We start from the raw sequence: 230,686 nt of genomic DNA on the forward strand, positions 1-230,686 counted from the left end.
CCTCGAGTATAGGATATATTAGTATTTCCCAAAATCTATTCATTTTATAGTGTATCTCCTGTCTATCATAGTATAGTAACCTAAACTTTATTATTCATTTAGGTTGTTCTTCTACTTATGTTTTTTAATCATTTCTATTAAAACGTTAGCTCTATTTTCAAAAGTGAAGTTTTTGTTCACTTCATCTTTTAAGTCATCAATATCTTTTTTTACTTTAGGATAAGAAAGTAAAACTTTCTCTAAACACTTTTGAAACTCTTCTTCATTGTTGTAATAAAGTATTTTATCACCAAATAGCTGATACAGTGATTCATGATAATCAGTTATCACTGGTAAACCACATGCTATTGCATCAAAAATCCGATTATTAATGAATCCAAATTCCTTCATATCTTCCCAATGGTCATTTAAGACTATTTTGGATTGTGAATATAATTTTCCTAACTTTTGATTATCTATATAGTTACCAACTATAAACTGTTTATCAAGGAATTCTGTCCAACCTCTTCCCCAAACTTTTAATGGAACACCCGAATCAGCTGCCCAGATTACGCATGGTCTTTTTACGTTCCTCGTGTTACCAACAAAAATAAAATCTTCTCTGTCATGATAATCCAAATCACCTTCATAAAACTCCTCAATATCCGTACATTGCAGAAGGGGATAGACTGGCACAGAGATTCGTTCTTTTAAATAAGTTGCATGTGTTTCAGAAGCTACAAACACGACATCATAGGATGCATATTCTTCTAGAGACACTGCCTCAGGATGGGATATGTTCCAAATAATATTAAAGTCATTTTCTTTTACTGTATAAGGGTGCTTTCCTCTTAATACTAGCACAACATCCGCTTTTTTATTATTATCCCATTCTCCATGGTAATCTGTTTCAACTTTCTGTCCCATTCTTTCTAAATATTTCATCAAAGATCGACCAAAATGAAAATCTCCCCATTTATCTTGACGCCAATCAGTTGGTGCAGGGTTTTTTATAATCCACTTCATGAAAAAGTCTCCCATCAATTCAGTTCAACCATATTATAATTTAAACATACGTTAACTAAATATAATATTTTTCACTGACTAATTTTTTATTTATTTCCTATCATCTTCTGATAAAGTAAATAAATTAAAGTTTTCTGCGTTATATTTTAATAAACTATCTATGCGTTTATCATTTGTTGGTATCCACTTTCCTTTTTTTCCAAAGTACTCTTCTATCCTTTGATTATACAACGTCAAGTTATCCTCTAAAGTGTCTTTTTGTTCAACAACAATATGAATATTTGTTGCATCTATAGAAGGAATGTACTTTTGATAATCTAACAAAATAGTTGGGAACCTTAAAATTAGATGGTTGCACGATACCTCTTCACCATACACGATTATTTGTACCAAGTCACCATCAACAGTATCTCTTATACCTGTATTTATCTCTTCTTTGGCTGGATAGTTATACTGATTCAGTTGGACAAGACCGATCTTTATTCCTAATTGTTTATATCTATTTATTTCATTTAGATTATGTTTAGTTGGACTTTCATCTAATCGGAAATCCGATATTAATATTACTTCAAAATGGTTTTTAACGGTGAATTTCTCTTTCATGGGTAACATAGGTCTTGGAACAGGAAACGGTCTCTTCTGTTCATAATCGAACGGGTACTTAAGATCCTCCGTGTTAGCATGATAATGAAGTTGTGCTTCTAAGTACTCTTTTCTAGCCCCCATGAAAAAACCTGGAAATCCGAAGAATGAATTTCCTGTTAAAGACCCATTTAACTGTCTTTGAAAAGAAAGAGGGCCAGTTGCTATCTCAACAACTGTTTTTTCCCCAAAACTCTTTTTTATTCTTTTAATGAATTCTGAATCAGCAGCAAAGCGAACAGCATCCCAATAGCCTACTTTATTTAATACCTTTTCTCGTCGGAACATTAATGATGACATATTACCAAAAATATAGTTTCCTGGTTTCCCTCTACGATAGAATTTTAAATCATTTGTAGCCCTGGCTTGTTCCGACATATTGGCAATAATACTCTTATTTTTAAGAAGATGCTCTGCCTGTAACTGGATTTTCTGTGGATGGGACCAATCATCTGCATCATTAATTGTAACAAATTCTCCTTTAGCTTCTTTTAAAGCCAAATTACGTGCTAAGTATGCTCCACCATTACGCTTTGTTTTTAATAGCTTAATTCTTTTATCCTCAGACTGATATTTCTTTACTATATCAAGCGTATTGTCTGTACTACAATCATCTACTACAAGTACTTCTATGTTTCTCCATGTTTGATTAATAATTGATGTAAGGGCCGTATCTACAACCGCTTCAGCGTTATAGACAGGAATAATTACAGAGATCTTTATATTGCTATTTTTATAATTATTTTTTATACCCTTCACAATTAGAGAGTCATAAGTTGATGATGCCTTTAAAGATTGCAGTTCTATTCGTGCAATGCCATACTTTCTATATGCTTTATTTATCCATTTTATTTTTTCTGATGGGGACTGATTTAAATTTGCATACGCAAGAAATAAATCTGGATGAGCCTTATTTTTAATTGCATTTTTAATTTTCTTTTCAGCTAATTCAATCTGCCCTAAAATCGCATAACTTTCTACTTCTAATATTACTGCTCTTCTTAAGAGATCTTTGTCTTTAACCCCTTTTATTGCTATGGGTAAGAACCGTAATGCCTTTTCTGCGTCTTCTACACTGTACTGATTTGCATGCCATAAGGCAATTTCCCATGACGCTAATCGGTTTATTAACGGATCATTTGGTGAAAACGCTAGTGATTTTAGTTCTTCATATGCTTTAGAAGTGAATCCTAAGTTGTATAGTTTATACTTTACATTATCTATTTTCTCTATTGCAGAACGTCTATTACCTTTTCTCATTAAACTTCTAATATAGCTTTTTTGCTTTTCAGAAAAACTTTTTTTAAAATAATTTCTCTGCTTAACAGTGAGAACATTATCAAGAATATACTGTGTTATGTCAGAACTTAAACGCAGTAAAGATTTTTTCATTACTACAACACCTATACTTTATTTAGTATTTTATTTCTTCTTATCATTAATCTTATCTCTATAAGCTTTAACAACTTCTTTTGATTCTCCGTCTGCAATTATTTTACCTTTTTCGATTAATATAGCCCTAGTACAAACTTTTTCAACAAAACCTAAACTGTGTGAAACAATTATAACTGCTTTTGCTTGCTCCATCATTCCTTGGATTTTTTCACTTGCTTTTTGTCTAAAAGCCATGTCACCCGTCGAAAGTGCTTCATCAATAATGAAGATATCAGGTTGTAAGATTGCAGCTATACTAAAACCAAGTCTTGCTCTCATACCACTAGAGTAGTGCTTTATTGGTTTATTGATGAACTTTCCTAATTCCGAAAATTCGACTATATTCTCATAATTTCTTTTCACTACATCAATTGGAATACCTAATAACATACCATTTAAATATATATTATCAGTCCCATTTAATTGTGCATTAAAGCCTGTACCATAACTTAAAAGAGCAGTAGTTTCTCCATTAACAGTTAAAACACCATGATCTGGACTAATTATTTGGGTTAAAGTTTTACATAGCGTACTTTTACCAGCTCCGTTATGACCAATTATCCCAACAACTTCTCCTTCATTTATTGTAAAGTTAAGGTTATCAAGTGCCTTGAATTTCCGTTTTTTTATTTTATACTCTACACTGACATTCTCTGCATTAATAACTACAGAATCTTTAATATCTGCATTAGTCTTTTTTAAGTCTAGTTTCCTTTGTGGTTTAGCGGTTTTCTTAGGGATCGTTGCTTCATATTCTTTGACAATGTTTTCTGGATCACCAATACTCATTATAGAACCCTGTTCTAACCATACAAGCCTATCACAATTCTCCAGTGCGTACTTATGACTATGAGTTACGATAATTACAATTTTTGCTCTTTGCACAAGTTCTTTGATTTTAATTGCAGCTTTTTTACTAAAAGCTGCATCTCCAGTATTTAAAGCTTCATCTAAAATTAATATTTCAGGATCTAAATGCGCTGCGACACTAAATCCAAGACGAGCTTTCATCCCACTAGAATACTTTTTCATTGGTTGTTCCATAAATTCACCAATACCAGAAAATTCATGGATTTCATCAAAAAACAAGTCGATTTTGACCTTGTCAATACCTAACATCATACCGTTTAAATATACATTTTCTCTTCCTGTTAAATCTTTATTAAAACCCATCCCCATTGAAAATAAGGTGGAAACTTTTCCTTTTACATTAATTGACCCTTCGTCAGGTTGTAGTATGCCTGTAATCACTTTACAAAGTGTTGTTTTACCTGAACCATTTGATCCAATAATCCCTAAAACTTCTCCTTTATATGCGACAAGATTAATGTCCCTTAATGGCCATGTTAATTTATTTTCTTTTTTCTTGTTTTTATTTCGCAAAAAACTTATGGTTTTTGATTTATAATCATCTTTTTTATAACCAGAATTAAATGACACACCTAATCCTTCAGTTTTTATGACCTCTTCGCGATTAACAATTTTATTTTCTATTTCCGACATTTTAATTATACCCTCTTTTTATAGTGCTTTAATGATCTTATGTTCATTTTTGCTATAGTAAAATAACATTAACAAAATGGTAACCACTGAAAGAGTCCCGATTACTATGAGACCAGTAAAGTCTGGAACTGTATGATACATTAGTATATCCCTGTAAGCGTTTAGTAGAATCGCAACTGGGTTCAGACTAATTATTAAATTAAATCCATCAGGCAAATGAGCGAGTCTGTCACTTTCCCATATTATTGGTGAAGCATAGAAGAACATTCTAATTATATGACTTAATATATTATCAATATCTCTAATGAAAACACATATATAGGAAACAAATAAGCTAATGGCAATTAACAATAATAATTGTATCAATATTATTACTGGTAATAATACAATATGCCAACTAGGAATTATTCCGAAAAAGCCAAGAAATATCGCTATTACAACTAAGCCAAATGAGAAGTTAAATAGTTGCGTTGATGACAAAGCTAATGGAAAAATAGATTTCGGTAAATATACCTGATTAATAATCGTTGTATATTTAGTAATTGCTTTTGCAGATGCATTAATTGTTGTACTCATCCATCTCCAAACAACCAAACCTATTACGAGGTATACCGGATAATCTGGACCACCTCTTCCTAATATAACAACTACTAAGAAGTAGTATACGACTACATTAAGTAGTGGATCTAATAACCACCAAAAATAGCCCAAATAGCTATCCCTATTTTCTGCTTTTATACCAGACTTCACAAGATATATTAGCAAATCTTTTCTTTTTAACATTTCTAATAAATAATTACGCATTTTCAGCACCGCCTAATAACTTTCTTATTCTCTAATTTGTTTTTTATATCGTTACACGCTACATAAATTGATAGCTAATCCCTCTCAATTATATTCAGGTAACATATCTGAAATATTCTTTCATTTTCAATATCATATAATGACTAAAATACCATATACTTTTCCATATATTTAACTTTTCAACCTTACGATAAACCATCCAATTCTGCCTGGCCATTTTCAATTTATTACTTGATATTGAATTTCCTCTGACCCTATATTCAGCTAATACTTCTTGGATCCCATAAGCTTTAAATCCTTTTCTAGTTAATTCTAACCACAGAGCATAATCTTGTCTTGCTCGTATATCATTCATTGTGATTTCACCTGTTAATGAAGTATCTATCATGACAGTTAGACAACCCACTACGTTCTTTTTTAACAATTGCTTATAATTAGCGTTTGTAGGTATATGAACTCTTTTAATTATTTTTTCTCCACTATCACTATTTTGCATTCTATCATATTCCGTAAACGAAAAGGCAATATTGTTTTCTTGCATGAAGTTCAACTGTTTCTTTAGTTTTCCTGGTAACCATTTGTCATCACTGTCTAAAAAGGCGATATATTTTCCTTTTGCTTTTTTCAAGGCTGTATTTCTAGCTATTCCAGCACCTTGATTATGTGGCAAAATCGTTAAGTTTATTCTATTATCATCTTTTTGATAACTTTTGATCAAATCAATCGTCTTATCCTTAGATCCATCATCAACAATAATCATTTCCCAATTAGTGTAAGATTGTTTTATTACAGACATAATTGTTTCATCGATATACTTTTCAGCATTGTAGGTGGGAGTAATGATAGATATTAATGGCATCTGTTCTTCGTCACGCATACCAGTTTCCACCTCTACTATACTTGCATTTTAAATTCATGCTTTACCATTAATTCTTTATACCATTCAACTAATTTCATCTCTTCTAAATCCCAATTTAATTCCTTCATTACAGCCTCTTTACCATTGTTACCCATTCGACTAGCTTCTAACGGATTCTTTTTTATATAATCGATAGCATTTCTGATAGCTTCAGGATTTGACGGATCAACTGTTATGCCACATTGATATTTTTCAATAAACCTACGCCACACTGGAAAATCAGAGCAAATAATCGGAATACCAACACTCATATATTCAAAAAACTTGGTTAATTCTTTTTTCATATAATGATCTGTTGGAGGAAATATAGCTAGTCCAGCTAACCAGTTCTTACTAATATATTTAGCATCAATTTCTTCCCTTTCAACGAAACGATTAATACCTTCGATAATAAGACGATCTGAATTACCTTTGGAATTAGTATACATGACTTCGGCAATTTGTCCTGGACATTTACCGATGAAATGAATTTCCACTTCCTCATCTATCAGAGGAATTTTAGAATGAATACTAGCACCTCTATCAAGGGAAACATTACCGGTATAAATCAATGCATTTCCCTTTGATTTATTTTCATTATAATGTTCAATTAATTTTTTATTTAGTTTCGGATAATTTAAAATGCATTTTCCTCTTGGATACTTTTCTTGATAATATTTTTCAGCTAAACATAGGTCCATTTTTTTCGAAAAAAACCGCTCCATTACATTATACACTTGTCCCATAAATCTTCTTAGTGGTTTAGCAATATACTCTTTTTGCATGATACTGGTGTAGTAATCTTCATGAATGTCGTAAATAACATGGTTGTTATTGTTCTTTAGCAACCAGCCTACGATAAGTAACTCGGGATCATGAAAATGATAGTAATCTGCATCTATTTGTTTTGCTTTTCGATATACTTGAAATGTAGACATAATCATTCTCTTCAATCTACTATTATATTTCTTAACAGGGATAATCGCAACATTTTGTTCGTCAGTAATTATACCATCATCACTAACTGGAACAATTAATGAGACGTCAAATCCAGCTTCTTGAAGTGATCTACATTCTTTATGATAAATTCTAGTGTCATAGGGATTGTGTACAGTTGTTAAATGTACAACCTTTTGTTTATTTGTCAATGCACAACTCACCCTTCAGTCTTATGATCTTGTAAATTTAAAGTAGCCAAAAAGGCCTTCTCATATTTACTTACGATATCTTTAGCATCAAAAAAACGAGCTCTTTGATAACCTTTATCAATAACACGGTTCAATTCTTCTTTTTCTAACGATAGTAATTGTATTATTTGGTTACTCATGTCATTATCGCTTCCAACTTCACACAAGCGACCATACTTACCATTATCTAAGACTTCTCGTGGGCCGGATTTACAGTCTGTAGAAACAACTAGCGTACCCGTTGCTAGTGCTTCCGCTATTACATGACTAAATCCCTCGTGGATGGAGGATAATACAAACAAATCTGCTTTTTTGAAATAAGAATATGGATTACGCTGAAAGCCGATAAAATGAACTCTATCTGCAACCGCTAATGTAGAAGCGAGATCCATTAATTCCTCTTCAAGTGGGCCTTCACCAAGAATGACAAGACGACTTTTTATTTGTTTATTTACTGTTGCAAAAGCGCGTAATAATGTATGTTGATCCTTTTGAGGTACTAAACGACCTGCTGTGATAATAACTTTTTCATTCGTATTAAATATTTCTGTGAATAAAGGATCTATTTCTTCATTCATTTTTTCATTAACATTTTTTAAATCTATTGGATTATAAATCACTTTAATATCATCAGGTTTGATCTTATACCTATTTACTAGATTCTGCTTTACACCCTCCGATAAAGAGATTATCTGTTTAGCGAATTTGTAGATAAAACCAAATCCTATAAGTTGTATATTTTCTTTAAACGTACCACCTAAATTATCCGCTTCTCTAATGACATTTTTTGCACCTGAGAAAGAAAGGGTATTTGCAAGAATTGCTATCGTGTTTACCCGTGGTATTGTACTAAAAACAATATTAACTCGCTCATTTCTTATAATTTTAGCAAGTTTAAAAATAGACCTACTTAACCTTTTTGTATCTAACTTTATAAATTTAACATCTTCTTTTAATTCTGATTCGTACGATCCTTCATAGTTTAACGTAACGATTATTGGATTAAACTTGTCGCGGTCCAAGTTATTAATAATATTTAATAACGTCCTTGCAGCACCACCAGCTCCCATTTGATAAATATAAAATAAAATCGTAACTTTGTTCATTTTAACAACCTTCCATTCAATGCCATTTATGAAACATATCCCAAACATTATAGCATAGAATATTAATTATCTTCATCATTGTTAAAGGGATTTGTTTTAACAACAAATCCCAAAAATTATTTTATATAAATTAAGTTAGAGATAAGAATTATAAATTAACCATTATTTTCACTTTATTATATGTTTTTTTCATCATTCCTATTAACGGCATTTTCCCTTTACCAATAACACCTGCAAGTTCTGCAAATATTTGTAGTAATATTAATACAATAAATGAGACAACTAAAGACAGGCTTAATGATGCATTCGAAAATAAAATGCCGAGCAAACCGAATAAAATTGCAAATGCATAGAGAATTAATACAGTTGACCGATGACTAAAGCCAGAAGCTAATAATTGATAATGAATATGTTTTTTATCGGCAAGCATTATATTATCACCATTTAACGCTCGTCTAATTATTGCAAATAGCGTATCAAATATCGGAATTGCTAATACTATTACCGGAATTATGAAACTAAATAACGTTACATTTTTAAAAAGCCCCAATGTCGAAATAACTGCAATAGAATAACCAAGAAACATGGATCCCGTATCACCCATGTAAATTTTAGCAGGATGAAAGTTGTGGAATAAGAATCCTAAATTACTTGCAATTAATACGATACATAAATATATCACGAAGATATGATGGTCTGTAATTGCCATGATCAAAATACTAACTAATCCAATAGTCGTTATACCTGACGCTAATCCATCTAAACCGTCAATTAGGTTGATTGCATTCGTTATACCTACTATCCACAAAAGTGTGATTATTATACTAAAGTTATTAAGATCTACTACTCCCAAGATAGGTAGCGTTATGCGATCAATAATTACACCAGCGTATACAACAGTTCCAGCTGCAAACAATTGGCCTCCTAATTTTAAGAAGGGTTTGATTTGGTATTTATCGTCTAATAAACCTATTATTATGATAATAATTGCACCTATTATGATCCCAAAATATTCAGGATGCTGCGGTTGTAAATAAAGCAAACCCAATCCCACACCTAAAAACATTGCTAATCCGCCAAGTCTTGGTGTAGCAGTTGTATGGATTTTTCTGTAATTTGGTAAATCAATGAATCCAAATCGAATTGCTATTTTTTTTATTGGATAAACTAAAAAAAGTGTTGAAAAAAACGATATAACAAAAGCGATCACTATATCTATAATTAACATTTATATATCCCCTACTTTATTTATTGAATTCTTTTATAATGTATAATAACTTCAAATATATATACTACTAAGAAAATACCATACATACCAGAAAATTTTTATTAAATTTATATTACACATCAAATACAAGTCACTTACATAATTAGACGTATCTAGACAGTAATTGGTTTCACATTTATTATAATTAACCTCAACGCTTAATTTTACCTTAAAATATAAAATAAACAATACTTTTTGTTGATATTATGTAACCAAAAAAAGACAGCCTTCTTTAATTAGAAAGCTGCTCATCTTTTATTTCTTTATAACTCTTCACTTTGTACTTTCTTCTTTTTTGACTTCCCTTTCATCTTTTCCGTTAGATCATCAAAGAATGTGTAAATAACAGGAATTAATAATAAGGTAAAGATACTTGATACGGTTAGACCGAAGATAACGGTAATTGCCATTGGTGCTTGCATTTCTGCACCTTCGCCTAACCCCATGGCTAATGGAATCATCGCTAAGATTGTCGTTAGAGTTGTCATAAGGATTGGACGCATCCTGCTGACACCCGCTTCAATAATCGCTTCAAATCTTCCCATACCTCGTGCGCGTAGGATGTTGATATAATCAACAAGTACAATCGCATTGTTAACGACAATACCGGCGAGCATAATCACCCCAATGAAGGCTGTAATACTTAGCGGCGTATTGGTTATAAACAATCCACCTATTACACCTACTACTGTTGCTGGCATAGAGAACATAATGACAAATGGGAATAAGAAATTCTCAAATTGAATTGCCATTACTGCATAGACTAAGAAAATAGATAATACAAGCGCTAAAGCCAGGTCAGAGAATGCTTCTACCATATCCTCTGCTTGCCCACCGATTGTATACGAATAGTCTTCAGGCAAATCCATATTACTTAGTTTTGTTTCAATTGCCGCAGAGACGGTACCTAAGTCACTGCCTGAGACACCAGTTGTTATATTAACTTGTGCCTGTTGGTTCTGTCTTGTTAATGTTGCCGCTGCTTGTGTTTGTTCAAATTCTGCAATTGTTTCTAAAGGAATTTGTGATCCTTCTTGATTTAAAATTAACAATGTTTCAAGATCACTAATCGAGTCTTGCGATTCTTCTGGATACGTAATTCGCACATCCATTTCATCGCCATCTTCTCGATATTGCATAACCGTTTGACCAGTGAAGCTTAACTGTACTTGCGTCATCACTTCTTGTTCGGTCAATCCATATTGCGCTGCAACTTCGTTATCTACAGTGATATTCAACTGTGGTTGTGTTTCAGATACGGAAGTAGTCGGATTATGCACACCATCGATAGTAGAAATCTCTATTAATACTTGGTCAGCCAATTCTTGTAAAACCTCATGTTCTGGACCGTTCAATTGAACCTGAATCGGATCACCTGTACTGATTGCTGCGCCTACTTCACTTACCGTAATATCGGCACCAACAATACCCTCTAGATTATTACTAATGGCTTCTGAGACTTCTCCTGTTGATTGATCACGGTCATCTGCACCTACTAGTTGAATCGTATATGACGCTTGATTAGCGCTTCCACCCATCATTCCATTACCAGATCCACCAATCGATACATAACTAACATCGATGACATCTTGGAAATCCGCTAATCTTTCATTAACCTGATCAGTAACTTCTTTTGTTTTTTCCTCTGTTGTTCCTACTGGTGTTTCAACAGTAACACTTAATTGTCCTTGATCACCTTCTGGAATAAACTCTGTTCCAATAAAAGGTGTTAAAGCTAAACTTGCGATAATTAAGAACAAGCTTGTGAAGACTGTGGTTTTTCTGAATTTCATTACTTTACGTAATGCACGTTCATAACCATTGTTAAATCGATTCAATAATTGATCAAACCAATAACGGCGACCATTATCCTCCATTGCTTTGGTTAATAGCTTAGATGAAAGCATTGGAATTAAAGTAATCGAAACAACTAATGATGCGATTAAAGAAAAGGCAACCGTCATTGCAAGTGGCGCAAATAATTCAGAAGCAATTCCTTCAACGAATACAATTGGTAAGAATACTACTAACGTTGTTGTCGTTGAAGCGATAACAGCTGGCGCAAGTTCTGAGGCACCCTTTTTCGCTGATTCGACCATACTATATCCTTTTTGCCTATAGGAGATAATATTTTCGAGTATAACAATCGAACTATCGACCATCATACCAAGTCCGAGTGCTAAACCACCCATTGTAAGTACATTTAACGTTCCACCTGTAAAATATAATAAGGTAAATGTTGCGACAATTGCGATCGGAATCGAAACACCAACAACAAGCGTTGCCCTAAAACTTTTCAAGAAAAGCAATAAGATAAGTAAAGCGAAAACGCCACCTATAACCATATTTTGAATAACGGATGAAATAGATTGTTTAATAAATGTAGATGTATCTAAAACAACATCGAGTTCTACATCACCTGAAAGTGTTTCATTTAGTTCATCTATACTAGCTAAAATATTATTGGACACGTCGACGGTATTACCGTCTGATTGTTTCATAACGGATAAGACAACAGATTCTTCTCCATTTACTAACGTCGTACCTGAATCAGCAAATGTATCGATAACCGTTGCAACATCTTCTACATGGATCGTTGCACCTTGCGACGTTTGTAATATCGTATTGCTTATATCATCAACTGAAGTGTATTCACCATCAATACGAATTTGTAAATCCTTATCACCTTTTGCTACAGTACCTGCAGAGCCAGATTGATTCACTTGACTCAATGTTTGCATAATCTGTTGTGGTGACAGGCCATACTCTGTTAATTTAGATTGATCAAGTTCAAGTCTTATTTCCCGATCTTGACCTCCCTCAACTGATACAGAAGCTACGCCACCTTGGCGTTCAAACTGTGGTACAACTTGATCTTCTGCAATAGCTTGTAATTGCGCAAGACTATCACCAGATATACCTACTTGGATAATTGGTAATTGGTTTGGATTAAAGCGCAGTACACTCGGCTCTCCTGCACTTTCAGGAAGAAGACCTTTCACTTGATCAACGCTTTCTCTTACTTCTAAGAGTGCATTATCCAAATCTGTTCCCGTATCAAACATCATAACCACAAGCGATGAACCTGTTTGTGATTGTGTTTGAATAGATTGAATCCCCTGAATGGAACCTAATGCAGATTCTATTGGTTGACTAACTTGTTTTTCCACTTCTTCTGGTGCAGCATCTGGATAATTCACTGCTACTACCGCTATAGGTAAGTCAATTTCCGGAAGCAAATCGATTGCTAGATTACGTACCGAAATAATGCCTAGTGCGATAATCGCAAGAACAATCATCACTACACCGACTGGTCTTTTGACGGATTGATCTACTAACTTCACGATTCACTTCCCCCGTTTGCTACTTGTATTTTACTACCATCTGAAAGGGTTAATTGACCGCTAGTTACGATTTCATTTCCTTCTTCCAGTTCCGCTTCAATTGCAGTCACATCAGTTTGTGATTTTATAACTGTAACTAATGTTTTACTTACTGTATCGCCATCTACAAGATAGACAAATGACTCGTCACCCTCTTCAATTAGTGATGCAGTTGGAATTAAAAGCGTGTCCTCAATTCTTTCTTCCGTTAACGAAACAACTGCTACCATACCTGCTTTCCATTGATTTTCTTCGTTATCAACTACTAATTCAACAGGGAATAAACCTGATTCGTTAAGTAACGATGGGATATAGTCAATTGTGGCAGTAGATGATTCTTCTTCATCAGCAAATCTTATTTCAACTTCTTCATCCATTTCAAATAATTCTAAATTTGTTCCAGTAACATCAACTTGAATGGTCAGTTGATCTAAATCTGCAATTACTGCGACTGGATCTGTATTTGAAACCATTGAACCTTCTGTTGCTGTAAGACTTGTCACTTCTCCATCATTTTGAGCGACAATTTCGAATGACTGTCCCGTTTCAGCTGCAATGATTGTCATCAAAACATCATCTTCTTCGACTTGATCACCATTTGAAACTTCTAGACTGTCTACTTCACCAGCCATTGGTGCCATTATTGGCGTTGTTTCTACCGGTGTAGAGCGGCCATAAAAATTCTTATCAATTGTTAAATTGCCCTTTGAGACTTCACCAACCTCAACTGTTGTTACACTTTCTTCTGTTTCTTCTGTCTCTGCGTCTTCCTCTGTACAAGCAACTAATACGAATAGTAATGCAAGTAGCGGCATCCAAATCTTTTTCATTTACTGGTCCCCCTCATTCTTTTTTATATCTATTGTTGGTACGGATATATTTAATGCAACAGCGATTTTTTCACTTATTTGTTGTAACGATGGTATTGCACAAAGTTGTGTCAGCATACCTTTTAAGATGAGTTCATTTTTGTTATCCTTTTCTAATTCATCATTTATCATAACCACAGCTTCTCGTAACTGTGTTTTCTGAACAACTTCTAGACTAGAATCGTTAATTAGTCGACTTAATTGGTCCATAAGTAATGGCACACTTTCGTTAGTTGATTGATTTCCTTTAATAAAATCATAGGAAAGTTGATCTAGTGTAATTTGTGGTTTCGCATTTGAATTAATTAGGCCATTAATTATATCATCTAAGCGGTCAACAACGAATTGCGCAAGGTTACCCGTATCAAGTTGTAAGTTATGCAGGACAATCGACTTAAAATAGCCTTGTAACATTCCATCTAATTGAATCGATATATCTACAATATACTTATCTGTTTCTTTACCATAAATCTCCTTCACACTTTTTTGAATCCACTCAAAACCTTGCTTATTCAGTTTAATAACTAATTGGTCAATTTTATTACCTACTTGTAAATTGTCCCGAAATTGCATAATGACATATTCTTTATGATTTGAAATTAGGTCAAAAAACATTTTTAATTGCTCAACAAGTTTTGTTTTACCATCTTTGTCTTGCTGTTGGATTTTTGCTACTTTATCCATTACCATGGAAGTGTAGTATTCAAATATGGCAATTGTCAGTTCTTCTTTTGAATGAAAGTATAAATAAAAAGCCCCTTTTGACACCTCACTTTTCTTAGCTATTTCTTGAATTGAAGTTGCATGAAAACCGCTTTCAGCAAATAACTTCATACTTTCTTCGATAATTCGTTTTTTCTTTTCATTCACTATTTTCACCTGGTTCTATTTTTATTTACGAATAAGGTTAGGAAAAGTTTCTTTTATGAATGACCAGTCAGTCAATCAGAATTATACTATATCATGAAAGTAAAACACGATGCAATTAATAGAACTTCTTTCTATTATTGCAAAAAGGAACCCGGAATTACATCCAAGTTCCTTTTGCTCATGTTGCTTCTATTCTTCTTCGTTTTCCATTGTATCTTCATTGCCAGTATCGTCTGCTTCATCAGTGTCTTGATCGATTTCAGCTTCGCCTTCTTCTGTTTCGGTACCTGTGTCTGTTTCAGTGTCAGTTCCAGTTTCATCTTGATTCTCTTCTGTACCTTGATCTTCTTCCATTTCAGTGCCCGTATCGTCCATTTCTTCTTCTACTTCTTCACCTGTATCTTCCATTTCCTCTTCCATTTCGTCAACTGGTGCTTCCACGTCATCTTCTTCATCTTGCGCACACCCTACCAACATTGTAAAAGCAAACATTGGGATTAAGAATTTCATTGCGTGTTTTTTCATCATATATCATTCCCTCCTTAACAAAATTATTTTCTCGTGTAGTTTTCCCATATTCACAGAAAAATTCCTACTATCTAAAAATATTTTTTTCAGGAGGTGAGAAATTACTGAATGGCAAACATTATTTCAGCTTCACATGCAACTACACCGTCGACAGTTGCGATTGCTTTACCTTTACCAATCGACCCTTTTAATCGTGTGATTTCTACTTCTAGTCTTAATTGATCTCCTGGTTTAACTTGGCGTTTGAAACGACACTTATCAATTCCTGCAAGAAAGCCAATTTTACCTTTGTTTTCTTCCTTTTTAAGTAAAGCAACTGCACCGGTTTGCGCTAATGCTTCTATAATTAAAACGCCTGGCATTACAGGATAATCCGGAAAATGTCCTTGAAAGAATGGTTCATTGATTGTTACATTTTTTTTAGCAACCACGCGCTTGCCATCTTCCATTTCAATCACTTCATCTATTAGTAAAAATGGATAGCGATGTGGAATCGTTTCTTTAATCTGTTGTATATCTAACATATATTTTCATCTCCTATATTTTTAATAGTTTATTTTTTTCGAAAAATTTTAATGACGTAATAGCTTGGAATTACGTTGATTGTAATGAAACTTCCTTACCCGCTCCGCAAGTAAACTGGGCTCGCTTTCCGTGGGCACGGCTTCAGCTAACTCGGATAAGCATAATTCGCTTTCCGAGTGGATCTTCAGCCCGTGCTGTTCCCACTGGAGTCTCACCCAGTTCCTTGCTTCGCTGGTCTAGTCTGTAAGTATCTTATGAACTACAAATAAACATAACAGTTACTAGTATCTTGAAAATCCTTCTTATTGTTTCTGTTTTACACAAGCAATAGATCCACTAACTAGCGGAGGAAGCAAATGCTTGACACTCCTACGGGAACAGCACGAGCCGAAGATCCACTTAGTAAAGCGTTCTTTGCTTTACTAAGTTAGCTGAGGCCGTGCCCGTGGAAAGGGAAAGTATTTGCTGACATAGCGAGTAACGTCAGAATTCTAATTCAAAGTTAATGAATCCCTCAAACAACACTTCTTGAGATAGTGTTTTATAATCACACTATAAAAATAAAAAGCTAATCGGTCTTGGGAGACGCGATCAACTTTCACCAGTAACAATATCTAAAATATGCTGCCATGTTTCGAATTCTAAAACTTCCAGTGCATTACCGTCCCCAAGTACACTAAAACCAACAATTAAACCAATAATAAGCGCCAAAAAAGAAAGTAGAAAGACAACGATAATACGAAGCCAAATAGGAAAGATGCGACGAATTGGTTTTTTATTTTGCTTTTTTTCAGCTCGTCGCTGCTTACGCTTTTCATTTCTACTGTTATCTTTTTTTTCTTCTTGAGTTACTTCTTTTGATTCAGGCTGCATGCTTGGTGACTCCTTCAATCTTTAGTCTGTTTTAACGTATTTGATTAATTAGTCCACTCATTTGATCACTCATTGAAATTGTTCTAGAGTTGAATTGATAAGCGCGTTGGGTTTGCATCATTTCAGTCATTTGTGTTGCTAAATCCACGTTTGAACTTTCTAACGCCCCACTTTGCAATTCAATATCATTAAACGCAACACCCTGAATGATGTCATCTGCAACATATGCTTCATCAGTTATGTCAGGCAAACGAAATAGGTTATTACCTACTGACTCTAAAAATTGTGGTCTAATTGCCTCCACAATCGCCAGTTGTGCTTCATTTTGTACGACACCATTTCGAGTTACTTGAATAGCTCCGTTTTCAGAAATGGAAACATCTTCTGCGCCATCAGCGATTACTATTGGGCCATTCTCACCTATAACGGAATTACCATCTGATGTTGTGAGCGCTAATTGACCGTCTTCTGTTGGATTAAGATATAACGTACCATCCCGTGTATAACGTGTTTCCGTAGCACCATTTTCTGTTACAGCAACCTGTAATAGTTGATTATCTTGTAACAAGGCAATATCCAGTCCACGATCCGTTTGTTTTATCGAACCTAATGCTAAATTCACATTCGTAGATCCAAGTTTTGCACCTGAACCTAATCGAATACCATCTGGCGTTAAACGTCCTTCTGCATTCGCTTCTTCATCATTCAAGTTATCGACTTGCTGAAATAATAAAGATGAAAATTCAGCTGAGCGATTTTTATATCCAGTTGTATCTACATTCGCAATATTATGCCCAACAAGATCTAACTTACTTTGAAGCTGTCCCATTGTTACGGCCGCTTGCACAGACATACGATTCACCTTGGTTCCCCCTTTGCCACGAACATGCTAACATTAGCTTTGTTTTATGTTAATCGAGCAATTTGATTTACTGCTTTATCCATACTTTGATCATATGCTTGTAATACTTTTTGATTCGTTTCAAATGAACGATAAGCTTGCATCATATCTGTCATTGCTTGCACAGCATCAACGTTCGAGTTTTCTAAGTATTTCTGTTGAATAGAAAATGTTACATTAGCGTTATCTCGAGCATTCTCGATTGCAACACCATCTTCTCCTAATGCAAAAAGATCTTCATCATCTTTTACCATATCATTCACATTAGGACTATAACCAATAGCTAGAGGAACCGCCTGCTCACCAATTTGTAGCACACCATCTTCTGATACAGTGAAGGTTTCACCATCGGTTTCAATCGGGTTTCCAGCATTATCGAGTACATAATAGCCTTGATTTGTAGTTAAAAATCCTTCACCATCGACAGTGAAATTACCATTTCGTGTATAGCGCTCTTCTCCATCCCCATTCTGGACAGTGAAAAAGAGACCACCTTCTTCATCAGGTAAAACACCATTAATCAGTGCCATATCAGTTGCTGTTCCTGTTTCTTTTAAACTTCCCTCTGTGAAATCAGGAATTGTTTCCTGTACATAAGCACCCGTATTAATTGATCCAATTGTATTTTGCATTGGGAAATTTAATTGGCCACTAGAAGTTTTAGTTGAACCTGACTCCATGCGTTGAATTAATAGTTCAGGGAAAGCTCTAATCGTTGCTTGATCCTGCTTGTAACCTGGTGTTTGTGCATTTGCAATGTTATTAGCTAATGTATCTTGTCTGCGTTGCTGTGCCATCATGCCACTTGCCGCAGTATAATAACCTCTTAACAAAGTACGATTCCCCCTTTCTTCGTTTGAATCATTTTCTATCCACTACAGAAATAAACGATCCATTATGTTAAACCTATTTTAGCATAAAATCGACAATTTGTGCGCTATTTTAGTGAAAGTAATCTGTCTAACTAGACAGTAAATACTACCAATATGTACTGGTATCTAGTTTTTTACAATTTTCGCAATGAAAATAACTTAAACTATTTTTCGCTTCTCAATTTTATCAATGTTCTCAAGCATAATGCCCGTTCCTTTTGCAACACAATTCATCGGCTCTTCTGCTAAGATAACTGGCACTTTTAATTCTTCTGCTAGCAATTGATCAATACCGTGTAATAGTGCACCCCCACCGGTTAGAATGATCCCTCGATCAATAATATCTGCAGACAATTCAGGTGGTGTTTGTTCTAATACCGTTTTACATGATTGCACAATTAATGATACAGATTCGTGTAATGCTTCTTCTACCTCGACAGAATTTATACTGATTGTACGTGGTAAGCCACTAACCATGTCACGACCACGAATATCCATTGACTCATCACGAGCCCCTTTAAAAACAGTTGCTACATTCATTTTAATATCTTCAGATGTACGCTCACCTATTAATAATTTATATTTACGTTTTACATAATTTAAAATTTCCCGATCAAACTTATCACCAGCCATTTTAATTGACTGCGAGGTTACAATATCCCCCATTGAAAGAACAGCAACATCTGTTGTTCCCCCACCAATGTCTACTACCATATTACCGCTCGGTTGAAAAATATCCATCCCTGCGCCAATAGCAGCAACTTTAGGCTCTTCTTCTAGGTACACGCGTTTGCCACCAGATTTTTCAGCCGCTTCTTTAATTGCCTTTTGTTCTACTTTCGTAATATTAGTAGGACAACAAATTAACATCCGTGGTTTAGATAAAAAACCGCGCACGTTAATTTTATTTATAAAATACTTTAACATTGCTTCTGTTACATCAAAATCAGCAATGACTCCATCCTTAAGGGGTCTGATTGCTTCTATATTTCCAGGAGTACGACCTACCATTCGGCGTGCAGCATCTCCAACTTCTAAGACACGTCCTGTTGTACGATCCATCGCAACAACTGATGGTTCATCAAGGACAATCCCTTTTCCTTTTACATGTATTAAAACGTTTGCCGTTCCAAGGTCAATCCCGATATCCCTAGAAAACATTCTTAGATCCTCCCTGCTAATAGTGTTACATTTTTGTCCGTATGATTATATACTACTTCTAATTATATATAATAGCATAGATAGACTGGTTTAGTTAATCATTTTTTAGATGATGTTGGATTTTTTTGTATATTTGGTTATAATTCAATATTTTTTTAGTAGTTTGTACGAATTTAGTATGATCATACGGTATGTCGACTTTATAAAATAGATTATTTAAACTAAGGATTGGGAGGATCGTGTGGTTATTGTACTGATTTCATTGTAGGCTCCGATGGTGTAGGTGGTGTAACTTGATACTTCATCTTGGTCGCTTCACCACCACGAAGGTGTCTGATTGCTTTATGGTGATCAAGAATATTCTTAACTTCATTTGCTAATTCAGGATTTATCTCTGGTAATCGTTCTGTTAAATCTTTATGGACTGTACTTTTTGAAACACCAAATTCTTTTGCAATAACACGCACCGTCTTTCTAGTCTCTACAATGTGGTTTCCAATACGAACCGTTCTTTCTTTGATGTAATCATGCACATCACTAGCCTCCTCGTGTTGTCTGTCCAAGGTGTGAATGAGACAAGGTGATAGTTGATGTCTTGTTTACTATTTCTTTTACATTTCTCAAAAGTAGGTGTTTTGGTTAGCGCTACATGATCACCTTAGACTTGCTTGGTTTGTATCAGTTTATTAGCTAAACTTTTTGATTATGATTAAAATTTGACAAGACAACAAGTGGACAACCATTGTTATTAAAAGGATCGCATAAAAAAAGAGGCTGGGACAAAACCCAGATAAACAATAAAAAGTTGCATCTTCCAACGGTAGTTGGAAGATGCAACTTTTTTATAAAATCGAAAATTTTAGTAAGTAAAAAAGGATACCTTCTGATAAAATTAAAGTACCACACAATAACAATCGGAGGTATCCTTATGTTTAAAGATTATAACATGAATCAAGTAATTCTGCCGTTAGATTTTGAAATGAAATTACAAAAAAATGATATTGCCTATACAATCCATGACTTAGTAGAACAAATACCTGATAAAGCATTTTCTGTTTTCTTACATGAAACAGGTTGTCCTGCTTATCATCCACGCATGATGATGAAGGTTATTTTATGTGCTTACACGCAATCTGTTTTCTCTGGAAGAAAAATTGAATCATTACTGAAAGATAGTGTACGTATGATGTGGTTAGCGCAAGGTTATGAGCCAAGCTATCGAACGATTAATCGTTTTCGAGTCAATGAAGAAGTACAAGAACTGTTACGCCAATGTTTTGTACAATTTCGATGCCAACTGGTGAAAGAAGAGCTGATTGACCAGGAAGCGATCTTTATTGATGGCACCAAAATAGAAGCAAATGCCAATAAATTTACGTTTGTTTGGCGAAAAGCGATTGAAAAATACAGTGCGAATTTGGTGGAGAAATCAAATCAACTGTACGATGAATTATTGGCAAACGAAATTATTCCAGAAATAGAACGCGAAAGTACGGAAGAACTATCCACTAAAGAACTCGAAAAAGTAGTTGAGAAACTAGAGAAGACCGTTGAAGGATACGACAAACAGATCGAAGAAAGTAAAGATGTCAGCAAACGGAAGCAGCTTCGCTCTGCAAGGAAAACACCAAAAAAATACCGCAAACAGTTTAAAGATTACGTAGCACGCAAACAAAAATACGAAAAGGATAGGCTTATATTTGAAGCGCGCAATAGTTATTCAAAGACAGACCATGATGCCACCTTTATGCGCATGAAAGACGATTATATGAAGAATGGCCAATTAAAAGCAGGTTACAATGTACAAATTGCGACCGAAGGACAATATACACTCGCATATGACGTATTTCCCAATCCAACTGATGTACGCACATTCACTCCTTTTCTAGATAAAATCGAGGAAAGCTTCTTTGAACTTCCCACATATATCGTAGCTGATGCAGGGTATGGAAGTGAACAGAATTATGAAGATGTCCGCATTAATCGGGAGCGCATCCCGCTGATTACCTACAATATGTATCGAAAAGAGAAGACAAAGAAATATAAGCAAGACCCTTTTAACACAATGAACTGGGCGTATGATGAAGCGAGTGATTCTTTCCGTTGTCCAAATGATAAAAAAGTGGCTTTCCAGTATCTATCTAATCGAACAGGTAAAGATAACTTCACCCGATCCTTTAAAGTCTATGAATGTGAAGACTGTTCGGATTGTCCGTTGCGTTCCCACTGTACAAAAGCAAAGGAAGGAAATAATCGAAAAATTTATTATAATGAAAAATGGGAACAACAAAAAGCATACACAAAACAGCAGCTTTCAGAAAAAGAAACCGGTAAAATTTATGGCAAACGAAAAATAGATGTAGAACCAGTCTTCGGATTTTTGAAGGCTAATTTGCGTTTCACTCGTATGTCAGTAAGAGGCAAGAAGAAAGTGGAAAATGAATTAGGATTTGCATTCATGGCGGTGAACTTGAGAAAGTACACGGCTAAGCATGCGCATGGTGCAACAAATCCTGAAAATAATCCAACAAAAAAAGATTCCGACCATCTTCCTAAGATGATCGGAATCTTTTTCGTTATTTTGGCTAATTATGTCCCAGCCTCTAAAAACATTAACCAACATCGCCATGTCCAGGATCAGCCATTATGTTGACAGAAATATTCACTTCTTCTTCGCCGGTAGATATTATATCCGTCTCTACCAGAGTAACTTGGCTACCTACTAATAAAATAACAGCCAATAACATTGATGAGAAAATTTTCTTCATGTATTATTCACCTCCTCTAAATAGAGTTATAAAACTGAGATTACATTTTATCCATAGCATGAAGTGGTAACCGAGCGAAAAAAAGATCACTTCTTTTTTCAATAAAATCATTATAGGAACTAATAAGCAGCTTTCTATCCTGATATGCTCGTCCAAGGTAATACTTTGTAAATGGGGTAATCTCAGTAATTCCAATTAGTAATTCTTGAGCCCTTAAAAAGTTCTCTTTTGCTATTTCCAAATGTGCTTGTTCACTCCAATCATTCGTAACAACACCATCTGTTTGGGCGAAATGAGCACATATAAAGGGGTTGTTTTGATTGTTTATCAAGTTTAATAAACGCTGATCTTGTAAGTTTTCAGCAATTATCTTCGCTTGATTTAAGTGATACATACAAGAGTTGAAATCATCAAAAATATAGGTTAGACTCAGATTTACATGTAGGTGTGCTTTTTGTTTTTTATTATACATTTTATTTAATAAGCGAAAGCCATACTTTCTCGCTAAGATAGCTTCATTGCTTTTCCAATAATATGCAAAGAATAACTGATCCAAATTGATATTAGCTAGAGAAATCAACACATGATTGTCTAATTTAAGTAACAAGTCTTGTATTTCGTCTAACAAGAAGTTAAAACTTCCATAATCAAACATATCAAAATTTATACTAAGCATTGTATACTTCATGACAAACTGTAATTCTTTGTCTTCTGTTTCGATTCTTTGTAACTTTGTTAGAATTTTGTGATGCGGTATCGTCCGAAAACGTCTGGCGAGAACCAGTTCATAAACAGTAGCCCATTTGTGGTTGATCTGATTTTTACTTTTTTTATTTTTATCTATTAATACTTGTGTTTCTTCATAGAATCCATTCGTATACAAAAAATGCATTCCTATTCGCCAATCGACTTCATTTGTTGTGATTAGACAATATTCACTTGTTAATTTGATAACCGTATCATCATCTTTTTCCATACTAGCTACCGTAATAAATTCGTTTAGATTACTTATTCGATCCATTTCTATCTCGGTACTTTTGTTGTTTTCCTTGCGGAGAGCGTTATCTTGTCTCATAAACACCCCTCCTTCCAAAATCAACCATCACTTATTATTATTTCATATATTCATAATAATTCAACCCTAAAGTCTATATTTTTTCGACAATTTCCTGCAAATATTCAAACTAGTGATGAAAAAGTTAATTAAGTCTATGATTTAATCAACTATTTTTCATTATACTTTTCTTCTATTCTACTTTAACAATCCATAGACAAAAAAAACATGAAGGAAAATTCCCTCATGCCTTTTATATTCATTTATGTGTTCGTTGTTGCTCTAGAAGATTCTTGCTCTCCTGTCGACTCATCTGGGTTTGGAACAGTTTCTGTTTCATCATTTTCTGCTTCATCTGTATCTTCTGCTTCATCTGTAACTTCTGTTTCTTCAGCAGATTCCTCAGCACTTGGAGCTTTAATATCTGCTAATGGTTTGTTCAAGTACATTTCTGGATCTACTGCTACGTTGTCTTTTCGGATTTCAAAATGAACATGTGTGCCGCTTGCTTGGCCATATACATTTTGACCTGAAGTTGCAACACTCTCACCTTGCTCAACCTTTTGGCCCGCTTTGACTGTTACATCTTGTAAACTTGCATAATAAGTAGAAACACCATTCTCATGTTCCATTTCTAGTACATAGCCTAGCAATGGATCTTCCTTCACTTCTGTAACCTCACCGCTTAATGCTGCAGTTACTGAAAATGTTTCATCTGAAGCTGATGCAATGTCTATACCTTTACTTTGGTAGTATTTATTGTTGTATAGAACGAGTGCTTGTTCTTGCTCTTCAGATGTCTTATCGAAATCATAAAATTTTGTTACAATGTCAGTTTGACTATCTTCCGCTACTGGCATCTTTACGACTTCTGATTGACTTACAACAGTATCTGAATCTTGTTCATAGTCTAATGGATTCCCATTAGAATTTCCTAGATTCGTCTCTGTATTATCCGTTGCCTCTGGAATCTGGTTATCTAAATTTTGATACCATAGAACACCAGTTAACAATAGTGCAGCAACTGTTAAATATACAGCAGGAAAAAACCATTTCTTCTTGAAGATACGTTTCCAACTTTGTTTTGAAACGTTATTATTATCTTCTCTCATTTTACATCACCTCAGGAACCATTCTGATCAGAAACAGGAAATAATATACATCGTTTATCAATTTTTTAATTAATACGATGATATATTTGTTAAACCCTCTTCTAATTCAGTAAAGTTCTTCGCTGGTAAAACGTTCATCCTAATTATAAGTTTAGTTTTTCACTACTAAAGTAGGTGTTGCATCTTCTATTCTTTCTATCTCTGTTCCTTGGTAATAATAGGTTACAATATCTTGATAACTCTTCCCATCCTCAGCCATACCATTGGCACCATATTGACTCATACCAATTCCATGCCCATAACCTTTTGTTGTAAAGATGAGATGATCATTTTTTTGTTCTATACTAAAATCACTCGATCTTAACTCTAATGCTTCTCGTATATCTCTTCCTGTGAAGGTTTGTTCTGCTATTTTAACCGTTTCCACACGATTACTCGCTGTTCTTGTCATGCTAAAATCATTGTTAGATTGAGATAGTGTTACACCTAAAGCTTCTTCTACTTGATCAATCGGAACAATCTTTTGATCTAGAAACTTTGGTGAGTCTTGATCCCACGGGCTAGCTACACTTTTTAAATAAGGTAAAGCGTTCTCCCAATAATCTTCAGCATTTTCCGTGTAACCATTACTAGTTGAAAAAAAGGCTGGTGTAATAGGTTGATCTTCATAGGTTAAAATTTCTCCTACTGTACCTGCAACTGCTTCTTTAATTTTACTTATTTTCCAACTGTAGTCACTTCCCCAAACTTCCCTGAGCTCTTCATCACTCTTATAAACTTGGTGCTGAACTGTATCTGTAACATTTGCTGCATCATCTGTTACATGTGCCAGATAATTAACAATGTAGGTTCTCGCTGCAAGTGCTTGTGCTTTTAATGCTTCCAGTTCAAATTCGGCAGGCATCTCAGAAGCAACAACTCGTGTTACATAATCTTCCAATAGAACCTTTTCGATTTGATCTGTTTCTGAACGCATTACTTCAACCGTAAATGCTGAGTCATCAGAGGACAATGTAACAGCCTCTGCAGGCTTTTCTACCTCCGCTTCGGTAGATGTCTCTAATTCTGTCATTTTTGTTGTATGTGGCGCTACAATTAAAGCTGGAACTAACAATATAATAGTTAACAACAGTCCTACCAGTAACATACTGCTAGATTTCCAATATAAGCCTCGTTTTTTGTTTTTATTATACGGATGCATATACGTCCTCCCTTTACCAAACATCATCTTCGTATCTACTAATTACTCTATACATAAAAACAAGATAGTAGAACGAGAAATTTAGTTTGGTACGAGCAAACATTGTAAAAAAAGCACCAGCTATTTTTTTAAAAAATATAAACAAATTACGCAGAGAGAAATTTTAAAATTAGTTTTGTAAACTTAAAAAGTAAAGCAATCTAAAGTTGAAGTTGACATCGAGCTCCTCATTTCGTTTCATCATTTGAAATTGATCGAAATTGCGACGTAGCATTCTTTACATAAATTGTAACACAACAGAATTCATGCCCCGCTCCTCAAGCGAAATGGGCTCCCTTTCCGCAGGCACGGCTATTCCTGCAGGAGTCTCGCCGATTTCGCTTGATCCGCTGGTTTTAGTTAGCTAATTAAAATTGCGTAAATGACTCTATTTTCCTTAATTAATGACTAACTAAAGCAAGAGTTAGAAACAATAAAAAGTGATTTTATCACCTGTATAAAAAAGATACGCTATCCAGCGAAGGTAGTAAATGGTTGACACTCCTGTGGGAACAGCAAATGTTTTCGATGGGATGAGTAATCGCAATCCCACAAGCCGAAGATCCACTTGGAAGTGTTCTTTGCTTCCAAGTAGTTAGCTAAGGTTGTGCCCACGGAAAGGGAGACCATTTTCTACCGTAGCGTGGTAGTAATTAGTATATTATTTAGCTAGCCGATAATAATGTTGTGTCGTAGTTGATAGAAAATCAGGTGGTAAGGGTAATTGCTACATCAGCACCACAATTGGAATACACTTCAATAAGACAGATATGTATAGAAAAAAAGCTGTGCAATTGAGACTGAAATCGTCTAATCGCACAGCTTTTTATTTTTTATAAAGCAGAAAAATGTTTTGTTTCTGCTTCTTCTATTATAATTTCTTCTTCATCATTCACACGTTCAATATCCGCACCCAATCCTGCAAGTTTCTCTGTAATATCTACATAACCTCGGTCAAGATGTTTTAATTCCGTAACACGTGTATAACCTTCTGCTTTTAAGCCAGCTAATATTAATGCTGCACCTGCACGAAGATCAGTAGCTGCAACCTCTGCGCCCTGTAAGACACCTGGTCCTTCGACAATTACGCTACGACCTTCAATTTTAACTTTTGCATTCATACGACGAAATTCTTCTACATGCATAAACCGATTTTCAAAGACGGTTTCCGTAATGACACTCGTGCCTTCCGCTTGTAACATAAGCGCAAGCATTTGTGATTGCATATCGGTAGGAAAACCTGGATGTGGCATTGTTTTCAAATCAGTGGCTTTTAACTTGTGTGGCCCGATTACCCGCACACCATTAGATTCTTCTACAATCTTCACACCCATTTCTTCCATTTTAGAAATTAATGCACGTAAATGTTCTGCATCTACATCTTTTACAAGCACATCTCCACCAGTAATTGCAGCTGCAATCATATATGTTCCAGCTTCAATTCTGTCTGGGATAATAGAATGTTTTGCACCATGTAACGTTTTGACGCCTTCAATTTTAATTGTTTCTGTACCAGCTCCGACAACTCTAGCGCCCATTTCATTCAAATAGTTAGCAAGATCAATAATTTCTGGTTCTTTTGCTGCATTCTCAATTGTAGATTTACCATCTGCTAATGCTGCTGCCATCATGAGGTTTTCTGTTGCACCAACACTTGGTACATCTAAATAGATTTTCGCACCTTTAAGACGTCCATTTGAAAACACTTCGACAAATCCATTTCCAACATGTACATCTGCACCCATAGCTTCAAAGCCTTTTAAATGCAAATCAATAGGTCTTGAGCCAATAGCGCAACCACCTGGCATTGCTACTTTGGCATGACCGAAACGTGCTAACGTTGGTCCTAAAACAAGAACCGACGCGCGCATTTTTCTTACATATTCAAAAGGGGCTTCCGTAATTAAAGGTTTCACTGCGTCAACTACTACTGTATTATGTTGAAAATCAATCTTTGCGTTCATATTGCTTAATACATCTTTCATAGTCACAACATCAGCTAAAGCTGGAACGTTATGAAGCTCACTTTTTCCTTCACTTGCCATTATACTTGCTGCGATGACAGGCAATACAGCATTTTTCGCACCTTCTATTTGTACAGTGCCGTTTAGCTGCCTACCACCACGGACGATGATTTTATCCAAGGCTCATTCTCCTCTAAAGTCCAATTTCTATATTATTAATATTCAGTCGTTAGGATAGGTGTTCCTATTGTTAAGGTTATTTTTCCGTTTAAACCTTTTCTTGCTGCTAATTGAATATTCATTGACTTGTTCAATGAAGGTATAGCAGCTTCCCATTTGTCTGTATATCCAGACATTACATTAAAATCTTTTTCATTCATTTCATCGATCACTTCTACATCTAACTTTTCTATCATTCTATCAAAAAAATAATCACTACCTATAATAGCATCTACTTCTGTCGAAATACAAGTAAATTTTGTCACATCCTTACTAAAAACATTTTCCAATAAGAGATGAAGACGTTCTTCTATAGGGTTTTGATTAAAACTACCTGCTTCTAATGATTCCATTTTATAAATCACATCTACAGTATCTTGATTTTCTGAGGTTACCATTATAATAGATTCGATCCGATCCTCTTCTTTACGGCTGTCCCACTTATATTTTGTTGCTTGTTCAGTTTTCTCAGTCGTATAACCATTAGAAAAGCCGATTTGATTTATTGCGTGCATTATTTCTGGCATCTCTTTTTTGCTGATTTGTTCTCTCATCATAATTTGCCATGTCTTTACCTGTAACGCTTCTGCTTCTACAGCTTCCATCATTTCTACCAACTCATCTGTTGCCGATTCTTTTGCAACGACGTCTTTTAAATGAAAAGTGAAAATTAGTAATACAAGTAGTATAATTGCTAAACCTTTATTTTTAATCATGATTTTATCTCCCTACCTTTTTTATTACTCAGTATGGTCGCTTTGCTTCCTCTCCATACTAAAAGGTATTCGTCAAATCATGACAATAGTTTAAAACAAGTAAACAAATTGTTGCGACCATTTAAGAAAATCTAAGAAGAAATTGCTAACAGTCGAACCAATAACAATCGCAATAAAAACAATCAAAATCTTAGCTTCAAATGTCCGCGCTTTTTTAAAAATTGGATCCAATCTTAATGCTTGCATAATTTGCCACGTTATAACAATAAAAATAATGTGGGAAAGCATGCTAATTAAAGCTAATCTCCCTAGTTCTTCCATAGATGAAACCTCACTTTTCAATTTAATCATGCATACAAATATTTGTCATTTCCCGGGAAATAGCGACAATAAATACGCATATATTTTTTTCACAATTATCATTTAACCTAATTAAAGATAATACCATGGATCGTTGGTTTTTTAAATGACTTTTTATCTATTCCCCAGCAAGTTTAAACTAAACATACCATTCCTATACTAAATATAGTCGCATAGAATCAAAAAAAGACTTTAAATCCAAAGTTAAAATGGAAATAAAGTCTTTTTATAATGTAGCACTCTCTATTTGTTTTCTATCACATCTAGACGATTTAGTGCACGTTTAAGTGCATATTCTGCCCTTTTAAAATCAACATCATCTTGTTTAGTTTGCAAACGCCTTTCAGCACGTTCTTTCGCTTTACGAGCACGCTGAACATCGATGACACCAGGCGTTTCAGCTGATTGCGCAAGAATGGTTACTTTGTTGTTATTCACTTCAACAAACCCGCCATTTATTGCAATTTTTATCGTTTCGTCATCTCTTTTTAATCGTGTCACACTAATTACAAGTGGCGCAATTAATGGAATGTGATTTGGGAGAATTCCTAATTCACCGTTTTCAGCTTTACAACTAACCATTTCAAATGTGTCTTCTAAAATAGGGCCATCAGGAGTGACAACACTCACCGTTAGTGTTTTCAATGAAACCCCTCCTCAGGCTGGAATAGAGCTATAACCGCTTTATTCTTACGCCATTTGTTTTGCTTTTTCAACAACATCTTCAATTGTTCCAACTAAACGAAATGCGTCTTCGGGAAGATCATCATATTTACCAGCTAAAATTTCTTTAAAGCCTCGTATCGTTTCTTTTACTGGCACATATGAACCTGGAAGACCAGTAAACTGTTCAGCTACGTGGAAATTCTGCGATAAAAAGAATTGTATGCGACGAGCGCGAGAAACGGTTAATTTATCTTCATCAGATAATTCGTCCATCCCTAGAATTGCAATAATATCTTGTAATTCTTTATACTTTTGTAGTGTACGCTGTACTTCACGAGATACGTTATAATGCTCTTCTCCAACAACTTCAGGGTCTAGTGCACGTGAAGTTGATGCTAACGGATCAACAGCAGGATAAATACCTTGCTCTGATAATTTACGATCCAAGTTAGTTGTTGCATCTAAGTGCGCAAATGTTGTTGCAGGCGCTGGATCGGTATAGTCATCCGCAGGTACATAAATCGCTTGAATTGATGTAACAGAACCTTTATTGGTTGATGTAATACGTTCTTGTAACTGACCCATCTCCGTCGCTAATGTTGGCTGATACCCAACAGCTGAAGGCATACGGCCTAGCAATGCAGATACTTCAGAACCCGCTTGTGTGAAACGGAAAATATTATCAATAAACAATAATACGTCTTGTCCTTGATCATCACGGAAGTATTCTGCCATTGTTAGTCCAGTTAAAGCTACGCGCATACGTGCACCAGGTGGCTCGTTCATTTGACCGAACACCATTGCTGTTTTAGTAATAACGCCTGAGTCTTTCATTTCAAAGTAAAGGTCATTACCTTCACGTGTACGTTCTCCAACCCCAGCAAATACAGAAATACCACCATGTTCTTGTGCGATATTATTAATAAGCTCTTGGATTAAAACCGTTTTACCTACACCGGCTCCACCAAACAAACCGATTTTACCACCTTTAATGTATGGTGCTAATAAATCAACAACCTTAATTCCTGTTTCTAAAATTTCTGTATCAGTCGCCAAATGTTCGAACTCTGGTGATTGACGATGAATTGGATCGCGACGAACATCATCAGGTAATTTTTCACCTAAATCAATCTCTTCTCCCAACACATTAAATATACGACCTAATGTAAGATCACCTACAGGTACAGAAATAGCAGCACCAGTACTAATTACTTCTGCTCCTCGTTGAATACCTTCTGTTGCCTGCATGGCAATTGTACGAACTGAATTGTCACCTAAATGTAATGCTACTTCAAGTGTTAATGCAACACCATTTTCCTCTTTAGGAGAAATGATTAATGCATCATATACTTCAGGGAGCTGTCCATTATCAAATTTTACATCAATAACTGGTCCCATTACTTGCGTTACGTGTCCTTTACTCATCGATTTCCCTCCTTACTTACATTTTACTATTTTTGGGCTGCTGCTCCACCGACAATTTCCGTGATTTCTTGTGTAATAGCAGCTTGACGAGCTCGATTATATTGTAAAGATAAATCATCAATTAAATCGTTCGCATTATCTGTAGCACTGCGCATTGCTGACATGCGTGCTGCGTGTTCACTTGCTTTACTATCTAATAAAGCACCATAGATTAAGCTTTCTGCATATTGGGGTAACAATGACTCCAATATTTCTGCTTTACTCGGTTCAAATTCAAATGCACTGTTGTTCTTACTAACTGGTGTTTGTTCCGTATTTTCAAAGTCTGTAAGAGGTAGTAATTTTTTGGTAACTACTTCTTGTGAGATTGCACTAATATAATGATTATAGACAATGTTTAATTCATCTACTTCTTCATCAATATATAGTTGTACGGACTCCAATGTTAGATCTTTAATATCCGAAAAAACAGGTTGATCTGATAAACCAATAATTTCATTTGTAATTGGCATATCTCGTTGTTTAAAGAAGTCTCTCCCCATTCGTCCGACTACAATCAATGTATACTCTGATACAGATTGATGTTTTTCCTGAATGGTACGGTACACCTTACGTAATACACTACTGTTAAAAGGTCCAGCTAATCCACGATCAGATGTAATGACGAAATACGCTGTCTTTTTCACTTTTCTTGGTTTTAACATAGGGTGTTCAAATGTCTCATTACTCAATGCGATATGATGAACCATTTCTTGCATCTTTTCACTGTATGGGATATAAGACTTTGAACTTAATTCCGCCTTACTGAGCTTTGATGCTGAAACCATTTGCATCGCATTTGTAATTTGTTTTGTTTTTTTAGTTGAGCCTATTCGTGTTTGAATATCTCTTAGTGATGCCACTTACGTTCAGCCCCCTTTCTTGAAAAGGTTTCTGTTGCAAAAGAAGGATAAAAATCAGAATTTGATTCTTATTTTCCTTCCTTCCACTTCCAATTTATTTACTTTTCCCTACAAATTGTGCTTTGAACGCTTCAATAGCTGCATTCATTGCTTCTGCTTCAGCAAGATTTCCGGTTTCACGGATTGTTGTTAAGATGTCAGCATGATTTGCATCAAAATAATCAAAGTACTCTGATTGGAAACGCGTAATATCATCAATTTCGATATCATCTAAATAGCCACGAACCAACGCATAGATAATAACAACTTGTTTTTCAACTACAAGTGGTTTATGTAGGCCTTGTTTTAAAACTTCTACCGTACGAGCACCACGATTAAGTTTTGCTTGTGTTGCTTTGTCTAAGTCAGATCCGAACTGTGCAAATGACTCTAATTCTCGATAAGAAGCTAGATCCAAACGCAATGTTCCTGCAACTTTCTTCATCGCTTTAATTTGTGCTGATCCACCAACACGTGATACCGATAGACCTGGATTAATCGCTGGACGAACACCAGAGAAAAATAGATCAGACTGCAAGAATATTTGTCCATCTGTAATGGATATAACATTGGTAGGAATATACGCTGAAATATCACCAGCTTGTGTTTCAACAAATGGTAAGGCTGTTAATGAGCCTGATCCTTTTGCGTCACTAAGCTTTGCTGCACGTTCTAATAGACGTGAGTGTAAGTAGAATACATCACCTGGGAATGCTTCACGGCCCGGTGGACGTTTCAGTAATAGTGATAATTCACGGTATGCATTCGCTTGTTTAGATAGATCATCATATACAACTAGCACATGCTTTCCGTCATACATAAACTCTTCACCCATAGAAACACCAGCATATGGCGCTAAGTACTGAAGTGGTGCAGGTTCTGACGCACCGGCACTAACTACTATTGTGTAATCTAATGCGCCGTGTCTACGAAATACTTCTGTTGTAGAACGAACAGTAGAATCTTTTTGACCAATAGCAACATAAATACAAATCATGTCTTGGTCTTTTTGATTAATGATCGTATCAATTGCAACAGTCGTCTTACCTGTTTGACGATCACCAATAATTAATTCGCGTTGTCCGCGACCAATTGGCACAAGTGCATCAATTGCTTTAATACCTGTTTGTAGTGGTTCATGAACAGATTTACGATCCATTACACCTGGTGCTGGCGCTTCAATTGGACGTGTTTTACTCGTCTCAATTGGCCCTTTCCCATCAATTGGTTGTCCTAATGGATTTACTACACGACCTAGTAATTCACGACCAACCGGCACTTCCATAATACGACCAGTACGACGAACTTCATCGCCTTCGCGAATCTCTGTATAAGGACCTAAGATAACAATCCCCACATTACTTTCTTCTAAGTTCTGGGCTAATCCCATTACTCCATTTGAAAATTCAACAAGCTCACCTGACATAACGTTATCAAGACCATGTACACGTGCAATACCATCACCGATTTCGATAACCGTACCGACATCAGTAACTTCAATATCAGCTTGATAATTCTCAATTTGCTGTTTAATCAGCGCACTGATTTCTTCAGCTTTTATGCTCATGCCAATTCACCCCTATCATCTTTAATTTACTGAAACGATATTACGTTCAATTCGTTCTAATTTTCCTTTTACAGAGCCATCATAAATGGTATTACCAACTTTAAGCTTGATGCCACCCATAATAGAAGGATCAATTACATTGTTAATTGTTAATGATTTAACAGCTAGTTTCTTTGTGAATACAACTTGTAACTGCTGCTTTTCTTCTTCAGAGAGGAGACGAACAGAGTAAACTGTCGCTACTGCTACTCCTTTAGATTCATTAGCGAATGCACAGAATTGATCTACGATTTCTGGAACAGCACTTTCATTATGACGATCTATTAATAGCTTCAATGTGTTGCGAACTTCTTTTGCAAAATCATGAAAAGCTTGATCAATTATTTGTTTCTTTTTCAACCCATCAAAGCCAGGATGTTCTAAAAAATCATTAAAATCTTGATTTTGTTGAAAAACTTCCTTGACTATTAAAAGTTGAGATTCAATTGAATCAACATTTTCTTTTTGTTGAGCAAGTTGAAAAAGAGCTTCTGCGTAGCGTTTAGCAATCACTGCTTTACTCATTATTCTTCTCCTATCTCTTTCATATAGTCAGAAATTAGTTTTTCTTGATCTTGTGCATTTAGTTCTTTTTCAATTACTTTACTAGCAATTTGAACAGAAAGTGAAGCCACCTGTGCTTGAAGTGCTTGAATGGCACTTTCTTTTTCTTGCTGAATTTCTGCCTGTGCAGATTGTTTCATTCTATCTGCAGCAGTTTCAGCTGCTTTTATAATGATTTGTTCTTGTTCGATTCCAGCCTTTTTAGCATCTTCGATAATAACTTGTGCTTCTTGACGTGTTTGTTTTAAGCGCTCATTTGCTTCTTCTGTCGCTTTCTCTGCTGAGATACGGTTTTTTTCGGCAACATCTAATTCATTTGCAATGTAGTTTTCTCGTTCTTCCATTTTATTAAGTAATGGACCCCAAGCAAATTTCTTTAATAGATAAAGTAATATCGCAAAGCTTAGTAACGAAAAAATAATATCTCCACTATTTAGACCGCCAACTGCAGCTCCGAGAATAAGATTTCCAGCTAAATCTTGCACTGTATTCACTCCTTTCAACAACTACTAACATGAAACTGTCCGTGATTAAATAAAAATAGACTTTAAACAGATTAAAAACTTGGCTCATCGCCAAGTTTTATGGTGAAAGCCCTGATTTAGAATGGATTCATCCTATTTTGAAATTAAAGGAATGGCGAAACTTCCTCTAAAGATAAATTTCGCCACTGTATTTTTACTATTGAGTTCTACAGTACCATGAAGGCTACAACGATAGCTAAGATCGGAACGGCCTCTACTAGTGGAATACCAATTAACATAACTGTAGTTAATGGTCCTCTTAATTCTGGTTGACGTGCGATCCCCTCAACTGTTGTCTTAACTACCATACTACTTCCTAAACCTGCTCCTAATGCTGCCAATCCTGCTGCTAATGCTGCTGCTAATGCTTCCATTTAAAAATTCCTCCTTTTAAAATATGTAAAAATTTTATTAGTTTCTACATTATAATTAATGATCATCTGCCACTTTATGCGACATGTAAACCATCGTTAACATAGTGAATACAAAGGCTTGAATCGCCCCAACAAATAAACTAAATCCTTGCCATACAATCATCGGTACCAGTGAAAAAATATAGCTACCTGGTCCAGCCATAAATGCCATTTGGGCTATAAGGGATAATAAAATCTCCCCTGCAAAAATATTACCAAACAAACGAAAACCAAGTGTCATTGTATTCGTGATTTCCTCGATTAACTTAAATGGTAAGATGAATGCAACTGGGCTTGTCATATCTTTAAAATAACCTTTCATACCTTTAATTTTAATCCCATAAAAGTTTGAAAGAATCATAATAAATGCTGCAAGTGACAATGTTATACCTACGTCAGATGTCGGTGATTTCCACCATAACTCATGATCGTATACCCCCATCATAATAACACCTAAAATATTGCTAATAAAGATGTATAAAATTAATGTGAGTCCTAAAGGCAAAAACATTTTCCCACTGCGCCAATCCATTGTATCGCCAATAATGCCCTTTACGAAGTCGATAAGAAGCTCCATCGCATTCTGCATACCAGTTGGTTTCGTTTGCAACTTACGACTACCTACAAAACCAAGAATAAATACAATGGCTGATGCTACAAAGATCATCAGTACAGTTGACGCGTTAAAGTTGAGTCCTGAAATACCAAGAAAATCATATACCATTGGTGATTCGTGGTCCACTTGTTTCACCTCTTTTCCTGAAAATTAATCTCTTGTTAGGAATAATAAGCCATCTACCATAATAACAACATACATTGTCATTAATCCGATAATCACTGCAATAAAATGAAAATACTGCTCAAATTCTAATGCAATTAAGACAGATACTGCAATTGAACCAAATCGGACTAATGTTCCGAGACTAAAAATCTTTTTGTTATTTACAATAGCTTCACCTAGCTTTTTCATTTTCCTTTGGAGCAACCAGAGATTATAAAAACTAACTGCACTACCAAGTAACAAACCATTAAATATACTATGGTAAGATGTTAGCGCCGTACCTAAAGCTAGAATCGCAAGATAATAAAACATCCATTTTTTCTGACGAGATATCATTTGTTCATATTCATGCATGATCCGTCGTCCTCCAAAAACGTATGAGTCACCTATTCATTGTTCGATTCCATCAACAAATTATGACAAATAGCCTATATATTCGCAAGGCTTTAAATCAGAAAAGTATTGTCAGTGATAAAAGTCACATGAAAACCCTATCATAAATCAAAATTTAATTTCTTTAGGCACGCTGTATTTAAGGGAGTTTCGGTAAAAAAAAGCAGGTTCTATTTAGAAAACATCTAAATAGCTAGCTACTCCCAAAGAATACATAGCTTGGTTTAAAATGTCTATTTACTATTATAATGGATTATTCACTATAAAGGTAGAGACAATTTTGTGAATTCTACTATTAAATTTTGAAGATTTAAAATTTGCTATCACTATCTTACCAATATCCGTTATATTACTCAATCAATATATTCATTTGATAGTGAAAAACTTCTTCTTTTTCAGTCTCAACAGAAATATCAGCAATATATTCCCCTTTTTTAGGCATTAATTTCAATGGGATTTCCCCTTCTATTACACCTGGTTCAGGATCATCTAGACTAAATAGTGTCTGTTGAAATGTCAGGGTATTCGGATCATATAAATCAACCGTAATTTTTTCTGCAACCTCTGGTGAGTAAAAGCGATACGTATAATTTTTTTCCTGAAAAGGGGTTAACTCTAATTCAAAACCCATTGCTTTAGGGAAATTACTCATTTGATTCACATACATGTAAGGTAAAGAAAAGGTTTGTTCTTGATTTGAAAGTTCTAACCACCCCTGATAAAGTCCTGGTTCCAGTAAACTGCTCGTAATCGCTAATTCGATTGGAACTTGCTCTGTTTGACCCGGCTCAATCGTGAAAGTCTTTGGTGTATACCAACGTAATCCCTTTGTTTGTTCAGGTAAGTCAAAAGAATAGGTTTGTGGTTTACCTGATACATTTTTCACTTCAAGATTTACAACGTTGCTTTCTTTTCCGGTATTAATTTTACCAAATGATAGTAATGGATTCGTAATAATCGTTGCGGTATTAATCGATTCTGATAATCTGATTCTACCCATCCCTTGCTCAATCGGCTCATATAATTGTTCCCCATCCGTCAGTGGTAACGCTTGGGTCAGGAGTGCCCCTTTTAATTGAGTTGGCGTCCAATCAGGATGTGCTTCTTTTAAAACAGCAAGTGAACCTGCAATATGCGGGGCAGCCATACTTGTTCCTTGAAGTGTTTGATAACCACCTGGGACTGTGCTTGTGATTTGTGCTCCAGGTGCAACAATTTCAGGTTTGATTTGCCAGTTAGCCGTTACAGGGCCACGTGAGCTAAAATCTGAAATTTGATCTTGTGTGATCTGATAATCTGTCTCAATCCAATAGCTGTGCGTGTCCAATTGGTCTAACAACCACTCGCCATCTGCTTGTGATATACCTGTAACTGGAATAGAAATCTCTTGCTCCATTCCGCCTTGAAAGGTGCCTTTTTCATTATTATATATAAGCACAGCAGCTGCTCCTGAAGTTTCTGCTTGTTTGGCCTTTTCCGTGAATGAAATATCTCCTCGTTCTATTAAAACGATCTTCCCTCTTGCATCAGGTATTGCCTTCTTTCCATCCCCACCATTTACTATCGGATATTTTTTCTGTAAATCCCATGCTGGTGCGCCTGCTAATGTGATAAGCTCTATTTTTTTATTTTCAAAACTATCGTATAAAGAAGCTGTCTTGATTGGAGGTGTGGAGGAACCAACTCCTATCGACTTTGTTGCTGTTGCAGGAGAACCTACTGTCCAATCATCTGGACCAGAATTTCCATTCGCGATCACAACGGACACACCCTCATCTACTGCACGGTTAACAGCTATACTAGTCGGCCAATCTGGACCATTAATAGTATTGCCAAGTGACATATTAATGATATCCATCCCGTCTTTCACTGCCTTCTCTAAGGCTGCGATGACTTGCACGGACGTTCCAGCACCACCTGGTCCTAGTGCGCGATAACCATAAAGATCTGCATCAGGTGCTACACCTTTCATCTTTCCGTTCGCAGCGATAATGCCGGCAACATGTGTCCCATGGATAGTCGGTAATCCTTGTTCTACTTGTGTTTCCATTGGATCCGCGTCCATATCAACAAGATCGAATCCACCTTTATAGTTCTTTTCTAAATCAGGATGTTGATAATCAATACCTGTATCTATCACACCAATCTTTACACCTTTACCTGTATAAGATAAGGATTCTTGTGTTACTTCATCTTGTAGTAGAAAAGGAACACTCTCGTTAATCGGAGCTTCTTCTGTTATTTGATACGTTTGGACTGGATAAGCTTTTTTCAGAAAATCTAATCCATTCAGACGGTCTAACTGATGCGCTTTACCACGTAATGCTAGCCCTTGAAAGAGGGTATCATAAACTTCGAGCACTTCGACTGTTGGATAGTATGCTTCAATATATTCTTTTTGTTCGTGTGGATTCCCTTCCACTTCTATAATAATTGATTGTGTCTCTGTTTGCGCTTGACTTGTAATCGGGGGGATGATAAAGACTAGCGCAATAAGAATAGATAGAATGGCTCTGGTTCGCATACAATGTTTTTCTCCTTGTTTTTACGATAGTATGTGAAAAAAATCCGTACCCTATACTTTTTTAGTTACTTGCTTTAATTTAATGTACGTGTGCGGATAGAATGCAATCTTACATAAAAAAAGAACTTCCTATTTAGAAGTTCTTTTTCAAAAACTATTTTGTTATAAAAGTAGCTGGTTTATCGCTAGCTTCCTTAAAAAAATATCGAATAGCTTCCGCAATACGTGCACTTGCTTCTCCATCTCCATATGGATTCGATGCTTGTGCCATTTCTTGATGTTTTGTATCGTCAGACAGTAATTGATCTGCTAATTGAAATATCATTTCTTCATCTGTGCCAGCTAGTTTTAGTGTCCCTGCCGCTACACCCTCTGGACGTTCTGTCGTATCACGAAGTACCAATACAGGCACGCCTAATGATGGCGCTTCTTCTTGTACGCCACCAGAATCCGTTAAAATGAGGTATGCTCGTGACGCGAAGTTATGGAAATCAACAACGCCAAGCGGGTCAATTAAAGTAATACGCTTGTCATTTCCTAGAATTTGATCAGCAGTTTCTTGGACAACTGGATTAAGGTGAACAGGATATAACACATGGATATCTTGATGTTTTTCTACAAGACGTTTGATTGCACGAAACATTTGTTGCATATTCTCGCCCAGGTTCTCTCGTCGATGTGCTGTCATTAACACAAGTCTTTTTCCCTCTATTTCATCTAAAACTTTACTCGTATAACTTGCATTAACAGTCGTTTTAAGTGCATCTATCGTGGTGTTACCTGTTACAAAAATATTCTCTTCTGCTTTGTTTTCTGCTAATAGATTTCTCTTGCGCTAGTAGTAGGAGCAAAGTGAAGGTCCGCCATTACACCTGTTAATTGACGATTCATCTCTTCCGGATAAGGCGAGTATTTATTCCACGTCCGAAGTCCAGCTTCAACGTGACCCACTACAATTTGATTGTAATAAGCTGCTAAGGATGCCGCAAATGTCGTGGTCGTATCGCCGTGAACTAGGACAATATCAGGCTTTGTCTCTTTCATTACCTTGTCTAAACCTTCAAGTGCACGTGTTGTAATTTCAGCTAGCGTTTGGCGAGCTTTCATTATATTTAGATCATAATCTGGCTTTATATTAAAAATCGTTAAGACTTGATCAAGCATCTCACGGTGTTGGGCTGTGACCGTAACAATCGGTTCAAATTGTTCTGAACGTTTTTTTAATTCTAGTACGAGTGGTGCCATTTTAATCGCTTCTGGTCGTGTTCCAAATACCGTCATTACTTTGATTCGTTTTGTCATGTGTCACACTTCCTCCTTTTCAGAAGAAAAGCGCTACATATATGGCATAGGTAGCGCTTTTTTCACAATATTATTTGGTACCGAATAAACGGTCACCCGCGTCACCTAGACCCGGAACGATATAGCCATGATCATTTAATTTTTCATCTAATGCTGCAAGATAGATATCTACATCAGGATGATTTTTTTTAATCAATTCTACGCCTTCTGGTGCTGCTACTAAACACATCAATTTAATATTTGTTGCGCCGCGCTTCTTCAATGATTCAATCGCATCATTAGCAGAACCACCGGTAGCAAGCATTGGATCAATGACAATTAATTCACGCTCTTCAATATCAGAAGGTAATTTAATATAATATTCTACTGGTAATAATGTTTCTGGATCGCGATAAAGGCCAACATGTCCTACTTTTGCTGCTGGAATTAAGCGTAATACGCCGTCTACCATACCTAATCCGGCACGTAAAATAGGTATTAAACCAATTTTCTTTCCACTTAATGTTTTTGTAACTGCAGTAGTTACTGGTGTTTCTATTGTTTTTTCCTCTACAGGTAGATCTCTGGTAATTTCAAAAGCCATTAAACCGGCCACTTCATCAACTAATTCACGAAATTCTTTTGTACCCGTTTCTTTATTTCGAATATACGTCAGTTTGTGTTGTATTAATGGATGATCCAGTACAAATACATTTCCCACTTCCGATCACTCCTTATCTTTTTTTGCATCTTTAAAAGTGTACTGAAAAAAATGCATTGTTTCAAGTTAAGACACTAATTAATTTTGTTTTTTTGATAAATGTTACGATTTAATAAGCTATTTACGAAAACCTGTGACTTTATTACCCGCTCCTCAAATGAAATCGGCTCCCTTTCCGCAGGCACGGCTTCAGCTAATCAAAAAGTCACTCTTATATTCAGGAAATTATTAATGAAACCTTTGCCTGCAATATTTATACCTGAAGTCTACGCTACCGTAATCCGTAGATACTTCGCTTTCCGTGGGCACGACTTCAGCTAACTTCGGAAAGTAAAAATCGCTTTCCGAAGTGGATCTTCAGTCCGTGGGATTGCGATTACTCATCCCATCGAAAACATTTGCTGTTCCCACAGGACTTCGTATCTACGGATTACTTTATGGATCGTATGCTAATCTTCCATGCATAGCTACTGTTTAATAATTACTATAAAATAATTAATAATTAATAATCAACATATTTTTACGAATATTGCGCGTTTTTTCTTAGTATAGTTAAGTAATCAGAAAAAAGGGGTGACAGGATAACGATGGCGTTGAACGCTTTAAAATCGTTCTTAAATACTTTTTAGATATGTCACCAGAGAACGCTATCATCAATCCCAGTTCTTCAACAACTATAAACAAATCCAACAGTTAGTAACATAATAATTTACTGATTGATTCTGTTTTGCACATAGAAGTAGATCCACTCGGAAGGCGCATTTTGCTTATCAGAGTTAGATAAGGCTGTGCTCAAAGAAAGGGAAACCATTTCATTTGATCTGCGGGTCCACTATTATGTATTATTACCAAAACATCATTTTTTTAGAGAACAGTCATTTAAAATAATCCCTAACCGTTAATCTGGTTAGGGATTATTCTTATTAGGGATTTAACGCTTGTATAGAGGGAATTTGGCTGTCAATTCCTTCACACGTGTTTTGGCTTCTTGTAATTTTGTTTCATCTTCGTGATTTTTTAATGTGAATGCAATGATAGATGCTACTTCTTCCATTTCTGCTAAACCAAATCCACGAGTAGTTACAGCTGCAGTTCCGACACGAACGCCACTTGTTACAAATGGACTTTCTGGATCAAATGGGATGGTATTTTTGTTTGTTGTAATCCCAATATCGTCTAGTGCCTTTTCAGCAACTTTTCCGGTTAATCCAAGATCACGTACATCTAATAATAATAAATGGTTATCCGTTCCACCTGATACAATGCGAATACCTTCTGATTGTAATGTCTCACCAAAACGTTTTGCATTATCAATAATATTTTGGCCATATACTTTAAAATCATCCGATAGAGCTTCTTTAAATGCAGTTGCTTTCGCTGCAATGACGTGCATTAATGGACCACCTTGAATACCAGGGAAAATAGATTTATCAATTTGTTTTGCAAACTCTTCTTTACACAAAATCATTCCACCGCGCGGACCTCTAAGTGTTTTATGCGTTGTTGTCGTTACAAAATGGGCATGTGGAACTGGATCAGGATGCAAACCTGCTGCTACAAGTCCAGCAATGTGAGCCATATCAACCATCAAATAGGCACCTACTTGATCAGCGATTTCTCTGAATTTTTTGAAGTCAATTGTACGTGAATAAGCACTAGCACCAGCAACAATTAGCTTCGGCTTTACTTCGATTGCTTTTTCCAATAGAACAGCGTAATCAATTTGCTCTGAATCAGGATCTACCCCATAATCTTCAAAATTATAAAGCGTTCCACTAAAGTTAACTGGACTCCCGTGTGTTAAATGTCCACCATGATTAAGGTTCATACCTAAAACAGTATCCCCAGGCTCTAAAATCGTGAAATAAACCGCCATATTTGCTTGCGCTCCCGAATGGGGTTGAACGTTAACGTGTTCTGCACCAAATAGCTGTTTTGCACGATCCCGTGCCAAATTTTCAGCGATATCAACATATTCACAACCACCATAATAGCGTTTGCCAGGGTAGCCTTCCGCGTACTTGTTTGTAAGTACAGATCCTTGGGCTTCCATTACTGCTTCAGAGACAAAGTTTTCAGATGCAATTAACTCAATTTTGTCATTTTGACGCTCGCGTTCCTGTTCCATTGCTTGGAAAAGCTCTAAATCATTTTGTTTCACATGCTCCATCTTGTAATTCCCCCTAAGTAATATGGTTGCTTCGTTTATTATATTAGAAAAGTTAGTGTCCTAACTAAACTGTCTACTTAACGTTCATAAACCGCACGTGGTCCACCAATTAATTTGGGCCTAGTATAAGCGGCGTTAATTCTAGCGCTCCCAACAGCGCGTTGTTTAAGGCGAAGTGGAACTGCTACATGTTTCAAATGCATGCCAATCATGGTTTCACCAATATCAATTCCAGCATCTGCATTTATTTGTTCAACAACAACAGGATCTTTCATTTGTTTATATGCGAAAGCAGCCATTGAACCACCCGCCTTGCGAACAGGTACAGCAAACACTTCCTCATAACCATATCTTTCACTTGTATGGCGTTCAACTACGAGCGCTCGATTTAAATGTTCACAACACTGAAAGGCTAAGACAACACCTGTTTCCTTTTGTAATTGTTGAAAGGCTTGATAAATCTGTTCAGCTACCTCTTCACTACCAGACGTACCAATATGTTCACCAATTACTTCACTTGTTGAACAACCAATCACAAACAGGCTATTTTCTTTTAAATAGCCACTATTTTTCCACTCGATAATAATTTCTTGTAATTGCTTTTCGAGTTGCATCATAATTTTCGCATCCTTTATGCTTCTTGCTTCGTTTCGTAATCACTTAATTTACTTATTCGATCTGCGTGACGTCCACCTTGAAATGTCGTGCCAATCCAAGTACGCACTATTTCTTTTGCTAAATCTTCTCCTATTACACGTGCACCCATCGCCAACATATTCGAATCATTATGTACTCTTGTAACACGTGCACTATACACATCATGTACTAATGCACACCGAATGTCTTTTACCTTATTTGCAGCAATAGACATACCTATACCAGTTCCACAAATCAAGATCCCACGATCAAATTCACCTTTAGCTACACGTTCTGCTGCCGGAATCCCATAATCGGGATAGTCGACTGAATCAGCACAATCCGAGCCAATATTCGTATAATCAATACTTAAGTCTTCTAGTAATACACCTATTTGCTTTGCTAATTGATAGCCACCGTGATCCGAAGCCACTACTACTTTCATGAGTAAACCGCTCCTTTGTTCAACATAGATTCTATTATCTACTATCTTACTTGTTTTACAGAAAAATGAACAGATAAAGTAAGTCTTTTTCTAAAAATTTTTAGAAGTTTTTTAGATATAGTTGAGCCAATTGGAATGTTAGCATCGATAATGCACTAGGATAAATTCACTCTAATTATTCTTTGCTTTTTAACGTTTCGACTAAAATATCAATATATTTTTCCATTTCTTCTAAGGTTTGATTATAAACTTCAGAACTTCCACCATAAGGATCTGTGATGTCAAAATTAGGCATTTCTGCTTCTAACCGCTCAATTTCATCTTGTTCTTCTCGTAAAAAAGCACGGAGCTGTTGTTCTGATTGACTTTGATCTTTTTCTGCTACTACTAATGCTCTTTTTTCTTCTAATCTGATATATGCTTTTTTTAATTGTTCCCATGTTGATTGTCCATCTAATAGTGTATATTCTTTTAATGTATAAACTTTGTCATGAACCTGTGGATATTGCATGGTTACTGTTTGCTTATGTTGCATCGTCATTGTTAGGATAAGATCCGCCCAATCTAACAGTTGTTCCGAAACAGGTTGTGATTGATGTTCCAATTCAATATTAACAGTTTGTAACGCATCGATTGTTCCTTGTGATGCTTTAGAACCGATTGATGCAAAAATTCCTGCTGACTTCACTTCAAAGTCAGATTTATGTTTAAGTAGCGCTTCTGCCATTGGACTTCGACAAGTATTTCCCGTGCAAATAAATAAAACGTTTTTCATCTCTTGCTTCCTCCTCAACTGACAACTTTACCTATTAAAACTATATCATATTTATATACTAGCACCAAAACAAGAAAAAAGAGCTCCGTTTGGTTCGCGCAGCTCGGTTTCGTTCCGGATATTTTTTTAGCCAAAAATAAAGTGAAGACCAAATGCACATAGAATGCTTCCACCACATAACTCACTATATACACCAAGTAAACCGCGGGCCTTCTTTCCTAAAAGTAAACCTGCCCACGTCAACATCATACTAGATAAGCCAAAAATAATTATTGCGAAAAAAGTTTTAACTCCAGACATTCCTAAACTCAAGCCTACTGAAAAGCTATCTAGGCTAACACTTAAAGCAAATAACAATAGACCTAAACCAATTGGTTTCAATGGGATCTTCTCTTCCTTTTCAAATGTTTGTAATATCATATGTATGCCTAAACCAAACAAAAGGAACCCTCCACCGATTACAGCAAGTCCTTCCATTTGCCCAGAAATGAATTTGCCTAGGACGATACCGATAAACGGCATAAACATATGAAAGAAGCCAACCGTAATTCCAATAAAAAGGATGCGCTTTAAGCGTAAGGCTTGTAAACCCATGCCAAGCCCTACCGAAAAAGCATCCATGCCTAACGCAATTGCCATCATTATTAGTGATAGATATTGATCAAGTTGATCGATCGGCACTGTTTATCCCCTACTTTCGGACATGCTATTGTACTATATGCACGAAAGTAAGACGTTATGAGTAGATCGATTTTAAATTTCCACTTCATTGACACTCCTATTCACTACCAAAGAAACTCTTCTTCATTCGATAATTCTATCAGAAACGGATAAATCACCAGGATTAAAATACAATAAACAAGAAAAATTCCAATTGAAAGGAAAAGTGAAATACCAAACATATTTAAAAGAAACATAAAGGGAGTGATAAAGACTATGGCTGTAGATCTTTTCCTTGCTCGTTTTGTATAATATTGCTTCTTGCCACAGTGTGGACATTTCATAGCAATATCTAATGTAAACATCTTTTTAAATGTTTGTTTCCAACTCCACTCTTTGTTGCAATTTTTACAAGTAGGCACTTATTCATACCTCCTTTATTTTTAAGCTCAATTACTTTTCATATAGTTACAAGTTTTCATAAAGTATTATATATACACTATCACGTTCTCACCAAAAAAATCAGTCCTAATCTTTGGCTGTTATGAGTTTGGCGTATAACTGATATATTGCTTGGCAGTCTCAAAAAAGCTACTTTATAAAAGATTGTCGTTTATTACAAAACATTTATAAACTACGACGTAACAGGAAATTCTGACCCGCTCCTCAAGTAAAATCGGCTCCCTTTCCGCAGGCACGGCTTCAGCTAACTCGGATAAGCAAAGATCGCTTTCCGAGTGGATCTTCAGCCCGTGCTGTTCCTGCTGGAGTGTCACCAATTTCACTTGATACGCTAATACCCATCTTCACATCATTAACAGAGAGTATAAATCTACATAAAAAGAACAGATTTTAATTATATTTTGTTATCTAGAAATTAGCATGTAAATTATTATTTTCATCCAGTTCAATTCATCTTTTCTATCCATACTGTGTCCATGGAAAGGGAATCCATTTGGGGCTGCGATTACTCGCCCCAGCAAGATCGTTTGCTGACGTAGCGGGTAAGAAAGTTCCACTACGTCACATTTTCTATCAATTTCGAAAGATGAAACGCAATGAGGAGAACGTGGTCAACTTCAACTTTTGATTGTGAGACTTCTTAAGTTTATCAAGCCTTAAATTCCTGTTTCACGTTCAGGCTTTGTTCTAAAATACACAAAAACTAGCATACCAATATACAAATTGGTATGCTAGTTCACTTACTCATTTAAGTTTGCTTCAGCCAAAGTGAGCTTCTAATCAGCCACCTAACGTGTTATTGCTTGATCAATTGGCTTGCCGCTTTTTCTAAACGATTCATAATGGCTTCACCTACTCCAGCTTTTGGATAAACTTCAGCTAGAATAACATCCACATCTGTTTTGTTAAAAGCACGCAATGTATCATAAAGATGCACAGCGACAGTTGTTAAGTCTGTCTGTGTACCGATAATTTTCATATGAGATGTCGTTAAGTTTGCTACTAGCTCTTCGCTTACCATGACACCAACTTTTTTCCCTTCTAATTCAAGTTGATCAATCTGTGATTGAAAAAAAGTTACATCACCATCAACTAGATATAAAGGTACTTCCGGTTCGTAATGATTATATTTCATTCCAGGCGCTTTAGGCTGATCTTCTTTTTTAATCGAATGATCTAAGACAAGCGCTCCAGTCACTTCTTCTAATTGTTCCTGGGTTATGCCACCAGGACGCAACACGACAGGCACTTCCATCGTACAATCTACCACCGTTGACTCCAGACCAACACCAGTTGGACCGCCATCAATAATCCCAGCAATTTTTCCGTTCAAGTCATTGTACACATGAACAGCGCTTGTAGGACTTGGCTTTCCTGATGTATTTGCACTTGGTGCTGCAACCGGTAAATTTGTTTCCTCTAATAACGCTCTAGCTACCCTATGATCAGGAATTCGGATCCCGATGGTATCTAATCCAGCTGTAACATTTTCTGCAATCTTTCCATTACTCGTCAGAATAATAGTAAGTGGTCCTGGCATAAACGCCTCTATCAGTTTTTTTGCAATAGGTGTAATCGTTGTAACATATTGTCCAATTTGTTCTGGACTAGCAAGATGGACGATCAACGGATTATCTGATGGTCGCCCTTTTGCTGCAAATATATTGCTGACTGCTTGATTACTCGTTGCATCAGCACCTAATCCATATACGGTTTCTGTTGGAAAAGCAACAACTTCTTGTTGCTTCAATAAGTTCGCAGCTTCACTGATTGCTTGTTGTCCTTCTCTATCTATTTCTGTTGCTTTCCAGTATTTTGTCTTCATCATAATCCCTTTCACTATTAACAGTTTACCCACAAGTTGTATACAATTTATATACAAGTTATCCACATATCAACTTTCTGTCCACAATTCAAAACTCTCTATTTACTGTATGTTTACTTAGTTTATATAAAATTGACATTATTAACAAGCACTTCATATTATACACACATTATCAACAGGGTTTATCCACACTTGTTGATAATATTTTTATTTACCCACAGGAAGCATCCACCATTCTCCTGTTGATTCTCGCTGAAATGCTGGTTCATCAATCAATTCAAAACCAAGTTGTTCAACTAAATCTCTTATTGTCTTTTGCTGACTATGCACATAGAGCTTACTTGCTTCTTTCTTTCGTGCTACTTCAATACAAACCTCTATTAATCCCAATACATATGATGGTGCTAACACCTGTTTAATATAGAAGTTTTTTAACCAAAACGCATTCTCTTCTACTGGTTGTAACATGAAGAAAGCATATGCAACTTGTTCATCTTCATTTTTTACTAGATAGCCAGATTCCCATATTTCTTGTTCATTTAGCCCGTCAGGCCACTTATCTTGAAAAAAATCATCCACTACTGCATGATCTGCTACGCGTGTTGAAAGACATTCCATTCCTATCATCTCCTAATTGAATCTAGTTTTCTATCAGTTTATGAGAGAAAAAAGGAATTATACCTATTTAACTAAACCATTCGAATAAAAAGAACTTTACTTCTACGTCCTCTTCCTCTTTTTCTTCTGGTTCATCCTTTTCTTCTGCAGCTGCAACACTAGTCCCATTAGAAAAATCTAGAAAACACAAGGGTGGAAACAGTACACACCACCAATTCGCGCCTTTCCCTTCACCTAACGTTATCATAATAGCTTCATATTCTCCCGCAGGATAAACATAAGATCCGTATACTTTATCAGGAAAATTGACGTTCTTGCCGTATGATACCTCGGATGACATCTCTATCCCTTCCGCTTGCAACGTGTTCCTTACTATCTCTTCAATCTTATCTAGTCGAGACTCAATCAACTCACGTGCTACATCAATATCATCCAGGTCTTCTACCCATGTCGTAATTTCTTCATTTACTTCATCGCGTACCAACCTTTTTATCTGTTGATCTTTATCTTGATCACTATTGGCAAGGATTCTTAATCGTATCGCCTCGTCCGGAATGACCTGATAAGCTTCTTCTGATACAGTTTCTTCCCCGCTGACAAAAGTTTGCATAGAAAATAGTGTAATACACACTGCTAAAAGTCCAATAATAGGTATGATTTTTTTCATTTGTAATAGCCCCCTAATTGCTTCTTAGCATTAGTATGGGCATGTTATTCTTTCTTTAAACTAGTAATCTCTTAAATTTATATTTTAGGACTACCGTTTAATTTGCTCCTTGTTAAGGTTACGAAAATCATGCGATCACGTCCGTTTATATCTTGGCAGATTTCTACCTCACTATCAGGAAATGCATGCAAAATAAGTTTCTTAATCTGTGCAGCTTGTTGATAACCTATTTCAAATGCAAGTAATCCACATGTGGATAACACAATTTTAGCTTGATTTATAATTTGTTGATAAGCAAAAAGCCCGTTAGCTTTTGCAAACAAAGCTAGCTCTGGATCGAAATTTCTAACCGTATCTGCTAACGTCTCTTTTTCTTCCCAGGCAATATAAGGGGGATTAGAGACAATGACATCTACCGTTTCCCCATTGTCTATCCACTTTTGCAAAAAATCACTTTGGTGAAACGTTACCTCCGCATCTAAGCGCATTGCATTATTGGCTGCTATTTCCTGCGCCGCTACTGAAATATCACATGCTTCTACTTGTAACGTTGGATCTTCCAACTTTAATGTAATTGCAATAATCCCGCTGCCTGTTCCAATATCCGCTACTTTGATTGGTCGTTTCATTTGTTTCGTTCGTTCAAGAACACCTAACACCAATTCTTCTGTTTCTGGTCTTGGAATTAGGACATCTTTTGTTACATGAAAGTTCCGTCCATAAAAATACTCTGAACCAATTATATGTTGAACCGGAATCCCTGTGTCTGTGTGTTTGTGTATATCCTGTTGATAAGCGTGATATTGCTTAGTAGAAATTGGTTCGCGTAAGTTCATTAAGAGTTGTGATTTCGTATAATTTAAATGATGTAGTAAAAGAATTTCTGCGACGCGTGGTTCACGATTATGTTCTTCTAAAAAAAGAGAAGCCCAACGAAGGACTTCTTGTAAGTTAGGCTGTTTCATTTGTTATTCACCTATTTGTTCCATTTTATTTGTTTGCTCTTCCATAATCAATGCATCGACTACTTCCATTAGTTTACCTTCTAAAACTTGATCAAGTTTTTGAATAGTTAAACCTATGCGGTGATCTGTCACACGGTTTTGCGGAAAATTATATGTGCGAATTCGTTCTGAACGATCTCCTGAACCAACAGCAGACTTACGTGTTTGGTCATATTCTGCTTGTGCTTCTTGACGGACTTTATCATAAATACGAGCGCGCAAAATTTTCATCGCTTTTTCTTTGTTCTTTATTTGCGACTTTTCATCTTGAATCGAAACAACTGTACCTGTAGGCATATGCGTTAGTCTTACTGCTGACATTGTTGTATTAACACTCTGTCCGCCTGGTCCACTAGACGTAAATGTATCGACACGAATATCCTTTTCATGTACATCTACTTCTACTTCTTCCGCTTCTGGCATGGCTACAACAGTTGCAGTTGATGTATGAATTCGTCCACCTGACTCTGTATCTGGTACACGTTGTACACGATGGGCACCATTTTCATATTTTAACTTGGAATAGGCACCTTTACCATTAATCATAAAGATAATCTCTTTATAGCCACCAACTCCTGATGAGCTTGATTCCATCACATCCATCTTCCAACCTTGTGACTCAGCAAATCGAGCATACATCCGGTATAAATCAGCTGCAAATAATGCTGCTTCATCCCCACCAGCTGCACCACGAATTTCCATAATAACACTCTTATCATCATTTGGATCTTTAGGAAGTAATAACAGTTTTAACTTTTCCTCTAATTCTGGTAATTGATCTTCTAATTCTGAAATTTCCATTTTGACCATGTCCTGCATATCTGCATCTAATTTTTCCTCAAGCATTACCTTTGCATCCTGCAGTTCTGTCGACACGTCTTTATATTGGCGATAAACTTCAATAATATCTGTTAAGTCAGATTGTTCTTTTGAGTAATCTCTTAGTTTCTTCGTATCATTAATTATCTCAGGATCACTTAATAGTTCATTTAATTTCTCATAACGATCTTCTAATGATTGTAATTTATCAAGCATGCAATTCACCTCTTTTTTCTTTTCCAAAGCACGTTCTTATTTATTATACAATACTTTTCATTATAGTATAGGTGATATCCCGAGTCAAAGTTTCAAAATAGCTCTAGACAGGTTTTAATTTTATATAGCGCACTTTTGAATGGTTCGTCGGATTACTGCGGTGGTCCGACGGATTAACGCTTCGCTTCGTCGGATTATCGCGTGCTCCGCCGAATTAACGCTTCGCTCCGTCGGATTATTGCGTGCTCCGCCGAATTAATGCTTCGCTCCGCCGAATTATCGCGTGCTCCGCCGAATTAATGCTTCCTTCCGTCGGATTATCGCGTGCTCCGCCGAATTAACGCTTCGCTCCGTCGGATTATTGCGTGCTCCGCCGAATTAATGCTTCCTTCCGTCGAATTATCGCGTGCTCCGCCGGATTACCGCTGCCTTCCATCGAATTATCGCCACGCTTCGCCTTAATCTTCAATTAGTGATAGAGTTACATCATAAAAATATCGACTAAAAAGCACCGTACATGGACGGTGCTTTAGCATTATTCAGATGTTTTTTCTGAAGTTTTTATATTTAGTAATTGTTTTGGCTTATTTGGAACTTCGTGGTGATGGCGGCAGCGTGGTTCATACGATTCTGAAGCACCAACTAAAATAATTGGATCATCATAAGAGGCAGGTAAATCATCGATTAAACGTTGCGTTCTACTTGCAGGTGAGCCACAAATAGGGCAAATAGCATTTAATTTAGAGACGGATTCACTTAATGCCATTATCGCCGGAACAGGACCAAACGGCTCCCCACGAAAATCAGTGTCTAAACCAGCAACAATTACACGGTGACCATGATTGGCTAATTCATCTATTATTTCAACAATCTTATCATCAAAAAATTGAACCTCATCGATACCTACAACATCAATTGAGTCATCCATTTCAGCGATAATATCGTCAGCACATGAAACTGGGCGAGCTAAAATAGTATTTCCATTGTGAGAGACTACGGATTCTTTTGCATACCGATCATCAATTGCTGGTTTAAAAACTCGAACAGATAAATTACCATATGTCGCTCTTCTGACACGTCGAATAAGTTCCTCTGATTTCCCCGAAAACATACTACCACAGATGAGTTCTACCCATCCACTTTGCTTCATAACATACACGTATTGCCTCTCCTTTCATATGTAAAACAAGCTGTATTAGAGAACATCTAGTAGCATTATATACATATTCCATCTATTTTGTTCATTGCTCTTGGAACAAAGGTTTATTTTTCATTTTTACACACTATTTAAAAAGAAAAAAACAGGCAAAAGAAGATAATTCGCCTGTTTTCTCGTCAACATTAGTTAAGATAAGCCACCCTTCAAAATGAAGAATGGCTTCTTACTCTAACTAGCACAATGAAGTGACTTAGTTAAGCTTATATTTTTTCTTAAAGCGATCTACACGGCCGCCAGCTTTATCTGCTTTTTGTTTACCAGTATAGAAAGGATGAGAATCTGAACTTACCTCTACACGGATTAACGGGTATGTGTTACCGTCTTCCCATTCGATTGTCTCGTCGGAAGATTTCGTTGATCCACTAAGAAATTTGTAATCAGAACTTGTATCAAGAAATACAACTTTTTTGTATTCTGGATGAATGCCCTCTTTCATATTGTTCCACTCCTTCTGCCCTGAATCCCTTAGAAACAGAGTTATTATTTAGCTATATTACACAATTTTAAAAACTGTTTAATATACATATTCTTTTAGAACTCACACTGAAAGATTATAACAGTCTGATTTGACGTTTGCAATAGCTAGTTTTATTTTTTACTAGGATTACTTCTTCATCGTTCCTTTTCGTTTCATTTCTGTCTCTAGCTGCTCGTAAAACTCTAAGTTTGTTTTGGTTGAACGAATCTTACGTAAGAAGCGATCTAAGAAATCAGATGAATCCTGCATCGATTTACGCACAGCCCATAGTATATCCAGTTGTGCTTGTGGTAATAACAGTTCTTCTTTTCTTGTACCTGAAGGCAAAATATCAATCGCCGGGAAAATACGGCGTTGTGCCAAGGCTCTATCTAAATGTAATTCCATGTTACCAGTACCTTTGAATTCTTCATAAATAACATCATCCATCCGCGAACCTGTTTCGACTAAAGCAGTTGCTAAGATAGTGAAACTACCACCTTCTTCGATATTACGTGCAGCACCGAAGAATCGTTTCGGTCTATGAAATGCAGCTGGATCAATACCACCTGATAAGGTACGACCGCTTGGAGGAATAACTAGGTTATATGCCCTAGCTAAGCGCGTGATACTATCCATTAAGATAATAACATCCTTTTTATGCTCGACAAGACGCATTGCCCGCTCTAAAACAAGTTCAGATACTTTAATATGATTTTCAGGAACTTCATCAAAGGTCGAACTTACAACATCCACATTAGGATGAACGGAACGCTCAATATCTGTAACTTCTTCTGGACGTTCGTCAACTAATAAAATTATCAGTTTAGCATCCGGATGATTTTTCGTTATACTATTCGCAATTTGAGTTAATAACATCGTTTTACCAGCTTTTGGTGGTGCAACAATAAGTCCACGCTGCCCAAACCCTACAGGCGTTATTAAATCCATAATTCGCGTTGATATTGCTTTTTCATCGGTCTCTAAATTCATTAAACGATTCGGATATAAAGCAGTAAGCGCCGGAAAATGGACCCGTTCTTTTGCCATTTCAGGATTTTCTCCGTTTACAGCATCAACATGTAACAATCCATAATAACGTTCATTTTCTTTTGGTGGTCGTACCTTACCAGAAACTTTATCACCGTTTCGTAAGTCAAATCGACGTATTTGAGATGCTGAGATATAAATATCTTCTGCACTTGGAGAATAATTAATTGGTCGTAAAAAACCAAATCCTTCTGATGGAATTATTTCTAACACACCATCCATGAATAAATATCCACCTTTTTCAGCTTGTGCCTTCAAAATTGCGAATATTAATTCTTTTTTTGTTAATTTGGCATAGTAAGATACTTTAAACTCTTTTGCCTGAGTATAAAGGTCTTTCAATGTCATGGTCTCTAATTGAGAAATAGTTACTTCGTTCACACAATCACCACACCTATTTAATTATTTAAACACACAACATGGCCATCTTAATTATAAATAAACAAGCATGTCCATCCTGTAATCTATTCAACTGTAAAAAATTATTCCTTTATTATATAGAAGCTACTTAATTCTTTGGATACTTCTTGTATTTGAAGTCTGCTAAGTTGTGTAAATATCCTGCTGTGAAATATGTATGCAGCGTAGAAAGCATCTGGTTTTTTACACATTTATTCAAGAAGTTAGGCGAAGGAATTCATTGTTATATCTAGCTAGTAGACCGTCTTTATGGGAGTAAAAAATAGATTCAACTCTTAAAGATAGAATAGAAGTTTGTTCATTGCTACAAAGGATACCCTTTTCTTAAATACTTAAACCTCTTATATCGTACCTTTTTATTATAGATTATTCAATCTATAATTTTATTTTAGCACAAGTTGACTAGATTATTGCAAAAAAATAAAATTAAGAAGCGTTATTGAGGTAGTAATATTAAGAGGATTTGGAAAAAAATACAGGAAGCATATTTTAGTTACTAGCTTCCTGTTTACTCTTTTCATTGTATTTATGAGTTTTGAAATTGTTCAATTTCACTATCTGTCATCTCTTCGCGCCAAATAATCGCGCCTAATTTAGTCAGTTTCTCTGTTAACTCTTCATAACCACGATCAATATGTTCTAATCCTGTTATTTCTGTTATACCATTCGCCATCAAACCTGCAACAATTAAGGCTGCACCAGCACGAAGGTCGCTAGCCTTCACTTTTGCTCCTTCTAATTGAACAGGACCTGAAACAATTGCTGAACTTCCTTCAACTTTTATCTGTGCATTCATTCTACGGAGCTCATCTATGTGTTTAAAACGCGCTTGATAAATTGTATCCGTTACAACACCTGTTCCAGTTGAACTCGTTAACAACGATGTAAAAGGTTGCTGTAAATCGGTAGGAAAGCCTGGATGTACCAGAGTTTTGATATCAACACTCTTTAGGTCTTTTGATCGAGTGATCAGTAACTGTTCTTCCCCTTCTTCAATTTGAACACCCATTTCACGAAGTTTAGCGAGTAATGGCTCTAAGTGTTGTGGAATAACATTATCAATCAACACTTTCTCCCCCTGTGCTGCCGCCATAATGGTATAGGTTCCTGCTTCTATTCGATCAGGAATAATAGTATGCATACAACCCGTTAGAGAATCCACACCTTCAATTCGAATAACATCTGTTCCTGCACCTTTAATTCTTGCACCCATACTAGTAAGCAATGTAGCCACATCGATAATTTCTGGTTCGCGTGCTGCATTCTCAATAATTGTTTTCCCTTTTGCTTTTACAGCTGCTAACATTATATTGATTGTCGCACCTACACTAACAACATCAAGGTAAATGCGTGCACCTTTTAGTTCATCAGCACGTAAATAGATTGCGCCCTGTTCATTTGTAACTTTTGCTCCAAGTGCTTCAAACCCTTTAATATGCTGATCAATTGGGCGTGGTCCAATATGACAGCCACCTGGTAAGCCAATTACTGCTTTCTTAAAACGTCCTAACATAGCGCCCATAAAATAATAGGAAGCTCTTAGTTTTTTTACTTTTCCGTTCGGTAATGGCATGGATGTCATATTCGAAGGATCAATATGTACAGTCTGTCCATGCCACGATACTTCTCCACCAATTTCTTCTAATAACTCGCCTAATATACCGACGTCAGAGATTTTCGGCAAACCCTCAATAATAACTTTAGAATCAGCTAAAATAGCTGCTGGCAACAATGCCACCGCACTATTTTTCGCACCACTGATCCGCACTTTTCCATTGAGAGGAGTACCGCCCTGCACATATAGTTTTTGCATTTTTGCATTCCTCGCTTTATCTATTGTTTATATAAATAATGATTGTATTCTTCTTATCGTACACATTTTCCCCGAAAACATGCATAATTTTTACTAACACAATTCCTATTATACTAACAATTGGGCTATCTATCCACCCTATCCAGATATTTTATTAAAAAGGTATGCGAGAGTGAAGGATATATTTCTTTAATAAAACCAAAAAAACCACCCGCTTAGGATGGCTTTTTCTTCACTATTATGCTTGGTTAGATGAACCAAATTCACGCATTTTACCGATTACTGTTGCTTTAATCGCATCGCGTCCTGGTCCTAAGTATTTACGTGGGTCAATCATGTCAGGATTTGCAGCCAAAACATCACGTACTTTTTGTGTTTGTTGAATTTGATTTTCTGTGTTCACGTTAATTTTAGATGTACCATAAGAAATTGCTTTTTTGATGTCTGCTGTAGGGATACCAGTTCCACCGTGAAGTACTAGTGGTACTCCAGCAACTACGTTAATTTCTTCCATTTCTTTGAATCCTAGGTTTGGTTCACCTTCATATGCACCGTGGACAGAACCTAGAGCTGGAGCAAGACAATCAATTCCAGTACGTTCTACTAGCTCTTTACACTCCGCAGTATCAGCATACATGATGCCACCTGTAACACCGTCTTCTGTTCCACCAACAGTTCCAACTTCTGCTTCAACAGAAACACCATGGAAATGTGCAAGTTCAACCACTTTAGAAGTTAACGCAACATTTTCTTCAAATGGATGGTGAGAAGCATCAATCATAACTGATGTGAAACCAGCATGGATTGCTTTAGCACATGACTCAAATGTTTGACCGTGGTCTAAGTGGATCGCAACTGGTACTGTTGTTCCTTGAGCTTTCATTGTCGCATCAACCATTGCAACAACAACACTGTAACCACCCATGTATTTTCCAGCGCCTTCAGAAACCCCTAGAATAACTGGAGATTTTTCATCTTCAGCAGCTTGTAAGATAGCTTGAATATACTCCAAGTTGTTAATATTAAATTGGCCAACTGCATAACGTTTTTCATTTGCTGTGTCTAACATTTCTTTCATTGATACTAATGGCATAATTATTCCTCCTAATAAAGTTTAGTAAATATAATATTCCCTATAGCCAGTCAAATATGTTTTGATGATTGGGTACTTTATAAGAATACCAATTTCATGAAGAAGGTGCAACAAATCTTACATATGTAAACGTTTTCTATTGAATTAATTTGTCATTTATATGAAGGTTATCATTTTATAACCCATTTTTTAAATTATATTGAAAAAATATCCATTAAATATACCTATGTTTTAGTTAATAATCGATTAATATGAAATCTTGCATCTTCTATATTAAATGGTTTTGAGAAAACTTCTTTTACAGATGAAAAATCTTTTGTTTTATTCTTTGCTTGCTCCGCTAAACCACTCATCATTATTGTCGGAATATATTTTCCACTTTCCTCTAGTTTTTCGATAACAGTGGCACCATCAATTATCGGTAAACGAAAATCAATTACTATTAAATCTGGTGGTGCTTGTTCCACAAAATCTAATGCTTGTTGACCATTTGCACAACTAATAGCCTTATAACCCTCACCTTTTACTATTTCTTCTAATAATAATCGTATTCCTAGTTGATCATCTACGATCAAAACTGTTCGCGTCATCGTAACCCACCTCTCTATCTAGTATCACAATTTACATCATAGTATAATAAAAATGGAAAAAACAGGATAACTAAAATAACCATTATATACTATATATTTCTATGCCACTGATATTATTCCTGCTTTTTAAACTTAATTTGTATAATCATTGTATAAAGATACCATTTTTTCTTTTTATTCTCTACTATATTATATATGTATAATACTAAAAAAGAGGCTGGGACAAAACCCAGATAAACAATAAAAAGTTGCACCTTTCCAAATTTATGGTTGGAGGGTGCAACTTTTTTATAAAATTGAAACAATTTAAGTAAGTAAAAAAGGATACCTTCTGATAAAATTAAAGTGACGAAACAATAACTATCGGAGGTATCCTTATGTTTAAAGATTATAACATGAATCAAGTAATTTTGCCGTTAGATTTAGAAATAAAATTACAAAAAAATGATATTGCCTATACAATCCATGACTTAGTTGAACAAATACCAGATAAAGCTTTTTCTGTTTTCTTACATGAAACAGGTTGTCCTGCTTATCATCCACGAATGATGATGAAGGTTATTTTATGTGCTTATACGCAATCTGTTTTCTCTGGAAGAAAAATTGAAGCATTACTGAAAGATAGTATACGTATGATGTGGTTAGCGCAAGGTTATGAGCCAAGCTATCGTACAATTAACCGTTTTCGAGTCAATCAAGAAGTACAAGACCTGTTACGCCAATGTTTTGTGCAATTTCGATGCCAGCTGGTGAAAGAAGAACTGATTGATGAAGAAGCGATCTTTATTGATGGTACCAAGATTGAAGCAAATGCCAACAAATTTACGTTTGTTTGGCGAAAAGCGATTGAAAAATACAGTGCCAATTTGGTGGGAAAATCAAATCAAATGTATGATGAATTGCTAGCAAACGAAATTATCCCAGAAATCGAACGTGAAAGTATGGAAGAACTAACCACCCAGGAACTCGAAAAAGTTTTGGAGAAACTAGAGGAGACGGTTGAAGCATACGACAAAAAGATCGAAGAAAGTGAAGATGTAAGCGAACGTAAGCAACTTCGTTCTGAACGCAAAACACCAAAACAATATCGCAAACGGTTTAAGGATTATGCAACACGCAAAAAAAAATACGAAAATGATATGGCCATATTTGAAGAGCGTAACAGTTATTCAAAGACAGATCGTGATGCCACCTTTATGCGAATGAAAGACGATTATATGAAGAATGGCCAATTGAAAGCTGGTTATAATGTCCAAATTGCGACAGAAGGACAATATGCACTCGCTTATGATGTATTTCCTAATCCAACCGATGTACGCACATTCATTCCTTTTCTAGATAAAATCGAGGAAAGCGTCTTTGAGCTTCCTAAATATATCGTCGCTGATGCAGGTTATGGAAGTGAACAAAATTACGATGATGTCCTAATTAATCGGGAGTGCATTCCACTAATTACATACAATATGTATCGAAAAGAGAAGACAAAGAAATATAAGCAAGATCCTTTTAACACAAAGAACTGGGAGTATGATGAAGCGACTGATTCCTTCCTCTGTCCAAATGACAAAAAAGTAATGTTCCAGTATCTTTCCAACCGGATAGGTAAAGACAACTTCACTCGAGCGTTTAGAGTCTATGAATGTGAAGATTGTTCGGATTGTCTATTACGCTCACAATGTACAAAAGCAAAGGAAGGAAATAATCGAAAGATATATTACAACGAAAAATGGGAACAACAAAAAGCATACACAAAACAACAACTTTCAGAAAAAGAAACCGGTAAAATCTATGGTAAACGAAAAATAGATGTGGAACCAGTCTTCGGATTTTTGAAGGCTAATTTGCGTTTTACTCGCATGTCGGTAAGAGGCAAAAAGAAAGTAGAAAATGAATTAGGATTCGCGTTCATGGCGGTGAACTTGAGGAAGTACACCGCTAAACATGCGCATGGTACAACAACGCCTGAATATAATCTAACAAAAAAAGGTTCCGACCATCTTTCTATGATGATTGGAACCTTTTTTCGTTATTTTTGGCTAGTTTTGTCCCAGCCTCTTTTTTAGTATTGATTTTGTCGCGCTACTGAAGCTCCAATGAATCCATAAAACAAACGTTGTGGACGAGTCGGACGAGATTTAAATTCCGGATGGAACTGCGATGCTATAAACCATGGATGATCTGCAAGTTCGATCGTTTCAATAAGTTTACCATCAGGGCTTGTACCGGAAAAGATAAACCCTTTTTCCTCCATTTTTTCTCTGTACTCATTATTAAATTCAAAACGGTGGCGATGACGCTCATAAATAACATCTTCATTTTCGTATGCCTCTCTCGTTTTTGTACCCTCTTTTAAGCGACATGGATAGACACCTAATCGAAGTGTTCCACCCATATCAGAAACATCTTTTTGTTCTGGTAATAAATCGATAATAGGGTAAGGCGTATTTGGATCAATTTCGGCAGAATGCGCACCATCGAATCCAAGTACATTACGTGCAAATTCAACTGTCGCTAACTGCATACCTAAGCAAATTCCTAAAAACGGTATCTTAGATTCCCTAGCATAACGAATTGCCTCAATTTTACCTTCAATCCCACGATCACCAAATCCTCCTGGGACTAGAATACCATCGACATCAGAAAGTAATTCCGCTGCATTTTCAGCATGTAAACCTTCAGAATCAATCCATCGAACGCAAACATCGGAATCATAGCTATAGCCTGCATGTTTTAATGCCTCAACTACAGAGATATACGCATCTGGTAATTCAACATACTTTCCTACTAATCCAATTGTAACTGTTTTTGATAAGTTTCTAACCTTTTCGGCTAAGTCATTCCATTCGGTCATGTCTGCTGGTGGACAATCTAAACCAAAATGGTCACATGTAATTTGGTCAAGATGCTGTGCTTGTAAAGCTAATGGCACATGATAAAGTGTCTCAGCGTCAGTTGATTCAATTACAGATCCAGCATCAATATCACAGAATAGAGCGATCTTATCTTTCATATCTTGCGTGATCTTCATTTCTGTACGAAGAATAATGACATCTGGTTGAATTCCCAAAGAGCGCAATTCTTTTACACTATGCTGCGTTGGTTTTGTTTTTAATTCACCAGCTGCTTTGATGTATGGCACTAATGTTGTATGGATGTACATGACATTTTCTTTTCCAATATCACTTTTTATTTGACGGATAGCTTCCAAAAACGGTAAGGATTCGATATCTCCAACAGTACCTCCAATTTCGGTAATAACAACATCAGCATTTGTTTGTTTACCAGATTGAAAAACCTTTTCCTTAATTTCATTCGTAATATGTGGAATTACTTGTACCGTACCACCTAGATAATCCCCGCGACGTTCTTTTTTTATAACAGTAGAATAAATCTTACCAGTGGTTACGTTGCTATATTTATTTAAATTAATGTCAATAAAACGTTCATAGTGACCTAAATCCAGATCTGTCTCTGCACCGTCTTCTGTAACAAAAACTTCTCCGTGCTGATAAGGACTCATTGTTCCTGGATCAACATTAATATACGGATCAAATTTCTGAATCGTTACACTTAATCCTCTATTTTTTAATAAACGTCCTAATGAAGCTGCCGCAATACCTTTTCCTATTGACGACACAACACCACCTGTAACAAAAATATATTTAGTCACCTTACATCCCTCTTCCTTTTTGGTTAATGTGTGATTTTATTGGCGTTCCAATACAAAAAAATCTATTGAACAAAATAATTTATGGACATAAGTGCATAAAAAAACAAAAGCGTCCCCCTATTAATAGGGGGACGCTATTTCTATTATTTAAATAAATAATGGAGCCCGAATAAAATTGTACGCATTCCACTATCAAAAGTCAAGTGCAATTTTAGTGACTATTTCTTTTTTTTATCTTTCTCATCTTCTTCGTCACTGTCGTCGTCATCTTCTTCGTCATCATCGTCAAAGTCTACATCTATATCTTCATCGTCATCATATGATTCATCATCATCTTCATTATCACTTTCATCAAAATCTGTTTGTTCAAAATCAAGATCTATTTCTGTAAGATCCTCTTCTTCAACTACAGCTTTTTTCTTCTTGGCAGCAGCTTTCTTTTTCTTCTTTTTCTTAGGTACTGCTGTAATTTCTTCTTCAATTTTTTCCATAGGATACCAATCTCTTAGCCCCCATAGACCAGATCCAATTGTTAAAAATCGGCCATCAACATTTAAGTCTGTATAAAATTGTGCATAATATTCCTTTTTCATTACATCATTAAAACCTTTTAATTCAATAACCTGATCATAAATCTCCTGATAAGGCATCGCTTTATTCTCTTTTTTTAATACCATTGTTGCTAAATTAACCATTGATAGCTCTTGTAATTCTTCGCGGCTATATTTATCGAAGCTCACCGTCAAAGCACTCCCTTTTATCATATTATTTTCTGTTTATATGTTAGCAAACGCATCAGCATCTATTAAACATTTTTTCGAATGGCATGATGATACTCTTTTATAAGCAGACTCTTCTTCTTCAAGTAAAACATGAATCTGAATTGTCTCCAATACATTATATTGGTATGAAAATCAAAATGCAATATTTACCGCCATTCCTTTTTTAAAAGAGAGGGAATTTCGATCAACTCACTTCCAACTAGCTTATAAAATCGACTACTTTCTTAACTTTAGCTTCTGTTAAGGTTCCAGAATTATCAAATATGTGAATGTTTTCAGTAGGAATTGCCCAGTTAATTGTTGGGACAAAGTCTACTCGTGTTTCATAACTATCCCAATTATCAAGCTTCCATGTATCACGAATGGTACCTCGTTCTTCAATACGAGCGCGCTGCGTCTCTATATCCCCTAGTGTGACTACGACGACCTTAACATCTACTTCTGCAAAGGTTTTGCCACTTTTAGTTAAAACATCTTCTATCCATTGCTTATTTTTTAACTCTGCTGTAAACGGTGAAATCATAAAGACATTCTGACCAGCAGCTAGATTATCTATACATATATCCATTGTTGTATCATATTCTAGATCTCTTAAATTCTCTTTATAAAATGCAGAATCACGATCATTTTTATCCATTCCTTGCATGTCCAAAAAACGTTCGACAAAACGTCCACCAACCGTATCACGATCAAGAAATGCATTTGGTACAAATGATGCAACTTCTTTCGCAACCGTTGTTTTTCCGGTGCCTGCTACTCCCACAAAAAATATAAGCTTTTGCATAAATTTATCATCCCTTCACATTTTAAATTAACTACTTTTTATGGTAACGCATACTTCCTAAAAAAGCATGTACTTTTTCTAGATCAGCAAATGATTTTTGCTTTTTTGGGAAAGATAACTCCTACGAATCAATAAGGGGGACATAAAATGTCTAGTATCATCATTGGGGCATTCATTTTTCTCATTCTACTATGGGTTGACTTTCAAATAGGAAAAAGACACTTTCAAAAAAAGGCTCCCAAAGTTACTTTCCCATTAGAACCTACTAAATACGAGCTAATCACAAGAGGAGATATATTTTTTAAACAATTATTTAAAGATGTGAAACAAGCGAAAACACGCATTTCTATCTCCTTTTTCACTGTCCGAAATGATCAAATTAGTAAAGATATGTTTAAATTGCTAAAGGAAAAAGCTGAGACTGGTGTGACAGTTAAGTTAAATGTGGACTGGTTTGGATCTATTACCTTAAAGAGAAAGTTAATAAAAGACTTGCGAGCTAGCGGTGTACATGTGCGTAAAAGTAATCCACCTTCTTTTCCATTCTTCTTTTATCGCCTTAACAGAAGAAATCATCGAAAAATAACGATAATCGATGATAACATTAGTTATCTTGGTGGCTTTAACGTTGGTAAAGAATATCTAGGTGCTGACCCAAAGTTAGGTGATTGGCGTGATTATCATATAAAACTAGTTGATAAACAAATGGCTTTGCTATTACAAAATATTTTCGACTATGACTGGGAGATAGAAAATAAACCAGCCCTAGAGAGGAATCCGACTAAACCTTTAAAAGGAAATAAAAGCTTTACTATTCACATAACAGAAGCTGGACAACTAGAAGACTTGCTAGTGAAATGGTTACAGCAAGCAAAACACTCCATTAGCATTGGTTCTCCCTACTTTATTCCAAGTGAACGCGTCTTCGATTGCTTATTACAAGCATGTGCGAAAGGTATAAATGTAACCGTACTTGTTCCCGCAAAAGCGGACCATCCGCTAGTTAAACCAACTGCTTTCCCTTACTATCGTAAATTACTAGCGGCAGGAGGGTCCGTCCATTTTTACAACAATGGATTTTATCATGCAAAAATTAGTTTAATTGACGATAACTGGGCTGATCTTGGAACTGCAAATTTTGATAAGCGTAGCCTTTTTTTAAACCAAGAGATTAACCTTAAAATGTCTGGTAACAAAGAAATGATTGCGCCAATCAAAGACGCTTTCTTAAAAGATCTTAAATCTAGTTTTCCTGCTACAGAAGATTACTTAAATAACCAATCCGTCAAAGCAAAAATTTCTTGTTGGATTGGCAAATTAGTTGAAGGCCTTTTGTAAAAACAATCAGACTTGAAGCGCGACTAGCGATACATCATCCAATATCCTATATCCTGAAATCCAAGACGCTTATAGATTTTTCCGGCATCTGGATTATTATAAAATAAACATAGTTGTTTCCCTTCAGCCAATAAATCCTGACAGAGCCTTGTTAAACAAGCTGTCGCAAGTCCTTGTTGTTTATAGCTTGGATCCGTTGCAACAGCTACTATCATTGCTGAACTACTATTTTCCGCAGCTGTAGAAGCAGAAGAAACCATTTTATTGCTTCGCTCAATATAATAGCCGCGCGTTACACCTTTGTCGAGATTTCGACGCTTGGCTTCAGGATCATATACTAGTTCATCAAACTCCGGCACCCGAATCAAAAATCCACCTAATTCGTCGATTTCGTTATATGTTATCTCCTTAACCTCTGATGTATCCATTTTTGATAAAGATGCATCATTGGTGCATTTCGCATAATATAGCTCCCGTTTAATTTTATATGTAATTTGTAAATGTGGCTCGATTTGGGCCGTTATTTCTTTCAATCCAGAAAGCAGCGGAGCATTTTGATCTGCATTAATAATATCCGCAAATCCTTTTGCATCAAAGGCTCCTTGTGCATATGGAATGTAATTTTTTTCATATTTTAATAAAACAGCTCGCAACTGATTATATTCGTCAAAGTCTCCCCATACTTTCTGAAAATCTTGCGCATAACCGAAGGCTTCAATATCTCCAATAATAAATAAATTTTCTGCTGGTTTTTGTTGAATTAATGCTTGTGTAACAGCATCATCTTGTTCAGTCAATTGTCGAATCATCGCGTTCCCACCTCGTTTTGTTAATCAGTACTAATATATTACCACAACTTTCTTGAAAATTTTCCTTTATGTTGATAGAAATGAGCTACTATTCTGTTTCAGCTGAAATTAGCGCGTGCTCCGTCGGATTATGACTGCCTTCCGCCGAATTAATGCGTGCTCCGACGGATTATGACTGCCTTCCGCTGAATTAGCGCGCGCTCCGTCGGATTATTACGGGCTTCCGCTGAATTATTGCGCGCTCCGTCGGATTATGCCTGCCTTCCGCTGAATTAATGCGTGCTCCGTCGGATTATGCCTGCCTTCCGCTGAATTAGCGCGCGCTCCGACGGATTATAGGTTAAAAAATGCCTTATATAAAAAAAGAAGATCCAGTCCATCTTCAAATGGACTGGATCTTCTTTTATGAAAATTACATGCTTTCTGGGGCTTTTACGCCAATTAACTGTAAACCATTTGCAATCGTGTATTTTACAGATTTCATTAAAGCCAATCTTGCTTTTGTACGCTCTGGATTCTCAGCATCTAAAACTTTTTCAGCATTATAGAAGCTATGCAAGGCTGACGCAACATCAAAGATATATTGTGTTAGACGATGTGGTGTTCTATTTTCAGCTGCATCGATAATTACTTGTGGAAATTCACCAATGCGCTTCAATAAATCTTCTTCTTTTTCAGAAACTAACAAGCTAGCATCAATGTTTTCATCTGTAAGGAAACCCTTTTCTTCTGCTTGACGAAGCATTGCACAGATTCTTGCATGCGCGTATTGGACATAAAAAACCGGGTTATCATTTGATTCAGATTTAGCTAAATCCATATCAAAGTCTAAATGTGAATCGCTTGAGCGCATAACGAAGAAATAACGCATTGCATCGACGCCTACTTCTTCCATCAATTCACGCAATGTTACAGCCTTTCCTGTTCGCTTACTCATTTTGACTTTCTCACCATTTTCAAATAGGTTAACCATTTGGATAATCTCTACTTCAAGCGTTTCTGATTCATAACCTAATGCCTGGATAGCAGCGCGCATTCTTGGAATATAACCATGATGATCAGCACCCCAAATATTAATTAATGTTTTAAAACCACGCTCTAATTTATTATTATGGTAAGCGATATCTGGTGTTAAATACGTGTACGTTCCATCATTTTTAATAAGTACACGGTCTTTATCGTCACCAAAATCAGTAGTACGGAACCAAGTTGCACCGTCCTCTTCAAAAGTGTGTCCCTTATCCTTTAGTAAAGCTAAAGTAGGAGCTATTTTACCATCATCATAAAGAGATGTTTCTGAGAACCATTGGTCAAAGTTCACTCGGAATTCTGATAAATCTTTTTCCAGTTTTTTAATCTCATATTTCAAGCCATATTCTTTGAAAAATTCTAATCGTTCTTCTTCCGGTTTATTAGCCCACTCATCTTTATAAGCATCAACTAATTCCTCGCCAAGCGCAATAATATCTTTACCATGGTAACCATCTTCAGGCATCGCCGTGTCTTTTCCTAGCGCTTGCATATATCTTGCTTGAACAGATTTAGCAAGGTTATTTATTTGGTTACCAGCATCATTAATATAATATTCACGTTCGACATCATAACCAGCCGCATCAAGAATATTACAAAGTGAATCACCTACTGAAGCGCCACGCGCATGCCCAAGGTGTAAGTCCCCTGTTGGGTTTGCTGACACAAATTCAACTTGGACTTTATGGCCTAACGCCGCTTCTGATCGTCCGTAATTGTCGCCCTCTTTTAATATAACTGGGATTAGACGCGTTAAATACGTATTATCCATGAAAATATTAATGAATCCTGGTCCAGCAATTTCTACTTTCATAATCGAAGCTTCCATTGTATCTAATGCAGCTACAATTTCATCTGCAATCTGTTTCGGTGCTTTCTTAGCAATTCGTGCTAGCTGCATGGCGATGTTTGTTGCGTAGTCTCCATGTCCTTTGTCTTTTGGTTGTTCCAGTACAATAGCAGGCAATTCTGCTTCTGTTGCTAATTCTGCTTTAAGTACAGCTTGTTTAATCTCTGTTTTTAATCTTTCTTGCATTTCTTGCATAATATTCATTACGAAACCTCCTTGAAAGTCAATGTTAATCGGTGTCTTCGCTCACCTTCACCATTTATTTTTGTGGTATAACTAATAAACAGTTTTCCTGAACGCGCTCCATTTGGTTGCTGAAAAGTAATTTGATCTGTGTGGGTTTCCATATGTATCGTACCAAATTCATGGTGATAGATATTTTCCGTACGTTGTTTCATCTTAAATTGTTGGTGCATCGTCACAGCGCCTGTTCGCTTGATACTAACTTTATCATCTGTAATGGTAATAAATGCATCGACGTCAGCTTGTTCTTCTTGATGCTCCGTGAAGCGAATTGCCGCAATCGCACCCTTTTGAATAAATGAGCCTGTCTCTTCGACGACCGTTCTTGTCTTATCACTAAGCTCACGAATTTCTGTAACTAACTTAATTGTAACAGGGATTTGTTCACTTTCCATTGTATCACCCTCACTAACTAGATAACCTTAAGTATAAGAAGGTTTTCAATTAAACTCAACCCTCTTTTTATTTAGACCTTTTTGTAAACTTTAATTTTTTAAAAGATTGTTGAGATAAATCGATAAACTCTGTAATGATCCCGCTTTGGATATACACTACGCTTTCCGCAGGCACGTCTTCAGCTAACTTCGTATAGCAAAAAGCGTTTTACGAAGTGGATCTTCAGATCGCGCTGTTCCTGCAGGAGTCTTCGTGTATTTCCGTCGATAGTCGAACAGATTTATCAGAGGTATTAGACCAACAATAACAGACTTTTATACTTTCTTAAGAAAAACCATACAAAACGAAGGAAAAACGCGAGACTCCTATGGTAAAGGAACAGTCTGAAGACCCCGCAGTGAGCGTTTTTTGGACCTGCGATTACTCGGCCCATCGAAAACATTTGCTCGCGAGGAGGCTGAAGCGTTCTCCATGGAAAGCGAGTGTTTTTCCGCAGTGGCAGAATAAAACTGCACTTATAAAGAATAGAACAAATTCTCAATAATGTTAAGTCGGCATATATATCTTTCACTAATCTCTAAAAGAAACAAGATTTACGAAAAGGGTCTTACAAATGGAATAGAAGCACTTCTACTGATATAGAAGCGCTACAAATTTTATTCCTTTATTTTTCTGTTAAATCTTTAACGAATTTCGGTAAAGCAAAACTAGCTTTATGGATTTCTTCTGTATAATATTTAGTCTCTATCTCATGGAAACGTTCAGGCTTTACTTCTAATGGATTGTACTGTTTACTTCCAATTGTAAACGTCCATAAACCACTTGGATACGTAGGAATGTTAGCCGTATATAATTTAGTAATCGGAAAAATCTCTTCGACGTCATGGTAAACTTGCTTAATTAAATCTGCCTTAAACCAAGGATTATCTGATTGCGCGACGAAAATACCGTCTGACTTTAATGCTTTAGATATTCCAGCATAAAATCCTTTTGAAAACAGATTAACAGCTGGGCCTACTGGTTCAGTTGAATCTACCATAATGACATCATACATTGCTTCACTTTCAGCGATATGCATAAAACCATCAATTACCTTTACTTCCACACGCGGATCATCTAACTTACCAGCTATTCCCGGTAAAAATTTCTTTGAGTACTCAATTACTTTACCATCAATTTCAACTAAAATCGCTTTTTCAACGGACGGGTGTTTTAAAATTTCACGAATGACACCACCATCGCCTCCACCTACTACTAAAACATGTTTCGGATTTGGATGCGTGAACAACGGAACATGCGTAATCATCTCATGATAAACAAATTCATCTTTCTCTGTTGTCATAACCATTCCATCTAATACAAGCATATTTCCCCATTCGTTTGTTTCTATCATATCTAACTGTTGAAAATCTGTTTTCTCCGTATGTAATGTCTGTTTAACCTTTGCTGAAATACTGAAATCCTTTGTTTGTTTCTCTGTATACCATAAATCCATATGTCTATCTCCTTTGGCTTTTAAATCTATATTACAACTACTTATTTAATGTTTCAAACAAACTAATTTTAGAGAGTTTAATAAAAAAAGCAAGTGTTTTCTTTTTTTTCATAAAATTTGTCGAATATATACGTTTATTTATGGATAGTTTTCACCATAATGATACTACTATCCAGAGCGATATTGGCTGTATAAAGGAGTTTTAACAAAAATGAAGAAGTTATTCAAACATAAATTCAAAAAGTTAGGTGACAGACCCCCTCGCTGGATTGTAAGAAGTTTTTATATTGGATCGCTTTCGATCATTATTTTCGCATTGTCCATTTACATATATGCGCTCGTTCTGGGAGCGCCTCCTTTAACGACCATTCAAAACACCATTTATTACAGTCAAGACGGAACCAAAATAGGTGAAGAATTAGGTGTAGTTAATCGTTATTGGGTTGATTTAGAAGAAATTAATCCGACACTAATTGACGCAACTTTACAAGCAGAGGATCAAAATTTTCATAGTCACCACGGCTTTGATTTGAAGCGAATTCTAGCTGCAGTGTTAGTTAATATAAAAACTGGTTCAATGAAAGAAGGGGCGAGCACCATTACCCAGCAATATGCACGGAACCTCTACTTATCACATGAAAAAACATGGTCGAGAAAGATAAAAGAAGCCTTTTATACCATCCGCTTAGAAATCTTCTATAGTAAAGATGAATTGTTGGAAGGCTACCTTAATACGATTTATTATGGTCATGGTGCCTACGGAATTGAAACTGCTAGCCAATATTTCTTTGAAAAAGAAAGTAGTGACCTAACGCTTGCAGAAGCGACACTATTAGCTGGCATACCGAATAGTCCAAGCTACTATTCACCAATCAATCATTATGATCAAGCAAAAGAACGTCAGCAGCACATTCTATCTTTATTAGCTGAGGAAGAAATGATAACCGAACAAACAGCTTTTTTGACTGAAAGAGAAGATCTACAAATCAATAGTGAATTGCCAACTACTTCGGATTCAATCGCACCTTATTTCCAAGATATCGTATTAGCTGAGATGGAAGCAATATTAGAAAAAGAGTCCGACGTTATTCGTACTAGTGGGTACCATGTTTATACAACACTAGACGAAACCCATCAAGAGAAATTAGACCAAACAGCAGCTAGCCAAATTAGTGAGAGTAGTGCGTTGCAAATTGGCGGCATTGCAATGGACCCGTCAACAGGTGCTATTACAGGCTTAATAGGTGGTAAGAACTATTCAGAAAGTCCTTATAATAGAGCCGTTCAAGCAAAACGGATGGTTGGTTCTACTTTTAAACCTTTCTTATATTATAGTGCATTGACAAATGGTTATACGGCGGCCACAACATTAATGAGTAAGCCAACTACCTTTGTGTTAGCTGATGGGAGTAGTTATCAACCTAGTAACTACAATGGCTATTATGCCGATAAACCTGTCACTTTAGCGCAAGCATTGGCGGTAAGTGATAATATCTATGCGGTAAAAACGAATATTTTCTTAACACCAAAACGTCTGATTGATACAACACGTACATTTGGTATTACAAGTGAGCTTGAAGCTGTACCTTCTCTTGCTTTAGGAACTGCATCCATAAGTGTGAAAGAAATGGTAACTGCCTATAGCATGTTGGCAAATGGCGGTAACTCTTTATCACCTCACACCATTGAAAAAATAACCGATTCTAAAGGGAAGGTTGTTTATCAACGTCCAAAACAAGTGAAAGAACAAGTGCTTGATCCACAGCAAACTTTTATCTTAAATCAATTAATGACAGGTATGTTCAACCCTTCTTTAAATGGTTATATGCATGTCACAGGAGAATCAATCGTAGATCAATTACATCATACGTATGCAGGAAAGTCAGGTACCACCGAGACTGACAGTTGGATGATTGGTTATAGCCCACAACTAGTTATGGGGGTTTGGACAGGCTATGACGATAACAGGACGATTGATAAAACAATCGAACAACAGGCTGCCAAGCAAATATGGGCCGATTTTATGGAAGGTGTTCATACGAACCTACCTGTTGAAAATTTTGAGGTACCTGCTGGTATTGTCGCGGCATATATTGATCCTACTATTGGCGAATTAGCTACTCCATACTGTGAAAACAAACAGCTTATGTATTTCGTTGAGGGAACAGTTCCAGAACATTATTGCTCTGTTCATCGGCCAGAAGGATAAATTAATATATACGAATTCAACTTTCTCATTTAAAAATAAGCGCTAATCATTGGCCGTGTTGCGTTTGGATTATATTTGTTCTATTATGTGACATTCCTTAAACAGATCTGATTTCTGTCAATGACAGAATTTATATAGACTCTTTCGTAACTGCCATGTTGATTTCCGCTTCAGGCCGTCGCTTTCCGCGGGCAAATGTTTTCGGTGGGGCGAGTAATCGCAGTCCCAAGTCTTCAGCTAACTCCGTAAAGCACAAATCGCTTTACGGAGTGGATCTTCAGATCTTGCTTTTAAAGTCTGTACAGCGACGGAAGCGAATAGGTTACACTTTATTTGGAAAAGTACATGCTCTTCCAATAAGAGTATCGAAAATTTCACTTAATACGCTTGTTTATTATATTGCAATATAAGAAGGAGGGCGTAAAATAATTACAAGTCGAAAAGATTAGCTATCAAGCGAAGGAAGAAATGGCTTGAGACTCCTGTGGGAACAGCACAAACCGAAGATCCTCTATGGAAGCGATTTTTGCTTCTATAGATAGCTGAGGTTGTGCCCACGGAAAGGGAAAGCCTTTTCTGACGCAGCGAGGACTAAGCATAAACTCTAACTACGACAGAGTTTATGTCAAGTTCGTCAGTTGCGTACGAAGAAAAAGGATTCTGCTCTCTGCAGAATCCTTTTTTGTGCGTGCTATTGTGCTGGGAGTGCATCTTTTAATTCATCCGGTGCATTTTCCCACATTTTCGGATCAAATTCACGTAAAAAATCAGCTAATAATTTCTTCGATGCATCATCCATATGTTCTACTATATAGTAGCCTTTCATGGACTTATCCATATGTGTAACATGCTCAGGCATTGATTTGTAAGCCCGCTTGATTGATCGATCTACACGAACTTCACTACCTGCAACACCATGGTAATATGGACCATTCTCGCCTCGTTCAACGGTTACCCAGACAATCCAATATAAAAGGCCGTTTGGCACTTCATCTTTGTTTGGTAGAAATTTCACGCGTCGCTCGATTTCACTTCTGGCATGCATCGCACCCATATCAACAAAAGCATGGCTTTCATTTGGATCAATAATTACTGGTGATATATTTTCCAAACTAACTGAACCAACACCATAACCACCATGACCTGCTGTCGAATCGTCTTTCATTATTGTAAAAGCATTACTTTTCTTTTGCTTTGATCCATCTTCATTAGACATAATTAAAATCCTCCTACATGACTTCTCTTATATGGTGTTATTGTAGCATATTGCGTAACCATTTTTCATCTTGCAAACCTCAGAAATGAATTCACATCCTAATTTAAGTATAATGGTGATAGAAAAGGAGTGAATTATTATGCCATACGTTACAGTAAAAATGTTAGAGGGCCGAACAGACGACCAAAAGAAAGCACTCATAGAAAAGGTTACAGAGGCAGTTAGTGAAACAACTGGAGCTTCCAAAGAGAAAGTCGTTGTATTTATTGAAGATATTGATAAAAGTCAATATGGTGTCGGTGGTAAACGTCTGATAGATTAATGAATAGAAAACCCTAGTAACGTAACCATACGTAACTAGGGTTTTCTTTATAAGAAATGAAAGTCTTCTGGTTTCACTGTTACTTCTTTAACAGAGCTTTCCTTTGGTTTACTCTTCCGATGAAATAAACTTCTTATCGATCTTGAACCTTTTATTCCCACACCAATTCTTCTCTGCTGTACCTCTTGGATGCCTTCTACAATAAGCTGCATAGAAATAATCACGATTATAAATGCAAGAAAGACAGGTACAACAATCCAATAATAACCAGTCATAAACGCTTCCCTTGTATTACTAATGAGCCCAGACCATTCATATGTGACAGAATGTGGTGGTGATTTGTGAAATTCATCATACATGACACTTGTTCCACCTAAGAATAAACCAAATAAACCTAAATGAATGAGTAGGACTAATACTTGAATAAACTGTTGGCCAAAGATCAGCCCTAATCTGGCACTTAAATGTGGCATCACATGTTTCTTAATAATTTGTCGATTAGATGCACCTAAAACCCTCGCCCCAGTGATAAACTCCTTTTCTAGAATTAAACGCATTTCATTTCCTATTAAAACGGTAAGAAGCGGCACAACTAGAATGGTCAAGATAAGTCCTTGTACAAGAATACGTTCCGTGAAACTATATTCAAATCCCGTTGTTGACCCCATTATAAAAGGTGATAATAATACAAGTGCAAGAACAGTTAACGGCAAGTAGTGAAAGCTGTCTACTACTTTTTCAAACATCTTTCTCCACTTATTGCTCAGTAAAAACACATATGGAATTGCAAATAGAAATCCAACTAACATACGCAATAAAGCAATCCCACTAGCAAAAAGGATCGTATATTTCGCTCCTGTAATTAATTGATCCATAATACTATATCCAAGCAGATCACTGCCCATCGGCACATATTTGGAAGGTGGATGCGGTTTAGAACTTACTAGACCACCATCTTCATCATAAACCAATACATACTGTCGAACGGGTTCTTCTTGGATAATCGAGTGGACCACGCTGACGACTAGCATTCCAAAGATGATCAGGAAGCCAATGAGGAACTTGGGGTTTTTAAAATGCGCTCCTAGTCCTTTTAGCAATTGATAGCCAAATTTCATTTTCGAACCCCCAATTGTTTAAACGTTTGCCAATGGTTTGTTCGTCTTATTGGAGCTACCGGATGTGAATCATATGATTCGTTAAAAATGAATATCTCGACGCCTTGGTAAAGGATAAATAATGGTGTGAAAACCAACCATAGAACGACAGCAAGGATAATCGAACGAAAGTCTGTCATCACAAAACTAGAGATTCCATTAATATTAAACATGTATTCAATAACAAATAAACTGGATAACGTTGTCCAAACAATAATTTTTGACTGGTAGAAAACACTCTTCATAATATTACGCAGCACATGTTTCACTAAAATATAACTTTGCCTAATCCCTTTACTTCGAGCCAATTCAATATATTCTTTTGTCAGCTCTTCTTCCATCAATAAGATAAGGATTCGATAGAGGGAGACCATTGGCAAAAAAGATAAAACCACAACAGGTGCTAAAAAGATACGTTCATCGCCTAATGTAACAAAACGCATCAGTAAAATATCAGTGTGTTGAAAAATCGTAACAACACCTAACTGTAACAAAAAAGCCACCATCAAATCTGGAATAGATTCCATAAATCCTAGTAAGCGTTTAATAGATTGCATCAGTATTTTCGGTAAAAACATCGTTACGATACCTAATATAAATGCAACAAAAAAACCTAGAATAATAGCTCCAACAAATAATTTTATCGAATATAGATAAGGATTCCATATCATTGAAAAAACGGATAACTCCCGATCTAAGTAAAAATATGTCCAGCTATCTGGTTGACCTAATGCTTTTACAAGCGAGATAACTTGATCTATATATGGAGATAGGTTCAATAGGTCTGAAGGTTGAAATAATATAGGTGCACTACTAACGAGAATGATGCCAATTAATCCTGCTATGTAATATAGAAAAAAACGTACGATCCTGTGCAATTTTACAACTCCTTTCCAATTACTATTTTTATTATAATGAAAATTCTAAAAATTAACAACAAATCTATGAACAGTAAAAAGCACAGCATTGGTTGCTGTGCTTTTCTGTTTAACGTACTAAAAGTTTTTTTGCTAAAGCGTTTATTGCAATTCGTTAATAAACGTCCAAGCTTCATCGATATCGGCTGGTGTGTAATTTGAACTTTTCTTCACGACTTGCACTTTTTCTTCCACTTCTGTTTTGGTTAACTCGCTAAAATAAAGCATCGTAGACACAAGTTCCAAAAAACGCGAACTTTTTTCTTTCATCTTTACTATTTTATCTTCAAATGATGGAAGGTTTACTTCGGATTGTTCAAGAAAGTCTTCTCCATCTGCTGTCATTGTATAACGATATTGATAATAATTGCTCTTTTTTTCCTTCTGTTCTGCAATAAAACCTAAGTTACATAACTCTTCCATTCTCAAAGATAATTCTTCTGAATAAGGTCCGTAAAAATGAAATTCAAATTTTTCTTCAAAAGGGACCTCACACTGTTTTAAGATATAAATCATCTTCTGTAATTTTTTTCGGCCAACAATTTCGCCGGAAGTCATGAAAAACTTCATCAGTTTAGCATGATTTGCTAACATACAAACATCTCCTATTCCAAACTTAGTAAAAATTATTCCAGACCTGTATCCCTTATTCTTTACGCAAGCCTAGTAAAACTTCTATTCTTGCCTTTTTCGGGTTATCATCAGGTAATGTTTGAACAAAATCCAACGGAAAATACAACTTATGATCTGTTCTCTTTTTCCCTGAAATTGATTCAACAATGTCAGATTGCCTTGATAATTCTTCTAACGATTTATTCGGCATTAATAAGTTAATTGGTAATCGCTCGCCCTCTTCGCCAGGACGATAAAAATCATATGGTAAATCAGAGGATGAATCGACAACAAGATAATATGCTGGATCTATTCCTACTTCTGTAAATAAACGTGTTAATTCTATCGATTCTTTCATTTGTAAATTAGGATTAAATTCAATATATTTAAACAAATTACGATTCATAAAACGACGACATAAATCTTTTAAAATAGGATCGGTTTCCTCCTGCCACATTTGAAAGTAATAAAGAACAATTGATTCATCCAATCGCAAATAATCTTTCACTGTTACCTTTCCTGCAAAAATAGATAGGAAATGTGTTGGTTCTAAGGAAAAGGCGTAATCCGCTTGATATAAATCTTTTGCACGATGTAGAATTTTTGATAAAATGACTTCTGCACTTCTACTAACCGGATGGAAATAAACTTGCCAATACATTTGATAGCGACTCATAATATAGTCCTCTACTGCATGCATACCAGAAGCTTTAATCACGACCTGATCTTCAAGAGGACGCATGACACGTAAAATACGTTCCATATCAAAATGACCATAACTAACACCAGTAAAATAGGCATCTCGTTGTAAATAATCCATTCGATCAGCATCAATCTGACTTGAAATCATACTAACCACTAATTGATCTTCATACGTCTTATTAATGACATCTGCCACTTTTTGTGGGAAATCTACATCAACTTTACGTAATATCTGATTAATTTCTGTATTTCCTAAAATTATTTTTTTTGTAAAGTCTTCGTGATCTAATTTAAAAACCTTTTCAAAAGAATGAGAAAATGGGCCATGACCTAGATCGTGCAATAATGCAGCACATAGACTGAGAAGACGCTCGTCTTTATTCCAATTAGGTCTTCCTTCAAAATTAAACAATATTCGCCGAACAATTTCATATACACCTAAGGAATGATTGAAACGACTATGTTCTGCTCCGTGAAAGGTGACATAAGCTGTACCTAACTGTTTAATTCGACGTAAACGCTGAAATTCAGCAGTTCCAATAAGATCCCATATCACACGATCTTTCACGTGAACATAGCGATGAACAGGGTCTTTAAAAACTTTTTCTTCATATAATTGTTCGTCCTTATAAGCCATATTCTATTCCTTTCCTCTACCTTTTTGTCTGCACAATTTATTATTTCATTATATAATAGTTTTGGTTATTCTAAAAGAGGTACTAGCTTTAAACAAATCAAAACTATTGAAAATAATAGCTACATACGAAGGAGCACAACACATGATAGATTGGAAAACTTTTTTTACTGGAAAAACATATCGACTAATTGACCACAGTGATCCTAGCGTAACGGAAAAGGCAATGGATTCATTTGCTTATGATGATGCAATCGCTCTGTCTGTTAGTAAACATACAGCACCACACACGATTCGATTATGGGTACACGACAAAACGGTCGTCTTGGGAATTTCAGATGCTCGCTTACCTTATATGGAGGAAGCTGTGCGCTGGTTGCAAAGTCAAGGTTACCAAACGGTTGTCCGAAACTCTGGGGGATTAGCCGTCGTACTTGATTCAGGTGTACTTAATATATCACTCTTACTTTCTGGCGGAAATACAGTAGGCATTCATCAAGGATACGATATCATGGTCGCATTCATTCAAGATTTATTAACAGATTACACAGATGAAATTAAAGCATTTGAGGTTGTTGGATCCTATTGTCCGGGGGAATATGATTTAAGTATCAATGGCAAAAAATTTGCTGGCATTTCTCAACGACGAGTTCGTGACGGAATAGCTGTTCAAATTTATCTTTCAGTAGAAGGTGACGGACAAGAACGAGCAGAATTAATTCGACATTTTTACAATCTTGGCTTAAGAGGGGAAACATCGAAATTCACTTATCCAACCGTAAAACCTGATACCATGCGTTCCTTATCCGAACTAATTGGCGAGCAGATTACAGTCGATCAAGTAAAAGATAAACTTACACATCTATTGGATAATTTGACTTCAGAAAGTGATCAAACTGATTTAACGGACGAAGAAAGTATCGAATATAAAAAAAGAAAACAACATATGATTGATAGAAATCAAAAAGCACTCGGTGATTTAGCTTAACGAGTGCTTTTTGACTATGTTTGATGAAGTCTTCCGACGGATTATGGCGTCTTTCCGCCGAATTATTGCGTGACTCCGACGGATTAGTGCGGACTTCCGCTGAATTAAGGCGTGCTCCGACGGATTATGGCGGACTTCCGCTGAATTATTGCGCACTCCGCCGAATTAGTGCGGACTCCGACGGATTATGGCGCCCTTCCGCTGAATTAATGCATGCTTCCGCCGAATTACTGCGTGACTCCGACGGATTAGTGCGGACTCCCGCTGAATTAGTGCGGCTTCCGCCGAATTAATGCATGCTCCGACGGATTAGTGCGGACTTCCGCTTGATTAGTCCGTGCTATTTTTATTGATAACTATTTTTTCTACTGTAAAGTGCTTTAGCGCGTCTCTGTCAACTTCGTATCCAATTCCTGATTTATTTGGTATCTGAACTTGGCCATTTTTCACATGCACAGCTGGTGCAATAATATCGCGATGCCAATAGTTCTCTGATGCTGCTGTGTCTCCTGGCAATGTGAATTGTCCTAAACTCGCCACCGCAAGACTATGCGCTCTTCCAACACCTGCTTCAAGCATGCCACCACACCAAAGACTCACATTATGTTCTGTTGCATACTTTTCTATTTCTTTAACAGCCTGAATTCCACCTACACGACTCATTTTCACATTAATAATTTGACAGCTACCAAGTGCTACTGCAGTTTTCACATCACTATATGTATGAATACTTTCATCCAAGCAAATTGGTGTCTGTAATTGTTTTTGTAAAGATGCATGTTCAACAAAATCATCATTCGCTAATGGTTGCTCAATCATTTGTAAATTAAATTGATCTAACTGTTTTAAAATTTTTAAATCGGATAATTTATAGGCAGAATTCGCATCTACCATTAAATCAATCGCAGGAAACACTCGTCTCACTTCTCGAACAAGTTCCACATCATTACCAGGCTTAACTTTTAACTTAACTCGCTTGTATCCAAAAGCAAGCTTGTCATCAATCACTTTTAAAAGTTGATTCGTAGATGTCTGAAGGCCAATACTAACACCAACATCGATTACTTGTTTAGTTCCACCAATTAGCTGATATAAAGGTCGATTCATCTTTTTCGCAAACAAATCCCAAACAGCGCTCTCTACAGCCGCTTTTGCCATGTTATTACGACGAACCTTTTGAAAACGTTCCGCAACCTCCTCTGGATGAGAAATTGGCGATGCTACTACCAAAGGAACTAAAAATCTTTCTATCACATGTCGATTTGTTTCCGTTGTTTCTTCTGTATACCAGGGAGTTGTAAATGCTTCTGTTTCACCAAAACCACTAATTCCATCTTCATCAATAACTTCTATGATATAAAAGTCCTTATGCTCCACACGCCCAAAACTTGTCACAAACGGGTATTTATATTCCATTATCAGGTGATGAAGTACGACACGATTTATTGTAAGCAATTAAATCCCTCCCAAAAGATACAGAAAAGGCTCCGTCTTTTTCAGCGGAACCTTTCTTCATAAATATTATACAGATTGTGCTGCAGTGATGATCGCTAATTTATAAACATCATCTGTGTTACAACCACGAGATAAATCATTTACTGGTTTATTTAACCCTTGTAAAATTGGTCCGACAGCATCAAAGTTTCCTAAACGTTGAGCGATTTTATAACCAATATTTCCTGCTTCTAATCCAGGGAATACAAATACGTTTGCATCACCTTTAATGTCTGCATCTGGTGCTTTTTTCTCTGCTACACTAGGAACAAATGCCGCATCGAATTGAAATTCGCCATCTAATGTTAATTCCGGACGTTGTTCCTTAGCAATTCTTACAGCCTCTGCTACTTTATCTGTTTCTTCAGATTTTGCAGATCCTTTCGTTGAAAAACTTAACATCGCAACGCGTGGATCAATATTAAATAAGCTAGCTGTATCAGCACTTGCTAAAGCAATTTCAGCTAAGTCTTGGCTATCTGGCGCAATATTTATCGCACAATCCGCAAATACATACTTCTCTTCATCGCGAACCATTATGAATACACCAGATGTCTTTTTAATTCCCTCTTTTGTCTTAATAATTTGTAAAGCAGGACGAACCGTGTCAGCAGTAGAATGCACCGCACCACTTACTAACCCGTCTGCTTTGTTCATATAAACAAGCATAGTACCAAAGTAATTTTCATCTAAAAGCATTTTACGTGCAGCTTCTTCTGTTGCTTTTCCTTTTCGTCGTTCAACAAAGCTCGCAACCATTTCATCAAATGCTTCATATTTATTAGGATCAATAATTTCCACATTTGCTAAAGAAACATTCAATTCTTTCGCTTGCTGTTCTAATTTATCTCTTAATCCGACTAGTACAGGTTGAACTAAACCTTCCTCGCCTAATTTACTTGCAGCTTGTAGAATTCTTTCATCTGATCCTTCTGGGAATACAATTCTTCTGCTATTTCCTTTTAATCTACCTTTTAACATTTCATATAAATCGCTCATGTTTTTACCCTCCAAAATCTATTCTGTTATATATAATACGCCTTTTTGTGTGTGAATGAAAGTGTTACTGATTATTTTTTTTCAATCATTGGCTTGATCTCGTCCTCTCCTTTCCCTTTTATTCACTTCCTACCTCTTTACGTTAGAAAAGACGCTACTTTCTGTCTGAATCATTTTAGAATTAAATCTTGTCTAAATTATGACAATACGTTATGAAGCAACGATTAAAATCACTAAAATTAAAACTTCCAGTATGATTACTATTCCCGAATTATGTTATATTAAAAACAATGAGTACTTTTAGATTATAACAATTATAAAATAAGGAGAGATTAATATGGCACAAGCAGTAGAAACAATGGATGGTTGGTATTGTTTACATGACCTCCGCAAAATAAACTGGGGCGCTTGGAAAGCTGCTTCAACTGAAACAAGAGATGCAGCTTTGGCAGAATTCCAATCACTTTTATCAAATTGGGAAGAAATTGATGAAGCAAAAACCGGAAGTAATGCTGTCTATTCCATTATCGGACATAAGGCAGATATGATTTTTATGATCTTACGTCCAACGATGAAAGAATTAAATGAAGCTGAATTAAAGTTCAATAAATCATCCCTCGCTGCTTTTACAACGCAAAGTTATTCTTATGTATCAGTTGTCGAGTTGTCTAAATATATGGTTAAAGAAGGAGAAAATTCAGAAGATAATCCTGGAACACAAGCACGTTTACGACCTCGTTTACCTAAATGGGAATATATTTGTTTCTATCCAATGGACAAGCGGCGACAAGGTGATGAAAACTGGTATTCCCTACCAATGGAAGACCGTCGTAACTTAATGTATGAACACAGTTTGACTGGACGTAAATATGCAGGACGAATTAGACAAATCATTACTGGTTCCATGGGTTTTGATGATTGGGAATGGAGTGTTACGTTGTTTGCCAAAGATGCAATAGATATTAAAAAATTGGTATATGAAATGCGCTTTGATGAAGTAAGTGCTAAATATGGCGAATTTGGTGCATTTTACGTTGGTAATATTTTAACAAAAGATACTGTCCCTACATTTTTACACATCTAAATTAGGAAAGCCTCACATATGTGGGGCTTTTTTTATTGGGTGATTTTCTAAATAAAAGATTGCTATTTATTAGTGAAAATACAAGTAACTTAATAAAAGTCCTTTAGAAGATGAATTATCTTTCCATTTTCAATCATTTTTCTTTCGCCCATGCATAAGTATAGGTAGTGGAGAATTTCTTAACAAAATGAGGTGAATGCATGGCTGTTGTGAACGATATGAAAGAAGAAGTAGATTTATTAGCACGATTCATGTGGGCTAACGAAGTCACATATATAAGTAAAATAATGAGAGGAGCGAATAATAAATGACTGATGAAAAGAAGCAACGCCAAACACCTGCTGGAGGATATATGGCTCAAGCGCAACCAATGCCGGGGCAACCAACTCCCAAAGTTACACAGCAACAAGGATTACAAGGACAGACGATGTATCAGCCACAACAAATGCCTAGCTATGGTTACACACCTGGGATGTATCAACAAGGCTACCAACAACCAGCTTATTATCCTGCACAAGCCTTTACAAGCCCTACTCAAAATCAACCTTCTTATAGCCAAGTACCAGGGATGTTACCTTTAGAAGAATCCTACATTGAGAATATTTTGCGCCTAAACAAAGGAAAAGTAGCCACTGTTTATATGACTTTTGAAAATAACGATCGCTGGAATGCAAAAGTGTTTAAAGGCGTAATCGAAGCAGCTGGTAGAGATCATATTATCCTTAGTGATCCAGAGACTACGAAACGCTATCTCTTATTAATGGTCTATTTAGATTATATTACATTTGATGGGGAGATAAATTACGATATTCCTGGTGCCCGCTAATTGATAAAGTAAAACTTCAGCAGTAAGGTATCTTTTTCTCTTTCCACACTGTTTTTTAGTTAAATTACCGTCCGTTGCAACTCTCGCTTAAACAGCTTCATTTCACCTCATGTTTTAAAGGGAGAGCACTTCGGTCGGTTGCACCGAGAAATAAGAAGTCCTTGCTTTTTAATCAAGAGGCAAGGACTACTTTATTTGGAGGAAAAGCATGATGAGACATCCACATGAAAGGTTATTACAATTACAATTTTTAACGTTACTTTTAGCAATAGTATTCGGTATTATAACAGTGTTCTCTGGGTACATATTTCTTGCATATGTAACTTGTCTTATGCTAGCTGTTAACCTATTATGTGAAGGGCTTATTGAATGGAAGAATCATGATACCATTCAATTTGCCTATCATGTTTTACGTGTTATTCTAATCCTAGTCTTTGTTAGTTATTTGTATTTTACATAATATAGGTTATAAATTAAACAACTTTCATTACAGCATATCCAAGTAATATCCAACCTACTAAGAAAGCTACGCCTCCAAGCGGTGTGATTAATGCAAATGTTTTGATCGCGGTTGTTGAATAGATGTACAAGCTACCCGAAAAAAGAATAATTCCCGCTAGAAAAAACCAGCCTGCCAAAGAGACACTTGTGATTTGATACTTCGCTAATAAAAAACCTGTAGCTAGTAATGCGACAGTATGAAACATTTGATATTGAACGGCCTTCTCCCATGTAGCTATTGCCTTTTCAGAAATCTTACCTTCTAGTCCATGTGCACCAAATGCTCCTAATGCAACTGCGATAAATCCATTAATAATTCCAAGTAATAAAAAAAACTTCATTGTTCCATCCTCCTAATATTTTTTTATTAAATAACACATTTCCCTATTTAAAAATCAAATAACGAATCCCCATTAGCGTCCTCTTCAACAAGAGGCTTTGATTGAGGTGAGCCATTTGTAACAGTAGGTTTTGATGATGCAGGTGACTCGCCCATCATTTTTCGAAGTTCTAGCTCTTCTTGCGCATCGTGTGTTTGTACATGTGTAGAATTAGCTACATTTTCAGTTTCTTCCGTATCTAAAACTAAATCACATAATAACTGAATTGCTCGAGCATGTTCTTTCACTTCACTTAGTTGGTCGTGTTTTGTAAGTGCAGTTTGTACTTCTTGCTGCATTTTTTGCAGTACTTTTTTATTTGTTATCACTTTTTATGCCTCCCTAAAACTTCTTTTCCTATTATACAATTCAAATCCTTTAGTTGAAATGGATAGCATTTGAAATTATGCCAAATAAGCATTTATAATTAAGTAAAGGAAGTGAACAGATTGAATCGAATCATACACGAAGCAATAGAAAAAATCAATCCAAATGCGACTATTGAGACTATTAGATCTTTCTCAGGTGGAGATATTAACCAAGCATATCGTGTGGAAACAAACAATAAAAATTACTTTGTAAAAACAAATCAACATGTACCGGCCAACTTTTTTACGTTTGAAGCAAATGGAATTCAGTTAATTAAGAATACAAATACAATCGCTGTTCCAACAGTCCATTACTACAATGAACCAAAGCAACATGAACATGCCATACTCGTAATGGATTGGATTGAAGGGAAATCAACAGAAAAGTCGACAATTGAATTAGGGGAGCAAGTTGCTGCACTTCATCAACATCATCACGAAAAATACGGGTTAGACCAAGATGGTTTTATCGGATCCTTAGCACAAGTAAACGATTTTACCGATACGTGGATAAGTTATATGCGTGATTATCGTTTACTTCCGCAACTTCATCTCGCAAATGAACGAGGCAGATTATCAAACGAACGCTATGCTAAATTAGAAAAATTAATTAATCATATTGATAAATGGCTTCCTGCTAACCCTAAAGCTTCTTTATTACATGGGGATCTTTGGGGCGGAAATTGGTTAACTGGCGCTAATGGTAAACCATTTCTAATTGACCCTGCTGTTTTTTATGGTGATCATTTATTTGAATTAGCTTTCACAGAATTATTTGGCGGGTTTCCACAGGACTTTTACAACGCCTACAAGGAAGTCATGCCGATTGAAGATTACTATAATGATGTGAAACCGTTATACCAACTTTATTATCTTCTGGTCCATTTAACCTTATTCGGTGAAGGTTACGGGACCGCTGTAGATCGAACTTTAAACAGATACGTTTAAATGAAACTTTTGATAAAATTTATTCGTAATATAAATATGTACTATATTGCTACGTAACTTTCTAGAGAGGAGTGTTGATGTGTCATTTTTCCTTATTATTGGCGTTATTGCCTTGATTATTTCGATGCTTCTTATTGGTGGTCTTCCGACAACTGTCCGTACACATCGAGAACGATCTAGTTATCAATCGGAAACAAGCAAACACCGTAATTCCAGGACAAAGTTTGCATTATATACAGGTTTAATAGCCGCCATTTCATTAGCAATTGCAGGATTCTCTTACCTTTTACGTTAATAACAAAACACGCATCCATAACGGATACGTGTTTTGTTATTAATATCTAAATCATTTATAGTTTATGACTAAATTATCATCAACTGCTACGTAACATTTTGGTCTTACCCGCTACGTCAGCAAATGCTTTCCCTTTCCACGGGCACGGCCTCAGCTAACTTGGTAAAGAAAAACACTTTACCAAGTGGATCTTCGGCTCGTGGGATTGCGATTACTCATCCCATCAAAAACATTCGCTGTTCCCGTAGGAGTGTCAAGCATTTGCTTCCTTCGCTGATATAGTTCTTATTCATTTGTTTGCACGCAATTACAAGTAAGAATTAGCGGCTTGATAAATGGGGTGGTAGCTAAATTAGCAACTCAGGTGGTTGATATTCCCAGAAAATAAAAAGCTATTTTATTAAATAATTGTAATCTCTTCTTATATGTTAATTGCCAGTAAAATAGATTAGTCATTTCTTCATTTTTTTACTACAAACCAGCGGAGGAAGCCAATGGTCGATTCTCCAGCAGGAATAGCATGGGCTGAAGATCCACTCGGAAGTGTTCTTTGCTTCCGAGTTAGCTGAAGCCGTGCCTCATAGCCGTCAAGCTAAGCACTACGGTTTAAAGAACTAGAAAAATACGATACCCTAACGGATAAGAAATAGTTATTTGGAGGGGATGTCGATGTATTTCAAGAAAGAAATGGAGCCATTTATTCAAGGCATTCATCAAGTGTTATCAGTCTCTGAGGTGCGTCAATGGGCGCGTGAAATAGGGTTTGTTCAACGCCAAAATAAATTAAAGCCAGAAGATTTCTTAAGTATTTGTGCCTTTTTAAAAGAAACAGTAGGCTCTAGTGGTTTGGGGAATCTATGTTCAAGTATCACGCGCATATCCGGTGCGGATATATCTAAACAGGCCCTACATCAACGTTTCGATGCGAAAGGTGTTGCCTTTCTCCAGGGGATTTTTAATCAACTAGCTGAACAACAAGCTATTTTTATGCGTCCATTATATATAGATCATTTATTTTCTCGTATCCGTATTTTAGACGCCACTTCTTTTGGTGTACCTAAAAATGATCCAGATCACCCGGATGGTGCCAAAATCCAATTAGAATATGAACTATTTGAAGGGAAATTTCTGCATACATTCCTTTATGACCAAACAAAAAGCGACCAACATGCAGCACGGGAATTGGCAGACACAATTGAACCAGGAGATCTTATCTTGCGCGATTTGGGTTACTTTTCTGGGGAACACTTGAAGAAAATAGATCGTGCAGGTGGCTTTTATATCTCACGTGTCCCTGCCAATATGACGTTTTGGACATGGGATAAAAAAGGGAAGATGATGCAAATCAAACCAGAAGAAGATGCAAAAAAATTGGAACATGGAGAAGCGATAGATTATGGGCACATTCAAATCGGAAAGAAAGGGAAAAACACACTCCAAACACGTCTGGTCGTGCAACAATTAACCGAGGAACAAAAAAAGAAAAGAGAGGGGTATTTACAAAAGAGAAGACGGAAAGGGGGTCACACCCAATCCGCCACCAAAAAAAATCAAATCCAAATCCTTGCCACCAATATAACATCGGATCAGGTAGAGATGCAAGAGCTATATCCGATTTATTCGTTGCGTTGGCAAGTGGAAATTCTATTTAAAACATGGAAATCATTATTTCATATCGACAAGGTGCGCGCAATGAATCCTGAACGGTTTGCGTGCCATTTATATGGTACGTTAATTCATATTCTTCTATCCTCTATGATTGCTTTTCAATGTCGGTATTATCTTTATCAGAAGCATCAGATCGAAAGCAGTGAGTTCAAATCTATCGATCATGTGAAAAGTGCCATTGAAGAGGATCAAGGCCAAGCGTTGTATCATAGCGATTCCTTTATTACATTGATAAAGAATATCTATCAAAATGTCTACAGGCATGGAAGGAAAGACCATCGTTATCAACATAAGAGTCCTTTTGACATTCTATATCTTGCGTATGAAAGAACCGTTAAAGCAACATAGAACAACTGTATAAAATTTCCACAATAAAGCAGGAAACGTTTCTTATTTACCTTGTTGTAAAATAATTCAATATTTAGTAAAAAGTTGTTTAGATACTGTTTTGTTTTTCTATATTTTATCCTTAGCTTGACGGCTATGAGACGTGCCTGCGGAAAGGGAGACCATTGGCTTGCGTAGCGTATCGTGTCTAAATTAATAGATTTTTGTTTGTGATAAGAATGGTACGTCGTAGTTTCTCTAAAATCCAAATAGCATAACAATACTCGCGAAAAAGGTCTTTGTTATTGATAGTTTACTTGTTTGTTTTTTCTGGTTTTTCTTTCTGTTAATCTTTGATTGATCTCAGTTAATCTGCCCTCGATAATTGGTTGAAAAGACATGAACACTGTTTTGCTTGATAATAGCAAAACGATTAAAAGCGATAAGACAGCTAATCCGAAGACATCAAGTATGTGATCTACTCTGAACCAACCTGCTTCTCGAAAGAATTGGATGAATAATCCATGCAATAAATAAACATAAAGTGTTTGTTTGCCAAAATTGGTCCATCTATATTGTTTGCGAGGAATCCAGGCAAATAAGCTACAGGTTAATATTGTTGCAATAAGATAAATACCTAGACGTATGAAACCTCCCCATATTGGTTGATCTAAATCTGCAAAAGCAAACGATCCGAGTAACCAATGCGATGAAAAGCTAGGTAGATAGACAAGTAGTATTACTACGAGACTCATTGTTGCAAAACTTACTTGTTTCACAATTGGATGCGTTAAATTTTTTATTTGATCTTTTGTTATCCAGTAACCAATTAAGAAGAATGGGAAGAAGACAAAAGTTCTAGAAAGACTATATTCCGCTCCGATACCATTTATATAACCAGCACTAATTCCAATTCCCACTGCGATAATAATCCCTGCCATTGGTGATATTTTCTTAAATAGTATTAATAACAGATGCCAAGAGAATAAACTTAGTAAAAACCATAATGACCAATGTGGTTGAAATAGTGGGGTTTGCCAACTAGCGTTTCCAATTAAAAAGTAATACGCCGAATATACACCCTGAAATACCACATACGGAAAGACTAACTTTTTAGTTAAATTCCAAATATACCCTGCATTTCCTATTCCTTTAGCAAAGAATCCACTTAGCAGAATAAATGCAGGCATATGAAATAGATAGATAAAATCATAGCTGACACGCATAATTGCTGAATCATGCGTAAACGGTTGAATCATATGACCAAATACTACTAAAAAAATTAATATAAATTTAGCATTATCAAAAAAAGCATCTCGCTTCATTTCACTCACCCTTATCTAGTTGAAAGATCTCTTATATATATACCCATTATATGATAAGATAAGCAAATTTAAATGCCGTTAATCAACTTGTAATGGATTTTTAATTTAATGTAATCCTTGTAATTATTCAGAGTAATTTACTAACTAATTATTTTATCTTTAAGATCTAACTCCTATACAATTAACTGTACACGTATAAAGCTTTATATTATAATACCTTTTGTATACCTTTTCAATTAAGGTTTCAAAAATTTTTTTAAACTATTAGGAGTGTGACATTTTTGGACGATTTACCACTGAATGCGATTTTTTTACTTATATCTTTAATCCTGTTATCAGCCTTTTTCTCGTCTGCCGAAACAGCTTATTCTAGTCTCAACAAAATTAGAATTAAAAAATTTGCTGAAGCAGGCAAAAGTGGAAGTAAAAAAGCATTATATATTTCAGAAAATTTCGATAAGTCATTGTCGACAATTTTAATCGGTAATAACATCGTTAACATTGCAGCTGCAAGTATTTCTACAAAAATAGCTACCGATTTAGTCGGCGGAAATAGCGCTATAGTAATCAGTACCATTGTAATGACAATTTTAATATTAATTTTTGGAGAGATATTACCTAAATCTTTAGCAAAAGAACATGCTGAAACATATGCTTTGAAAATTTCAGGTATACTATTTCTTTTAATAAAAATACTTGCCCCTATTAACTTTCTATTCATTAAATTAAAAGTATTCGTCTCGAATTTCTTCGCTAAAAGTGACGGAATGCCTTCTGTTACTGAAGATGAGTTGAAAGTAATGCTTGATATTAGTGAAGAAGAAGGAGTTATTGATAAAGAAGAACGTGAATTAATTCACCGATCAATGGATTTTGATGATACGATTGCTAAGGAAATTTTGACACCTCGCATTGATATGGTAGCCATCGATGTTAATCAATCAATAGATGAAATGAAAGAAGTTTTCTTTTCTGAGCAGTTTTCAAGAATACCAGTTTATGAAGGTAATACAGATAATATAATTGGAATATTGTCAGAAAGAGATTTCCTTACTCATATGATTAGATATAAAGAATTAAATATTAGGGAGCTGCTTAGAGAACCCTTATTCATTGTAGAATCAACAAAAATATCAACTTTATTACCAACTTTACAAAAAGAAAAAGTTCATATGGCAATTGTTTTAGATGAATTCTCTGGTACAGCAGGTCTAATAACGTTAGAAGATATATTAGAAGAGATTGTAGGAGAAATATGGGATGAGCAAGATGAAAAGTTAACTTCTCTTTCCCAAATCGACGACCTTAACTATAGGCTTGATGCACAGTATCCTTTAGATGACTTCGCTAATATTATGAATGTGCCTATTCCCAAGAGTTCATATCATACCCTTGGTGGTTGGATTATCGAGAAGTTTGAAGCTATTCCAGAGATAGGTGCTACCTTTTCATACGACAAACTAAATATTATTGTAGATGATGTTACGGATAGAAGAGTTAAAAAAATTGTTGTCCAAATAAAAGAATAATATATAAAGAATATGCGTGCCAATCTTCATTGAGCACGCATTTCTTCTAACTATATTTGAATTGCCCAGTTACCATTTCGAAAAACAGCTTCTGTTTCTCCAGTTTCTGTTACACCATCAATGTCCATATCACTTGAACCTATCATAAAGTCTTCATGAATTAAACTATCGTTCACCCCATATTGATCAAGCTCTTCTTTAGACATTGTCGAACCATTTTCAATGGAGGTCGGATATGCTTTTCCTAAGGCTAGATGACAAGATGCATTTTCATCGAATAAGGTATTAAAGAAAATTAATCCTGACATTGAAATTGGAGATTCATGTGGTACAAGTGCCACTTCTCCTAATCGCCTGGCACCATCCTCATCCGTATCAAGCATATTTTTTAATGATTCTTCTCCTTCTTCTGCTGAGAAATCAACCACTTTTCCATCCTTGAATGTAAGACTAAAATTATTGATAATGTTTCCACCATAGCTAAGTGGCTTGGTACTCGTAACTGTACCATTTACACCATATTTATCAGGCAAGGTGTACACTTCTTCAGTTGGAATATTCGCATTAAATTCTATACCTTTTTCTGATGGCCCTGATCCACCTTGCCAAATATGACCATCTGGCAAAGTAATTGATAAATCTGTTCCTGCTGCACGATAAATCAATTTTTTATATTGTTTCTCATTTAAATACTCTCGGGCTGACCTTAATGTTTCATTGTGTTTTTCCCAAGCGGCTACTGGATCATCTTGATCTACACGTGTAATAAAAAAGATTTGTTCCCATAATTTCTCTTGCGCTTCCTCTAGAGGTAAATCTGGAAATACTTTTTTTGCCCAGGCTTTCGATGCAAAACCTACTATTGACCATGTTACACGATCATTCATCACGTAATCACGATATTCACTTAAGGCTTTTGCACTTGCTTTCGTTACCGCACTGATACGTTCGCCATCAATTCCATTTAGCAAGTCTGGATCTGGTCCATACACAGTTAAAAGGGAGTATCCTTCCTTTACCATTTCAATCAGACCATCTGCTTGCCAAGTTGGAAAGTTTTCTAACACGGCAAGTGGTGCATGTTGCATTTTTAGATAAGTCAGCTGATCGTCACTCCATTGGATATGAACATTTTTTGCCCCTGCTTTATAAGCTTCTTTTGTAAGACTTCGAACAAAATCAACTGCTTCAATGGGAGCATTGATAATTAATCCCTGCCCTTGTTGGACATTAACACCTGTTTTAATCGCAAGTTCTCCATACTTTGTTAATGTATCTTTTTGAGACATTCTAATCCCCACACTTTCTATGTAATATCTATCTCTATTATTCCATATTTCCAGAAAAATAAATAGTGTATCTGATCAGCATTTTAATGATCGATCTGCTATAATCACACTATAGATAAATCAAGGAGGAACGATATGAAACTGCTTTTACATTACCGAAAAATCGTTTGGGTTTTTGTCATTTTATTACTATTCACTGGCATATTTACATATATCCAACTACCTAAACGCGACATTCCAGAAATAAGCCAAAACATTGCATCGATTTCAACCGTATACCCTGGTGCAAATCCTGAGGAAGTCGAACAAACAGTTACCAATCCACTTGAAAATGCATTAGAAGATATTGATGGTATTTCAGAAGTATCATCCGCATCTACTACTGGTTTTTCTACTATAACCATTTCACTCGACAGTGATGTTGAAGCATCCACTGTATATAGCACGATACGCCAAGCTGCAGCAGAGGAAAGTGCTTCTTTTCCTGAAACAGCTCAATCGGCTTCTGTATCTACTGACATTGTTACCTCAAACGTAGCGACCTATCACTTATTAGCTGATAACCAAGCTAGCCTATTTGCGCTTCGCGCGTCGGTAAATGAATGGGAACAAACATTAACAGGGATTACTGGGGTAGAAGCAATTTTAACAAAAGGATTACCAGATCAATCTATCGCAATTACCATGGATCCAGATGATTTAGGTAGCAATCAAATACAACCTAATCAAGTCATTTCGGCACTGAATACGGCAATTGCCCCCACTGCGATTGGCACCGAACAGCAAGATGATACTATTTATCAGTTATCTCTAGAGTCTTATCAAGAAATCGATGACCTTGAGCGTGTTTTGATCGGGCAAAATGCAAATAATCAGCCTGTTTATTTAGCAGATATTGCATCACTAGAAGTTGCAGATGATGAACTTGATGATATTATTCGTTATCAGGATCAATATGCGCTATCTCTAACTATCCAAGCACAAGAAGGCGTAAATATTGCTAATTTACAAGCACAAATTAATGATAAAATTGAAGAATTAGAACAGGGTCTTCCTAACGATGTATCTGTTGACCAATTTTACACACAAAGCACAGTTATAGATGAGGTTTTCACGAGTCTTATTACTTCATTCGCCATATCATTAATTGCTGTACTAGTAATTATGTTATTGGGGCTACCACTATCATCAGCCATTCTAGTAGCATTAGCCATACCCATATCGATTATAATCGGGCTAATTCCATTACCTTATGCGGGTGTTGATTTAAATCAAATATCAATTATTGGAATGATTGTTGCGATTGGAATTCTAGTTGATGATGCGATCGTAGTAAATGATAATATTCAACGGCGATTCCAAATGGGAGAATCTGCACTTAAAGGTACAATTAATGGTGTACGCGAGATATCTGTTTCGATTATTACCTCGACCTTGATGATTGTATTCAGTTTTCTACCACTAACATTTTTATCAGGAAGTAATGGAGACTTTATCCGTTCCTTGCCTTTAGCACTAATTTGTACAATAGTAGCTTCAACTATATTGGCACTAACGATGATACCAACAATCCAATATACAAAACAAAAATATTCAAAGACGAAGAAAACCAAATCGGCAAACGGACTTTTAGGACCTCTTTTCAGTAAAATGGAAAAAGGTTATGCTGATAAAATTATTCCTGCAACTTTAAAAAGACCATGGTTGACAGTCATTAGTGGCGTAGTCCTTTGCTTTTTGTTAGTCCTTTTAGCTTTTAAAGTGCCTTTTGAATTTTTCCCTGCCGCTGATCGTTCGGAGGTTACTATCTCAGCTACGTTACCACAAGGAACAACACTTGAATCAACAAATCAAGAACTTGAGGATATCGAAAGTTTTCTCATTTCACAATCAGATGATATAAGTGAAACAGCCATTTACAGTGGTAGTGGATTACCTGGTATATTTGCTTCCTCTTTAACACGGTCTGGAGAAAACACAGGACAATTAGTTGTTCGTGTAGATCGTGATCAAACAAGTGCAACTGCATTTATTGATCAATGGGAACCAGATTTACGCGCGGAATTTCCAACTACGGAACTATTCTTAGAAACTATTGTTTCAGGTCCACCCCCTTCTCCAAGTGTTGAAGTAAAGGTTCAAGGGCCAGAAATTAATCAACTTGTTACCATTTCAGACAACCTTAAGCAAGAACTAGCTAGCTTAGAAACAGCTAAAATTGTCACGAGTAACACTAGTCAAGAACAGCCATTTATTAACTATGAGATTGATCAGGACTTTTTAGCTTCAGAAAATATCAGTGTAGATCAAATAACTGGTACATTACAACTGGCTAACATCGGCGTGCCTCTTGGCTATTTCGATAATGGTATTGATCGTTTACCTATCCAGTTAGGATTAGACGACGGAAATCCAGAAGGTATTGATTTAAGCACGTTAGAGATTACGTTAACAGATCAAGCTGAAAATGGCATTCCTACTATGGTAGGTTTTGACACATTTATTACAACCGAAACAACAGATCAAATCGGCGCAATTCCACACTTAGATGGAGAACGTACGATTACAATTGAAGGATATGAAATGGACGATGAGAGTGAGTCCTTTACTACAGATTCAGATGAAATAATCGCTCGTGCTATAGAGGATTTACCAGAGGGTTATCAAATCTTAGAAACGGGTGAATCGTCTGCTGAATCAGACTTCTTTATTGAAGTTGCAAAACTATTTTTGATCGTTCTGTTTTTAATTTACTTAACAATTGCTATTCAGTTTAACTCCTTGTTAACGCCATTGCTCGTAACAAGTACAGTCTTTTTAGCGATTACAGGTGCTATTGTCGGACTATTTATCTCAGGACAGCCATTAAGTTTCTTAGCCGTTCTCGGTATTGTTTCCTTATCTGGTGTTGTCGTCCGAAATTCCATTTTACTGATTGAATTTATCGAACAAAACAAAACAAAATATGAATCAACAATAAAAGCTATAACCGAAGCTGGTCGTGCTCGTATTCGTCCGATCATATTAACAACACTTACGTCCATCGCGGCACTTGTACCAATCATTTTCACTGGAGATGTACTCTTTAAGCCCTTAGCAGTTTCCATTGTTTTCGGCTTATTATTCTCCACTATATTAACGCTCGTTCTATTACCAGCATTTTACGTGACAATGGATCGAATTCGAAAATAAACAAGAATCTAAAAGCGCATCTCCTCATTTGAGGAGATGCGCTTTAATTCGTTATATTTTAAAAGATTATCGTTTGAAGAATCGATATAATTAGACTTAACAGAATACCATGACCCGCTCCTCAAGTGAAATTGGCTCCCTTTCCGCAGGCACGGCTTCAGCTAACTCGGATAAGCACAGTACGCTTTCCGAGTGGATCTTCAGCCCGTGGGATTGCGATTACTCATCCCATCGAAAACATGTGCTGTTCCTGCAGGAGTGTCGCCAATTTCACTTGATACGCTAGTTTGATTTAAGACTAATGTATGTTTATTATGGCACCCCGCTTTAGAAAAGGAAAATATCAATACAAACTAGCGGAGGAAAAATGCGAGACTCCTATGGGAAAGGAACAGTCTGAAGACCCCGCAGTGAGCGATTTTTGGACCTGCGATTACTCGGCCCATCGAAAACATTTGCTTACGAGGAGGCTGAAGCGTTCCCCATGGAAAGCGAGTATTTTTACGTAGCGACAGATTAACAAGGAATTATATAACTTAACCTTTATAATCTTACGTCGTAGTTTCTATCTACTATGACATTTAAACAGTAGTATTGTTGATGAGAACTGTCTTTCATTATTAGATAGTTGTATCTTTTTCGATCGCTGTTGGGTTGTTATAGGTTTTTATATTTAACTTACGCATAATTTTTGATGTTAATGTTCCAGATAACATCGCACCATTAACATTCAATGCAGTACGTCCCATATCGATTAATGGTTCTACTGAAATAAGTAGACCAGCTAACGCAACTGGTAAGTTCATTGATGATAAAACGATTAATGCTGCAAACGTTGCACCGCCACCAACACCTGCAACACCAAATGAACTAATTCCAATAATTAAAATTAATTGAACAATGAAACCAAATGACAGTGGATCAATGCCTTGTGATGGTGCAATCATTACAGCTAACATAGCTGGGTAAATTCCTGCACAACCATTTTGACCGATTGTTGCACCAAATGATGCAGACATGTTTGCAATTCCCTCATGCACACCTAAACTATTCTTTTGTGCTTGGATATTCAGTGGTATTGTACCCGCACTTGAACGTGATGTGAAGGCAAAACCTAATACCGGTAATACTTTTCTTAAAAAAGTTAGTGGATTTAAGCCAAACAATGCTAAAACAATTAAATGAATTATAAACATTGCAATTAATGCTACATAAGAAGCTCCAACGAATTTACCGAGTTCTAGTATTCCAGCGACATCTGTTCCGGCAACTGTATTAGCCATTAGACCTAAAATACCAAATGGTGTTAATCGTAATATTAACGTTACAATTCGCATTACGACAGCATATACCGCATTGATTATCTCAGTGAATTTTGCTGCTTCTTCTGGTTTTTTGCGTCTCACACCTAATACTGCTACACCAATAAACACAGAAAAGATTACAACAGCTATCGTTGAGGTTGAACGTTGTCCTGTCATATCCAAAAATGGATTAGCTGGAATAAAACTTAATATTTTGTCTGGTGTAGATAAGTTTTCTACTTCTCCAAGTGTTTCTTCTAAAGCGAATCCTCTATCTTGTTCGGCTTGACCTATTTCAATTTGGTTAGCATCTAAATTGAATACAGAAGCTGCCACAATACCGACTAACGCTGCAACCATTGCCGTTCCAACAAGGATACCAATAATCCAAGCTGACATCTTACCTAGATCAGCCGACTTTTCTAAGTTTATAATAGATTGAATGATTGATACCATAACTAGCGGAATAACAATCATCATTAGTAATTGTACATAGCCACGGCCAAGTATGTTATACCATTCTGTTGTAGTACTTACTATCTCTGAATCAGCAGGATATGCTACTTGTAATAACACCCCTAAGAGTATTCCTAACCCTAAACCTGTAAAGACTCTTTTACTGAAAGAGACATGTCTTTTTTGCATGAAAATTAATAAACCTATTAGTGCTAACATTAATGCAATGTTGATAAGAATAAATACTGTATCCAAGCTAATTCCCCCATATGTATGTAGTATTATGCTAAATAAAAACAAAAGTAAAAACTTATCGAATTACACTTAATCCGATAAGTTTTATAAGGAATAGATTACAATTTCATAACTCTTTTGTCAAGATATTTAACAAAAGTTATGATAGCAATCTATAATCGTGCAATCGAAATTTCCGGTTCGAGTTCAATTGTTACATTTCCTTGCACTGCTTTTGAAATCATACAGGTAGACTCTGCTTTTTTCACAAGTACTTTAAGTATGTCTAAATCTCTTTCACTTGCTTCCACTTTTAACTGTACTAATGGTCGATGTGTAATCTTTTGATAGGTGAAAATACCATTTGTTACATCGACTTCACCAACTGAAGTTAATTTTATCGTTTCTAATGGTAGATTTGCTCGTTCTATCATTGCAGCTAATGTAATCAAATAGCAAGTAGCTGCCGCCCCAAGTAACATTTCATCTGGATTCGTACCAATTCCTGGACCGTCCATTTCTGTTGGGATCGAAATTTCGGTTTGAAGATTACCTGCTTCAATTTTACCAACGCTATTACGACCTCCAGTCCAATCTGCTTCTAGATGAAATTGATGTAATGCCATTATTATCTTCCTTTCAATTAATATAGTATTCCTTAAGTAAAGGATAGGCTGCTTTGAACTTATTTATAATGCACGCTCTTCAACTTTTTGAACACTTGATAAAAACCAACCAGCAAGTGCAATCCCTATGAGAACAATGTAAAATGTTAATTTCCAAGCTAAGGAATGTGCAAAACCATGTGATAAAATTTGAACTGCATCATGGGAGAGAACACTAACTACTAGTTTAATACCGACCCAACCAACAATAGCGAAGGCTGCAACTTCTAAACCCGGACGCTCATGTAATATTCGAACAAATACATTGGCAGCAAAACGCATGATAATTAGACCAATCATACCTCCAGCAAATACAACGAGAAATTGACCACCATCTAAACTACCAATATTGGGCAGACTAGTAGGTGGAAGTGCGACCGCTAACGCCACAGCTGCTAAAATAGAATCAACTGCGAAGGCAACATCAGCAAATTCCACCTTTACAACTGTAGGCCAAAAACCACTGTTTTTAACTTTTTTCTCTTTTTCTTCTTTTTCCGAGCCTTTTCGAAACTTTTGATACATATGATTACCAGATATAAACAATAGGTAAAGTGCTCCAATTGCTTGTACTTGCCAAACATCTACTAAAAATGAAATAACAAACAATGATGCAAAGCGTAATACAAAAGCACCAGCTAAACCATAAAACAAAGCCTTTTTACGTTGATCATCTGGTAAATGCTTTACCATAATAGCTAAAACAAGTGCATTATCAGCTGCCAAGATCCCTTCCAAACCAACAAGTACAATTAATACCCAACCATATTCAATTAACAATTGTGCATCCATTAGTATTCCCCCTATTTCTATTAATAAATAATTGGTCTTTATTTTTCAACATAGAAATAGACCTTTACCATTTTTACTGGTAAAGGTCTTGCTAACAACTTTCGTTGCCAATTATACCGGAGATATTCTCTCGTATTGACGATATAATTGTAACAGCTACTCCCCTTTATTCATGTATTTTATATTAAGTCTACTGTGAGATATTGTCAACAAAACTATCTTTTTTTACTATATTTAAAATATTAGAAGATTGTAGTTTTATATGCTATTCTTATAGTAAATACTGTTAAAATACATACTAAAAAATTTCAATAAAGGAAGTGGTTTTTTTTGATGCATCAAAAATGGTTTCGAATTCTAATAACAACCATATTAATTTTCGTACTTATTTATTTAATTTCGATAACTAATTTTGTTTTTGCACCATTGGTCGCCTATCTGACAGCAATTGCCGTACCAATCATTGGAGCGGGAGTTATTTTTTACGTTACTAATCCGCTTGTGAATCTATTAGAAAAATACAAAGTTCCACGTCTCATCAGTATTTTCATTGTATTCCTTCTAATAATTACACTTGGATTTTTTGGAGTGAATTATATTGTACCAATTGTTCAAGATCAATTTAATAAACTTGTCTCGAATACACCAAGTATGATTTCGACCGCAGAGGAGTTAATAAACTTATGGCAAAATAATCAAGATTATATTCCAGAACAACTCGAGACTACCATTCAGAATGTTACAGATAACCTAAACACCTATGTAGAAAACATTACATCTTTTCTACTTGATGCAGTTGGACAAATATTCGGCTTTGTATTTTCTTTCTTCCTTATCCCTTTCTTCCTATTCTTTATGTTGAAAGATGGGTATAAGTTTGTTCCATTTATTACACAGTTTTTAAGCAAAGCGAAAGCAAAAAGCTATAAAACATTAATGGGGGATATTAATCACACATTAGCTTCCTTTATTCAAGGACAATTTATTGTTAGTGTTTGCGTTGGTATTATGCTCTATATTGGATACGTCATTATTGATCTGCCCTATTCATTAACACTTGCATTATTCGCAGTCTTAATGAACTTCATTCCATTTGTCGGTCCATTTTTATCTGCAGTACCTGCTGTTATTGTCGGTCTCTTCCAAGATCCAATACTCGGGGTATGGGCTGCCGTTGTTATGATTATAGCGCAACAAATTGAGAGTAATTTCATTTCACCTAATGTAATGGGCAAGGTACTACAAATTCATCCGTTAACTGTCATTACATTAATTCTTGCTGCTGGTGGTATTGCTGGTTTTCTTGGACTACTGTTTATAATACCAGCATATGCAGTAATTAAAACAATCATTTCACACTTTTATCATGAATGGAAAAAACAACAACCTGAAGATGAACAAGATATTTTATAATCAAAAAACCAGGCTCATTAGTTGAGAGCCTGGTTTTTTTGATTATGCTTATTGTGCTGCTTCAATTTCTTCTTCTAACTTATCAAGAATTGCACCATCTACCTCTGATACTTCATCGCGATAGAAATCACGAACAGGAACAGCTAGTTCTCTAAATGCATCACGTTGTTCTTCTGTTAACTCAACAACTTCTGTTGGGTTATCCGTGTCATTCTTAATTGTTTCTAAGAACTCTTCGTTTTGACTTGCTTGTTCATCGAATACCCATTCTTGCATCTCTTCTACTGTCTCATCAACAATATCTTTTACATTGTCATCTAGACCATTGTACCAATCTGTATTAACTGTAGTCATTGCTACATAGTTATTATGATTAGAGATCGTCATGTAATCCTGAACTTCATTAAATGAAGCATCTCCAATAAAGAAGATTGGATTTTCTTGTCCTTGCACAGTGCCGTTATCTAATGCAGTATATAACTCACTCCAGCTCATTGCTGTTGGCTCTGCACCATATGCACGATAAGATTCAAGGATTAAAGGTGATTCTTGTGTACGCATTTTGAAATCCTGAAAATCTTCAGGTGTTTCAAGTGGTGTTGAACTCGTCCACTGCATTGCACCTTCTGTCCAGAATGATAATGGCGAGATATTATATTCTTCATAACGCTCACGTAAATCAGTGTTTAATGCTTCACTTGTTTCTAAAATTTCTTGCGTTGTTTCTACACTATCTGGAAATAGGAATTGAAGAGCAAAAATTTGTCCCTCTTTAACCATTCCACCTGTAAAACCTGGTGACATAACTGCCATTTCAACTCCACCATTTTGCAATAGTTCTACTTGGTCAGTTTCACTACCTAAACCACCATATTCATATGGTTCAACAGTGATTGCTCCATCTGTCTTTTCATCTATACGTGCAGCAAATTCAGCTGCATATTCATATTGTACTTGACCAGAAACTTCTTCTGTTACAAAACGCCATGTAGCAGCTTCAATATCAGATGATGCTGTATCATCACCTTCTGTGTCGCTTCCTGTGTCCGTTTCTGTTTCTTCTTCCCCTCCACAAGCTACTAATAAAAAGCTAAGTGCGAGAACTGTTAATAAACCGAAAAGATATTTTTTCTTAAAAATATGCCTTACCCCCTAATAAATTTGTTATATATGATATCACTACTCTACGATGGGATGAACCAACGATAAGCTAGTGAAATATCCGGTATAAAGATTAAGAGTGCACCAATTACTAATAACATAACAATAAATGGTGGCGTTCCCTTAATAACCTCTAAATAAGGTTTTTGATAAACCGCACTGGCGGTGAATATATCGACACCAAATGGCGGTGTTGCAGAACCCAAAGCTGCTTGGAACGTTACGATAATTCCAAGATGAACAGGGTCGATACCTGCTGCTGTTGCCGCTGGTAAAAAGATTGGTGTTAAAACTAAAATAACAACTATTGGATCAACAAACATACAACCTATGAAAAAGAATAAAGATACCATTAATAGTACATATATTGCGCTAGGATCTGTACCTAGGACTGTTTCCGTAATCTGCTGTGGTATTCTTGCGAATGAGATCAACCATGTGAATGCTTGACCACCAGCCACTAAAACAAATACCGCGGAAGTTACTAAACCAGTTGACAACGCAACATTTGGTAGGTCCTTCAGTTTTATTGAGCGATATATTACTACTTCTAATATAAAAGCGTAAAATACTGACACACCGGCAGCTTCTGTTGGTCCAAAAATACCAGAGTATAAACCACCTATTACAATTATCGGAAATCCTAATGGTAATAATGCTTTTTTAGTAAATTTCCAACGCTCACCCCAATTTGCCTTTTCTGCTAATGGGATTTTTTTGAAACGCGCGTATAAATAACTATAAATTGCAAATGTAAGAAACACGAGCAAGCCTGGAATAATGCCTGCTAGGAATAAATCTCCAACAGAAGTTCCAGAAACAAGTGCATACATAATCATTCCAATACTAGGCGGGACAAGTAACGCGATATCTGAGGAATTAATTATTAATGCAATTGCACTTGAATCTTTATAACCTGCTTTAAGTAAACGTTGCCTCATTGGTGTTCCAATTGCTACAACAGTTGCTTGTGTTGAACCAGAAATAGCACCAAACAATGTACATGCAGCTGCGGTTGTAATCGCATAACCACCACGAATATGCGCAACAAATGAGCCAATAAAATCTAATAAACGATTAGATGTTTTCCCTGTCGTCATTATGTCTGCAGCAAAGATAAACAATGGCACAGCCAATAATACATATGATTCAATTCCAGTTTTTAATTGCTGAATCATTAACATCGGATCCATCATTGGAAAATAGATCATCATTACCACTAATGGGGCAGCAATTAAAGGAATCATCATCGGGAAATTTAATAATAACAAGACGATCATAATCGTCACTAATGTCGTGAGCATAGTGTAATCCTTTCCCCTACCATATTTACTATTTTAACTCTATACATGAATTTGATCCTTTATATCTTCATCATTTTCTTTATCATTATAATCTTTCACATCTGTGCCTAGATAAATTTCTTTGTGCCTGATATTCATCCATACATTTCTTAAGTACTGTAATCCACCTAGGAATAACCCAATAGGGATAAAGACTAACATATATACTGCTGGTAATTCTAACGCAGCTGTAACTGTTCCACTCTCATAAACAGATTGCACGTGTCTGAAAGAGTAATAAGAAACAACAAAAAGAACAATTGCAGTAACTAATGGAATAAATATTGCCAATACTTTTCTAACTTTAAATGGAGCTAAATCATAAAATGCTGACATACTAATATGTCGTCCTTTTCGTGCAGCATAACTGATTCCCATAAAAGTTGCGATAATTACAGCAAACAAACTAATCTCAGCTGCAAAGAACCAACTTTTCCCTGTAATCGCACGACTAAGTACGTTTCCAACAACCATAACTGCAATTAATAAAACGGAATAACTTAAGATAATCTCTTCTAATTTCAATAAAAAATTATCGAGTATTTGGAATAGTTTCAATTACTTGTTCCCTCCTCTATTGGGATGATGGTACACGATAACCATATTATTCAGACTATTACTATTATAGTGTAACGTAGATTTCTTAACAAATACGCTAAGCTTTAGTTACACTGCTTCTTACGACAAATATAAGCCTGTAATAAAAAGGAGCGGTGTATATGTAGTTATAAGCTTAAATACTCTTTTTTCTTGGCAAATACTTTAAATATGCTAAAAAAAGGGTTTTAGTTCACTTATATATTCCTAATTAATTTAACTCCCTCCTTTTTTATATCTATTACATCTGTAGACTACTGGATATCGCATCTCCTTATAATGTACAAACTGTATGAAATGCATAAGAGATACCTATACACATTATGTAATACCCTTTCTTTTAAAAAATATGCATTCATCCTAACAAATAGCACGAAAAAAGGGCCATGCTATTTTTTGCATGCCCCTTTTTATTATGATTGTTTATCATTTCGTTGTTCTTCAATCTTTTCTCTCATCTTATTAAATTCCTTGCTTGGTGGTGTTAAACTGATGACCGTATCACCTACTTCTGGTGAAATTGTTAGTTCCTCCGTAAAGAAAAGTAGTTTTCCGTTTGCTTTTAGCACAAATAATAAAACGGTATGTGGTTCACAGTTATCACGATAATTTTTAAATGTATATTGCTCTGTTAATGTTGTCTTTCGGAATACATAACCGATTTCTACTTTATGTGCTAAATCATCCAAAGCGACATCTCGAGTGAATAATATTCTTCCACCAATTGTATGGTCCATATCTTCTATATTATCACCACTATTGTGTTGAATAGAAAGTCGATAAACGTCTTTTCTACCGAACTCTGGGACAAACGTAGAAGCTACTAAAGCATTATAAGAATCATATTCAGTGGCAGCAATCAAGTAATCATACGGCGTCATATCGACCGTATACTCCGTCTGCTCTGATAAAATTTCTCCATGATGGATATCTATTCCTGCCTGTCTCGCTTTATAAAGACGTTCCCACGATGAATCACTAATTAAAATAGGTACTTTTAATTCATTCATTACCTTCGCTAAGGCGACGGAGAATTGATTACTACCTACAATTAATGCACCTGGTTTACCATCTGAGGATAAATCTAATTTTTTCGCTAACCAACCAATTGAAAACCCGTGTGCACAAACAGTAAAGAATACGAGAGCAAATGTTATAGATGTGATGATCTCTGCACCTTCAAAATCTCCATCTGTAAAAACAGAAGCAAAATAGCTCGCCACTGTTAGTGCAACAATTCCGCGAGGTGCGATCCAACCTACTAGGATTTTTTCATTAAACTTCAAATCAGTTCCTATCGTCGATATAAAGATGGATAGTGGACGAACTAAAAATAACATTAAAAGTACGTAGCCTATAATTTCAGGATTAAAGACTTGAATTAATGTTTCTCTTGTTAATGAAGCGGTCAGCATAATAAAGATTGCTGATACGAGTAAGATAGATATATCTTCTTTAAAGTGACGCATCTGTCGAATAGATGCAATACCCATATTCGCTAAAGTCATACCCATAGCTGTTACAGCTAGTAGACCTGTTTCATGCGTTACTTCATCTGCAATTGCAAAACAAGCGATTACTGCACTTAATACTGCCGAGGATTTTAAATACTCTGGCATATGTCCAGCTTCAAATAACCAACCAATCAATTTTCCGAATCCTATACCAAGTACTACAGCAAAAATAGACGCTAGAATAAAGATTAGTAATGCTGTTATATCAGCAGTTTCAGCTGTTAAAAAGACAATAATTTCAAATGCAAACACAGCTAGTAGTGCACCAAAGGGGTCGACAATAATGCCTTCCCATTTCAGAATTTTAGCTGGCCTTGGTTTTAATTTTGACTGTCGTAATAACGGTAATATAACTGTTGGGCCTGTTACAATAAAAATGGCACCAATGACAAAGGATATAGTCCATGATAATCCTGCTACATAATGAGCAGCTAGTGAGCCTAGAACCCAACTAATTAGAGCTCCCCACGTTACAATTCGAAGTACAGGTTTACCTAATCCTCGTACTTCTTTAAAATTTAAATTCAAACTACCTTCAAACAAGATAATCGCAACTGCTACGGAAATAAAGGGACGATACATGTCACCAAAGTCCTGTTCCGGATGAATAATACTAAAAATAGGACCTGCAAGTAAACCAACAATTGACATAACGACAATTGCAGGAAAACGAAATCGCCAAGCTACCCATTGGGAACCGACTCCAAGTATACCAATTATCATAAATTGCACTAAAAATGAACCGATCATTTTGTAGCCTCCTCTCTATCCGTCTAACTTTCTAATTATAACGATAGTTTACTTGTCGCGCCTAATAATGTAAAACAGTTTGAACTATATTCGTCTTCTTTTTTACTCTTCACGAAACTTTGAAGCTAGTTAAACCTTGAATTTCAGCTATTTTAAAGCATCATACAAATTTTAAAACAACTTTTTAAAAAGTCCCTTCTATTAATTTGTCATCTAATGTTAGAATAAGATATAAAGTTCGACTAACAATCCGCACTTCCACGGCTTGTTAGTCGAACTAAACAGGTTGTTAGCGTCCTTTCGTTCCCACTAAATTAACCGCATTATACTTCAATTAAAGTGGAGCCTTATCGACGGTGATACTAAACTAAATTTGAAAAAGGATGGCTATCTAGATGTTAGAAGAAGCAAAAAAGTTATTAAAAGAATATTATGGATTTGATTCTTTTAGGCGTGGCCAAGAAGAGATCATTCAGCATGTTTTACATAAAAGAAATACGTTAGGTCTTATGCCTACTGGTGGTGGCAAATCGATTTGCTATCAAATTCCCGGTTTACTACTAGATGGTACTGCTATCATCGTCTCTCCATTAATTTCATTAATGAAGGATCAGGTAGATGCGCTACACGCTTTAGGTATTTCTGCTACATATATTAATAGTTCACTTTCTGGTGAAGAACAACAAGCCCGCTTAAAAGAGTTAAAGGAGGGGAATTATCACTTCGTCTATGTTGCTCCTGAACGTTTTGAAACCAATTCCTTTTTATATACGATTAAACAAATGAAGATTTCTTTTCTAGCCTTTGATGAAGCACATTGTATATCGCAATGGGGCCATGATTTTCGTCCTAGCTATCGATCAATCGTGAATACCTTCCACACCCTCACCCACATTCCCATGGTAATGGCTCTCACCGCGACAGCAACTACAGAGGTTGTGAAGGATATCCAGCGCTTGTTATCGATTGATTCAGACGCCGTAGTTAACACTGGTTTTGCCCGTGAAAATTTAGCTTTTCATCTTATTAAAGGTCGAGATAAACATGAATTTGTTTCTGAATATCTGAAGGAACATCCTCAAGAGTCCGGTATCATTTATGCACCAACAAGAAAGCAAGTAGATTCCATTGCTAATCTATTAGAAGGTAAAAACTTGTCCGTAGCTAAATATCATGCAGGACTTAGTGAACAAAAGCGACAAACAGAACAAAATCGCTTTATCCAAGATGAAGCGACGATAATGGTAGCAACAAATGCATTTGGCATGGGGATCGATAAATCTAATGTTCGGTTTGTCATTCACTTCGCATTGCCAATGAATGTCGAAGCTTATTATCAAGAAGCAGGGCGCGCTGGACGTGACGGAGAACCTAGTGATTGTATTTTATTATTTTCTGGACAAGACATTCATTTACAGAAGTTCTTAATTGAACAGTCGATGATGGATGAAAAAATGAAAACAAATGAATACAAGAAACTACAATCAATGGTTAATTACTGCCACACGGATAGCTGTTTGCAAACTTACATGTTGCATTATTTTCATGATTACTCAACTGATAAGGATTGTGGTCGCTGTACGAATTGCGAGAATATTGGGGAAAAACAAGATAGGACCAAAGAGGCACAAATGGTGCTTTCCTGTGTAAAACGAATGAATGAAAGTTTTGGCGCAGGATTAACAGCAAAAGTCTTAAAAGGTTCTAAAGATAAGAAGATCAAACAGTTTGGCTTTGATAAGTTATCTACTTATAGTTTAATGGCCAATCAAACAGAAAAAGAAATAACGAATTTTATTCATTATTTAGTAGCGGAAGATTTCTTAACCACTGGGGATCAGCGTTTTCCTATTTTACAATTAACAAAAAATGCAGAAGCTATTTTAAAAGGAACCCAAAAGATCTGGATGCAAAAAGGAAAAGTTCTACAAGCAGCTAAGACAGACTACAAAGAAAGTTTATTCGAGAAACTGCGTGTGTTACGTAAAGAAATGGCTGCTCACGATAAAGTTCCTCCGTATGTTCTTTTCTCAGATGCAACATTAAAAGAGTTAAGTCGCTATTTACCACAAACAAAAGAGGACATGCTTCATATTAAAGGAGTGGGAACGAAAAAGTTCGAACAGTATGGAGTGCCCTTCATGGATGCTATTACAGAATGGATAAAAGAACAAGCACCAAAGGAAACGGATGATCAGCCAAGCTATTTGGTTAGTTATCAACTTTATCAAGCAGGTGAATCGTTAGCTGAAATTGCTAACAAACGAGAAATTAAAGAACAAACTGTTTCTAGTCATTTATTTCAAGCTTATCAACATGGGATGGAGTTAGATTGGTCACTCTTTTTTTCCGAAGATGAGGAAATGGCGGTATTGGACGCTCACGAACAACTAGAAGAACCAAAACTGAAAGCCCTCAAAGACAGTCTAGATGAAAGCTACAGTTATGAAATCATCCGAGCGGTATTAATAAAAAATAGGATCTTAACGAGTTAACCTATTGTGATTGAGATCATTATTACTTATATCATTAAGCCACTTTCTAAAAAATAGTAACTATGACTAACTCTCTATAAACTTCGACATAACGTGCTTGATCTCACTACGTCAGCAAAGGGTTTCGCTTTCCGTGGGCACAACCCATAGCCGTCAAGCTAAGGATAAACTATAGAAAAAACAAACATTACGCAACTAACTTCTAACATAAAGTTGAATTATTTTCCAATTAGATGTATGTGTAATAATAAGCCACTTTACTATTTTAAAAAAATGTATACCGTAAGCCTATACTGCTTGGAAGGTTTGTTCATACGTAAGATATAGAATGTCAAAAGGACTCTTATGTTGATAACGATGATCTTTCCTTCCATGCCTGTAGACATTTTGATAGATGTTCTTTATCAATGTAATAAAGGAAGTGCTATGATACAACGCTTGGCCTTGATCCTCTTCAATGGCGCTTTTCACATGGTCGATACATTTGAACTCACTGCCTTCGATCTGATGCTTCTGATAGAGGTAATAACGACATTGAAAAGCAATCATAGATGATAGAAGAATATGAATTAGCGTACCATATAAATGGCACGCAAACCGTTCAGGATTCATTGCGCGCACCTTGTCGATATGAAATAATGATTTCCATGTTTTAAATAGAATTTCCACTTGCCAACGTAAGGAATAGATTGGGTATAACCCTTGCATATCTACTTGATCCGATGTTATATTGGTGGCAAGGATTTGGATTTGATTTTTTTTGGTGGCGGATTGGGTGTGACCCCCTTTCCGTCTTCTCTTTTGTAAATACCCCTCTCTTTTCATTTTCTGTTCCTCGGTTAATTGTTGCACGACAAGACGCGTTTGAAGTGTGTTTTTTCCTTTTTTTCCGATTTGAATGTGTCCATAATCTATCGCCTCTCCAGGTTCCAATTTTTTTGCATCTTCTTCTGGTTTGATTTCCATCATCTTCCCTTTTTCATCCCATGTCCAAAACGTCATATTGGCAGGAACACGTGAGATATAAAAGCCACCTGCACGCTCTATTTTCTTCAAATGTTCGCCAGAAAAGTAACCCAAATCGCGCAAGATAAGATCTCCTGATTCAATTGTATCTGCCAATTCACGTGCTGCGTATTGGTCGCTTTTTGTTTGGTCATAAAGGAATGTATGCAGAAATTTCCCTTCAAATAGTTCATATTCTAATTGGATTTTGGCACCATCCGGGTGATCTGGATCATTTTTAGGTACACCAAAAGAAGTGGCATCTAAAATACGGATACGAGAAAATAAATGATCTATATATAATGGACGCGTAAAAAGAGCTTGTTGTTCAGCTAGTTGATAAAAAATCCCCTTGAGAAAGGCTACACTTTTCTCATTGAAACGTTGATGTAAGGCTTGTTTAGATATATCTGCGCCAGATAAGCGCGTGATCGTTGCACATAACTTACTCAATCGTTCAGAGCCAACCGTTTGTTGCATAAAAGCACAAATACTTAGAAAATCCTCTGGCTTTAATTTGTTTTGGCGTTGAACAAAGCCAATTTCACGCGCCCATTGACGCACCTCAGAGACTGATAACACCTGATGAATGCCTTGAATAAATGGCTCCATTTCTTTCTTGAAACGCATCGAAACTCCCTCCAAATAAATTTTCCTTATCCGTTAGGGTATCGTATTTTTCTAGTTCTTTAAACCGTAGTGCTTAGCTTGACGGCTATGGGGCACAACCTCAGCTATCTATAGAAGCAAAGTTCGCTTCTATAGAGGATCTTCGGTTTGTGGGATTGCGATTACTCATCCCATCGAAAACATTTGCTGTTCCCACAGGAGTCTCAACCATTTGCTTCCTTCGTTCTAGCGGTCTAAATTGAAATATAAAATTGGAACATTTGACAAGCCTACCTTGTCGCTATAGTGTAAGTAACTTCCATACACAATAATCATGTAGTATTTCTAATTCAAACTAGCTGTAATTCGGAAACTCGTGCTGTTCCTATAGGATAAGGAATGCTTCGACAGTGATAGAGAGCTTGTTTTCTATCTTATTTGTAATTTACGACTCAAGAAAGGATACAACTATACTAGTGATTGAAATATACGTAGACTCCTGTGGGAACAGCACGGAAAGCGAAGTATATTTCAAGAGCGGTATGCTACGTCTCAATTTCTTTCAGGTTCGAATATTTAAACGTAACATCGTTTACGAAAAGAATTCATTAAAAAACCTCGCAAAGCTAATTTGCGAGGTTTTCGTTTATTAAAATGCCCATGCGCCTTTTCGGAAGACTGCTTCTGTTGTGCCGTCAGCACTTACGCCATCGATGTCTAAATCACCTGATCCGATCATGAAATCAACGTGTGTCAGACTATCATTTACACCATGTTCATCTAACTCTTTATCATTCATAGCTGATCCGCCCTCCAAATTTGTTGGATAAGCTTTTCCTAGTGCAATATGACACGATGCATTCTCATCATATAAAGTATTAAAAAAAATCAAATCAGACTGTGAAATCGGCGATGCATGCGGTACTAATGCTAGCTCCCCTAGTCTACTAGAACCTTCATCAGTATCAAGTAAATGTTTGAGTGTTTCAAGACCTTGTTCTGCTTTGAAATCGACAACCTTACCTTCTTTAAAAGTCAGACTGAAGTTATCTATCATGTTTCCACCATAGATTAATGGTTTCGTACTTGCTACTGTACCATTCACGCCATACTTATGTGGTAATGTGAACACTTCTTCAGTAGGCATATTCGGATTAAAAGTCGTTCCTTCTGATGTTTTAGCAGAACCGCCTTTCCAAACATGTCCTTTTGGTAAGTCAAAACTAATATCTGTACCTGGCGCTTTAAAAACCAATTTAGTGTATTGCTTTTTATTTAACACTTCTCTTGCGTCTTTCAATTTTTGATTATGTTCATCCCATGCTGCAACAGGATCTTCTTTATCCACACGGACAATCTTAAATATTTGTTCCCAAAGGCTTTCCTTTGCATCTTCTGTTGACTTTTCCGGGAATATCTTTTGTGCCCAATCACCTGTTGGAATGGAAATAATTGACCATGCAATCAAATCATTCATAATATACTTACGAAATTCCTTCATTGCTTCCGCGCTTGCCTTTTGCGCTTTTGCGACTTTTCCTGCATCAACATCTTTTAACAAATCCGGATTGGTCGAACGAATTGACAACAACGCCGCTCCATCTTTTGCGAAGGCCAACTGTTTATCAATTTTCCATTGTGGGATCGTTGTTAACACTTCTTCTGGCGCATTTTGATATTTTAACAGTGTTAACGCATCATCTTCCCAATTTACAAGCACATCTTTCGCACCTAATTCATACGCTTTTTCAACAACAATTCGCGTGAAATCTGCTCCTTCAATTGATGAATTAACCATCAACGCTTGCCCTTTTTGTAAATTAACTCCGGTACGTAAAGCTAGTTCTGCATACTTTTCTTGCATTTGTAAATCTGACATGACATTCCCTCCATTTATGTATCTCTATATTGCTATTAAATAAGTATATGAGATAAACCATGTACTTATTTAATTATGGCTTTTACTTATACATGCATTATTATGATTCACTTGCTTCAACGAGTAAAGATAGCTCTTCCCAGCGTTCCATCTTCTGTTCTAAATTCGTCTCCAGTTCAACTTGCTTATCAAAATAAGTTTGAACCTTTTCTGCATCACTGCCAGAATCGATAATAGCTTGTTTAACACCTTCTATTTCTTCTTCTATACTCTCGATTTCATTTTCAATTTGATCCCATTCTTTTTGATCATTATATGATAATTTTTTTCGTTTAGATCGAGGTTTTTTAACATCTGTTTTCTCAGCCTTTGTTTTCACTTGGCTCTCTTGCGTTTTCTGATCCATAAATGTACTATAATTACCATAAAAATGCCCAATCTCTCCAGGCGCTTCAAATGTAATTAATTGATCAACCACACGATCTAAAAAGTAACGATCGTGTGAAACGGTTATAACAACACCCGAGAAATAATCCAAATAATCTTCTAGAACACTTAATGTTTGTGTATCCAAATCATTTGTTGGCTCATCTAATAACAAGACATTTGGTTCTTCCATTAGTACTTTTAATAGATAGAGCCTTCTTCTTTCTCCACCAGAAAGTCTTCTAATATACGTCCACTGATGTGCACGGGAAAATAGAAAGCGTTCTAGCATTTGTTCAGCCGTAATTGTTTCTCCATCTTTTGTATGGATAACCTGTGCTGTTTCATGAATATATTCAATCACACGGGAATCCTCACCCATCTGACTGTGATCCTGTGTGTAATAACCAATTTTAACTGTAGGGCCTACATCTATATCTCCTGTATCTGGCTCTATTCTCCCAGCGATCATATTTAACAACGTCGTCTTTCCACTTCCATTAGCGCCAATAATACCAATTCTGTCGCCTGGATTAACTAAGAAGTCAAAGTTCCTAACTAAATGTTGGTCCTCATACGCTTTACTTATACCATTTATTTCAAGAACTTTTTTACCCAATCGTTTTGTTCCTGCTTGAAAATTCATCGATTGTTTATCGGTATTAAAACGCTCTTCTTTCATTTCCTCCACGCGATCAATTCGAGCTTTTTGTTTTGTTGAACGCGCCTTTGCCCCTCGTCTTAACCATGCTAATTCACGTTTTAGTGTGTTGGCATGTTTTTGTTCACTCTGCATTTCTAATGCTTCCCGTTCCGCTTTTTTTTCTAGGAATGTTTCATAATTACCTTGGTAACGGTACAATGTCGCATTGTCTAGTTCATATATTCTATTAGTTATTCGATTTAAAAAGTACCTATCGTGTGTTACGAGCATGATCGCACCTTTGTATTGCGGTAAATACGTTTCCAACCATTCAATCGTTTGATTGTCTAAATGGTTAGTAGGCTCATCAAGTATTAATAAGTCAGCTGGTTGTATTAAAGCTTTCGCCATAGCTACACGTTTCTTTTGACCACCTGATAAGTTTTTAATCTGCTGATTAAACATGGTAATACCTAACTTGGTTAAAATTGTTTTCGCAGTTGTACTCGCATCCCAAGCATCTAGTTGATCCATTGTTTGTTGCGTGTTTAACAATGCATTTTGCAAATCGACGTTTGTCGCATCAGCTTCAAGTTGTAATAGTAGTTGCTCGTAACGACGTAATACAACCATTACATCAGCATCACCTGCAAATATTTCTTCTAAAATAGTATTTTCCTCTTCTAGTACAGGTTCTTGCGTTAAATACGCCACTTGAAAATCTTTAGCGTGATGAATCACTCCTGCATCTTTTTGTTCCGTTCCTGCTAAAATCCGTAGTAAAGTCGATTTACCAGTGCCATTAACACCAATCAATCCAATTCGTTCTTGCCTACTAATAGAAAAGGCAATTGACTCAAACAACACTTTATCTCCATATGATTTCGTTACATTCTCAACTGCTATTATTTCCATTATATTCACCTTTCAATTAAAAACATCTCTACTACTAAGTATAGTACAGAGATGTTAGGAGCACAAACAGATACAATGCGTTTATCATTAATTTTAAGAAATTACGATTTGATAGTGAATATGAAATGGATCGACCATTTCGTTTGCATGACTTACTAATCCTTGTTGCACTAATCGTTGATAATCCGTTTTATTCATTTTCAGCGACGCTTTTTTCAGACCGATTGTTCCCTTTTCTTGCGATGGTATACCTACTCCATTCCACGTGTTTAGCCCAATGTGATGATGATAGCCTTCTCCCGCTACGAATAATACTTGATCCCCCATTGCAATAGTCGGATTCAACCCGAGTATATCCACGTAAAAGGCTCGGGCTTTTGCGATATCTGATACATGAAAATGCAAGTGTCCGATTACTGTTCTATTTGGAAATCCTGCCCATGTTGCTGTATAGTCACGAAATAAATTTTGAACATCCAGCGATTTTGTTGGCGCATGAATTTGACCATCCGTTTGATATTTCCAATTCTCTTTATGTCGATCAGCATAAACTTCTATTCCAATATCATCTGGATCTTGTAGGTAAATGGCTTCACTAAAGTCATGATCAGATGCTCCGATAAGCGGATATTCCTTTTGTAATATATGCTTTAAAAATGCAGCTAAATCTTTTCGCTCTGGTACCAAAATTGCAAAATGATACAATCCAGCAGATCGCTCATTGGCCTGCAATGCGTTGGTATTTTCTTCTAGTTGGACAAGTATGACACCATCTTCTGTTCCAAGCTTAGCAATTTTAGTTGTTTGTTCAATAAGACTTAACCCTAATACTTGTGTATAAAAATCAATAGAACGCTTTAAATTCTTGATCGTTAAAAACACTGTCTCAATTTTGAACTTCTCGATTGAGAAGGTAGCCATGTTTACGTCAACCCTTTCCTATGCTATACTTTAATAGTTACTTTTAGTAAGTAAGTTTATAGTAGTGATAAACATCAGTCAATATTTTCCCCTTTTTGTAAAATTGATTATACTATGTAATCAGGAGTGTGAATATAAATGAAAGAATTATGTCCAAGGTTTGAAAAAGCGATGCAGCTTTTCGGAAAAAGGTGGGTTGGCCTTGTTTTGTTTGAATTATTAGAAGGTCCAAAACGCTTTTCTCAAATGGAAACAGAGCTACCAATTAGTGGCCGTTTACTCTCTGAACGACTTAAAATGTTAGAACAAGAGAATATTATCGAGAGAAGGGTATACTCTGAATTCCCTGTCCGGATTGAGTACATTCTCACTGAAAAAGGTAAGGCATTAAAGCCTGTAATTAATGACATTCAAAATTGGGCAGAAGCATGGGTAACAGAAGCTGAAGTAGCCACTGTTAAAGAGGATTTATCAACCAACTAATACTAGTAAAAAGAAGCAAAGAAATAGAACCCCTAATTTGAGGGATTCTCTCCGAAGCGACTTTTTTCATTCCAAGGGAAGGCTGTGCCAAATGTTCTAGCCAATTCCTTGGATTTTTTTCTTCTCTCTTTTCGTTGGTTAGCTCGTTCTGCCGCTTCAGCATGTAGCCATTTCTCTTCACTTGATTCTGGATAGACACCTGGCACTGCAGTAGGCTGATTATTTTCATCAATTGCAACCATTGTTACATATGCCGTTGCACATACTTTTCGTTCTCCACTCATTAAATTCTCTGTAACAGCCTTGACAAAAACCTCCATCGACGTTTTGTGCGCCCATGTTACAATTGCCTCAAGACAGATTGTGTCACCCTCTTTTACTGGGTATAAAAAATCAACTGAATCAATTGAGGCTGTAACAACTAACTTTCTAGCATGCCTTGTCGCGCTAATAGCAGCAACGTCATCGATATGTGCCATTAATTGTCCACCGAACAACGTCCCATGTCCGTTCGTATCAGATGGAAGTACATGCGTTGTTTTTACAGTTAAAGATGCCACACAAGGTTTGTTGTTCATGGTATTCCCTCTTTTCTTATAAAATAGGAGCTATTAAACGTGCAATCGACTCTTTGAATCGAATCCATAACGATCGGTTGTTGTAAACATCCGTTGTCAATTGGGATGAATGCATCATATCTTTTTGAAATTCACTTACTAACTGTTGTGCAATATCTTCGCTATATAAAAAAGCATTCACTTCAAAATTCAAACGGAAACTACGTACATCTATATTCGCGGTTCCAACTGAAGCTATTTTACCATCAACAACAATCGTTTTGGCGTGCAAAAAACCTTTTTGATAAACATAGACTGTTGCTCCAGCCCTAAGTAAATCGCCTATATTAGAATACGTTGCCCAATAAACAAAGGGATGGTCAGGTTTATTGGGAATCATAATACGGACATCTACACCTGAAAGTACAGCAATTCGAAGCGCATCTGCTAAGCTTTCGTCTGGAATAAAGTACGGTGTTTGTATATAAATATAAGATTTTGCTTTCATAATCATCTTCATGTAGCCATTTTTTATTTGTTCCCATTCTGAATCTGGACCACTCGAAACAATTTGCATCCCAACATTACCTTTTGGAGTCGCCTCATAATAGCGATCTTCATAAAGAATATCATGTCTTGATGCTTGATTCCAATCTAAGATAAACCGTGTTTGCATATTTCGAACAGATTCACCGATAACTCTTAAATGGGTATCTCGCCAATAGCCAAACCGCTTATCTTCACCAAGATACTCATCTCCAATATTAAAACCACCTATATAACCGATTTTACCATCAATTATTGCTAATTTACGATGATTTCTGTGATTTATTTTAAAATTTATTTTAGGAATGAGTGACGGAAAGAAAGATTCAACTTCGACACCTGCGTCACGCAACTTCTGTTTATAATTACGCGCTAACTTTCGAGAACCCATGTCATCATAAAGAAACCGAACTTGTACGCCTGCTCTCGCCTTTTTCATTAATACATCAGCAATCCTTTGTCCGAGATGATCACTTCGCACAATATAATAAACTAAATGTATATGGTCTGTTGCTGTCTCTAAATCTTTTATAAGTGCATCAAACTTTTCTCTACCATCTGTAAAAATTCCAACATCATTATCTTGGGTTAAAATCGCATCATCATTACGTAAATGTAAATAAAATAAGTCCTTGTATTCTTTGATACTTTCTGGAATAGGGAAACTACCCTCTTCTATTAATTGCATTTGATTTTCAGCCGCATGTTTTACACCTAATCGACTTTTATTATCCCAGATAAACAGCTTCTTGTTACTTAGTTTGCGACCAAAAATAAGATATAAAATAAAACCAGCAACTGGTATAAATAAAAGAACCATTAGCCATGCCCATGTTGATGTTGCACTTTTACGCTCTAAAAAGACAATTGCAAGTGCTAAAAATATATTAAAAACTAGAATAAACCCTAATACAATTGGTGTGATGCTCATTATAATTCATCCCCCCTACACAAAACTTTCTCTTCATAATATAGCATAAATTCAATTCACATACTTACTTTGCTGTTTAGCTTTGCAATATGAAGCCTGTCCTTTTCATTGCTTTTTTGTCCTTTCCGTCGTAGACTTATGCTTATTCTTTAGAAAAGCCGAGGGGACATTATGACAAATAAGGAATTAAAAATCGGAATCTTTTTTGCAACATTCGCTTATATTCTATGGGGTTTTTTACCGATTTATTGGAAAGCTGTTGGCGATATATCTGCTGGTGTAATCCTCTCCCATCGAATTATCTGGTCTTTTATATTTATGATTCTTTTACTTCTTATAACTAGAAAATGGCATAGCTTCATTCGAGAATGCTACACCATTATACATAACAAAAAGAAACTTTCAGGACTAATCTTAGCTTCTTTCGTTATCAGTGGTAATTGGTTAATATTCATTTGGGCAGTCAACAGTGATCACGTAATTCAAGCTAGTCTGGGCTATTACATTAATCCATTATTAAGCATTTTATTAGGCATTGTCGTCTTAAAAGAAACACTCAATAAATGGGAGGTTTTCTCTGTTGCATTAGCTGGAATTGGAGTATTATACTTAACAGTTCATTATGGTGTATTCCCTTGGATCTCTTTACTTTTAGCCTTGTCGTTTGCTATCTATGGTTTAGTGAAAAAGGTCGTTGATATTCCATCTTTATACGGTTTAACTTTGGAAACCTTTATTGTATTCCCATTAGCTTTACTTTATTTAGCCATGCATCCAGCAGATTCTGGCTCGCTAATAAATATGTGGTATTCACCTCTCACAGCAGGATTGTTGATGGGGGCTGGAGTTGTAACAGCTGTTCCTTTATTACTATTTGCTAGCGGGGCAAAACGGATCCCTTTATCAATGATTGGGTTTTTACAATACATTGCGCCGACACTGATGTTAATCATTGGCGTATTTGTCTACAAAGAGGCATTCACGTCCGCACATCTAATCGCGTTTGTATGTATTTGGACAGCACTCGCTATTTATACACTGTCTAAAATAAGATCCTTTCGTAATAATCGTAGAAAAGCCACTCTTTAAATTCTGTACAAAAGCGAAGGGCCTGCCCCTCGCTTTTAATCAATATCAATATAATGATCTGTTTTCGCTTTTTTCGGTCCACGAACTTCTAAGACTCCATTTTTATAACTTGCACTTGTTGTCCGTTTATCTACCACATATGGTAATTGTACGGTTCGTTCTGCCTGTCTGAAACGACGTTCCCTACTGTAATAGGCTTTCTTTTCATCTTTTGTATGCGTCGTTGCTTCCTGATTCACTTTAATTTTCAAACGGTCTCCTATTACATCAATATGAATATCTTCTTTACGTAACCCTGGTAAATCAACTTGCACTATCCATTCTTTTTCATTTTCATAAACATCTACAGATAAACGTGTTGATGGTAGTGAACCACTTTTTTGAAAAAAAGCATCAATTGAATCCAACATACCGTTTTTGGGTCGATCAGCAAATATACCGTCCATCTTCCGAATAAATTCTTGCCCTGCTTCAAAAAACTCTGATTTCTTATTATCTGGCTTATTTTCCATAAATCATAAACCTCCCTAACCATATCTTCTCCTTTTAGTATATGCAAAGCCCATTCACATGTTATAGGCAATACTATTCATTTTTACATTTCACTATATTCATTTAACAGTTTGATTACTAACTGGCTTTATTTACTTTGAGTATCTTGATGTGATATTTACTTGGAATTACTATTGCTAATTATTGTTTGTGTAACATATAATGAAGGATAGACTAATAAAATTTCATTTATTTATAAGTGATTTATTTTGTCTTCTTTTTTTGTTTGATGTTATGCTTGAAAGAAGAATGTTAGTTGCAAAACTATAATATAGCAGGTGTGGGATAATGAATAGAAAAAAGATTTGGCTATTGCTTGGTGTAGTATTTCTCTTATTACTTATAATTGGATTTGTTTTCATGTCACAAAACTCCAACTCCACTTCCAATCAAACCGCTGAAATCGAACCGGAAGAGGAAAATATAGAAGAAGTCATTGATCAAGTACAGGAAAAAGATGAAGAAGTTGAAAATGAAGAAAATAGTAGCATTTCTAATAATTTAAAGGATGCTGTTGAAAATACAATCGGCTTATTCCTACGTAACGATTACAAAGTCGTGGCAATAGGTGATTCCTTAACACAAGGCGTAGGAGACGCAGCTGATAATGATGGTTATGTTGGCAGAATAGAAGATGCATTTTCTAATGAAGAACAACGTGTTTCTTTCGATAATTATGGTAAGCGTGGGAATCGATCCGATCAATTACTAAAACGTTTGGAAGATAAGGAAATAAGAGCATCATTAGAAGAAGCTGATATGGTACTACTAACAATCGGAGCAAATGATATCATGAAAGTTGTTAAAAGTAACTTTATGAATCTTAATGAAGAACCCTTTATTGCTGAACGATTAGCTTATGAACAACGTTTACAAGAAACTTTTGATATTATGCTAGACTTAAGCCCAGATGCTGAGATCTATTTAATTGGTTTTTTTAATCCTTTTGAAGGCTATTTTGATGACATTGAAGAACTCGACGGAATTCTAAGTGATTTTAATAATACTGGACAGGAACTAACGACAGAGAATCAACAAACGCACTTTATTCCTACAAATGATTTATTTCAAATAGATGATGTTGATCTCTTAGCTGATGATAATTTTCATCCAAACGCTACAGGATACACACTTATTGCTGAACGAGTTCTAACCTATATTCGCCCTACCATTGAAGCAGCACACGAAGAAAGCGAAAATGAGGAAGAGGCAAGTGACGCACCATAAGAGGGCAGAAAGGTGAAACGATACTATGCAACAAAGAAATTGGCGATTTTTATTTATAAGTTTACTCAGTTTAAATGTATTCATTATTATAACTTTATTCATTTTAATTTTTTCCCCTACACCCGGCAGTAATGCACTACCGGAAAAGGAATATATTGAAGATGAAGCAGGAGCAGAGTTCACTGTTCGATCTAGCAAACAAAATTTAACTGAGCTGGTCAATCAATATATCGATAAAGCTTTAAATGATGAAGATGGAAAGTATTCTATTCAACTGAACGAAAATGTACAAATTTTCGGTTCTGTTGAGGCTTTTGAAAAAGACATTCCTATCTCTATTGAGATGGAGCCAGTCGTGCAAGAAAACGGTGATATCATTTTAAAACAAACTGAAATGTCATTGGGTTTGTTGAATTTGCCCAAAAATAAAATTTTAGAATATGTGGCTAAAGCAATAGATGCACCAGAATGGGTTATTATTGACCCTGATAATGAAGAAATCTATATTGCGATTACACAAATGGATATAAAAAGTAACTTTAAAGTGAGAGCACAACAAATAGATCTAGAAAATGACCAAATATCATTCCGAATTAAAGTTCCAACCGCAACATTAGGATTATAAATAAAAAATAAGCGAACTATGGTAGAAAGTTACTCTGACCATAGTTCGCTTATTTTTATTAGTCAGGGTGCTTTTATTGATATATCGCCAAGGTCACTTGAGACTTCTAGTGTTGGTTCACCTGTGCCTTTTTCCAACTCTATATCTTCTCCTCCTGCACGGTTGGTTACATCAAATCCTTCTACATTAACTTCACCAACACTACTCTTAATATCTAGTGTGTAATTAGTTGGTTTGTCAGATAGTTGTACTTGTACATCACCCATATCAGACTCTATCTCAATGTCATCTTTCCAATCTTTCATCGAGAGTTCAACTTCACCAAGATCACTTTTAATATCCCATTCTCCTACTGCTTGTGAAATTTTAATATCTCCTACATTTGACTTTACCGAAGCAACTTTACTACTAATGCTATCCAGTTTAATATCTCCAACATCTGCTTCCACTTCAACTGTATCAAACTTGCCATAATTAACCGTAATCTCCCCAACATTAGAAGTTATATCGAGTTGATTAAATTGTTCACCTGGCACCAGTATAATCAGTTCTACATATTCTAAATCTTTAAACACTGTGAAAAATTTTGATATAGGATTATCTCTTTTTACATCAATTTGCAACTCATCATGATCTTCTTCTACATGTAAGTCTAATTCTTTATTGTTATCACTACCCATTCCATTTAATGAAATATGAATATTTGAATCAGGGCTTTCCTCTATCTCTATATCAACAACGTCAACTTCAATATCTATTTGTTTAATATTGGCGGCATTCACTACGCTTTCTTCTATCGATTCCGCAGAACCTGTTCTCGTTTCATTTAAAACGAATGAAAAAATCTGATCACGGTAGGTGAACATTCCTATTAAACCAATGACCAGTGTTAAACAAGCAACTAGAGCTACTTTTTTCAACATATTTTTACCCCCTTATCATTCGAACATTCCATAATATATATTTCATAGTAAGCCTATAAAACAGCTTTGTAATTGGAATCATAGCAATGCCAATTAGTACTCCTATACTTGTCAATGTTAAGACAATGAAGAACGTTGCCAAGTCACCTCGATCTGACTGAATGAAAAGGGAAACTATCCATGCCACAGGTGCTAGTGTAAAGGAGATAGCCACAGCCCATCCACTAAGCCAAATTGAAAACAAAGCTACCGCCGGCCCCGCCACAACTATTAAGTTTATCAAAAATAATATGATGCCAATAATAAACGACCGAGTCAAATGCGTTGGTGATTTACGCTCATAAGTTGTAGTCGTCTCTTCATCACCCATTTGCATGTGTTGACTAGTTGCTAATCTGCTTTGCGCTATAGCAAATGGACTTCCTAGTTCGAGAACTACATCCTGTTCTGTTTTCCCATCGATTTCACCAATCTTAAAATGATCAGTATAGTCTTCTAAAATATCTTTCCTTTCAGAAATAGATAAATCTCTTAAATGATAATCCAATTCCCTCATGAATCCACGTTTATCCATTTGTCTCTCTCCTTTACGCTAAACAAGTTTTTGTTGATGGGCGTAAATTGCAGCTTGTGTTCGATCTTGTACTTCTAATTTACTTAGAATATTACTAACATGTACTTTCGTTGTTTTAAGCGCAATAAATAGTTGATCTGCAATTTCTTGATTTGTTTTCCCTTGTGCAATTAACAATAGTATTTCATTTTCTCTTGTCGTTAATGTTTCATGAAGTGCTATTTCATGTTTCTTTCTCATTCTTGTCAGTACTTTATTAGCTACTTCTGCTTCAAAAACCGATTCACCTTGATACGTATTCCGTATGGCTCTAGCGATTTCACTTGCTTTTGATGTTTTCAATACATAACTTGTTGCTCCCGCTTCTAATGCCGGGTAAACTTTGTCATCATCAATGAAACTAGTAACCATTAAGATTTTTGCTTCTGGCCAGGCCAAAATGATTTGTCGTGTTGCTTCAATTCCATCCATTTCATCCATCACAACATCCATTAAAATAACATCTGGTCGTAATTCTAAAGCAAGTTCTATCGCCTTTTTACCGTTATCAGCTTCCGCAACAACTTCAATATCAGATTGAGTAGCCAAATAAGCACTAACACCAATTCGCACCATCTCATGATCATCAACAAATAAAACTTTAATCATTTTCATCACCCTTTACATCCATAATAGGTACACGTACTTCAATTCTTGTTCCTTTATTAGGTACGCTAACAAGACGTAACTTCGCTCCAATTTCTGCGGCTCTTTCTTCCATATTTGCTAATCCATATGAACTAGATTTCTTTTCTAAATCAAATCCAACGCCATCATCCATTACACGTAAAATGACAAAGCCATCTCGTTCTATTAAAAGAATATCTAGTATTTCTGCTTTTGCGTGCCGTAATGTATTCGAGACTGATTCTTGTAAAATACGAAAGAGATGGTCTTCTATCCCTCTACTTAGATCTACATCTGTTACATCCCATATAATTTCCAAAGGAACCTTTTGATCTAACTCTTGTAGTAACTGATCCATTCCTTGCTTCAATGAATTATCTTTTAATGCAATCGGACGTAAGTGAAGAAGTAATGCGCGCATTTCCAGTTGTGCTTGTTGTATCATTGTTTCAACTTGTTGAATTGGCTTCTGCATTTGTTCGTCTTGTGCCACAGGTAATTCATTCATTGCAGAAACAAGCATAGAAGCAGCGAAAAGTTCTTGACTAACTGAATCATGGAGTTCTCTTGCTAAGCGATTTCGTTCTTGTGTAATTACTTCCTCTATTTTCTCTGCTTGATTTTCAACGCGTTCACTAATAAGTTTCTGACTTCTTTTCGTTTGGTCCTGTAAAGTAACTTGAAGCTGCTTTATTCTATCCATGACCATAGCAATCTCTGTTAATGGCCCTTCATAGACGATGGTAGTCTCTGGTGTTGCTTGTTCTAACTTACTTAATGCCCTTTCAACTATTTCTAACTGGTTTTTCCAAAAAAATCCGTTCATTAAGCCACTTACTATCCCAAATAATAAACTAATCAAGAAAATTAAAATGATAAACGGCATACCAAGCACAGGACGATACCATATCTCGAGCCAATTTTGTAAAGGGAAATTAACTAAGAATACAGAAAGTAAGATCACACTTAATAGTAGCGTTTGAATTATGCCAACGAGAATGGACCTACTTATTATTTTTCTCATCCACGTATCACCTCAATTTTGCCTGCAATCATCGAGGTGACAATTTTCACTTTTTGATTTGCAGCGTGGTAATTCTCCGTTTGTAGATGCACGACGCGATTCGTCATATTATCATCACGGTGGTCCAATATGTCAACAGCTCCCATCAGTACGGAATGGTGAACACTCACTTCCACATCAAATGGGATGACAATTTGAATGGTACCTATCAGTTGTCTAACAATGATCAATGGCTCACCTTTTGGTAAAACCGTATAGGTCAAATCAATTACTGTCTCACCAAAAGTTGATTGAATATTGATATCCTCCCACTGATAAGAATGTCCTGCTGTTTGTTGTTTTCCAAACCATTTATTACTAAAAAGAACCTTTTTATTCGTCCCTTCTTTCGTAGATGGAAATTGTGGTTGGTGATACGTGGAAGTTTGTTTTGATTGATACCAATTAAGCAAAAGAAAAACTAGCAAAACAAACAAGATAAATTGGAATGTTGTTGTGTTGATTAAAGTTATAATAAAACCGATTAATCCGATCCAAAAAAAGGTCCTACCTGCAGGTCGATAGTAGTATTGGCGTGCAAGATAAATCATACCTAACCATATTCCGATCCAGATAAATGATTCCGTATGAATAAAAATGACTTCATATATAAAGAAAATTATAATAGCTAATAGTACATAATGAATTTTTCTCATTTTATTGTGATTTAGCATGAGATCCCCCCTCTTCAATTTGATGAAGACGCAGCGTAACACATACCGCGTCTTCCATTCTATAACTAGGATATCACTAACTTATTTAGCAGTAGAAACCTGCTTTTCTAATTCTTGAAACCTCGCATCTAGCGTGTGTAATCGTCCATCTGTTGTAACTTGTTGTTCTAATCGTTCAATATACGCTTCTACTTCCTGAAATTTTGATTCACTACGCTCTATTAATTCCGTATGAAGTACCTTATTCATCCCTTTATGGACACGCGCGACATTTTCTCTACCTTTTAATTCTAAACGTTTTACGTATAAATCTTTGAGTTTGTGCTTCATTTCAATGTATTTTGCTTCTATTAACTCTAATTGTTCAAAATTTTGATTATTCATTTCTGTTAATTGTTCCACACGTGCCTCATATCTTTGTAGTTCTGCTGACGCTTCATCTAGAAGTGCTACTTCATTCATTTCTTCAGCTAACGTTACTTGACGTTTCCTTTTCGTCATCATTGTTTTAGCCAATTGTAATTCACGGTTATATTCTTGTTTTATCGCATATTGCTTTTCAATTAATTTCTTTAAACTTCTAACCTCTTCTTCACAGTTGCGAATGTATTGATTCAAGTGCGTCATTGGGTTTTTTTGTTCTTTTTGATCCAATAATTCATGAAAGTCTGCTACTATTGTATCTTTTATTCGAGTAAAAACATTTGTCATTTTTATCGTCTCCTCTTCTATTTTAATCTAAAATCCAATCTTCATCGTATTTATCCTGCTTCGTTTTTTTCCAACTTTTATAGGTATAATAAAGAACTACAAAAGCAACAAGTCCAACAAAAGCACCAGTATTTGATAGTGAAAGAGATAGGCCAATCAGCACAATAAGTGCCCAACCTATTTTTCCGATAAATGAATCAGACAAAATAAATCTTCGAACACCGTAATAGGCAATGGCTAAACTAATCGCTAGAAAGATCATTGGTCCTATAGTACTGAGCAAAATGATAGAGGCTATCACTCCGACTATTACTAAAAATATTTTCATGTTCCATTCCCTCCTTCATGTATCTATCTTAACCCTTGCTTGTATTCTTCATAATGGACTGCCGTTATATTTTTACATAAGACTTGAGGCGTAATTTACTTCATTAAACAAAAAACTTGGCATATGATTAGCCAAGCTTAACTTTTGATCTATTCCATTTTTCTGTAAGTGTCGCTGCATAACGAGTTGAGAAATATGGGTACTGTTCTAATTCACCTTGATAGATCAATTCCAGTTCAGGTAATTCTCTTAAATCCTGCGGTCTGATCAAACTAGTAGGTTTTACCGTGTGGTAAGACCCACAATCTTGTAATAAAGTAGCAACAAATTGCGAACAAAAATATGCATTATTACGTCCTAACTCTTTATTTACCATAATTCCAAATAATCCTAATAAATTATATCGATATAAGTGCTTACTTGCTTCCATTACCATAATACGTTGCTGTAATAATTGATATTCTTCTTCAGATATAGTTAAGCGATAGACAGCACATTTTGTTTTATCAAAAAATGGAGAATGTAAATTTTCTTTAACAAATCCTCCAATAAAAGGATTGTTCGGTCTTTTTCTCCCAAAACTATACACATGGTCTAATTGCCTGTCTAGTGCAATAGAAGCATGATTTAGCATTGACCTCGTATACAAGTTGATTGTCCTTGTCAACAAAGTTCCTGTATCTGAAAAAACAAGATAAACCTTTCTCGTTTCCACTCGCTTTCCCCCTTAGACGCACTAAAACTTTTCTATAAAGTGACAGTTCAACCCATTTGTTAGCTTCCTAGTACGCTAACGTTTCTCTATCTGTTTTGTAGGAAAAGTCTTACGATCAGTTGGCACCATGATAATGTTACTTACCTATCAGAAAGCTTAACCGATTCTTCTCCATAGTAATATAGCCAAAAGGTATCATTTTTTTAAGACTAGAGGCTTATTTTCATCCGAGATATCTAGATTAATATCTTAAGTAATATTTTAACTATATAATATTAGGTACTAAATGGCAAGAAGCAATAAATACTAGTAAATTAACATGTTCAATCCCAATACAATAATCCCATTAGAGCCATAACTATTACGGCTCTAATGGGATCCTTAAGTTTACTTACTTATGTGATTTTTATCGATATTGGATACAAATAAGGTTGGGCTGGTTCTTCTACAACATTCCACTCGGTAACTTTAATTGCTGGTAATAGATCTCCTTCATATTCCTGCAAATATATCGTACCTACTGCCTCTACCCAAGTATCTTCATCTAATTCTTCTGCTATATCCATTTCGGTCAAGAATCCTATAACTCCAGCATCAGCAACACAATGTGTGATAATAAATCTACCGAGAACTAATTGATTTGCCGAAAAACTTTCTTCCTTATAAACAAATCCTGTTACCTTTATTTCTTTTCCTACATAATCATCCGCGTTCATATTTATTTCCTGGTGATAAGTGGTATAAAGTTGATCAGTCATCTCGATAGAATTTTGTTCAGATAATTCATCTATTAATTTATCATGTTCTTCTTTACTTATCGTATTTGAGTATAGATTAGGGTCTGCAACATTATCATCCTGTTGGACTTCATTGTTTGTGCTTTCTTCAATACTTTCGGTGTCAGGTTCGGTCGTTTCCTCTTCTATTGCATCATCTACTTTACTCGTATTATTAGATAACGATAGCATTGCACCCTTATTTGCTGCTATAGAAGCATCTAAAGTAGACATAGGAAAGAAGAATCCTGTGAACAACGGTAAAATAACAATTGCATACGATATAAACTTTCTAAAAGTAAATGGTGCGTTACCATGATCATGGTTATGCCCTTCGTGATCCGCATGGTCATGCTTGTCAGATTCTAGTATTCGTTTAATTTGTGCAATAAATAAAACAAGAAAAAGAATAGCAGCTGTCTTACTCAGCATCAAATATTTAGGATTAATAAGTTTAAGAATATCTCCCGTATAATGTAAACGTACAATAAAAATAACAAAAACGAATAAAATAATCGCTCTACTCACCTGCTGTAAATTAATACGCATATTCTTTTCCTCCCTAATAGAAGCCGTCTAGTAACGTTAACACACTAAACACGACAATAGTTACAATTAAGACAAATAAAATTACAAATCTCGTTTTGAAAACACTAAGCATCATCATCGTATTCTTTAAATCTGTCATTGGCCCATAAATAAGAAATCCTAATATTGCAGTTGTTGGAAATACATTACTGAATGAAGCCGCAATAAACGCATCTGCTTCTGAACAGAGTGATAAAAGGTACGCTAATCCCATCATGACAGCAGTTGAAGAAACTTGTCCACTTCCAAGTTCAAGTAAAGCTTCAGAAGAGACATACGTTTGAACAAATGCTGCTAATAATGCACCTACAATCAAATATTTCCCCATATCAAAGAACTCATCAACCGCATGTGTTACAGTATGACCTAGTTTACTGAAAATTGATTGTGAACCATGATTATGGCTAATTGTATGTGTTTGTTGTACTTCAATTGTATGTTTTAATTGATTAGACTTAAACATTACACTAATAATAATAGAAATAAGTACCGCAATCAAGAAACCTAATATCATCCTAGATGCCGCAATTTTAAAATCATTTCCAAATGCCATATACGTAGAAAGAATAACCAGTGGATTAATAAGTGGACCAGTTAGTAGAAACCCTATACCAGCATGTATGGGAACTCCCTTTGCTAGTAATCTACGAACTATTGGAACAATTCCACATTCACAAGCAGGAAAAAGAGCCCCTACGAAACAACTCATAATAATTGCTAAAATGGGGTTCTTTGGTATCCAGCGTTTTATATGATCTTCTGTTACAAATATTTGGATAATACCAGCAATTAAAACACCTATTAAGACAAAAGGGAGTGCTTCAATTAAGATGCTTAAAAAAATTGTATTCATATGAAAAACAGAATTGGGTAACTGGATAATAGATGAAAAGGAATCACCAAAAGACAGTACATAAACAGCTAAACCAACCAAAATAACCAACGAAAAATCTATTAGAAAGGAACGAAATCCCCGAATGATTTTCACCCTCCATACTCCATGTTTTTTATAGTAATCTTTTTATACTATCTCTACCATATACTATTACATAAGCAAATTAAATAGAACAAACTAACTAAAAATTTTTTAAACTTTTCCACTTTTAAATAGCGTCTTGGATAGTCCCGGTAAATATGCATTTAATATAATTGATCGCACAAACGAAAATAAAATAAATCCAAACCACAAGCCATGATTACCGTATAGAGAAATCAAAAAATGTATCATGATTAAAAATAGTATCATTGCTATAATCAATGAATTTCGTATTGGGACGACTTCCGTAGCTCCAGAAAAAACACCATTTAACAGCAATCCCCAGAAACTAACGATTGGGAATAACAAAAGCCAACCTTGATAGTTTGAGATAAGTACTTTTACCTCTTCTATAGAAGTAAAAAGAGAAAACATAATATCTGAAGTAAGATAAAGGATACTAGCTAAACAAATTGCAACCACCCCACCCCAAATCGCAGAAAGATTTAAGGTTCGCTTATACATACGCTTATTATCAGAACCAACAGAGCGACCTGTCAATATACTACTCGCATTCGCAAAGCCATCTAAACAATAAGACATCAGATAATGGACTTGAAAAAGTATAGCGTTAGCAGCTAAAACAGCTTCGCCCATTTGTGTACCTATAGAAGTGAATAACGTAAAGACAACTAGTAAGCATATCGATCTTATCATTAAATCTCGATTAACTCTCACTAATTTCACTATACTATTTTTGTCAAAAATTTTTCTGTATTTATGCAAAGAAAACTTAATCATATTTAATTTAACTAAAAAAAATAGACCAATTACCATGAATACAATCTCAACTAGCAGCGTTGCTGTTGCTACACCTGTGACAGCAAAACTAAAAACAGTAACAAATATAATGTTTAGTACAATATTTGTTAGATTCATTCCAACTTGTAAAAACAGTGTTAATCGGACTTTTGAAGAACCCATTAACCACCCTAATATGACATAATTCATTAAGGCAAATGGCGCACCCCAAATCCGAATATTATAATAAATTAAAATTTGCTCTTTTAATTCATTCGTCGGTTGCATGATAAATAGGGCAAAGTCTTTAATTTGAACTTGAAACAAGATAAATAGACAACCAATTACAGCTGCAATTATTGCAGGGCGTATAAAAGACATCGCTAAATTATCAGGATCATTCGCTCCATGAGCTTGTGCTGTAAAACCTGATGTACTTACACGTAGGAATCCTAAACTCCAATAGAGTGTATTGAAAATCACACTTCCTACAGCGACACCTCCTATATAAATAGGATCGGGTAGTTGTCCAACTACTGCTGTGTCAACTGCCCCTAACAGCGGTGTTGTAATTGTTGCAAGCACTAAGGGAAGAGCTAATTGCAGATAACTTTTATGCGATACAACTGGTAACACATTTGATGGGTGATTCATTCACAGATGTTGATTCTCCTTTTATACGATTCTGTTGTTCACACTAGATCATACAAATAATTCTATTAATTCCTTCGTATAGCTATTTCTAGTTTTTGAGAATAAATCCTTTTCCAAAAAACTATCAACAACAGAACCTTCTTTCATTACCATTATATCTTGACTCATTTCAGATACAGCAGCTAAGTCATGAGAGATAAACAAATAGGCCATTCCTATTTGTTTACGTAAACTAGTAAGTAACTTTAATATAGCTCCTTGCGAAATCACATCAAGACTTGCAGTTGGTTCATCGAGGATTAGAAGATCCGGTTCTATACTCAAAGCACGTGCTATTGTTACTCTTTGCTTTTGACCGCCACTAAGTTCATGTGGATAACGGTTAGCTAAGCTAGCAGATAATTCAACCGCTTCAAGCAATTGTTTTATATATTGTTCTTTATTTACATATTTAAAATAAGTTAAATTAAGTTGCTCTGAGAATTGCGTATATGGATCAATCATTGATTCCTTTATTTTTAACTTAGGATTAAGTGAAGCTGTAGGATTCTGAAAAACGGCTTGCATATGAATGCGCTGTTTCCTAAACTTCCGTTCGTCTAAGCCTTGTAATTCTACCCCATTAAGAACAATACTTCCACTATCAATTCGTTCAATCCCTAATAAACATCTGGCTAATGTACTTTTACCTGATCCACTCTCCCCAACTAAACCAAAGCACTTCCCCTTTTCAATTTCTACATTTACATCGTTTAGAATAACATTATCTTTACCATATGACTTAAAAATAGATTGCGCTTGTAGTAATGCCATTACTTACTTCACCTCTTCAAAACTATGATTATTCAACTTAGGCGCCGCAGCAATTAGTTTTTTTGTATAACTATGCTGTGGGTTAGAAATAATCTTTTGTTTTTTACCGATTTCTGTAATTTCCCCGTCTTTCATCACAGCGATATGATCAGCATAATTTCTTACGTGACGCCAATCATGCGTTATAAATAAAATGGTGCATTTTGTTTCTTTCTGTAATTTGGTTAGTAATCCTAAAATTTTATAGCATGTAACACTATCCAATGCTGTTGTGGCTTCATCTGCTATTAGAAGTTTGGGTTTTAGAAGAAGTGCTAATGCAATCGAAACCCGTTGTAACTGTCCCCCACTAAGTTGAAAAGGGTAACGTACATAGAGCGCTTCATCTAGTTCAACAGAATGAAGTGCTTTTATTGTTTCGTCTCTTCTCTTCTTCTTTGAAAAGTTAGTATGTCTCTTAAAAGATTCTTCGAAATGTTTACCTATCGTTATAAAGGGGGTAAATGATCCCTGATAATCCTGAAAAATATAGGAGATTTCCTTTCCCCTAATTTTTTGCATTCCTTTTTTAGACATTGTCAAAATATCATGATTTTCAAAAAGTATCTTTCCACTTAACTTGAAGTTAGGTGCAGCTAGTCGACCAATCGCAGAAGCTGTAACACTTTTCCCACTTCCGCTCTGTCCCACAAGGGCAAACCACTCTCCTTTTTTAATTTCAAAAGAAATATTATCAATAATCGTTTCATTGTTTTTATAAACAGATAATTGTTCAATAGCTAATAAAGACATCTACTAAGCCTCCTTTTTCACATCAAAACGATCTCTTAGATAATCCCCACAAAGATTTGATACTAAAACTACACTAACGATTGCTAGACCAGGATAAATCATTAACTCTGGTCTTGATTGAAAATATGGTCTAGAATCGTTTAACATCGCTCCCCATTCTGGTGATGGCGGTTGTGCACCAAGTCCTATGTAAGATAAAGATGATATTAATAAAATTATTTTCCCTAAATCAAGACTTGCTAGCACTAAGACGTTTCCAATTACGTGCGGTAAAATATGTTTAATCATTATTTGCCAAGGCTTCATTCCATTTATTCTAGCTATATCTACATACTCTCTTTTACGTTCCGTCATTACTGTACTTCGAACTAATCGTGCATAATTAACCCATTTAACCAATACAATCGCAAACAATAAGTTCCCTATTCCTGCTCCAAGTAATCCACTCAAAACAATCGCAACTACAGTGTCAGGAAATGCTAGGAATCCATCTGCAACACGCATAAAAATACGATCAATTAATCCTCCCTTAAAACCTGCAAAAACACCAAATGGAACACCAATTATAAGCGCTACAATAAGCGCCAAAACACTGTAACCAACCGTAAACTTACCACCAAGTATTATTCTAGTAAGTACATCTCGTCCTAAATGATCTGTCCCTAGTGGGTGTTCTAGGCTCGTACCTAGTAATCTATTTGAAACATCTGTAAGATTAGGATCATATTGAAGATATAGGAACGTATAAAGAACTACTACTAATAGCAGAACAGCGAATATAACAGCATATATTTTACTAGTATTTTTCTTCTTCACAGGTGTATGATCAGTTAAAAATGCCATCAATTTGTCTCCTTTTCTCTTAGTCTAGCTTCTGGATTTAACAGATAATACGATAAATCCACTAATGTGTTAACTGAGAAGACAATGATCGCCATAATCAATATATAACCTTGAATAATTGGGTAATCTCGCTGTTTTATTGAATCAACTACTAACTTACCAATTCCAGGATATGCAAAGAGCACTTCAACCACAACAACCCCGCCTATTAAGCTACCAATACTTACGCCAAAAACAGTTATTACAGGAGGAAGCGCGGAACGAAAAGCATGAAAAAAGAAAATTCGAAATGAAGATAATCCTCTTGCTCGTGCAGCCTTAATAAAATCTTGGTTTAATGACTCCAGTAAACTGGAGCGTAGTAAACGTACATACACACTTGAGATTGCCAGCCCTAAAGTTATAGATGGTAGAAGTAAGGATAAAAATCCATCACGACCCATTGTAGGAAAAAAGCCCATTTCAACAGCTAATAGATCAATTAAAAGAAGACCTAACCAAAAACTCGGGATTGCAGCCCCGACCACAGATAGAGCTCTACTAAACTGATCAATCCAACTGTTTCGATATATTGCAGCTAGTGATCCTAACGGAATAGCTATCAAAAGCATAACAATGGTAGATCCTATCGTTAATTCTAACGTTGCAGGAACTGCCCCTAGAATAAGTTCCATCACAGGTTGACCAGTAACAAAAGAATCACCAAGATCAAATTGAATAAATCTCCATAACCAGGTCACGTATTGAATGAGAAGAGGTTCATTAAAACCCATCTCTTCTCGCAATGATTCTATTTGATTCTGTGTAACAGCTAGCTCATCCGCATTTAATATTGTCATTATTGGGTCTCCTGGTGCTAATCGAATAAATAGGAAACTAATAAAGGTAATAATAAGGACAAAAATAAGAACCTCTATTAATCGTCTACTTATAATTCGAAACATTACTTCACATCCAATTTGTTTGTAATCATATAATATTCACTTCTAGTAGTAACCCAGTTTTCTACTTTATCTCCGTTATATGCGACAAGTGTTGCTGGATGCAAAATAAAAGCATTAATCATTTCCTCGTCAACATACATCGCTGCACGTTCAGCTAATTCTGCTCTAACGTCCGTATCAACCGTTCGATTCAATTCATCTATGATAGCTGTTAATTCGGGTTCTTCTGTTCCACTAAAGTTTAATGCTCCAGTTGGATGATAGGTAGCATTCAAATAATAACCAGCATCTCCACGCGGTGCAGTTAAATTACTATATGTCGCTAGATCCCAATCACGGTTGGTCGCCATATATTCTTCAGGATTATCAATTTGCTGTATATCAATTTCTATACCAATTTGACGCGCATCTGATTGAAACACTTGTGCAATTAATGGTAAATCAGCCCGTGCACTATATGTTAATAAAGTAAAACTTAGTTGTTTTCCATCTTTTTGCATCAGACCATCTTCTAAAACATATCCTGCCTTTTCAAGATACTCCGTGGCCACTTCTGAACCACTTAGCCTTTCTTCATATTCCGGTGCAAATGCGAGTGAGGGAAGAAAAGGTCCTACTGCCACCTTTCCATAACCAAGTAATATTGAATCGACAATTTCTTCTCGATTAATTAATGCATCCACAGCTTTTCTTACATTTACGTCTTGTAAACTTTCTTTTTCCATATTCATCGTCATCTGATGTACACGAAACGTATCTGTCGCTTCCACAACAATACCTTCAAGCTCCTGTAAAGATTCTACACTCTCAACCTCAGGACGAAATACAATATCAGCTTCTCCTGCTTCTAAAGCAAGCGACCGTGCATTGGCATCTTCATTAAACGAGAATTTCACTTTATCTAAATTCGATGGTCCGTCCCAATATCCATCAAATCTCTCTAATTCCAAACCACTTCCTGGTGTAAATGAAGTTAATTTAAATGGACCAGTTCCAACAGGTTTAGTAACAAAATCTGTTTCCGTTACGTCTATGATCGATGTATTTGGATTCACTAGTTCAGATATAAATTCTGGGAAAGGCTGATCTGTTTTAACTTTCAAAGTTAACCCATCTGCTTCTATCGATTCAATATGTAAGGCATTTTGCATTGCAACACTTTCCTTCAACATACGTTCTAACGAAGCTTTTACAGCTTCTGCGTCCATTACATTCCCATTATGAAATGTAATGTTGTCTCTTAACTCTATTGTCCAATTTTGTCCATCTTCACTATTCCAATCCTCTGCCAACCATGGCTCTACCGACAAATTCTCTTCATCTAATCGCATTAAGGTTTCCGTTAAACCAGCTCGCAAAGGTACATAACTTGAATCCACATGTGGATCTAATGAGCTTGTTGAGAAATTATATAAAAAGTGAATTTCCTTTGTTTCGTCATCCGTTTCCTCTGAAGACGAAGTTGAACAGGCTGTCAAAAAAATAATTAGCGATATTAATATTAAATAAATAACATAAGTATGTTTATTCAAAATAAATCCCCCTCATTAATTAAATCGTAATCATTACGATTAAGATTATATATTATAGAGGTAAAGGTTGTCAATTCATATTTAAAATAAAAAGAGTCAAGTAACACTCCTTAAATTGGAATGTCTTACTTGACTCTTTCAAACCGACACAAGAAATTATTTTTTCCATTTCGCTAACGCTTCTGCTAGCGCTGGGTTTGTGAATTCCTCTTTTTCTTGTTTTACGTATTTTTTTACATCTTGTTTAGATGCTTTCTTCTGGCTGTTTTGTTCTTTACGCTTTTGAAATGCAGATAGCTTTTCACGATGACCACAGCTACATGTAAATGTTTGTCTTTCACCTTCACCACGCATTTCCAATTTCTTATGACAGTTTGGACAACGTGCGTTAGTTTTCCGGGCAATATTCTTTTTCTCACCACAAGATCGATCCTGACAAACAAGCATTCTGCCATTCTTGCCATTTATCTCTAACATTAACTTACCGCAAGTCGGACATTTGGTTCCAGTAATATTATCATGCTTGTAATTTTCTTTACTATTTTTAATTTCTCGTACAACTATTGTCGCATAGGTTTTCATTTCTTTAATGAACGCTTCTTTTTTCAAATCCCCATTAGCAATCTTAGTTAACTTCTGCTCCCATTCAGCCGTTAAGATTGGAGATTGTAAATCTGCTGGTACAATATCAAGTAATTGACGTCCTTTTGACGTTGTAAATAAGGACTTTCCCTTACTTTCAATATAATTTGTATGGAAAAGCTTTTCAATGATGTCTGCTCGCGTTGCTACTGTTCCTAGTCCACCTGTTTGATGCATCGTTTGTACCAATTGTTTATTTTGTTGATCCATATACTTTACTGGATTCTCCATTGCCTCTAATAAAGTACCTTCAGTAAAACGTGCTGGAGGTTGTGTTTTTCCGTTTGTCATACGAACGGTAACATCCTGTAAGACATCACCTTTTGTAAGATTAGGTAGCGTCTGTTCATCCGCTGTTTCACGGTCATCATGGAAACGATTTTGATAAATTTCTTTCCAACCATTATCTTTTACTTTCTTTCCTTTAGCGGAAAAGCGTTCTCCCCCAAATGTAACCTCAACGGTTGTCTGTTCATATACATATGGTTTTGATAACACAGCTAAGAAACGTTTCACTACAAGATCATAAATTTTTCGCTCTTTATCATCTAAATCTGCCAATATTACCCCTTGTTCAGTTGGAATAATCGCATGGTGATCAGAAACTTTTTTATCATCAACAAAAGATTTATTCGGATTGATACCCTGCTTTAAAATAGTTGCTGCTACTTTCGCATACTGATCTACGCCACAAGCATCGACACGGTCTTTTAACGTAGGTACAATATCTGCTGATATAAAGCGTGAATCTGTTCGTGGGTATGTCAATACTTTATGCTGCTCATAGAGTTTTTGCATGATTGATAATGTCTGTTTACCAGAAAAACCAAATGCCTTATTTGCTTCCTGCTGTAAGCTTCCCAAATCATATAAAGGTGGCGCAAAGCTTTTTTTCTCTTTTTTATCTATTTCTGTAATTGTTGCTTGCTTGGCTTTTAGGTTTGTCGCTAGTTTTTCTGCCTTTTCTTTATCAAAAATGCGTGTATCATTTTTTTCATTACGCCATGTTAATGTAAAGCCTTGCTTCGTTTTAGCCTCAAGTCCGTAGAAATCTTTCGGTTGAAACTTTTTAATCTCTTCTTCACGTTTAGCAATCATCGCTAGCGTTGGCGTTTGGACACGTCCACTTGATAATTGCGCATTAAATTTTGTTGTTAGAGCTCGGGTTGCATTTAAACCGACATACCAATCCGCTTCCGAACGTGCAACAGCTGACTGAAATAGGTTCTGATAATTCTTGCCAGGCTTTAAGTTAGTAAAGCCATCTCGAATTGCTTTATCTGTGACAGAAGAAATCCACAGGCGTTTTACTGGTTTGTTAACACGTGCTTTCTCTATAATCCAACCAGCTACAAGTTCACCTTCACGTCCTGCATCCGTTGCGATCACAATATCTGACACATCTTTTCGTTGCATTTGTGCTTTCACTGTTTGGAACTGCTTACCGGTTTTCTTCATAACTACTAACTTTAAATCAGCGGGCAGCATTGGTAAATCTTCTAACTTCCACGTTTTAAATTTCTCATCATATGTTTCAGGGTCTGCCAAGGTTACTAAATGACCTAGAGCCCAAGTTACAATATATTTCGAACCTTCAAAATAGCCATTTGCTTTTTTGGTACAATTTAATACACGTGCAATGTCACGACCAACTGAAGGTTTTTCTGCTAATACAACTGTTTTACTCATTCATTTCAACCCTTCCTAGTTACTACTTATACTTTATCATAACAAGCAATAGACAAAAAAGGAATTAACTATCTTAATAGGTCATTCCTTTACTTATTATATTTTTTTGTAAAAATGATACTTTTCACTAGTTTAAATCGTATGATAGATATAACTTGAAAGGGGACGATGAAAATGAATAACCATGAAATTGATTACAAGCTTTATGGCGATGATATGCAATTTGTTGAGGTTGAACTTGATCCAAACGAATCAGTAATTGCTGAAGCTGGCAGTTTAATGATGATGGAAGAAAAAATTGAGATGGAGACTATTTTTGGTGATGGTTCTTCTGATGGTCCCAGCGGATTGGTTGGTAAATTACTTGGTGCAGGGAAACGTGTGATCAGTGGAGAAAGTTTGTTTATGACTGCTTTCACAAATGAGGGTGCTGAAAAAAGACGGGTATCATTTGCAGCTCCTTATCCAGGAAAGATCATACCAATGGATTTAAGTGAGATGAATGGTAAGTTAATCTGTCAAAAGGATGCGTTCTTAGCAGCAGCTAAAGGGGTCTCCGTTGGGATAGAGTTCCAACGTAAACTAGGCACTGGCTTTTTTGGTGGAGAGGGCTTTATTATGCAAAAGCTCGAAGGTGATGGCATGGCATTTGTTCATGCTGGTGGAACAATGTATAAGCGTGAACTTAAACCTGGAGAAACCCTTCGCGTAGATACAGGTTGCCTTGTAGCAATGACAGGTGAGGTGGATTATAACATCGCTTTTGTTGGCGGTATTAAAACAGCCCTCTTTGGTGGAGAAGGACTCTTTTTTGCTACTTTACGTGGCCCAGGTACTATCTGGATTCAATCCCTGCCATTCAGTAGATTAGCAAGTCGTGTCTTCTCTGCAGCCCCTGAAAATGGAGGATCTAAGGGAGAAGGAAGCATTGCCAGCGGATTGTTTGATATTTTTGGTGGCGACAGAAGATAATTTTGTCCGCCGAATTAATGCTCTCTTCCGTCGGATTAGTTGCTCCGTCCGCCGAATTAATGCTCTCTTCCGTCGAATGAATTAGCGCTTCGTCCGCTGAATTAACGCTCTCTTCCGCCGGATTAGCGCATAACTTAGTCTTAGAAAAAGCAAAAAAGCGAATCTTCTCTTATAGAGAATTTCGCTTTTTTACTTATTTAAAGAATTTAACCCGTTCTTCTAAAGGTTGAAAGTCTTTTTCGCCAGCATCCGCAACGGGTTTACCAAAGGGCATTTGCGCTTTTAGTTCCCAGTTGGTTGGTATCTTCCATTTTTCTTTTACCTCATCATCAATTAGTGGATTATAATGTTGTAACGATGCCCCTAATCCCTCTATTTCTAATGAAGTCCACACAACAAACTGCAAAATACCAGATGCTTGGTCAGACCAAACTGGGAATTTATCTGCATATAATTCCATGTCTTTTTGTAAACCTTCTACAACGCTTTGATCTTCAAAGAAAAGAACCGTTCCATAACCACTTGCGAAGCTTGCGATTTTGTCTTCTGTTGAAGAAAAATTATCGGCTGGCACTATTTTACGCAATGTTTCTTTTGTCATATCCCATAGCGCTTGATGATGGTCACCAAATAAGACGACAACACGACCACTTTGCGAATTAAATGCATATGGAGAATACTTCACAGCATAGTTTACCACTTCTTCTATTCGATCTTCAGATACTACAGATTCATTACTGATTTGATAAAATGAACGTCTGTCTTTTATAGCTGTATAAAAATCTTTTGACATCTTACAACCCTCCAAATTTCACGTTTGTATTTTTACAATCTTATCCTCTACAAAAAAAGAATAATCATACAGTTAAACGTAAAGTCTTCTTAAGAATTAATAAGACTGCTTTAATTCAGATTTAGATGGTTTTTTTGCCAAAAATGCAAAGACAACACCTAAAGCAGGGAATATAAGTGTCACTAACAGAATCGGAGTGTAGCTTTGAAATAAATCAAATCCATAACCAAATGGTAACGGACCAAAAGCAGATCCTAGTACAATCATTGTTGTTCCTACGCCATTAATACTTCCTATGTATTTACGACCAAAGTAATTAGGCCAAATAATTTTCAAACTAATTCGTTCAAGACCATTTGCTATTCCCCACATTACACCAAATAAGATTGCAATCACCACATTTGTAGTAACTAATAACAATAGCAATAAAATGATCTCAATTAAAAATATTGCTATAAGCAAATAATTGGTCGGAAGTCTATCAGTCAAATAACCAGTTACCAATGACATTGGAATACCTACAACCGCCATTAAACTAAGTACAGTAGCTGCCACCTCAAGTGATAAGCCTTGGCTATCAAATATAGAGAAGATATGAAATGTTATCCCTGTATTAACCATTGCAGGAATTCCAATACAAGTGATTAGTAACCAAAATGTTTTTGTTTTGGCTGCTTCCTGCAATGTCCAATCTTCTTGTGCAGGATCTGCTGCTGCAGCTCCCAAAATGGGTTCCTTTTTCTTAGCATCAATCTTACCATCTGGAACTAAACCAATATCCTCTGGTTTGTTGCGAACACCAAATAATGCGAATGGTAGAAAGATTACTAATAGTGCAACACCCCAAAAACGCCAAGCAAATTGCCAATCCCACGTTTGTATTAACCATGTATTTATAATAGGAAATAATGCAGCACTTATAAAACTACCAAGCGTCATGATACTAAAAGCAAATCCCCGCTTTTTAATGAACCACTGTGCGACAAGTGTATTTGGTATTAAGGTCATACTCCCCTGTCCTAGAAGGCGAATCAGAAAAAAGCCAATCGCAAGCATCCAAATACTCGAAATTATACTATTAAAGAAGCATGCTAACGCAAAAAGTGTTCCAACCGTTACCATCATAATGCGTTGGCCAAATCGATCAATAAATCGACCGACAAACATCATAATTAGACCTGCACATAAGGTTGCAGCAGAATATACACCCGATACTTGGGATCTACTCCAGCCAAAATCATTGATATATTGATCTATAAAAGCTGAGTTGGAATACGTTTGACCAGGTCCGGAAAAAAAGATTCCTAACCCTGCGATAAAAACGATCATCCAGCCATAATAAAACTGTTTTACTAATTTCATTACTACTTTTTCTCCCCCTTATTTCTTTTTTATAATTGATACATTAAGATGCCTGCTCTTGTTTAGATGGTTTTTTTGCGTTTAGAGCACAGAAAAAACCAATTACCGGAAAAAGTATTGCCATAAATAATACAGGCGTATAGCTGTGAAAGATATCATACCCAGTACCAAATGGAAGTGGACCAAATGCTGATCCCAATACCCCCATTGTTACACCTATGCCATTAATACTTCCAATATATTTGCGACCAAAATAATTTGGCCAAATAACATTTAAACCGATTCGTTCAAAACCATTCGCAATACCCCATAACGCCCCAAAAAGTATTGCCACGGCTACATTTGTCATTACTAATAATAATAACAATAATAAAATTTCTATAATAAATATACATACTAATAAATAATTCGTCTGTATTCTTTCTGTAATAAAACCAGATACAAGTGACATAGGAATACCTACGATGGCCATTAAACTAAGTACAGTTGCAGCAATTTCTGGTGACAAATCGTTCGTAGCAAAAATCGAGAAAAGATGAAAGGTGATTCCTGTATTAATCATCGCTGGAATACCTACACAGACTAAAATAAGCCAAAATGTCCTCGTTTTACGAGCTTCTTTTAGTGTCCAATCCTCTTCAGCAATAGTAGGAATTATTGCACCTAATATAGGCTGTTTCTTCTTGGATGCTAACCCATCTGGAACAAGTCCTATATCTTCTGGTTTATTACGCACTCCAAACAAAGCGATTGGTACGAAAATAACTAGTAATGCAACTCCCCAAAAGCGCCAAGCAAACTGCCAGTCAAATGTTTGAATTAACCATGTGTTGATAATTGGAAAAAGCGTTGCACTTGCAAAACCACCCAATGTCATAATACTAAAAGCAAAGCCTCGTTTTTTTATAAACCATTGTGCAACAAGCGTATTCGGTATGAGTGACATACTTCCCTGCCCTAGAAGACGAATCAGAAAAAAGCCAATCGCAAGCATCCAAATACTTGAAACCATGCTGTTAAAAAAACAAGCTAACGCAAAAAGCGTTCCAACCGTTACCATCATAATGCGTTGGCCAAATCGATCAATAAATCGACCGACAAACATCATAATTAGACCTGCACATAAGGTTGCAGCAGAATACACACCCGATACTTGGGATCTACTCCAGCCAAAATCATTAATATATTGATCTATAAAAGCTGAATTGGAATAAGTTTGACCAGGTCCAGAAAAAAAGATTCCTAAACCTGCGATAAAAACGATCATCCAGCCATAATAAAAATTACTACCTATTTTTTTAAAAGTCATCCGGCTAATCCTCCATTATTTATAGTAGTTCATGAGCAGATTCAAGCGTGGAAGAAAAGAACGAAGAGGAAATAAGATATATCTTATCACTATTTTATTTGCAATGAAAGCGTTTATAGATTTACTAAAGGTCAAAAAAAATCCCCTTTTACTGTAGTAAAAGAGAATTACTGTCTTTTCTTCTAATTTGATCAACAGATTGAAAAGCTTCTTCAAAATAATCAGCTGCTACTTTATATTTGCGCTCTTTGTAGTAATATTCACCCATTTTTTTGAGGTATAAACCATATTCTATATATAACTCCCGCTCCTTCAAGAAGGGTAATACTTCTTTTTGCATTAACGTTTCAAATGACGGTGTAAAACCATAAATTAAATACTTATAAACTTTAATTTCATAAACTAGAACAGACTTGTTTGTCTTCATTTTCTTAGCCATATTAACCGCTCTCTCATACCAAATGATCGCTTGATCAAGATCATTTTGATCAACATATTCTTTCATTAAATTGATAGTGGCTACTAATTCTTCTTGACTTAATGTATTTTTTACAAGCTGATAACTTTGATTAAAACAATGCAATGCTTGTACTGGCTGTAGTTTTCTCTTGTACAATACGCCTAAATAATGCTGACATTCCGCTAGCAAACCCTGTTCATCTTGTTCATCTGCTATTGTGATCGCCAATTGAAAACTTTTCTTTGATTTTTCTATCTCTCTCATTCGTTGATAACCTATCCCGGTTAATATATGGCACTTAGCACAATTTTTTAGTAAATAGTTATTCCGATAATATTTTAATGCTTTATTAGCATATGTCATAGCATGGTAAGTGAAATACAAATCCGTTGTTACTTTTGCTATTCTATAATACAAATCATGTAATTCATATTGATAATTATGTATTTCTGACTTAATTAATTTTTCAGCATTTTGGAATTTTTCTAAACCTAAACTGTAAGCGGAATTTTCTATGTGGAAACAGCCAGAAAATTTATTCCAATAATAAAATTCTAATTCACTAAGTGAGTGCTCATACCTCGCTAATTTTTCATACTGTATTTTTGCATTTTCAATTTGGTTAGTTAAAAGGTAAAACTGTAGCGTGTGTAACTCGACTAAGCAATACAAATCAGAGTCAATTACCTTTTCAAATTCTTCACTTATTTGCTGATAGGTTTTATGAGCAGTCGCAAGGTTTCCATATAATAATTCTGTAAACCATCTATTACAAACAATTAGTATTTGTTCATCATCTGTACATACTGGTTTGATTTGTAATTTATCACATATCAGTTTTATTGCCTCTATATTTGGCGCGGCTGTATTATGCTCAATTTTTGATAAATAAGAAACAGAAACAATGCCATTAGCTAATTCTTCCTGTGTCATTTTTGCTTTAATACGGTAGTACTTTATTTTTTTCCCTATGCCGGTTGCCATTATACAAAATCCCCCATCACACTTTCATTAATTATTTCTATAGATGAAACATGCATTACTTTATTATAACGTATTACACTAGCGTTTCGTTTCAATATCATTTAAATTTTTATTCTATCTGTCATTTTAGTCCGTTCAGCCTGTCGATGCAAAATTTTCAAGTTTAAAAAGTTGAATTTCTTCTATTAATAATTAGGTTATTACATATTATTGCCACGGAGTTGACTTACAGGCTTAAATCGCTTAAGCTTAGCTTTGATTATGTTTTTTCTGGAGGAATAATAAATATATGTTACAAGCCACGAATGTTAGTTTACGTTTTGGAGATAAAAAGTTATTTGAAGATGTTAATATCAAGTTCACACCTGGCAATTGTTATGGGTTAATTGGAGCAAATGGAGCTGGAAAGTCAACTTTTCTAAAAGTTCTTTCTGGTGAAGTAGAGGCACAAAGTGGGCACGTATCCCTTGGCAAAGATGAACGTTTAGCTGTCTTACAACAAGATCACTTCGCTTATGAATCACAAGAAGTTTTGCAAACAGTTGTCATGGGACATACGCGTTTATATGAAGTAATGCAAGAGAAAGACGCCGTTTATGCAAAAGCTGACTTTACTGAAGAAGATGGCATGCGCGCTGCTGAATTAGAAGGTGAATTCGCGGAATTAAATGGGTGGGAAGCAGAATCTGATGCTGCAGTCTTATTAAAAGGTTTAGGTGTTAGTGAAAAACTTCATGATAAGAAAATGGAGGAACTTAGTGGTTCTGACAAAGTAAAAGTGTTGTTAGCACAAGCACTATTCGGTTCACCTGACATTTTGTTATTAGATGAGCCTACCAACCACTTGGATATTACTGCAATTCATTGGTTAGAAGAATTCTTGATCAACTTTGAGAATACCGTTATTGTTGTTTCCCATGACCGTCACTTCTTAAACAAAGTATGTACACATATTGCTGATGTTGATTTTGGGAAAATTCAACTTTATATCGGAAACTATGACTTTTGGTATGAATCAAGTCAATTAGCTTTACAAATGTCTCAAGATAATAATAAGAAAAAAGAAGAAAAAATAAAAGAATTACAAAACTTTGTTGCGCGTTTTAGTGCAAATGCTTCTAAATCTAAACAGGCTACTTCTCGTAAGAAGATGCTTGATAATATTTCATTAGAAGATATTAAACCATCATCTAGAAAGTATCCTTATGTGATGTTCACACCTGATCGTGAGATGGGAAATGATTTTCTACGCGTGGAAGGTCTCTCAAAAACGATTGACGGTAAAAAGGTACTAGATAATGTGAGTTTTACGTTAAATCGTGATGATAAAGTTGCATTTGTTGGAAGAGATGAGTTAGCGAAGACCGTCCTTTTCCAAATAATTATGGGAGAAGTAGAGCCTGATGAAGGAACTTATACTTGGGGCGTCACAACTTCTCAATCATATTTCCCTAAAGATAATAGTGAATTCTTTGAAGGTAATGACATGCCACTTGTTGACTGGTTACGTCAATATGCACCGCCAGAAGATCAAACGGAGACATTCTTACGTGGTTTCCTTGGAAGAATGTTATTCTCTGGAGAAGAAGCATTGAAAAGAGCAAATGTTTTATCTGGTGGAGAGAAAGTACGTTGTATGTTATCTAAAATGATGCTTTCACATGCTAATGTGCTTATCTTAGATGAACCAACAAACCACTTAGATTTAGAGTCGATTACTTCTTTAAACAACGGCTTAATCAAATTTAAAGGTTCATTATTGTTCACGTCTCATGACCAACAATTTGTTAACAGTATTGCAAATCGCTTAATTGAGATTACACCTACTGGCATTGTTGATAAGGAAATGAGCTATGATGAGTATGTATTAGATAAAAAATTACAAAAACAAATTAGTGAAATGTACGCATAATAACAAGGTTAAAATCCCACTTTAAATAAAGTGGGATTTTTTATTTGTGAACCTTTTGTGAACTGTTGAACTTACCTATTGTGATTTATTACACATAGTTGTACAATAAGTTTACAAACATTTCATTGCATAGTTTTTAACTTAATGTGAAATAATGAACCTAATGGAGGATGATAAAAATGAAAATAGCAGTTATCGGTTGTACACATGCAGGAACAGCAGCTATAACAAATATTTTAAATCTATATCCAGAAGCAGAAATTGAAGTTTTCGAAAAAAATGATAATGTTTCCTTTCTATCTTGTGGTATTGCCTTGTATGTTGGAGGTGTTGTAAATGATGCAGCTGGATTATTCTATGCATCCGTTGATCAATTTGAAAAAAACGGTGTGAAAATGCACATGCAACATGAGGTAATCAATTGCGATATTAACGGAAAGAAAATAGAAGCAAAAGATCTAAAAACAGGTAAAACTACTAACCATACTTTTGATAAAATTATTGTCACAACAGGTTCATGGCCAATAACACCACCAATACCTGGTGGGGATTTAAACAATGTTGTCCTATGTAAAAATTATGACCATGCAAAAGAGATTATTCGACGTTCTGAATCCGTTAAAAAAGTTGTCGTTGTAGGTGCAGGTTATATCGGTGTTGAACTTGTTGAAGCTTTTGAAGAAAATGAGAAAGAAGTCACATTAATTGATAGTGAAGATCGAATTTTAAATCGTTATTTAGATGAAAAGTTCACTACACCTGTAGAAAATTCATTTAAAGAAAAAGGCGTTAATTTAGCATTAGGTCAAACCGTTTCTGCATTTGAAGGTAAAGAAACAGTTGAGAAGGTTATTACAGATAAAGGTGAATATGAAGCTGATCTGGTTGTTATGTGTATTGGTTTCCGACCAAATACAGGATTAGTAAAAGATCAACTCAACACACTGGGTAATGGAGCTATTATTGTTGATGCGTATATGCAAACAAGTGTGAAAGATGTCTATGCTGCAGGAGATTGTTGTGCAGTTCAATATAACCCAACAAAAGAGCCTGCATATATTCCTTTAGCTACTAATGCAGTTCGTATGGGGACGCTAGTTGCACACAACTTAGTTCAACCAACTTTAGCACATCCAGGAACACAGGGAACATCTGGCTTAAAGATTTACAATCACAACATTGCTTCAACTGGTTTAACCGTTTCTGCGGGTGAAGCATCTGGTTTAGCTGTTGGTAGTGCATATATTGAAGATACGTATCGCCCAGATTTCATGCCAGATAATGATGTTATTAAGTTACAACTGGTTTATGAATTAGAAACACACCGTGTTGTCGGTGCACAAGTTATATCAGATGCTGACTTTACTCAAGCAATCAATACAATAAGTATTGCGATCGCAAATGATATGACGATAGAACAACTAGCTTTAACAGACTTTTTCTTCCAACCACATTATAATAAGCCGATAAACTTCTTAAATCAAGTAGCCTTAGAAGCAATGGCACAGGAAACAAAAAAGAATAAAGAAGCGCTAGTAGAAGCTTAAAAAACACGCTCTCCTATAATAGGGGAGCGTGTTTTTTGCATTGTATTATAAATTACTGGATATTTCTATTGTTTGATTTTGAAACAATTTTTCGATTCTGATCAATAACCGCCTGTCCACGATTCAGTATATATTCATACTTCTTATTCCAAAACCTGAGAGAAATCCAGTACAATATGACTGTAATAGCAAGGTTTAGTATAGATATCGGCCAAAACAATTCAGATATGATACCACCTTCATATGCTAGGCCTATTGGTGAAAATATTACATACACTTCTATAATTGACATGATAAGCAATATGGAAACAGGAATGGCGTGTCTCCATGGCACTAACTTTTCAGTTGTGTATCCTATGCTCTGATATTGATTTGGCTTATTTAGTGGTTTTACTTTTCGCATTACTAACATAAACGCGACTTCAATCACTAACAGTATTCCGTATACATGAATATAATTCACACCTGATTCAAAATTCAATATCTGTTTCGTTCCCCAAACAAGAAAATAATACGCAAATATGTGGAATATGATCACAATTTTTGCTGCAATTGCTGGGATTTTTTTTGAGATAATTCCCATGATCATAATTACTAATATTGGAATATTAAAGAATCCTGTAAATTGACGAATTAAATTCCATAGACCATCTGGTGCATACATTAAAAATGGTGCCACAAAAAATGATACAAGGGCAATAAAAATACCGAAAATTTTACTAACCTTAATTAATTTCTCATCACTGGCATTTGGATCAAATTTTGGTTTATAAAAATCTAAAACAAATAATGTGGCCACACTATTTAATAATGAGTTAAATGAACTTAATACAGCACCCAATAGTACTGCCAAGAAAAATCCCATTAGCCAAACTGGTAATAGTTCACTAATTAATGTTGGATAGCTTAAGTCACCGTTTGAAATACTATCTCCATATAAATGAAACGCAATAACACCAGGTATCATCATAAATATCGGCACTAATAACTTTAAATAACCGGTAAACAATACACCCTTCTGCCCTTCTTTTAAGTTGCTCGCACCTAATATACGTTGAATGACGTATTGATTTAGTGCCCAATAAAAGAGGTTAGCAAAGATAATCCCAGTAAAAATAGATAAAAATGGCACTGAATCATTCGAATCACCAATTGCATTTAATTTCTCTGGATTAGTTGTCGCTACTTCTTTCATTCCCGTTAGTATGTCCCCGTTTCCCAGGGTAATAAAACCAAGTATAGGTACTAAGAAACCAATGAATACTAACCCTATACCGTTAATTGTATCTGAAACAGCTACCGCTCGAAGTCCACCAAATATAGCGTATATTGCGCCAATAATTCCTACAATCCATATCACAAGCCATAAAGATTGTGTATAAGAAAGGTTAAGTAAACTTGGGACATCAAACAACCTTAGAACCGCTAGACCACCTGAGTAAAGCATAGATGGGATAGTCACACACATATAACCTAACAGAAAAAGTAGTACTGTCATTCGCCGAACATCTTCATCGTAACGTGTATTTAGAAATTCTGGTATAGTTGATATGCCAATTCCAAGAAATTTCGGTAACAAAAAAATCGCCATAATGATTGCTGCGATTCCTGCCGTTACTTCCCAGGCCATACCAGACATGTTGCCTGTAAAAGATTGTCCATTAAGACCTATCAATTGTTCTGCTGATAAATTAGTTAATAACAAAGATCCTGCAATGAACACACCTGTTAATCCTCGTCCTGCTAAAAAGTATTCATTTACACTACTCGTCCTACCTCTTGTTAATCGATAAGAAACGAATGCTACTAAAGCCATAAAAAATGTACAAGACAGTAAGATAAAAAGAACGCTTTCCATTGTTAATCATCCCCATATTCTTGAATTTTTTGTATGAATTTTATATACCCGCTTCTTTATAAATTAAACAACAGTTTTCTGAATAAACAGTTTATTATAGGTAGTATATGTTTTAAAAATAATAACATTCCAATACCCGCTTTAGCTAATCCTTACACATAGGTTGTCAAAAAAAATACAGATATACTATACTTAAAAGTCAATGCTTAGTACTTATTCTTTTTGTGTAAAAGTTGCGTTATTATTAAAAAAAGATGCTACTCACAAGAGTAACATCTTCTATTTAAGCACGAGCTGATTGAATTAATGTTCGAATCGTTTCGTGATCACCTTTGTGTAATAAATCTACAATTCGGCTACCAACTACAACACCATCACAACTTTTGGTCAATTCTTTCACGTGTTCTGGAGTTGATACACCAAATCCCGCCAATACTGGTACCTTACTCATTTCTTGTAACGAAGTTAAATGTGCTGCAAGGTTTTCTTTAAATTCCGTTCGCGCGCCAGTTGTACCAGTAACGGTGACAGCATATAAGAATCCTTCTGTACGTTTAACAATTTCCTCTATTCGCTCTTTCGGACTTGTTAATGCAGCTAACCGAATTAATGCAATATTACTTGATGCAAGCTCTGAGACAACAATTGTTTCTTCTTCTAACGGTAAATCTGGTATGATTAAACCGTCTACACCTGCTTGCTCACATGCTTTCGCAAAATTCGCAATCCCATAAGCATAAATTGGATTAATATACGTCATCAAGACAATAGGAATACTTCGTGTTTGCTTTGTTTCAGCAAGTTTATTCAAGACAGCCCCAAGACTAACACCATTTTCTAATGCACGAATTCCCGCTTCTTGAATGGTAGGACCATCTGCAACTGGATCTGAAAAGGCGATACCTAGTTCCACCACTGTTGCACCACACTCTTCAAGAAAAGCTAGCTGTTCACCCAATTTATCTAATCCGCCATCACCCGCCATGATATAAGGAACAAATGCTTTATCACCATTCTTTAAAACACGTGCAAAGGCTTGATCAATTTTTTGCTTAGGCATTAGCCTCACCTCCAAGTGATTCTCTAATCGTTTCAACATCCTTGTCACCACGACCTGATAAACAAATAACGATTGTTTCTTCTGCTTGCATTTCTTTTGCTAATTTCATTGTATAAGCAATAGCATGTGCACTTTCTAATGCCGGAATAATCCCCTCAGTTCGTGAAAGTAATTGTAAGCCTTCAAGTGCCTCATCATCTGTAATAGACTCATATGTTACACGACCAATTTCTTTAAAATGGCTATGCTCTGGTCCTACGCCAGGATAGTCTAAACCAGCAGAGATAGAATGCGCCTCTTGAATTTGACCATTCGTATCTTGTAATAAGTATGTCATAGTACCATGTAAAATTCCTGCTTGACCATCCGTTAATGTTGCAGCATGCTTGCCTGTTTCTAAGCCAGCTCCTCCAGCTTCAACACCGTATAGCTTAACATCTTGATCATCAACAAATGGATAGAACATACCCATTGCATTACTACCACCACCAATACAAGCTACAATTGCATCTGGAAGTTTCCCTTCTGCTTTTTGAATTTGGCGTCTTGTTTCATCACCAATTACACGTTGGAAATCTCGAACAATTTGCGGGAAAGGGTGCGGTCCAACAACAGAACCAATAATATAATGCGTATCTTCTACATTACTTACCCAATAACGTAATGCCTCATTTACAGCATCCTTTAATGTTCCACTTCCTTGATCAACACTTTCAACACGAGCACCCAGTAGCTCCATTCGAAACACATTTAACTTTTGTCTACGAATATCTTCTTTCCCCATAAAAACAACACATTCTAAACCGAGTAGTGCACAAACAGTTGCTGTTGCAACACCATGCTGTCCAGCACCTGTTTCTGCTACAACCTTTTTCTTTCCCATTCGAACAGTAAGTAATGCCTGTCCAATAGCATTATTAATCTTATGGGCTCCAGTATGGTTTAAATCCTCACGCTTTAAATAAACTTTTGGTCCACCTAATTTTTTAGTAAGTCGTTCTGCATAATATAATGGTGTTTCTCTTCCAATATACTGTTCGAAATAATAATTAATTTCTTCTAAAAAGTTGGGATCCTTCATTGCCTCTTTATAGGCATTCTCTAACTCAATTACAGCTGGCATTAATGTTTCTGGTACAAATCTCCCTCCAAAAGAACCATAATGTCCTGTTTCATTTGGTTGATTATATTCTGCCACATTACTCACCTATCCCTTTTCACCTCATGTATAAAGGCTTTTATTTTTTCGTTATCTTTTGCTCCGTTTGTTTCAACCCCACTTGAAACATCAATTCCTGTAGGATTAACCTCTTCAATAGCTTCTGCGACATTACCTGCATGTAGGCCACCAGCTAATAATACTTTTCCCTCGATAGCTGGTATGTCTTTTACTAACGACCAATTAAACGTTTCCCCATTCCCACCGCGATATTTACCGGCAGGACTATCTAATAAAAAGTAAGCACATTGATAACCAACAAGTTGTTCAACATCTGCTTGATCACGAATTTGAAATGCTTTTATTACCGGATAATTTACTTCCTTACAGAAAGCAGCTGATTCATCTCCATGTAATTGTACATAGTCTAATCCTACTGTTTTAGCAACATCTTGAATTGTTGCGAGCTCTTCATTAACAAAAACACCAACTTTTTTCACATTGTCTGGCAACTTTTCAGCGATTAGTCGTGCTTGTTGCTTTGTTACTTGCCGTTTACTTTTAGCAAAAACAAATCCAATAAAGTCTGCACCTGCTGCTGCAGCCTGCAGTCCTGCTTCTATTGTCGTAATGCCACATATTTTAGCTAACATCATCTAGACCCCATTTCACAACTTAATCCGTAAATCGCTAAACGTTTTGTCTAATTGTCCAGAACGCATCATCGTCTCGCCGACTAGAATTCCACGTACCCCTGCTTTTTTAACTCGTTCAACGTCTGTTGTTGTTTTAATTCCACTTTCACTGATTACTACTGTTTTACTTGTATCAATTAATGTGGTCAATCTTTCGGTTATTGCTAGATCAACCTCAAACGTTTTTAGATTGCGGTTGTTAATCCCGATAATATCGGCCCCAATTTCTTGAGCGACCATTAGTTCTTCTTCATTATGAACTTCAAATAGTACCTCTAGATCTAATTGTTTTGCACATTTATATAATTCCAATAAGCGGTTCTTTGGTAATGCAGCAGCGATCAACAAAATGACATTAGCACCATAATCTTTTGCGCGCTCCAATTGGATTTCATCAATAATAAAATCTTTATTTAAAATTGGAATCTCTACCGCTTCACGAACAGCAGCAAGGTCATCCATCGTTCCTTTAAAGAAAGGATAATCTGTTAGAACAGAAATAACACTTGCTCCATATTTTTCATACTGTTTTCCTTGCTCTGGAGGATTTACGTCTGGATTTATAATTCCTTTTGATGGAGATGAGCGTTTGATTTCCGCAATAATATTCATATAGTCTGCTTCCATAAATATATCAAACAATGATTTAATCGGTAGCTTCCGTTGTCTTTCTTTTTTTTGATAGTTTTCTTTTAATAAAGCTACTTCTTTTTCCTTTTCTTCTAATATAGTATCTAGAATTGTCATCTTTTCACACCTCTTGTTTTATCTGATTACTGTAGTTGATCAAATTTTCTAGTTTTGCTAAGGCTGCACCAGAATCTATACTTTCTCGGGCCAAATCTACACCCTCTTGTACTGTACTTGCTTTTCCGTCAGCGAATATCCCTAAACCTGCATTAAATATAACGGTATCACGAGCGGCACCAGGTTTTCCATCTAGTACATCACGTAGGATTTGTGCATTTTCTTTCGCGTCACCGCCCTTAAGCTCCTCGTTCTGGTAAACAGGTAATCCTACCTCTTCCGCATGAAGTGTAAACTGCATGATTTCACCACGCTCTAATAGAACCAAATGATTCTCCCCAGCAAGTGAAGCTTCATCCATATGACCCGCACCATTTAGAATAAGTGCACGTTTTCGACCTAGTTGATGCAAAACATTTGCCATTTGTTCTAACATATCACGACGGTAAATCCCTAAGAGTTGCGTTGTTAATTCTATTGGGTTTGTTAAAGGTCCAATTAAGTTGAAAACAGTTGGAACACCTAATGTTTTACGTACTTTCATCATTCGCTTCATAGCTGGATGGACATGTGGTGCAAATAAAAAGGCTATCCCATTGTCTTTTAATAATATTTTCATATGTTCAGGTGTCATATCAAGCGAGACCCCTAATTGTTCCAATACATCCGCACTTCCTGTTTTACTCGAGACACTGCGATTCCCGTGCTTTGCAACAGTTATACCAGCTCCAGCAATCACAAACGCTGCTGTTGTACTAATATTAAAACTTTGCGACCCATCACCACCAGTACCACAATTGTCTATCACTCCTGGCATTACTTGTGAGACAGTTAGTGATTTCTCTCGAATTACATTGACTATTCCAGCAATTTCATCTGATGTTTCACCTTTAACTTTTAAAGCTGTCAAAAATGCACTAATCTCGATATCTGATGTTTCTTCCTTAAACATAATTCGTGCCGCTTCTTCCATTTCTAGTAAAGTTAAATCCGCACGATTCATAACTTTTTCAAGATATTGTCTCATATGATCGCTCCTTTTTTATTGTTTCAAAAAAATTCGCTAGCATTTGTTTTCCTGTATTTGTTCCAATTGATTCCGGATGAAATTGCAAGCCGTAAACTGGTAGATAATTGTGTTTCAACCCCATAATCTCATCATCATCAATGGATGTAGCAGTAATTTCAAGTGTGGCTGGTACTGTATCCTGTTTGACAACTAGGGAGTGATAACGCATTACCTCTAACGGTTCTTCCAAATCTTGAAATACCTCATCTTCCGTATGCTTGATCATTGATGTCTTACCGTGTTTAATATGTGTGGCATGAGAGACAGTCGCGCCATAAGCAACACCAATCGCTTGATGCCCTAGGCAAATACCTAAAATAGGAAAAATTCTATCTAACTGTTTCACGACATCGATACAAATCCCTGCTTCTTCTGGTGTGCCAGGTCCTGGTGAAAGAATTATTGCTTCAGGCTTCATCTTTTTAATTTCTTCAATCGTGATTTTATCGTTACGAACGACCTGCACCTCTTTATCTAATTCAGAAATATATTGAAATAGGTTATAGGTAAAAGAGTCATAGTTATCAATCAAAAGGATCATTTTAATTTACCTCCAATAATGATTTTGCTTTGTTCAATGTTTCTTGATATTCAGATGCTGGATCCGAATCATAAACAATTCCTGCTCCCGCTTGCACGTATGCTTGTTTTCCTTTAATGACCATTGTGCGAATTGCTAACGCTAAATCTACATCACCGTTCATATTGATATATCCAACAGAACCAGCATAAACGCCTCGTTTCTTTGTTTCTAAACGATTAATAATTTGCATCGCACTTATCTTTGGTGCACCAGATACTGTTCCAGCTGGCAGGGTGGATACAAGCGCATCAATACCAGTAAAATCTTTATTAAGTTTGCCTTGAACTTCTGAAACGATATGCATGACATGCTGATAGCGTTCAATTGTCATAAACTTCGGTATCGTAATCGTGCCAACCTGGCAAACACGACCGATATCATTACGACTTAAATCAACCAACATCTTATGCTCTGCACGTTCTTTCTCATCTGCTAATAACTCTTCAGCTAACGCTTGATCTTTTACATCGGTTGTACCACGCGGTCTAGTCCCTGCAATTGGATTTGTAATCAGTTGGTCACCCTTTGTTTTAATCAAACTTTCTGGAGAAGCACCTAGGACAATATACGTCTTAAAATCGATAAAAAACATATATGGTGATGGATTTGCTAAACGCAATCTGCGATAAAAAGTAAATGGATCAACATCAAAGCTTGCTATCATTCGCTGTGATAGAACAACTTGAAATATATCGCCATCTGTAATATGTTGTTTTGCGGTCTCAACCATTTCCATAAACGTTTGTTTATTAATAGAAGGTTTGAAAGAAACTTTGATGTTCTCTTCCACGTTTTCTTCTACATGTTTCTTTACATCTGCTTGTATTCTCTCCAACTGTTTAACTAAATGACTTTTAGTCCGTTTACCATCTAAGTTGGTTGCAATTATTGTTACCGTTTGTTTTTTATGATCAAAAACAACAACGTCTTGATAGAACATGACATGGACATCTGGCATTTCGATTTCATCATCTAATAGTCTACCAATATCTTCATACTGACGAATCGTATCATATCCAATATAGCCAATCGCACCACCATAAAAAGCAAAAGGCAAATCAAGTGTTTGAAGTGGAATATGGCGTTTAATAACTTCCAATGGCTTTCCAAACGCTTCTTCTTTCGTATCTTCTTGATTGTCATAAACAAATGTTCGACTGCTATCACCAACAATTTCTTTAAAAGGTTCAAAACCGATAAAGGAATAACGACCTTTTTCACCATGTCCACTAGAACTTTCTAATAGGAACTTTTTCTTTCCTTGTATCCGATTATATACCGAGATTGGCGTTAAAGTATCACCGTTAATTTGTATCTTTTCAAATAATATACTTTGCGATTTTGTCTCCATCATTTTCATTCGCTCCTTTTATTTATTACGTTATTTTTGATAATAAAAAAAACCCTATACACACAATTCAATTGCATGTATAGGGGACGGTTTAATACCGCGGTGCCACCTCTATGTTGAAGAATATCTCTTTACTCTTCCACTCGTTAATCCGATAACGGAGATAATCCGACCTTTCCTACTAGTTAAACTTTAACCGTTCAGAAAAGCTCTCGTAAGTCCATTCTGCTTCTTTCTTATACCAGTTTCCAGCTACCCCGGCTCTCTATGATAAGAAAAAGACAAGCATACTACTCTTACTTCAACAATTTCACCTATAAAAAAAGGGTTTCCTACATCCGAAAAGGACGAGGAAACCCGTGGTACCACCTTAGTTAGCTGAAAGTCAGCTCACTTTACTAGCCGAGTAGAATACTCGAGTAGTTGTCTCAGATAACGATGAGACTAAATCGTCAAAGCCTACTACCCTTTAATAAGGGGTTTGGTTTGAAAGCTCAGAAGTCCATTTACTTATCGTCCACACTAGTTCACACCAACCACTAGCTCTCTTTAGTGAAATAAATAAGCTACTACTCTTCGTCAACACTTATAACCGTTTGCTATCTTGTCTCTTATCATAATATGCTACCATTATTTTGTCAACAGGTACACTTGAATTTTCAAACATTTTAGATAATTAATCTCTACAGGTCTTCTATCTCCCAAACACCAATCTCAGAAAATCCAGGGGAGTAGCGAATCAGGGGCGTGCGAATCCACCATCTCCTTTTATTTGTGAGATCTCTCCCGGTAATATCTTCTTCTAAACTAAACCAATATGCTTGCCAAACAAATTTTGAACAATAGTTCTTTTGTTTATTACTTAAATGTGGATGAAATGAATAACTTGTTACATGTTGAATATTATCTTGGGCCCAAGAAGCACTTTTTTCCCCTCCGCGTAACGGACGAAGCAAGGTTACTCGCCCACCATGCGGATGACGAGATTTATACTGCTTTACCGTATCAGCAAATGCTCCCTTTGGATGAGAATGGTATATTCTATTGTCATGCCCTACGATACCACAATGACCGACTAAAAAAGTAGAAAGGCTTTTTGATGAATAAATAACATCACCTGGTTGCAATAGGATTTCTTTATTAGACAACTTTAGCCCCACCTCCTCACTTGCGTTCTTTCCTAACACTTTATACTTATTTTCTTCAGACCTTAGTATAACTTGTTAATAGATTAATATTCACTTATCTCTTCATCAATTTTATTACCCAAATGTCTGCCTGGTTGGTCTGGATAGCAAGTTATTCGATCACCTTTTTCTAAATCAAGGACAGCCTTTGCATGTCCATCTGCAGTTAAAACATGGACACTATCAGCTTCTTGTAAGGTTGCCGAGATTTCTTGTTCCGTTCCTTCTATCTGACACACTACCCTTAAGAAAGGGCGCTTCTCCACTTTAACTCGTCCTACCGCTACTTTTCTAGCTTCATTACCTAGCCAGATTGGAACCTCTAAACCCGGTTTCACTTCTGATAAATAGGTTGTCTTACCTTCGCCTAAATAAAGATACTGATGAATCGCACCACCATTCATACGAAATGGACGTGGTGGATATGTATTTGTTGACCGATTTTCTGATAAAATAAATAGGTATCCATTTCCTGTATTTCCAACAAGTAAACCTTCTACAGGTTCTAGTTTGTCAATCACATCTAAACACACTCGTGTCCCCATTCCGATCGATGTAACACTTATCACTTCAGCGATTGCTAATGTTTCCATTTTATTACTCCCTTTCTATAATAAAATTTGCTTTTTCACAAATTTTCTATAGCCAATGATAGTGTTCATCATATACAATATAACCTAGATTGACAAACAGGAGGATACAAAGTGAGGAACTTATTAGTCTTCTTATTTCTTCTTTTAATTATAAGTTTTAGTGTGGTTGGCATCGTACAAAACTCTCCCACACATGGCGTAAAAGTAGAACAACAAAGTGAAGAAACCTTAATTCAAGATTCTTAAATATAAATAGGCGGTCACGCTTGGTAATCAAAAAAATCGGAAGTGCGTTTAATAATACGCACTTCCGATTCTATTTAATCTAAAATTGTAACATCAACTGTACGGACGCCCCATTGAAAAGCTTCATCTTTAGTTGGTACGTGAATATCAATCTTACTTCCTTTAATTGCGCCACCAGTGTCTCCAGCAATTGCCTCTCCATATCCTTCCACGTATACTCTTGTACCTAATGGAATAACAGATGGATCAACTGCAATCACCTTTTTATTGCGATCCTCGTTCAAATTAATACCTGTTGCTGTGATACCAGAGCAACCCGTGCATTCAGCGGTATACGCTGTTGCAGTTACCGTTATAGTTTCACCAGCTGGATTTTCGGATGCATTTGCTTCACTAGTAGTAGTTTCTTCAACTTCTTCAGCTTCCACAGCTACTGGAGTCTCTTCTACTTCTGATTCTTCTACTGTCTCTGTTGTTTCAGCAGATGCTGTTTGTGGCTCATTTACTACCTGTTTAACAGATTGGATACGTAACTCTTGATCTATTAAAATTAAATCAGAAGATAGTGAATTCCATTCTATTAATTCATTTACTTCAACATTATGCTCGTCTGCAATTTCACTTAAAGAATCGCCCTTCTTAACTATATATACAATCTCTTTATCTATTTGTAATGTTTGACCAGGAAATAACATATCTTCCTCTAGTTCATTTATTTCCTTGAGCTCATCTACTGAGCTTTCATATTCTTGGGCAATTTCCCAAAGGCTATCTCCTTTGACCACTTGGTACTCTTCTGCAGATGCTGTTGTTGTAGCTGTACCCACTATAGTTAATCCAATAGCGAATGCTACGACTTTTTTGTTCATCTGTTTCCCTCCTTATTTTTGTGACAAGCCCAATCGTAACATAGACAATTGTGTTTGTGGTTACAATGCGTTTAAGACTTCATTGCAACGTTTACGTTTCGGGCTTTTATTTGTCATAATGTAATTGTGGGGCAATAATCTAGCATTTTATACATAGAAATGTAATCTTTCTGAATTTTTACAAAAAAATATATAAAAAAGTAGTCTGGATAACTTATCCAAACTATTTTTTTCATTAAGACTATTTTCTAAAAGATAGTATTTTATGACTGAATTATCATCAACTACGACTTAACATTTTGGTCTTACTTGCTACGTCAGCAAATGCTTTCCCTTTCCACGAGCACGGCCTCAGCTAACTTAGTAAAGCAAAGAACGCTTCACTAAGTGGATCTTCGGCTCGTGCTGTTCCCGTAGGAGTGTCAAGCATTTGCTTCCTTCGCTGATTAGTGGATCTATTTTTAAGCGTAAGACACAGAATCAATCGAAACATTTTCAAGAGACTAATGATTAATGTGTTTATTTGTAGTTCATAAAATGTTTAAAGACAAAACTAGCGGATCAAGTGAAATTGGCGACACTCCTGCAGGAACAGCGCGAGCTGAAGATCCACTCGGAAAGCGATTTTTGCTTATCCGAGTTAGCTGAAGCCGTGCCTGCGGAAAGGGAGCCCATTTCGCTTGAGGAGCGAAGCATAAATTCTGTTGTATTGCAATTTATATAAAGAATGTTAGGTCGCAGTTTCTATCAAATCTGTATTTTAATAAGTAACACTATGGATGAAGAATATGATTCTATTTTACAACTTTCCAATTGCTATTATTACTAACTTTTATCGTTTTTTGATTTATAATATAATTCGCAATTAGCTCTGTCATATCTGTTGGGATATCTTTAACAACTTGCTTACCTTGGAACATATTAAAGTTACCACCACCACCGGCACGGTAATTGTTCATAACTACATCGTATTCCTGTTCATAGCTAATCGGTGCACCTTGGTAATTTAAGAATGTAACTCTATCTCCAATCGGATTACTGATCTTCAACTCATATTCAATTCCTTCCCACATATCATAGTTATAATGTTGCGGTTTAGGATTGAAAAAGGCCGGATTAACAGCAATCTCTCCATCTTCGTCAATAACAAAATACGTAGCAGATTTCTCTAGAGCATCTTTTATATCTTTTCCAGTAATGCGAACGACTTTTAATGTATTTGGATACACGTAGTTTGACACGATATCACGCATCGTCACATTTGTCGGGAATCCTGGTGAGGCATTATTAAATAAAGCAGTATTCGAAATCGTCACATCTGCAATGTCCATCTGCACTTTATTTATAAATTCCACGAAAGGATGTTCTTTTAAACGAACAGCCAGTGGATCAGTTATCGACATATCACCATCCATTTTTCCAATTGGTGTGTCTAACCATTCTTGTGTTTTTTGTTCTAAATCTTGAACAAGATTAACGACTGTTTGATCGGCTTCGATATTTTCATCTATTCCAAGCAAATTTGGTTCTGCATCGTTCAGTACCCAGCCCTCAGATTCCTTCGTTAGTGTTAACCCAATTTCACCTAATAATTGAGCATTATTACTTGGTTGGACAACTGTCACACCATTAAGCTTCGCTGCAATTGATCGATGTTGATGCCCTGTTAGCAAGATATCAATCCCTTCAACCTCATGACAAATACGATAACCCTGGTTTTCACCTGTTAACGGTTCTGTTGGTTCTCCAGTTTCTAAATCCCGTTCAAAACCTCCATGATAAGAAACAATACAAACGTCAGGCTGTTCTTCCTTTTTAATATATGCTATCCATTCTTTTGTCGCTTCTACTGCATCAACAAATGCTAGGTCAGTAATGTTTTTGGGATCTTCCCAATTAGGTATGTAATGCGTAGTGATACCTAGAATTGCAAATTTAACGCCATCAACTTCCTTAATTAAATAGGGCGTCCCAAAAGCTGGCTCATTATTATCCTTATTCACAACAGTAGCTGATAACCAAGGGAAATTTGCTTGTTCAACAACACTTCTTAGATAATCCAATCCATAATTAAATTCATGGTTACCCAAAACCGATGAGGTATAACCCATTTCATTTGCTACCTTTACCATTGGGTTAGGTCTATTAGGATGATATTTAGCATGATAAAATGTAAATGGGCTACCTTGAATTAGATCACCATTATCAAGTAAAATAACATCCTCCTCTTTCTTTTTTTGTTTAATTAGCGTCGCTAGTTTCGCAAGGCCCAATGCCCGTTCCTGATGATCACTGTAATTTGTCGGTAAAATATAACCATGAACATCACTTGTGTAAAGTAGTGTTATTTTTTTCGTTTCCATGTTTGTCCCCCTTGTAAATCTTTCTTTGACTCTATTGTACCTAAAAAAGTTCATTAGGAGAAATAAATGATATACTATTACTCATAATATTAATGATCACAAAAGGAGATGAATTATGTTTACAAGCGAACAAATAGCCACATTCTCCGACTTAGAATATAACCTATACAACTATGTTATCAATCACATCGATAAAGTAATCTATATGCGAATTCGAGATCTAGCGATAGAAACACACGTATCCACAACAACTATTTTACGTTTCTGCAAAAAGGTTGATTGTAATGGTTTTTCTGAATTTAAAATAAAATTAAAAATGCACCTAGAACAACAAGCGGATACTCCTACATTAATAGATGGAGAAAGTAGTCTAACAGAATTTCTAGAGCGGACACTCACCCATGATTTTGAACTAAAAATCACAGAGATTGCTCAAGTTATAGCGAAGGCAAAACACGTTGTCTTTATTGGTGTTGGTAGCTCTGGTATTTTAGCTGAATATGGATCACGCTATTTTTCTGGCTTAAAGAAATTTTCTTTATATATTAAAGATCCGTACTTACCAATTCACGGACAATATTTAGAAGATAGCATTACGATTGTACTATCAGTTTCAGGAGAATCAAGAGCAACCTTGTCTCAAGTCAATCAGTTCAAGCAAGAAGGCAGTATTATTGTAAGTCTTACTAATAAAGCCGATAGCTCTTTAGCAAAAATGTCAAATTACAATCTAGCTTACTACGCTAGTGCAGAATTTTTAGGTGACACAAATTTAACAACACAAATTCCAGTTATTTATTTACTTGAGCGCTTAGCTAAAACAACCTATCAAGAGATGGGTTCCAAACAAAAATAATTATTTAAAATAAAAAACGAAAGTCTAGTAGACTTTCGTTTTTTATTGACCTATTTGCGATTCACTAAGCCATTTGCTTTAATAACCGCTTGATACCAAAAATAACTTTTTTTCTTCAATCGTCGCAAATCTTTTGGTCCTTCTTCGTCACGATCAACGTATACAAAACCATATCGTTTTTGATAACCATTTAACCAACTAAGTAAGTCAGTGAATGACCATGTACAATATCCAAGTACATCAACACCATCACTGATAGCACCTTGAATTTCCTCTACATGTGTTTCTAAGAAATCAATTCGATAATCGTCATTAATACTGTCATCTGCTTCTAAATCGTCAAATGCACCTAATCCATTTTCCGTAATTAAAACCGGAAGCTGATAACGATTTGCTATTCTACGTAAAGCAATTCGTAATCCACGCGGATCAATTGTCCAATCCCAATCAGTTGTTCCTAAGAAAGGATTCGTAATCGTTTTAAATAGTCCTGGTACACCAGAGTCTTGTGAAGAACCCTTTTTGCCTGATGTGTTCATCTTAGCTTCCCCAACACCATCAAGTGGGTTAAATTCTACAGTCGTTGTTTGATAATAGTTTAAACCCATGAAATCAGGTTTTGCATCAGCAAGTAGTGCCATATCCCCATCTTCAATAGTAGGAGCCAAACCATTATCCTCTAGATAGTTCCACGTTGCTTCTGGATACTTGCCCCAGACATAAATGTCCATCCACCAATGGCTGTTAAATTCCTCCGCATTCTCAGCAGCAAGAATATTTTTAGGATCACTATTGTATGGATAAACAGGAGAATAAGCAAAGCTTGGTCCAATCTTTCCATCCTTAACTATTTTACGAAATGATTGAATCACTTTAGCATTTGCCAAGTTTGCAATATGATTAGCCTCATACATTCGCTTTAAATCTTTAACGCCAGGAGGGTGAACACCAGATCGATAGCCAAGTCCAACAAAAATATTTTGTTCATTAAGCGTGACCCAGTATTTCACACGGTCTCCATATCGATTAAATAGTGTTTGGCAATATAGATCAAAATCTTCAATGATTTCTCGTGACTCCCATGCCCCGTACTTATCCATTAACGCTTGAGGTACGTCCCAATGATAAACTGTAATAAGCGGTTCAATATTATTCTTAATCAATTCATCAACTAAATCATCGTAAAATTTTAAACCTGCTTCATTAATTTCTCCGCTTCCTTCAGGAAAAATACGGCTCCACGCGATAGAAAAACGGTATGCTTTCAAACCCATCTCCGCCATTAATTTCACATCTTCTTTATAGCGATTATAATGATCAACCGCTACATCACCATTTGTTCCTTTATATGTTGTTCCCTCTTGTTTTGTATAAGTATCCCAAACAGATGGGCCTTTACCATCCTGTTCCCAAGCGCCTTCTATTTGATATGCAGCGGAAGCTGAACCCCATAGAAAATTGTTTGGAAATGCTTTATAATTTTTATGTTCCATCATTATCCTCCTTATATCATTTTACTCTTTGTTTATCATAAACGATTTCTTTGGTAAATAGGAATTACACGGTAAGATTGGCACTTGTTTTTCATTTAGGAATTTGTTTCAGAATAAAAACATGACGTTCCTATATTCATGTAAAAATTTACATTCTTTTAACTTGTTCTTCATACTAGATTATTATAGATTTGATATAATTAAAGTGTTCAAAGAAAGCATAACTATCACTTGTAGCTTTCTCACGAAGTAATAGCCCCTTTTTTGATGTTTACTAGTATAGTAAACATCTTTTTTTCGTAAAAAAAGATGGATCTACAATTGTAGATCCATCTAAATAAGTTAATTTAACTCTTCAATTCTCTCTTGTACATCTGTTCTTGGTCTTGCTTTCGGTACTTTTGCTGGATAACCGATTTGAAGCATTCCCACAACTTTCTCTCCACGTTTTACCCCAATCAATTCACGGAAATTTGCTTGCGTAGTCAATGCACCAGTTTTCCAAATCATCCCTATTCCTTGTTCCCAAGCTAGTAGACTAAAGTTTTGAATGAGACAACTTGTTGCGGCATAATCTTCTTCTCTAAGTTTTGCATCTGGATTTTCATCCATGATCACCATTAATAAAACTGGTACGTCCTTTATCTTTTTATAAGCCTTTTCTCCACTTTGTTTTTTAGCTTCCTCTGAACTTCCTGTTGCAGAGAACTTACGATTTAATTCTGCAACTTTTTCAATCGAATCACCATGAACAATTACAAATCTCCATGGTTCAGTCATTTTGTGATTTGGCACCCAAATTGCAGTATCTAACATACCCTTTAATTGCTCAATGTCCACTGGACGGTCTTCATATAATTGGATCGAGCGTCTTTCTTTGATCAATTCAGATAATTGCATGCTTTCTCCCCCCTATTAATTGAGAATTGTTTTCATCCAGTATATCACATTGTTTTTCGAAAAGTTAGAAAAAGACCCTTGTCTTTAAAACAAATAAAAATACTGCGACGTAATTGTCATCAACTACGACATAACAGAATTTTATGCCCCGCTTCTCAAGCGAAATCGACTCCCTTTCCGCAGGCACGGCTTCAGCTAACTAGGAAGCAAAGAACGCTTCCAAGTGGATCTTCAGCCCGTGGGATTGCGATTACTCATCCCATCGAAAACATTTGCTGTTCCTGCAGGAGTGTCGTCAATTTCACTTGATACGCTAGTTTAGTACATTGTAATATTAGCAGAGCATAAATTAATTACAAGTCGAAAATATACGCTATCCAGCGAAGGAAGTAAAAGGTTTGTGCCCACGAAAAGCGAGACCTTTTGCTGACATAGCGGGTAAGAAAGTTCTACTACGTCGCAGTTTCTATCTAATACGAATTTTAACACTCCGCAGTCTTTGCAATGACTTTTCTAATGGTAAATTAGATGCAGAAGAGTCTGTCACCTCTTTGACAGACTCTTCAAGCGTTATTATAAAGTTTCACCATTTGATTCTATTACTTTTTTATACCAATTAAACGATTTCTTTTTATATCGTTTACCTGTCCCGTTCCCTTCATTATCTAGGTCAACATAAATGAAACCATAACGTTTTCTCATTTCACCGGTTCCAGCACTTACTATGTCAATACATCCCCATGAAGTGTAACCAAGTAAATCGACCCCATCATCTACAGCTTCTATCATTTCCTTCAAATGTTCACGCATATATTCAATTCGATAATCATCGTCTACTGTATTGTGTTCCGTTAATTCATCGACAGCACCAAGGCCATTTTCCACAATAAACAATGGCTTTTGATATCGATCATACATTTGATTCATCGTTACCCTTAATCCAACTGGGTCAATTTGCCAACCCCAATCAGAGGCTTTTAAATATGGATTTTTTAATGATTTAAAGGCATTACCAGATGTTCCTTGTTTATTCACTTCCGGATCTGCACTTGTTAATCGAGAAGAATAATAAGAAAAAGAAATGAAATCAACAGGGTATGTTTTTAACAGTACTTTATCTTCTGGTTCCATCTCAATTTCTACATCTAATTCTCTAAACAATCGATTTGCATAAGAAGGATATTCACCTCTTGATTGAACATCAATAAAAAAGTATTGCTTTTGATTTTCTTTAACTGATTTTAGTAAGTCATCTGGATGACATGTATAGGGATAGATTTCAGCAGCAGCTAACATACACCCTATCATGAAATCTTCGCCATTAATTTCTTTCGCTGCTTTAGTAGCTAAACTACTTGCAACTAATTGATGATGTGCGGCTTGATACTTGACTTGATCAGCGTTTTCATCCTCTCTAATAACAAGACCACCACCAAAAAACGGGATGTGTAGGAGCATATTAATTTCATTAAATGTCAACCAATACTTAACCTTGTTTTTATACCGATTAAGGACAACTTTTGCGTATCGTTCATAGAAATCAACCAATTTGCGATTTCTCCACCCACCATACTCTTCAATAAGATACAGTGGTGTATCAAAGTGATTTAAAGTTACTAATGGTTCGATATCATATTTCTTACATTCATCAAATAAATTATCATAGAATTCTAGACCTTTTTGGTTCGGTTCTGTTTCATCACCATTAGGAAATATCCGTGGCCAAGAAATTGATGTCCGGAATACTTTAAAACCCATCTCCGCAAAAAGTTTAATATCTGCTTTATAATTATGATAGAAATCAATAGAGTCATGACTCGGGTAATAATTATATTCTGTATTTAATGCAACCTCTGGATTAAACAGAGCCTCTCTTCGTTCTTGCCCTGCTGGTAAGACATCAACCAAAGCCATACCTTTTCCATCTTCTTTATATGCACCTTCTGCTTGGTTAGCAGCTATTGCACCGCCCCATAAGAAATCTTTATTTAATGGCATGCTTATATCCTCCTCATTTTCGTACCTTAAGATACCTTTCATTAATATCTTTGGTTTACTATTTCTTGCTATCGACTGCATCCGATTATCTATGGTAGCTTCCCTAATTAAGCAAAATAAGGTGCATCAGTAGAAAATGCACCTTATTTTTATTCTAAAATCGTTTATCTTGTTTAAAAGGCACAACATCACCAGTTTCAAAGAAATGTTGAAGCATTCTGTTTTTGTATTCTTTTACTTTTTCATTAAATGCTGTATTATCAATTTGATTATTTTTCTCGTTTGGATCCGCTTTTAGATCATAAAATTCATCTTCTTCATATAATCGATAAACATACTTATAATCTTTATCTCTAAGCATCATTGCTTTAGTATGTTGCGGTATTTTTTCTTGTTCAGTAGTTCTAGGCCAGTACTCGTTATCCGGTGTATGTCCAGCATCCATAGCATGACTTTCCCCTTCTAAACGACCACCCTCACAGAATACAACATCTCTATGCTCGTTTTCACCTTGAAGGACAGATCTTAGCGATTTCCCAAACTGTGTATGAGCTGGTTCTATATCCAATAAATCCATTATGGTAGCCTGAACATCAATCAGTTCGACTAAAGCATCCGAATTTCGAGGTTTAAATTCCATACCTTTTGCTGGTTTAATTACTAATGGAACTCTTGTAAGGCAATCCTCAAACGTATTTTGTGTTTTCTCTACCATTTGGTAGTCTCCCGTATAATCACCATGATCACTAAAGAATACAAAAATAGTATCGTCGTATAACCCCTGATCTTTCAACGTTTTAATTAGATCGCCAATATAATCGTCTAATTTAGTCCCCATAGCATAGTAGATCTGTTTGATTTTCTTTAATTCCTCATCTGACAAATTGTATAGTTTTTGATTTTTATATATTCCTTGTATTAAACTTGGCTTTTTGCTCCATTCTTCCTCTGATAACTTAATAGGATCAGGAATATCGCTCTCATCAAACATATCAAACCACTTAGCATCAATTTGATATGGTGGATGCGGTAACGCAAGTGCTAGATACATGCAGAATGGGTCATCACCATATTCTTTATTTTCAAGAAATTCTTTGGCATGTTTAAATTGCTCTTCTTCTGGGTGATGAACCTTTTCACTCACACCTTTTGCATGTGTATAGACTTCTTTTTCTTCAATATTTTTATTCGCTTCTTTTTGTTGGCGTTCTTTTTTTAAACGTATTTGTTTCATCTTTTCAGCGAATTGATCATCCCTTGTCGAACAAAGTTGATGCACATCTGAATCTGTTTTTAGAAAATCATTACGCCCTCCCCAGTAGACATGATAACCTGAGTTCTTTAATGTTTTTAAAATATTGGGTTCTTTATCATCCATTAAATTATGCATAGTTCTCTGACCTTTAGTATGTGGATACCATCCTGTCATAAATGAAGATCTACTAGGTACACATACTGGATTTTGACAAAATGTATTCGAAAATGAAACACCTTCTTTGGCAAGTCCGTCAATTTCTGGCGTATGCACGGCATTGTTTCCATCATATCCTACTGAATCAGCTCGCCATTGATCTGCTACAATCATTACTACATTTTTCTTTTTATTCATATTTTAAAAAAGAGAGGAGTTTTCACTCCCCATCTTTTCTATTCCCTCCTCCTTAAATTTATTCTGCACTATCTGACTCATTTTCAACTGCAGTTTTATCTATCATTTTAAAGAATGGATAATAGATTAATCCAGCGATAGCAATATTAATAAATTGAAGTATTATTATAACCACTGACCCTTGTAAAAGAGCATTCATTATTATTGGAGTTCCAACAGGGATATGCGTACCATTAAGAATTGGGAATACACCTATAGAAAGCAAGAAATATGATATACTACCCAAAATTAAAGGTGTGAAAACGAATGGAATAAACATCATTGGGTTTAATACAATCGGTGTACCAAATATTATTGGTTCATTAATACCAAAGATTGTTCCAGGTAAAGATAACTTTCCTAATGTTTTATACTGTTTACTTTTGGACATAAAAGTCATTAAAAGAGCCAAAGCTAAAGTTGCACCTGCTCCACCAATACCAATTAACACTGCATAAAAACCAGTATGCACAATATTAGTTGGTTCAAGACCAGCACTGATGGCATCTAAGTTTTCCACACCAAGAGGTAGCCATACAGTTAAAAAGATTGGATTTACTACTAGTCTGCCATGAATACCAAAGAACCAAAGTACTTGTTGTATAAAAACGACTAGAATTAGTGCTGGTAAAGTTCCTCCAATGTTTTGTAAAGGAGATTGAATTAACGTATAAACGAACTGGTATATACTTCCATAATCAGTTAGTGAAAATAATGAACCTATCACACCGAAACCTACAACAATAACTATTGCTGGAGTCAAATTTGAGAACGTTCTAGCTACCGTTGGTGGAACACCATCTGGTAACTTAATGACCCATTCTTTTGCAATAAATATTAAATAGATACGTGTTGCTATGAGTCCTACAATAATTGAAACAAACAATCCTTGCGCACCTAAAAATTGAAATGGGATAGCACTTATATCTTCTGTTTGAATAGTTGGCAGTAATACCATGAAACTCATTAGAGAAATTAATCCAGCACCAGCGGCGCCTATACTATCTTGTCCAAAAACTTCTGCTAGTTTAAATGCGATTAAAAATACTGCATAAACTGCGACCAAACCTAATGTCATTGTACTTAAAGAGCTAAAAAGACCTTTTAAACCTGTTGATTGGATGAAATTTTGATATGCTTCAAAATTTAAACTACCCAAAAGTGTCGATAAAGCACCGATAATCATAACTGGTAACGTAGACATTAAACCATTAGAAACTGCCTTCAAATACTTATTCTCAGAAATTTTTCCAGATACTCGTTGAATTTTCATTTGAAATTTTTGCGTTTTCTCACTCACGTTAAACCCTCCTATTAAAAGATAATCTACTTATTTTGAATCAATTAATTCAAAAGCCCAATCTAAGACTTTTTCACCATTCATCATGCCGTAATCAAGACTGTTTATTACTTCTACAGGTATGCCATCTGCACCACCATATTGCTTTTCATAATCATCTTTGAGATAAGAAACTTGTGGTCCTAGAAGTAATACATTCGCAGCTTCAATGTGTTTCTTAATATCTCCACCTGATGTTGCCGTGATTTTCACCTCTTCACCTTTACTTGTTGCTGCCTTTTCCATTTTGCTTACCAACATACTTGTTGACATACCTGCTGCACATACTAATAAGATATTTTTCATTTTTTATTCCTCCTGTTTTTGTTTTTTATAATTTACTGATTTTTTCATGCATATCGATCATTTCTACAGCTAAATCTTTTAGTGTCATTGCATTCATCAAATGATCTTGTGCGTGGATCATCAATAGTGAAATTTCTGCTTTATCACCACGCGCTTCTGCTTGAATTAAATCTGTTTGTATTCGATGTGCTTTATTTAAATCTTCACTTGATGTCTCCATGAATTGATTCGCTTCTTCAAAGTTTCCTTGTTTTGCGGCAGCAATTGCTCGCATTGCATTACTTCGTGCATTTCCTCCGTTAACGATTATTCCCATGATTATCTCTTGATTATCCAATCGGAAGCCCTCCCTTTTATTGTTGCTTTTCTTTTTCTTTCTTAAGTTCATCTTATATGTAAAGCGCTTTCACCTAAAGTTAATCTTTTTCCTTTTCCAACGGAATATAATGACCAGAGTAATAATAAGAACCTAAACAAAGAGCTATATTGTTACTTTCTTAGCAAAAATAAAAAGAATGCGACGTTAATGTCTACATTCTTCTTAATATCTCTAGCACTTCTTGTTTATTTTCACAATTGATTAACTGTTTTATTATTTCACGGTTATCAACAAACTGAATTAAGCTTTTATACATTGGTTCTAATTTTTCTTGATTCACATCTGCAACATGGAGGAGACAAACAAATTGCACCATGCTCCCACCCCAATCAATCGGTCTCTCTAGTGTGGCTAGCGTCCAAAATGTCTGATCTGACTTCGGATTCATTGGGTGTGGGATTGCCACCAGATTACCATAGCTTGTTGAAGCAGCATTTTCCCGTTCCATAATAGAAGCTATAATCCCTTCTTCAGTCCGACCTTGCTTAACCAATTCATTGCCTAAAAAAGTAATTACATCTATTGGGCTAGAACAAGATAACTGTAAATAGATTAAATTAGGATCTAAATATTTATCAATAAGGGACATGTTTCTGTTCTCTACAACTTGTGTAATTTTATCCAATTCCACATCACCTAAAAGCGTACTAACAACTACATATGGAATCTTAATGGAGTCAGGGAGTGTTACAGTACTTACAATAAAATCAATGTCCTCTTCACTATATTTCGGTAAACTGTGTAGCTCTGTTACACCGATGATCGTTAACTGATTACCAAATTTAGCACGCATTTTATAGAATAATAATTGTGAGCTACCTCTTCCAGTGGTACAGACAATTAAACATCTCTTTGGTTTGGTTTTTAATTTTGTTCGTTCAATTGCAGCACCAAAATGAAGCGCAATATATCCGATCTCATTTTCATCAATTTTTATATTATGTTCTCGCTCGATAACTTTACTAGCTATAACACCCGCTTCAAACGCTAATGGATAGTTAACTTTTATTGCTTCAAGCATTGGGTTTCGAATATTCATATGATGCTTATAACGGTGAATTGCAGGTTTTAAATGAATCGCAATACCTGCATATAATTCTCTATCTGCAACAATACCTAATTGCATTTGTGCATCTACTTCACATACCAAACGATCAACTGTTTGTAAAATTGATTGATCAAAATTACTAGCTATATTCGATTGACTCTTATCTAAAAACAGTTTTGTACCTAATAAATGCATGGCAACGTAGGAAATCTCTACTACTGGAAATGTTGACTGTACAATCAATTCAACGTCCCTTATGATCATTTGAGCCACCTGATATTCCTTTTTGTTTTCTGGATCTTTTTCATCATAATTCACTAACTCTATATACTGTTCACTTTTAATACGTCGACAGGCAATTGCAATATGCACTACCAGATTATCCAAAGCTATATCTGATAAATTAAGTTGAAATTCCTTTAAACGCTTTAAAACAGTTAAACAAATTTCATCCATCTGCTCATTGGGAAGTAACCAATGTTTGTCTGTATTCTCCCTAGCTGTAATTTCTGTTCGGCTAAATAATACTTCAGCAATACAATAGCGAATATGCTTTTCCTCACCTCGTAGTTTCAAACCATAATTTGGTCGCTTGATTAACTCTAAGTGATATTTTTTAAGTATTACTTTGACATCCTTTAAATCATTTTTTAGTGTAGATCGACTGACAAATAAATCATCAGCAAGATCCTCAATCTTTGAATAATCAGGATTTAATAAAAATTTCTTTACTAAATGGTGAACACGATCTTCTGGTTCGACAGGAACTGATTCTTCCATTTCTATCATACTGTGTATAAAATTTTTGAATTTATCTTGTTCAATAATATCTAGATGGAAGCCATGACCCCGCTCTGATATAATCTTAGCTCCGGAATCCACTAGTATTTGATTCAACAGTTTAATATCATTTCGAATCGTTCTTGATGTAACTTGAATTAAGCTAGCTATATGTTCGCTTGTCACTGGAGTACTTTCTCTAATTAGTTCTTTGAGTATTTGCTGATGCCTCGTATTCATTAGAACCCTCCCTAGATGTTAGCTTTCATTCATTGTAAAGCGTTTTCATGATGTGTTGGGAATAATTTTTTTCCTCTAGCTAAGGAAATTTCTTGTTGTTTTATTACTTCAGACAACGCCACCTGTGAATTCTTTGTCTTTACCCTTTAAAATTTACTTCGACAAATTTCGCGAAATATTTAATAAAGAATAACATAATTAAACACTAATTTCACTATTCTCTTTAACAAACTATTTATATAAATAACAAAAAATAAACCCGTTCATCATGATGCGATGAACGGGTTTAAAGATTATTCTAATACTCTTCGTTTTTGATACAGATAAAATCCAAAGCCTGCTAATAGGAGTAACGCGCCCATTAGGAGCATGTTGAACATACTTGTCGCTGTGTCTGGTAATGATGTTTCGTCGTCATCACTAGAAGTAGCTGTTTCTTCACTTTCATCTGTATCATCTATATCACCTGTATCGGTATCGTCATTGTTTTCAGATCCTTCGTTTTCACCATTATCTGAACCATCTTCTTCCGGATCAGTTGGCTCTGTTGGATCTATCGGTTCCTCTTCTGGTTCTTCCGGATCTGTTGGATCAACAGGATCAACTGCCGCTACTTCAAATACAGTAAATATACTGAAGTGATTCGTTGTTGCAGTTAACATACCATCTTGATATGTTCCACCTATTAATTCCCATTCAGAGGTTTCTGGGTTGTAATAATACAATTTCACATCTTCTGGATTACTTACTTTATCATCGTCTACATTAAATTGTAATGTAACGTCTTCTGCAAATTCAGAGATCACTTCACCATTAGATGTTATAGTAAAATCAAAAATCCCACTAATTGCTGCTTCTCCATTTACCATTACACTATCAACTGCCACTACATCAACTGTTGTGTCACCATCTCCAAACACGCTTGCTGGAATAGTTGCAGTTGTTTGTTTCGTTTGAATTGTGATCGAAACATTTTTTGCTTTTAACATTGCAATTTGAGCACTTGTCAAACTTACTTCGATTTCATCTTCTTCATTTAATTCAATGATCACTTTACCCTTTTCTTTAACATTTTCAACCGCATCAACAGAAATAGTTGCTTTTCCATCTGTAACAGTTGGTTTTGTTGTAACGTTGCCCGCTTCATCTGCTTGATCTTCCTCAGGTTCTGTTGGTTCTTCAGGATCCGTTGGTTCCTCTGGATCTGTTGGGTCTGTTGGTTCTTCCTCACCTGGTACATATTCGCTGACATCTGTAGGACTAGTTACTTTCAATTGATATGTCTCATTGAAAATACTTGAAATACCAGTAAGATCAATTATATCGCCATCTTCAAATTCAAAATCGGCGTATACTAGGCCTGTTCGATTATCGACGCGTACAAGAATACTCTCATCACCTTTAGAAGCTGTGAATTCAAATGTTCCATAACTGTTCACTTCTTCAAGTCCTGATATCGTTACACCTTTAAGTGATACCAATTCGCCTTGGTTCGAATCATCAATTGCACTTGGTGATAATTCAATTGGGTTCGGCACATCATTTGTTCCAATAACTTCTAGTCCAGTTATACTAGATAATTGGAACTCTCCACTGTAACTTGCAGCTTCAGCGGTAAATGTTACAATATCCCCGATAGAAACACTATCGCCACCATAATATACATATGTTCCACCAGTTTCATCTTGCATATAGAAGCCATTGCTTCCCCATGCACCTGGTGTTGTAGTAACAATACCTTCTACAGTTACAACCGTACCAGCTTCTGCATTTCTTGCTTCCGCAATTGTTACTTCACCTAATTCTTCATCTGATCCATTATCTACTGCAACAATACGTCCTTCTGCCGCGTAATCAATTGGATTTGCTTCGGTACTTTCTAAACTCTTGACGTAATCAACAAACGAGTCTAAATCTACTGGACCCATTTCTACATTCATACCAAGATCTTTAATTGGCCCTTCTGAAGTTCCCATATAATTATTTACTGTTAAAGTATATGTTTCATCTTCATCAATTGGTGTACCATCCATAAACATAATATCGATAGCTTCGTTTGTTGAAGTATCCCATGTATATTTCATTCCACCAACACTGTAATCTGGTCCATATTGCGGAGATAACTGTTCATTTATAATCTCGTACATATCAGCACCAGTCACTTCTACCTTCATTAACGTATTACCAAATGGCATGACGTTATATAAATTGCCCCATGTCACTTCTCCTGCTAATAATTGGTCTCTAATACCGCCACCATTCATCAGAGAAAAGTCACTATCCATGGAATATAACATTGCATCTGCAATTAAATTACCCAAGCCATGGTCACCGTCATTCGAATAACTACCTGTCATTGTATTCGCATTATAACCTAATACTTCATTCATTTTATCCGCAATTAAGTCATCATACTTTTCTAATATTTCTGTTACCGCTGCATCTGGTTCCATTTTACTTTGATCAACAAATACAATTTCTGCTTCTTTCGTAACAATATCTCCTGTTTCTCTATCAATCTCGATATCTACGTCTGCAAAAGCTTTACCATATTCAGATGCTTGAACAATTAATTTATTATCTACTACTGCATCAACCACTTGATGATTATGAGCAGCAAATATAATATCAACCGCATCATTCACATTGTTCGCTAAATCTGCTGCATCTCCTGTAGCAGACGCACCATCTTGGTCAGCTGGCATATGCGCTAAAACCACAATAGCTTCTACACCCTGCTCTTGTAATTCTGCAGCTGCTTTATTAACAGCCGCCGTTTCGTCCGTAAATTCAATATCTTCTATTCCTGCAGGCATAACCATAGTTGCTGATGCCTGTGTATTAACACCAATAAAGCCAATTTCTTCTCCATCAATTTCTTGAATTGCATATGCATCTAAGATTGTTTCTCCTGAGTCTTTATAAACACAGTTAGCACACAAATTGTCAAAGTCTATACCATCATAGTCTTCGGTACCTAAACCATCAGGATGTTCTCCACCGTTTACCATTCGAAGTAATTCAGTTGTTCCTTCATCAAATTCGTGATTACCAACTGTTCCAAAATCAAAACCTATTTCCTCCATTATTTCAACAGTAGGTTCGTCTTGATAAAGACCAGATACTGGTGAGCTTCCACCAATCATATCCCCTGCATGAACAATAAGGGTGTTCTCGTTATCTTCCTCTCGATCTTTAATATAAGCTGATGTATAATCCATACGACCATACATACCATCTACCTCGCCATCTCCATCAATATCAAGCTCATATTCTTGATCAATTTTACCATGAAGATCGTTCATACTTAATAATTGAATTTCCAAAATGTCATCTGATGGTGGATCGACAGGTTCTGATCCTTCATCTTCTACCGCTGTATATCCTTGAGCTTCTGCTTCTTCTACACTAGCAAAGAAAATACGTTTATCTACTGGCACTTCCGCCCACTCTAATGGTGCAACATACTCTTTGGTATCAGAGTTTCCAACATATCTACCGAAATCTCCACCTTCTGTTATTGCACGATATTCAAAAGGAAGTTCCTTTAGTGGACTTTCTGGATTCCAAATTCCTAACTCATTATCTAATGCTTCTCTTGTGGCTGCTTGATATTCTGCATATTCGTTCTCATCACCAACTGGCCAAATAAAATACGAAACCGCGTAACCTTGTTTAACTTGTTCTAAATTTGTGTTTACGCCTTTTTCATTAATTACTTGCGCTAGCAAACGCCCGTATGCATCTGTTGCTTCTTCACCAATTTTTAATGTAACGGTACTTCCTTCAGGTAATAGCTGTTTTAAGTTTTCGGTTGCGGCATAACCATGTTCCTTCTGATTTGCTTCATCTACACCGTTCGCACCTGCTACACTTGTCTCAGGTGTGTCAATATTTACAAATCGAACCCGATCTGCTCCGAGTACTGGCGTGTTAAGTCGAATTGTATCTCCATCAGATACGTACATGACTGTTGATGTATAAACACCTGCTGCAGTTGGTGCTTCTGGTTGTTCATCTGCAAGTTTGATATCACTCGCTTCAGTCGGAATCAATTGATAAGAAGTGTATTGACTCATAATTGCCGTCACATCATACCATTTTCCTTCTTCTATTGCTGCAATATCTAGCGAACCTTCCATCACACGTAAGGTTGTACTATTAAAGTCTTCATCAACTAAGGAAATATTATAACCACCACCAGCTGGGCTGTCTGGAATATTGCTAATATAACCATTGATATGAACTAATTCTCCTTCATATCCTTCTGCGATTGCACTATCTTGCATATCTGCTAGCGTAATTGACTTTGGATCAGGTAACACTTGTCCACTATCAATCACTTCAACGCTAGTCGGTACAATTTCTTTTAAACCATTATACGTTTCAAGTTCTCCAGAAACCTTAACCTTATCTCCTTTTTCCAAAGTAGGAAAATCACCTTGGTCATAAGCAAATAGGTTAATCCCACCTGTATCATCTTGAATGTACGTAGAATATTGTCCATTCCCAATCGAACTTGGACTAGCAAGAACAATACCTTCTATCATTGCAAGTTGACCATCCGCCATATCGCGAACATCCGTAATAGCTGTTACTTCTGTTGGCTCTTCTGGTTCAGTTGGTCCAGTTGGTACGGAGGGATCGGTGAACTCGATACTAGAGACAGATTCAATAGACTCTAGATTCGAATAAACATCTCTTTCACCTGTCACCAGAACTTCTTGTCCTAAAGCGTTCGGATTATTTTCAGGATTAAAAGTTTCTCTATCACCACTTTGTAACTGTACAACTATAGTAGTTGTAGTATCTGTAGCTGAGTCAGACAGCTTAACAGCATATGGGTTGTTAAACCCCTCTACTATGTAGCCCTTCAATGTCACTTCTGTTCCGTGCTCTTGTTCTAGAGCCTCCGCTACTGTAAGTGTCATTTCTTCGTTTTCTGCCGCGCTCACTACTGGAATGAGCGAACTCGAGAAATTCGAAAATACTAGAATTGCGATTAAAAACAAACTACTAAACTTCTTTAATGATAAAAATTTCATCTGTTTCCTCCTATTGTTATATTTTACATTTTCTATTGTAACACATAAAAACCGAACATTATTAAACTTTTGTAAGGTTATCTTACGGATTTTGTAAATAATTATTAAGTTTCAGTCAATTTTTATTTACATTTGAGACTTTTTTACTATATTAGTACTTTACTAGTTTTATAGAATATAAAGTTTTCAGGAATTTAAGATCTGTAGTTGAATATTTTAAAATAGTAGCATATAATAATTATAGTTAATAAATTAATTTAATTAAGTTAAATAAGGAGGATTTATTACTATGGAAACTGCAACATTAATATCTAAATTTCAAGGTGTTTTTCAAACAGATGCAATACCCCGCCTGTTTTTTGCTCCAGGTCGAATAAACTTGATTGGTGAACATACCGATTATAATGGTGGCTATGTCTTCCCTGCTTCTATTTCATTTGGAACTTACGCTTTAGCTTTAAAACGAACTGATTCTAAGGTTCGTTTCTATTCAATGAACTTTGATGAGAGCGGTATCATTACAACCACATTAAGTGATTTATCCTATAATCAGAAAGATGATTGGGCTAATTACCCTAAAGGCATGTTGGCTAGCTTAATCAATGAAGGATTTTCAATTGAGACTGGCTTTGATGTACTCTACTTTGGCAATATCCCAAATGGTGCCGGATTATCTTCCTCGGCTTCAATCGAATTAGTTACTGGGGTCTTATTAGAAAGTTTATTTAACCTACGTATCAATCGGATTCACATGGTACAATTAGGCCAAAAAGTAGAAAACAACTATATTGGTGTGAATAGTGGTATTATGGATCAATTTGCAATAGGTATGGGCAAGCAAGGTCACGCCATCTTACTCGATTGCAATACACTAGATTACCAATACGCGCCCGTTGATTTAAAGGATTATGTGATTATGATCATTAATACAAATAAACGTCGCGAACTTGCAGGATCCAAATATAATGAGCGTCGGACGCAATGCGAACAAGCGTTAAAAGATTTGCAAACTGAATTAAAAATTAAAAGTTTAGGCGAATTATCGATTGAGAAATTTGAAAAGCATAAACACTTAATTGAAAGCAAAACAAATCAACAACGCGCAAAACATGCTGTGTATGAAAATCAACGAACAAAAGAAGCATTAGCAAAGTTACAGAGTGAAGATTTAGTTGCGTTTGGTGAATTAATGAACCAATCACATATTTCTCTTCAATATGATTATGAAGTAACTGGCGTTGAACTAGACACAATTGTTGAAGCTGCTTGGAAACAAGCAGGTGTAATCGGAGCTCGTATGACAGGAGCAGGGTTTGGTGGTTGTGCCATTGCAATTACACCGCGTAGTGAGGTGGATACTTTTAAAGAAAATGTCAATGCGATATATAAAGAAAAAATAGGTTATGATGCAACGTTTTACCTCGCAACAATTGGAGATGGTGCGAAGGAAATCACAACAGAAGGAGTGTTATAAATGCAAGTATTGGTTTTAGGTGGAGCAGGATTTATTGGTTCTCATGCGGTCTATCAATTAATCGATCAAGGACATAAGGTTATTGTGGTTGATAATTTAGAAACTGGGCATCGCGAGGCCCTACATCCTGACGTAACATTTTACCCTGGTGATATTCGTGATATTGACTTTTTACGTGAAGTTTTTTCAAATGAAAATATTGAGGCAGTCCTACATTTCGCTGCTAATTCTTTAGTTGGTGAATCCATGGAGAACCCACTCAAGTATTTCGATAATAATGTTTATGGTACACAAGTATTATTGCAGGCAATGCACGAGTTTTCTATTGATAAAATTGTCTTCTCTTCCTCGGCTGCTACTTACGGGGAACCCGAGTCTGTTCCAATAACAGAAACAATGCCTACTTTACCAACAAGCACCTATGGGGAAACAAAACTAACAATGGAAAAATTAATGAAGTGGTGTGAAGTTGCATATGGTATACGTTATGTATCATTACGATATTTTAATGTTGCTGGAGCGCGATCAACAGCTGTAATTGGTGAAGACCATCAACCAGAGACTCATCTCATTCCTATTATCTTACAGGTAGCCTTAGAGCAACGTCCACATATTACTGTGTTTGGTGAAGACTATCCAACGGAAGATGGCACATGTATTCGTGATTACATTCATGTCGAAGATTTAATAGATGCACATATTCTTTCTCTTGAATATTTACAAAGTGGCAGTGCTAGTGACATCTTTAATTTAGGCAGCAGCCAAGGTTTTTCTGTAAAAGAAATGATTCAAGCAGCTAGAGAAGTGACCAACCATGCTATTCCTGCAAAAATTGGTGAACGACGAGCTGGCGATCCTAGCACACTAATCGCTTCATCTGAAAAAGCGAAGACTATCTTGAAATGGGAACCTAAAAAAACGGAGATAAACCGTATCATTCAAGATGCTTGGCGCTGGCACCAAAAACATCCAAATGGCTATCGAAAGGAAATGTAGATCATGAATCAACACATCTTTAAACATATAGCGCAATTAATTGAAAAAGGAATAAAGCAAGCGTTGATCACTGAACGTGATGAAATTTACGTACGGAATCAAATACTTGGATTGCTACAATTGGAAAAGTATGAAGAGCCAGATAAAGGAACAGAAGATAGAAGCATTCCTGACTTACTCGATACCCTGCTATCCTTTGCCATAGAGACGAAAGTAATAGCAGATATTTTAGATGAAAAGGAAATGCTTAGCGCAAAGATTATGGATTGCTTTTTATCGAAACCGTCGGAAATTAACGCAATTTTTCATCAGAAATATAAGGAATCACCAAGCGCTGCTACAGACTACTTTTATCAACTAAGTAAAGATAGTAACTATATTCAAATGAAGCGAATCGCCAAGAATATTCACTATAAGACACAAACACCCTATGGCGATTTAGACATTACTATTAATTTATCCAAACCTGAGAAAGATCCTGAACAACTTAAACGGGAACGTGCGATGAAGCAAGTTGTAAGCTACCCAAATTGTGTACTTTGCGCGGAAAATGAAGGATACGTTGGACGAACCGGACATCCAGCTAGGTCCAATCACAGAATTATCGACGTTACATTAGAAGGAGAACAGTGGTTTTTACAATACTCTCCTTATGTTTATTATAATGAGCATAGTATTTTGTTTGCAGGCGAGCATAGGCCCATGAAAATAAATCGTGCAAGTTTTGAACGTTTAACAGCTTTTGTTGAACAGTTTCCTCATTACTTTATGGGATCCAATGCGGACATACCAATTGTTGGTGGCAGTATTCTGAATCACGACCATTACCAAGGCGGAAGATATACTTTTGCAATGACAAAAGCACAAGAAGAATTCCTATTCGAATTAGAGAGATTTCCACATGTTCATGCTGCCGTTGTAAAATGGCCTATGTCTGTTATTCGTTTACGTAGTCAACAAAAGGAAGATCTGCTTGACGCTGCAGATCATATTTTGAAAACTTGGAAGCAATATAGTGATTCTAGCGTTGCTATTAAAGCATTTACTAAATCCACACCACATAATACAATTACACCAATTGCACGGATACGAGATGATCACTTTGAATTAGATCTTGTCTTACGTAATAATCGGACATCTGAGCTACATCCTTTTGGTATTTTTCATCCACATGAAGATGTCCATCATATAAAAAAAGAAAACATCGGATTAATTGAAGTAATGGGGTTAGCCGTACTACCTCCTCGTTTAAAATCTGAAATTGATTTAATTAAAAGCTTTTTAATTGATGGTAAAACCAAAGTGGATTCTTATCATCAAGCATGGGCGGAGGAAATCAAGCATGCTCATCCTAACTTGAGTGAATCTAACGTGGAAGAAATCGTTTATGACGCTTTAGGTAAAAAATTCACCCGAGTTTTAGAGGATTCTGGTGTCTTTAAGTCGAATAATGAAGGTAGAGAAGCGTTTAAACGTTTCCTTGAAACCTTAAATCGGTAAATATAGGAGGGCAATATATGCAAGTAAACGTAGAAAATTTAGAAATTGCAGGACACAGTTGGAAAGAGTTCACACTTTCTAACAAGCAAGGAATGGAAGTTAGCTGCCTTAATTATGGTGGAATTATCACAAAAATAATGACACCCAATAAAAATAACGAATTTGAAAACGTTATCTTAAGTTATGCAGATTATGAAGATTATCTCGATAATCCTAATTTTTTCGGTGCTTTAATTGGTCGTGTAGCTGGTAGAATTGAAGCATCCTCTTTTCAATTAGATGGTAAGACTTATAATCTGCCATCTAATGAAGGAAAACACCATTTACACGGAGGCGCTGCAGGTTTCCATAAAGTACTTTGGCAAGCCGCTCCATTTGAAGAATCTGATGCTGTTGGGGTTACGCTAACACATAGAAGTCAAGATGGAGATGGAGGTTATCCAGGAAATCTTGTTATGAAAGTGACTTATACGCTAACAAATGAGAACGCTTTTAACATCACTTATGAAGCTGTTGTAGATCAAAAAACTATCCTAACCACTACAAATCACTCCTATTTTAATTTGAGTGGAAATTTAAAAACAGATATTTTACAGCATGATGTGAAAATGGAGGCTAGTCAATTTGTTGAATTAGATCATGAATTAATACCTACCGGAAATATTCTTCCTGTTGAAGGTACCGTGTTTGATTTTCAACATGGTCATAAGATTATAGATGGTATACATTCAGTTGATCAGCAAAACCTAGTCGCGTCAAACGGGTATGATCATTATTTCCTTTTTGATCATAACAAAAAAGAAAATGTAGTAGTTACAGAACAAACAAGTGGTAGAAAATTGACTGTCCAAACAGATCAACCAGGTATCGTTATGTATACTTCAAATGGTCTGGACGACACAATTAAACTTAGAGAGGGCAAGTCGGCTAAATATTTAGGTGTTTGTTTAGAAACACAATCAACACCTGCCTCACTTGAACATGAAGGTTTCCCTAGTATTTTACTAGAAAAGGATGCACCTTATAAAACAACTACTAACTTTATTTTTAGTACGAACTAATAGCAAAAGAATAGGATACTAAATTAACTAAATCAAACAATCGGAATATTATATATGTTTATTCAACTATAGTTCGATTATTTGATTGAGTTAAAAGGTAATTTAGAAGTTGAAATATGCGAGACTACTGTGTGAACAGCAAATGTATTCGATGAGGCGAGTAATGCAGTCCCACAAACTGAAAATTCTCCATAGATAGCTGAGGTTCACGGATAGAAAGTATATTTAATGCTGCGGAAGGTTCGTTATGTGCAAGAGACTCATTTAAGTTATTTAAATCACTAAAGAAAAACTAGGACACGTTTGCATGTCCTAGTTTCTTTATACCTATTCACTTTAGCTTCTTATTAAAAATTTCACTCCGTATGTCGCTAGTTATATAGGTTCCACCTAGTCTTCATCTACTAATCTATCTGTATCTCCTTCTCTTCATTAGAAAATTGAATATGAATAGATATTCTATAAAAATGATTATGGAATGATAGAACCCTGTAGACTCGAAGGAAACAGCTGTAAGTGAACTTGCTTCTCTTATCCTTTGATTAATTTTGTTCGAATATGGTTAGAGAATAATTCCACTAGTAAAATAAGGATCATTAAACCAATTAAGATAGACCCTACTTCTGTCCATCTGTAGGCATTCATCGCAAAAATTAGAGGTGCACCTATACCCCCAGCGCCTACCAAGCCTAGAATAGAAGCTTCTCTTAAATTCATGTCGAAGCGATATATCATAATAGATAGAAAAATCGCAAATAATTGAGGTACGATCCCATATCGGATCTTTTCAAACGTGTTACAGCCAATCGATGTCATGGACTCCAGAATGCTTGTATCTAAATCTTCAATTGCGTCCACATAAAGCTTCGCTAGCATTCCAATCGAAATAAGCGCAATGGTGAGCACACCTGCAAAAGGTCCTGGTCCTGTCACCCGAATAAACATTAATCCATAAACCAAAGCAGGAACTGTTCTGATAAAAATCAGTAATAGTCTTGTAACAAATGCTACAGGCTTAGGCACCACGTTTGACGCCGATAAAAAGGCTAATGGAATAGCTAATAAAGCTCCAATAATCGTGCCTAAAAAAGCAATCGCTATCGTCTCAACCAGTAAATACAATACCCCTTGTGATGTCACATTTAATAATAAATCTAAATCTGGAGTGACAATACCTTGTAAAATATTTGTCGCAATTACCCAGCCACTTTCCTCAACATTTTCAAGATTCACTGCTGAAAAGGACCATATAAATAAGGAAGCAACGAGGGCTGTCACGATTAAAATATAACGATTATTACGAGGTACATTCATTAATTGCTTTTCTATCATTTCCATTTATTTTTCCCCCTTTTACATCAGCTTTTTCCTGAAGTGCTCACTAACGGTTTCAATTAAAAATACTGTGATAGCAAGCATGAATAAGATCATCCCGACGCTCGCATAATCTCGCCAACCGAGACCTTCGTTAAGTAAAAGTCCTATCCCACCTGCACCAACATATCCTAATATGGCTGCATAGCGTACATTTCCTTCAAAGCAAAATAAAGAAGTCGATAAAAAATTAGGCAATACTTGAGGGAATATTGCATGACGAAAAGCATGAATCCGCGTCATTCCAATTGATTCCATTGCTTCAAAAGCTCCCATATCAACATTCTCTATTTGTTCATATAGAAGTTTTCCAACATATGCAAGTGTAAATAAGAAGATCGCTACAGTTCCGGCAAGCGTCCCAAGACCAAAAATAAAAGTTGCAATAAGGGCTGAAACTAATGTGGGCAGTGTCCTTAAGATACTTAGAAATACTTTTGCAAGTAAGACAATTGCTTTTTGTTTCACCATATTAGAAGCAGCTAAAAAGGCAACTGGAATCGCTATAACGGAACCAAAAATAGAACCAAGTAAAGACATTTTTATCGTATCCATTAATGGCTGCCACAAATATGGAAGGTACTCCCATTTAGGGGGTATCATATCTCCAATAATAACGAAAAACTGTTGCCATCTTCGTATTAAAATTTCCAATTGGAAATTAGTGAAATATACTGATAGCCATATCGCAATCACTATAACTAATAAAATAATAGGTGTACGTGAACGTTTCTCCAGAATGGATTTTCCGTTTGGTAATATTATTTTTTTAGGAGGAAATATTTTATCATACATATACTTCTTTCCCCTTCTCCTCGATTTCTTCCTTTATTTCATCTAGTTTTCCCTTGTATATATAGTCAAGAATTTCAGGAGTAACTTCGTTCGCATGACCATCATAGACAATCTCTCCAGTCCGAATACCAATAATGCGATCAGCATATTCTAAAGCCACTTCGACATGGTGAATATTCATAATTACGGATATTTGCATATCTTGATTTATTTTTTTAAAATCTTTCATTACTTGTTTTGAAGTAACAGGATCCAAGGAGGCAATGGGTTCATCCGCTAAAATAATGAAAGGGTTTTGTGCCAATGTTCTTGCTAAAGCCACCCGTTGTTGTTGACCACCAGATAATTGATCTACACGCGCATAAGCCTTGTCCAAAATTCCAACTTGATCCAAGGCAGTAAGTGCCTTTATCTTATGTTCCTTTGAAAATATTCCCGTTATTTTACGCCAAACAGGTAAGTCCGGTATAAAGGAAACTAGGACATTTTTTAACACTGTTGTACGGGTAACTAGATTAAAAGATTGAAAAATCATTCCAATTTTCCTTCTTAGCTTTCGGACACCTTTTCCTTTTAACTGTCCTACTTCAATATCATCCACCAGGAGTCTTCCCTCTGTGATATCATGCATCCGATTAATACATCGTAATAAAGTTGATTTACCAGCCCCAGATAAACCAATTATGGCGACAAATTCGCCTTGTTCTATTGATAAGTTTATATCCCGCAGTGCCAATACATCTTTTCCATACCTTTTTTCAACATTTATAAATTCTATCATGTTAAAATCCCCAATCTTCATTACAAACTTTTAAGTTTAGGTGAAAAGAGAACACCGTATACGATGCTCTCTTTTTTTTACTTTTTCATACTTATTTCACTATCTTTTCCTTATTAATTTAGTGATTGAACTAATTCTTGCGCTTCACGTTCTGCATCATAATCTTCAGAAGTAGCCTCCTGATATCCCTCATGATTATAGATCGAAATAACTTCTTTCCCTTCTTCTGTTTCAGCAATATTTATAAATGCCTGCTGAAGTGCTGCTTTTAAGTCATCGTCCATGTTTTCAGAATTCTTACTCACACTAACTGTGTCGTTATAAATTCCTGATGTTACACCAATAACATTTGTTTCGTCCCAAATCGATTCTTCACGCTCAAAATCACTTTCCCAAGCCTCCGCATTATCACGACGAGCGTCTGCATAGGTAACCATTACATCAATTTGCTCTGCTGCAAGTCGTGCAAATGCACTACCGTAGGAATCCGCTTGCACTACATTATCTAAATCTGTAATAGTTTTATCAAACTTATCATCTAACCAAAGTGCTGGATAAATATAACCTGCAGGTGATGAAGATGACATCACTGACCACGATGCACTATTTATATCTTCAAAGCTTAATTCTTCTCCATTATTTACTTTTTCCGCTAATTCTTGTCCCTTTTCTGAAGGTCCTGCAATCATTAATGCGCGATAGTAAGTAACTTGCTCATCTGATGCATCTGTTGGTTTATTATTATTCCAATCTATAGCTTTGTCAGAATCATTATTCAATCCTGCACGAGTGGCAGTTAAAATTACTTCTGCTCCATCGTCATATAAAACATAAGTTCCACCTGGTATCAACCCAACATCTGTAGTTCCAGCCGAAAGTGCTTCTCCTACAGCCTCATAATTTGTTCCAACGGTAATATCTACTTCTCCGATATCATAACCAAGAGAAGACATTTCTTCTATTAATAAATTTTTAAGTGGCTCAGTAGCCGTGATAATTTCTTCTGGATCTCTTGAAGGTACAAAGCCAATAGAAAGCTTATCTAAAGATTTATTTTCTTCCACTACCTCTGCTGAAGCTTCTTCTGTTTCTGTCGTTTCTGCTTCATTTTCAGTTGCTTCTTCTTCACCCTCTTCAGAATTTCCGCAAGAGGCTAAAAATAAAACCAATAGTAATATACCTAATCCAACCATAAATTTCTTTAACATTGTTGATCCCCTCTCTCGTATTCAATTGAACTACTACTTACTTATACTATCCATCAATTGTTTAGTAGATATGAATAACATGTTAAACATTGTTAATTTATTGTAAGATTAACTTAATATATTAATCTAAAGTTAAATGTTTCGTGTACTTTATTGAATGAAAAAGAGTAGCAATAAAAAAATGATCGATGGGTTAGTTAAAATTTAGCTACCACCATCAATCATTTTATTAACTTCAAACTATACTTATGGATTTATAATAAAATTATCAATATTGATCCGTTTACTCGAAGTCCCATTGACAACGATTTGAAAGCGAACGGATCCTGTTTCGCCCACAGAGATAGTTTTTTCTTCAAGGAAACTGCTACTTGTAAAAGGCCCAGCAACATTTGTCCAACTACTACCACCATTGGTCGATTTCTGAAGTGACCACGTGGCACCGGTGTCACTTCCGAAATTCGCATGTGATACGGTAACTGATTCAGCAATTTCTACATCAAAATTCATCTTAATACTGCCATTGGAACGAATACGTGCAGATTGTGTGCCGTCCTTTTTATCAGATGCTAACGTACCAAGGAGTGCGTTGTCAAAATGCCATTCTCCTGAATCTAAAGAAACATTTCCAGCAGCATATGCACCTTTACTGCCACTTTCGAAATTCTCAGTGCCGTCTGTTTCAGTCGGTGGTTCTTCACCGCCTCCATCTCCATCTTCATATCCATAGGAGCCCGCACTAAAAGTAGACCTATCCCACCAATCATATCCTGGAGCTGGGCTTGCCCATGGCTCTTGCTCAGGCTCTGTAGATGTCTCTGGATTTTCAATTGTTAATAAATCAGTCGGCTGATCTAGTTGCAGACCAGAAACCTGATCAAATGAAGTATAGCTTTCTTGTTCTGCTAACCAATTAATCAAATTCGTTAATAATACATGATTATCCTGATCATAGAAACCATCGTACGTTGTTTTTGTTTGACCATTTTCTTCTCGTTTATATTTTGGTGTAATATCCTCAACAGGTGAAGAATCTCCAATCACTGCAACTTTTCCTAGACTTGGTTTTGAAATTGCTACATATGGACCTTCTTCTACACCACCGCCATTGTAGACACCTTGATCGACTGCGTGCGCCCATGCTTGTGTTGTCTCTTCGACATATACAATACCTTTCGCTTTATTTGGATCAGTTATCGCAAGTGTAGAACCTGCGTGCATAGTCATTTCTGTTACATCTTCGGTAATATCAAAACTTTGCTGTGGGGAAACGATAATATCACCAGCAATATTACCAAGTGAATTGTAACGAATACGGATTCCAAAATTATCAGACATCCAGTCAGAGCTATTCACATTCGTCATATAAAAGGAATTCGCTTCTTCTTGGCTCATGCCAAGCGTTGGATCATTCCACGCCCCTCTGCGATATCCATTAAAAACTTCTGAAGCGTCCCACCTGTTTTTATTTCTATCTGCGTTATAATGATCTGTGATAAAAAAAATACTACCGCCTTGATCCACATAATCTAGTAATGCTTGTTGTTCTTGAGTAGAAAAAGGTATATTGGCTTCTGGAATAACAAATACCTCATAATTCCTCAAATCACTTAAGGTAATTCTTCCTTCTTTTCTTAATTCTTTTACATAGTAGCCTTCATTTGCAATTGCTTCGGCAAAATCAGAAAATGCACCATCAATTACCCAGTCAGCTGCTCCAGCTGTTTGACCGTGGACGTTATCAAATAACACAGACATTCCGTTAGCATTTCCAGACGGGTTAATCTCAGGTGCTGGATCTGTTGGACCCTCAGCTAAAACACTCGGAATCCCAAATCCAAATAAACTTGCTACCAACACTAAACTAATTATCATCTTCTTCAACGCACATTCCTCCTCCATTTTGAAAACTTCTTTGAACACTTACAATCTAGCATACGAATATAGAGGGGGTATGGAGAAGGAATTAAATTCGTGTAAATTATAATGGGTTGATAGAATAGATGAGAGTTACCTCGTTCTAAATTTAATACAAGAATAGCCTTCAGGACTTTCAAAGTTGAGTTCTTGTAGATTAACCAATAAACACTATCTAAATATAAAGGTAACGCTTTCTCAGTAGCAGAAAAGGTAAAAAGTGTTTTATCACCCTTTTCTAGATTAATAGGACACTTTGATATTTTTCCTCATTAACTATAAATAAGATAACGCACTTCACCCAACACGCTATACGTTTACCTCACCGTTACGTTCAAACAATTCTACTAGTAATAATGCGACAGCACCTAATGCTGTTGCTTGATCACCTAAATCCGTCAGTACGACCTCTGTTTGTTTTGCTTGAGGAGTTAGTGCTCTGGCTCTGATCGTTTTTTGTATCGCTGCTAAAATAAAGTCACCTGATCTCGATACACCACCACCTATAATAATCTTGGAAGGATTAATCGTATGAATAAGATTAATTAAACCAATACCGATATATTCACCAGTTTCATATAATAACCGTTGTGCAAAGCTATCCCCTTGTTGCGCTGCTTGAAATACAGAAATCCCTGTTATCTTATCTAGTTTTCCTTCATAAAGGCTTTGTAGTGTGCTTTTTTCTCCTTGTTTTAAGGCTTCTGTTGTTCTTTCTGCAATGGCTGGGCCTGAAATCACAGTTTGCAAACATCCTCTATTACCACATTCGCACTGTTTTCCATTAAGATCTACTGTCATATGTCCGATTTCTCCAGCAATGCTAAACTCTCCATGATATAGCTTCCCATTAATTGTTATCCCCGCACCAACACCATTACCAATATTAACGGCTATCATGCTAGCGAAGCCTTTTCCTTTTCCGAACCACACCTCACCGATTGCTAAAGCACGTGCATCATTTTCAACTTTTACTGTATAGTTAAATGTCTCTTCTAGCTCTGCCTTTATCGGAATATCACGTAAATCTAAGTTAGGGGCAAATAATGCAATTCCTTCAGCAACATCGACTACACCATGCATCGCGACACCGATACCAATTATTTTATCTTCTATAGAAGCATTCATTTGTAATAGATTATGAATACTATTTTTTAAAGTCACAAGAAATGATTCTTTAGAAATAGGAGTAGTTATCTCAGTAGTATTGTTGGCAGTAATTCTCCCAGAAAGATCAGTAAGAATACATTCAATTTCTGTTGGCCCGGCATCTACACCAATAATATAAAATCCTAGATGATTTATGACAAGCATCGTTGGTTTTCGTCCTCCTTGTGAGGTACCTTGCACACTTTCTTTCACAATATCCTGTTCTATCAATTCCTTGACAATGCTTCCGACTGTCGGTGGTGTTAATTTTGTGTCCTTTGCAATTTGCGCTCTCGATATAGGACCATCGTTTACAATTTTATTTAAAATAACTGACTTATTTAATGACTTCATCCATTGAAAGCTTCCTGTTTGTACCACTATACTTCCGCCTCTCTTGGTATCTTAACTATTGATATTAGCACATTAATTAATTTAATTAAACAAGAAATTAAACAGAAAGAAAGCTTACCCTGTTAAGAGTAAGCTTGATTCTCTATCTTTTAATAGCCACCACGAATATGTTCGTGTACTTCTTTATCGTAAAATGTTTTGATCTTTTCTAATTCAGCAGAAGAAAATGCAGGCACATTTACTGCTTGAAGATTATCTTCTACTTGTTGAACGTTTTTAAAGCCAGGAATAACTGTTGAAATCTCCTCTTGTTGCATAATCCACTTTAATGCAGCTCGAGTCATATTACCTCGATCCTCTTTGACCCAATTAAGTTGATTACTAAGTGCAACTCCTTTTTCAAAAGGTAAACCACCAAATGTTTCGCCAACATTGAATGCATCTCCATTTTGGTTGAACTTGCGATGATCATCTTCTTCAAATTGATGATTGGAAGTGAATTTACCTGTTAATAAGCCACTTGCAAGTGGCACACGGGCTATTATTCCAACACCACTTTGTTTAGCTTTTGGAAATAGTTCTGCTAATGGTTTTTGCCGTAGCATATTAAAAATCACTTGGAGCGTACTGACATTCTCTTGTTCTAAACATAAGAGCCCCTCTTCAACGGTTTCCACACTAACACCATAGTTCCGGATTTTGCCTTGCTGTTTCAGTTTGTCTAATACACCAAATACGTTGCCATCTTTTAATATCTCTAGTGGAGGACAATGAATTTGATATAAATCAAGTTGATCACGATTTAACCTTTTAAGTGTATTTTCTAAGTATGCTGTCACTGATTTCTCTGAATATGTTTCTAGATCATGCACATCACCAGCTCGACAAAACTTTGATGCGATGTGAATCTCAGATTCTTTTCCTTTAGTCGCTTTTGCTAATAGTTCTTCACTATGTCCATCTCCATATACATCGGCTGTATCAAAAAAGTTAACCCCCGCACCCATCGCGTATTCGAGAGCTTTTAATGCTTCTTTATCATTAGTTTTGCCCCATGCACCGCCAATAGCCCATGTACCAAAACTTAATTCGCTAACTTTTAAATCGGTCTTTCCAAGTTGATTATAGCGCATACTAGTCACTCCCTTTTATTTTGGTTGCGTTTTCACTACCAGTTTACTATATATCGTTAGCCGAAAGAAGTAATTTGATTGAATGAAAGATTAGACCTTTAATTACTTAGCAATCAATGGAAAGTGATATCGATGAACTAGCCTTATCATTTTACAACATCTATTAATTCAAACTTCGTCACGTCAACCAAGCCACGATTAGAAATACGCACTGCAGGGATAACTGGTAATGCAATTAGGGAAAATGTCATAAATGGTGCGTGAATAGGGCATCCGAGCTTTTTCCACGCGTTCTGTAATTCTTTCACTTGTTCTACAACTAGTTCAGCAGGTTGATCAGACATCAGACCAGCAATTGGCATCGACACTTCTGCTAAAATATGGCTATCTTTGACAACTACCATACCGCCACCTGAAGCAATAAGTTGGTTTGCCGCTATAACCATATCATCCTCATTTGCACCCATTACAAGCAAATTGTGACTGTCATGTGCAACAGTGGATGCAACCGCACCACTTTTCAGTTGAAAGCCTTGGGTGAAAGCAACAGAGATATCTCCAGACCGATGATGTCGATCAATACAAGCTAGTTTAATAACGTCTTGTGCAATATCTGCTTGGACTTCTCCTTCTATCACTGGCAAAATCGCTTCCGTTAGCTCAGTACGCGCACTATTTTCAATCGCCTTTATCACATTAACCGTTGCATTACTTTCACTATCTTTTGCGCTTATAGCTAAGTCACTTTTTTTCAAAGGAGCTTTCACATGAATTGAATGTTTAATATGATCTGGATACGTAAAGGAAGGCAGTTCAAGCGTCAATCCCTGTTGTTTTACCACTATTTTTCCATCAATCAAAACCGTACTTGGGTTCATTTCTTCTAAATTATCAAGCAATAGGATATCGGCACACTTACCTGGAGTAATACTTCCATAGTCGTCTTCCATTTTAAAATAACGTGCGACATTAAGTGTTGCCATTTTTATGGCATCGACAGGATCGACACCTTCTTCAATCGCACGTCGTACAACATGATTTACGTGCCCTTGTTCGACAAGTGTCTGTGGATATACATCATCTGTTACCAATAAAATATAATCGGTATTCACATTATCTTCTGTTACAATTTTAATCACTTCTTTAACATCATGCCACGCAGAGCCTTCACGAATCATCACATACATACCTAAACGTAATTTCTCCAATCCTTGTTCACGTGTAACCGTCTCATGATCTGAAGTAACACCAGATGTAATATACGCCTGTAACATTTGATTCGTACCATCTGGGAAATGACCAGTTACCGTTTTACCGGCCTTTATCGTTGCATTGATTTCACCTAACATTTTTGGATCTCCATAAACAACGCCTGGAAAATTCATTACTTCACCAAGTCCAACCACGTTATCCCATGTTAAACCTTGTTCAATATCTTCAACGGTCAATGTTGCACCTGCATCTTCTAAGCCTTCTGTTGCAGGGACACATGATGGGAAAGTAGTGAACACATTTAATGGTAGTTGTTGTCCTTCTTCATGCATTAAACGAACACCTTCTGCACCGAACACATTGGCAATTTCATGTGGATCCATAAAAATACTTGTTGTTCCTTTCGTTAATGCGATTTTCGCAAACTGTGTGACAGACAACATCGTACTTTCCACATGCATATGTCCATCCATTAAACCAGGAGTGATATATTGACCAGTAGCATCAATAACTTTTGTATCAACGCCAATTGTGTGATCCGCGTTACCAACATAAGCAATGCGCCCATTTGATACTGCTACATCTAACCCTCCAATTAATTCACCTGTTATAACGTTTACAACTGTACCATTTTGGATTACTGTATCTGCTTTTTCTTCTCCCAAAGCGACTTTCGCTAATAAATGATTGACTTGATATAACTTATTTTTCATACTGAAATGCCTCCTTTAATTTTATTACAGTATAAAAGTATACAAAAATAGCCTAAGGTAAACTTATATAACCTAGGCTATGGCATGCAGGAGCGATGATGTGATAAGCAATAGTTGTTTTCAATCAATCGATATTCCTCACATGTAGTCCAATGATTTAAGGTCAGTTGGTAGAAACGCTTAGGCCAATTCCTAAGCTTATACATGTATATTTTATCTTAGTAGATATTTGTAGTTGAGAGAAACTTTGCGGTAAGAGGCATAAAGTTCTTACACGCTTCTCAAATGAAATTGACTCCCTTTCCGTAGGCACGGCTTCAGCTAATTCGGTAAAGAAAACCACTTTACCGAATGGATCTTCAGCCCGTGGGATTGCGATTACTCATCCCACCCTAAAACATTCGCTGTTCCTACAGGAGTGTCGCCAATTTCATTTGATACGCTGGAAAGAGGTTAAAATTAATCTATTAGCTACTGGTCAGAAGGCTTTATTACTCTTATGACAACAGGTGCTCACATTATGCTGGGCTGATTGATTGTAGCGTAAGGCAGTCGATCCTCGAAAATATAGTTCGATTTTCTTCGTGCGGTGCTTGTTCAGGAAGTAAATTCAAAGTCCTGCGGGAAAAGCAAGATCTGAAGATCCACTTCAGAAAGCGACTGCCTGTAGCGGAAGTCAACATGACAGTTAACACAGAGTCTATGAATATTCAGTAATAAACAACAACCTTTTAGAAAGCAGCCTTCAAAAACAATAATCGTATTAAATTATATTTATTCTTTTTATCACAACAAGCAACTTTAGTCAATTAGATAAGCTGATCAATTCGTGAAAAATCGGTCCATCAGATAATGATAGACTCCATCTTCATCACAAGTATGTTCGGTGACCTCATCAACTATTTCTTTAATATCAGCTGCTGCATTTTTCATTGCTACTTTCTGCCCTGCTAACGCAAACATTGGTAAATCATTGTGACTATCACCCATAACTAAAATTTCCTTTGCAGTAATATCTAGATGATCTAGTATGAGTTGAATACTCGTTCCTTTGTTAACATTCGCAACCATAATTTCTACATTATGTTCTGAAGAAGAGGAAGTAGTAAAATCAGTTTTTTCTTTTAGTTTATCTAATACGTCTATCCACTTGTTAATATGCACCTTACTTTTACTAAAACAATAAAATTTGGAGAAAGCTTGTTCATCGATAGAATCAACCCATTTAATCTGACCATCCATTGACTCTTTTCTTGATAGCCACTCGTTAATACCAACACTTTCTGGTTGAGGATCTTCCATTTCTTTATCCAAAATCGATTTGTCCTCTTTTAATACCAACCGCTCTCCAACTGCAGGAAATAATTCATAATACACATGATTCTCGCGTGCTTTTTCAATTATTTCTGTTACTAATTCAAAAGATAACGTATGCTCTTTAATTTTCTCATCACCTAAGTATACTGTCATCCCATTTGAGCTAATGATTCCATCAACTGTAAATCCTTCTGGAACGATCGGGAAGATTTCTTCACGTGAACGACCTGTTGCAATAAAAACCGGAATTCCTTTTGCTCGTAATTTATCAATGACTACTTTTGTATTTTGACTAACTTTATTATGATGGTCTAATATAGTTCCATCCATGTCTAAGAAAATTGCTTTTGGCTCGGCATGTTTGTTCATTTATTTTCCCCCTGAAATTTGTTTCGTATAATTTCTCTTAGGCTAGTATAGCATTTTGACCTTAATCTCTCCTAATTAAAAAGGAAAAGGATAACGTTTTTAATCGTCATCCCTTTCCTTCTTTAACTAATTAATTGTATCTAAAGGTTTTAAACGCGCTTCAATTGACTCTCTTTTTTCTTCCAAGAATGGTGGCAATGCAACACGCTCACCTAAATGCTCTATGTCCTCATCTGTTTCAAAGCCTGGTCCATCTGTGGCTAATTCATAAAGAATACCATTTGGTTCTCTAAAATAGAGCGATTGGAAATAATAGCGATCTACCAATCCAGAATTCGGCATACGTGCTTCCTGAATAACTTTGTGCCAGGCGGCAAGTTCTTTCTCGTCCTCAACACGAAAGGCAACATGATGCACACTACCTCGACCAGGTCTTTCACGTGATAAATCAGTGCGCGTCTCAATATGGACTTCTGCACCTGTTCCACCTTCACCTGTTTCATAGACCTCTATATCAGGTTGACCGTCGACATAGGCTTGATAACTCCCTTTATATCGAAAGTTCAGTATTTCAGTTAACACACGTGTAGTAGGCCCTAGCTCAGGTACAGTTAATTTAACTGGCCCCAAACCAGTAATTCCAAATTCTTTTGGTACGGGACTTTTATCCCAAGGGACGCCAGGTGCGACTCCTTTATTACCTTCATCAGAAACCAAGACTAACCTTTGTCCTTCATGGTCTTGGAAAAATAATACTTTACGTCCAAATTGCTCAACAATCGGCTGAAATGCCACGGCTTTTTCTTTGAAACGCTCTTCCCAATAAACTAACGCTCTATCAGTAGGAACGCGTAAGGACGTTAGCGAAATACTATTATTACCCTCATACGTGTGCCCAGCACGTATAATTTCAAAAAAAGTTAAGTCTGTTCCTGGGTGTCCAACCTCATCTGCATAAAACAAATGATACATACTTGTGTCATCTTGATTAACAGACTTTTTAACAAGTCTCATTCCTAGTACATTGGTATAAAAATCATAATTTCTTTTAGCAATTGCTGTAATTGCGGAAACATGGTGAATCCCTTTTAATTCCATCTATTTCACTCCTTAACATCATCTTTCTAAAATTATCGATAGGTTACTATTTGAATATATTACGATTATATACACTATTTATCTCGAATTCAAGATAAACGATTTTAATTATTTTTACTTATTTACCTTTATAATACATTTCACTTATGCTATTCTTTAACTAATAACTTCATAATTCACTACTAGGGGTGCCTATCTGGATAGGCTGAGAGAAAAGTAATCAAGCTTTTTAACCCTTTTGGACCTGATCTAGTTCGTACTAGCGGAGGGAAGTAGCCGAATCGATTACATTCGATGATACTGTCAGGTCCTTTTTTGAGGAGCTGGCTTTTTGTTTTGCAATATATATTTTTTTTAAAAGGAGGAAAACAGTATGAATAGAACAAAATTATTAACCACGATGGCACTGTTTGTAGCAATTGGAACCTTGGGGGCACAACTATTTGGCTTCCCTACTGGAATTGCCAAAGCTTATCCCGTGCAACATGCCGTCAATGTTATGGCAGCAGTCACACTAGGACCCATTCCGGCTGTCATTATTGCTTTTGTGATTGGTTTAATACGAAATTTATTAGGTTTAGATACGTTATTAGCCTTTCCAGGTGGAATGATTGGAGCGTTATTGGCTGGTTATTTCTATCATTGGACTAACAAAAAAGTGTTTGCAGCTACTGGTGAAATGATTGGTACTGGCATAATTGGATCATTACTATCTGTTCCTATTGCTAACATTTTATTAGGACAATCTGCGGGAGCATTAGCATTTGTACCAGGTTTTATCGTTAGTAGTTGTACAGGAGCAATACTTGGGGTATTTGTTTTATCCAGATTAAAAGGACACACACTCGTACCAAATAATGTGCAATCTTAGTTTTCACTAAATAGTGTTAAAGGGTTTCCTTAGCCAGCAGAAACCCTTTAACACTAATCTCTAACTATTGGTTTGGTTGCAGTTGATTGTAAATCACGAATTACCTTCATTTGACTTAGAAACATATTCTCAGGTAAATTATCTAATGAGAAAAATGCCGTGTCTAATGTTTCTTCGTTTTGTTTGATCAATTCTCCTGTGAAGTCTTCGCAAGTAAACCAATGCTGTACAAGCGAAACTTGGTCACCATTAGCTAATGTTTTTTGATTACCTTCTCCAGAGTAAACAGAAAATAACTCAAGTGCCCCTATCTTTAAACCCGTCTCTTCAAAAACCTCTCTTCTTGCAGTTTCCTTTACTGATTCACCTAATTCCATATAACCACCAGGGAACCCCCATGTTTGATTATCAGCACGTAAATGGAGCAAAACACGCTTTTGATCATCAAAGATAATTGCACCACAAACCACCATAATAATTGGCTGATTTCCTACCATTGATCGAACATAACTAATATAATCCATCGTAACCACTCCTTTCGAACATTTCTTTGATTTAACTTTCAACAAAAAACAACGATAAACTTTGACGTATCAGAATTTACTGACCCGCTTCTCAAGCGAAACGTGCTCCCTTTCCACAGGCACGGATAGCGAAGTGTATTTCCAGAGCGATATGTCACGTCGCATTTTCCTTCAAATTCATCAGATGAAACAATGATGCTTACGAAAGAGGCACAACGTCGACTACAACTTTGGATTTCGAGACTTCTCAAGTTTACTATGACTTAAATGCCTGTTTCACTCTATGAAAATTGTGTTTAAAAGATACAAAAAAATGGCGCTTTGTAGAGCGCCACTTTTTTTATACTTTGTTAAACGTATCTGGATCTGGTCCCACACGTTCATCTTTATTCAAACCGTTAATAGTATTCATATCAGCTTGTGATAATTCAAAATCAAACACATCTGCATTTGCAACAATTCGGTGTTCTTTTACTGATTTCGGAATTGTAATTACTTCACTTTGAAGATCCCAACGAATAATGACTTGTGCAGTTGTCTTTTCATACTTATCAGCGATCTTCTTAAGTGTAGGGTCATCTAATAGTTCTCCTTGTTTTAATGGAGACCATGCTTCAATTTGAATACTGTGCTTCTTGCAATAATCACGTAATGATTTCTGATCTAAATGAGGGTGAAATTCTACTTGATTAACCATTGGCACTACTTCAGCATCTTTAATTAACTCATCTAAATGATGTTCTTTAAAGTTACTAACACCGATAGCCCGAATTTTACCTTGTTTATATAATTTCTCCATTGCTCTCCATGAATCCTTGAACTTACCTTCTGCAGGGACTGGCCAATGGATTAAATATAAATCTAAATAATCCAATCCTAGTTTCTGTAAACTTGATTCAAAAGCATTTAATGTAGATTCATAACCTTGATCACCATTCCACAACTTTGAAGTAATAAATAATTCTTCACGAGGTACGCCTGATTTTGCTAGCGCCTTCCCCACTCCTTCTTCATTTTTATATGCAGCAGCAGTGTCAATACTTTTATACCCGTGTTCTAAGGCAGATGTAACAGAATGAATTACCTCATCACCATCTTCTACTTGAAATACGCCCAATCCTAGCCATGGCATTTTCACACCATTATGTAGAGTTGTTGTTGCTTGTAAATTTTTAAGCATACTGTATTCCTCCTTATAACTATCTATCTTATGCATTATCTCACAATTTTGTAGTAATGTGAAAAAATTTGATCATATAACTACGCTTTCATTAGCGTCCTATTAAGAAAAGGGGCATCCCTATATCAAACGGAATGCCTTTTTTCTACTTGTTTTTTTCAATTGAATGAATCTTATAATGTATAAAGCGATCTTTCGGAACTTGTTGAACAAATTCGCTAACCTCACCAAGTGATAACACAAATAATTCATGCATCGCTCTTGTACACGCTGTATATAAGAGATTTCTTTCTAATTCGTTCTGATAACGTGCTTTTGAAGCATTATAAATAATAACAGCATCAAATTCTATGCCTTTTGCTAAATAGGCCGGTATCACTAATATACCTTTTTGAAATGTATGCGTACTTTGATCCATTAATAACACATCAAAATGTTGTTTTAATGTCTGGTATACTCTTTCACTTTCTTGCATGGTTTTACATATGATCGCAATCGTTTGATGCCCTTTTGATTGATACGTATTAATAGCTTCACTTAACTTATCTGAAGCGATTGCTATATTATCAACTTCCATTAAAACAGGAAGTTTACCATCTCGATTAAAAGCTTCAATTTGGTCTCCTTGAGGCATCCAAGCTTTCGTAAATTCAACAATTGGCTTCGTTGAACGATAACTTCTTGTTAGCGTTATTTTCTCATGTTTTTCTTCTGTTGGGTCTGTTAAAACGTTATGCTCTTCTAATGCATGGACATAAATCGCTTGATTAATATCACCGAGTAATGTCATCCGGCTAATAGGGAATATCTCTCTTAAATAAGCAAACTGAAACGGTGAATAGTCTTGCGCTTCATCGATAAATACATGTTGAATAGACCGATTTGCTTGAAAACCTTTTAACCTATTTTGAAAATATAAATATGGCGTTGCATCTTCCCATGATAAAAAGTTAGAACGTAAATTTTCATATGTGACTGCACAAATAGCGTGCCAGTTTTCTGGGAGGACTACTTCTTTATTATCTTGAAGTTCAGGATTTTCAAATAGTTGTTGGTACGTACTTTTAACATCAATAAAGTATAAACGCTTTATCTTTTGCCTTAATGGATGAATTTTGTCTTTAGTTACTTTTTTTCTTAGTAACGCTTCCTCTCTTGTTGCATCCATAAAGGTATCTTCTGAAAATGGCGCTTCTTCTTGTAATTGTTGGTGTACATCTAGATAGTCAGCTTTATCTAATAACTCAATTTCTTCAAGCACCCAATCTTTCTCTCGTTCATTTATCTCTAATTCATCTAATTGTTTAAGTAACCACTTCATCACCTTCTCTAGACGAATAGAAATACTTATATTAGAAGGAAATGCGTAAAAATAGTTGCGGATCTTCTTTCTTGAAATAACTAATTCCCCACGAAAACGAACATTTCTAAATACCATACCTTCTTTTGAAAGTGTTTCAATAAAACTGTCAATATGATCTTTAAACTCTATGCTTGCTTTATAGCGCATTGCTGTAATTCTAGGATCAATACTGTGATTGTTCGTTTGAAGATAGTATTCCATTTGATCAAAGGGAGATTCAATTGTAAATTGATTACCTAATTGTGTATCAATATATCGATAAAATGTCGTTTGTTTCATGTTGTCTTCTCCTAATTCAGGTAACACCGTAGCGATATAACTATTGAATAACGGATTCGGAGAAAACAATACAATATTTTCTGATTTTAAATGTTCACGGTAACGATAAAGCAAATAAGCAACCCGTTGAAGCGCAGCCGAAGTTTTCCCACTACCAGCAACTCCTTGAACGACAAGAATTTTACTGCGTTCATTTCTGATTATTTGATTTTGTTCTTGTTGTATCGTCGCAACAATACTTTTCATTTTTGTATCTGCATTCGTACCTAATACCGATTGCAACAAACGATCGCCAATTGTTAAACCTGTATTAAACATGCCTTTTAATTGTCCTTGTTTAATTATATATTGTCGTTTCAAGGTAATTTCACCATCTATGACTTGATCAACAGCATGGTAAGAAGCCTCACCTGGTGGATAATCATAATATAGACTAGAAATTGGTGCACGCCAATCATATATAAGAAAATCTTCTTCCTTTTCATCCATTAATGAAGCAAGACCGACATAGATAGAATCTGGCTTTGACTTTTCTCCATTTTCAACGAAATCAATTCGACCAAAATAGGGAGAATCTTTTAAACGATCTAATGTGTTAAGCTCTTTGGATAATTGCCCATGGCTCCTTTCTCTTTCAGAAAGAAATTCAGCTTGTTGTTTCAAGCTTGCCTGTGTTTCAACTACATCATCTATTTCTTCTAGATTTACCGTTACATCGTCCCAGAAATTCTTGCGGATATCTATTACACGATCTTTTAATGTTTTTACATGTGTACTTAATTTATCCATCTTTTGTTTAACTCGTTTCACCACGTGATCAACCCTTGCTTTTTCTTCAGGCCAATCTTTCTCTTGCTCATCCATGGTTTTCACTCCTAACTACAAATACTTCTTTTAATCCATTTTAACATCTATTATATTTAATCATACAGATTCACCTATAATATTTTGCCATATGTTTACTTAAAATACTAATTCTTTGTTCGATTATAAGAGTTAATACAAAAAATTACACTTGCACAAATAGTGAACACGAATATGGCATTTAATAGTATATGCCTGTTTATACTTCCCTATTTAAGAATTAAGATTATAGTACGAACAAAAAATTCCTTAAACTGGTTTTTTTAAACCTAAACACGAACGTTGTTGTTATATAACCTTACAAATATACAGAAAAAATGTAAATTTTTTATTAAAATTTTGTAAATGGACTAGCATCCTTCGTGAAAATGATGCATAATAAAAGAGTAACTTAAAAAAGTATTAGGGGGATATAAACAAATGAAGAAGATTTTTGCTGGTATGTTTTTAGCACTTGTAACTGTACTTTTGATGGCTGGTTGTGGTTCTAGCGCAGGAAGTGAGTCAAATCCTGAAACAATTATTATGGGGTTCGTACCTTCACAAGAATCTGATACAATCGCAGATACTATTGCACCTTTAGCAGAAAAACTTTCTGAAGAACTTGGTGAAGATATAGAAGTAGAAGGACGCGTAATGACCAACTACACTGCATTGGTCGAGGCAATGGGTACGAATGAAGTACACATCGGATTTGTACCGGCATTTGGTTATGTCCTAGCAAATCAAGAACATGATGTAGAAGTTATCTTAAAGTCTGAACGTTATGGCAGTGGTTCTTATGTTGCTCAATACTTAGTTCGTTCTGATTCTGGACTCGAAACTTTAGAAGATTTAGAAGGAACAACATGGGCTTATGGTGACCCAACTTCAACAAGTGGTTATTTATTCCCAGCTGCACAAATTGCTACGGAATTTGATGTAGAAAACCCAGAAACTGAATTCTTTGGTGACTCTGTTCAAACTGGTGGTCATGATAACTCAGCCATTGCCGTATATAATGGTGACGCTGATGTTGCAACGACATTTGATGATGTAAGAACAGAATTAGAAGAAGAATATCCAGACATCATGGATGCTTTAACAGTTATTGAATATACGGATGAGATTCCAAATGATACAATCTCCGTTACTTCTGAGTTAGATGATGAATTAGTTCAAAACATTAAAGATGTATTTTTAAGTTTCAATGATGATGAAGAAATGATTACTATTATGAATGAAGTATATAACTGGGATGCTATTATAGAAGCTGATGATAGTGAGTATGACGTTGTTCGTGACACATATGAAATGTTCAGTGATTCTATCACAATTGATGATCTTTAAAAAATAGTTAACAGTCAAAATTCCCCATAATGTTAGTTAATAGTGCAGGAGAGATGCGTGCTTCTCTCCTGCTTTTCATTACATATGAAATTTTCTTTATTCTTTTAATCTAGTAATATATACTACTAGTAAATAATCAGAAAAAATATTGGAGGTTTATGAAGAGTGATTGAATTTAAAAATCTGTCCCTTACCTACCCAAATGGTACACAAGGACTTAAAAATATTAATATAAAAATCAATGAAGGCGAATTTGTTGTAATAGTTGGTTTATCTGGTGCAGGTAAATCTACTTTTATTAGAAGTATTAATAGGCTTGTGACACCAACTAGCGGAGAATTACATGTTGGTGACGAAGACATTCTACAATATAAAGGAAACGATTTACGTCAGTTACGCAAAAAAATCGGCATGATATTTCAAAGCTACAATCTTGTCAATCGCTCTACTGTAATTAAAAATGTTATCGCAGGGCGTCTTGGTTATACAGGTACATTAAAAAGTATCTTTAATATGTTTTCTAAAGAAGATATGGAACTAGCATACGAGAATTTAAAACGCGTTAACATTGATAATAAATTATATAGCCGTGCAGATGAACTTAGTGGTGGACAACAACAACGTGTCAGTATTGCACGTGTGTTAACACAGAAGCCAAATGTTATTTTAGCAGATGAACCCGTGGCCAGTTTAGACCCTCCTACTTCACACCAAGTAATGACCTATTTAAAGCAAATTAATAGGGAAGATAATATTACAACAGTAGTTAATCTTCACTTTATTGATATGGCAATGGAATATGCAGATCGAATCATCGGAATGCGTGCTGGTGAAGTAGTCTATGATGGTCCTGTATCGGAGGTTACGGAACAAACATTTGAAGAAATATACGGGCGCACCATTCGTGAAGAGGATATGCGAGGGGGCACGGAAGATGCCGAATAACAAAGAAAAGTTCATTCCAAAGAGTCTTTATCCATTAAAAACAAAAAGAATTATCACACTCTCTTTGGTTGCCGTACTCGGTTTCTATTTAATTAGCTCTATTACAACCGAATCTTTTATCATAAATTTCTTTATGAAAATCGGTAATATTACAGACTTAATTGGACGTTTCTTCCCAGTTGATTGGAGTTTCGCTGGGGCGGTTTGGGAAAAGTTATTTGAGACCATTCATATGGCAATAATCTCAACAACCGTGGCTACTTTAATTAGTATCCCTTTTTGCTTATTAACAGCATCAAATATTACAACAAATAAATATTTATACAATAGTATGCGATTTATACTAAATATCATCCGAACGATCCCTGATATTGTTTTAGCAGTTGTTTTTGTTGGTTTATTCGGTATTGGTGTATTCCCAGGAATAATTGCATTAATCGTTTTCGCTATCGGTATATTAGTTAAATTATTAAGTGAAACGATTGAATCAATTGATATGAATCCTTCAGAAGCTATCAAAGCTTCCGGCGGTAATGCATTACAAACGATTTGGTTTGCAGTAATGCCACAAGTATTACCACAGTTTATTTCATTCAGTCTATATGTATTTGAAATAAACATCCGTGCTTCTGTTGTACTTGGGTTAGTTGGCGCCGGTGGTGTTGGTCAATTAATTAACTCACAAATAAATTTCTTAAACTATCCAGCAGTTTCAACTATCGTTCTTATCATCTTTGCTGTGGTAGTTATTATTGATTACATTAGCGGTAAATTAAGGGAGGGACTTGTATAATGAAAGCGAATATACCCTCTAAACCAATTGATCGAAAGAAAATAACGAAACGCGTCATTAGCATCATCGTTATAGCAGCAATTTATATTTGGACTTTCACTAGTGTTAACATCAAATGGGATACTATCTTTAGTATGCGTACGATTGAGAACTTTGATCGGATTATCCCTAAGTTCTTTAACCCTGCTTTTGAGGAAACACCAACTATACTAGAAATGATGTTAGAGACAGTTTTTATTGCATATACTGGATCATTTACAGCAGCAATAATTGCTATACCACTTTCATTTTTATGTGCTTCTAATATTGTTAAAAACAAATTCTTAAACACTATTGGTATGTGGATACTTGGTGCTGTTCGTGCTTTTCCCGAGATTATACTGGCTATAATCTTTGTAGCAGCTGTTGGACCGAATCCTTTTGCGGGTGTATTAGCAATATCCATTGGTTCTACCGGAATGTTAGGAAAGCTATACTCAGAAGTAATTGAGTCAATCGACATGAACATAATAGAATCACTAGAGTCTAGTGGGGCAAATAAATTACAGATTCTTTTTTACGGCATTTTCCCTCAGGTATTACCTGAATTCTTATCCTATGCAATTTATCGCTTTGAAATTGATGTACGTGCCTCTTCTGTACTTGGTGTTGTTGGTGCAGGTGGTATCGGTACGTTAATTACCTTTGCATATTTAAATCGTAACTGGGAAGAAGTGGGTATGATTTTACTTGCAATTATTGTTGTCGTAACAATAATTGACCAAATCTCCGGTTACATTCGTAAACGTCTTGTATAATTATGAAAAAAGGCATCCTTCAAAAAGGATGCCTTTTTTATTTAGTTAATTAAAACGAACGTTGATTTTTTCAGGTGAATCACTTTCATCTTACACAAATTTACGCTATCATATATATTTAGGTTTGCGAAATATACGCGTAGCGAAAGAAGTGATCTGTTATTAATGAAGAAAAAAACATCAAACAGAATTTAGCTATTATGTGGTTTGCCAACTTCTTCATCGCCGGAAGCATTACAATGGTTTTACCATTTCTATCTTTATATATTGCAACACTCGGTGATTTTTCTGAATCTTATGTACAAAAATGGTCTGGAATAATATTCGGCATAACATTTGTGACAGCATTTATCTTTTCGCCTTTATGGGGGAAGATTGGTGATCGTTATGGAAGAAAACATATCTTAGTGGTTTCTGGTTTTGGATTAGGTCTATCTGTCTTACTAATGGGCTTCGTTGGTTCAGTTTGGCAATTATTTCTTCTACGGCTATTCATGGGTGTATTTACGGGTTTCATATCCATGTCACAGGCTCTAATTTCAACACAAACACCGAAACACATAGCCGGAAGAGTTCTCGGAACCTTACAAACCGGAAGTATAACGGGGATACTGATGGGCCCTCTCATAGGTGGCCTACTAGCTGATGCAATAGGCTATTCATCAACATTTAAAGGCTTATCTATTATTTTGTTCATTTCGGGGTTACTCGTTCTATTTGGAGTGACAGAAAGGAAAATTAAGCCTATTGATGGTCAACGCACCCAGTTCTCAAGCAAAGAGGTATTATTGCACATTATAAGGCACCCGATGCTTCTAATTGTAATGCTCGTATCCATGTTTATTCAAATTGCTCATTTCAGCATCCAACCGATTCTCTCGTTATATGTGAATGATTTACATGGCCCAGAAAATATCGCTTTGTTCTCTGGAATTGCCTTTTCTGTTGCTGGTCTAGGTAATTTATTAATGGCAAGAAAATGGGGATCTATTGCTGATCACGTCGGGTATATAAAAATTTTAATTGTCTTATTATTTTTTGCCGGTATTTTTTATTTTCCTGGAGCCTTTGTGACTAATCTTTGGCAATTAGTAGTGTTACGTTTTTTATTAGGAATAGCTATTGGCGGGATTATACCTGTCCGAATTGCTTATATACGTCAAGAAGCACCTCTTGCAATGCAAGGAGAAGTACTGGGTTATAATACAAGTATTCGTTTTTTCGGTAATATTATCGGCCCCATTCTAGGCGGAACACTTGCTAGTGGTTTCGGTTACGCTGCCGTATTTATTGTTACGAGTCTATTACTATTGACGTGTAGCGTTGCTTTATGGTTAGCGAAGCGACGTTATCCAGCACTTACAGGTGATCATATATAATCTTATACAATAAAAACTATGCAAACATATAATAGTTTATAAACGCTTGGCGGTTTAAATCCAAGCGTTTTAGCTATTGTTCATTATTTATAAAAGCTTCTTCCTCTGATTCACTCATTACCCCGGTAGCCTTACCAATCGTACCACCTTGTAATCTCCAAATTGTATTATGGTCTTGATCTATTTGCGAAAAATCTGCGTTTGCCCAGCGTTTTAGAATTGCCCCATAAATTGATTCTGTTTCGCCCAATTCTACTTGGTCAAGCCCTTCTATTAACCAATTAATTCGTTCATCTGTTATTAAGTAAAATCCCCATTTTTCATCTGCTATAACTTTTTGATGGGACATCTGATGAATATATTCTTGATAATCTTCGTCATCAAGTTGTTCTTGTGTAACGCTATCACCAAACGGATTCAATTCAGATCCTTCGTTATTTTCAAATTTTTCCTCCGAGAGTTCTGTTACTTCTTGTGTCTCTTCACTATCAGCAACTTCCTCCACTGTCTCATCATCTTCATTAGCAAAGTCTTGGTATACAATAAAACCAAAGTAACCAACCACACCAATTAAAAGCACGATTAATATAGAAATTGTCCATCCGAAAATTTTCAATATATCACCTCTACCTACATAATCATTAAATATAATTATACAAATAGCATACCAAATAATGGTATGCTATTTCAATTAAAACACGACTTTTTATTCAGCTGCAAATATATCTCTTAAACTGTCCATCATACTTACGAAGAAGTTTTTAACGCCTTCCCAAAAACCAGGATTACTCGTTACATCTTGAATCTTATTCTTAATATCACTTGCTATATCTTCTAATTGACTAGAGACATTTCCAAAATCGATATTAATTGAACGCATTTTTTCAAACAGATCAGTTAGCATTTGGCGATCTTCATCACTTAACTCAATATTCAAGTTATCTAATTGTTCTTGGACAATTTGTTCAACTTCTTCTCTTGTAGCCGGATTCTGTTCAGAAATTTGTTGTTTTATCTCGGTTAATAACTCGCTAACCTTTTCCTTATCCATACCTGATTCATCCGCTAAATCAGTGGCTATTTCTAATTCTTCATTTGCTACTTCCATACGGTCCTTGTCCAAAGATTCCCCATCAACATTAAACGCCTTATAAATACCAGTTAAAGCTGAATGACCACTCACTTTCACCGGTGAAGCTACGTCTACTTCTGCATCTTCAACACCTGCAGTTAATAAAGCATTTGCATACATTTCATTAGTAACTTCGGTAATGTTGTCTGGATTAACAATATTAATGACTAAACCATGACCTTCATTTTTTTTCGTTATTTTAGCTGATGAATACATATTTGAACTTGCATCTCCACCAATATAATTCGCTAGATCTTCTCCTGTAACAGTGTACTCTTCTACCATTGCAGGATCATTAACATTCAACAAGTTCTGCACTTCTCTAACTTGTTCATCAGATAAGGCATCCCCATAAACAACTCGAGGCAATCCATTCTTTTCATCAATACTAGTTGAATCATCTGTACTAGCCATTACAGAAGTAGCACTTAACATTGCGATGATAAAAACGATTAAAAGTGTTTTAAAACGCTTCATTTTTGATTAATCTCCTTTAGAAATACATATCACTGTTCTGTTATTTTATTCAGATCTGACTTCTAATTATACTTTATGTTACTGTGCGTTAAAATATTTTCATTACTCAAACTTGTCTTACTATCGTTTTGCAATAACATCCATTTCAACGTTAACACCTTTAGGTAACTTACTAACTTCTACCGTTGCTCTTGCAGGATATGGTTCTGTTAAAAACTTAGCATAGGCAGTATTAATTGCCGAAAAATCATCCATATTTGTTATATAAATAGTAAACTTCGCTACGTTTGCAAACGTAAGTCCTGCTTCTGTTAAAATCGCTTGTAAATTTCTCATAACCTGTTCCGTTTGCACCGTAATATCTCCTGTCACCACTTCCATCGATTCTGGATCTAGAGGTATCTGTCCTGATACAAAGACAAGATCACCTAAGTCCATTGCTTGAGAGTACGGTCCAATCGCTTGTGGCGCTTGGTCAGTTTGGATTTTTTTTAGTGTCATAAGATTTCCTCCTACTTCTAATTCGGGATATTTTTGATATACCTATTAAGAATTTTAACATATTATGATTTTTTTAGTACAATTAAGTTAGATTGAAAATTGAAAGGATGAATTTTATGATGGAACACACTTTTTATTTAAATACGAAGAATCACGATGAAATGATTGAGGTCACGTCAAGTATTGAAGATTGGATTGCTAATCAGCAAATTAAAGATGGAATAATTATTATTTCCTCCTTGCATACCACAGCTGGGATTACTATTAATGAGAACGCGGATCCAGACGTTAAAACAGACTTTCTTAGGAGATTGGAAGAAGTGTATCCTTGGGAACATCTAAAAGATTTGCATATGGAAGGAAATACTGCAGCTCACTTAAAAACAAGTACAGTGGGACATGCACAAACATTGGTCATTTCTAACAGTAAACTCGTACTCGGAACTTGGCAAGGCGTATATTTCTGTGAATTTGATGGACCACGTAATAGAAAATTTCACGCAAAAGTAATCCAAGGTTAAATAGAAAAGTTCCGTCTAGCAGGCGGAATCTTTTCTCAACTAAATCCTACTCTTCTTTATCAGCTAATACCTTAGAAAAAACTCGCATGGATAACCACATCCACACTGTTGCACTTAAACTAAATGTAAAGAAAATTAGTAACACTGGATATTCTAACGAGAAAAACATAAAAGAAAATAATAATAGCATCATTGTAATCGTGATAGGTAACTTTGTTATTCCTACAATAAATGCATTTTTAAATTGTTGGAGAACACTAGCATAGTTATGTACATTTAATGGGAAAACCCAGACCACAACAACAAGGTACAGAAAAATAACTAAATAGAATGCAAAAGGAACGATAAAGAACATATCACCTTGTGATTCTGCGATAATCCGATAATTTAAATAAAAAATCCCGCCAATTAAAGTTAATATCCAACCTATAATGTTAGAAGAAATAAATTCTTCGCGAAATATTCGCTTAAATGTTGTCCATACCTTTATTTCATACTGTCCCATTATCCACTTTCTAGTAACACCTAACGTTGCAACTGTAGCAGGAAAAATTCCGACTATAATCAAGCCAGAAACTGAAAACAGTATAAAAAGAAAATTTAAAAGTGCCAATTGCATTACCCAATACATCACTCTATCTAAAGTTGTGACAAGATCTTTTGCATTCATAACGAGATTCATCCCTTTATCCTTAATTTGAAAATTAGTTTAGTGTTGAAAAAAAGACCATAGTTTTCGCATAAAACGAAGCAGAAAACTACGATCTCTTTTAATAATTTATAATCATTATCCTTTTACTCCACCTGAAGTCAGTCCTGCAACGAAATATCGTTGGAAGAATATGAACAATATAATAATCGGAATGATAGTTAACACAGAACCTGCAATTAATATATCATAATTATTACCATACGGTGTTAATAATGTTGCCAAACCAATTGGTAATGTAAACATGCTATTTGAGCGCAATACTAATAATGGCCACAAGAAGTTGTTCCAACTAGCAAGACCTTGTAATATTGCCATCGCAGCCAATGAAGGACCCATTAATGGTAGCATAATTCTGAAAAATATGCCATATTCAGTACTGCCATCAATTCTCGCTGCATCCATCAGTTCCTTCGGTAAACCTAAAGCAAATTGTCTGAAAAAGAATACTGCCACTGGCGCAACGATTAACGGAAGCACTACAGCAAAATAAGTATCTACAATTTGTGCACTTACCATCAATTGGTATAATGGAAGCATCAAAATTTCAAATGGTATCATAAGGATTAACAATACAAGAACAAAGAATAGATTTCTTCCTTTAAACTCGTATACCGCCAATGCATATCCAACCATTGAGGAGAAGAACAATGATAAAATAATTGTCATTCCTGAAATAATTAAACTATTACCATACCAAGACCAGTATTGAGATGCTTCTTGAAAGATGTACGCATAGTTATCAAAATTTAATTTAGTTAAATCGATACTGAAGGAGATACCATCTCTCATTAGATCAGATGATGGTCTAAATGACGAAATCAATAGTCCGATAATTGGAAATAAAGCAATTAAAGAAACAAAAGCAAAACCTATCGTCGCAAGCCACTTTATTCCGTTACCTTTACTTTTCGAGTTCATTTATTCATCACCTCTCTTGAAAGTTCCTGTAAGTATCAAGTATATGATACTAATTACAAATATAATTAACATTAAAACTACACCAATTGCTGAACCAAAGCCCATATCGTTTTGACCAATACCTTGTTGATAAATATAACCAACAACAGTCAAACCAATATTACCTGGTGAACTTGTCTCCCAGAATACAAAACTTTCTTCAAACATCCTAAAACCATTTATTATCGTTATTGTACTAACAAAAATAATAATAGGTTTCAAGTGTGGGATAGTAATGAATCTCATTTTTTGAAATCCACTTGCACCATCTATATCTGCAGCTTCATATAGTTCTGCAGGTATGCTTTGTAACTGTGCAAGAAAATACAGTAAATTAACACCTATCCAGCGCCAAGAGCCAAGTATAACCATTAAAAACATTGCTGACCAAGCTTGATAACGCCAATCTACTGAATCTGCTCCTAATAAACTAACAATCTGATTAGCAACAGAAGAGTCTGTTTCACTAAACATCAAACGGAATATCATACCACCAACAATAGTTGAAGTTAATGCTGGAATAAATAATGATGCCCTGAAAAACGTTTTAAACTTCAAATACTTTGAATCTAGTAAAATTGCTAAAAGCATCGGTACAATTGTTAAAATTAATACCGTTAGTAGAACGTAAATTGAAGTATTCGATAACGCTTTAAAAAAGTTTGCATTAGCGACTCTGGAGTAATTATCTAACCCTATAAACTGTACTTGTCCAGGTAAAATACTTTGGAAACTCATTATTATACCTCGAACAGCAGGGTATAAAGTGAGGATCAAGAAAGATATAATAAAAGGAAAAACAAAAATGTATGGCACCACTTTTTTTGAGTTTAAAAATTTAAAAAACTTGTTAGGTTCTTTAAAGGGCTTCTTGTTCAAATCAGTTGAAACTTTACTTTCGGACAAATTAGAAGACATTTAAAAACCTCCTTTTTTTAAAATTAGAGCAGTATCTCAACTTCACTCTATAACTTAGTAATAGTTAATTTTACAACATGCTAGTATCTTTAATTAATACAACAGTCCTATGAGGTGTCAATTCCTTTTCCGTAGTTTTCCGAGAAGGGTTGAGAGATCACTTTTTACATTTTATATAATAGTGGGAAACAAAAGATATACCTTTTGTCCCCCACTATTTGTTTTTAAATATTACTCAGCTTGCTGATCTCTTACTACATCAGCGGCTGCTTTAAGCGCTTCTTCTGGTGTCTGTGAATCTGTACGTAAAACATTCTGCGTCACATTTGTATGGTACTCACTAATAATATCAGGCGTATTTGCCGTGAAATTCAATGGGTTAATTTCTTCTCTAACCTCTAGCAACATATCAAAGATCCCATCACCGAAATATTGATAATACTTGTTATCTGCTCTTACTTCTTCACTTTCCCATGTATCCCAACGGGGTGGATCAAAACCAAGTTCAGTCCAAAGCGCTATGTTTCCTTCTTCAGAAAGTTTCGCATATGCTAAGAACTCTTTTGCAAGTTCTGTATTTTCAGATTGCTTTGTTACAACGGTACCAGTACCACCCATACCTGCTGAACGATCGCCACCTTCTTCCCATGCCGGTAATGGTCTAATAGCTATTTTACCTTCAAGATCAGGCATGTTGTCCAAGAATCTTCCCATATACCATAATGGAGCTAAAATAGAAGCTGATCCACCTTCAGAGAAATAACCATAAAACTCTTCAGATTGATTCATACCACCTGGCGTTAATTCAGCAATTTCATTCTCATAAATTGCATCTTGCAAGAATTGTAGTGTAGCAACATTCGTTTCATTATCTAATATTACTTCACCATTCTCATCAAAAGCGTCCGATCCTTGTTGTGAAATCATTGGCCACATATCCATTAACCAATCTTCTGTACCTACGTTCCACATTACCGAATCAGTATTGGCTACAACTTGTTCACCAGCTGCAACGAAATCATCCCAAGTTGTGATTGAATCGATATCAACTCCAGCTTCATCCATAATTTCTGTATTATAGTACATTACAGTTGCACCAACATGTGTAGGTAAACCATAGTAGTTACCATCTTGCGCATAGTTTTCAAAACGAGATGATACAGCATTTTCTAAAACCGGTTCCACATATTCATTCATTGGCTCTAACTGTACATCACCTTGTAAGAAGTTAGAAAACTGGCCAATTTCAATATCAGCTATGTCCGGACCACCTTGTCCTGATTGAACTGCAAGTAACAAGTTGTTATGCATTTGTTCAAACGGATATGTTTCCGCATTCAATTTAATTGGTTTATCTGGATTTTCTTCATTCCATCTTTCAGCAGCATCACTATATAAATCCATGTGCTGACCAACAAACGTCCATAAAGTTATTTCAGTAGCGTCTTCAATGTCGTCTCCAACAACTGCAGTTTCTTCTGCATCACCAGAAGCGTCATCATCTCCGCCTCCACATGCCATCAATACGATAGCCATAAGACCAAACAGCAAAAACAGTAAACTTTTCTTCATAAATTTTACCCCCTTATTTTATAAAGCGCTTTCAAACAATGAATAAAATACAAGTTCTTTGTTCTATTCACCTCCAACATAGAATAGATACTATCCAACTAATTGTAAGCATTTTCAATTTTAAATGTTAAATAAAGATTTTATCTCCATAAAAAGATTAACATCTACATGAAAACTTGTCAATGATTTATCGTTATATGTTTTTCTCATATACGTATATGAGAAAAACATTCAATATTTACACACAAAGACTAAGAATTACTTCATTTCTGTATGATTTAAATAGTAATTGCAAGCACTAACATTTACTAAATAATCATGTTGTCATTAGTTAGATAATAGCATTTTTATTAATGGTTGTCAATAATCTTCCAATAATTTTATTAACATATACGTATATGAATTTAAGTTGATAATGTGATTTAGTTATAAAATAGAAATAACAATATCAGCATCATTTATTGCTTTAGAATTTAATTAACGAGTTATTATATTTAAATAGTAATTTCACTCCTTATCATTTATTTTTAACTTAATAAGTGTCGCAAACCCTTTCTTAGTAAACATTATATTACTTACAAAAAGCAGATCAGTGAGCGCCTTTTGATATCATTGAAAGCGCATACTTCATGTCACTAATATATTACACTTATTCGTACATGTCAACAAAATTTTATTAAACGCTACTACTTATTAATATTTCTTTAAAATTAAAAATTACTTATTAAATTTATCATATTTTATAACGGATCTAATCTGTGTTTACCAGAATACAAAAAAATCGCTCGACATATTAGTTTATGCGAACGACTTTTACAAAAATATTCTTGGTTCAAGTTAATCTATGTGCCAGTAATCTTAATTGTTTTGATATATATCATATTGTCATAAGCTAGTCTGATGAATGTATAACACGTAATTACTATGAAGATACCAAAATAACTACACTTCTATCGCTTGATGTTTAGTTTCTCGATCGGGTATTTAATAGTATCCTGTTTTAGGTTGTTTACTAGTAGTAATCCCGTACAGCGATCACGAATGTGCTGTGCTTCGTTTAAACTCGATTGTATCAGCTGATCCGACAAGCCTAATGCATCTGTGGTTGAGGGACCTCCAATGCTATCAAGCATGCTTCTTAATTCTTTAGCTGATGGTAATTCGTCAATCATTAACTTGATTTCAGGCCAGGACTCTATTAATTCTTTTGTATACTTTTTATTGGGATTCAAATCATTTAATTCCAACTGATTTGCCATTTGTTTATATAAGTCTGAAATAATCGCTGTCGCTACACCAACCTTTGCACCATGCAAAAGCTGTTCTGCATCCTTTTGGATTAAATCCATTTCCCAATAATGTGATAAATGATGTTCTCCGCCAGATGCTGGCCTTGAAAAATCTAATATGAGCATGACAAGTCCTGATTCAATTAATGCTTGTATTAATACCTTGATTCCTTCTTCATCATGTGCCGCTATTTTATCTATCTGGTGCACACATGTTTCTAATGATTTTCTTGTCATCTCAGCCGCTATTGAATAATAAGGTTCTTGACCTACTAAATCTGATATTTTCCAATCTAGTAGAGATGTATACTTCCCTAAAATATCACCGAAACCTGCAGCAGTTAGTTCTTCGGGTGCTGCAACTAACACATCTAAGTCAGCGAACACTGCTAATGGCGATGCTGTTTGAATGGTTGTTTTTACACCACGTAATATTAGTGGTGCTCCTTTAGAAGTAAACCCATCAACTGAAGCAGCTGTTGGAATTGAAATAAAAGGTTTTCCCATTTTATTACTCACAAAACGTACCGTGTCATGTATTGTTCCGGATCCAACAGCTAAAAATGCTTGTGCATTAGATGGTGTTTCAACTAATAATTGTACAAGTGCTTCCTCGTTAGCAAGCACTTGACCATGTTGATTTTCTTTTAACAAAACTATTTTATAGCTAATTTTTTCTTTTTCTAAAAGTTTCTCCAATTGTTGACCCGCTGCCTTGTAAGTTGGTTGGTCAACAACCATAACGACTTGTAATAAGTTTTTTTCTTTTAGAAACGGCGCAATTTTTAATAAAGCATTCTTTTCAACCGTAAGTTCGGGAAGCACAATATCTTCCACGCCGACTTCCTTCATTAACTGATGCATCTGTATTGGGATTTCCATATTTATTCCTCCTCTATAAGACAAGAAGTCGATAAGGAAGATCCCTATCGACTTAACTTTCTATTTTACATGCAAGACAACAACAGACATTGCTGGTAATTCAATTGTCACTTTATCTTCGTTAACTTTTATAGCCTTGAAGTCAACAGGTTTAATTTTATCTGGGTTTTCAAACGAATTATAATCATTCATTTTTTCCGAAGTAACCACTTCGCCTGTTACATCCGAAAAGTCTACGCCGCGTAAGTCTAAATCTAACGTTACCTTTTCATCTTTATCTAAATTACACAAACTAATATTAACAACACCATTTGCCTTCGAAGCAGAGGCACTTACTTGTGGATATTCTTTTCCATCAATCTCAAGCATTTTCGTATCAATATCCAAAGCGATTCGCTCAGCGTCTTGGTGAACTTTATACATATTAAAAATATGATAAGTTGGTGTTAATAGCATTTTATCTTCTTCCGTTAAAACCATTGCTTGAATAACGTTTACCATTTGTGCAATATTAGCCATTTGAACACGCTCATTGTGATTATTAAATATATTTAATGTCACACCTGCAATCAATGCATCACGTACTGTGTTTTGTTGGTACAAGAAACCAGGATTAGTTCCAGGTTCTACATCATACCAACCACCCCATTCGTCTACAATTAAATGCACACGTTTTTCAGGGTCATACTTATCCATAATTGTACTATGTTTTTCAATTAACTCTTCCATATAGACAGTTTTCTGCATGGACACTTCCCATTCGGTTTCAGAGAAATTTGTAGCTGATCCCTTATTTTCAAATCCGCCTGGATGTACATAATAGTGTAAGCTTAAACCATCCATTAAATGTGTCGCATCACGCATTAACACTTCAGTCCAATTATAGTCATCTACGTTCGGTCCACCAGCAATTTTAAAGATTTTATTATCGCCATAGTTACGTACGTACGTTTGAAAACGTCGATACAAATCTGCGTAGTATTGCGGACGCATGTTACCACCACAACCCCAATTTTCATTCCCTACACCAAAGTACGTTAGTTTCCATGCTTCTTCTTTTCCATTTTCTTTACGCCAATTAGCCATTGGCGATTCTCCATCAAATGTCATGTATTCAACCCACTCTGACATTTCTTGAACTGTTCCACTTCCTACATTTCCGTTAATATATGGTTCTGTTTCAAGTAGATCACATAACATCATAAATTCATGTGTCCCAAAATGGTTATTCTCTACAAGACCACCCCAGTGCGTGTTAACCATACGTTTTCTTCCTTCACGTGGTCCAATTCCGTCTTTCCAATGATACTCATCAGCAAAGCAACCACCAGGCCAACGAAGAATAGGGATATTCAATTCTTTTAATGCATGAAGTACATCATTACGAATTCCATTTGTATTTGGAATCGGCGAGTCTTCCCCTACCCATAAACCTTCATAAATACATCTACCTAAGTGCTCAGAAAATTGACCATAAATATTTTTATTTATAATTCCTCTTGACACATCTGCATTGACAACAACTTTCGTTTCCATTTAAGCACCTCATTATTATTTATTAAAAATTTAAGCTACTGTTACTTTTAGCAGTATCGCTGCATGCGGACGAAGTTCAAAAGATATTTTATCATGAGCTACGTTCACCTCATTTTCTTCCCATAAGTCTTCTATTTGCAGAACATCTTTTCCGTTGATTTCTAATTCGTTCCATGTTACAGCTATATCTGTTTTTATTTCACCTATATTAAAAAGTGCAACATAGATCAAACCGTCTGAACCTCTAGTAGTCCAAGTTACCTTTTCATCTTCCCTGTAGACCTGACGCGCATTATAGCTAGTTTGATACATGTGTAGCACTTTTTTGTTTGTTAACAAGGAATTAGTAAATGTATCATTATCCCTTAATTCGCCACCAAACATTAGTGGAGAACGAAAAATCATCCACAATGTCATCATCGTGATCTGTTCATCTTTCGTAAACCTAGTATAGCGATCACTAGCACCACCATCTACAGATCGAATCCCAATATGTCCTAATGGTAGCATATCAGCATCAGGCCAATGACCTGGCCCTGCATTCTTACTCCACTTATAGCAACGATCAAACATGTCATAAAGCGGTGGCCACATATCCCAAAAATCATCCGTCATACGCCACATATTTGCATTCTCTTCTAATAAACTAGCATTTTCTAATGATGCAGGACCTGGTGATAGACTCAATACCATCGGACGTCCACATCGATCAATGGCTTTTCGAATCATTTTAATCTCATCGACGTGTGCTCCATATATTTTCGAATCGGCGATATCATCCACTTTAACAAAGTCCACATTCCATTCTACATATAACTGGAACAGCGAATCGTAATAGGCTTGCGCACCTTCTTTAGTATGATCTATCCCATACATATCTGTGTTCCACGGGCAAATGGAATTCGGCTTTGCGATTTCTCTAGCCGTTACATTCGTACCTAAAAGATTAGTATCTTGATGAACAGCTTGTCGCGGAATACCACGCATAATGTGAATTCCGAATTTCAAACCGAGATCGTGTATATAATCCGCAAGTGGCTTGAATCCCCTTCCAGCTGCTGAAGACGGAAAGCGGTTCTCAGCTGGAATTAAACGTGAATACTGATCCATTTTAAGCGGAATAAACGGACGATAAGCAGAGGATACTGCACCTGATTCTGACCACTGAATATCTACAACAACATATTCCCATCCAGAATCTTTTAAGTACGTAGCCATATAATCGGCATTACCTTTTACTTCTTCTTCTGTAACAGTTGCACCATAACAATCCCAACTGTTCCAACCCATCGGTGGAGTCATTGCATATTGATGATGTTTCATAAGCAGATCACCTTTTATTATTTATTTTTTCAAACGAATAACATTCCATGACGCCTTACCTAGTAATGCCGATAGTGAACCATCGCTCAGTTTAGATTCCTTATTAAAATTAGGAGAAACAGCTTGATGTGATGCCGTATTAACTGCTTTCATATCATCATTCTCCAAAACAATATGCTCAACTAATTGATAATCTTCAAAACTTCTAACATCTATATCTATTGGAATAGATGATTCTAGATGTTTATTAACTATGAAAATAGTTACTTCTTCCTTCTCTTCATTGTAAACAGCTGCACTATCAATATAAGGTACGTCTGTAAAGTCCTTACTGTCATATTTAGGTGAGGTTAAGATTGGTTTTAACGAGAAACCTCTTCCATAGATAGAAGCATGCATGTACGGATAAAAGATAGTCTGCTTCCAAGATCGACCATTATTTTCTGTCATAATTGGAGCGATTACATTAACCAACTGTGCTAAACATGCCATTTTCACACGATCGGCATGTTGTAAAAATGTAATTAACATACTTCCCACTAGTAAAGCATCTTCAAAATTATAATGATCCTCTAATTGTGGCGGAGCGATTGACCACGGTTCAATTTTTTTATCTGCATCATTTGAATGATACCAAACGTTCCACTCGTCAAAGCTTAGATTAATAGATTTTTTGCTACGATGTTTTGCTTTAATATAATCACATGTTGAAATAACCGTTTTAATAAAATGATCCATATCCATGTTTTTAGCTAAGTAATTTGCTGTATCGTTTGAACGATTTCCGTAGTATTGATGTAATGAAATATAATCAATTTCATTGTAAGCAATATCTAATGTCGTTGCTTCATATTCAGGAAATGTTGGCATTCCTGTATTCGAGCTACCACAAGCAACCAGCTCAATAGAAGGATCTACTAGTTTCATTGCCTTTCCTGTTTCTTGAGCAATACGACCATATTCATATGCTGTTTTATGTCCAACCTGCCATGGTCCATCCATTTCATTACCTAAACACCATGTTTTAATGTTATGGGGTTGCTCGTAACCATGCGATCTTCTTAGATCACTATAATAGGTTCCACTAGGGTGATTTGTATATTCTAATAAATTACGCGCAGCATCAATTCCTCTTGTTCCAAGGTTGACTGCCATCATCACATCTGAATTAGCTTTCTTAGCCCAATCCACAAATTCGTTGGTTCCCATTTCATTTGTTTCTGTTGTTCTCCACGCAAGCTCTAAACGTCGTGGACGATCCTTTTTAGGGCCTACTCCATCCTCCCAGTTATAAGCAGAAACCATATTCCCGCCTGGATAACGTACAATTGGAACTTGTAGCTCTTTTACTAGTTCTATTACATCTTTTCTAAAGCCTTGCTCATCTGCTTCGGGATGCCCAGGTTCATATATACCTCCATAAACCGCGCGTCCTAAATGTTCAATAAAAGAACCATAAATTCTTTCATCTACTTTTGCAATTTGATAATTCTTATCTAGTATCATTTTCGCTTTATTCTTACTCATGGTAACCTAGCTCCTTTTAATAAAATTGAGAATACAATTACTTTATAAATGAAATCAAACCCAACTGTATACGCTTACAAATAAGTAAAATTACTTTTTTGAGTTACAAACAGTTATAAGCTGTCTATATCTACGTTACACTTTTCATAATAGGTAACACACATTTTATTAAAACGTACGTATATATTTCAACATTTTCATTATATATAGTTATCAATGTTTTATCAACAGTTTTACTTTAATTTAATAAAATTTCGCGATAGTTTATAACGTTCTTGGGAGAGTTGACGAGTTAAAAAGTCCTTTTAAAAGAGCTCGTCACACAAAAACATTGGTGTACATAAATTGATTGGCATCCTATTATGTAAGGGTTAAAACTATGAACTAAAAATAACACAGTAGATATAACAAAAGTTTATCCCATTCCCCAAAATGAGGTTTACGATAAACTCTGGTAACCATAAACTACTATTAAATTAATTACCATCGCTAATAGGAGTTTTTTGAGAAAATGATTTCGAAGCAATTTTCATTGCAAAAAAGCCAAAAATACTAATACCGAAAACAGGAATTAATCCAGATATTTTTTGATACATATATGCTAATACAATAAAACCTAACAATAAAAAGACAGTTTGAAGAGGTTTAGCTAAAACTAAAATAATTGAATACTTAAAGTACTCTAATATTTTTAATTCATAATGTGAAAAGATGGGGAATAGATAGAAATTTATTAAAGCATATATTACTAAAATAACATACAAAGAAATAGTTATTATTTGATTGAGTATCGAGCTGTCTAATTGTTGTATAACCCTTATATCAATAATTAAGACAAAACCAATCACTAAAGAGATATAGCCTATAATGTTTGATTTTATAAGAGAAGTTTTATAGCCTTCCCAAAAAGTTTTGAATATTGGTGTATCTTCAGATTCTATTATTAGCTTTCTTAATACATTAAACATAGCAGCAGTAGCTGGAAAAACCCCTACAATAATTAAACCGAGTAAAGAAAAGAAAAACCAAAGTAAGTTAAGGTAAAATAATTTTAATCCTAATTCACCAATACGAATATACCATTCAAAACCGCCCATATATAACCCTCCTGCCTGTAATGGAAAACATGTTGTTTGACTAATTAAAACATAAGTTACAAACAAAATATACAAGTCTAATGAAAAGTGATATACCCCTCATTTTATATAATGCTTTTAATTATTTCTTTTAAAAAATAGTATTCTTATAAGCTACCGCCCACAAAAACTTCTTACACGATTATCCTATACGCACAAGATATCATCAGTAGAACTTAGAGTCAACGAGCTGAGGCTAAATGGATTTACAATTAACGGAAAATTCAGCCCATTGCCTATTATATGACCTCCATCTTACTCTAAAGCGATACACATTATTATTAGTCTCTCATCTAATTGTGTTCTTATAATTAATAATAGCTATCTAATTTTATAGATAGCTATATCTTTTCAGCCTTATTAACCTTTTACAGAACCGATCATAACACCTTTCTCAAAGTACTTTTGAATAAGCGGGTATAATATTAAGATTGGGAGAGATGAAACGATAATTACACCATATTTAATTTGGTCAGCATACCTTTGTGCATAACCTCCGCCAGTACCACCACTACCAGCTCCTTCCTGGAATACTTGGTTAGAAAGTAGTATATCCCTTAAAACAATCTGTAGTGGTTGCAAATTATAATCTCTAATATAGATTAACCCTGTAAAGAAGTCATTCCAATGCCAAACTAAGTAATACAAACCTATTACAGATATAACCGCTTTAGAAAGAGGTAATACTATTTTCCAAAAGAATTTAAAGTGTGAACATCCATCAATGGAAGCTGCCTCAAACATTTCTTTAGGTATTGTACTTTCAAAAAATGTCCTCGTTATTATAAGGTTAAAGATATTAACTGTTAATGGATTAAATATAAAAACCCACATTGTATCAATAATACCTATATCCTTCATTAATAGATAAGTAGGGATTAAACCACCATTAAAAAACATTGTAAATATAAAGAAAAACATTAACGGTCGTCTAGCTCGGAATTCTTGTCTTGAAAGAACATACGCTGCTGGCAATGTTAATAATAGATTAACAAAAGTACCACCCACAGCATATATTAGTGTGTTTCTATAACCTATCCATATTCGAGAGTCCTGAAAAATCTCTTGATATCCAAATAAACTAAAACCTTTAGGAAATAGTAACACTTGACCTGTTGATACAAGCGTTGAATCACTTACTGATGCTATAACAATGAAATATAGTGGATACGCAACCACTAAAAACATTAAAATTGCCAGTATATAAACAACAACATCAAAAATTATATCTGATTTTTTTCTTTTTTTTATTTTTTCCAGAAGTTTCATTGTATTTTCCTCCTTGCCATGTAAGGGTAAGTCCTACCATAAACTGATTTTGAAGAACCTCTTAGCAATATAGTTCATAAGCAATAGTAATGAGAAGTTTATTAGGGTATTAAATAAACCAATAGCTGCCGCATAACTAAACTGATTAGAAATGATACCAATCTTATACACATAGGTTTCAATAACCTCAGATACTGGTAAGTTTAGTGAATTCTGCATTAAAAATATTTTCTCAAAACCAGTACTTATAGCTGTACCCATATTTAAAATCAACAAAATGATTATCGTCGGGACAATTGCAGGGAGTTCAACATTCTTAATTATTTGCCATCTACTTGCTCCATCTACTTTAGCCGAATCATAAAGTTGTGGATCAACACTAGATAAAGCTGCTAAATAGATAATACTGTTCCACCCTACATGTTGCCAAACATCAGATAAGACATAAACAGGTACAAAAGCTTTAACAGAAGCTAATAAATTTGTATCTTCAAAACCAAACGCACTTACTGCAAGACCTATTAATCCATTATTAGGAGATAACAAAACATTTAGTAAACCTACTAATACAACAATTGAAATGAAGTGTGGTAAATATACTGTTGTTTGTAAAATCTTTTTGCCTTTTTTCCAAGTAATTTGATTGATTATTAACGCTAAAATTATCGGAGCTGGAAAACCGATTATAATTGTAGTTAAACTGATTAATAATGTATTTCGTAATAGGTCCCAAAACATATGACTATTAATGAATTGTTCAAAATACTTTAATCCTACCCACTCTCCACCAGTTAATCCAGCAGTGAAATCATACTCTCTGAAAGCCAATTGAATACCATACATGGGAATATAATTGAATATAATCACTACTATTATTGCAGGTAAGATAAGCAACCATAATTGATAATCTTCTACTATCGTTTTAAAGAAATTCTTTTTCTTCTTAGGACTAATACTAGTTGGTTGACTGACTTCTTTCGCACTTTCACTCATAAAGGCCATACCAATTCTCCTTTACTTTAAAGGGATGTCGTACTAGCGACATCCCTTTGTTATTATTACAAAACATCAAATGAAATTCTCGTTATATTATTATTTAATTAGATTTATAATCATCATAATAACTTTGAATAATTTCATTATTATTCGGAAGACCAATTTTATTCATTTCATTTACATAGTCATCCCACTGATTCTCAATCCCGCCAGTTGTAATCCATTCGCCGAATTTAGTAATTCCCAGATTCATCAAATCCGTATTGACTAAAGCCATCTGATTATTATCTTCATCACTATACTTCAAGAACATTCCTGGCAATACATTATTATCTACGTCTAACGATTCAAATGTTTCAATAAATGGTCCTTGTTGTTCACCTACAGCTTTCATATCAGTCCCTAATTCTACCTCTAGAGTATCCGAAACAAACATTGGCCCATTATCTGCCCATGTTGATGTCCATTTCCATGTACCTGGATCCATTGTTTCGTCTGCAGGAGGAAGTACTTTATATGAACCTTCACTGACCTCTTCAATATTTGTTCCCATAGAACCAAACAACACTTGAAGACTTACCTCAGGATCATATATCTCATTAATGAATCTCATAGCAGCTTCTTTATTAGCTGTCTGTGATGACATAGCTAGAAAGTTAATACCATAATTTAATTCATTATAATCATACGTCCAACTAACTTCCCCATCATAATCTTCTGACATTTTCATTGGTGCAAATGTTTCATATTGATCAGCAATTTCTAATCCAAATCTATCCGTCCGTTCCCAACCAAACGTGTAGCCAAGCTTCGCTACATCCCCTTCTCCACGTGCCAATGACTGATATTTTGTATAATCCTGTGTAAATACTTCTTCATTTATCAGACCGCTATCATATAACTTATGCAAAAACATAACGACTTCTTTATAACGCTCATCAGTAAAGAAGTTTTTCACTTCTCCATCTTCTAAGAAATAACCTTGACCACCGCCACCAGTAATGGTCATTCCTGTACTACCCAATAATACAGTTGGATGAAAGAAACCAAATCCAGCTGTAGCTACTGGTGCAAAATCCATTGCAATCTCATCATTAGGGTCGCCATTTCCATTAGCATCTTCTTGATCAAAAGCTAATAATACATCATATAATTCATCCCAGTTCGTAGGTGTTTCTAACCCTAAGTTATCCAACCATTGCTGATTTATAAATTGCATTGTTGCTGTCTCGGGCCAAAACTGTTGATACTTCGGAAGACCAAATATCTCTCCGTCTTTTTGAAGCGATAATGCTTCTGTAAGCGGTTGTTCATCAAACATAGCTTGAACATTAGGACCACCTTCTGCAATTAATGGAGATAAATCCTCAAAGAGACCAGTGAATTTTGCGAAATCCGCATCTGTAATTACATTAGGACCAATTAATAGATCTGGGATATCACCACCAGCTAACATTGCACCTTTTTTCTGATCCCAATCAGCTGTTACCTCTTCCCACTCTATTTCCACTCCTGCTCGTTCTTCTGCCTCTTGCAACCACTCTATGTCCTCTAAATCTTTCGTCAGCGGGTGCTTTGTAATTAGAGCAGTCAGTTTAACTTTTCCGTCTTCCGTTGTTTCGGCCTCTTTTGTTTCGTCATCGCCGTTACAGGCAACTAAAATAATGAAAAGTAATAATGACAAACTAATTAATAAGACTTTAGAAATTTTCATAGACATTTCCTCCTAATATTAAACTGTTTTTTTGCAATGCATTTACGACCCTATTCAGAAGGGTTATCCGCTAAACTAGTATCCTGTATGATAATAGAATTAGAACAATCATATTGAGTATATGGTAGCGGTTTCAAAATTTGGGTATTCATTACCTCCAACAACTTACTTATAAAAGTACTTATAAGATTATACGTATATGTTATTGTCTTTATTACATTTTCATTTTAAAATTTTATACAGTTTTTTTTGGAAAACCTAAAATTACAAACAAAGTTTATAAAAATGATTAAGACCCTTTCCTATTTCAATTGAACATAAAAAAGCAGCGATATATGCATATTTTGCATTATCGCTGCTTTTAATTAAATAATTTATTCATTTTTTTTCGTTGAATTTCTAATAATTAACTCAGGTTCAAAAACAATTGATTCTATTGAATCTTTTGACTTATTTGGATTTCCCTTAACCTCTTTAACAAGTTCTAAGATGACTTCTGCTGCCTTTTCGCCCATTTTAGTTAACGGATGTTTTACTGTAGTCAATTTCACTTCAGAAACTTCAGCTAGGAATGAATTATCAAAACCTACAAGCGATATATCTTCTGGTACTCGTAGATTCTTTTGACGTAACACGTCCAATAGAGCGATTGCTAGTTGATCGTTATAACAAACAATTGCTGTTGGACGATCCCCATTTGATAGGGACAATAATTTTTCCAATTCTTCAAATGGTTTAGTTGCCTTCTCTTCTGTTTTATAGGTCACAATGTTATTTGGGTTTATGGGCAATTGATTTGCGCGATGTGCTTTTAAGTAACCTTTCATTCTTTTCGTTCCCTGAATATCATCATTTTTGAAAAAACCTACAATATTATTATGCCCTAAATTAATCAGGTGTTCTGTCTGAATCTGACCACCCTTTTCATCATCCAAGGTAATGCTAAGAGGCTCTAATTCATCATAATAGGCATTAATCATAATATAAGGTATATTTTGACGTTCTAAATTTAAATAATAATTAATATTCGGATTCGAAATTGCACTTCTTGTCGGTTCAATTATGACTCCTTCAAAATGCTGTGTTAATATTTTTTCTAAGAATCGTCTTTCATTTTCATGATCATTATTCGTACTAAAAAGACTAACATGATAACCATGTTCGCTTAAATAAGATTCCGCTCCTCGGATTATTGAAGGGAAAATGTAGTCAGAAATATACGTTGTAATGATTGCAATATTTTTTTGATTTTTTACCGCACTCACGGTTTCTTCCTTCGATCGATCAGCACAAAATGTACCTGCGCCTTGCTCGCGATAGAGCCATCCCTGGCTAACCAACTCACCAATAGCTAATCGAACAGTATGACGACTAACGTTAAACTGTTTCATCAATTCACTTTCCGAGTTAATCTTTTGGTGCGGCTGAAATGTTCCATCCAGTATTTTCGACTTAATTGCTTGCTTAACTATATTGTACTTTGTTTGCATAATTACACCTCATACATCTAATGAACTTATTCGTATATGCCAATCTTAACAATTATAACATTGATTAATAGATTAGGACTAATTATTGAAATACCTAAATAACTTTTTTGATCTCATGGAATAGTACAGCTCATTATTCCATGCTATTCTATCAAATCAAAATTTCTTCTTTGAGAATAAAATGTAGCAGAGATTCACCTAAGTAAATCTCTGCCCATCCATTCATTTATCTACGGAACGCTATTTCATTCCATTTTAATTCATTTTTAAATTGACGTAATTTTGTATCTTCATCGATGACAACACATTCTATTTTTGCCATTTCAGCAAAATCACACAGTTGTTCTGTTGTGACCTCAAATGATAGAACAGTATGATGTGCTCCACCGGCATAAATCCATGCCTCTGTTGCTTCGCTTAATGATGGTTGTGGTTTCCATAGCACTTTCGCTACCGGTAAATTTGGCGTTTCCTTTTCAGGTTGTTCTGCCTTCACTTCATTAATTACTAAGCGGTAACGTCCACCTAATTCTATTAATGATGCATTGACAGCATCTCCACCTTTCCCATCGAATACAAGACGAGCTGGATCTTCTTTACCACCAATACCTAGCGGACTAACAACCATTTTTGGTTTTGTCGCAGCAATAGTAGGACAAACTTCTAACATGTGTGAACCAAGAACCATTTCATTACCAGGTTCTAAGTGATACGTGTAGTCCTCCATAAAGGACGTGTTTTTGTTACCAGCTATAATCTTCATAAAACGTAATAATGCAGCTGTTCTCCAATCACCTTCTCCAGCAAATCCGTAACCTTCCGCCATCAAACGTTGTGCTGCAAGTCCAGGCAACTGTTTCATACCATGAAGATCTTCAAAATTCGTTGTAAATGCGTTATAATTTCCTTTTGCTAAGAATGATTTCAAACCTAATTCAATACGTCCTTGATATAAAATAGAATCACGAACAGCACCTGGTTCTGCGGCTTCTGCAGGCAAGTCATAAAGTTCTTGATATTCCTTATATAGTTTATCAAGATCGGCATCTGTAACCTGATTCATTTCTTCTACTAGATCACCTACACCATAATAGTCTACTACCCAACCGAACTTAATTTGCGCTTCTATTTTATCTCCATCAGTTACGGCAACATTACGCATGTTGTCACCAAAACGTGCTACACGAATATTGGATCCATCTGCAACTGCAATAGCCGTTTGCATCCATCCTGCAATTTTCTCTACTACTTGCTTGTTTTCCCAATGACCGACAACCACTTTACGAGCGATATCAAGTCTTGTTCCAATATAACCATATTCACGATCACCATGTGCCGCTTGGTTTGTGTTCATAAAGTCCATGTCGATTGTTTCCCATGGAATATCACGATTGTATTGTGTATGAAGATGTAATAATGGCGTCTGTAAAGCCTGCAATCCTGCAATCCATGATTTCGCAGGCGAGAAAGTATGCATCCATGTGATAATACCTGCACAATTCTCATCTGCATTTGCTTGCATAGCAAGTTTATGAATATTATCTGATGTTGTTAATACTTCTTTAAATGCAATATTAAAGGGCAATGTACCTGCGTTATTTAGACCTTCTACAACTTTTTTCGAATTGTCCTCTACTTCTTTTAGCGTTTCTTCCCCATATAACGGCTGACTTCCTGTAACAAACCAAAATTCGTACGGTTTAGTTTTTAACATATTCTCTCTCCTCCAATTGATCTTTTTGTTTTTTAAAAAACGCCTAACGGATAGCTTTCAATCGTTTCATTACGTTATTCTCTCCACGGCCAAAGTAGTCATGAAGCTTTACATATTCTTGATACAACTTATCGTAAATTACTACATTCTCTGGTATAGGAACAATCACATCTTCTTTAATACGGGCCATTTTTTCAGCAGCTTCTACCGCAGATTTATAACCGCCATTTTCCACTCCAGCAGCAACAGCACCAAACATCGCTGCACCTAAAGCAGGTGTTTGTATAGAATCTGCAACCTTTATTGTTCGATTTGTTACATCTGCATATATTTGCATCAGCAATTGATTCTTTTGCGGTAAACCTCCACATACATACAACTCATCGACTGGAACACCATTGTTATGGAAGTTGTCTATGATCTCTCTTGTACCAAATGCTGTTGCTTCCAATAAAGTTCGATATATTTCTTCTGGTTTAGTTTGAAGTGTCAAACCAACAATTAAACCACTTAGCTCGGCATCTACCAATACGGATCGGTTACCATTCAACCAATCAAGTGCTAACAAGCCTGTTTCTCCCGGTCTGTATGCATGAGCCTTTTGCTCTAAATATTGATGAACAGTCAGACCAACCCGATTAGCTTCCTCTTGCACGTAAGCAGGAACCGCATTAGCCACAAACCATGCAAAAATATCACCTACCGCTGTTTGTCCCGCTTCATAACCAAAGTAATTCGGTATAATACCATCCTCTACAACTCCACATATACCTTCTACTTCTATTTCTTCTTCACCTAACACCAATGTACAAATAGAAGTACCCATTGTCATGACCATTTCCCCTGGTGAAGTAACACCCATTGCAGGTACGGAGACGTGTGCATCTACGTTTCCTACTGCTATCGCTATCCCTTCTTTTAAACCAGTTTTCTTAGCCATTTCACCTGTTAATCCACCTGCTTTTGTACCAAGTGGAACTACCTCACCGCGTAATTTCGTTTCTGCGAGATATTCTAGACGTGGATCCAATGCTTTGAAAAAATCATTGCTTGGGTAACCATCTTTTTTATTCCATATAGATTTATAACCTGCGGCACAACTATTCCGAATTAAATTTCCTGATAATTGTGAGACAATCCAATCTGTAGCTTCAACGAATTTATCTGCTTCTTCATATACCTCTGGTGCTTCATCAAGTATTTGCCATATCTTAGCAATCATCCACTCGGATGATGTTTTGCCACCATAGCGCGCTAAAAATGTTTCGCCTCTTTGCTTTGCTATTTCATTTAATTTATTAGCTTTATCTTGAGCTGCATGATGTTTCCACAGTTTCACCCAGCTATGAGGATTATTTTCCCATTTTGGATTAAAAGATAAAGGTTGATTATTAACATCCACAGGCAACATTGTACAAGCGGTAAAATCAATACCGATACCTATAACATTTTGTGGATCTACACTCGACTCTCTTAATACTGTGGGAATTGATGTTTCTAAAACTTCTAAATAATCTTGTGGATGTTGTAGCGCCCATTCATAGCCTAATTTTTCACCAGAAGTTGGTAATGTATCGTTAATAACCCCATGTCTATAATGTGTGATATGGTCATTAATTTCCCTACCCGTAGCAAGTGACACTAACACCGCTCGGCCTGATTCCGTGCCATAGTCAACACCTATTGCATATTTCTCTGTCATATGGAAGTTGGATCACCTCCTTTATTGGCCATAATAGGCGTCTTTACCATGTTTTCTTAGATAGTGTCTATCCAATAAAACTTGTTGCATATTTGGCGTATTGGGATTAATTTGATAGGTGTGTAATGCCATTTTGGCTACTTCCTCTAACACCACTGCATTATGCACTGCTTCTGCTGGGTCTTTACCCCAATTAAAAGGTGCATGACTATGAACTAGTACACTCGGCACTGCAAGTGGGTCCACATGTCTAAATGTCTCAACAATTACATTTCCAGTTTCTAATTCATACTCGCCTTTAATTTCATCTTCTGTCATACGTCTTGTGCATGGAATTGACCCATAAAAGTAATCAGCCTGAGTCGTGCCTAAAGCAGGAATACCTGTACCAGCCTGTGCCCAACTTGTCGCCCATGGTGAATGGGTATGGACAACTCCACCAATCCCAGGGAAATTCTTGTATAAAACAAGATGTGTAGCTGTATCAGAAGACGGCTTTTTATTTCCTTCTACAATATTTCCATCTAAATCGACAACAACCATGTCATCTGCCGTTAATTCTTCGTAAGGCACACCACTAGGTTTAATGACCACTAATTTTTCTTTTTTATCGTAACCGCTTACATTCCCCCAAGTAAAAGTGACTAATTGATGTTTGGGTAATGCTAAGTTTGCTTCAAGCACTTGTTCCTTTAATGCTTCTAACATAATTTAGTCAACACCTTTCATTATGAAATTAGTTTTATACGTAGATTTCAATCATTTAATCTTATAGTAATATAATTTGTACGTACAATCAATATATATTGTGTTATTTTTATAAATTAATTTTAAAAAGGTCAGTTTAAATTAAAAAAACCGCATAACAAAAGGGATTAGCGACTTAAAATTAATTAGCCTTTTTTATCTATTATATATTGCTTATAATAAATATATATAAAGTCCATACAAGTTATGTATTAAATTTATTATTTTTATAAACAACTTTAAAGATTAAAATAACAGAAAATCCAACTCTATTAGAGTTGGATTTTCTGTTATTTAGTTATTCTTTTTATGTGTCTTCTTTGGTCCTTGCCAATTTGGAACAAACCCATCTTCCTGCATCTTTTTCATATACATATCTAAGTGTTCTTCCATTTTAGTAGCATCTTCTTCTGATAAGACACCAAATTCTTCATACTTTGCAACAATTCCTTTTCTTTGGTTAACCAAATCTTCATACATTGTTTTTAATTCTTTGGTTTGTTGTTCATTTAATTCAACATCTTCGAATTTTGGTTTTGGATGATCTTTCTCTGCTCCGACTATCGTAGCACCAAACCCAAGCATAATCATCGAAAAAACTAATAGAAGCAAACCTTTACGTATTTTCATATTCAGTCATTCCTTTCTTAATTTACTATCAAACTTAGTGTTATCAATAATTAAGAAAGTATACTTTTATTTGTAGCAATTATTTTGTTGCGACTTTAACTATCGTTCTACCTAAAGCTTTTCCTGCAATCAAAGTTGGTAACTCATCTGCTAATTGGTCCAAACCTATTTCTTTATTCAAAATAATTTCTAATATATCTTTGTTTGGTTTTAAGTCGGTTGCAACTCGATCCCAAATCTCTTTTCTTCCGTTCATCGGAAAATTAACAGAGTCGATACCAATTAGGCTTATACCGCGTAAGATAAATGGATAAACGAATGTTGGAACTTCTACACCACCCGTTAATCCACTAACAGCTACCCCACCATCATAGTGCAGTTTACTTAAAATAGAAGCTAATGTCTTTCCACCAACAGGATCAACTGCTGCTGCCCATTGGGGTTTCGCTACGGCGTGAACTTCTCCATCGAAAACGGCTTCGCGAGTAATTACTTCCTCGGCACCAAGCTTCTTCAAAAAGTCAGTTGCCTCGGATTTACCAGTGCTTGCAGCGACGTTATAACCTTTGTGAGCTAACATAGCAACTGCTATGCTTCCTACACCTCCAGTAGCACCTGTTACGAGTACTTGTCCTTTATCTGGGGTTAATCCATTCTTCTCTAGACGATCAATTGATAGTGCTGCGGTAAAACCAGCTGTACCAAATAACATTGCGTCCTTCATTGAAAGTCCATTTGGTAACGGAAGTACCCATTCTGATCCTACACGCGCATATTCACTATAGCCACCATCATGTGTGACACCTATCCCATAACTCGTAGCAATAACATGATCACCTTCTTCAAATTGATCATCAGCAGACTCGACAACTTCACCAACTAAATCAATTCCAGGAATCTGAGGATAGCTTTTCACAATAACACTATCATTTGTATTAGCCATTGCATCTTTATAATTGATACTAGAATAATGTACTTTAATAAGTACTTCTCCTTCTGGTAAATCATTTGTCGTTAATGTTTTTACGCTTCCTGTAACCTTCTCGTTTTCTTTTGTTAGTTGATATGCTTTAAATGTTTTTGTCATTTATTATTTTACACTCCTTCTATTATGATACATTTGTTTTTTTGAACGCTTTTTCTTTTACTTTCTTAATCCACATTGCTTCTGTTACGTAATTGAAGACTAAACTAATTACAAAACCATGTATCATGACACCTATAATGGTAATGAAGACAAGAATAGTATGGCCTACGATTGTTTCTGGAGAAAAGGCTGCTTTACCAAAAAAGGTAACTGCAGTTATAACACTAATACCCGCTTCTTTCATGTTAATAATTCCTGGTTCTACAACCACCATAATTGCCATCATAAAAATTAAAGATACAAAAATAATTACTGAAGTTAAGCCATAATGTTGTTTCTTTAGAAATGCTACAAAAGGCATCGTATAATATTTTGTAATTGTTTTTAAACGTAGCAGATGCAGAATACGTGCAAAACGCGCTACTTGAAATACGGCGTCTAATGGGATTGCGGCTACTAATAAGAATGGATTGCGCTTTAAAAAGTCCAACTTATTTTGACTTTTATATATACGGTATACGAAGTCCACAAAGAATATAGCCCATGTGATCCAAACAATATAACTGGTGTACGGGAGATCAGTCCATAATGTTGCAATGGATAACGTCGCCAGAATTACCATAAAACCTTCATACACTATTTTTTTTGAGAACATCATCTATACTCTCGCTTCCC

The 230,686-nt window shown here is 35.7% G+C and carries 199 protein-coding genes, 2 pseudogenes, 2 riboswitches and 2 other annotated features (1 of these 205 running past the window's edge); of the genes and pseudogenes, 36 read left to right on the forward strand and 165 right to left on the reverse strand.

Annotation, left to right across the window (positions count from 1 at the left end; genetic code table 11):
- The 19 genes from DM447_RS15875 to spoIIID all read right to left on the reverse strand — a co-directional run.
- Positions 1 to 43, reverse strand: the 5' portion of a protein-coding gene (locus DM447_RS15875) for a glycosyltransferase (protein WP_112182164.1). 3,275 nt of this gene lie to the left of the window's left edge; only the first 43 of its 3,318 coding nucleotides appear in the window; its start codon is at positions 41 to 43; its stop codon lies beyond the left edge, outside the window.
- 68 nt (positions 44 to 111) lie between these two features.
- Positions 112 to 1,005, reverse strand: a complete 894-nt coding sequence (locus DM447_RS15880) for a CgeB family protein (RefSeq protein WP_157967903.1) — start codon at positions 1,003 to 1,005, stop codon at positions 112 to 114.
- Positions 1,006 to 1,095: 90 nt separating this feature from the next.
- On the reverse strand, positions 1,096 to 3,039 hold the full coding sequence (locus tag DM447_RS15885) for a glycosyltransferase family 2 protein (RefSeq protein WP_112182166.1): 1,944 nt from the start codon (positions 3,037 to 3,039) through the stop codon (positions 1,096 to 1,098).
- Between the two features lie 30 nt (positions 3,040 to 3,069).
- Positions 3,070 to 4,584 carry an ABC transporter ATP-binding protein gene (locus DM447_RS15890; protein WP_112182167.1) on the reverse strand — a complete coding sequence of 505 codons (1,515 nt, stop codon included), beginning with the start codon at positions 4,582 to 4,584 and terminating at the stop codon, positions 3,070 to 3,072.
- 18 nt (positions 4,585 to 4,602) lie between these two features.
- Positions 4,603 to 5,388, reverse strand: a complete 786-nt coding sequence (locus tag DM447_RS15895) for an ABC transporter permease (RefSeq protein ID WP_112182168.1) — start codon at positions 5,386 to 5,388, stop codon at positions 4,603 to 4,605.
- 94 nt (positions 5,389 to 5,482) lie between these two features.
- On the reverse strand, positions 5,483 to 6,265 hold the full coding sequence (locus DM447_RS15900) for a glycosyltransferase family 2 protein (RefSeq protein WP_112182169.1): 783 nt from the start codon (positions 6,263 to 6,265) through the stop codon (positions 5,483 to 5,485).
- A 17-nt stretch (positions 6,266 to 6,282) separates the two neighbouring features.
- A complete protein-coding gene (locus tag DM447_RS15905; protein WP_112182170.1) occupies positions 6,283 to 7,434 on the reverse strand; it encodes a glycosyltransferase in 1,152 nt (383 codons plus the stop codon).
- Positions 7,435 to 7,442: 8 nt separating this feature from the next.
- The gene (locus tag DM447_RS15910) at positions 7,443 to 8,579 is read right to left on the reverse strand and encodes a glycosyltransferase (RefSeq protein WP_112182171.1); all 1,137 of its coding nucleotides are present in this window, start codon (positions 8,577 to 8,579) and stop codon (positions 7,443 to 7,445) included.
- A 148-nt stretch (positions 8,580 to 8,727) separates the two neighbouring features.
- A complete protein-coding gene (locus DM447_RS15915; protein WP_112182172.1) occupies positions 8,728 to 9,807 on the reverse strand; it encodes a glycosyltransferase family 4 protein in 1,080 nt (359 codons plus the stop codon).
- 302 nt (positions 9,808 to 10,109) lie between these two features.
- Positions 10,110 to 13,190, reverse strand: a complete 3,081-nt coding sequence (locus DM447_RS15920) for an efflux RND transporter permease subunit (RefSeq protein ID WP_112182173.1) — start codon at positions 13,188 to 13,190, stop codon at positions 10,110 to 10,112.
- Complete coding sequence (locus tag DM447_RS15925) at positions 13,187 to 14,059, reverse strand: efflux RND transporter periplasmic adaptor subunit (protein WP_112182174.1); 873 nt, start codon at positions 14,057 to 14,059, stop codon at positions 13,187 to 13,189. Before DM447_RS15925 ends, DM447_RS15920 begins: the two co-directional genes overlap by 4 nt.
- Entirely contained in the window at positions 14,060 to 14,968 is a 909-nt protein-coding gene (locus DM447_RS15930; protein WP_112182175.1) for a TetR/AcrR family transcriptional regulator, read from the reverse strand. It lies immediately after the preceding gene.
- A gap of 189 nt (positions 14,969 to 15,157) precedes the next feature.
- Complete coding sequence (locus DM447_RS15935) at positions 15,158 to 15,496, reverse strand: hypothetical protein (RefSeq protein WP_112182176.1); 339 nt, start codon at positions 15,494 to 15,496, stop codon at positions 15,158 to 15,160.
- Between the two features lie 101 nt (positions 15,497 to 15,597).
- A complete protein-coding gene (gene fabZ / locus DM447_RS15940) occupies positions 15,598 to 16,020 on the reverse strand; it encodes a 3-hydroxyacyl-ACP dehydratase FabZ (protein WP_112182177.1) in 423 nt (140 codons plus the stop codon).
- 592 nt (positions 16,021 to 16,612) lie between these two features.
- On the reverse strand, positions 16,613 to 16,894 hold the full coding sequence (locus DM447_RS15945; protein WP_112182178.1) for a DNA-directed RNA polymerase subunit beta: 282 nt from the start codon (positions 16,892 to 16,894) through the stop codon (positions 16,613 to 16,615).
- Between the two features lie 31 nt (positions 16,895 to 16,925).
- Positions 16,926 to 17,756, reverse strand: a complete 831-nt coding sequence (locus DM447_RS15950; RefSeq protein WP_112182179.1) for a flagellar hook-basal body protein — start codon at positions 17,754 to 17,756, stop codon at positions 16,926 to 16,928.
- Positions 17,757 to 17,800: 44 nt separating this feature from the next.
- Complete coding sequence (locus DM447_RS15955; protein WP_112182180.1) at positions 17,801 to 18,628, reverse strand: flagellar hook-basal body protein; 828 nt, start codon at positions 18,626 to 18,628, stop codon at positions 17,801 to 17,803.
- A 198-nt stretch (positions 18,629 to 18,826) separates the two neighbouring features.
- Positions 18,827 to 19,828, reverse strand: coding sequence for a rod shape-determining protein (gene mreB / locus DM447_RS15960; protein WP_112182181.1), 1,002 nt, complete (start codon positions 19,826 to 19,828; stop codon positions 18,827 to 18,829).
- A 245-nt stretch (positions 19,829 to 20,073) separates the two neighbouring features.
- Complete coding sequence (gene spoIIID / locus DM447_RS15965) at positions 20,074 to 20,361, reverse strand: sporulation transcriptional regulator SpoIIID (RefSeq protein WP_112182182.1); 288 nt, start codon at positions 20,359 to 20,361, stop codon at positions 20,074 to 20,076.
- Positions 20,362 to 20,756: 395 nt separating this feature from the next.
- Here spoIIID and DM447_RS15970 point away from each other — a divergent pair, with 395 nt between their 5' ends.
- A complete protein-coding gene (locus tag DM447_RS15970) occupies positions 20,757 to 22,481 on the forward strand; it encodes an IS1182 family transposase (RefSeq protein ID WP_112182183.1) in 1,725 nt (574 codons plus the stop codon).
- On the opposite strand, the gene DM447_RS18400 is transcribed toward DM447_RS15970, so the two are convergent.
- The 36 genes and pseudogenes from DM447_RS18400 to DM447_RS16145 form a co-directional block, all read right to left on the reverse strand.
- Entirely contained in the window at positions 22,441 to 22,596 is a 156-nt protein-coding gene (locus tag DM447_RS18400; RefSeq protein WP_157967401.1) for a hypothetical protein, read from the reverse strand. The genes DM447_RS15970 and DM447_RS18400 overlap by 41 nt on opposite strands.
- Before the next feature lie 40 nt (positions 22,597 to 22,636).
- Entirely contained in the window at positions 22,637 to 23,671 is a 1,035-nt protein-coding gene (locus tag DM447_RS15975) for an AimR family lysis-lysogeny pheromone receptor (protein ID WP_112182184.1), read from the reverse strand.
- 242 nt (positions 23,672 to 23,913) lie between these two features.
- Positions 23,914 to 24,762, reverse strand: a complete 849-nt coding sequence (locus DM447_RS15980) for a stage II sporulation protein SpoIIQ (RefSeq protein ID WP_112182185.1) — start codon at positions 24,760 to 24,762, stop codon at positions 23,914 to 23,916.
- Between the two features lie 151 nt (positions 24,763 to 24,913).
- On the reverse strand, positions 24,914 to 25,963 hold the full coding sequence (gene spoIID / locus DM447_RS15985) for a stage II sporulation protein D (protein WP_112182186.1): 1,050 nt from the start codon (positions 25,961 to 25,963) through the stop codon (positions 24,914 to 24,916).
- Between the two features lie 872 nt (positions 25,964 to 26,835).
- On the reverse strand, positions 26,836 to 28,146 hold the full coding sequence (gene murA / locus DM447_RS15990) for a UDP-N-acetylglucosamine 1-carboxyvinyltransferase (RefSeq protein WP_112182187.1): 1,311 nt from the start codon (positions 28,144 to 28,146) through the stop codon (positions 26,836 to 26,838).
- Positions 28,147 to 28,181: 35 nt separating this feature from the next.
- A complete protein-coding gene (locus DM447_RS15995; RefSeq protein WP_112182188.1) occupies positions 28,182 to 28,901 on the reverse strand; it encodes a YwmB family TATA-box binding protein in 720 nt (239 codons plus the stop codon).
- Positions 28,902 to 28,991: 90 nt separating this feature from the next.
- Positions 28,992 to 29,222, reverse strand: a complete 231-nt coding sequence (locus DM447_RS16000) for a DUF1146 family protein (protein ID WP_112182189.1) — start codon at positions 29,220 to 29,222, stop codon at positions 28,992 to 28,994.
- Positions 29,223 to 29,504: 282 nt separating this feature from the next.
- Complete coding sequence (locus DM447_RS16005; RefSeq protein ID WP_112182190.1) at positions 29,505 to 29,906, reverse strand: F0F1 ATP synthase subunit epsilon; 402 nt, start codon at positions 29,904 to 29,906, stop codon at positions 29,505 to 29,507.
- 45 nt (positions 29,907 to 29,951) lie between these two features.
- Complete coding sequence (gene atpD / locus DM447_RS16010) at positions 29,952 to 31,352, reverse strand: F0F1 ATP synthase subunit beta (protein ID WP_112182191.1); 1,401 nt, start codon at positions 31,350 to 31,352, stop codon at positions 29,952 to 29,954.
- 26 nt (positions 31,353 to 31,378) lie between these two features.
- The gene (gene atpG / locus DM447_RS16015; RefSeq protein ID WP_112182192.1) at positions 31,379 to 32,254 is read right to left on the reverse strand and encodes an ATP synthase F1 subunit gamma; all 876 of its coding nucleotides are present in this window, start codon (positions 32,252 to 32,254) and stop codon (positions 31,379 to 31,381) included.
- A gap of 94 nt (positions 32,255 to 32,348) precedes the next feature.
- On the reverse strand, positions 32,349 to 33,860 hold the full coding sequence (atpA, locus tag DM447_RS16020) for a F0F1 ATP synthase subunit alpha (RefSeq protein WP_112182193.1): 1,512 nt from the start codon (positions 33,858 to 33,860) through the stop codon (positions 32,349 to 32,351).
- 21 nt (positions 33,861 to 33,881) lie between these two features.
- Positions 33,882 to 34,424 carry a F0F1 ATP synthase subunit delta gene (locus DM447_RS16025; RefSeq protein ID WP_112182194.1) on the reverse strand — a complete coding sequence of 181 codons (543 nt, stop codon included), beginning with the start codon at positions 34,422 to 34,424 and terminating at the stop codon, positions 33,882 to 33,884.
- Positions 34,424 to 34,948: a F0F1 ATP synthase subunit B gene (gene atpF / locus DM447_RS16030; protein WP_112182195.1), complete on the reverse strand. Its 525-nt coding sequence runs from the start codon at positions 34,946 to 34,948 to the stop codon at positions 34,424 to 34,426. The genes DM447_RS16025 and atpF overlap by 1 nt, the downstream gene beginning before the upstream one ends.
- 206 nt (positions 34,949 to 35,154) lie before the next feature.
- A complete protein-coding gene (gene atpE / locus DM447_RS16035; protein ID WP_112182196.1) occupies positions 35,155 to 35,361 on the reverse strand; it encodes a F0F1 ATP synthase subunit C in 207 nt (68 codons plus the stop codon).
- 55 nt (positions 35,362 to 35,416) lie between these two features.
- A complete protein-coding gene (gene atpB / locus DM447_RS16040; RefSeq protein WP_112182197.1) occupies positions 35,417 to 36,142 on the reverse strand; it encodes a F0F1 ATP synthase subunit A in 726 nt (241 codons plus the stop codon).
- 24 nt (positions 36,143 to 36,166) lie between these two features.
- Positions 36,167 to 36,535, reverse strand: coding sequence for an ATP synthase subunit I (locus DM447_RS16045; protein ID WP_112182198.1), 369 nt, complete (start codon positions 36,533 to 36,535; stop codon positions 36,167 to 36,169).
- 388 nt (positions 36,536 to 36,923) lie between these two features.
- The gene (locus DM447_RS16050; RefSeq protein ID WP_112182199.1) at positions 36,924 to 39,098 is read right to left on the reverse strand and encodes a S8 family serine peptidase; all 2,175 of its coding nucleotides are present in this window, start codon (positions 39,096 to 39,098) and stop codon (positions 36,924 to 36,926) included.
- A gap of 154 nt (positions 39,099 to 39,252) precedes the next feature.
- Positions 39,253 to 40,400: pseudogene (wecB, locus tag DM447_RS16055) on the reverse strand (non-hydrolyzing UDP-N-acetylglucosamine 2-epimerase).
- Positions 40,401 to 40,470: 70 nt separating this feature from the next.
- Positions 40,471 to 41,100, reverse strand: coding sequence for a uracil phosphoribosyltransferase (gene upp, locus DM447_RS16060; RefSeq protein WP_112182200.1), 630 nt, complete (start codon positions 41,098 to 41,100; stop codon positions 40,471 to 40,473).
- Between the two features lie 931 nt (positions 41,101 to 42,031).
- The gene (locus DM447_RS16065) at positions 42,032 to 43,270 is read right to left on the reverse strand and encodes a serine hydroxymethyltransferase (RefSeq protein ID WP_112182201.1); all 1,239 of its coding nucleotides are present in this window, start codon (positions 43,268 to 43,270) and stop codon (positions 42,032 to 42,034) included.
- 77 nt (positions 43,271 to 43,347) lie between these two features.
- Positions 43,348 to 43,887: a TIGR01440 family protein gene (locus tag DM447_RS16070; RefSeq protein WP_112182202.1), complete on the reverse strand. Its 540-nt coding sequence runs from the start codon at positions 43,885 to 43,887 to the stop codon at positions 43,348 to 43,350.
- Positions 43,888 to 43,901: 14 nt separating this feature from the next.
- A complete protein-coding gene (rpiB, locus tag DM447_RS16075) occupies positions 43,902 to 44,351 on the reverse strand; it encodes a ribose 5-phosphate isomerase B (protein WP_112182203.1) in 450 nt (149 codons plus the stop codon).
- Between the two features lie 175 nt (positions 44,352 to 44,526).
- Positions 44,527 to 45,126: a low molecular weight protein arginine phosphatase gene (locus tag DM447_RS16080; protein ID WP_112182204.1), complete on the reverse strand. Its 600-nt coding sequence runs from the start codon at positions 45,124 to 45,126 to the stop codon at positions 44,527 to 44,529.
- Positions 45,127 to 45,252: 126 nt separating this feature from the next.
- The gene (locus DM447_RS16085; protein WP_112182205.1) at positions 45,253 to 45,807 is read right to left on the reverse strand and encodes a manganese efflux pump MntP; all 555 of its coding nucleotides are present in this window, start codon (positions 45,805 to 45,807) and stop codon (positions 45,253 to 45,255) included.
- Positions 45,808 to 45,911: 104 nt separating this feature from the next.
- The gene (locus tag DM447_RS16090) at positions 45,912 to 46,208 is read right to left on the reverse strand and encodes a TIGR04104 family putative zinc finger protein (protein ID WP_112182206.1); all 297 of its coding nucleotides are present in this window, start codon (positions 46,206 to 46,208) and stop codon (positions 45,912 to 45,914) included.
- A gap of 836 nt (positions 46,209 to 47,044) precedes the next feature.
- Positions 47,045 to 48,073: an L-threonylcarbamoyladenylate synthase gene (locus DM447_RS16095; RefSeq protein ID WP_112182207.1), complete on the reverse strand. Its 1,029-nt coding sequence runs from the start codon at positions 48,071 to 48,073 to the stop codon at positions 47,045 to 47,047.
- Between the two features lie 207 nt (positions 48,074 to 48,280).
- A complete protein-coding gene (locus tag DM447_RS16100) occupies positions 48,281 to 48,691 on the reverse strand; it encodes a GNAT family N-acetyltransferase (RefSeq protein WP_112182208.1) in 411 nt (136 codons plus the stop codon).
- Positions 48,692 to 48,758: 67 nt separating this feature from the next.
- Positions 48,759 to 49,358: a stage II sporulation protein R gene (gene spoIIR / locus DM447_RS16105; RefSeq protein WP_112182209.1), complete on the reverse strand. Its 600-nt coding sequence runs from the start codon at positions 49,356 to 49,358 to the stop codon at positions 48,759 to 48,761.
- Between the two features lie 77 nt (positions 49,359 to 49,435).
- Entirely contained in the window at positions 49,436 to 50,323 is an 888-nt protein-coding gene (prmC, locus tag DM447_RS16110; RefSeq protein ID WP_112182210.1) for a peptide chain release factor N(5)-glutamine methyltransferase, read from the reverse strand.
- A gap of 3 nt (positions 50,324 to 50,326) precedes the next feature.
- Entirely contained in the window at positions 50,327 to 51,397 is a 1,071-nt protein-coding gene (gene prfA, locus DM447_RS16115) for a peptide chain release factor 1 (RefSeq protein ID WP_112182211.1), read from the reverse strand.
- A 535-nt stretch (positions 51,398 to 51,932) separates the two neighbouring features.
- Complete coding sequence (locus tag DM447_RS16120) at positions 51,933 to 52,556, reverse strand: thymidine kinase (protein ID WP_112182212.1); 624 nt, start codon at positions 52,554 to 52,556, stop codon at positions 51,933 to 51,935.
- Between the two features lie 250 nt (positions 52,557 to 52,806).
- Positions 52,807 to 53,052, reverse strand: coding sequence for a type B 50S ribosomal protein L31 (locus DM447_RS16125; protein ID WP_112182213.1), 246 nt, complete (start codon positions 53,050 to 53,052; stop codon positions 52,807 to 52,809).
- 168 nt (positions 53,053 to 53,220) lie between these two features.
- Positions 53,221 to 54,504, reverse strand: coding sequence for a transcription termination factor Rho (rho, locus tag DM447_RS16130; protein WP_112182214.1), 1,284 nt, complete (start codon positions 54,502 to 54,504; stop codon positions 53,221 to 53,223).
- 565 nt (positions 54,505 to 55,069) lie between these two features.
- Positions 55,070 to 56,356: a UDP-N-acetylglucosamine 1-carboxyvinyltransferase gene (locus DM447_RS16135; RefSeq protein WP_112182215.1), complete on the reverse strand. Its 1,287-nt coding sequence runs from the start codon at positions 56,354 to 56,356 to the stop codon at positions 55,070 to 55,072.
- 238 nt (positions 56,357 to 56,594) lie between these two features.
- Complete coding sequence (gene fba / locus DM447_RS16140; protein ID WP_112182216.1) at positions 56,595 to 57,449, reverse strand: class II fructose-1,6-bisphosphate aldolase; 855 nt, start codon at positions 57,447 to 57,449, stop codon at positions 56,595 to 56,597.
- Positions 57,450 to 57,673: 224 nt separating this feature from the next.
- The gene (locus DM447_RS16145) at positions 57,674 to 58,039 is read right to left on the reverse strand and encodes a response regulator (RefSeq protein ID WP_112182217.1); all 366 of its coding nucleotides are present in this window, start codon (positions 58,037 to 58,039) and stop codon (positions 57,674 to 57,676) included.
- A 377-nt stretch (positions 58,040 to 58,416) separates the two neighbouring features.
- Here DM447_RS16145 and DM447_RS16155 point away from each other — a divergent pair, with 377 nt between their 5' ends.
- A complete protein-coding gene (locus tag DM447_RS16155) occupies positions 58,417 to 60,102 on the forward strand; it encodes an IS1182 family transposase (RefSeq protein ID WP_112182219.1) in 1,686 nt (561 codons plus the stop codon).
- On the opposite strand, the gene DM447_RS16160 is transcribed toward DM447_RS16155, so the two are convergent.
- The 3 genes from DM447_RS16160 to DM447_RS16170 all read right to left on the reverse strand — a co-directional run bounded on the left by DM447_RS16160 (position 60,099) and on the right by DM447_RS16170 (position 63,275).
- On the reverse strand, positions 60,099 to 61,709 hold the full coding sequence (locus DM447_RS16160; RefSeq protein ID WP_112182220.1) for a CTP synthase: 1,611 nt from the start codon (positions 61,707 to 61,709) through the stop codon (positions 60,099 to 60,101). The two genes, DM447_RS16155 and DM447_RS16160, sit on opposite strands and share 4 nt — an antisense overlap.
- Before the next feature lie 218 nt (positions 61,710 to 61,927).
- Entirely contained in the window at positions 61,928 to 62,449 is a 522-nt protein-coding gene (rpoE, locus tag DM447_RS16165; protein ID WP_112182221.1) for a DNA-directed RNA polymerase subunit delta, read from the reverse strand.
- 241 nt (positions 62,450 to 62,690) lie between these two features.
- Positions 62,691 to 63,275 (reverse strand): P-loop nucleotide/nucleoside kinase family protein, encoded by a 585-nt coding sequence (locus DM447_RS16170; protein WP_112182222.1) that lies wholly within the window; start codon positions 63,273 to 63,275, stop codon positions 62,691 to 62,693.
- Between the two features lie 147 nt (positions 63,276 to 63,422).
- Between DM447_RS16170 and DM447_RS16175 the strand changes: the two genes are divergently transcribed.
- A complete protein-coding gene (locus DM447_RS16175; RefSeq protein WP_112182223.1) occupies positions 63,423 to 64,613 on the forward strand; it encodes a phospholipase D-like domain-containing protein in 1,191 nt (396 codons plus the stop codon).
- Between the two features lie 23 nt (positions 64,614 to 64,636).
- Here DM447_RS16175 and DM447_RS16180 read toward each other — a convergent pair whose 3' ends face one another.
- From DM447_RS16180 to speE, 4 genes are all read right to left on the reverse strand, one after another.
- Complete coding sequence (locus tag DM447_RS16180) at positions 64,637 to 65,422, reverse strand: GNAT family N-acetyltransferase (RefSeq protein ID WP_112182224.1); 786 nt, start codon at positions 65,420 to 65,422, stop codon at positions 64,637 to 64,639.
- Between the two features lie 412 nt (positions 65,423 to 65,834).
- A complete protein-coding gene (gene argS, locus DM447_RS16185) occupies positions 65,835 to 67,505 on the reverse strand; it encodes an arginine--tRNA ligase (RefSeq protein ID WP_112182225.1) in 1,671 nt (556 codons plus the stop codon).
- Entirely contained in the window at positions 67,505 to 67,939 is a 435-nt protein-coding gene (locus DM447_RS16190; RefSeq protein WP_112182226.1) for a YwiB family protein, read from the reverse strand. The genes argS and DM447_RS16190 overlap by 1 nt, the downstream gene beginning before the upstream one ends.
- Before the next feature lie 665 nt (positions 67,940 to 68,604).
- Entirely contained in the window at positions 68,605 to 69,435 is an 831-nt protein-coding gene (gene speE, locus DM447_RS16195; protein ID WP_112182227.1) for a spermidine synthase, read from the reverse strand.
- 211 nt (positions 69,436 to 69,646) lie between these two features.
- On the opposite strand from speE, the gene DM447_RS16200 reads away from it, so the two are divergent.
- A complete protein-coding gene (locus tag DM447_RS16200; RefSeq protein WP_112182228.1) occupies positions 69,647 to 71,644 on the forward strand; it encodes a transglycosylase domain-containing protein in 1,998 nt (665 codons plus the stop codon).
- A gap of 691 nt (positions 71,645 to 72,335) precedes the next feature.
- Here the strand turns inward: DM447_RS16200 and DM447_RS16205 are convergent.
- Complete coding sequence (locus tag DM447_RS16205) at positions 72,336 to 72,860, reverse strand: YwhD family protein (protein ID WP_112182229.1); 525 nt, start codon at positions 72,858 to 72,860, stop codon at positions 72,336 to 72,338.
- A gap of 139 nt (positions 72,861 to 72,999) precedes the next feature.
- Between DM447_RS16205 and DM447_RS16210 the strand changes: the two genes are divergently transcribed.
- Positions 73,000 to 73,182 (forward strand): 2-hydroxymuconate tautomerase, encoded by a 183-nt coding sequence (locus DM447_RS16210; RefSeq protein WP_112182230.1) that lies wholly within the window; start codon positions 73,000 to 73,002, stop codon positions 73,180 to 73,182.
- Positions 73,183 to 73,229: 47 nt separating this feature from the next.
- Here the strand turns inward: DM447_RS16210 and DM447_RS16215 are convergent, their stop codons facing one another.
- The 4 genes from DM447_RS16215 to DM447_RS16230 all read right to left on the reverse strand — a co-directional run bounded on the left by DM447_RS16215 (position 73,230) and on the right by DM447_RS16230 (position 77,207).
- Positions 73,230 to 74,300, reverse strand: a complete 1,071-nt coding sequence (locus tag DM447_RS16215) for an ABC transporter permease subunit (RefSeq protein ID WP_112182231.1) — start codon at positions 74,298 to 74,300, stop codon at positions 73,230 to 73,232.
- Positions 74,297 to 75,217 carry an ABC transporter permease subunit gene (locus DM447_RS16220; protein ID WP_112182232.1) on the reverse strand — a complete coding sequence of 307 codons (921 nt, stop codon included), beginning with the start codon at positions 75,215 to 75,217 and terminating at the stop codon, positions 74,297 to 74,299. Before DM447_RS16220 ends, DM447_RS16215 begins: the two co-directional genes overlap by 4 nt.
- A gap of 141 nt (positions 75,218 to 75,358) precedes the next feature.
- Entirely contained in the window at positions 75,359 to 75,850 is a 492-nt protein-coding gene (locus DM447_RS16225) for a YwgA family protein (RefSeq protein WP_112182233.1), read from the reverse strand.
- Positions 75,851 to 75,902: 52 nt separating this feature from the next.
- On the reverse strand, positions 75,903 to 77,207 hold the full coding sequence (locus DM447_RS16230) for an HD domain-containing protein (protein ID WP_112182234.1): 1,305 nt from the start codon (positions 77,205 to 77,207) through the stop codon (positions 75,903 to 75,905).
- Between the two features lie 142 nt (positions 77,208 to 77,349).
- Here DM447_RS16230 and DM447_RS16235 point away from each other — a divergent pair, with 142 nt between their 5' ends.
- Entirely contained in the window at positions 77,350 to 78,192 is an 843-nt protein-coding gene (locus DM447_RS16235) for a lipoate--protein ligase family protein (RefSeq protein WP_112182235.1), read from the forward strand.
- Positions 78,193 to 78,522: 330 nt separating this feature from the next.
- On the opposite strand, the gene menC is transcribed toward DM447_RS16235, so the two are convergent.
- Both menC and pta read right to left on the reverse strand, forming a co-directional pair.
- The gene (menC, locus tag DM447_RS16240; protein WP_112182769.1) at positions 78,523 to 79,608 is read right to left on the reverse strand and encodes an o-succinylbenzoate synthase; all 1,086 of its coding nucleotides are present in this window, start codon (positions 79,606 to 79,608) and stop codon (positions 78,523 to 78,525) included.
- A gap of 105 nt (positions 79,609 to 79,713) precedes the next feature.
- Entirely contained in the window at positions 79,714 to 80,685 is a 972-nt protein-coding gene (gene pta / locus DM447_RS16245; protein ID WP_112182236.1) for a phosphate acetyltransferase, read from the reverse strand.
- A 337-nt stretch (positions 80,686 to 81,022) separates the two neighbouring features.
- On the opposite strand from pta, the gene hemQ reads away from it, so the two are divergent.
- The 3 genes from hemQ (at position 81,023) to DM447_RS16260 (ending at position 83,055) form a co-directional block, all read left to right on the forward strand.
- Positions 81,023 to 81,769, forward strand: coding sequence for a hydrogen peroxide-dependent heme synthase (gene hemQ, locus DM447_RS16250; protein WP_112182237.1), 747 nt, complete (start codon positions 81,023 to 81,025; stop codon positions 81,767 to 81,769).
- A 307-nt stretch (positions 81,770 to 82,076) separates the two neighbouring features.
- Positions 82,077 to 82,595 carry a spore coat protein GerQ gene (gene gerQ, locus DM447_RS16255; RefSeq protein ID WP_232824324.1) on the forward strand — a complete coding sequence of 173 codons (519 nt, stop codon included), beginning with the start codon at positions 82,077 to 82,079 and terminating at the stop codon, positions 82,593 to 82,595.
- Positions 82,596 to 82,806: 211 nt separating this feature from the next.
- On the forward strand, positions 82,807 to 83,055 hold the full coding sequence (locus tag DM447_RS16260; RefSeq protein ID WP_112182238.1) for a hypothetical protein: 249 nt from the start codon (positions 82,807 to 82,809) through the stop codon (positions 83,053 to 83,055).
- A 13-nt stretch (positions 83,056 to 83,068) separates the two neighbouring features.
- Here the strand turns inward: DM447_RS16260 and DM447_RS16265 are convergent, their stop codons facing one another.
- On the reverse strand, positions 83,069 to 83,437 hold the full coding sequence (locus DM447_RS16265) for a DUF423 domain-containing protein (protein ID WP_112182239.1): 369 nt from the start codon (positions 83,435 to 83,437) through the stop codon (positions 83,069 to 83,071).
- A 47-nt stretch (positions 83,438 to 83,484) separates the two neighbouring features.
- Positions 83,485 to 83,805, reverse strand: a complete 321-nt coding sequence (locus DM447_RS16270) for a YwdI family protein (RefSeq protein WP_112182240.1) — start codon at positions 83,803 to 83,805, stop codon at positions 83,485 to 83,487.
- A gap of 111 nt (positions 83,806 to 83,916) precedes the next feature.
- Here DM447_RS16270 and DM447_RS16275 point away from each other — a divergent pair, with 111 nt between their 5' ends.
- The 3 genes from DM447_RS16275 (at position 83,917) to DM447_RS16285 (ending at position 87,103) form a co-directional block, all read left to right on the forward strand.
- Positions 83,917 to 84,792, forward strand: coding sequence for a fructosamine kinase family protein (locus tag DM447_RS16275; RefSeq protein WP_422385904.1), 876 nt, complete (start codon positions 83,917 to 83,919; stop codon positions 84,790 to 84,792).
- A 79-nt stretch (positions 84,793 to 84,871) separates the two neighbouring features.
- Positions 84,872 to 85,087, forward strand: a complete 216-nt coding sequence (locus DM447_RS16280) for a DUF5316 family protein (protein WP_112182241.1) — start codon at positions 84,872 to 84,874, stop codon at positions 85,085 to 85,087.
- Positions 85,088 to 85,756: 669 nt separating this feature from the next.
- Positions 85,757 to 87,103 carry an IS4 family transposase gene (locus tag DM447_RS16285; protein ID WP_162632678.1) on the forward strand — a complete coding sequence of 449 codons (1,347 nt, stop codon included), beginning with the start codon at positions 85,757 to 85,759 and terminating at the stop codon, positions 87,101 to 87,103.
- Between the two features lie 281 nt (positions 87,104 to 87,384).
- Here DM447_RS16285 and DM447_RS16290 read toward each other — a convergent pair whose 3' ends face one another.
- On the reverse strand, positions 87,385 to 88,407 hold the full coding sequence (locus DM447_RS16290; RefSeq protein ID WP_112182243.1) for an acyltransferase family protein: 1,023 nt from the start codon (positions 88,405 to 88,407) through the stop codon (positions 87,385 to 87,387).
- A 281-nt stretch (positions 88,408 to 88,688) separates the two neighbouring features.
- Between DM447_RS16290 and DM447_RS16295 the strand changes: the two genes are divergently transcribed.
- Complete coding sequence (locus DM447_RS16295; protein ID WP_112182244.1) at positions 88,689 to 89,936, forward strand: hemolysin family protein; 1,248 nt, start codon at positions 88,689 to 88,691, stop codon at positions 89,934 to 89,936.
- A 50-nt stretch (positions 89,937 to 89,986) separates the two neighbouring features.
- Here DM447_RS16295 and DM447_RS16300 read toward each other — a convergent pair whose 3' ends face one another.
- A complete protein-coding gene (locus DM447_RS16300; protein ID WP_112182245.1) occupies positions 89,987 to 91,225 on the reverse strand; it encodes an aminopeptidase in 1,239 nt (412 codons plus the stop codon).
- A 135-nt stretch (positions 91,226 to 91,360) separates the two neighbouring features.
- Between DM447_RS16300 and DM447_RS16305 the strand changes: the two genes are divergently transcribed.
- The gene (locus tag DM447_RS16305; protein WP_112182246.1) at positions 91,361 to 94,417 is read left to right on the forward strand and encodes an efflux RND transporter permease subunit; all 3,057 of its coding nucleotides are present in this window, start codon (positions 91,361 to 91,363) and stop codon (positions 94,415 to 94,417) included.
- 620 nt (positions 94,418 to 95,037) lie between these two features.
- Here DM447_RS16305 and DM447_RS16310 read toward each other — a convergent pair.
- From DM447_RS16310 to DM447_RS16320, 3 genes are all read right to left on the reverse strand, one after another.
- Positions 95,038 to 96,432, reverse strand: coding sequence for an L-cystine transporter (locus DM447_RS16310; protein ID WP_112182247.1), 1,395 nt, complete (start codon positions 96,430 to 96,432; stop codon positions 95,038 to 95,040).
- Positions 96,433 to 96,584: 152 nt separating this feature from the next.
- Complete coding sequence (locus DM447_RS16315) at positions 96,585 to 97,037, reverse strand: OsmC family protein (RefSeq protein ID WP_112182248.1); 453 nt, start codon at positions 97,035 to 97,037, stop codon at positions 96,585 to 96,587.
- Positions 97,038 to 97,100: 63 nt separating this feature from the next.
- Positions 97,101 to 97,868, reverse strand: a complete 768-nt coding sequence (locus DM447_RS16320) for a TerC family protein (RefSeq protein ID WP_112182249.1) — start codon at positions 97,866 to 97,868, stop codon at positions 97,101 to 97,103.
- 333 nt (positions 97,869 to 98,201) lie between these two features.
- On the opposite strand from DM447_RS16320, the gene DM447_RS16325 reads away from it, so the two are divergent.
- Complete coding sequence (locus tag DM447_RS16325; RefSeq protein ID WP_332871762.1) at positions 98,202 to 99,281, forward strand: AI-2E family transporter; 1,080 nt, start codon at positions 98,202 to 98,204, stop codon at positions 99,279 to 99,281.
- 48 nt (positions 99,282 to 99,329) lie between these two features.
- On the opposite strand, the gene DM447_RS16330 is transcribed toward DM447_RS16325, so the two are convergent.
- The 4 genes from DM447_RS16330 to DM447_RS16345 form a co-directional block, all read right to left on the reverse strand.
- Complete coding sequence (locus tag DM447_RS16330; RefSeq protein ID WP_112182251.1) at positions 99,330 to 100,421, reverse strand: DctP family TRAP transporter solute-binding subunit; 1,092 nt, start codon at positions 100,419 to 100,421, stop codon at positions 99,330 to 99,332.
- Between the two features lie 44 nt (positions 100,422 to 100,465).
- A complete protein-coding gene (locus tag DM447_RS16335) occupies positions 100,466 to 101,746 on the reverse strand; it encodes a TRAP transporter large permease (RefSeq protein ID WP_112182252.1) in 1,281 nt (426 codons plus the stop codon).
- 39 nt (positions 101,747 to 101,785) lie between these two features.
- Entirely contained in the window at positions 101,786 to 102,343 is a 558-nt protein-coding gene (locus DM447_RS16340; protein WP_112182253.1) for a TRAP transporter small permease, read from the reverse strand.
- Between the two features lie 452 nt (positions 102,344 to 102,795).
- Positions 102,796 to 104,646: a cation:proton antiporter gene (locus DM447_RS16345; RefSeq protein ID WP_112182254.1), complete on the reverse strand. Its 1,851-nt coding sequence runs from the start codon at positions 104,644 to 104,646 to the stop codon at positions 102,796 to 102,798.
- Between the two features lie 395 nt (positions 104,647 to 105,041).
- Between DM447_RS16345 and recQ the strand changes: the two genes are divergently transcribed.
- Positions 105,042 to 107,141 carry a DNA helicase RecQ gene (gene recQ, locus DM447_RS16350; RefSeq protein WP_112182255.1) on the forward strand — a complete coding sequence of 700 codons (2,100 nt, stop codon included), beginning with the start codon at positions 105,042 to 105,044 and terminating at the stop codon, positions 107,139 to 107,141.
- A 288-nt stretch (positions 107,142 to 107,429) separates the two neighbouring features.
- Here recQ and DM447_RS16355 read toward each other — a convergent pair whose 3' ends face one another.
- The 4 genes from DM447_RS16355 to DM447_RS16370 all read right to left on the reverse strand — a co-directional run bounded on the left by DM447_RS16355 (position 107,430) and on the right by DM447_RS16370 (position 113,539).
- Positions 107,430 to 108,776, reverse strand: a complete 1,347-nt coding sequence (locus tag DM447_RS16355; RefSeq protein WP_112180187.1) for an IS4 family transposase — start codon at positions 108,774 to 108,776, stop codon at positions 107,430 to 107,432.
- A 628-nt stretch (positions 108,777 to 109,404) separates the two neighbouring features.
- Entirely contained in the window at positions 109,405 to 110,634 is a 1,230-nt protein-coding gene (locus DM447_RS16360; protein ID WP_112182256.1) for an aminopeptidase, read from the reverse strand.
- Between the two features lie 100 nt (positions 110,635 to 110,734).
- Positions 110,735 to 112,618 (reverse strand): ABC-F family ATP-binding cassette domain-containing protein, encoded by a 1,884-nt coding sequence (locus DM447_RS16365; protein WP_112182257.1) that lies wholly within the window; start codon positions 112,616 to 112,618, stop codon positions 110,735 to 110,737.
- Positions 112,619 to 112,711: 93 nt separating this feature from the next.
- The gene (locus DM447_RS16370; protein WP_112182258.1) at positions 112,712 to 113,539 is read right to left on the reverse strand and encodes a VOC family protein; all 828 of its coding nucleotides are present in this window, start codon (positions 113,537 to 113,539) and stop codon (positions 112,712 to 112,714) included.
- Positions 113,540 to 113,677: 138 nt separating this feature from the next.
- Between DM447_RS16370 and DM447_RS16375 the strand changes: the two genes are divergently transcribed.
- Positions 113,678 to 114,022, forward strand: coding sequence for a winged helix-turn-helix transcriptional regulator (locus DM447_RS16375; protein WP_112182259.1), 345 nt, complete (start codon positions 113,678 to 113,680; stop codon positions 114,020 to 114,022).
- A gap of 32 nt (positions 114,023 to 114,054) precedes the next feature.
- Here the strand turns inward: DM447_RS16375 and DM447_RS16380 are convergent, their stop codons facing one another.
- Both DM447_RS16380 and cls read right to left on the reverse strand, forming a co-directional pair.
- Complete coding sequence (locus DM447_RS16380) at positions 114,055 to 114,600, reverse strand: acyl-CoA thioesterase (protein ID WP_112182260.1); 546 nt, start codon at positions 114,598 to 114,600, stop codon at positions 114,055 to 114,057.
- 16 nt (positions 114,601 to 114,616) lie between these two features.
- A complete protein-coding gene (gene cls / locus DM447_RS16385; RefSeq protein WP_112182261.1) occupies positions 114,617 to 116,056 on the reverse strand; it encodes a cardiolipin synthase in 1,440 nt (479 codons plus the stop codon).
- Positions 116,057 to 116,227: 171 nt separating this feature from the next.
- On the opposite strand from cls, the gene rarD reads away from it, so the two are divergent.
- On the forward strand, positions 116,228 to 117,145 hold the full coding sequence (gene rarD, locus DM447_RS16390; protein ID WP_112182262.1) for an EamA family transporter RarD: 918 nt from the start codon (positions 116,228 to 116,230) through the stop codon (positions 117,143 to 117,145).
- Positions 117,146 to 117,180: 35 nt separating this feature from the next.
- Here rarD and DM447_RS16395 read toward each other — a convergent pair whose 3' ends face one another.
- Complete coding sequence (locus DM447_RS16395; RefSeq protein ID WP_112182263.1) at positions 117,181 to 117,657, reverse strand: Hsp20/alpha crystallin family protein; 477 nt, start codon at positions 117,655 to 117,657, stop codon at positions 117,181 to 117,183.
- A 328-nt stretch (positions 117,658 to 117,985) separates the two neighbouring features.
- Here DM447_RS16395 and DM447_RS16400 point away from each other — a divergent pair, with 328 nt between their 5' ends.
- Positions 117,986 to 118,924, forward strand: coding sequence for an SGNH/GDSL hydrolase family protein (locus tag DM447_RS16400; protein WP_112182264.1), 939 nt, complete (start codon positions 117,986 to 117,988; stop codon positions 118,922 to 118,924).
- A gap of 25 nt (positions 118,925 to 118,949) precedes the next feature.
- Positions 118,950 to 119,549 (forward strand): YpmS family protein, encoded by a 600-nt coding sequence (locus tag DM447_RS16405; protein WP_112182265.1) that lies wholly within the window; start codon positions 118,950 to 118,952, stop codon positions 119,547 to 119,549.
- Between the two features lie 62 nt (positions 119,550 to 119,611).
- Here the strand turns inward: DM447_RS16405 and DM447_RS16410 are convergent, their stop codons facing one another.
- The 17 genes from DM447_RS16410 to DM447_RS16490 all read right to left on the reverse strand — a co-directional run bounded on the left by DM447_RS16410 (position 119,612) and on the right by DM447_RS16490 (position 136,253).
- Complete coding sequence (locus DM447_RS16410; RefSeq protein ID WP_112182266.1) at positions 119,612 to 120,472, reverse strand: DUF4097 family beta strand repeat-containing protein; 861 nt, start codon at positions 120,470 to 120,472, stop codon at positions 119,612 to 119,614.
- A 4-nt stretch (positions 120,473 to 120,476) separates the two neighbouring features.
- On the reverse strand, positions 120,477 to 121,046 hold the full coding sequence (locus DM447_RS16415; protein WP_112182267.1) for a DUF1700 domain-containing protein: 570 nt from the start codon (positions 121,044 to 121,046) through the stop codon (positions 120,477 to 120,479).
- A gap of 18 nt (positions 121,047 to 121,064) precedes the next feature.
- Positions 121,065 to 121,694: a response regulator gene (locus DM447_RS16420; RefSeq protein WP_112182772.1), complete on the reverse strand. Its 630-nt coding sequence runs from the start codon at positions 121,692 to 121,694 to the stop codon at positions 121,065 to 121,067.
- Positions 121,687 to 122,736, reverse strand: a complete 1,050-nt coding sequence (locus DM447_RS16425) for a sensor histidine kinase (RefSeq protein WP_199286608.1) — start codon at positions 122,734 to 122,736, stop codon at positions 121,687 to 121,689. The genes DM447_RS16420 and DM447_RS16425 overlap by 8 nt, the downstream gene beginning before the upstream one ends.
- Positions 122,733 to 123,449, reverse strand: a complete 717-nt coding sequence (gene liaF / locus DM447_RS16430; RefSeq protein WP_112182268.1) for a cell wall-active antibiotics response protein LiaF — start codon at positions 123,447 to 123,449, stop codon at positions 122,733 to 122,735. Before liaF ends, DM447_RS16425 begins: the two co-directional genes overlap by 4 nt.
- Before the next feature lie 81 nt (positions 123,450 to 123,530).
- Positions 123,531 to 124,160 carry a PspA/IM30 family protein gene (locus DM447_RS16435; protein ID WP_112182269.1) on the reverse strand — a complete coding sequence of 210 codons (630 nt, stop codon included), beginning with the start codon at positions 124,158 to 124,160 and terminating at the stop codon, positions 123,531 to 123,533.
- A gap of 22 nt (positions 124,161 to 124,182) precedes the next feature.
- Positions 124,183 to 124,488 (reverse strand): lmo0954 family membrane protein, encoded by a 306-nt coding sequence (locus DM447_RS16440; protein ID WP_112182270.1) that lies wholly within the window; start codon positions 124,486 to 124,488, stop codon positions 124,183 to 124,185.
- Between the two features lie 127 nt (positions 124,489 to 124,615).
- Positions 124,616 to 125,203, reverse strand: coding sequence for a hypothetical protein (locus DM447_RS16445; protein ID WP_112182271.1), 588 nt, complete (start codon positions 125,201 to 125,203; stop codon positions 124,616 to 124,618).
- 395 nt (positions 125,204 to 125,598) lie between these two features.
- Positions 125,599 to 126,528, reverse strand: a complete 930-nt coding sequence (locus DM447_RS16450; RefSeq protein ID WP_112182272.1) for a TIGR03943 family putative permease subunit — start codon at positions 126,526 to 126,528, stop codon at positions 125,599 to 125,601.
- 13 nt (positions 126,529 to 126,541) lie between these two features.
- Positions 126,542 to 127,549, reverse strand: a complete 1,008-nt coding sequence (locus DM447_RS16455; RefSeq protein WP_112182774.1) for a permease — start codon at positions 127,547 to 127,549, stop codon at positions 126,542 to 126,544.
- A 105-nt stretch (positions 127,550 to 127,654) separates the two neighbouring features.
- Positions 127,655 to 128,998, reverse strand: coding sequence for an MATE family efflux transporter (locus DM447_RS16460; protein ID WP_112182273.1), 1,344 nt, complete (start codon positions 128,996 to 128,998; stop codon positions 127,655 to 127,657).
- Between the two features lie 48 nt (positions 128,999 to 129,046).
- Positions 129,047 to 129,811, reverse strand: a complete 765-nt coding sequence (locus DM447_RS16465) for an ABC transporter ATP-binding protein (RefSeq protein WP_112182274.1) — start codon at positions 129,809 to 129,811, stop codon at positions 129,047 to 129,049.
- A gap of 3 nt (positions 129,812 to 129,814) precedes the next feature.
- Positions 129,815 to 130,603, reverse strand: a complete 789-nt coding sequence (locus tag DM447_RS16470; RefSeq protein WP_112182275.1) for an ATP-binding cassette domain-containing protein — start codon at positions 130,601 to 130,603, stop codon at positions 129,815 to 129,817.
- Positions 130,604 to 130,606: 3 nt separating this feature from the next.
- Complete coding sequence (gene nikC / locus DM447_RS16475) at positions 130,607 to 131,446, reverse strand: nickel transporter permease (protein WP_112182276.1); 840 nt, start codon at positions 131,444 to 131,446, stop codon at positions 130,607 to 130,609.
- On the reverse strand, positions 131,446 to 132,390 hold the full coding sequence (nikB, locus tag DM447_RS16480) for a nickel ABC transporter permease (protein ID WP_112182277.1): 945 nt from the start codon (positions 132,388 to 132,390) through the stop codon (positions 131,446 to 131,448). Before nikB ends, nikC begins: the two co-directional genes overlap by 1 nt.
- Positions 132,390 to 133,922, reverse strand: coding sequence for a nickel ABC transporter substrate-binding protein (gene nikA / locus DM447_RS16485; protein ID WP_112182278.1), 1,533 nt, complete (start codon positions 133,920 to 133,922; stop codon positions 132,390 to 132,392). The genes nikB and nikA overlap by 1 nt, the downstream gene beginning before the upstream one ends.
- Before the next feature lie 156 nt (positions 133,923 to 134,078).
- Positions 134,079 to 136,253 carry a DNA topoisomerase III gene (locus DM447_RS16490; RefSeq protein ID WP_112182279.1) on the reverse strand — a complete coding sequence of 725 codons (2,175 nt, stop codon included), beginning with the start codon at positions 136,251 to 136,253 and terminating at the stop codon, positions 134,079 to 134,081.
- A 174-nt stretch (positions 136,254 to 136,427) separates the two neighbouring features.
- Between DM447_RS16490 and DM447_RS16495 the strand changes: the two genes are divergently transcribed.
- A complete protein-coding gene (locus DM447_RS16495; protein ID WP_112182280.1) occupies positions 136,428 to 137,225 on the forward strand; it encodes a TIGR00266 family protein in 798 nt (265 codons plus the stop codon).
- 193 nt (positions 137,226 to 137,418) lie between these two features.
- On the opposite strand, the gene DM447_RS16500 is transcribed toward DM447_RS16495, so the two are convergent.
- The 4 genes from DM447_RS16500 to DM447_RS16515 all read right to left on the reverse strand — a co-directional run bounded on the left by DM447_RS16500 (position 137,419) and on the right by DM447_RS16515 (position 142,133).
- Complete coding sequence (locus DM447_RS16500) at positions 137,419 to 138,018, reverse strand: nitroreductase family protein (RefSeq protein WP_112182281.1); 600 nt, start codon at positions 138,016 to 138,018, stop codon at positions 137,419 to 137,421.
- Positions 138,019 to 138,114: 96 nt separating this feature from the next.
- A complete protein-coding gene (locus tag DM447_RS16505) occupies positions 138,115 to 139,380 on the reverse strand; it encodes an MFS transporter (RefSeq protein WP_112182282.1) in 1,266 nt (421 codons plus the stop codon).
- 43 nt (positions 139,381 to 139,423) lie between these two features.
- The gene (locus DM447_RS16510) at positions 139,424 to 140,689 is read right to left on the reverse strand and encodes an MFS transporter (protein ID WP_112182283.1); all 1,266 of its coding nucleotides are present in this window, start codon (positions 140,687 to 140,689) and stop codon (positions 139,424 to 139,426) included.
- Between the two features lie 148 nt (positions 140,690 to 140,837).
- A complete protein-coding gene (locus DM447_RS16515; RefSeq protein WP_112182284.1) occupies positions 140,838 to 142,133 on the reverse strand; it encodes a helix-turn-helix domain-containing protein in 1,296 nt (431 codons plus the stop codon).
- 289 nt (positions 142,134 to 142,422) lie between these two features.
- Between DM447_RS16515 and DM447_RS16520 the strand changes: the two genes are divergently transcribed.
- Both DM447_RS16520 and DM447_RS16525 read left to right on the forward strand, forming a co-directional pair.
- Positions 142,423 to 144,045, forward strand: a complete 1,623-nt coding sequence (locus DM447_RS16520; RefSeq protein WP_112182285.1) for an ABC-F family ATP-binding cassette domain-containing protein — start codon at positions 142,423 to 142,425, stop codon at positions 144,043 to 144,045.
- 179 nt (positions 144,046 to 144,224) lie between these two features.
- Positions 144,225 to 145,592 carry an FAD-dependent oxidoreductase gene (locus DM447_RS16525; protein WP_112182286.1) on the forward strand — a complete coding sequence of 456 codons (1,368 nt, stop codon included), beginning with the start codon at positions 144,225 to 144,227 and terminating at the stop codon, positions 145,590 to 145,592.
- 52 nt (positions 145,593 to 145,644) lie between these two features.
- Here DM447_RS16525 and DM447_RS16530 read toward each other — a convergent pair whose 3' ends face one another.
- From DM447_RS16530 to DM447_RS16575, 10 genes are all read right to left on the reverse strand, one after another.
- Positions 145,645 to 147,450 (reverse strand): solute:sodium symporter family transporter, encoded by a 1,806-nt coding sequence (locus tag DM447_RS16530; RefSeq protein ID WP_112182287.1) that lies wholly within the window; start codon positions 147,448 to 147,450, stop codon positions 145,645 to 145,647.
- Between the two features lie 283 nt (positions 147,451 to 147,733).
- A complete protein-coding gene (gene trpA / locus DM447_RS16535) occupies positions 147,734 to 148,510 on the reverse strand; it encodes a tryptophan synthase subunit alpha (RefSeq protein WP_112182288.1) in 777 nt (258 codons plus the stop codon).
- Positions 148,503 to 149,708, reverse strand: a complete 1,206-nt coding sequence (trpB, locus tag DM447_RS16540) for a tryptophan synthase subunit beta (RefSeq protein WP_112182775.1) — start codon at positions 149,706 to 149,708, stop codon at positions 148,503 to 148,505. Before trpB ends, trpA begins: the two co-directional genes overlap by 8 nt.
- A gap of 5 nt (positions 149,709 to 149,713) precedes the next feature.
- The gene (locus DM447_RS16545; protein WP_199286609.1) at positions 149,714 to 150,322 is read right to left on the reverse strand and encodes a phosphoribosylanthranilate isomerase; all 609 of its coding nucleotides are present in this window, start codon (positions 150,320 to 150,322) and stop codon (positions 149,714 to 149,716) included.
- Between the two features lie 15 nt (positions 150,323 to 150,337).
- Positions 150,338 to 151,111: an indole-3-glycerol phosphate synthase TrpC gene (gene trpC, locus DM447_RS16550; protein ID WP_112182290.1), complete on the reverse strand. Its 774-nt coding sequence runs from the start codon at positions 151,109 to 151,111 to the stop codon at positions 150,338 to 150,340.
- 4 nt (positions 151,112 to 151,115) lie between these two features.
- Positions 151,116 to 152,138 carry an anthranilate phosphoribosyltransferase gene (trpD, locus tag DM447_RS16555; RefSeq protein WP_112182291.1) on the reverse strand — a complete coding sequence of 341 codons (1,023 nt, stop codon included), beginning with the start codon at positions 152,136 to 152,138 and terminating at the stop codon, positions 151,116 to 151,118.
- On the reverse strand, positions 152,122 to 152,721 hold the full coding sequence (locus tag DM447_RS16560) for an anthranilate synthase component II (protein ID WP_112182292.1): 600 nt from the start codon (positions 152,719 to 152,721) through the stop codon (positions 152,122 to 152,124). Before DM447_RS16560 ends, trpD begins: the two co-directional genes overlap by 17 nt.
- Position 152,722: 1 nt before the next feature.
- The gene (gene trpE, locus DM447_RS16565) at positions 152,723 to 154,114 is read right to left on the reverse strand and encodes an anthranilate synthase component I (protein ID WP_422385918.1); all 1,392 of its coding nucleotides are present in this window, start codon (positions 154,112 to 154,114) and stop codon (positions 152,723 to 152,725) included.
- Between the two features lie 79 nt (positions 154,115 to 154,193).
- Positions 154,194 to 154,428 (reverse strand) — a binding site (T-box leader).
- A 26-nt stretch (positions 154,429 to 154,454) separates the two neighbouring features.
- Positions 154,455 to 154,706: a binding site (T-box leader), on the reverse strand.
- A gap of 91 nt (positions 154,707 to 154,797) precedes the next feature.
- Positions 154,798 to 155,262 (reverse strand): C40 family peptidase, encoded by a 465-nt coding sequence (locus DM447_RS16570; RefSeq protein WP_112182293.1) that lies wholly within the window; start codon positions 155,260 to 155,262, stop codon positions 154,798 to 154,800.
- An 83-nt stretch (positions 155,263 to 155,345) separates the two neighbouring features.
- Complete coding sequence (locus DM447_RS16575) at positions 155,346 to 155,894, reverse strand: 3-dehydroquinate synthase II domain-containing protein (RefSeq protein ID WP_112182294.1); 549 nt, start codon at positions 155,892 to 155,894, stop codon at positions 155,346 to 155,348.
- Between the two features lie 111 nt (positions 155,895 to 156,005).
- Here DM447_RS16575 and DM447_RS18720 point away from each other — a divergent pair, with 111 nt between their 5' ends.
- Positions 156,006 to 156,140 (forward strand): hypothetical protein, encoded by a 135-nt coding sequence (locus DM447_RS18720; protein WP_255421356.1) that lies wholly within the window; start codon positions 156,006 to 156,008, stop codon positions 156,138 to 156,140.
- A 74-nt stretch (positions 156,141 to 156,214) separates the two neighbouring features.
- On the opposite strand, the gene DM447_RS16580 is transcribed toward DM447_RS18720, so the two are convergent.
- A complete protein-coding gene (locus DM447_RS16580) occupies positions 156,215 to 157,009 on the reverse strand; it encodes a 3D domain-containing protein (protein ID WP_112182295.1) in 795 nt (264 codons plus the stop codon).
- 794 nt (positions 157,010 to 157,803) lie between these two features.
- Positions 157,804 to 159,372, reverse strand: a complete 1,569-nt coding sequence (locus DM447_RS16585; protein WP_112182296.1) for a bifunctional metallophosphatase/5'-nucleotidase — start codon at positions 159,370 to 159,372, stop codon at positions 157,804 to 157,806.
- A 115-nt stretch (positions 159,373 to 159,487) separates the two neighbouring features.
- Here DM447_RS16585 and DM447_RS16590 point away from each other — a divergent pair, with 115 nt between their 5' ends.
- Positions 159,488 to 160,228: a MurR/RpiR family transcriptional regulator gene (locus tag DM447_RS16590; RefSeq protein WP_112182297.1), complete on the forward strand. Its 741-nt coding sequence runs from the start codon at positions 159,488 to 159,490 to the stop codon at positions 160,226 to 160,228.
- A 50-nt stretch (positions 160,229 to 160,278) separates the two neighbouring features.
- Here DM447_RS16590 and DM447_RS16595 read toward each other — a convergent pair whose 3' ends face one another.
- The 10 genes and pseudogenes from DM447_RS16595 to DM447_RS16635 all read right to left on the reverse strand — a co-directional run.
- On the reverse strand, positions 160,279 to 161,721 hold the full coding sequence (locus DM447_RS16595; protein ID WP_112182298.1) for a glycoside hydrolase family 1 protein: 1,443 nt from the start codon (positions 161,719 to 161,721) through the stop codon (positions 160,279 to 160,281).
- Positions 161,722 to 162,063: 342 nt separating this feature from the next.
- Positions 162,064 to 162,621 (reverse strand): nitroreductase family protein, encoded by a 558-nt coding sequence (locus DM447_RS16600; protein WP_112182299.1) that lies wholly within the window; start codon positions 162,619 to 162,621, stop codon positions 162,064 to 162,066.
- Between the two features lie 573 nt (positions 162,622 to 163,194).
- The gene (locus DM447_RS16605; RefSeq protein WP_112182300.1) at positions 163,195 to 164,619 is read right to left on the reverse strand and encodes a 6-phospho-beta-glucosidase; all 1,425 of its coding nucleotides are present in this window, start codon (positions 164,617 to 164,619) and stop codon (positions 163,195 to 163,197) included.
- A 154-nt stretch (positions 164,620 to 164,773) separates the two neighbouring features.
- Positions 164,774 to 166,228, reverse strand: a complete 1,455-nt coding sequence (locus tag DM447_RS16610; protein WP_112182301.1) for a sulfatase family protein — start codon at positions 166,226 to 166,228, stop codon at positions 164,774 to 164,776.
- 58 nt (positions 166,229 to 166,286) lie between these two features.
- Positions 166,287 to 167,567, reverse strand: a complete 1,281-nt coding sequence (locus DM447_RS16615; RefSeq protein ID WP_112182302.1) for a PTS sugar transporter subunit IIC — start codon at positions 167,565 to 167,567, stop codon at positions 166,287 to 166,289.
- Positions 167,568 to 167,597: 30 nt separating this feature from the next.
- Positions 167,598 to 167,912 (reverse strand): PTS sugar transporter subunit IIB, encoded by a 315-nt coding sequence (locus tag DM447_RS16620; RefSeq protein ID WP_112182303.1) that lies wholly within the window; start codon positions 167,910 to 167,912, stop codon positions 167,598 to 167,600.
- Between the two features lie 25 nt (positions 167,913 to 167,937).
- The gene (locus DM447_RS16625) at positions 167,938 to 168,249 is read right to left on the reverse strand and encodes a PTS lactose/cellobiose transporter subunit IIA (protein ID WP_112182304.1); all 312 of its coding nucleotides are present in this window, start codon (positions 168,247 to 168,249) and stop codon (positions 167,938 to 167,940) included.
- Between the two features lie 193 nt (positions 168,250 to 168,442).
- Positions 168,443 to 170,359, reverse strand: coding sequence for a BglG family transcription antiterminator (locus DM447_RS16630; RefSeq protein ID WP_112182305.1), 1,917 nt, complete (start codon positions 170,357 to 170,359; stop codon positions 168,443 to 168,445).
- A 293-nt stretch (positions 170,360 to 170,652) separates the two neighbouring features.
- Entirely contained in the window at positions 170,653 to 172,050 is a 1,398-nt protein-coding gene (locus DM447_RS18920) for an LPXTG cell wall anchor domain-containing protein (protein ID WP_479684905.1), read from the reverse strand.
- Between the two features lie 192 nt (positions 172,051 to 172,242).
- Positions 172,243 to 175,404: pseudogene (locus tag DM447_RS16635) on the reverse strand (5'-nucleotidase C-terminal domain-containing protein); the annotation flags it as partial.
- 289 nt (positions 175,405 to 175,693) lie between these two features.
- Between DM447_RS16635 and DM447_RS16640 the strand changes: the two are divergent.
- From DM447_RS16640 to DM447_RS16655, 4 genes are read left to right on the forward strand one after another with little or no spacing between them, the layout of a single operon-like run.
- Complete coding sequence (locus DM447_RS16640; RefSeq protein ID WP_112182307.1) at positions 175,694 to 176,878, forward strand: galactokinase; 1,185 nt, start codon at positions 175,694 to 175,696, stop codon at positions 176,876 to 176,878.
- Positions 176,879 to 177,874 carry a UDP-glucose 4-epimerase GalE gene (gene galE / locus DM447_RS16645; protein WP_112182308.1) on the forward strand — a complete coding sequence of 332 codons (996 nt, stop codon included), beginning with the start codon at positions 176,879 to 176,881 and terminating at the stop codon, positions 177,872 to 177,874. It abuts the gene before it with no gap.
- Between the two features lie 3 nt (positions 177,875 to 177,877).
- Positions 177,878 to 179,374, forward strand: coding sequence for a UDP-glucose--hexose-1-phosphate uridylyltransferase (gene galT / locus DM447_RS16650; RefSeq protein ID WP_112182309.1), 1,497 nt, complete (start codon positions 177,878 to 177,880; stop codon positions 179,372 to 179,374).
- 17 nt (positions 179,375 to 179,391) lie between these two features.
- Positions 179,392 to 180,435 carry an aldose epimerase family protein gene (locus DM447_RS16655; RefSeq protein ID WP_112182310.1) on the forward strand — a complete coding sequence of 348 codons (1,044 nt, stop codon included), beginning with the start codon at positions 179,392 to 179,394 and terminating at the stop codon, positions 180,433 to 180,435.
- A 531-nt stretch (positions 180,436 to 180,966) separates the two neighbouring features.
- Here DM447_RS16655 and phnE (DM447_RS16660) read toward each other — a convergent pair.
- The 10 genes from phnE (DM447_RS16660) to DM447_RS16705 form a co-directional block, all read right to left on the reverse strand.
- Positions 180,967 to 181,773, reverse strand: a complete 807-nt coding sequence (gene phnE / locus DM447_RS16660) for a phosphonate ABC transporter, permease protein PhnE (RefSeq protein ID WP_112182311.1) — start codon at positions 181,771 to 181,773, stop codon at positions 180,967 to 180,969.
- Between the two features lie 15 nt (positions 181,774 to 181,788).
- The gene (phnE, locus tag DM447_RS16665) at positions 181,789 to 182,604 is read right to left on the reverse strand and encodes a phosphonate ABC transporter, permease protein PhnE (RefSeq protein WP_112182312.1); all 816 of its coding nucleotides are present in this window, start codon (positions 182,602 to 182,604) and stop codon (positions 181,789 to 181,791) included.
- Positions 182,597 to 183,385 (reverse strand): phosphonate ABC transporter ATP-binding protein, encoded by a 789-nt coding sequence (gene phnC, locus DM447_RS16670; RefSeq protein WP_112182313.1) that lies wholly within the window; start codon positions 183,383 to 183,385, stop codon positions 182,597 to 182,599. Before phnC (DM447_RS16670) ends, phnE (DM447_RS16665) begins: the two co-directional genes overlap by 8 nt.
- A 113-nt stretch (positions 183,386 to 183,498) precedes the next feature.
- Entirely contained in the window at positions 183,499 to 184,593 is a 1,095-nt protein-coding gene (locus tag DM447_RS16675) for a phosphate/phosphite/phosphonate ABC transporter substrate-binding protein (protein WP_112182314.1), read from the reverse strand.
- Positions 184,594 to 184,839: 246 nt separating this feature from the next.
- Positions 184,840 to 186,468: an Ig domain protein group 2 domain protein gene (locus DM447_RS16680; RefSeq protein WP_332871734.1), complete on the reverse strand. Its 1,629-nt coding sequence runs from the start codon at positions 186,466 to 186,468 to the stop codon at positions 184,840 to 184,842.
- A gap of 351 nt (positions 186,469 to 186,819) precedes the next feature.
- Positions 186,820 to 188,013 carry an ROK family transcriptional regulator gene (locus DM447_RS16685; protein ID WP_112182777.1) on the reverse strand — a complete coding sequence of 398 codons (1,194 nt, stop codon included), beginning with the start codon at positions 188,011 to 188,013 and terminating at the stop codon, positions 186,820 to 186,822.
- Positions 188,014 to 188,162: 149 nt separating this feature from the next.
- Complete coding sequence (locus DM447_RS16690) at positions 188,163 to 189,146, reverse strand: aldo/keto reductase (protein ID WP_112182316.1); 984 nt, start codon at positions 189,144 to 189,146, stop codon at positions 188,163 to 188,165.
- A gap of 146 nt (positions 189,147 to 189,292) precedes the next feature.
- Entirely contained in the window at positions 189,293 to 191,071 is a 1,779-nt protein-coding gene (gene ade, locus DM447_RS16695) for an adenine deaminase (RefSeq protein WP_112182317.1), read from the reverse strand.
- A gap of 125 nt (positions 191,072 to 191,196) precedes the next feature.
- Positions 191,197 to 191,297, reverse strand: a riboswitch (purine riboswitch).
- A gap of 596 nt (positions 191,298 to 191,893) precedes the next feature.
- Positions 191,894 to 192,757: an HAD family hydrolase gene (locus DM447_RS16700; protein ID WP_232824064.1), complete on the reverse strand. Its 864-nt coding sequence runs from the start codon at positions 192,755 to 192,757 to the stop codon at positions 191,894 to 191,896.
- Between the two features lie 126 nt (positions 192,758 to 192,883).
- Positions 192,884 to 193,855: a ring-cleaving dioxygenase gene (locus tag DM447_RS16705; RefSeq protein ID WP_112182318.1), complete on the reverse strand. Its 972-nt coding sequence runs from the start codon at positions 193,853 to 193,855 to the stop codon at positions 192,884 to 192,886.
- A 174-nt stretch (positions 193,856 to 194,029) separates the two neighbouring features.
- A riboswitch (TPP riboswitch) is annotated at positions 194,030 to 194,143 on the forward strand.
- 85 nt (positions 194,144 to 194,228) lie between these two features.
- Between DM447_RS16705 and thiW the strand changes: the two genes are divergently transcribed.
- Positions 194,229 to 194,726, forward strand: coding sequence for an energy coupling factor transporter S component ThiW (gene thiW, locus DM447_RS16710; RefSeq protein WP_112182319.1), 498 nt, complete (start codon positions 194,229 to 194,231; stop codon positions 194,724 to 194,726).
- Between the two features lie 53 nt (positions 194,727 to 194,779).
- On the opposite strand, the gene DM447_RS16715 is transcribed toward thiW, so the two are convergent.
- From DM447_RS16715 to helD, 3 genes are all read right to left on the reverse strand, one after another.
- The gene (locus tag DM447_RS16715; protein ID WP_112182320.1) at positions 194,780 to 195,250 is read right to left on the reverse strand and encodes an NUDIX hydrolase; all 471 of its coding nucleotides are present in this window, start codon (positions 195,248 to 195,250) and stop codon (positions 194,780 to 194,782) included.
- A 340-nt stretch (positions 195,251 to 195,590) separates the two neighbouring features.
- Entirely contained in the window at positions 195,591 to 196,430 is an 840-nt protein-coding gene (locus DM447_RS16720) for an aldo/keto reductase (RefSeq protein ID WP_112182321.1), read from the reverse strand.
- Positions 196,431 to 196,575: 145 nt separating this feature from the next.
- Positions 196,576 to 198,936, reverse strand: coding sequence for an RNA polymerase recycling motor HelD (helD, locus tag DM447_RS16725; protein ID WP_112182322.1), 2,361 nt, complete (start codon positions 198,934 to 198,936; stop codon positions 196,576 to 196,578).
- Positions 198,937 to 199,356: 420 nt separating this feature from the next.
- On the opposite strand from helD, the gene DM447_RS16730 reads away from it, so the two are divergent.
- From DM447_RS16730 to DM447_RS16750, 5 genes are all read left to right on the forward strand, one after another.
- Positions 199,357 to 200,265 (forward strand): phosphate/phosphite/phosphonate ABC transporter substrate-binding protein, encoded by a 909-nt coding sequence (locus tag DM447_RS16730; protein ID WP_112182323.1) that lies wholly within the window; start codon positions 199,357 to 199,359, stop codon positions 200,263 to 200,265.
- Positions 200,266 to 200,430: 165 nt separating this feature from the next.
- Positions 200,431 to 201,210: a phosphonate ABC transporter ATP-binding protein gene (gene phnC, locus DM447_RS16735; RefSeq protein ID WP_112182324.1), complete on the forward strand. Its 780-nt coding sequence runs from the start codon at positions 200,431 to 200,433 to the stop codon at positions 201,208 to 201,210.
- Positions 201,200 to 202,003, forward strand: a complete 804-nt coding sequence (phnE, locus tag DM447_RS16740; protein ID WP_112182325.1) for a phosphonate ABC transporter, permease protein PhnE — start codon at positions 201,200 to 201,202, stop codon at positions 202,001 to 202,003. Before phnC (DM447_RS16735) ends, phnE (DM447_RS16740) begins: the two co-directional genes overlap by 11 nt.
- Positions 202,003 to 202,800 carry a phosphonate ABC transporter, permease protein PhnE gene (phnE, locus tag DM447_RS16745; protein ID WP_112182326.1) on the forward strand — a complete coding sequence of 266 codons (798 nt, stop codon included), beginning with the start codon at positions 202,003 to 202,005 and terminating at the stop codon, positions 202,798 to 202,800. The genes phnE (DM447_RS16740) and phnE (DM447_RS16745) overlap by 1 nt, the downstream gene beginning before the upstream one ends.
- A gap of 200 nt (positions 202,801 to 203,000) precedes the next feature.
- Entirely contained in the window at positions 203,001 to 204,179 is a 1,179-nt protein-coding gene (locus DM447_RS16750; RefSeq protein ID WP_112182327.1) for an MFS transporter, read from the forward strand.
- A gap of 73 nt (positions 204,180 to 204,252) precedes the next feature.
- Here the strand turns inward: DM447_RS16750 and DM447_RS16755 are convergent, their stop codons facing one another.
- The 3 genes from DM447_RS16755 to DM447_RS16765 all read right to left on the reverse strand — a co-directional run bounded on the left by DM447_RS16755 (position 204,253) and on the right by DM447_RS16765 (position 206,289).
- Entirely contained in the window at positions 204,253 to 204,795 is a 543-nt protein-coding gene (locus tag DM447_RS16755) for a DUF6241 domain-containing protein (RefSeq protein WP_112182328.1), read from the reverse strand.
- A gap of 90 nt (positions 204,796 to 204,885) precedes the next feature.
- On the reverse strand, positions 204,886 to 205,788 hold the full coding sequence (locus DM447_RS16760; RefSeq protein WP_112182329.1) for a DUF1002 domain-containing protein: 903 nt from the start codon (positions 205,786 to 205,788) through the stop codon (positions 204,886 to 204,888).
- Positions 205,789 to 205,908: 120 nt separating this feature from the next.
- On the reverse strand, positions 205,909 to 206,289 hold the full coding sequence (locus DM447_RS16765) for a RidA family protein (protein WP_112182330.1): 381 nt from the start codon (positions 206,287 to 206,289) through the stop codon (positions 205,909 to 205,911).
- Positions 206,290 to 206,408: 119 nt separating this feature from the next.
- Between DM447_RS16765 and DM447_RS16770 the strand changes: the two genes are divergently transcribed.
- Positions 206,409 to 206,810 carry a secondary thiamine-phosphate synthase enzyme YjbQ gene (locus DM447_RS16770; RefSeq protein ID WP_112182779.1) on the forward strand — a complete coding sequence of 134 codons (402 nt, stop codon included), beginning with the start codon at positions 206,409 to 206,411 and terminating at the stop codon, positions 206,808 to 206,810.
- 46 nt (positions 206,811 to 206,856) lie between these two features.
- Here the strand turns inward: DM447_RS16770 and DM447_RS16775 are convergent, their stop codons facing one another.
- The 19 genes from DM447_RS16775 to DM447_RS16865 all read right to left on the reverse strand — a co-directional run bounded on the left by DM447_RS16775 (position 206,857) and on the right by DM447_RS16865 (position 230,669).
- Complete coding sequence (locus DM447_RS16775) at positions 206,857 to 207,480, reverse strand: YesL family protein (protein ID WP_112182331.1); 624 nt, start codon at positions 207,478 to 207,480, stop codon at positions 206,857 to 206,859.
- Between the two features lie 117 nt (positions 207,481 to 207,597).
- Positions 207,598 to 208,440, reverse strand: a complete 843-nt coding sequence (locus DM447_RS16780) for a carbohydrate ABC transporter permease (protein WP_112182332.1) — start codon at positions 208,438 to 208,440, stop codon at positions 207,598 to 207,600.
- Complete coding sequence (locus DM447_RS16785) at positions 208,441 to 209,397, reverse strand: carbohydrate ABC transporter permease (RefSeq protein WP_112182333.1); 957 nt, start codon at positions 209,395 to 209,397, stop codon at positions 208,441 to 208,443.
- 231 nt (positions 209,398 to 209,628) lie between these two features.
- Positions 209,629 to 210,969 carry an ABC transporter substrate-binding protein gene (locus DM447_RS16790; protein ID WP_112182334.1) on the reverse strand — a complete coding sequence of 447 codons (1,341 nt, stop codon included), beginning with the start codon at positions 210,967 to 210,969 and terminating at the stop codon, positions 209,629 to 209,631.
- A 950-nt stretch (positions 210,970 to 211,919) separates the two neighbouring features.
- A complete protein-coding gene (locus tag DM447_RS16795) occupies positions 211,920 to 213,140 on the reverse strand; it encodes a sn-glycerol-1-phosphate dehydrogenase (RefSeq protein ID WP_232824066.1) in 1,221 nt (406 codons plus the stop codon).
- A 60-nt stretch (positions 213,141 to 213,200) separates the two neighbouring features.
- A complete protein-coding gene (locus DM447_RS16800) occupies positions 213,201 to 214,676 on the reverse strand; it encodes an alpha-N-arabinofuranosidase (RefSeq protein WP_112182335.1) in 1,476 nt (491 codons plus the stop codon).
- 30 nt (positions 214,677 to 214,706) lie between these two features.
- The gene (locus DM447_RS16805; protein WP_112182336.1) at positions 214,707 to 215,999 is read right to left on the reverse strand and encodes a glycoside hydrolase family 27 protein; all 1,293 of its coding nucleotides are present in this window, start codon (positions 215,997 to 215,999) and stop codon (positions 214,707 to 214,709) included.
- 21 nt (positions 216,000 to 216,020) lie between these two features.
- Complete coding sequence (arfA, locus tag DM447_RS16810; RefSeq protein WP_112182337.1) at positions 216,021 to 217,526, reverse strand: arabinosylfuranosidase ArfA; 1,506 nt, start codon at positions 217,524 to 217,526, stop codon at positions 216,021 to 216,023.
- Between the two features lie 476 nt (positions 217,527 to 218,002).
- Entirely contained in the window at positions 218,003 to 218,623 is a 621-nt protein-coding gene (locus DM447_RS16815) for a YesL family protein (protein WP_112182338.1), read from the reverse strand.
- Positions 218,624 to 219,022: 399 nt separating this feature from the next.
- The gene (locus DM447_RS16820) at positions 219,023 to 219,931 is read right to left on the reverse strand and encodes a carbohydrate ABC transporter permease (RefSeq protein WP_112182339.1); all 909 of its coding nucleotides are present in this window, start codon (positions 219,929 to 219,931) and stop codon (positions 219,023 to 219,025) included.
- Positions 219,932 to 219,964: 33 nt separating this feature from the next.
- A complete protein-coding gene (locus DM447_RS16825) occupies positions 219,965 to 220,924 on the reverse strand; it encodes an ABC transporter permease (protein ID WP_112182781.1) in 960 nt (319 codons plus the stop codon).
- A 103-nt stretch (positions 220,925 to 221,027) separates the two neighbouring features.
- Positions 221,028 to 222,641: an extracellular solute-binding protein gene (locus DM447_RS16830; RefSeq protein WP_112182340.1), complete on the reverse strand. Its 1,614-nt coding sequence runs from the start codon at positions 222,639 to 222,641 to the stop codon at positions 221,028 to 221,030.
- Positions 222,642 to 223,015: 374 nt separating this feature from the next.
- On the reverse strand, positions 223,016 to 224,131 hold the full coding sequence (locus tag DM447_RS16835) for a GntR family transcriptional regulator (protein ID WP_112182341.1): 1,116 nt from the start codon (positions 224,129 to 224,131) through the stop codon (positions 223,016 to 223,018).
- Between the two features lie 226 nt (positions 224,132 to 224,357).
- The gene (araA, locus tag DM447_RS16840; protein ID WP_112182342.1) at positions 224,358 to 225,845 is read right to left on the reverse strand and encodes an L-arabinose isomerase; all 1,488 of its coding nucleotides are present in this window, start codon (positions 225,843 to 225,845) and stop codon (positions 224,358 to 224,360) included.
- 43 nt (positions 225,846 to 225,888) lie between these two features.
- Positions 225,889 to 227,547, reverse strand: coding sequence for a ribulokinase (locus DM447_RS16845; RefSeq protein WP_112182343.1), 1,659 nt, complete (start codon positions 227,545 to 227,547; stop codon positions 225,889 to 225,891).
- Between the two features lie 21 nt (positions 227,548 to 227,568).
- The gene (araD, locus tag DM447_RS16850; protein ID WP_112182344.1) at positions 227,569 to 228,255 is read right to left on the reverse strand and encodes an L-ribulose-5-phosphate 4-epimerase; all 687 of its coding nucleotides are present in this window, start codon (positions 228,253 to 228,255) and stop codon (positions 227,569 to 227,571) included.
- A 333-nt stretch (positions 228,256 to 228,588) separates the two neighbouring features.
- Complete coding sequence (locus tag DM447_RS16855) at positions 228,589 to 228,924, reverse strand: DUF2680 domain-containing protein (protein ID WP_112182345.1); 336 nt, start codon at positions 228,922 to 228,924, stop codon at positions 228,589 to 228,591.
- A 79-nt stretch (positions 228,925 to 229,003) separates the two neighbouring features.
- On the reverse strand, positions 229,004 to 230,011 hold the full coding sequence (locus DM447_RS16860) for an acrylyl-CoA reductase family protein (RefSeq protein ID WP_112182346.1): 1,008 nt from the start codon (positions 230,009 to 230,011) through the stop codon (positions 229,004 to 229,006).
- Positions 230,012 to 230,033: 22 nt separating this feature from the next.
- Complete coding sequence (locus DM447_RS16865) at positions 230,034 to 230,669, reverse strand: hypothetical protein (RefSeq protein ID WP_112182347.1); 636 nt, start codon at positions 230,667 to 230,669, stop codon at positions 230,034 to 230,036.
- Between the last annotated feature and the right edge of the window lie 17 nt (positions 230,670 to 230,686).

The organism is Paraliobacillus zengyii (assembly GCF_003268595.1).
GTDB lineage: Bacteria > Bacillota > Bacilli > Bacillales > Amphibacillaceae > Paraliobacillus_A > Paraliobacillus_A zengyii.

Excerpts from the sequence above, each read along its gene's own strand:
- DM447_RS15880 (WP_157967903.1), bottom strand. The coding sequence starts at position 1,005 with ATGAAGTGGATTATAAAAAACCCTGCACCAACTGATTGGCGTCAAGAT.
- DM447_RS15885 (WP_112182166.1), bottom strand. The coding sequence starts at position 3,039 with ATGAAAAAATCTTTACTGCGTTTAAGTTCTGACATAACACAGTATATT.
- DM447_RS15890 (WP_112182167.1), bottom strand. The coding sequence starts at position 4,584 with ATGTCGGAAATAGAAAATAAAATTGTTAATCGCGAAGAGGTCATAAAA.
- DM447_RS15895 (WP_112182168.1), bottom strand. The coding sequence starts at position 5,388 with ATGCGTAATTATTTATTAGAAATGTTAAAAAGAAAAGATTTGCTAATA.
- DM447_RS15900 (WP_112182169.1), bottom strand. The coding sequence starts at position 6,265 with ATGCGTGACGAAGAACAGATGCCATTAATATCTATCATTACTCCCACC.
- DM447_RS15910 (WP_112182171.1), bottom strand. The coding sequence starts at position 8,579 with ATGAACAAAGTTACGATTTTATTTTATATTTATCAAATGGGAGCTGGT.
- DM447_RS15915 (WP_112182172.1), bottom strand. The coding sequence starts at position 9,807 with ATGTTAATTATAGATATAGTGATCGCTTTTGTTATATCGTTTTTTTCA.
- DM447_RS15925 (WP_112182174.1), bottom strand. The coding sequence starts at position 14,059 with ATGAAAAAGATTTGGATGCCGCTACTTGCATTACTATTCGTATTAGTT.
- DM447_RS15935 (WP_112182176.1), bottom strand. The coding sequence starts at position 15,496 with ATGATGAAAAAACACGCAATGAAATTCTTAATCCCAATGTTTGCTTTT.
- fabZ (WP_112182177.1), bottom strand. The coding sequence starts at position 16,020 with ATGTTAGATATACAACAGATTAAAGAAACGATTCCACATCGCTATCCA.
- DM447_RS15945 (WP_112182178.1), bottom strand. The coding sequence starts at position 16,894 with ATGCAGCCTGAATCAAAAGAAGTAACTCAAGAAGAAAAAAAAGATAAC.
- mreB (WP_112182181.1), bottom strand. The coding sequence starts at position 19,828 with ATGTTTTCTAGGGATATCGGGATTGACCTTGGAACGGCAAACGTTTTA.
- DM447_RS15970 (WP_112182183.1), top strand. The coding sequence starts at position 20,757 with ATGTTTAAAGATTATAACATGAATCAAGTAATTCTGCCGTTAGATTTT.
- DM447_RS18400 (WP_157967401.1), bottom strand. The coding sequence starts at position 22,596 with ATGAAGAAAATTTTCTCATCAATGTTATTGGCTGTTATTTTATTAGTA.
- DM447_RS15975 (WP_112182184.1), bottom strand. The coding sequence starts at position 23,671 with ATGAGACAAGATAACGCTCTCCGCAAGGAAAACAACAAAAGTACCGAG.
- DM447_RS15980 (WP_112182185.1), bottom strand. The coding sequence starts at position 24,762 with ATGAGAGAAGATAATAATAACGTTTCAAAACAAAGTTGGAAACGTATC.
- spoIID (WP_112182186.1), bottom strand. The coding sequence starts at position 25,963 with ATGCATCCGTATAATAAAAACAAAAAACGAGGCTTATATTGGAAATCT.
- DM447_RS15995 (WP_112182188.1), bottom strand. The coding sequence starts at position 28,901 with ATGATTAAAAATAAAGGTTTAGCAATTATACTACTTGTATTACTAATT.
- DM447_RS16000 (WP_112182189.1), bottom strand. The coding sequence starts at position 29,222 with ATGGAAGAACTAGGGAGATTAGCTTTAATTAGCATGCTTTCCCACATT.
- atpD (WP_112182191.1), bottom strand. The coding sequence starts at position 31,352 with ATGAGTAAAGGACACGTAACGCAAGTAATGGGACCAGTTATTGATGTA.
- atpA (WP_112182193.1), bottom strand. The coding sequence starts at position 33,860 with ATGAGCATAAAAGCTGAAGAAATCAGTGCGCTGATTAAACAGCAAATT.
- DM447_RS16025 (WP_112182194.1), bottom strand. The coding sequence starts at position 34,424 with ATGAGTAAAGCAGTGATTGCTAAACGCTACGCAGAAGCTCTTTTTCAA.
- atpE (WP_112182196.1), bottom strand. The coding sequence starts at position 35,361 with ATGGAAGCATTAGCAGCAGCATTAGCAGCAGGATTGGCAGCATTAGGA.
- DM447_RS16045 (WP_112182198.1), bottom strand. The coding sequence starts at position 36,535 with ATGCATGAATATGAACAAATGATATCTCGTCAGAAAAAATGGATGTTT.
- DM447_RS16050 (WP_112182199.1), bottom strand. The coding sequence starts at position 39,098 with ATGCGAACCAGAGCCATTCTATCTATTCTTATTGCGCTAGTCTTTATC.
- DM447_RS16065 (WP_112182201.1), bottom strand. The coding sequence starts at position 43,270 with ATGGAGCATGTGAAACAAAATGATTTAGAGCTTTTCCAAGCAATGGAA.
- DM447_RS16070 (WP_112182202.1), bottom strand. The coding sequence starts at position 43,887 with ATGATGCAACTCGAAAAGCAATTACAAGAAATTATTATCGAGTGGAAA.
- rpiB (WP_112182203.1), bottom strand. The coding sequence starts at position 44,351 with ATGAAAGTAGTAGTGGCTTCGGATCACGGTGGCTATCAATTAGCAAAG.
- DM447_RS16080 (WP_112182204.1), bottom strand. The coding sequence starts at position 45,126 with ATGAAAAACGTTTTATTTATTTGCACGGGAAATACTTGTCGAAGTCCA.
- DM447_RS16095 (WP_112182207.1), bottom strand. The coding sequence starts at position 48,073 with ATGAAGACAAAATACTGGAAAGCAACAGAAATAGATAGAGAAGGACAA.
- DM447_RS16100 (WP_112182208.1), bottom strand. The coding sequence starts at position 48,691 with ATGGAATGTCTTTCAACACGCGTAGCAGATCATGCAGTAGTGGATGAT.
- spoIIR (WP_112182209.1), bottom strand. The coding sequence starts at position 49,358 with ATGAAAAAAATCATACCTATTATTGGACTTTTAGCAGTGTGTATTACA.
- prmC (WP_112182210.1), bottom strand. The coding sequence starts at position 50,323 with ATGAAACAGCCTAACTTACAAGAAGTCCTTCGTTGGGCTTCTCTTTTT.
- prfA (WP_112182211.1), bottom strand. The coding sequence starts at position 51,397 with ATGCTTGATAAATTACAATCATTAGAAGATCGTTATGAGAAATTAAAT.
- DM447_RS16125 (WP_112182213.1), bottom strand. The coding sequence starts at position 53,052 with ATGAAAGAGGGCATTCATCCAGAATACAAAAAAGTTGTATTTCTTGAT.
- DM447_RS16135 (WP_112182215.1), bottom strand. The coding sequence starts at position 56,356 with ATGCAAAAACTATATGTGCAGGGCGGTACTCCTCTCAATGGAAAAGTG.
- fba (WP_112182216.1), bottom strand. The coding sequence starts at position 57,449 with ATGCCATTAGTATCAATGAAAGAAATGTTAGACACAGCAAATGAAAAA.
- DM447_RS16145 (WP_112182217.1), bottom strand. The coding sequence starts at position 58,039 with ATGACGCGAACAGTTTTGATCGTAGATGATCAACTAGGAATACGATTA.
- DM447_RS16155 (WP_112182219.1), top strand. The coding sequence starts at position 58,417 with ATGTTTAAAGATTATAACATGAATCAAGTAATTTTGCCGTTAGATTTA.
- DM447_RS16170 (WP_112182222.1), bottom strand. The coding sequence starts at position 63,275 with ATGCAAAAGCTTATATTTTTTGTGGGAGTAGCAGGCACCGGAAAAACA.
- DM447_RS16175 (WP_112182223.1), top strand. The coding sequence starts at position 63,423 with ATGTCTAGTATCATCATTGGGGCATTCATTTTTCTCATTCTACTATGG.
- DM447_RS16180 (WP_112182224.1), bottom strand. The coding sequence starts at position 65,422 with ATGATTCGACAATTGACTGAACAAGATGATGCTGTTACACAAGCATTA.
- argS (WP_112182225.1), bottom strand. The coding sequence starts at position 67,505 with ATGAATATTATGCAAGAAATGCAAGAAAGATTAAAAACAGAGATTAAA.
- DM447_RS16190 (WP_112182226.1), bottom strand. The coding sequence starts at position 67,939 with ATGGAAAGTGAACAAATCCCTGTTACAATTAAGTTAGTTACAGAAATT.
- speE (WP_112182227.1), bottom strand. The coding sequence starts at position 69,435 with ATGGATTTATGGTATACAGAGAAACAAACAAAGGATTTCAGTATTTCA.
- DM447_RS16200 (WP_112182228.1), top strand. The coding sequence starts at position 69,647 with ATGAAGAAGTTATTCAAACATAAATTCAAAAAGTTAGGTGACAGACCC.
- DM447_RS16205 (WP_112182229.1), bottom strand. The coding sequence starts at position 72,860 with ATGTCTAATGAAGATGGATCAAAGCAAAAGAAAAGTAATGCTTTTACA.
- DM447_RS16210 (WP_112182230.1), top strand. The coding sequence starts at position 73,000 with ATGCCATACGTTACAGTAAAAATGTTAGAGGGCCGAACAGACGACCAA.
- DM447_RS16215 (WP_112182231.1), bottom strand. The coding sequence starts at position 74,300 with ATGAAATTTGGCTATCAATTGCTAAAAGGACTAGGAGCGCATTTTAAA.
- DM447_RS16225 (WP_112182233.1), bottom strand. The coding sequence starts at position 75,850 with ATGTTAGCAAATCATGCTAAACTGATGAAGTTTTTCATGACTTCCGGC.
- DM447_RS16230 (WP_112182234.1), bottom strand. The coding sequence starts at position 77,207 with ATGGCTTATAAGGACGAACAATTATATGAAGAAAAAGTTTTTAAAGAC.
- DM447_RS16235 (WP_112182235.1), top strand. The coding sequence starts at position 77,350 with ATGATAGATTGGAAAACTTTTTTTACTGGAAAAACATATCGACTAATT.
- menC (WP_112182769.1), bottom strand. The coding sequence starts at position 79,608 with ATGGAATATAAATACCCGTTTGTGACAAGTTTTGGGCGTGTGGAGCAT.
- pta (WP_112182236.1), bottom strand. The coding sequence starts at position 80,685 with ATGAGCGATTTATATGAAATGTTAAAAGGTAGATTAAAAGGAAATAGC.
- hemQ (WP_112182237.1), top strand. The coding sequence starts at position 81,023 with ATGGCACAAGCAGTAGAAACAATGGATGGTTGGTATTGTTTACATGAC.
- gerQ (WP_232824324.1), top strand. The coding sequence starts at position 82,077 with ATGACTGATGAAAAGAAGCAACGCCAAACACCTGCTGGAGGATATATG.
- DM447_RS16260 (WP_112182238.1), top strand. The coding sequence starts at position 82,807 with ATGAGACATCCACATGAAAGGTTATTACAATTACAATTTTTAACGTTA.
- DM447_RS16265 (WP_112182239.1), bottom strand. The coding sequence starts at position 83,437 with ATGAAGTTTTTTTTATTACTTGGAATTATTAATGGATTTATCGCAGTT.
- DM447_RS16285 (WP_162632678.1), top strand. The coding sequence starts at position 85,757 with ATGTATTTCAAGAAAGAAATGGAGCCATTTATTCAAGGCATTCATCAA.
- DM447_RS16290 (WP_112182243.1), bottom strand. The coding sequence starts at position 88,407 with ATGAAGCGAGATGCTTTTTTTGATAATGCTAAATTTATATTAATTTTT.
- DM447_RS16300 (WP_112182245.1), bottom strand. The coding sequence starts at position 91,225 with ATGTCTCAAAAAGATACATTAACAAAGTATGGAGAACTTGCGATTAAA.
- DM447_RS16305 (WP_112182246.1), top strand. The coding sequence starts at position 91,361 with ATGAAACTGCTTTTACATTACCGAAAAATCGTTTGGGTTTTTGTCATT.
- DM447_RS16315 (WP_112182248.1), bottom strand. The coding sequence starts at position 97,037 with ATGGCATTACATCAATTTCATCTAGAAGCAGATTGGACTGGAGGTCGT.
- DM447_RS16320 (WP_112182249.1), bottom strand. The coding sequence starts at position 97,868 with ATGGATGCACAATTGTTAATTGAATATGGTTGGGTATTAATTGTACTT.
- DM447_RS16325 (WP_332871762.1), top strand. The coding sequence starts at position 98,202 with ATGCATCAAAAATGGTTTCGAATTCTAATAACAACCATATTAATTTTC.
- DM447_RS16335 (WP_112182252.1), bottom strand. The coding sequence starts at position 101,746 with ATGCTCACGACATTAGTGACGATTATGATCGTCTTGTTATTATTAAAT.
- DM447_RS16345 (WP_112182254.1), bottom strand. The coding sequence starts at position 104,646 with ATGATCGGTTCATTTTTAGTGCAATTTATGATAATTGGTATACTTGGA.
- recQ (WP_112182255.1), top strand. The coding sequence starts at position 105,042 with ATGTTAGAAGAAGCAAAAAAGTTATTAAAAGAATATTATGGATTTGAT.
- DM447_RS16355 (WP_112180187.1), bottom strand. The coding sequence starts at position 108,776 with ATGCGTTTCAAGAAAGAAATGGAGCCATTTATTCAAGGCATTCATCAG.
- DM447_RS16360 (WP_112182256.1), bottom strand. The coding sequence starts at position 110,634 with ATGTCAGATTTACAAATGCAAGAAAAGTATGCAGAACTAGCTTTACGT.
- DM447_RS16365 (WP_112182257.1), bottom strand. The coding sequence starts at position 112,618 with ATGGAAATAATAGCAGTTGAGAATGTAACGAAATCATATGGAGATAAA.
- DM447_RS16370 (WP_112182258.1), bottom strand. The coding sequence starts at position 113,539 with ATGGCTACCTTCTCAATCGAGAAGTTCAAAATTGAGACAGTGTTTTTA.
- DM447_RS16375 (WP_112182259.1), top strand. The coding sequence starts at position 113,678 with ATGAAAGAATTATGTCCAAGGTTTGAAAAAGCGATGCAGCTTTTCGGA.
- DM447_RS16380 (WP_112182260.1), bottom strand. The coding sequence starts at position 114,600 with ATGAACAACAAACCTTGTGTGGCATCTTTAACTGTAAAAACAACGCAT.
- cls (WP_112182261.1), bottom strand. The coding sequence starts at position 116,056 with ATGAGCATCACACCAATTGTATTAGGGTTTATTCTAGTTTTTAATATA.
- rarD (WP_112182262.1), top strand. The coding sequence starts at position 116,228 with ATGACAAATAAGGAATTAAAAATCGGAATCTTTTTTGCAACATTCGCT.
- DM447_RS16395 (WP_112182263.1), bottom strand. The coding sequence starts at position 117,657 with ATGGAAAATAAGCCAGATAATAAGAAATCAGAGTTTTTTGAAGCAGGG.
- DM447_RS16400 (WP_112182264.1), top strand. The coding sequence starts at position 117,986 with ATGAATAGAAAAAAGATTTGGCTATTGCTTGGTGTAGTATTTCTCTTA.
- DM447_RS16405 (WP_112182265.1), top strand. The coding sequence starts at position 118,950 with ATGCAACAAAGAAATTGGCGATTTTTATTTATAAGTTTACTCAGTTTA.
- DM447_RS16410 (WP_112182266.1), bottom strand. The coding sequence starts at position 120,472 with ATGTTGAAAAAAGTAGCTCTAGTTGCTTGTTTAACACTGGTCATTGGT.
- DM447_RS16415 (WP_112182267.1), bottom strand. The coding sequence starts at position 121,046 with ATGGATAAACGTGGATTCATGAGGGAATTGGATTATCATTTAAGAGAT.
- DM447_RS16420 (WP_112182772.1), bottom strand. The coding sequence starts at position 121,694 with ATGATTAAAGTTTTATTTGTTGATGATCATGAGATGGTGCGAATTGGT.
- DM447_RS16425 (WP_199286608.1), bottom strand. The coding sequence starts at position 122,736 with ATGAGAAAAATAATAAGTAGGTCCATTCTCGTTGGCATAATTCAAACG.
- liaF (WP_112182268.1), bottom strand. The coding sequence starts at position 123,449 with ATGCTAAATCACAATAAAATGAGAAAAATTCATTATGTACTATTAGCT.
- DM447_RS16435 (WP_112182269.1), bottom strand. The coding sequence starts at position 124,160 with ATGACAAATGTTTTTACTCGAATAAAAGATACAATAGTAGCAGACTTT.
- DM447_RS16440 (WP_112182270.1), bottom strand. The coding sequence starts at position 124,488 with ATGAAAATATTTTTAGTAATAGTCGGAGTGATAGCCTCTATCATTTTG.
- DM447_RS16450 (WP_112182272.1), bottom strand. The coding sequence starts at position 126,528 with ATGCGTATTAATTTACAGCAGGTGAGTAGAGCGATTATTTTATTCGTT.
- DM447_RS16460 (WP_112182273.1), bottom strand. The coding sequence starts at position 128,998 with ATGAATCACCCATCAAATGTGTTACCAGTTGTATCGCATAAAAGTTAT.
- DM447_RS16465 (WP_112182274.1), bottom strand. The coding sequence starts at position 129,811 with ATGGCATTACTACAAGCGCAATCTATTTTTAAGTCATATGGTAAAGAT.
- DM447_RS16470 (WP_112182275.1), bottom strand. The coding sequence starts at position 130,603 with ATGTCTTTATTAGCTATTGAACAATTATCTGTTTATAAAAACAATGAA.
- nikC (WP_112182276.1), bottom strand. The coding sequence starts at position 131,446 with ATGGCATTTTTAACTGATCATACACCTGTGAAGAAGAAAAATACTAGT.
- nikB (WP_112182277.1), bottom strand. The coding sequence starts at position 132,390 with ATGTTTCGAATTATAAGTAGACGATTAATAGAGGTTCTTATTTTTGTC.
- DM447_RS16490 (WP_112182279.1), bottom strand. The coding sequence starts at position 136,253 with ATGAGTAAAACAGTTGTATTAGCAGAAAAACCTTCAGTTGGTCGTGAC.
- DM447_RS16495 (WP_112182280.1), top strand. The coding sequence starts at position 136,428 with ATGAATAACCATGAAATTGATTACAAGCTTTATGGCGATGATATGCAA.
- DM447_RS16500 (WP_112182281.1), bottom strand. The coding sequence starts at position 138,018 with ATGTCAAAAGATTTTTATACAGCTATAAAAGACAGACGTTCATTTTAT.
- DM447_RS16505 (WP_112182282.1), bottom strand. The coding sequence starts at position 139,380 with ATGAAATTAGTAAAACAGTTTTATTATGGCTGGATGATCGTTTTTATC.
- DM447_RS16510 (WP_112182283.1), bottom strand. The coding sequence starts at position 140,689 with ATGACTTTTAAAAAAATAGGTAGTAATTTTTATTATGGCTGGATGATC.
- DM447_RS16515 (WP_112182284.1), bottom strand. The coding sequence starts at position 142,133 with ATGGCAACCGGCATAGGGAAAAAAATAAAGTACTACCGTATTAAAGCA.
- DM447_RS16520 (WP_112182285.1), top strand. The coding sequence starts at position 142,423 with ATGTTACAAGCCACGAATGTTAGTTTACGTTTTGGAGATAAAAAGTTA.
- DM447_RS16525 (WP_112182286.1), top strand. The coding sequence starts at position 144,225 with ATGAAAATAGCAGTTATCGGTTGTACACATGCAGGAACAGCAGCTATA.
- DM447_RS16530 (WP_112182287.1), bottom strand. The coding sequence starts at position 147,450 with ATGGAAAGCGTTCTTTTTATCTTACTGTCTTGTACATTTTTTATGGCT.
- trpA (WP_112182288.1), bottom strand. The coding sequence starts at position 148,510 with ATGCCTAAGCAAAAAATTGATCAAGCCTTTGCACGTGTTTTAAAGAAT.
- DM447_RS16545 (WP_199286609.1), bottom strand. The coding sequence starts at position 150,322 with ATGTTAGCTAAAATATGTGGCATTACGACAATAGAAGCAGGACTGCAG.
- trpC (WP_112182290.1), bottom strand. The coding sequence starts at position 151,111 with ATGACAATTCTAGATACTATATTAGAAGAAAAGGAAAAAGAAGTAGCT.
- trpD (WP_112182291.1), bottom strand. The coding sequence starts at position 152,138 with ATGAGACAATATCTTGAAAAAGTTATGAATCGTGCGGATTTAACTTTA.
- DM447_RS16560 (WP_112182292.1), bottom strand. The coding sequence starts at position 152,721 with ATGATCCTTTTGATTGATAACTATGACTCTTTTACCTATAACCTATTT.
- trpE (WP_422385918.1), bottom strand. The coding sequence starts at position 154,114 with ATGGAGACAAAATCGCAAAGTATATTATTTGAAAAGATACAAATTAAC.
- DM447_RS16575 (WP_112182294.1), bottom strand. The coding sequence starts at position 155,894 with ATGGAAACATTAGCAATCGCTGAAGTGATAAGTGTTACATCGATCGGA.
- DM447_RS16580 (WP_112182295.1), bottom strand. The coding sequence starts at position 157,009 with ATGAACAAAAAAGTCGTAGCATTCGCTATTGGATTAACTATAGTGGGT.
- DM447_RS16585 (WP_112182296.1), bottom strand. The coding sequence starts at position 159,372 with ATGGAAACGAAAAAAATAACACTACTTTACACAAGTGATGTTCATGGT.
- DM447_RS16590 (WP_112182297.1), top strand. The coding sequence starts at position 159,488 with ATGTTTACAAGCGAACAAATAGCCACATTCTCCGACTTAGAATATAAC.
- DM447_RS16595 (WP_112182298.1), bottom strand. The coding sequence starts at position 161,721 with ATGGAACATAAAAATTATAAAGCATTTCCAAACAATTTTCTATGGGGT.
- DM447_RS16600 (WP_112182299.1), bottom strand. The coding sequence starts at position 162,621 with ATGCAATTATCTGAATTGATCAAAGAAAGACGCTCGATCCAATTATAT.
- DM447_RS16605 (WP_112182300.1), bottom strand. The coding sequence starts at position 164,619 with ATGCCATTAAATAAAGATTTCTTATGGGGCGGTGCAATAGCTGCTAAC.
- DM447_RS16610 (WP_112182301.1), bottom strand. The coding sequence starts at position 166,228 with ATGAATAAAAAGAAAAATGTAGTAATGATTGTAGCAGATCAATGGCGA.
- DM447_RS16620 (WP_112182303.1), bottom strand. The coding sequence starts at position 167,912 with ATGAAAAATATCTTATTAGTATGTGCAGCAGGTATGTCAACAAGTATG.
- DM447_RS16630 (WP_112182305.1), bottom strand. The coding sequence starts at position 170,359 with ATGAATACGAGGCATCAGCAAATACTCAAAGAACTAATTAGAGAAAGT.
- DM447_RS18920 (WP_479684905.1), bottom strand. The coding sequence starts at position 172,050 with ATGCAAGATGAAACTGGTGGAACATATGTATATTATGGTGGCGATAGT.
- DM447_RS16640 (WP_112182307.1), top strand. The coding sequence starts at position 175,694 with ATGGAAACTGCAACATTAATATCTAAATTTCAAGGTGTTTTTCAAACA.
- galE (WP_112182308.1), top strand. The coding sequence starts at position 176,879 with ATGCAAGTATTGGTTTTAGGTGGAGCAGGATTTATTGGTTCTCATGCG.
- galT (WP_112182309.1), top strand. The coding sequence starts at position 177,878 with ATGAATCAACACATCTTTAAACATATAGCGCAATTAATTGAAAAAGGA.
- DM447_RS16655 (WP_112182310.1), top strand. The coding sequence starts at position 179,392 with ATGCAAGTAAACGTAGAAAATTTAGAAATTGCAGGACACAGTTGGAAA.
- phnE (WP_112182311.1), bottom strand. The coding sequence starts at position 181,773 with ATGGAAATGATAGAAAAGCAATTAATGAATGTACCTCGTAATAATCGT.
- phnE (WP_112182312.1), bottom strand. The coding sequence starts at position 182,604 with ATGTATGATAAAATATTTCCTCCTAAAAAAATAATATTACCAAACGGA.
- phnC (WP_112182313.1), bottom strand. The coding sequence starts at position 183,385 with ATGATAGAATTTATAAATGTTGAAAAAAGGTATGGAAAAGATGTATTG.
- DM447_RS16675 (WP_112182314.1), bottom strand. The coding sequence starts at position 184,593 with ATGTTAAAGAAATTTATGGTTGGATTAGGTATATTACTATTGGTTTTA.
- DM447_RS16680 (WP_332871734.1), bottom strand. The coding sequence starts at position 186,468 with ATGATAATTAGTTTAGTGTTGGTAGCAAGTTTATTTGGATTTGGGATT.
- DM447_RS16685 (WP_112182777.1), bottom strand. The coding sequence starts at position 188,013 with ATGAAGTCATTAAATAAGTCAGTTATTTTAAATAAAATTGTAAACGAT.
- DM447_RS16690 (WP_112182316.1), bottom strand. The coding sequence starts at position 189,146 with ATGCGCTATAATCAACTTGGAAAGACCGATTTAAAAGTTAGCGAATTA.
- ade (WP_112182317.1), bottom strand. The coding sequence starts at position 191,071 with ATGAAAAATAAGTTATATCAAGTCAATCATTTATTAGCGAAAGTCGCT.
- DM447_RS16700 (WP_232824064.1), bottom strand. The coding sequence starts at position 192,757 with ATGAACAAACATGCCGAGCCAAAAGCAATTTTCTTAGACATGGATGGA.
- DM447_RS16705 (WP_112182318.1), bottom strand. The coding sequence starts at position 193,855 with ATGGAATTAAAAGGGATTCACCATGTTTCCGCAATTACAGCAATTGCT.
- thiW (WP_112182319.1), top strand. The coding sequence starts at position 194,229 with ATGAATAGAACAAAATTATTAACCACGATGGCACTGTTTGTAGCAATT.
- DM447_RS16715 (WP_112182320.1), bottom strand. The coding sequence starts at position 195,250 with ATGGATTATATTAGTTATGTTCGATCAATGGTAGGAAATCAGCCAATT.
- DM447_RS16720 (WP_112182321.1), bottom strand. The coding sequence starts at position 196,430 with ATGCTTAAAAATTTACAAGCAACAACAACTCTACATAATGGTGTGAAA.
- helD (WP_112182322.1), bottom strand. The coding sequence starts at position 198,936 with ATGGATGAGCAAGAGAAAGATTGGCCTGAAGAAAAAGCAAGGGTTGAT.
- DM447_RS16730 (WP_112182323.1), top strand. The coding sequence starts at position 199,357 with ATGAAGAAGATTTTTGCTGGTATGTTTTTAGCACTTGTAACTGTACTT.
- phnE (WP_112182325.1), top strand. The coding sequence starts at position 201,200 with ATGCCGAATAACAAAGAAAAGTTCATTCCAAAGAGTCTTTATCCATTA.
- phnE (WP_112182326.1), top strand. The coding sequence starts at position 202,003 with ATGAAAGCGAATATACCCTCTAAACCAATTGATCGAAAGAAAATAACG.
- DM447_RS16750 (WP_112182327.1), top strand. The coding sequence starts at position 203,001 with ATGTGGTTTGCCAACTTCTTCATCGCCGGAAGCATTACAATGGTTTTA.
- DM447_RS16760 (WP_112182329.1), bottom strand. The coding sequence starts at position 205,788 with ATGAAGCGTTTTAAAACACTTTTAATCGTTTTTATCATCGCAATGTTA.
- DM447_RS16765 (WP_112182330.1), bottom strand. The coding sequence starts at position 206,289 with ATGACACTAAAAAAAATCCAAACTGACCAAGCGCCACAAGCGATTGGA.
- DM447_RS16770 (WP_112182779.1), top strand. The coding sequence starts at position 206,409 with ATGGAACACACTTTTTATTTAAATACGAAGAATCACGATGAAATGATT.
- DM447_RS16775 (WP_112182331.1), bottom strand. The coding sequence starts at position 207,480 with ATGAATGCAAAAGATCTTGTCACAACTTTAGATAGAGTGATGTATTGG.
- DM447_RS16780 (WP_112182332.1), bottom strand. The coding sequence starts at position 208,440 with ATGAACTCGAAAAGTAAAGGTAACGGAATAAAGTGGCTTGCGACGATA.
- DM447_RS16785 (WP_112182333.1), bottom strand. The coding sequence starts at position 209,397 with ATGTCTTCTAATTTGTCCGAAAGTAAAGTTTCAACTGATTTGAACAAG.
- DM447_RS16790 (WP_112182334.1), bottom strand. The coding sequence starts at position 210,969 with ATGAAGAAAAGTTTACTGTTTTTGCTGTTTGGTCTTATGGCTATCGTA.
- DM447_RS16795 (WP_232824066.1), bottom strand. The coding sequence starts at position 213,140 with ATGGAAATCCCAATACAGATGCATCAGTTAATGAAGGAAGTCGGCGTG.
- DM447_RS16800 (WP_112182335.1), bottom strand. The coding sequence starts at position 214,676 with ATGGAAACGAAAGTTGTTGTCAATGCAGATGTGTCAAGAGGAATTATA.
- DM447_RS16805 (WP_112182336.1), bottom strand. The coding sequence starts at position 215,999 with ATGAAACATCATCAATATGCAATGACTCCACCGATGGGTTGGAACAGT.
- arfA (WP_112182337.1), bottom strand. The coding sequence starts at position 217,526 with ATGAGTAAGAATAAAGCGAAAATGATACTAGATAAGAATTATCAAATT.
- DM447_RS16815 (WP_112182338.1), bottom strand. The coding sequence starts at position 218,623 with ATGGGCGGTTTTGAATGGTATATTCGTATTGGTGAATTAGGATTAAAA.
- DM447_RS16820 (WP_112182339.1), bottom strand. The coding sequence starts at position 219,931 with ATGAAACTTCTGGAAAAAATAAAAAAAAGAAAAAAATCAGATATAATT.
- DM447_RS16825 (WP_112182781.1), bottom strand. The coding sequence starts at position 220,924 with ATGAGTGAAAGTGCGAAAGAAGTCAGTCAACCAACTAGTATTAGTCCT.
- DM447_RS16830 (WP_112182340.1), bottom strand. The coding sequence starts at position 222,641 with ATGAAAATTTCTAAAGTCTTATTAATTAGTTTGTCATTATTACTTTTC.
- DM447_RS16835 (WP_112182341.1), bottom strand. The coding sequence starts at position 224,131 with ATGCAAACAAAGTACAATATAGTTAAGCAAGCAATTAAGTCGAAAATA.
- araA (WP_112182342.1), bottom strand. The coding sequence starts at position 225,845 with ATGTTAAAAACTAAACCGTACGAATTTTGGTTTGTTACAGGAAGTCAG.
- DM447_RS16845 (WP_112182343.1), bottom strand. The coding sequence starts at position 227,547 with ATGACAGAGAAATATGCAATAGGTGTTGACTATGGCACGGAATCAGGC.
- araD (WP_112182344.1), bottom strand. The coding sequence starts at position 228,255 with ATGTTAGAAGCATTAAAGGAACAAGTGCTTGAAGCAAACTTAGCATTA.
- DM447_RS16855 (WP_112182345.1), bottom strand. The coding sequence starts at position 228,924 with ATGAAAATACGTAAAGGTTTGCTTCTATTAGTTTTTTCGATGATTATG.
- DM447_RS16860 (WP_112182346.1), bottom strand. The coding sequence starts at position 230,011 with ATGACAAAAACATTTAAAGCATATCAACTAACAAAAGAAAACGAGAAG.
- DM447_RS16865 (WP_112182347.1), bottom strand. The coding sequence starts at position 230,669 with ATGATGTTCTCAAAAAAAATAGTGTATGAAGGTTTTATGGTAATTCTG.